Origin of the sequence: Actinomadura sp. DC4 (genome assembly GCF_030406325.1) — a bacterium.
Lineage (GTDB): Bacteria > Actinomycetota > Actinomycetes > Streptosporangiales > Streptosporangiaceae > Actinoallomurus.
Genome location: NZ_JAUEQY010000016.1, coordinates 1 through 219356 on the forward strand (window position 1 = coordinate 1; position 219356 = coordinate 219356).

The window sequence follows — 219356 nt, forward strand, 5'->3', positions numbered from 1 at the left end:
CGTGGTGGGCGTGAAAGATCGTAGCGATCCGCGCCTTGAGACGTTCGCGTCGTTCGGCAGTGGCCGACGCCGGCCGATGCCGCCATTCGTAATATCCCGACCGTGACACGCCGAGCCACGCACACATATCCATGATCGTATGTTCGGCCTTCTCCGCGTCGATCAGCTCGTAGGAAGCCGTCACCGATGCTCGGCCGCGAAGAAGGCCGCGGCTTTTTTCAAGAACGCGACCTCCTCGCGGAGCTTACGGTTCTCCCGCTCGAGCTGGACTTCCCGATCGCTCTTGTCACCAGCCGGCCCCGGTGCTTTCCCGCCATGCCGGCGCTTAAAGGCCGACACTCAGTTTCCCAAAGTGGTGTCGTGAATCCCGAGCTCTTTCGCCACATGCGCTACCGGACGCGGCCCATCCAGCACCATGCGGACCGCTTCGTCCTTGAACTCCTGAGAGAACGCCCTACCGCGAGCCAATTACCCTTCCCTTCCGAACATCCCCAAGCCTACTTGGGGACGCTGTCCGGAAGATCCGAGGCACCTCAGGCGACACAACTGCATCAGTATCAGCGCAGCCAGCCGGAACCGTGGACATGGCCTCGGCCGTTCGCCAATGGTGGCAGCGCGCAGCATCGATTTCCAGATCGCACTACTTCGCCCCACGGCTGTGCGGTCTGAACCAACCAGGCAAAATCTGGATGCTGGGCGGCGGCGCACCCCAGGGGAAGCCCCAACGCTCGTGCGCGGTCCCCGCACATCAGCCAATACTGGCGCCGGTGGCAAACTACCTTGCGCCGACCGCGGACGCCTCGCAGCTCCTACCCACGCCCTCACCGACCCAGATGAGCGTCACGCTCGACGGCAAGCCGCTGATACCAACTCGGGTAACGAACCGCCGACCGTACATGATCGTTTCCGCCGCACCAGACAATCCCATGGAACTCCACGACCGCATGCGGGTCACCGATGACGGCTACTGGATCCTCATCAACCCCGGCCTCGCACCGGGCCGACACCAACTCAACATTCGCGCACCCGGAGCGCCGGCCCGCCTATGGACCCTCACGACCTCATGAGACCGATGCGAACTACTCGCACGCTCGCGGTCGGCGCGGGCCCGCTCTGCTCGAACGTGCGCTGCCGTGGGAGCACGACAGGTGCTGTATGGCCGGAGCGGACGGGCGAACTTCATGGGAGGGACAGAAGCACTACGGGAGACACGGCAGCGTCTGGCAGCGGCTCGAAGAGCGGCCCGGAAGGGTCAGCGTTCTCGACCGAACTTGTCATGCGCCCCCATCAACCCCCTAACGCAGTCATATCAGCCCAAGCGGGGACCGGGACGGCTGCGTCATCTCAATTTTCGGCGCCCGGCCCGGTTGGCGGCGACGTTCATGAGCCGGGTCTGTTCGGGTCCTGAACCCCGGTGGCTCCCAGTACGGCTCCCACGACCAACGACAAAGGCCCGTTCCATGATCGGAACGGGCCTTTGACCTGGGCGCAGCCGGAGGGATTCGAACCCCCAACCTTCTGACGCTTCTATGTTTGTCAAGCGGTCATGGTGGCGTTGAGTGTTCGGTAGAGCTCGCGGGCGATGTAGCGCTTGAGGCAGCGTTGGATCTCGCGTGGGGTCTTGCCTTCGGTGGTGCGTCGGTCGATGTAGGCGCGGGTTCGGGCGCAGTTGCGGGTCCGGGTGAGCACGATCATGTGGATGGCGCGGTTGAGTGCCCGGTCGCCGCCGCGGTTGAGGCGGTGCCGGATGGTCTTGCCGCTGCTGGCCGGGATTGGGTTGGTGCCGCTGAGGGCGGCGAATGCGGCTTCGTTGCGGCATCTGCCGGGGTGGGAGTAGCTCACGACGGCCTGGGCTGCGCTGATGGGCCCGACGCCGTAACGGCTGGTCAGACCAGGCGCGATGTCATCGACGATGGCCAGCAGCTGGGCGCGGTTGTCCTTCAGGTCATGCCAGGCTTGGCCGAGTGCGAGCGCGAGACGGCGGATCTCGGCCTGCCGCACGGCCTGCTCCCGGGTGGCATGAGCGGGCAGTTCCCGCCCGGCCAGAGCGGCCAGAGTCTTTTGGGTCAAGGCACGGCGGGCGGCACGGCGGTCGGTGTCGTCGCCGGCGAGCAGCAAAGCCCGGAGCCGGTTCGTCTGCGCCGTGCGCATCACGGTCATCTCCTCGCGCGCGACCAGCAAGATGCGCAGCGCCTCCCGGTCACCATCAGCGCGTGGCACCGCCACCCGGTCGGCGTCTGACCGCAGCGCCGCCAGCACTGCCAAGTGCGCGTCGATGGCATCGGATTTGCCCTTCCCGCGGCGCCGGGAACGGCTGGGTTGTTCACACTCGATCACCCGCACGCCGGCGGCGGTCAGCGCCCGCGCCAGCCCCACCCCATAACTGCGGCTGCCTTCCACCGAGGCCACCACCCGCGGCCCAGGCGTCAGCTCGGTGATGGCCGCCAGCAACCGAGCGAATCCGGCGCCGTCGTTACCGATCCGCATCGTGGTGATCGGCCTGCCGGCCGCGTCGGCGATCTCCACCTCATGGCTGTCGCGGTGGGTGTCGATCCCGATGACGGCATCTACGACTTCTGCCAGCATGGTCATATGGCCTCGCGTCTCCTTCCAGGGCTTCGGGGCCAAGTCGGCGCGGGCCTGGGTGGAGTCACCGGGTGACACATCTGTGAGGAGTCACGCCATCAGGCGGACAGGCTTCTGATCAGGACAACCGCGGTGGGCCAGGCCGGAGCCGGCGACCCGGGGACAGGTCAGATGAAGGGCACACCTAAAGCGGCCAGATCCGTAGCGAGTCACCCGGTATCACCGGCACCGATCCTGACGGCAATCCACCAGGACCGCCGGAAAAGACACTCACAGATCCGTAGCAAGATCGAGGGCGTCCACAGCGGTCCAGAAGCGTCCCCTGGCCTGCTCTGTAACCGATGCATTGTCCAGATCAGTCCACGGCCATCCGGGGTCGTTGTTAGCAAAAGCGTTAGCAAGACTCTCGCCACATGGTCGCCGGCGATTCCAGGCCGAAGCGCTCACCGTTGGCGTAATGCGATGAGACTACGGCCGCTCGTAGCCACAAACGTCGTATAGCCAGTAGTCGAAGTACCGATCAACCGCGTCGCTGTCATGGGGGGTTGAGCGCCAGCCACTCGCGGGCCGCGCGGACCATCTCGGATTCGGCGCGCGGTCTTGCTCCGCCCGCCGGCTTGAGCTCGCCCCAGTCGGTGAGAGCCCCCCACAGCGCGTACATGCTGCCGACGAACTCTTCCCCGATGGAGAAGATGTTTGCAGTATCACCCATGAGCTGCAGGGCGACCTCGTAAGGATCATCCGCGTCAAGAAGCTGTTCCGAACGACGGCGAGTGAGATCCAGGTAGGCGGACCAAGCCTCGTCATCTGGCCCGTCCATGCACCGGAGGGTCACACTCCAGCGTCTTCCACGGCAACATCCCTCCCCTGCTACTGGCATGCGTGTCGGCGCGCAGAGTATGCGGCGCTCGCGCGACGCTTTGCCCCGCGGGAGCGGATCCGGCGACACGCCACCTAATCCGTAGCAACTGGCACTGCTGCGGAGGCTCCCTCCGCAGCGGGTAGAAGGGTGTGCGGCAGGCTGCCGGTGTAAGCAGTTGTATGGCTGTGTTGCTGTCTTCCTGTGCTGTACAGCAGTCGACCTGACCAGATAGTACATGCAACCCAGACGGCGTCCACGTCCGCCGTAACCGCTCCCTCACACTTGTCTGAAACCGGGCACCTCAACAGCCGCCGACCACTTGAGGGTGCTCGGCCGCTGACTGCGTCTTCGTCCCGGGGCCACCTGCAGGACCATGGTCGGTGCTGGCTAACCGTCGCCTTTAAGACCACATCCACGCGCAACCAAGACTGGGTGCCGCGCCGAGCCGACGCGGCACCCAAAGACCTGGGTGCGAGAGAATCCTCCCGCAGTGACACCTCGTACTGCCCCGTTCGGGCAGCCCCAGGAGTTGCGTGTCCTACCCCTAGCTCGACCCAGAAGCAGGACGTCGTCCATCATCTTAACGTTGACTATTCTGCCGCACGCTACGTTGGGGGTGAACCATGACCTCACTGGTCGCCTGGGTCGGGGCCGATACCCGCGGACCATCGTCACTGAACCTTGCCACGGACAGCAGAATCACCTGGCCGGCGGGCGCTTCGACCGCGTACCACTGGGATCACGGGAAGAAGGTCTTCGCCTCCGCTACGGCGCCGCTCGTAGTCGGGTTCGTGGGTGATGTCTTGTTCCCCGCTCTCATGCTCCCGAGCATCATCGACCGAGTCGACCGCAGCGTCTTTCGGGCAGATGGCTCGACTGCGGAGGGTCTAATCGCTGCGCTCCGACGGGAGTGGCGGGAATACCCAATATCTGAACGTCGACCGCTCAGTATCTATATCGCGTATCGCATCGGTGAGGGCATGTCAGCCAGCTTCAAATTGACTTCGCTGACGTATCAGACCCAAACTCCAGAAGGCTGGACGAGGGAGGACATACCAGTTCCGCCAACCTCAACCTGCCTTGCGACAGACGGTTCAGGACGTATCGTCGTCCAAGATGCCCTTGCTACATGGCAGGCTAGCAGTGCCGCAGGCACGAGCAGAGCTATTTTTAGCGGCTTTGTCGATTCTGTTATCAGCGGCATGGATCCCCGCTCTGGCGGCGCTCCACAACTCGGCTGTATCTACAGGAAGGGATCTGGCCGGCTTCTCGGTATCGTCCACAACGGTCAGCGATACTTCGCAGGTTCCCACCTCATTGGAGACGAAGCGCTGGACGGCGTAGAATGGCGCAACTCGCTGTTCGAGCGCACAGACGGACGCACTAAGGCCCGACTCTGCGACGCTCAGCCACAGCCACGGCCGTCGATGCATCCTTAGCCAAGCTCAGTGGCCGTAGTCCTCTCGTCCATCAGTTGACGCACCCTCTTTACCATGATGACCGAAGGTGCCCGGCTAAAGCGAGGAAGACGTTTCTTAGTCCCGTGCGGACGCACATGAATCACACTCTGAAACCGGACTGCGGACGACCACCCGTGCCCGCCACTAGCGAAACGAGTTTATGTACCGAACTTGAGGGATTTGCACTCGGGCCATCTGTACTCCTCGCAGCGGACTCAGTCGCACGAGAAATAGCGGATGCATATTTTACATGAGGAAAATCGATCGGAATTCCCTTGCCGACAAAACCATATCCACGCAGCTTACGGCTTAGCTGAATTCCCGTTATGTGAGCAAAGCTATCCTCAAAGTGCCACAACAGCCATAGCTCAAAACATGGATTACTCAGGGCAACCTCTATGGACATTTCTTGGGCGTCCATCAATGCTTTTTCAAGGGTAGTGTGCTCGTCTACATCAATCACACACCAGACATGCTCATATGAGTCTTCACTGCCCTTTTTAATCCGGGGGAGTCCAGCGCGGATAATCGCTTCTCTTACAACTCGACACGGATCTCTCCCTACCCCTGTAATATCTAGCTTATAAATCTCAATACCTGTAGCCTTTAGCTCCCGTGCCAGACCTTTAAAGTATTGAGGTTCCGTCAACTGACCTTCTGTAACAATTAACACCCTTGGGCGTTCTGGTCGGCTATTTCGACGGCGGCGAAGATTGCTCTGTCCGCGGTTACGTCCGCCACTCACGTCCCAGCATCCTCCATCAAGGCGGCCCGCAAATCCTCGCGAGAGATCATTGGCACAGCTCCGTACCGACCTTGAAGGTATCTCTTTTCGAAATTATCGGACGCTCTTGCCGGAAACTCGTTAAGTGCGAACAAGGTCGTCGCGCCATCAGAACCTTTTTCTGTGAACCACACTTCATCTCGACTGAGTGATTCACCCAGCACGTGGCCGAGTAGGCTTGTGTCGTGAGAAGTAAAGACAAGCTGTGCGCCACGGGGATTCAGCTCTGGATCTTTGAATATCCCAACCAGAGCAGAAGCTAGCCGGGGATGCAAACTCGCATCAAGCTCGTCCACAATAAATACATCCCCCCTGCCTAGAGCCGTGAGAGCCGGAACACCTAGCGAGAGCCAAGCTACAGTGCCACTGCTCTCATTCTCAAGAGGCAAAGGAAATGTAGTGCTGGCGTCTGCGCCAGTGTGAAGGAATGATAGTTTCTTCTTGTACTCATCAAAGAAATCCTCAGCATTAACGGCTCGCCGTGCTGTAGCAGCCTCTGCTAGGCTCTTAAATAGCCGCCTCAACAAAGCCTTGAGCTCTTCATTTAGATCTTCTTCCGCAAGAACGACGCTCGCGATACCGAGATCAGCGAACTTTAGAAGACCTAGTGCCTGTGCCGCTACCCTTGAGTCTTCCAAGGCGTCGCGAACCCACCGTAGGCGCACTTCCCGATCCGCTTCAGAGTATTTCGCTTGCACTATGTGATTAGCGAACCAATCGTGGATCTTGCGAAGAAATGTATGGTTGCTTTGTGCGGCGGTTGACAAGAAGAGACTAGTAGGCCTGACGAGCCTTGCTATTCTCACATTTTCGCCCGGAAGATGCCTACCGAATTCCATACTTTTTGCGTCTAGTTCATGGCGCTCGAAGAGCACGCGCCTGCGGCTCGCTGGGTAGCTATACAGCCACTCCTTAGAAAATCCCTGAACGGATGACTCAAATCCATATGTGTATCTGACGCCGTCTATAACGATGTCGAATTCGTAGAACGATGTTTCCTGCCTCGACTTAGAGTCAAGCAAGAACGGATGATGACGTATTGAGTCTTCTTCTGCCCATCTGGTGAAAGAGAACTCGACCGCAGCGCATGCAAACGCAATCGCATCAAGGATGGTTGACTTACCTGAGGCATTGGCACCATAGATCCCCGCTACCCGTACGGTGGCCGCTTGCCAATCGCTGTCAGAGGGCTTCGTCCCGTCAAGGCGACTCGACGCAAGCGACAGCTCGACCGCGTCGCGGATGCTGCGATGGTTGGCCACCCGGAACCGTAGAAGCATGATCCCTCTCTGCACCTGACACGCGCTCAACTACCTGGATTCGTTGAAGTTCGACAAATTAGACGCTAAGACTGTCACCTACTTGTAGCTTATACTCCTGACCCCGCATGCTGTCCACACTCTTAGGCGGTGAACCCCCAGCTGAGCAGGGGTCCTAGAGTGGTGACAGGAATCGTTACAACAGCAACCTAACGTTTGCAGAGGCATCACTTAAGGATCGACAACCCCTTGGTCATCAGCGCCGTGTAGGAGCAACTGGTCGCCGGACGGGCCCAACCGGGAGGGGTTGCGTCCATAGGCAGACGTGGATGCCCCTCCAGCGTTCGAGAACAAGGTGACCCGGACCGCAGGGCCGGCTACGGCCTGAGCACCGGAAGCGGCGCGTTGTGCGCCACGAGGCGCTGTTTGACCGTGCGGAGGTGAAAGGACTCCGCTGATGGCCCGTCGTAGCGGGTCGTTTGAAGTTGGAGGCAGCCTGATCCCGGAGGCGCGGGTGAGGGTGGGAGCAGCCTTGACGACGTCGGGACGTGCCGGTACTGCCGGACGGTGCGGGTCCGGTTAACGAGTGGGAAAGGTGTACGTGAGGAACCAGCGGTGTAACGCCCTTTAAGGCTTCCGCCAGCTCAAATCTGGCGGATATGGGCTGGGTCGCGGTGCGTACTCGCCGGGCGGTGCCTGGTGGGGAACTCCTGGGCCGGGTGTCGCGTCCGGTCGGGAGGCTCTGGTGAAGGTCTACGGCGTAGCCGGGGCGATGCCGCAGGGGCATAGCTGGGCACCTCCTCCCGCGAGCGGTCAGCAGTGAACGTGGGAACCATCTCGTGCTGCTCCCCGTCCGGTCTCTTCCAGGGGCCGGGGCGGGGATAGGCGCGTCGTCTGCCGAAGGTGCGGGGTGGGGCGGAGCCTGCGTAGTACTCCGAGCGCGGGAAAGCTGCGCACATGGGGAAGGCAGGCAGCAGTTTCAGCAGGTAGGGACGTCATGTCAGGAGGTCGCCTGTGAATATGGGCGAGCTGCTGCTTGAGCCGGAGCTGGCCGAGTGGCGGGTACTGAGCATTCAGACCAAACTGCACCGTTGGGCCGGTGAGGATCCATATCGTCGGTTTGATGATCTGTTCAACCTGGTCGCTGACCCGGCGTTCCTCGTGATGGCGTGGCGTCGGGTAAGGAGCAATACCGGGTCCCGCACGGCGGGTGTCGATGGGCTGATGGCCCGGGACATCCCGACCGGACGGGGCGAGGAGATGTTCCTGAACGAACTGCGGGAGTAGTTGCGCTCCCGCACGTTCCAGCCGTTGCCGGTCCGAGCACGGTTGATCCCCAAGCCGGGCTCTTCTAAGAAGCGCCGGCTGGGCATCCCTGTGATCGCCGACAGGGTCGTTCAGGCGTCACTGAAGCTGGTCGTGGAGCCTATTTTCGAGGCGGATTTTCAGCCGTGCTCGTTTGGGTTCCGCCCGAACCGGCGTGCGCACGATGCGATCGCTGAGATCCACCACATGGGCTCCCATCGCTACACCTGGGTGCTGGAGGCGGATATCGAGGCGTGCTTCGACACCATCTCGCACACGGCCCTGATGGACCGGGTGCGCCGAAGGGTCGGAGACAAGCGCGTGCTGGCGCTGGTGAAGGCGTTCTGCAAGGCCGGGATCCTCACCGAACTCGGCCAACAGCAGGAAACGACCGCCGGTACTCCGCAAGGGGGCATCTTGTCGCCGCTGCTGTCCAACATCGCCTTGTCGGTGCTGGACGAGTGGTTCATGGACCACCACCAGCGGTCCATGGCGACGGTCCGGCAGCGGGACGCGCGGAAGCAGAAGGGCCTGGCGAACTGGCGACTCATCCGCTACGCGGATGACTGGGTCGCCATGGTCAACGGCACCAAAGCCGACGCGGAAAGGCTGCGGCGCGAAGCCGCCGAGGTACTGGCTCCGATGGGCTTGCGCCTGTCGGAGACCAAGACCCTGGTCACCCATATCGACGACGGGTTCGTGTTTCTCGGGCACCACATCCAGCGGCGCCGCAAACGCGGAACCAAGACGTGGACCGTCTACACCTACCCGAGCAAGAAAGCGCTGAACTCCATCATCGCCAAGGTGCGAGGCGTGATCCACCCAGGACAACCGGACCTGAGAATCCTCCTGATCCGCCTCAACGCGATCATCAGGGGATGGTGCAACTACTTCCGCCATGGCTCGTCCAAACGGACGTTCAGCTATCTGGGCCACTACGTCTGGCACCGCCTGTGGTGGTGGCTACGGAAACGGCACGGTGGCCTGGCCTGGCGGAAGATGCGGACCCGGCTAATGAACGGCGGCTGGGAGTTCACCGCGGACGGGATCACGCTCCAGGAAGCGGCAGCGATACCGGTCACCCGCTATCGCTGGCGAGCCTGGGACATCCCGACACCCTGGTCACGGCGAACAACAGAACCATCGCCAACGGCATGACTCTGTGGAGAGCCCGGTGCGGTGAAAGCCGCACGCCGGGTTCGGAGGGCGGGTCGGAGAAACGGGCCAACCGCAGAGTTGGAACCGCGCTCCGGCCCGACCCTACAGCGATCGCCCCAACCACCTCCGATGAGCAGCCACCCACTGCGATCGTCACGGCCTGAACTGGTTGATCCGTGGAAAGATCATGGGCTACCTCTGATTATCGAAGGCTGGCTACGGGCCTTCCTCGGTTGAGCGCGTCCTCCAGTTCGGTCTGGGGCCGCCCCAGACGTCCGTTATTCTCGGTGTTGATACTCGGGTAAAGACACCTGTGGCGAGAAGGTACCAGCACGCCGATGCCCCTATAAATTCGTGATCACACGAAGTTGCTAAGGAGTTCTTAGAGCTATGGATGCCGAGTTGAACCGAAACGACTGGTTTCACAGCTGGCTCACAGAGAACGGTATAGCGAACGAGTCGGCAGCGTACGAAGCAGCGAAAGATCCCAAACGGCTAGCGGACCTAATCGGCCGCGCTCAAGCGCAGCAGACCATGCCTGTTGAGTTGCCAGAGGGCAACAGCCTCGTCGCGGGACGCTCACTCGATCTCACGGGTTATCTGGCATGCGGGCACGCCGATTGCCTAACTCAGCAGGTCGACCGGCTCTTCTCTCGGGTCTGGCATTACTTCGACAATATTGCAATAGTGGGCCCCGACACCCATGCGTTCCTGGAAAACGTGTCGAGCGGCCCGGCGGCGATAGAGGAGAACGCAAAGTTCGTTGCAGCATGGTCCCGGCCACTGTTCCATATTCACAATATCGGTGCGGACCGCCTAGTTACATGGGTTGCGAAGCCACCCGCTTGCCCGGTTCACTGGAAAGAATATAATCAGCTCCAGGCATTGCATCTTTCTAAGAAGGTTGAGAAATCGATCGCTTCAGCGCTGCTCACTGAAGGGGAAGTGACCCGCGAGAGCGGCAACTCTAAAGATTCGGATAGCCGCCTTGTCCTGAACCATGATCAGCTATTTTCCGGCAGCAGCGGAGAGAGTCTGCGCGAGCTATCGAAAAATAGAAGCCGCAATGAGTCTCTTGAGATGACTCTAGCGCGCACCATAGTAAGGGAACATTGGCTCGGCACCGCCTCCGACCTCTATACCGCGTCATCGATGCAGCTCCCCGTGGGCCTTGGCATTGGCCTGGAAGCCAGACTGGCAAGCCTCCGGAATTCGTCCCCTTCGACTGCAGATATTGCGTTCAACCTGCATCTTCCTGTCGTTGATGGCCTACCTATCAAAGAACTGCTCACATTGCGAGAGGCGGAGCGAGATGCATTCGAAGGGTTTCGAGACAGCCTGACTCAAGCCTTCAAAGAGCGGCTAGCCGCTGAAGGTTCTGCGGACCGAGACTCGAACTCAATAGCGAGAGAAGTCCAAAGCGATGTAGTGGCGCCAGCGCTACGCGTGATCGAACGACGACTCCACGCGGCGGAGGATGCTCTTCAAAAGAAGCATCACTACAACATCGCCATGGCAGGACTTTCAACAGTGTGCGGGATGCTTGGGATCGTCCCAATAGCTACCGCTTTAGGACTTGCGGCAGCCGCTGGCGTGGTGACTGCCGAAACGAAATTCGTTGAGGAGAAAAGAGACATCTCCCTTTCGGGTATGTACTTCTTGTGGCAAGCGAATGAACACGCGAGGAAGCGGCGTAAAACTGCTAAATAAAAGGAACTGTACTGAAAGCGCCGTGCGGACGATCAGCGGAGGCTAGCGATAGCTCAACGAAAAATTCGATCGACTGGAATGATTGCGACCCGAGGCTGTCGTTCCGACATGAAAACTCACCTGGATTCCAGGAAGATTCGTACGGTTGGGCGACCGACCGGTTCGGGCCGGGACCGGCCCGTAGAGGCCGCACGCCCGGTCCGAGGGCCGGTCGGCCGCTGGCGGCCCGCGTAGCGGGTCGCCCTTGAAGACGTAAAGAAAAGTCTCATCCGGCAGAGAAACGTCGCCCATCAACCGAGGTTGCACACAGAGATCGGACTTTGCCGCAGAGGCTCTTTCACCTGGTCAGGCGGCGTTATCCGGCCTGTGCTCGGTTTTCGTAGCGTTGCCGCCATGCTGCGCAGCGTTCGACGTAGGCGGGTAGCTCGTGCGCCTCGAAGTTCTCGAATGACCAGTCATCGGGTCCGACGTCGGATTCCGTGGTGCAGACGTAGGCCCAGCCGCGGCGGCCGTCGTTGAGGTCCACGCGGGTTAGTTCGTAGACCGGATCCTCGAACGTGTCCAGGACACGCCATTCTTCCGGTGTCAGGCCGGTTAGCAGGTATCCGCGGGCGGTCGTCGTTCCTGCGACTAGAGCTGGGTACACGCGCTCGGGGAGGGTCGCGACTCTCCATCCGTCTGCCGCTACCGGCTCGTGGTCTGGTACCCGGTCGATCAGGGCGAACAAGACGTCAGGGAACTGGAGGCTTCCGTAGACGAACAGTGCCTCCGGGTCCACCGATAGGCGGTCCCGCCGGCCAGAGGGTGGTGAGGTCGGTTGGGGTGAGGGGTTCCCGGTATGCGGCATTGAGTACCTCCCGGGACACCTTAGCGTCGGCTTCGGCGAGGGCTGCGAACCAGTCGAATCCAGCCGGGTAGGCCCACATGTAGGACCGGTGCACGGGGTTGGTTCCCCGGTCGGCGAGGTAGCCGGCGATGGTCTTGTCGCTCCACCACGGCACGCAGGCCCGTAGATGGTCGGCGCAGTCGATCACCGGAACGCCGTCGTTGAGTGCCAGGTGGACTTGGCCGAGTACGAGTTGGGTGTAGTGCGTCAGTCGTACGCGTGCGATCAGGACCTTGTCCTCGGGCAGTACGAACAGCGGCCATGCCTGGGCGAGGCCTTCGAGCATGACCTGTTGCGGCGCGTGGATGGAAAGTAGGCGGACCCACGGGATATCCTCGCCCGCCGCTCTGGCCGCGAGGCTGGCGCTTTGGAGGCCATGCCCCAGGACCTCATGTAGCGCGAACTGTCGAGCGCCCACCTGGGTGAACTCCACGTTCGGGAGGTTCAGCCGAAGACGTACATGTTGACCGGCGCCGTCGAGCCAGTAGGCCCAGTAAGCATCTATCTCGGCGGTCTCGACGGTCAGCGTGTACGGGGCGGTACTGCCGGTCGCCTCCCTGATGAGAGGCTCAAGCTCGTGGGCGGCCTGGCGAATGGCATGCGGAGCCTCGCCGACGTCGAGCAAACCTTCGGCCTGGCGCAGCTCGGCGTTCGTATCCGACCCCCAGCCGATGCCGAGATCTGCGAGAGCGCCACGGGCTTGCTCGAAGCGTTCGGCGACGTAGTCGTCTGACCAGCCGGCGGTTCCGCATCCTTGGGTCGCTCGGACGTAATCGGCCGGCGGGATGTGTTCCCCGAGGAGAGCGCCGAGGTAAGCGAGATCGGCATCGAGACGACTCGCCAGAACGCCTTCCGCGGCAGAGCGGAGCTCCATGAGACGACGGTAGACGGTGAGCCGATCAGGCGCGGGTTCGGGCTCCGGGCCGTCGGGGAAGCAGTCGAAGTCCACGATCGGGGAGCCGCCGCGCTCGACCTCGTAGGCGTTCCACGCGCGTAGAACGGCCTCGATCTCGTCACGCAGGCTCATGCGGTACGTCCCATCGCAGTGTGAGGGCCTGGTTGGGCCGCAGGTGATCGCGGGTCAGGGTCATCACGACGTCGTCACCGTCGTAGTCCCAAACAAGGTCGCCTTCGACGGAGTTCTCTGATCCGTTCGGCTCTTCCTCGATCGCCCAGCATCGCAGCAGCCGCCCGGCCTGCTGATGGCGGATACGTAGTGTGTACTGCCGCGTGTAGCGGGGGATCGACTGACGCCAGTAGTGATCATCCTTGAACTGGCCACCCTCACAGACGAAGCCGACCATCGCCGAGTCTCCGGGCTGGAGCGGAGGCGAGATCTGGCAGGCGAACTTGGACAGGTTCGCGGTGTCATGCCTGCGTTGGATCATGACGCGACGGTCGGGATCGCTGACCGGTTCGATGAGGAGCTGTTCGCGAGTGTTCTCGAACCAGACCTCACGCGAGAGCCGGGTGATTGGCTTGTCGGTCAGATTGAGCAGCTGATGACGGTTGGTCACCCGCGACCACCCCTGGGGGCCGATGTCGATATCGGCGGTCATCGCGAGTTCGACCACGTTCCCGGCCAGGTTGGCCAGCTGGCCGGCCTCTTCTTCGCTCAGGCGTAGCACGCGCTGGAGTTCGACCAGTTGTCGGCCGAGCTTGCGGGCCTCGTCGCTGGCTCCCTCGACGGAATGAAGCAGCTCTGGGGACACCGATGATGTCCTGACCTCGCGTGATCCCCATTCAATATCGCCTTGCGGAGCGTTGAGGCGCCTGTCGATGGTCGTGAGCAGCTCGGTGGCCTTTTCAGACCTGGTCGGCTCGCCATCGGCCTCTTCTTGGACGCCGGAGACGCGTTCGAACAACTGCGCCGCCGTCCATCCGGGGAACATTTTCTCCAGTACCCGGCAGTGATCGGCGTACGGAAGCCCTTTCAGGTCTCCGCTCGTCCACCGGTGGAGTTGGGCTCGGCTCGGTCCCGCGCCGACCAACGAAGGATCGACCTTGCGTGCCGCCCTGTCGTACTCCATGGCGAACGTCCGGTGGGTCTGCCAATGGCGTTCGTACAGCAGAACCTTCAGCCGGACGGGGGACGTCGAGGTCATCGGATTCTCCATCAGGGCGAACGTAACACGGGATGAGACATAGACGAGACGGAATGAGTCCAAGGCATCCGAGATGCGACACGCGCGATATCGCAGCGCGACGTGTCTCCCTAGAAAGCTCTTACGTGTGATCAACGGTGGTGCCGACGGTGTCGCGAGATCGATGACCAGAGCTTTCGTGACGTCATCGGTATCGCTTCCACCAAGGGACGTGAGAGTGGAAACGAACAAGTCGCTTGAGCTGGAGTTGCTCGCCGAGTTGCGAGCGGCCCTGACGGAGCATGACGCCGCTTCGGACGTACGTGAGGAGGTCGGGGGGCTCGCCGTCACGACCGGTGCCCCCGGTGTCCCCCTTTGGATCTTCGTCAGCTTCGGCAACCGGTACTTCTCCTGGGCCGAGGCCAACCACCAGCACCCGGTCAACGACATGGCCGGAGCCGCTCGGCGGATCGCCGCGCACGCACAGGGGCTGCGCGCGATCGGTGGTGGGTCGTGAAGCGCGACGATCAGCCGGAGCCGACCACGTCGGAAACCGTTCATGGCGCCGGCCGGGTTACCTCGATCGTCCAAGCACGCAGGCAGGCGCGACAGAGGGGGACAAACAGCTTGACGGAGTCCGAGCGTCAGTTGCTGCTGGCGGAGGTCGCGAAGATCTCGGCTGAGCTGTGCAAACTGCAGGTGTGGGCCGCTGAGATAACGCAGCGTGCTGTTCGTCCTGCAGATGACCGGGCGGACCGTACCGCATAGACGCTGAGTCTCCGCCGGCTCGCGCCAGACGGGCGTAGTCGTCGGCCTCCATCGGCGACGCCTCGCAGGTGTCGGCGGAGACTCCCCTTTCGCACAGCCGGACTCCTGTCCGCATGCGCGGTAGGGCGCGAGTAATGAGGCTGACGATGGATCAAGCACGATCGAACTGCATGTTGTTGGCCGGGATGCCCTCGTCGGTTGGCCGCGCCCGCGCGTACGCGCGCTGGGTACTCGACACCTGGCAGTTGTCCTCGATGGTGGACACGGTCGAGTTGCTCGTCAGTGAGCTGGTTACCAACGCGGTGAAGGCCACTGGTGTCGTTGATGAGCCGGTGGACGAAGACCGTCTCGCTGGGACGGTGAGCACGGTCTACCTCAGCCTTTCCGCGCTGGCCGACACGCTTTTGGTCGAGGTGTGGGATGTCAGTTCCACGCCTCCGCTGCGCCGGGTGGCCTCCGAGACCGATGAGACGGGCCGCGGCCTGCTGCTCGTCCAGGCGCTGTCGAAGGAGTGGGGATGCGAGGTACTGCAGACCGGCGGAAAGATCGTTTGGTGCAAATGCTTGATCGGAGAGGGTGCGTGAAGGACGAGCAAGGCCCGGGTGACGACTTCGAGGTCGAGGCCAAAACGTGGAACTTCGATCATCGGTCGACGACAGGACGGTCGATCGCTTGGGCGGACGCCCGGTCTGGTGGGCCGCCGGCGTCGGTCGCTGGTGATGATCTGCTCAGGCCGAGGGAGGTCGCGAGGCTTTTCGGCGTCAGACCGACGACGATTGCTCGATGGGCTCGGGAAGGGAGGTTACGGCCTCTTTTAACGCCGGGTGGGCATCGTCGTTATCTGAGGTCGGAGATGGAGGCGCTTGCCGGCAGCGCCGGGAACACAGAGTTTGACCAGGCTCAGGAGAGCTTGGAGCGGGACGCCGTCCGACTCTACGAAGAGGGATGGACTATCCGTCAGGTCGCGGCGAGGTTCTCCCTCAGCTACGGAGTCATGAGACGAATCCTGGGTGCGCGTACGACCCTACGGCACAGAGGCGGCCTTCCGCGGTGACCACCCCGTTGTCTTCCCTATAGAGCAGGCCCCGACGAAATGAAGTCGGGGCCTTACTTTTGCGCAGCTCGGCGTCAGAGGTTCTTGGTGCGCTCGTCCAACTCTTCGAGCTTGGCGGCGAAGGTCTGGATCTGACCGCGGATCTCCTGGAGCTGGCCGAAGAGAACGCGGAACTCCTCGCTCTGCTCCTGCCCGTCGCCAGAGTCATCGGGCTGAGCCTCAGGAACCGCGATCACGGTGGTGCGGCTCCCCTGCCGACTTCCTAGGTAACCTTCGCTCCGCAGAATGTCGACGGCGCGGTCCACGGTCATCTTCGCAGCATCGAACCGGTCGGCCAGCTCGCCGATGGATGGGAACGGCTCCCCTGGGGTCCGCAGGTCGACGTTCGGCCAATCACCACGACCGGAGAACTCAGCGATCAGGCCGTGGCCGGCTACATCGCCAAGTACGCCACCAAAGCCGCCGAATGCGTCGGCACCCTCGACCGGCCGATACGCCCCACAGACGACACCGATCGGCTCCCTGTACGTGACCACGCACGCCGACTCATCGCCGAATGCAGACACGACGACGACCAGGTCCTCGTCGTCGCCCACTGGCAGTACCTCGGGCAAGGCCACAGCCCCGGCGAAGCCTTCATGTCCGCCGCACTGAGCGGCAAGCCCCTGCCACCCCTACCGCCGTTCAGCACGACCGAAGGGCACGCAGTATGACCAACCGCCCGGACGAAGATCCGCTCCTCGACGTCAAGCAGGCGGCGAAGTTCCTCGGCACGTCCGAACGCTTCCCTCGCCGACTCATCGCCCAGCGCCGTATCCGCTTCGTACGCGTGGGCCGGTTCGTGCGCATCCCCATGTCCGCGCTGACCGATTTCCTCGAACCCGTCGAGCCCATGACCGCATCCGATATCTGGAAGGCCGCGTAATGGCACGCGCGAAGAAAGACACCCGCCGCCGGTTCGGTCTCATCCGGCAGCTTCCCTCCGGCCGCCACCAGGCGAGTTACCTTAGCCCGGACGGTCAGCGCAGGTACGCGCCCGAGACGTTCGCCCGCAAGGCCGAGGCCGAGCGTTTCCTGAACCTGACCGAGGTACAGATCCATCAGGGCGACTGGACCGACCCGGAGCGCAACAAGATCCGGCTCAGTGACTTACGGGACGACCTGGATCGCCCAGCGTCCCAATCTGACCGTCCGGACGCGTGAGCTGTACGCCTGGCTGTTCGAGAAGCACGTCAAGCCGGGTCTCGGCGCGGTCCCTCTCGGCAAGCTGTCGACGGCGATCATCCGGAACTGGCGGGCCGCGCTCATCGCCGCCGGTGTATCCCAATCCGTGGCGGCGAAGGCGTATCGCCTGCTGCGCGCCATCCTCATGACGGCCGTGGAGGAGGACGGGATCCTTCCCCGCAACCCCTGCCGGATCAAAGGGGCCGGCACCGAAAGGGCGCCCGAGCGTCCTGTCCTCAACGTCGCCCAGGTCATCGAACTGGCCGACCTGGTCGGCCGTCGACCCGTGGGCAACATCCGCAAGAAGGACGGCGGCTACCAGCTCCGCTACCGGGTGAAAGACGGACTGATGCGCGCTCATCCGAAGCCCTTCACCACCCGCGCCCAGGCCGAACGCACCCTCTTCCACCTCATGCACGACGGCAAGGCCGACTACACGCGCGACGACCGCTACCGCGCCCTGGTCCTGTTGGCCGCTTTCGCCTCGCTTCGATGGGGCGAGGTCACCGCGATCCACCGCCACGACCTCGACCTGGAGAACGCCACCGTCCGCGTGCGGGTCGCCTACACCGAGCAGAACAACGGCACCATGGTCCTCGGCGCGCCGAAGTCCCGCGCCGGCGTCCGTACGGTCAACATCCCGCGGTCGCTCATCCCGGACCTGCAAGCGCACCTGGACAAGTACACCGAGAACAAGCCGAACGCCCTGGTCTTCACCGGCATCAAGGGCGGCCCACTGCGGCGGAGCAACTTCAACAAGGTCACTCGCTGGGTCCACGTCGTGGCGCTGCTGGGCGTGCTCGGGCTCCACTTCCACGACCTGAGGCACACCGGCAACATGCTCGCCGCCGCGACCGGCGCGACGACCAAGGACCTGATGCGGAGGATGGGCCAGGACAGCGAGCAGGCCGCGCTCATCTACCAGCACGCGACCAACAAGGCGGACCAGGTGATCGCTCAGGGTCTCGACACGATGCTCAAGGCCCAGCGCGACGAGCAACACGACAGGGCCGGCGTGGTGGTGCCGATCGGCCTAAGTGCACGCTAGTTGCACGACCGGCCGAAACGGCCGATAAAAACGATCAAGGCCCGGGTCGGGGAAACTTCCTGACTTGGGCCTTCGGCATGAGAGCGGGTGACGGGAATCGAACCCGCACTACCAGCTTGGGAAGCTGGAGTTCTACCATTGAACTACACCCGCGACGCGCTCCGTAGACCGCTCGCACATGCTACCGGAACCCACACCCCCGCAGCACGGTCCTCCGGCCTCCTCAGCGGTGACACGCTCCACGCGATAGTTTCACCCCTGTGCTTCTCTCCGATCGGGATCTCCAGGGCGAGATCGAGTCCGGGCGTATGAAGATCGACCCGTACGACGCCGCGATGGTTCAGCCGTCCAGTATCGACGTGCGGCTTGATCGGTACTTTCGGGTCTTCGAGAACCACAAATATCCTCACATCGACCCCGCCGTCGAGCAGCCGGACCTCACCCGGCTCATCGAGGTCGGTGCCGAGCAGCCCTTCATCCTGCATCCCGGGGAGTTCGTCCTCGCCTCCACCTACGAGGTGTTCGGGTTGCCCGACGACCTCGCGGCGCGGCTCGAGGGCAAGTCCAGTCTCGGGCGGCTCGGGCTGCTCACGCACTCGACGGCCGGCTGGATCGATCCCGGGTTCTCCGGGCATGTCACGCTTGAGCTCTCCAACGTCGCGACGCTGCCGATCAAGCTCTGGCCCGGCATGAAGATCGGGCAGATGTGCCTGTTCCGTACGAGTTCGCCCGTCGCGCACCCGTACGGGTCCGCGCATCACGGTTCGCGGTACCAGGATCAGCGTGGGCCGACGCCCTCGCGGTCCTACCTTAATTTTCATCGCACCCGGGTATGAGGCGGAGGCGTCCGACGCTCGTCCTGCCGCAGGGGCCGCCCGGGGCAGGCTGCTCGACGCCGTACGCCGCCCCGATGCGAACAAGGCGGTCTCACATTCGGCGCCGGCATCAGGCTCTCCGGTCCAAGGGGCGAACCGGACCGACCACACCTGGACCGCCGGCGACTCCGGCCCGTTCCCGACGAGGAACGGCTCGTACGTCCTGAACAGCCCAATCAGCATTCCGGCGCTCCCACTCGCAATCGGCCCGCTGCGGCAGGATCCCGCCCTGCACGGGTACCGGTTCGGCAGCGAACCGGCGGGCGATCCGCACGTCGTACGGACCCTGGCCGAGGTCGCTCTCGACCTCGGCCAGGGCGGCCGACGGACCGCGACCGGTTCCGCGTCGACGACCCCCGACGATCCGCCCTCAAACCGAAAGTGACGCACGGCACATAAGTGGGCATCCCGCCCGGCCCCCCGCTAACCTCTCCCGACGTTTGCCCTGGACACCCGGTTGACACCGAGTACATGTGATCTAGGTCATAGACGGGAAGGACGCTGTGTCAAGACTGCGCGTGCACAAGGTCTCGAAGATCTTCGGACGGAGGCAGGCCGAAGCCCAACGCAAGATCAGCCAAGGCGCCGACCCGGCCGGACTGGGCGCCGCGGTCGCCGACGTCTCGTTCGACGTCGAGGACGGAGAGATCTTCGTCGTCATGGGCCTGTCGGGCTCCGGCAAGTCCACGTTGATCCGGATGCTGAACGGCATCCTCGAGCCCACCGCGGGCGCCGTCGAGATCGACGGGGTCGACATCACCGCGATGAGCGGCAGAGAACTCCGTGACCTCCGCCAGACGAAGGTCAGCATGGTCTTCCAGCACTTCGCGCTGTTCCCTCACCGTACGGTGCTGGAGAACGCGGCGTACGGGCTCGAGGTCCGGAACGTTCCACGGCAGGAACGCCTGGAGAAGGCCAAGGAGTTCCTGGCCCAGGTCGGGCTGGACGGCTGGGAGGACCGCTACCCCGACCAGCTCTCCGGCGGCATGCAGCAGCGGGTCGGCATCGCCCGCGCGCTGGCCGCCGAGACCGGCGTCCTGCTCATGGACGAGGCGTTCAGCGCGCTCGACCCGCTGATCCGCCGTGAGATGCAGGATCTGCTGCTCGACCTGCAGCGACGCCTCAACAAGACGATCGTGTTCATCACGCACGACCTCAACGAGGCGATGCGCCTCGGCGACCGCATCGCGATGCTGCGCGACGGCCAGGTCATGCAGATCGGTACGGCCGAGGAGATCCTCACCGACCCCGCCAACGACTACGTCGCCCAGTTCGTGGCCGACGTCGACCGGACGCGTGTGCTCACCGCCCGGTCGGTCATGGAGAAGCCGGTCGCCGTCGTGGAGGCGAACGGCGGGCCGCGCGCCGCCGTACGGGTCATGCGCGAGACGCAGTCCGCCGCGGCGTTCGTCCTGTCCCGTGAGCGGAAGCTGCTCGGCGCGGTCCTCGCCGAACCCGCGGCCAGGGCCGTACGCGAGGGCCGCAGCGACCTCGACGGTCTCATCGACGACGACGTCCAGCCCGTCGAGCCCGACACGGCCGTCGCCGACCTGTTCACCCGCTGCGCCGAGAGCCCGTTCCCGGTGCCGGTCGCCGACGGGGACGGCAGGCTCCTCGGCGTCATCCCGCGGATCACGCTGCTCGCCGCGCTCGGCAACGGCCAGGAGGTCACCACCAATGCCTAGGCTCCATCTCGGTGACTGGGTCAGCGACGCGGTCGACTTCCTCACCAAGCACGGCAAGCCGGTGTTCGACGCGATCAGCGACGTCGTCGGCGGCGTGGTCCACGGCCTGAGCCACCTGCTGAGCGCGCCGCCGTCCCTGGCGCTCGCCGCGCTGATCGCGATGGCGTGCTGGTGGCTGCGCGGGCTGGCGGCGGGCGTGCTGACCATGGCCGGGCTCATTCTGATCGACTCGCTCGGGCAGTGGGACGCCGCGATGCAGACGCTCGCCCTCGTGCTGGTCGCCAGTGCCGCGGCCCTGCTCGTCGGGGTCCCGCTCGGCGTCCTGAGTGCCCGTACGGCGGCGTTCAGCGCCGTGGCCCGGCCCGTACTGGATCTCATGCAGACCATGCCGGCGTTCGTCTACCTGATCCCGGCGATCTCGTTCTTCGGGCTGGGCGAGGTGCCCGGCGTCATCGCGACGATGATCTTCGCGATCCCGCCGGGCGTACGGCTGACCGAGCTCGGCATCCGGCAGGTGGACCGGGAGACGGTCGAGGCCGCCGAAGCGTTCGGTACGCCACCGGGACGCGTGCTCACGCGGGTGCAGCTTCCGCTGGCCCTGCCGACCATCATGACCGGTGTCAACCAGGTCATCATGCTGTCGCTGTCCATGGTCGTCGTCGCGGGCATGGTCGGCGCCGCGGGCCTGGGCGCGAACGTCTTCGGCGCGATCACGCAGTACAACCTGAGCGCCGGAGCCGAGTCCGGCCTCGCCGTCGTCGTGCTGGCGATCATCCTCGACCGCATGACGGGCGCGCTCGGCACGCGGCTGGCGCCGGCCGCGCGGCGTTCGGCCGACCGGGCCGCGCGCGGCGGCGTGGCCAACGTCCTGAGGTACCGCCCGCGTCCCGTGCTGGCGCTGTCCGGCGTCGTCGTGTTCGCGGTGCTCGCCACGACGCTGGGCGTGGTCGGCACCGGGGGCGGCGCCAAGGGCAAGCCGATCACCATCGGCTACATCCCGTGGGACGAGGACATCGCCGTCACCCAGCTGTGGAAGAGCGAGCTGGAGAAGAAGGGGTACCAGGTCACGCTGCGGCAGGTCGACGCCGGGCCGTTGTTCGCCGGCCTCGGCCAGGGCGACATCGACCTGTTCTTCGACGCCTGGCTCCCGGCCACGCACGCCGACTACTACAACAAGTACAAGGACGAGATCGAGGACGTCGGGGTCTGGTACGACAAGGCGAGCATGCAGATCGCGGTGCCCAAGACCGACCCGGCCAACTCCATCGCCGACCTCAAGGGACAGAGCGGGCGCTTCAAGGGCCGCATCGTCGGCATCGAGCCCGGCGCCGGCGAGATGAAGATCGTCAAGAACAAGGTGCAGCCCGCGTACGGTCTGGGCGACTACAAGGTGGTCGAGAGCAGCACGGCGGCGATGCTCGCGGAGCTGAACCGCTCCATGCAGAGCAAGCAGCCGATCGCGGTCACCCTGTGGAAGCCGCACTGGGCGTACACCAAGTTCCCGATCAAGCCGCTCGCCGACCCGCAGAACGCCTTCGGCGCCGCGGAGAAGATCCACACGCTGGGCCGCCAGGGCTTCGCCAAGGACTTCCCGCAGCTCGACGGCTGGCTGAAGAGGTTCACGATGGACGACGCCCAGCTGTTCCCGCTGGAGGACCTGGTGATGAACAAGTACAAGAACAAGGAGGCCCAGGGCGTCGCCGAGTGGGAGAAGCAGAACCCGGCGATCGTCAAGAAGCTCACCGGCTGACACCGCGTCACAGGAGCGGGGCCGCCCAAGCCGTACGGCGCGGGCGGCCGCCCGCGCACTATGACGGACGGTGGCGCCGCGACGCGCGCGAACGGCGGCCGGCGGCGAGGCGGCGGCCCATCAGGTCGGCGTACCCTGAGCCCTCGCGGTCCTCGTCCGGGCCGTACAAGGTGCGCGACCAGTTCTCGGCGGCGTTCCCGACGACGCCGGCACGCCACGCGAACAGCACGCCCAGCGTCCCGAACAGGCCGAGCAGCCATCCTGCGGTCGAGTTGACGAACAAGCCGAGGAAGACCGCGAGGATCACCACGGCTACGGCTCCCAGTAACCAGCGCATGTCCTCAAGTGTCGTCTCGATCCGGGGTGGCCGTCCATGGGGAGCAGAGCTGCCCATGCGTCGGTCAAGGGGGTTCCTCGATTGGGTCGTCGGTGCCACGGGGCGACGGGGACCGCTGAATCATCTGGCTCATCATCGGCGAGGTAGTCGGGAGAGGCCCCATGGCCGAGAAAGAGCTGTTCGGCGGAATCGAACCCACGTGGCGTGTCGCGGTCGCCGCCGAGTTCTGCCGGATCGAGGAGATCTGCGCGCAGGCGGCGCGGGCGCAGTGGGAGACGGTACGGATCTGGCGGGTCATCAACCTCGGGCTCGGATCGTCCGCGGTGATCACGGCCGGGGTGGCCGGGAGCGTGGTGCTCGCCGGTGACCGGTTCCCGGTCGTGGCCGGGGCGCTCGCCCTGGTCGGGGCCATGCTGACCACGGTCATCAGCATGGTCGGGCCCGCCCGAAAGGAGAGCCAGGCCGTCGAGGCCGCCAAGGCGTACCAGTCGGCGGAGACGGCGGCCCGCCAGTCGCGCCAGGTCGACCTGCCCGGGCACTCCTTCGCCCAGGCCCGGCAGGGCCTCTGTGACCTGACCGAACGCTGGCACGCGGCCAACCGGTCCGCCACGCCCGTGCCCCGGTGGGCGCAGCGCCGGGCCGCCCGGAGCCCGTACGGCAACCGGGCCGAGGACGTCATGACCGACCGGATGAGCGAGGTCGTACGGGTCTTCCGGGTTTCGCGCCGTACCGCCGATCAAGTGTCGTAGATCCCGGTTGAACCTTTTCCGGTATTTCGCGCGTACGGGAAAGGGGGCGGTCCCTCATCGCCATACCCCGGCGAGAAGAAAGGGGCGAGACAGTGCGACACGCGATTCGCTACGACGAAGAGCTGCGGCTGCTCGGGGAGCTGTACCGGGAGCTGGTCGGGCTCGGACTGCGCGTCGGGTTCCGTGACGCGCTGCCCGGACTGACCATCACGACCGAGATTCCAGGCGTACCCCTGTACGTCTTCGTGGCCGAGTCCGGGCACGACTTCGACTGGAACAACGCGGAGATGCGGCACCCGGTGGACGACCCGGCGGGGGCGGCGCGGCGGATCGCGGCGTTCCTGCAGGAACGCGGCGTCGGAGGTGTGGTCACCCGGAGCGAGCCCGGGTGACCACGAGTCCGTCTCAGCCGCAGGTGACGCCGTTGAGCGTGAAGGCGCCCGGCGCGCCGTTGGCGCCGCTGTAGGAGAAGCTGGCGCCGATCGAGGCCGACGCGCCGGTGGCGAGGGCGCCGTTCCAGGAGGCGTTCGCGACGGTGACGTCCGATCCCGACTGCGACCAGGTGCCGCTCCAGCCCTGGCTCAGCCGTTGGTTTCCCGCGTAGGCGTACTTCAGCGTCCACCCGTTGATCGCGGGTCCCCGGTTGGTGATCGTGATGTTCGCCGTGAAGCCCGAACCCCAGTCATTGGCCGAGTACGCGACCGAGCAGGCGGAATCGCCACCACCACCTCCAGAGCCGCCGAGCGCCGTCGCGATGGCGCCGTACACGGACGGTTTCGCGGTCAGGTTCTCGTCCCAGGGCAGTGCCGAGCCCTGGCCGGTGAAGGTGCTGGGCACCCAGGAGTACTTGTCGGTGTCCACGCCGAGGTCGGCGAAGCGCTGCAAGTCGGCCTGCATGCCGGTTGGGAAGCCGTACTGCACCGCCAGCCCTCGGTGTTGTAGTCGTTGATGTGGAGCTTGGCGTCCGGGTCGGCGGCGCGGGCGGCGCGCAGCGCGGTGGCGATGTACCCCGTGCCGAGCGTGGTGTACCAGAGGCTCGTCCGGTACGTCCCGTCGTCGTTGAACGGCTCGTTGACCACGTCCCAGGCGTACACCTGGCCCCTGTGGTGCCCGGCGACGTTCGCGATGTGGTTCTGCAGGACCGCGGTGAGCTGGTCGGCGGTTCAGGTGCCGCCGGTCAGCCAGCCCGGCAGCTGGTTGTGCCAGAGCAGCGCGTGACCGCGGACGATCTGGCCGTGCGCCCGCGCGAAGCTCACGACGGCGTCGCCCCTGGCGTGGCTGAACTGGTTCTGCCGGGGTTCGGTGGCGTGCCACGTCATGGAGTTGCCGGGGTGATCTGCCCGAACTCGCTCCCGCCGAGGATCGCGTTCTCCTCAGGGGCTGACGCAGGTGGGCGTGGGCACGGTGGGCGGGCCGTCCGCGACGAGCCCGAACGTCGTCGACGCTCCGGCGGCGACCGTACGATTCCAGTCCGCGTTCCGTACGGTGGCGAGGTCTCCGCTGACGGTGAGAGTGCCGTTCCAGACGCTCGCGATCCGCTGGTCACTCGGCGTCAGCCAGCTCACGGTCCAGCCGTTCATCGGCGCCGCGCCCGGGTTGTGGACGGTCACCTCGGCCTGGAAGCCGCCGGACCAGGAGTTCGTGACCGCGAAGGTCGCCTGGCAGGGCGTGCTGCCCGGGTCGCCGGTCTGCCCGACGCCGGCGACCTCGCCGTTGCCGCCGTCGAAGACGACGTCGGAGCAGCCGTAGAACGTCTCGGTGCTGTCCGACCGCGTCCAGACCGAGTAGATGACGTGCCGCCCGGTCTTGCCGGAGGGCAGGTTCCCGGACCAGTAGTAGTAGCCGTCCACGCTGCCCGTGGGGCCCGTGCTCGGCGGCCGGTCGACGACGAGGAACGGATTGCTCTCCATGTCGTCCCAGTTCAGCGGCTGTGTCGGGTCGTAGCCGTCCTTGGTGACGTACAGGGAGAACGAGCCGGGGTGCGCGGCCCACTTGTTGTAGTGGAAGTCGACGTTCGCGCCGCTCGTCAGGTGGGTGAGCGGCCAGTCCGCGCTCGGCAGGTCGAAGCCGGTGTAGTTCGGGTTGCCGCCGCTGCACAGCCGCCCGTCCGGGACGAACCCGCGCGTACGGCCGGCGCCGTCGGAGCGCAGCACCGCGAACCAGTTGTAGAGCGAGTTGACGCCGCTCTGCGCCACCGCGGCCGAGCACGCCGGGTTCTTCGGCGAGATCTCACCGGTCGGGGTCAGCCCGTCCTCCCAGCACAGGAACGTACGGCTGCCCGGCTGCATGAACGCGCCGTGCGCCGTCGCGGGCCGGGCGACCAGCAGGCTCACGCCGAGCACGACCAGCAGCACCCCGGCGAATGTCCGTTTCACGGCCTCTCCTCTCAGATATGGGAGCGCTCCCATAGCACCGCGTCGCACACGGACAGATCAAGAGCGTGGAGGCGTGGAGCGGACCGACCTGCCGCTTCGTAGCGCCACGGCGTGAAAGTAGGTGAAAACGCTACTTCCCGCCCACACCGGCCATGCCCGCGACGAGCCAGCGCCGGGCGAACAGGTAGACGACGAAGATCGGCAGAGCCGACAGCAGCACGGCCGCCATCAGGCCGGGGACGTTGGAGCTGAACTGGCCCTGGAAGTTGTACAGGCCCAGCGTCTGCACCCGCTGCTCGTCGGACTGGGTGAGGATCAGCGGGAACAGGAAGCCGTTCCAGGCGTTCAGCGCGCAGTAGATCGAGACGGTGGTCAGCGCAGCGCGACTGAGCGGCAGCGCGAGGCTCCACATCAGGCGGACCGACCCGCCACCCTCCAGCGTCATCGCCTCGTACAGCTCACGCGGCACGTCGCGCAGCGCGGAGGCGAGCACGAGCACGCTGAGCGGCAGCCCGAACGCGACCGTGGGCAGCACGATCGCGGTCAGGGAGTCGTACAGGTGCATGCGGGTGATCAGCAGGTACACCGGGATGATCGTGGCCTGCGCCGGGATCGCCAGGCCGGTCAGGAACATCCGGAAGACGCCGGAGACCATGCGGCTGCGCGACCGCACGATCGCGTACGCGGCCGGGAAGGCGAGCAGCACGGTGAGTGCCGCGCTCGCGACGGTGACGATCGCGGTGTTGACGAGGTAGTGCGTGAACCCGCGGTCGAAGACGTCGCCGAAGTTGCCGAAGGTGAGGTGCCGGGGCAGAGAGAGCGGCCCGTGGTCGAGGTAGGAGCCGGTCGTCTGCAGGCTGTCCTTGACGACGAGGTAGATCGGCGCGATCACGAACGCCAGCCACACGAGCGACGCGAGCCCGGCGCCCCAGTTGGCGCGGCCCGCCGCGCGCCGGAGCCGGCTCACATCCCCTCCAGCGTGCTGCGCATCTTGGCGAAGCCGGAGAACCGGACGATGACCAGCGACAACGCCGTGCCCAGCGCGACCAGGGACAGCGCGATCACACTCGCGTACCCCATCTGGTAGTCGCGGAACGCGGACATGTACATGTGCTGCGGCAGGATGTTCGTCGCGCTCCCGGGCCCGCCCGCGGTCAGGATCAGCACGGTCTCGAAGTAGGTGAGCGACCCGACGAGCATCAGGATCGAGGAGGTGATGATGGTGTTGCGCAGCTGCGGCACCGTGATGTGCCGGAACTGCCGGACCCGTCCCGCGCCGTCGACCGTCGCCGCGTCGTAGAGCGACTGGGGGATCTGCCGCGCCGCCGCCTGGTAGAGCAGCGTGTGGAAGGGCACGAACTGCCACGCGACGACCACGACGATGCAGCCGAGCGCGCCCCGCGGGCTGCCGATGATGTTGCCGTCGGGGAAGCCGATGTAGGGCCCGATCTTGGCGGCGAGCCCGAAGTTCGGGTCGAGCAGCGTCAGCCACGTGATCGCGATCGCCGCCGTCGACATCAGCAGCGGAAGAAAGAAGATCGAGGACAGGGCCGCGCGGTTACGCTGCCGCCCCGCCGCCCACACTCCGAGGAGCAGGGCCAGCGGGGTCTGCACCGCCCAGCAGAGCACCGTGAGGATCGCGCTGATCCGCAGGGAGTCGAGCACGGAGGAGTCGGACAGCATCCGGCTCCAGTTGTCCAGGCCGTTGAACGCGGGTGTGCCGAGGCCGTTCCAGGAGGTGAAGGACAGCACCGCGACGAGCACGAGCGGCAGCCCGGCGAACACCATGAAGAACAGCGCGGCCGGCACCACCCACAGCGCCCCGGGCCGGGCCGCGCGGTCGGTGCTCCGCTCGGCGGCCCGGGTGCCCCGGCGTCGTGCGACGGGGACCACGGCGGTCACTTCACCGACTCCAGGGCGGTGACGAACTGCTCGGGGGTCTGCTTTCCGGTGAAGACCTTCTGCAGGTTGGCCAGCAGGGGGGTCTTGAACTGCGGCATCAGCGCCTGGTCCCACGACAGCGTGAAGCTCGGCGCCTTCTGCACCATCTGGTAGACGTACCGCGCGAACTCCGGGCTGGGCGCCGCGGACAGCTTGTCCTCCAAGCCGGTCACGGCCGGCACGTCACCGGACTTGATGAGCGCGTCGACGTACGCCGCGTCGGACATCTCCTTCTTCAGGAAGTCCACCGCGGTGTCCTTGCCGGCCGACTTGGAGCTGATGGAGAAGTAGTTGGTCGGGTTGCCGACCACGGCGTTCGGGTCGCCCTTGCCGCCCGCGACCGAGGGGAACGGCGCGAAGCTCAGGTCCTTCTGGGCGAACGCGCGGTGCCGTTCGACCTGGTTGGAGACCTCCCAGGTGCCCATCAGGTGCATGGCCGCCTTGCCCTTGGCGAACAGCAGGCCGGCGCCGTCGTTGACGTAGTTCACCGAGTTGTAGTTCGTGCCGAACGCGCCGCGCTGGACCAGCTCGCGCACCTGCCCGAGGGCGGTCAGGACCGCCGGGTCGCGCCAGGCGCCGGGCTTTCCGGCCGCGATGTTCTCAAACACCGAGGGGCCGCCCGTACGCTCGACGAGGTACTCCAGCCACATCAGGTTCGGCCACTGGTCGAGGCCGCCGAGGGCGAATGGCTGGATCTTCTTGGATTTGAAGAAGTCGACCAGTTTGAGCAGGTCGTCGTAGGTCGCGGGCGGTTTCTGGCCCTGCTCGGCGAACAGCGTCTTGTTGTAGAAGAGGATCACTGGTTGCATGCCCCGCATGGGTATGCCGTAGTACTTGCCGTCGATTTTCCCGGCGTCGAGCACCGAGGGCAGGAAGGAGCCCTTCCACGCCGCGTCGGCGGTGAGCTTCGGGGTGAGATCCACCAGGCCGCCGGCCTGCACGTAGGGGCGGATGCTGCCGCTTCCCCAGTTGAAGAGCAGGTCGGGCGGGGTCGGCGAGCCCATGCTGACGCGGAGCTTGTCGGTGTAGACCGCGCCGTCGCTGGAGATCGGCAGCAGCTTGACCTTGCCGGCCGAGGAGGATTTGTTGAAGGCGTCCACCGCCGACCGCTGCACGCGGTTCTGCGCCTGGTCCACCAGGACCCACGCCTGGACGGTCTTCCCGCCCCCCTTCGCGCCGCCGGGGCCGGAGGTGCCGCAGGCGGCGGCCAGCGGCACGGACAGGCCGGTGATCGCGGCTGCGGACAGGAAGGTGCGGCGTGAGAGGGGCTGCTCGCCCATCAGGACCTCCTTGGCTGGGGGTGGCGAAGACGGGCTGGACCGGCACCGATAGACTTTCGAAAACTATCGACGCCCATATCTGGGGCAGCCTAGAAAAGGGCGGTGCATCGGTCAACCCCCCACTTTTCTGCTGCCGAAAGGCAGGCTAGGCGGCTTCGAAACTTTGCGATACTCTTCGAAATCGTCAGGCTCAGCGAAGGAGATCATCTGTGGCACGACAGCCGGGGGCGGCCGGTGAGTGAGCGCCCGACACTCGCCCTCATCGCGTCGGAGGCCGGGGTCTCCCAGGCCACCGTCTCGAAGGTGCTCAACGGCCGGACCGACGTCGCGCCCGCGACCCGCGAACGGGTCGCCGACCTGCTGAGGACGCACAACTACCTCGCCCCGGGCGGCCGCCGCGCCCGGCGTTCCGGGCTGATCGACCTGGTCATCGGCGGTCTCGACAGCCCCTGGGCGGTGGAGATCCTGCGCGGCGTCGAGGCCGAGTGCGCCGAGCGCGGCACCGGCACCGTGGTGTCCCTCGTACGCGACGACAACGCGCGGCCGCCGAGCTGGACCTCGCTCACGACGATGCACGACAGCGACGGCGTGATCCTGGTGACCTCGCGCATGACGCCGCAGCAGCGCGCCCAGCTCGAACGCGCCGGCATCGCGCTCGTGGTCATCGACCCCGTCGACCTGCCCGACTCCGATCTGGCCAGCGTCGGCGCGACCAACTGGGCCGGCGGCCTGTCCGCGACCGAGCACCTCATCGAGCTGGGCCACCGCCGCATCGGGGTGATCGGCGGCCCGCGCGAGATGCTCTGCACGCAGGCGCGCGTCGACGGCTACCGCGCCGCGCTCGAACGCGCCGGCATCGAGGTCGACCGCCGCCTGATCCGCTACGGCGACTTCCGTCACGAGGGCGGTTTCCGCGCCTCGCGCGACCTGCTCGCCCTGGAGGACCGGCCCACCGCGATCTTCGCGGGCAGCGACCAGCAGGCGATGGGCGCCTACGAGGCCGCGCGCCAGGCCGGGCTCCAGGTCCCGCACGACCTGAGCGTCGTCGGCTTCGACGACCTGCCGCTGTGCCAGTGGCTCTCCCCGCCGCTGACCACGGTCCGCCAGCCGCTGGAGGAGATGGGGCGGCTGGCCGCACGCACGCTGTTCCAGCAGCTCGACGGTGAGCCGCTGGTGAGTCCACGAATCGAGCTCGCCACCGACCTGCGGGTCCGGCTGTCCACCGCGCCGCCGCCCGCCGGGACCACCACTTAGGAGCGCCTGTGGCCGACGAGCTGTGGCGGGACGCGAGTCTCCCCGTGACCGAACGCGTCGCCGACCTGCTCGGCCGGATGACGATCGAGGAGAAGGCCGGGCAACTCACCGGCTACTGGACCGTCTCCGCCCAACCCGGGGAGGAGGTGGCGCCCCTGCCTGACGACTTCGGCGAACCCCCTCCGCTGGATGAGGTCATCAGGTCCGGGCTCGGCCAGCTCACCCGCGTCTTCGGTACGGCCCCGGTCCGCCCCGCCGAGGGGGCCGCGCGGCTGCGCGAGCTCCAGGCGCGGGTCGCGGCCGGAAACCGGTTCGGCATTCCCGCGATCGCGCACGAGGAGTGCCTGACCGGCTTCATGACCTGGACCGCGACCGTCTTTCCCTGCCCGCTGGCCTGGGGCGCGAGCTTCGACCCCGAGCTGGTCGGCGAGATGGCCGAGGGCATCGCCACCAGCATGCGGCGGGCCGGCGTCCACCAGGGCCTGGCGCCCGTCCTCGACGTCACCCGCGACTACCGCTGGGGGCGTACGGAGGAGACGATCGGCGAGGACCCCTACCTCGTCGGCGTCATCGGCAGCGCGTACGTCCACGGGCTCGAACGCACCGGCCTGGTCGCGACGCTGAAGCACTTCGCCGGGTACGCCTCCTCGCGCGGGGCGCGCAACATGGCGTCGGCCGCACTCGGGCCGCGGGAGTTCGCCGACGTGGTCCTCGAACCCTTCGAGCTGGCCCTGCGCGCGGGCGGCGCCCGCGCGGTGATGAACTCCTACGCCGACGTCGACGGAGTGCCGGCGGCGGCCGACGAGAGCCTGCTCACCGGGCTGCTCCGCGACCGGCTCGGCTTCACCGGCGTCGTGGTGTCGGACTACTTCGCGCTGTCGTTCCTGCAGGACATGCACGGCGTGGCGGGGTCGCCGGGCGAGGCCGCCGCGCTCGCGCTGCGCGCGGGCATCGACGTCGAACTGCCCACCGTGCGCTGTTACGGGACGCCGCTGGTCGAGCGGGTCCGGCGGGGAGACATCCCCGAAGAGCACCTTGACCGGGCGGCCGGGCGGGTGCTCGCGCTCAAGTGCGACCTCGGGCTGCTGGACGACGGCTGGGACATCGTCGAGGAGCCGGCGGACTTCGACCCGCCCGAGCTGCGCGGCCTGGCGCGCCGGCTCGCGGAGGAGTCCGTCGTCCTGCTGGCCAACGACGGCGTGCTGCCGCTGCGGGCGCGTCGCGTCGCGCTGACCGGCCCGCTCGCCGACGACCCGCGCGCGATGCTCGGCTGCTACACGTTCCCCACCCACGTGGCCGGGCGCTATCCGGAGCTGTCCCTCGGCGTCGAGATCCCGGCGCTCGCCGGCGCGCTGTCCGCCGAGCTCCCTGACGCGGAGCTGACCGTGGCCGCCGGTGAGGACGTCATGGTCACCGACGCCGACATCGAGGCGGCGGTCGCGGCGGCGCGTGACGCGGAGGTGTGCGTGCTCGCGCTCGGCGACCGCGCCGGGCTGTTCGGCCACGGCACCTCGGGCGAGGGCTGCGACGCCGAGACCCTCGATCTTCCGGGCCGTCAGCGCGAGCTCGCCGAGGCGGTCCTGGCCACCGGCACGCCCACGGTGCTCGTGCTGCTGACCGGCCGCCCGTACGCGCTCGGCGGCGTCGCCGACCGCGCGGCGGCCGTCGTCCAGGCCTTCTTCCCCGGAGAGGAGGGGGCGCCGGCCCTCGCGGGCATCCTGTCCGGCCGCCTCGACCCGTCGGGCCGCCTTCCGGTGAGCGTGCCGCGCCACCGGGGCGGCCAGCCGGGCACCTACCTCCGGGCCCGTACGGGCGCGTCGTCGCGGTGGAGCTCGGTGGACCCGCGGGCGCTGTTCCCGTTCGGCCACGGGCTGACCTGGACGAGTTTCGGCTACGAGGACCTGGAGGTCGACGCCTCGGCGCCGACCGACGGCACGGTGCGCGTCGCCGTGACAGTGCGCAACCTCGGCGAACGCTCCGGCGCCGAGGTCGTGCAGCTCTATCTCGCCGACCCGGTCGCCTCGGTCGTACGGCCCACGCGGTGGCTGGCGGGCTGGGCGCGGGCGCGGCTCGCCCCGGGCGCGGCGGCGCGCGTGACGTTCGAGGTGCACGCCGACCGCACCTCGTTCACGGGCCGCGACCTGCGGCGCGTCGTGGAACCCGGGACGATCGAGGTCGCGGTCGGGTCCTCCAGCGAGGACCTGCCGCTGCGGGGATCGTTCGACCTCACCGGGCCCGAGCGCGTGCTCGGCGCCGACCGGGTGCTCACGGTCCCCGCGACGGTCACGGCTACTCGATGACGAGCTCGACCGGGATGTTGCCACGCGTGGCGTTGGAGTACGGGCAGACCTGGTGCGCGGCCTCGACCAGCTCGCGGCCCTTCTCGGCCGGCACGTCCTCCGGCAGCTCGACGCGCAGCGTGACGCTGAGCGCGAAGCCGCCCGAGCCGTTGGCGTTCAGGCCGACCTCGGCGGTCACCGCGGCGTCGGAGATGTCGACCTTCTCCTTGCTCGCGACCAGGCCGAGCGCGCTGGCGAAGCAGGCGGAGTAGCCGGCGGCGAAGAGCTGCTCGGGGTTGGTGCCCTCGCCGTCGCCGCCCAGCTCGGCCGGGCGGGCCAGCGTGACGTCGAGCTTGTTGTCCGAGGAGACGGCGCGGCCGTCCCGGCCGGAGGCGGTGGCGATGGCGGTGTAGAGGGCGCTCATGAGGGGCTCCTAAGAAGACAGACCTGTCTGTACGTTCGAGCCGATGGTAGACAGATCTGTCTGGTAATGTCAAAGCATGACCGAGACCGCGGTACGGCGCCGCGAGAGTCCCGCCCGGCGGCGGGTGCTCGACGCCGCGAGCAGCCTGTTCTACGCCGAGGGCATCCACACGGTCGGCATCGACCGGGTCATCGCCGAGGCGTCCGTGGCCAAGGCCACCTTCTACGCCCACTTCCCGTCCAAGGACGATCTGGTCTGCGCCTACCTCAAGGAGCAGGACGACCAGGTCCGGAGCAGGACGATTCCGGGCGGTCTTACGCGCGAGGACGAGATCCTGGCGGTCTTCGACGCGCTCGGGGAGTTCACCTGCGGCCCGGGGTTCCGCGGATGCGCGTTCATCAATGCCGCGGCGGAGTACCCCGACCCCGCCCATCCCGTACGCCGGGTCGTCGCCGCCCACCGCGCGTGGTTCCACGGAGTGCTGCGCGACCTGCTCGCCGCCGCGAGCCACCCGGACGCCGACCGTACGGCCACGATGCTCGTCATGCTTCGCGACGGCCTGATCATCGCCGGCGACGTGGACGGCGCCGGCGACACCCGTCCGCTCGTCCGCGAGGCCGTCTCCCGCGTCCTGGCATGAGGAAGCGGCGTCTCCCGTACGGGAGACGCCGCTCGTTCAGGTGATCGTCAGGACGCCGCGACGATCCGGTCGAGCGCCGGCACCGAGACGCCGCCGCTGGACGCCGCCAGGTAGTCGGCGAACGCGTCGATGTCCTGCGCGCCGCCGAGGGCGTTGGTGCCCTCGTTGAAGACGGTGTAGCCGTCACCGCCGAACGCCAGGAAGTTGTTCATCGTCACGCGGAGGCTCGTCGTCGGGGTGATCAGCGCGCCGTTCACCCAGATGTCGCCGATCTTCGCGTCGCAGGTCGCGGCGGCCGGGTTCGCCTCGTACTTCAGCGTCGAGGAGATCTGCAGGGTCTTGGCGGTGGTCTGCCCGCCGCAGCCGACGTAGTTCTGCTCCAGCACCCGCTTCAGCATGTCGCCGGTCATCGTCTTGGTGACCAGGCTGTTGCCGAACGGCTGCACGGTGAACGCCTCGCCGTACGTGACCTCGCCCGGCGCCTCACCGCCGGAGGAGATGTCGCTGACCTTCATGTCCGCGCGCACGCCGCCGGGGTTCATCAGCGCGACCTGGGCCGCGCCCTTGTCCGGCGCCGCGGTGGCGGCCAGCTGGGCGTCCGCGATCACGTCGCCGAGCGTCGTCTCACCGAACGGCGACGCGGTACGGGTGAGGTCGCCCTGGATCTTGCCGATCACCTTGTTGGCCAGCGGCGCGGACGCGGTGACGTACTGCTGGACCACCTTGGCCACGGCCGGGTCGGCCTTGGTCGGGTCGTCGATGCGGCTGACGCCGGGCGCCGGGGTGTTCGTGGCGTTCTGCACGATCGAGTCGACGGCGTCCGCGCCGACCAGGTCGCCCGTCCTGTTGTCGACTGTCAGCTTGATGTCGCTCAGCATCCGGCCGAAGGAGGACGCGCTGGTGATGAGCCGCGTCACGCCGTTGACCGTGATCGTGCAGCGGTACTCCACGTGCGTGTGGCCGGACACGATCACCTTGATCGAGGGGTCGAGCTTCTTGGCGATCGTCTCGATGTCGGAGCCGGCCAGGTTGCCCGCGCACCCGTTAGGGCCGGTCGGGGTGCCGGTCTGGAACCCGCCCTGGTGGATGACGAGCACCGGGATGTGCACGCCCTTCTTGGCGAGGTCCTTGGCGGCGCGGTTCGCCGCGGTCGCCTCGTCCTCGAAGGTCAGGCCCTCGACGCCGGACGGCGTGACGATCGTCGGGGTGGACTGCAGCACCTCGCCGATGAAGCCGACCGAGATCGGCCGCCCGCTCGTGGAGGGGAACCGCTTGATGCCGTACGCCGGGAACAGCGGCTTCTTGGTCGCGTTGTCGATGACGTTCGCGGCCAGGTACTGGAACTCGGCGCCCGGGTAGGTCTTGGTCGTCGTCAGCCGCCCGTGCCGCTTGACCGTGTACGGCGCGGCCGTGCAGCCGGTCGAGGCGCAGCCGCCGTTCTGGATGCGGCGGAGCTCGTCCTTGCCCTTGTCGAACTCATGGTTGCCGACCGAGGCGAAGTCCACGTTCATCAGGTTGGCCATGATCGTCGCGGGCTCCTCCTTGAAGAGTCCGTTGACGAGGGGGCTCGCGCCGATGTTGTCGCCGGCCATCACGGTGGCCTGCCGGGCGCCGTACTGCTTCTGCTTGTCGTGCACGGCCTTGGCGAGGTAGGCGGCACCGCCCGCGAACTGGCCGTACTGCGTCAGTGCGGCGGGTTCGAGGTTGCCGTGGAAGTCGTTCCAGGCGAGCAGGTGGACGTCGGTGGTCCGCGCGGGGTGGTGCTTGCCCGCCCAGTCGACCGAGACCTTGTCCGACAGCGTGTTGGCGCCGGCGATGGTGACCGCGCCGGCCGGCGGCGCACCGGTCACGGCGAGCGGCGCGGCGGCCACGGCGCCGAGCGCGACCACGATCAGGCCGACGCGTGCCGCGCGTGTACGGATGAGGGCAGGGAGCACGGGTTCCTCCGCGGTTCCTTTCAGGGGAACATCAGAATCCTGGTATACGGGCCGTACTGTCGCATGGGCGTATGGCGTCGTGGAAGACGCCCGGTTAATTCGTACTCATCGCGTGACTTCGCCACTTGAAGGCCTGTTGTGGGCCATTTCGTAATGCGGTTACATTGCCGCCTGTGCGTACTCCGGCCTCTTCCGAAGACGCGCCACCCGCGGCCGGGCCGACCGGGCGGCGCCGTCTTCCCGAGGCCGGTCTGGCGCTGGTCACGGCACTGATCGTCGTCGCCGTCCTGCTCCGGCCGGCGCTGACCGGCCTGCTCACCCACCCGGCCGCGGCCAACTGGGCGACGATCTTCGTCGCGATCACGATCCAGGCGATGCCGTTCCTCGTGCTCGGCGTCGCGGTGAGCGCGGCCATCGCGGCGTTCGTCCCGCCGGGCCTGATCGCGCGGCTGCTCCCGCGCCGGCCCGTGCTCGCGGTCCCCGCCGCGGCGGTGGCGGGCGCGGCGCTGCCCGGCTGTGAGTGCGGGTCGGTGCCGGTCGCGGCGCGGCTCGTCTCGATCGGCGTCACCCCGGCCGCGGCCTTCGCGTTCCTGCTGTCCGCGCCCGCGATCAACCCCGTCGTGCTCGTCTCCACGGCCGTGGCGTTCCCGGGCCGGCCGATGATGGTGCTCGCGCGGCTGGTGGCGAGCCTGATCGCCTCGGTCGCGATGGGGCTGCTGTGGATCGCGCTCGGCCGAGACGACCTGCTGAACGCGCGGCGTTCGCCCGAGGACGACGCGGACGGGCGGCGGCTGACCCGCTTCCTGTCCACCGCCCAGCACGACTTCCTGCAGGCCGGCGGGTTCCTGGTGATCGGGGCGGCCGCCGCCGCGACGCTGCAGACGCTCGTGCCGCGCGACCTGGTCGACTCGATCGCGCGGCCGGGCCCGGTCTCGGTGCTCGTGCTCGGCGTCCTGGCCGTGCTGGTCTCGCTCTGCTCCGAGGCGGACGCGTTCGTCGCCGCCGGGCTCAAGCAGTTCTCGCCGACGGCGCGGCTGGCGTTCCTCGTCGTCGGGCCGATGGTCGACGTGAAGCTGTTCGCCCTGCAGGCGGGCACGTTCGGGCCGAGGTTCGCCTGGCGTTTCTCCCTCGCGACCTTCGCCGTCGCCGTGACGTCGGCCGGGCTGATCGGGTGGTGGTTCCTGTGAGCGAGGACGCGCGGGCGACGACGGTACTGCTGGTCGGGGCCCTGATGATCCGGCTGGCGGTGGGCGGCGCGTACGCCAAGTACGTCCGGACCGGAATGGGCCCGCTGCTGCTGGTCGCCGGGGTGCTGCTGGCCGGTCTCGGCCTGTTCGGCGTCATGCGGGCGCTCCGGCACCGCGGCCGGGCGGCGGACGAGGACGCGCACGGGCACCACCACGACGAACGCATCGGCTGGCTGCTGCTCGCCCCGGTGCTCGCGCTGCTGCTGGTCACGCCGCCGACTCTGGGCAGCTTCGGGGTGGCCCGCAGCGAGGGGGTCAGCATCACCTCGGGCGGCAAGGTCTTCGACGCGCTGGCCCCGGGCCGTACGGTGCCGATGACGTTGCTGGAGTTCGACGAGCGGGCGGCCGACCACCACGGCGCCAGCTTCGGCGCCGTTCCCGTACGCCTGACCGGGTTCGTCACGCCGTCCTCCGACAGGCAGGGGTTCCGCATCGCGCGGTACCAGATCGCCTGCTGCGCGGCCGACGCCGTCGCCTCGGTCGTCCGGATCACCGGCGCGTCGGGGAGCCGGCCGGCCCGCGACCAGTGGGTGACGGTCACCGGGACGTTCAACCGCGCGGCCGACGGCGTGCCGGAACTGCACGCGGTCAGCCTGGCCGAGATCTCGACACCGGTCGACCCGTACGAGTGACTCACTCCTCCGGACGGAAACGCTCGTCGACCACGAACAGCCCCAGGGCCGCGACCAGCACCCCCGCGGAGATCCAGATCGCGTGCCGGCCCACGTGCAGGGTGAGCCAGCCGCCGCCGAAGGCACCGACGACGAAGGCACCGATGACGATGGCGAAGCTCCGCGCCTTCCGTACCGCCTCCGGATCGCGGTCGGCGACCGCGAGATAGGCCGCCTGGGCCGCGCTGCGCAGGTTGCCGGTCACCATCGCCGTGTTGTACGGCCAGTCGATCAACGTGCGGAACATCGTGACCTGCACCGACGCGGTGAAGGCGATCATGACGATGAGCACGCTGTCCGGGACGCCGCGCGGCAGCAGCCCGACGACGGCCAGGACGGCGATCTCCAGCACGAGGGCGAACCGGCTCGGCCACCGGAGCGCCGCCGCCACGCGCGGCCGGAGGAGCGTCTCGGCCACGACCACGCCGACCACGAACGCCAGGATCGACGGGATGTGGCGTACGGCGTCCGTCCCGTGCGCCCGCGCGGCCTCGACGCCGAACAGCACCACGTTGCCCGTCTGGGCGTTGGCGAAGACCCCGCCCAGCTCGAGGTAGGAGAAGGCGTCCAGAAAGCCGCCGGCGACGGCGAGCAGGACGCCGAGCTGCACGGACGCGTGGGTGACCGGGCGTTCCGTCACCCCCGGGGTCATACCCCGGGCAGCAGCCTTACGGGGAGGGGGACGTGGCGGGCGCGGACCCACTCGCCGAGCGCCTTGGCCTGCTTGTCGAAGCGGCGGGCCTCGGTGGCGCCGCCGTCGAGCAGGCCGCGTACGACGAAGTTGACCGCGCGCAGGTTGGGGAGTTCGTAGCGGTCGACGGCCAGTTCGGCGGTCTCGGGCAGCAGCGCCCGCAGCAGGTCGGTGGTCATCGTGGCGCGCAGCCAGGGCCAGGCGTCCGGGTCGGCGACCCACAGGCCGACGTTGGCGTTGCCGCCCTTGTCGCCGGACCGGGCGTGCACGAGGCGGCCGAGCGGCCCGTCGACGGTCTCGCCCGCGTCGTACGGCTCGGCGGGGCCCGCGGGGGCGTCGCCCTCGTACGGCGCTGTGGGCGGTGGTGGCACGGTCTCGTGCCGCCCGTCGGGGTGGACGACGGTGTGGTCCAGGAGCTCCTGGGGGACCAGCGTCGGCCAGTACACGCCGTACGGGCCGCCCGAGCCGGGCACGCCCATGCCGTAGATGCCCGGATAGCTGGAGAGCGCGAGCTCGACGCACAGCGAGGAGAAGGCCCGGCCGGCGCTGGCCTGCTCGCCGTCGACGGAGACGTGCAGCAGGCTGGACCCGGCCATCTGGTCGGCCGGGTCCTCGGCGGGCGTGCCGATGCGGGTGAAGCGCAGGTCGCTGATGCCGGAGTCACCGTCGAGCCGGGCGCGTACGGCCTGCTCGACCAGCGCGGCCTTGGCGTCGGCGTCGGTGCCGGTGAGCACGAACGTGGAGTCGTTGCGCCAGCCGCCGAGCCCGGTGACGGCGACCTTGGTGGTCGGGGGAGGCGCGGAGCCGACGACGCCGCTGATCCGTACGCGGTCGGGCCCGGCCGGTTCGAGGTGGACCGTGTCGAGATGAGGCACGACGTCCGGGTTGAGGTAGCCGGGCGCGCCGATCTCGTACAGGAGCTGCGCGGTGACGGTGTCGACGGTGACCGCGCCTCCGGTGCCCTCGTGCTTGGTGATCACGCTGGTGCCGTCGCGGCCGACCTCGGCGAGCGGGAAGCCCGGGTGGGTCAGGTCGGCGATCCGCTCGAACCCGGAGAAGTTGCCGCCGGTGGCCTGCGCGCCGCACTCGATCACGTGCCCGGCGACGACCGCGCCGGCGAGGGCGTCGAGGTCGGCGGGCGTCCAGCGCCACCACCAGGCGGCGGCACCGGTGATGAGGGACGCGTCCGCCACCCGGCCGGTGACGACGACGTCGGCACCGGCGGCGAGCGCCGCCTGGACGCCGAAGCCGCCGAGGTAGGCGTTGGCGGTCAGCGGGTCGTGACCCCAGCCGGTGAAGGGCCGGCCGGTGTCGAGGTGGGACAGCTCGTGCCCGTCGGCGAGCAGCGCCGGGATCTTCGGGGCGAGATCGTCGCCTTCGACGTACGCGACCGCGAGGTCCACGCCGGCCTCGGCGAGCATCTCGCGTGTCGCGGCGGCCAGCCCGGCGGGGTCGAGGCCGCCGGCGTTGACAACGATCTTGATGCCGCGCTCGGCGACGGTGGCCACGACCGGCTTCAGCTGGCGGAGGAAGGTGCTCGCGTAGCCGCCGCCGGGTTTCTTCAGGCGGTTCTTGGCCAGCACCAGCATGGTGACCTCGGCCAGGTAGTCACCGGTGATGACGTCGACCGGCCCCCCGTTCACCATCTCGGCGAGCGCGGACATGCGATCTCCGTAGAAACCGGAACAGTTGGCGATGCGCACCGGCCGGTCCATGGCCACCTCCAGGGTCACGCCGACCGAAGTTACCGTACGGTTCGCCGGGCCTCCGCCCCGCACCCTCAGCCGGTCGCCGGCAGGTCCTGACCGATCGGGCGGCTGATCTCGGACTCCATGAGCGAGGTGTCGGAGGGCAGCGGCTGTAGACGCGTCAGCCGAGGCGGCGGGCGAGGAGGTAGCCCCGTTGGGTCGCGACCTCTTCCGGGTAGTTCGTGCGTTCCAGGCGCATGTCGACGGCGAAGCCCGCCTCCTCCATGGCCGTGACCACGCCCGGCGACGTGAAGAAGTGGAAGTCGACCTCCACGTCGTGGCCCAGGAACTCGGTCAGGTGCCGTACCTCGGTGCCGACGTGGAACGACACGAGCGCGAGGCCGCCGGGGCGCAGGATCCGGTGGATCTCCCCGAAGGCGCGGCCCAGCTCGGCGGCCTCCAGGTGGATGATCGAGTAGAGCGCCACGGCCGCGCCGAACTCGCCGTCCGCGGCGGGCAGGTCCAGCAGGTCGCCGACGCGGAAGTCGACCTCCGGATGCTCCCGCCGGCCGACCGCGGTCATGGCCGGGGACAGGTCGACGCCCACGGCGTTCATCCCGTGGGCGGAGAGCCAGGCGGCGACGTGCCCCGGGCCGCAGCCGAGATCGGCGACCGGCCCCCGCGCCTGCTCGGCCAGGCACGTGAGCAGGGCCCGGTCGAGCGGCTTGTGCGCCAGTTCGTCGCTGAAACCGGCCGCGTACTTCTCCGCCACGGTGTCATAACTCCGGCGTACGGCGTCGCGGGCATCCATCCGGTCAGGTTCGCATAAACACCGCCGAAGTAGAGTCCGGGACCATGGACTCCGCCGCCTACCTCGCTCACCTGCGCCGGGACCTCACCGCCTTCGAGGAGTTCCTCGCCGCCGACCTCGACGTACGGATCCGGCACTGCGGTGACTGGACGCTCCACGACCTCGCCGAACACCTCGGCCGGTCGGGGTTGTGGTCGGCGGCCGCGGTGACCGAGCGGCGCGGCGACCACGAGGCCGGACCGGCACCGCGTGAGCGTAGGGAGCTGGTGACGTGGTTCGCCGGCGCGTCCGCCACCCTGCTGGAGGCGCTCGACCGGGACTCGGCCGCGCCCGCCTGGACGTTCCGGCCTCCGCACACGGTCGGGTTCTGGCAGCGGCGGCGGTGCCACGAGGCGATCGTGCACCGCTGGGACGCCGAGCACGCGCTCGGCCTCGCCCATTCCGTCGACCCGGCGTTCGCGGACGACGGCGTGTCCGAGGTGTTCGAGGTGATGGCGTTCCGCCAGATCGACCGTGGCCGCGCCCGCTTTCCTGCCCGCGCGATCCGGCTCGACGCCACCGACACCGGCTCGTCGTGGACGTACGGGCCCGGGACGCCCGCGGCCGCCATCAGCGGCACCGCCGAGCACCTGCTGCTCCTGCTGTGGAACCGGCTGGCCTCCGACGACCCGGCCATCCGGTGGGAGGGCGACCGCGACGCCGGCCAGGCCGTACTGGACGGTCCCCTCGTGTCCTGACGAGGGTGGCCGTGTCACTCCTGGGATGGAGGGGGCCTCGGGAGGATCGCCGGCTGGGGGCCACGATGGTCCTACCGGGGCATCCCCGGGGGACGAATGAGAGGAAGCACATGTCCGACGCGATTCCCGGCGGATCCCTCACCCTCGCCGAGGGCCTTGAGCTGACCCGGATGGGCTACGGCGCGATGCAGCTCGCCGGTCCCGGGGTGTGGGGACCGCCGCGCGACCGGGACGAGGCCGTCGCCGTACTCCGCGCGGCCGTCGAGCTCGGCATCACCCACCTGGACACGAGCGACTACTACGGCCCGTTCACCGTCAACGAGGTCATCCGCGAGGCGCTGCACCCGTACCCGGAGACGCTGCGCATCGTCACGAAGGTCGGCGCACGCCGCGCGCCCGACAGGTCGTGGCCGGCCGCCCTTGCGCCCGACGACCTCCGTACGGCGGTGCGCGAGAACCTCGACCGCCTGGGGCTCGACGCGCTCGACGTCGTCAACCTGCGGGTCGGCGCGGCGGAGGGGCCGACGCCAGGTTCGCTCGCCGAGCCGTTCGAGGTGCTCGCCGAGCTGCGCGAACAGGGGCTGATCCGCCACCTCGGGGTGAGCGGCGTCTCCGCCGAGCAGTTCGAGGAGGCGCGGTCGATCGCGCCCGTCGTCTGCGTGCAGAACTACTACAACGTCGCGCACCGCGACGACGACGCCCTCGTCGACCGGTGCGCCGAAGAGGGCATCGCGTACGTGCCGTTCTTCCCGCTCGGCGGCTTCTCGCCCCTGCAGTCCGGCGTCCTGGACGACGTCGCCGCCAGGCTGGGCGCGACCTCCCGGCAGGTCGCGCTCGCCTGGCTGCTGCGGCGCTCGCCGGCGATCCTGCTCATCCCGGGCACCTCGTCGGTCGCCCACCTGCGCGAGAACGTCGCCGCGGCGGCGCTCGACCTGCCCGGCGACGCGATCGAGGAGCTGAACGGCATCAGCGGACCGGCGTGACCTCTTCCAGCAGGGCCGGCCGTCGCGGCAGCAGCAGGCCGGCCACCGCGATGGCCAGGCCGAGCCCGGCCGCCATGAGGAAGACCAGGTCGTAGCCTGCGGCGAGGGCGGACGGGGAGCTCCCGCCGGCTCTGGCACCGGCGGCCGTCGCGAGTGCCGCGAGGCCGAGCGACCCGCCCACCTGAACGGCGGTGTTGGCCAGCCCGCCGGCGATCCCCGCGTCGCCCTCGGGGACGTCGGCCGTCGCCGCGGCCATGAGGGTGGGGAAGGTCAGCCCGATGCCGGCCGCGACGAGCAGCGTCGGCCCGAGCACGCCGGTGACGTAGCCGCTGCCGGCGCCGGCCTGGGCGAGCCAGCCGAACCCGGCCAGGAAACAGCCGCTGCCGGCCAGCACCAGCGGGCGTACGCCGGTCCGCGGCAGCGCGGCGGCGGCCGGCCGCGCGACCACCATGAACGTCACCGCGGCGGGTGTCTGCCCGAGCCCGGCGCGAAACGCGCCGTAGCCGAGCACGTTCTGCAGGAAGAGCGACGTGAAGTACCACATCGCGATGGCGATTCCGCCGAACAGCACCAGCATGACGTTGCCGACGGCCACCCTCCGGATCCGGAACAGCCGCAGGGGCACCATCGGCCGGGTGGCGAGACGCGCCTCCACCGCGACGAAGACGGCGAGCAGGAACAGGCCCGCGATGGCCGGGCCGGCGACCGGCACGGAGGCCCAGCCGCGGTCGGCGCTCCGCATCACCCCGTAGACCAGCGCGGCCGGCCCCGCCGTCCCGGTGACCGCGCCGGTGAGGTCGAGGGACTCCCGCCGGCCGGTCCGTGCGCCGGTCAGCGAGGTCACGGCGACGCCGATCAGCACCGCGCCGGTCGGCACGTTGATCAGGAAGACCCATCGCCAGGACAGTCCGGTCGTGAGAGCGCCGCCCGCGACCGCGCCGGCCATCCCGCCCACACCGCCGGCGGCGGACCACGCGCCGAACGCCCGGGATCGCGCGCGCTCCCCGGTGAAGTGGGTGTTGATCACGGCCAGCGTCGCCGGGGCCAGCAGGGCGGCTCCCATGCCCTGCACGACACGGGCCCCCACCAGGACCCCGGAGGCGGTCGCCAGGCCGCCGGCCAGGCTCGAGGCGGAGAACAGCGACAGTCCGGCGACCAGCATCCGGCGGTGGCCGAACAGGTCGGCGGCACGGCCGCCGAGCAGCATGAGACCGGCGAAGGTGAGCAGGTAGCCGTTCACCACCCAGGCAAGGCCCGTGGGCGTGAAACCGAGGTTCAGGCTGATCGAGGGCAGGGCGACGTTCACGATGGACGCGTCAAGGATGACCATGAACTGGCAGGCGCACGCCAGCGACAGCACCAGCCAGGCGTACGGCCGGACCTGCGGAGACGCGGTGGCGGTGGTTGTCACCGGCCCGCCGCTCATGCGGTCCCGGCCAGGGCTCCGCGGGTGTCGCCTGCCAGCAGCCGGATCGTCGTCTCGGCCAGCCGCCGTCCCTGGTAGCGGGCCGCGTCCAGCGCCGCGGCGTCGGGGCCGTCCGGGCCGCTCACCGACGTGCCGTACGGATTGCCGCCGGCGGCGTACACGGCGGGATCGGTGAAACCGGGCGGGACGATCAGCGATCCCCAGTGGTGGAAGACGTTGCCCAGCGACAGGATCGTGGCCTCGTTGCCGCCGTGCCGGTTGAAGGCCGAGGTGAAGGCCGTCACCGGCTTGCCGGCCAGCTTCCCCTCCCGCCACAGCCCGCCGGCCTGGTCGATGAACTGCTTGAGCTGCGCGGCCGGCGTGCCGAACCGCGTCGGCGTCCCGAACGCGAACGCGTCCGCCCACGCCAGGTCCTCGACCGAGGCCTCGGCGATCGACGCGGTCGCGTCGGCGTGCCGTCGCCACCGCGGGTTCTGGTCGATGGCGCTGCCGGGCGCCAGCTCGGCCACCCGCCGCAGCCGTACCTCGGCCCCGGCCCCGGCGGCGCCCTCGGCGACGGCCTGGGCGAGCGCGTGCACGTTGCCCGTCGCGCTGTAGTAGATGACGGCCACCTTCACGGTCATATCGGGCTCCCGCGTTGTACGATTAGTTATGCGAATAATGTTATGCGCATAACTAACTTGTCAAGGAAGGGTCCATGGACTTCGCGCAAGCCGACGCCATCAACCAGGCCATCCGGCTGCTGAGCCTGCGTCACCGCGCCCGGGCCGCGGCGCTGCTGGCCCCGCTCGGGCTGCACCCCGGGCAGGAGGCGCTCCTGCTCGAACTCGACCGGGCCGGGCCGATGATCCAGGCTCAGCTCAGCGAGGCGCTCGGCTGCGAGCCGCCCAGCGTCACGCTGATGAGCCGCAAGCTCGAGGCCTCCGGCCACATCACCCGCCGGTCCGCCCCCGCCGACAAGCGCGCCAGCGTCGTCGAGCTCACTGACAGCGGCAGGGCCCTGGCCGGGCAGGTCAAGGAGCTGTGGTGCGCCCTGGCGGAGGAGACCGTGACCGGCCTGCCCGCCGAGACGGCGGCGGAACTACCCGCCATCCTCAACACCCTGACCGGCAACGTGGACACCAGGCGTGGCCGCGGAATAGCGACCGGACGGGCGCGTTGACGACAGCATGGCGTTGACAGGTGAATACGAACCGAGCGGCTCGGCGCGGGTCCGCGAGCACGTCGAACAGATCGTGCGCACCGGCACGACCGATGGCATCACGGTCAGAGACGTTCCCATCGTGCTGATGACCTACCGGGGAGCCAAGAGCGGCAAGATCCGCAAGACGCCGGTGATGCGCGTCGAGCTCGAGGGGCACTACGCGGTCGTCGCTTCCCTGGGCGGCGCGCCGGCCAACCCGCAGTGGTACGCCGGTCTGGTCGCCGACCCGGTCATCGATCTCCAGGACGGCACGGTCACCCGTGAGTACCGGGCGCGCGAGGTGTCCGGGGACGAGAAGGCCCTCTGGTGGGGCCGTGCGGTGGACGCGTTCCCGGACTACGCCGACTACCAGCGCAACACCGACCGCCAGATCCCGGTCTTCGTCCTCGATCCGACCGGCCGCGAAGGCTAGAGCCGCAGCTTCATGCCCTCGTGCGTCGATTCGAAGCCGAGGGACTCATAGAACCGGATCGCGTCGGACCGGCGCTTGTCCGAGGTCAGCTGGACCAGGCCGCATCCCCGGGCCTTGGCCTGCTCGATCGCCCAATTGATCATCTCGCGCCCAAGGCCGCGGCTCCGATGGGCCGCGGCCACGCGTACGCCCTCGATCTGGGCGCGCTCGGCGCCCATCCGGCTGATCCCCGGGATGTAGGTGAGCTGGAGCGTCCCGGCCACCTCGCCGCCGGCGTCGGCCACCACCAGCTGGTTGCGCGGGTCCGCGGTGACCTCGCGGAACGCGGTCAGGTAGGCGGCTGAGGAGACGTCCTCGCGGCCCGCGCCGATCACGTCGTCGGCGAGCAGGGCGACGATCGCGGGCAGGTCCGTCTCGGCGGCGGAGCGGAAGATCACATCGGTCGGCACGCGAATCACTGTAGAACGGATTGACACGACCCCGCGTAGTACTACAGTTGGTAGTACTACATTGTGTCAAGACGTCTTGGAGGCGGCACGTGACCGCACCGCCAGTGCTGGAGTCTCCAGGCCGTCTGCTGGACCACCGCCTCGAGGAGCTCGTCGCCGCGGAGCTGGCCCGGCTCGCACGCCGTGCGCCCACGCTCGCCGACGATCATCTCGGCCTCGTCGAGGCGTCGCTGCAACAGATCATCAACCGGCTGCTGCCGGCCCGGGGGCGCGTCAGCGCGGCACCCGAGACGGTGGCCGCCCTGTTCGACCTGGAGTTCGTGTGAACACCGAGCACTGGACCGATCTCGCGGCCTGCCGAGGCGAGGACCCCGAGCTGTTCTACCCGGTCAGCGCGACCGGGCCCGCCGTCGTACAGGTCGAGGAGGCCAAGCGCGTCTGCGCCGGCTGCCCCGTCACCGCCGACTGCCTCAACTGGGCCCTGCGCGCCGGCGAGCCCGCCGGCATCTGGGGCGGTACGACGCCGGACGAGCGCCGCTACCTGCGGCTGCGCCCGCTCCCCGCCGCGCCCGCGTGGCACTGATCCGAAAAACGCGCTCACACCTCGACGATCGCGCCGCGGTGCTGGGCGAAGACCACGGCCTGGAGCATGGTCACCCGCACGTCGGAGAGTTCGAGCCCGCGGGTGTCCACGCCGTCGAGGCGCGCCTCCCGCAGGTCCGCCTCGTTCAGGCGGGCCTTGTCGAGCCGGGCGTGGGACAGGTCCGCCTTGTGCAGCACGGTCTTGCGCAGGTCGGCCTCTGTCAGGTCCGCGTGGGCGAGGTTCACGCCGGTCAGGTCGGCGCCGGACAGCCGCGCCCCGCGCAGCGCGACGTAGGACCAGTCGCCGCCGCGCACCGTGATCGGATAGACCGTCGCCGCGGTGAACTGACTGCCGGTCATCTTGCAGCCGTCCAGGGTCGCGTCGAACAGCGACGCGCGGTGGAAGCGGCAGCGTAGGAACGCACTGCGCTCGTGCACGGAGACGTTGAGCTTCGCTCCCGAGAAGTCGCACTCCTCGAACACCGCGCCCCGCGTGGTCGCCTCGCTGAGGTCGGCGTCGATGAACCGGCAGTTCCGGAAGACCGCGTCGCCCAGCTCACGGCCGTACCAGTCGGTCCCGGTGAAATCTTCGTCGATGTGCACCGGTCGACCTTATTTCAGGGACACATCAGGGGACGTACCGTTGCGTCATGACAGACGCTTCCCTCCCCGCGCGGTCGCACAGTGACGGGCTGGCCACTCAGGCCGCCCGGGTGGTCGGCGCCTTCATCGTGACCTTCCTGCTGCTCGCCGCCTGCTGGGCGGTGGAGGTGGCGAACTACGCGGACGAGGGCTCGCTCAGCGACCGGTACGGCATCCAGGCGCACGACTCCGGGGCGATCTGGCACATCTTCACCGCGCCGTTCCTGCACGCGAACCTCGACCACATCATGGCCAACTCCGTGCCGCTGGCGATCTTCGGCTTCCTGGCGGCGCTGCGCGGGGTGGCGCGCTTCATCACGGTCAGCCTGATCATCATGGTGGCGAGCGGGCTCGGCGTGTGGTTCCTGGCCGCGCCCGGCACGGTGACCGTCGGCGCGAGCGGCCTGATCTTCGGGTACTTCGGCTATCTCCTCGCCCGCGGTTTCGTCGAGCGCCGTCCGCTCGACATCGTCGTCGGCGGGCTGGTCGCCGTGGTCTACGGCACGATGATCTTCGGCGCGCTGCCGGGCCAGCCGGGGATCTCCTGGCAGGCCCACCTGTTCGGGCTGATCGGCGGCGTGATCGCGGCCTGGCTCGCCCGGCAGCGGTCGGCGGAGTGAGGCTCAGCGGCCTCGTACGCTGACGTCGGTCAGGGTCGCGTCGGGCGGCGTCTCCAGCGCGTCGACGATCGCCTTGGCGACCGTTCCGGGGGAGATGAAGGCGTCCGGGTCGTACTCCGCGCCCTCGTGCTCGCGGACGTGACGCTGCATCTCACTCGCCGTACGGCCCGGGTAGACCGACGTCACCCGGATCTCCGGCTCCTCCGCGCGCAGTGAGTCGGCGAGGGCGCGCAGGGCGTGCTTGCTCGCCGCGTACGCGCTCCAGCCGGGGTTGGCCCGCAGGCCCGAGCCGGAGTTCACGAAGACCACGTGCCCGCGCGCCGCGCGTACGGACGGCAGGAGCAGGCGGGTGAGCTCGGCCGGCGCCGCGGCGTTCACCAGGAGCTGCTCGGTCCAGGCGCCGGGCGTCAGCTCGGCGACCGAGCCCAGCGCCACGACGCCGGCGCTGTGCACGACGCCGTCCAGCGGAGGCAGCTCGACCCCGTCGAGGGCGGCCTCGATCGCCCCGGGGTCGGTGAGGTCGAGTACGAGGGTGCGCGCCCCGTCCGCGCCGATCCGCCGCGCGGTGGCGTCGAGACGCCCGGCGTCGCGGCCGGTGAGGATGAGGTCATGGCCCCTGCCGCGCAGCAGGGCGGCCGTCGCCGCGCCGATGGCGCCGGCGGCTCCGGTGATCAGGTAGTTTCCCACCCCTTCATCCTCCCCGGCCTCACGTACGGCGCAGCACCCGGGCGATGCCGGCGATCAGCGCGGTCGCCAGGAACCAGCCGGTCGCGGTGAGTCCCCAGGCCAGCCAGTCCGTCCAGCCGCTCGGATCCCACGCGCTGCGCTGCCCGAACGTCTCCAGCGGCAGCATCAGGTCGAGCGTGTAGACGAAGGCGTGGAAGTGCGGCCGCTCGCCCGGCTGCCGGATCGAGTGCGGGTGGTGGAGGCTGAACACCACCGTGCCCAGCGCGAGGAGCAGCACCAGCCACAGCCCGGAGATCCACGGCCGGTAGCCGTACCCGACCGTCCAGTCGAGCATCACGCCCCAGACGCGGCTGATCGGGTTGAGGTGGTGGCGCCGCGCCCGCTGCTTGGCGAGCTGGCACTTGCGGGCCAGGTCCTCGCGGCCGATCCGCCGCAGCCAGCCGGCGAGCTGCTCGTACGGCTGCGGTCGGAACCCGTCCGGGTCCAGGGCCACCCAGTCGAGCCGCCGGGCCTCCGGCTCGCCGCGCAGCGTCTGGTAGGTCAGGCCGTTGAGGCGGAGCTCCGCCGGCCAGACGTCGGCACGGTCGAGGATGACGTCGATCGTGGAGTACCCGAGCGTCACCTCGCCGTCGATCCGCTCGCGCGGAGTGAGGATCAGCTCCTCGACCCTCGCGTGCGACAGGTGGAGCGCTCTGCGGCCGGCGGGCGCACGCAACGCGCCGTTGTGGAAGGACAGGGTGCCGTTGATCCGCGCGCCGCGCAGGCGGAAGGTCCCCTCGCAGGTGAAGCCCTCGCTGCACTCCATCCGGTCCTCGGCCAGCATGTTGTCGCCGTCGAACGCGACGTCCGCGGCGCGCAGCGTCGTACGCTCCAGGAACAGGCCGCCGGTCATCCGCGCGCCGGTGAGCCGCGTCCCGCCGATGATCTCCGAGTCGCGGACGAACGTCCCGACGTCGACCGTCAGGCCGCCGGCGAACAGCGCGTATCCGTCCGGGTTGTGAATGCGCACGCCGTTCATGCGGAATCCGCCGGAGATGTAGGCCCGGATCAGCCGTACCTCGCCCTCGATCCGCGAGCCGGAGAGGCTGAAGAAGCCGTCGACACGCAGGCCGCCGCCGTCGAAACCGGGCATCGCGCAGTCGCCGATGCGGATCTGGCGGGCGCGGGCGTTGGAGAAGTCGGGCGTCTCGTCCAGCGTGCAGCGCCGGAGCCGGAGCTCGCAGCCGACCTCGCCGCCGGAGACGTTGAGCGCGCCGATGACGCGGGCGCCGCTCAGCCGTACGGCGGGCACCTTGCCGGGGGCGGCCTCGCGGGCGCCGAGGAGAAGGGAGGAGATGACCTCGGCCCGTACGAGACGGGCGGGGTCGTCGGTGCCGTCGGGGCGATCGTCGCCGAGGTCGACCGGCGTGCCGGTGGGGTAGGCGTCCCACAGCCGCCGCTCGGTATCCGTCAGATCGGATCTGTCCCGGTTTATCCAGGAGACAACGGAATCCCACGCATCGGCCACAGGGGGTCATCGTACGGGCGGTTGCCCCGAGGAGAGCCACGGTAAGGGCTCTTTCCAGTCTTATGTTTGTATGTCCGGTTACTGGCGGGTAGCATCAGGGTGTTACTGACTGGTACGTCACGGGCACGACCCGCCCGCCCGAGAGCAACGGGGTGCTTCATGGGCCACTACAAGAGCAACCTGCGCGACATCGAGTTCAACCTGTTCGAGGTACTGAAGCGACAGGACATCCTGGGCTCCGGGCCGTTCGGCGAGGTCGACGAGGCCACCGCGCGCAGCGCTCTCGAAGAGGTGAACCGCCTCGCGACGGGCGTGCTCGCCGAGTCGTACGAGGACGCGGACCGGCATCCGCCCGTGTTCGACCCCGAGGCGCACTCGGTCACGATGCCCGAGAGCTTCAAGAAGTCCTTCCAGGCCTACTTCAACGACGCCGAGTGGTGGCGGCTGGAGCTGCCGACCGACCTCGGCGGCATGCACGCGCCGCGCAGCCTGCACTGGGCCGCGGCCGAGCTCGTCCTCGGCGCCAACCCGGCCATCTGGATGTACTCCAGCGGCCCGAGCTTCGCCCAGCTCCTGTGGGAGATCGGCACGCCCGAGCAGAAGAGGCTGGCCCAGATCTCGATCGACCGGCACTGGGGCTCGACCATGGTGCTCACCGAGCCGGACGCCGGCTCCGACGTCGGCGCCGGTCGTACGAAGGCGATCCAGCAGGCCGACGGCAGCTGGCACATCGAGGGCGTCAAGCGCTTCATCACCAGCGCCGAGCACGACATGGCCGACAACATCCTGCACTACGTGCTGGCGCGCCCCGAGGGCGCCAAGCCGGGCACCAAGGGCCTGTCGATGTTCGTCGTGCCGAAGTTCTTGGTGGACACCTCCACGGGTTCGCTGGGCGAGCGCAACGGCGTGTACGTCACGAACGTCGAGAAGAAGATGGGCCTGAAGGCCTCGACCACCTGTGAGCTCACCTTCGGCGAGACGCACCCGGCGGTCGGTTACCTCGTCGGCGACGTGCACGAGGGCATCAAGCAGATGTTCATGATCATCGAGCAGGCCCGCATGATGGTCGGCACGAAGGCGATCTCGACGCTGTCCACCGGCTACCTCAACGCGCTGGCGTACGCCAAGGAGCGCGTGCAGGGCGCCGACCTGACGCAGATGGCGGACAAGGCCGCGCCGCGCGTCACCATCACCCACCACCCGGACGTACGCCGCCTGCTGATGCTGCAGAAGTCCTACGCCGAGGGCATGCGGGCGCTCGTCCTGTACGCCGCGACGTACCAGGACACGGTGCAGCTCGCCACGGCCGAGGGCGTGCGGGACGAACTGGCCGAGGCGGTCAACGACCTGCTGCTGCCGATCGTCAAGGGCGTCGGGTCCGAGCGGGCGTACGAGGTGCTCACGCAGTCGCTGCAGACCCTGGGCGGCTCGGGCTTCCTGCAGGACTACCCGATCGAGCAGTACATCCGGGACGCCAAGATCGACTCGCTGTACGAGGGCACCACGGCGATCCAGGGCATGGACTTCTTCTTCCGCAAGATCCTGCGCAACAACGGAGAGGCGCTGAAGCATCTCGCCGGGCAGATCAAGGAGTTCGCGGAGAGCGAGGCCGGCAACGGCCGCCTCAAGCAGGAGCGCGCGCTGCTGGCCGGAGCGCTGGACGACGCGCAGGGCATCGTCAACGCGATGGTCGGCTGGGCGCTGGGCTCGATGGAGAAGCCGGCGGAGGTCTACAAGGTCGGCCAGAACACCACCCGCCTGCTGATGGCGCTCGGCGACGTGGTCATCGGCTGGCTGCTCTGCCGCCAGGCGGAGATCGCCCTGACCCGCCTCGGCGGCGAGGTGTCAGCGGCGGACCAGGCGTTCTACAGCGGAAAGGTGGCCGCGGCACAGTTCTTCTGCGCGACGCAGCTGCCGAAGATCGCCGCCGAGCGCGCCATCGCCGAGGCGACGACGAACGACCTGATGGAGCTTCCGGAAGAGGCTTTCTAGCGTTTTGCGGGCCGTAACCGCCGTATGCCCCGTCACCTCTGGTTCGGATGACGGGGCATACGCCATCATCGGTATCGATAGGGTGGTGTGCCGCAGCAAGCGGGTGTTTACTCGAAGTGAATTCCGGACCCTTGTCAGGGCTCCGGAGGTCGGAGGCATGGTGGGCTTTGGGGTCAGCATCTTCCTGATCACACTTGGAGCGATCTTCAAGTGGGCCATCAAGGCACATCTCAGCGGCATCGACCTGCCGGCCTTGGGCGTGATCCTGATGGTCGTCGGCGCCGCGTCGTTCCTGCTGCAAATCGTCATGATGAGCCGCACCCGGACCTCACGTGGCGGCATCGACCTCGACGAACGCGACCAGCCTCCGGTCTAACCGCGCAGCGCGGCGGTGTCCAGCCCGTTGAGCGCGCACGTACGCGGCTTGGCGAAGCGGTCGCGGATTGCGTTGCCTGCGACGTGACCTCGGAGACGAGGAGTACGCCACGCCCGAACACCTCACTTTCACCGAAGGTCGGAGCGTCCGGCTGATGGACGACGAGATCCGGTTCGACACGGTCGCGGTTGCTCTCGAGGTGAATCGTGAGCTCGTGACAGAGATACCAGCCGTTCTGCTGAGCGACATCGTGGAACGCGCTGTGCAGGAAGTAGTTGATCTGAGCATGGCGTATGTTCCCCCGAGGGCTCACGACCAGGCTCCCGCCGATGATCTCGACTTGGAAGCCTGGACAAGGCGGAGTCTGTTGCCGGATCTCCTCGATCGTCGGGGTTCTCCTGGTCACCGGTCCACTGGGGCATGGCCATGGCTCCACCATCCTCAGGGTTCTCCTCGCTTCACGATAACAGTCCAGGCACGGAGAGTATTCGGGGGGTGGCTTCCCGTGTCCGCCTGTTTGCGAGGCTTCAGGGCGCGTCGATGAGTTCGCCGTCGTCGGCGCGGTAGACCAGCATCCGGCCCGGTCGTGGGGTCACGTGCATCGTCGCGCCCGGCTCCGGTTCGTGGCCCTCCGGGACCGTGATCTGGATGCGCGGGCCGGCCGTCGTCAGCGTCACCAAGGACGTCGTCCCGAGGTTCTCCACCACGTCGACCTCGCCCTTGATCCCGTCATCCGCCTCGGTGAGGTACTCCGGCCGTACCCCCACGACCACCTTGTCGCCCGGGTTCAGCTCCGTCACGATCTCCTCCGGCACCGGCAGCCGTACGCCCGCGACGTCGATCTGATGCCCCCACGACGTCGACGCCTCCCCGTCGCCCGCCACGCACTCGCCCTCCAGGAGGTTCATCGGCGTCGACCCGATGAAGCCCGCCACGAAGACGTTGGCAGGGCGCTGGAAGACCTCGCGCGGGGTGCCGAGCTGCCGGATGCGCCCCGACTCCATCACCGCGATCCGGTCCGCCAGGGCCAGCGCCTCGGCCTGGTCGTGTGTCACGAAGACCGTCGTCACGCCCAGATCGTGCTGGAGCTTCTTCAAGAACGTACGGGCCTCCAGGCGCAGCCGGGCGTCCAGGTTGGACAGCGGCTCGTCGAGCAGGAACACCGTCGGCGAGGCGGCCATCGCGCGCGCCAGGGCGACCCGCTGCTGCTGCCCGCCGGACAGCTGCGCCGGGCGGCGTTCCATCAGCCCGCCGAGCGAAAGACCCGAGCCGGTCTCGGCGGCCTTCGCGCGGCGCTCGGTACGGCCGACCTTCTTGATCCGCAGCGGGTAGGCGATGTTGTCCGCCACCGTCATGTGCGGGAACAGCGCGTAGTCCTGGAACACCATCGCCACGTCGCGCGCGCCCGGTGCGACCCGCGTGACGTCGCGGTCGCCGATCCGTACGGTGCCGCCCGAGGCGGTCTCCAGCCCGGCGATCGTGCGCAGCAGCGTGGTCTTCCCGCACCCGGACGGGCCGAGCAGCGCGAAGAACTCCCCGTCCTCGATGTCGAGGGACAGCCCGTCCAGCGCCGTCACCCCGCCGTCGAAGACCTTCGACACCTCTTCCAGCGAGACCTTCAAGCCTTGATCCCTCCGTGAAAGCGGAAGCCGTACCGGCGGTTGACGAACAGGAACATGATGACCACCGGGATCGAGTAGAGCAGGGAGAACGTCGAGATCAGTGCGAGGTTCGGCTGCCCGCCCTCGGTGTAGAAGTTGTTCAGCGTGACCGCGGCCGGCTGCTTCTCCGGCGTCCGGTACAGCAGGAACGGCATGAGGAAGTTGCCCCAGACGTTCACGACCGCCCACACCGCGATCGTGGCGAGTCCCGGCCGTACGTTCGGCAGCACGACGTGGCCCAGCACCTGGAAGGAGTTGGCCCCGAACACCCGCGCCGACTCCTCGTAGGACTTCGGCATCGTGTCCATGAAGTCCTTGAGGATGAAGATCGCGGCGGGCAGCAGCCCGCCGGTCATCACCAGGATCACGCCGATGTCCTTGTCCAGCAGGTGGAGCTTGAGCATCAGCTGGAAGATCGGGACCATCGCCGCCGTGCCCGTGATCACCGAGGACAGCAGCAGGAGCAGGTAGAGGATCCCGTCCCGGCCCGGGATGCGGACCCGGCTCAGCGCGTACGCCGCGAGGGCCGCCGCGGCGACCGTGATCAGCATCGTCCACAGCGACAGGATGGCCGAGTTGTACAGCGACGGGAGCGCGTTCGGGTCGTCGCTCAGGTGCTTGAAGTTGCCGAGCGTGAAGTCCGGCCACGAGACCGAGAGGCTGGGGTTGCGCGTGAACGGCGCGGTGACCAGCCACAGCATCGGCAGCGCGAAGAACGCCGTCACCACCGCGACGAAGACGTAGAACCCGATGCGCCGCACCATCCGGGACGGACTCACGCGCGCCTCCGCAGGATCCGTACGTACGCCAGCGCCAGCAGCAGGTTGATCACCAGCATGATCAAAGAGATGGCACTGGCGAACCCGAGCCGCTCACCCGGCAGGGCGGTCAGGTAGATGTAGACGGGCAGCACCGCCGACGCGCCGTGCGGCTCGCCCTTGGTGATGAGGTACGGCGTGAAGTCGTTGAACGTCCACAGGCTGATCAGCAGGGTGTTGGTCAGGACGTGCCCGCGGATGCCGGGCAGCACGACGTCGCGCAACTGCTGCCGGCCGCTCGCCCCGGCCAGCCGGGCGGACTCCAGCTGGCTCGGCGGCACGCTCGACAGCGCCGCGGTGAACAGCATCATCGAGAACGCCGTGCCCCGCCAGACGTTGAAGACGATCAGTGAGCCCATCGGGTGGTCGAACCACCAGTCGCGGCCCGGCGTGTGCAGGATGGTGTTCAGCGTGCCGCCCTGGTCCTTCAGGAAGGCGATCCACAGCCACGCCACGACGACGCCCGGCAGGATCCAGGCGAGCAGCACGAACGTCTCGACGAGGCTGCGCACCCACCGCCGCGCCGACCGTAGCGTCCAGGCCAGCACGAAGCCGAGGATGTTCTGCCCGATGATCGCCGAGCCGAGGACGAACAGCAGCGTACGGCCGAGGGCGTCGCGGAAGTCCTTGTCCCCGAGCGCGCGGGTGTAGTTCGCGGTGCCGACGACCTTCGGGTGCGCGGCCTGGACGCCGGTGAGGCGGTAGTCGGTCAGCCCGAGGTACAGCGTCCAGAGGGCCGGCAGGATCAGGAAGACCGTGATGAGCAGCAGCGCGGGCACGACGAAGGCCAGCCCCTGCCGCCGGTCGCCGCCGCCCGGCACCTCGCCGCTCAGGGACCGCTTCGGCAGCAGGTCCGTCCCCTCCGCCATCAGCCCGTGGTCACGTTGCCGGCGCCGCCGACCGCCTGGGTCAGGTTCTGCTGGTAGGCCTTGATCGCCTTGTCCACGCCATCACCCGCGACGACGTCGCCGGTCGCCTTCTGCAGCGCGGTCGACACCTGGGGATAGGCGGCGAGGCCGGGCCGTACGTCGGTGATGGGCAGCACCTTGGTCGCGATGAAGTTCAGCAGGGGGTCGCCGCCGAGCATCTCGGCATTGACGTCCTGACGTGGGCTGATGCCCACCGCGGAGCGCTGCACCTCGTCCTTCACCGCGTCGTGGGAACCCATGAAGCTCAGCAGGTCCCACACGAGCGAGGCGTTCTTGGTGTGCGGGTTGATCACCCAGCCGGTGCCGCCGGACATGCTCACGACGTCCTGGCCGCGTACGCCCTTGCCTCCCGACTGGGCCGGGATCAGCGTGTAGCCGACGTCCTTGTCCCGGTCCTTCATCGGGTCGATGCCGTCCTTGGGGTTGACGACCGAACGCCAGAAGTAGTCGCTCTCCAGCAGGATGCCGACCTTGTTCTTGGAGAACCGCTGGAAGGACTCGTCCCGGCCCTGCGGATTCTGCTGGAGCTTGGGGTCGCCGAGCCCGCCGCCGTACACCTGCCCGTACAGGTCGAGCACGCTCCTGAGCTGCGGGGTGTCGCCGAGCCACTTGCCGTTCTCGAAGATGTCGTGGCCGGTGCCGGCGAGCAGCGGCAGCACGCCCTGCATGGTCGTGGCCTCGGTCATCGCGGTGCCGGCGTTGAGCTGGATCGGCGTGACGCCGCTCAGCGTCTTGAGCTTGCGACCCGCGGCGAGGACGTCGTCCCAGCTCTTCGGCTGCCAGTCGGCGGGCAGGCCCGCCCTGGAGAAGAGCTGCTTGTTGTAGAAGAGCACCCGGCCGTCGGTGCCGATCGGCAGGCCGTACTTCTTGCCGTCGAAGGCCATGATGTTCTGTACGGGGCCGGGGATCTGCTTGAGCCCCTCCCAGGAGTCGACGGCCGAGCCGGCCACCTGGTCGAGCGGCTTGATGTAGCCGGCCTGGGCGAACTCTCCGACCCAGATGCCGTCGATGGAGATCAGGTCGGCGCCGCCGCCGGTCTTGAGGTCGAGCGCGGTCTTCTGCTTGTACGGGGCGTCGTCGACGCCGGTGCCCTCGAAGCGGACCGAGACCTTCTTGCCCTTGGCCTTCTCCATCGCGGTGAACTTCGGGATCACGTAGTCGGTGATCCACTCGGCACCGTTGGAGCTCTTGCCGCCCTTGACGGAGTTGGCGCTGATCCGGATCGTGGTGCCGCCGCCTCCGCTGGCACCTCCGGAACACCCGGACATCACCAGACCCGTCGCGGCGACCATGGCCGCCACCCGCGTGATCCTCATGCCGCAGCCTCCCAGGCAGGCTTTTGCACTGTTACCGGCGTTGACGGAAGATTCCCACGATCATCACGCGGCAAAGATCACAATTCGGGCTCATCGCTAGCAACGGCCTAGCCCGGTGGCGCGTCGCGGAGCCTGATGATGATCAGGCCGATGCCGTCCTCGCCCGCCGAGAACTGCTGCGCGCCCGTGTCCTCGTCGCGGGACTCGATGATGTGGTAGCTCTCCACGAGAGGGTGCTCGTCCAGGAAGCTCTCCCAGCGCTCGCGGTAGTAGGCGATGTTGGGAAAGAGGGTGCCGTCGCCCGCCGTGTAGCCCTGGCCCGCCTCGCCGCCCCGGACCGCCGGCCGGTTCAGCACGTTGCCGAACACCACGTACCCGCCCGGGCGGACGGCGCGGATCACGCGGTCCCTGAACTCCACGGCCACGTCCCAGCGTGTGCTCATCGAGTCGGCCGCGTAAAACTCCATGCCGACGTCGTAGCCGGAGCCGGTGAAGGTGAAGATGTCGCCGGTGCGCGGCCTGGTGGTCTCCAGATCGCGGTCCACGGCCCGCTCGAAGCGCTCGGCCTGTCCGGGAAAATGCTTCGCCCCGGCCTCCGCGATCACCTTGCCCCACGGCTCGGCGAGCTTCCGCGTGTCCAGTTCCTGCGGTATTCCGAAACGGTTGGTGTTCCGGTAGATCCCGTCTCCCGGACCGTATTTGGCCTTGTTGAACGCTATCTCCTGCGCGTTCGCCTCGTAGACGAGCTTTTCGACGTAGCCGTCGTCGGAGAGCAGCGCCTCGAACACCGCCGGAGGATAGGGATTCGTCCCTGATCCGACATCCAGAACGCGGTGGAGATCGCCGGGCGCGACGCCGTACTCGTTCTTCAGAACGGAGTAGATGGCATCGATGAGCGTCAGGTCGTGCCCGATGATGCGCGGCTCCCAGCGGCCGGGCTCCCAGCGTCCGGGCACGGCGCCCGCCGGCGGCGCCCACCTGGCCGGAACGCGCTCTCCCTCGTAGTTGCGGCGCGTGTACTCGTACACGTCGAACTTGTCCCAGTCGGTGAACGCGTCCTTGGCCGCGTGCTCACTCCTGGCCAGTTCCCGGATCGAGTGCACCAGCCCGTCGGGCGCGTCGAATTTGACCCGGCGATAGAGCTTCAGCAGTTCGTACGGGTCCGGCGAACCGGTGAGTCTCTCGGCGACCGGCTCGAATATCCGTACGGTCGCCGAGTCCCCGAGGCCGGGCGGCCGGGGCCATTCGTGCTTCACGAGTTCGCTCAGGCGGGCGATCTCCCCGAGCATGAATCTCTGCTCGACGGGATTGGCCGCCTCTTTGTCGAGGCCGTAGAAGTCGGAGATCAGTGCGGCGTCCATGAGCGTGCGGCTCACGTGCTGGTGCGAGGACCACACGTCGTGTTCGGCGAAGAGGTCGCGCGCGTACTCGTGGAACCGAGCCGGACTCAGAACCTCCCCGGGAGGGATGCCGTACTCGCTGCGCACCAGTTCCTGGAGGCGCAGCGTGGGCGTGAAGTAGCGCGCCACCTGCGGCCAGTCCATGCCCCGGGTCAGGTCGATCGCGAGGCTGAGCGCGTGGCCGGCGGCCTTCACCTCCTCCGTCGTCGGCGGCCGGTCCAGGCCGAGCAGGTCCCGTGCGATGCCGCTTTCGGTCGTCCCCGGCACCGTCGCCCACAGCCGGACCAGCGCACGGGCGTCGGCCGGCGTCGGGACCTGGTCCGGTGGTACGTCCCAGCGCCTGCGGATCACATCGTGGACGGTGCCGAGGGTGACCGGCTCGGCGCGTGTGCGGGGGTCGGCGTCGAGCGACTTGAGGAGGATGGTCAGGTCGGCCCGGCGCGGGTCGGCGACCGCCGAGGTCACGTCGGTCTGCCGCTCGCCGAACAGCGTCCGCAGCACCGTCTCGACGTGCCGCGCGCTCACCTCGGTGTCCGGTCCGAGTTCGAGCACCGAGGTCGTGAGCTGCCTCAGGCGTACGAGCTCACCCGTGTGCCGCCAGTAGTCGAACGGCTCCCCGGGACTCCAGGACTCGTGCAGCCGCAGCAGGCGGCCCAGCTCCTGTACGGCGTCGCCGCCCGACCGGCCCGGCGCGCTCGTCGCCGCGAACTCGTGCAGCGCTCTCACCCCGGGCGGGAGCGTCTCTCCGGGGTGGTCCTCCTTGTAGAAGCCGACCACCCGCGCGAGGGCGTCCACGTGATGCGCCGTGACGGGGACGTCCGCGGGGAGGGCCAGGGCGTTGCGGGTCCACTCGTGCAGCGCCTGGGGCGCCGGGAGCCCGGACCCCTGGTTCTCGTCCACGAGCACCTGGACCATGTCCTCCAGCCGTGACGTGGCCCGGGTGCCCGCCAGGTCCGTCATCTCGACCGCGGTGACCACCCCGAAGGCCTCACGGGACAGCGCCAGCACCGGCGAGGAATCGGCCGGGGAGCCGAACACCCGTCCCAGCGCCATGACGCCCGCCATGCCGGCGGCCATGCTCAGGTCCTTGCTCCAGTTGATGTCGCCATCGTGGAGGATGTCGTCTCCGGCGACGTTGAGCCCGAACCCGATGCCCGTGTTGACCGCGAGCTGACCGGGAACACGGTGGGCGAGGAACCCGGCCAGCCCACTGCCGTCGGCGGCCGCCTTGCCCAGGCTCAGATGGATCTTGCCCGCGACGCCTCCGCTGACGGCGCCGAAGACGGTGGAGGTCAGCACCGACTCCCAGTCGGCGGGCAGCCCGTACGCCTTGCGGGTGAAGTCGCTCACGAGCGCCAGACCGCCCATGAAGGCGGCCCCCGAGGCGGCCACGCGGAATCCGACGCTCGTCAGCATCACGCGCAGCAGCGCACCGACCCGCCCGGTCTCCGCCAGGGCGGCGAGCGTGCCCGCCGGGAGAAGTGTGGGGACGGACCGGGCGATCGCCCAGAACAGCGTCAGGTACGCGCATCCCGCCGCGAAGTTCGTCTTCGCCCACCGGATCTGGACGCTGGTGTACCGGCAGTAGGCCCCCACTCCCCGGCAGGCCAGTGCCGCGTCCGACAGATGCCCCCCGCCGCCCGCCAGCTGGGCGAACGACTTGGTGAACAGGTCGATGGCCGAGCTGGAGTTCGCCTCCCGGATCGCCGAGCCTTGGCGGGTCGTGACGTGGGTGACCTCGTCGATGGCGTCGGCGAGCGTGTTGAAATGCCCCGACATCTGGTCCAGCTGGCGCGCGTCGCCGGCCGGGTAGGTACAGCCCGCCACCATGGTCTCCAGCAGTTCCAGCAGCCACTGGTGGTCCGGCGGCGGATCCTCCTGCGGCAGCCATCCGGCGGCCGAGCCGCCGACCACGTCGCGCAGGGCCGTGCCACGCTTCGCCGTGGACACGGCGTCGAGGGCGCCGGGGAACCCGGGGTTCACCTGGCTCGCGTGATCGGCGTCCGCGTACACCTGCGCCATCCGCGCCGACTTCGAGGCGTGGTCGTCCAGCGACCGTGCGAGCTCCGCCAGGCCGCCCAAGAGCTCGTCCCGCGCCTGACGGAAGCCGAGCGAACCGTTCTGCCCTTCGAAGAAGGAACGGCCGAGCTCGTCATTTCCCCACGGCCGGTTTCCCGCGAGGCCGAGCACGCCGACGATCTCCACGAGCGACGCGCGCAGCATCTCGGACGCGTCGTTGATCTTCCGGGCCGACAGCACGATCTGCTGTGGATCGACGGCGATGTCCCAGGGTTCGCTGGACGTGCTCATGGACGCACCACCCGTCCGGTGGACCAATGTGATCTTGGTCATGCTAGCCGGGCGTAACGAACGCGGCGAGGGCCGCCCGCACGAGACGGGCGGCCCTCGAAGAGACGGGTCAGGACCAGGCGAGCATTCGCATCGGGTCCTCGAGCATGGCGCCGACATCGCGCAGGACGGCCGAGCCCAGCTCGCCGTCCACGATGCGATGGTCGAACGACAGCGCCAGCGTCGTCACCTTGCGGATCTTGATCTCGCCCTCGTGAACCCAGGGCATGTCCCGTACCTGGCCGAACGCGAGGATCGCCGACTCTCCCGGCGTCAGGATCGGCGTGCCGGCGTCCACGCCGAACACCCCGACGTTGGTGATCGTCATCGTGCCGTCGGACAGGTCCTGCGGCGTCGACTTCCCCGCGCGGGCCTTGGCCGCCAGCTCGCCCAGCGCCCGCGCCAGGTCCGGCAGGGACAGGTCCTGCGCCTCCCTGATCTTCGGGACGATCAGGCCGCGCTCGGTGGCCGCGGCGATGCCCAGGTGGACGTAGTGTTTGACCACGATCTCCTGGGCGGCCTCGTCCCAGATGGCGTTGATCATCGGGTGCCGCCGGGCCGCGAGCAGGAACGCCTTGGCGACCAGCAGCAGCGGTGAGACCTTCACGCCCTCGAAGTCGGGCACGTCGCGCAGCCGCTTGGTGGCGTTCATGGTCTCGGTGACGTCGACCTGCAGCCACTCGGTGACGTGCGGCGCGGTGAACGCCGACTGCACCATGGCCGCCGCGGTGTGCTTGCGCACGCCGCGGATCGGTACGCGCTCCTCACGCTCGCCGGCCGGGCGCGAAACCGCTGCCGGAGCCGCGGGAGCGGACGCCGCCTGGTGGATGTCGTCACGGGTGATCGAGCCCTGCGGGCCGGTCCCGGTGATCGTGGACAGGTCGACGCCCAGATCCTTGGCGAGCTTGCGCACCGGCGGTTTGGCCAGCACCGCGACGCGAGCGCCGCCGCCGTTCGCCGCGGGTGCCGCGCCGGGCCGTACGTCCTCGTGCGCGGGCGTCGCCGACCTGCGCGGCCGGCGGGTCGTCGAGCCGGGTTTCACGCCGTACCCGACGAGCACCGGCACGCGCTTCTGCTGCTGCGGCGCGGCAGGGTCGACCTTGGGCGCGACGCTGCCCGCCATGCCCGGCTCCTGCGCGGAGGCGGGCGGCGGCGTGACGACCTGGTTCTCCGGCGTGGCGTTGCCGGCCGCGTCCCCGCCGATGTCCACGGTGATGATCGGGACGCCGACGTCGACGGTCGTGCCCTCGTCGACCAGGAGCTCGGTGACCGTCCCCTCGAACGGGCACGGCAGCTCGACCACGGCCTTGGCCGTCTCGATCTCCAGGATGGTCTGGTTGACCTCGACCACGTCGCCCGGCCGTACGTGCCACTTGATGATGTCGGCCTCGGTGAGGCCCTCGCCGACGTCCGGCAGCTTGAACTGCTTCAGTTCACCCATGCGTCACCACTCGAAGGTCCGGTCGACCGCGTCCAGGACGCGGTCCAGGTCGGGCAGGTAGTGGTCCTCCAGGCGGGAGGGAGGGTACGGAGTGGAGAAGCCGCCGACCCGCAGCACCGGTGACTCCAGGTGGTAGAAGCACTTCTCGGTGATCCGGGCGGCCAGCTCGCCGCCGTAGCCGCCGAACACCGGCGCCTCGTGCACGACCACGCACCGGCCCGTACGGCGGACCGACTCCAGCACGGTCGGCTCGTCCAGCGGGTTGAGCGAGCGGATGTCGATGACCTCGATGGAGCGCTTGTCGTCGGCCTGCGCCGCCTCCAGGCACGTCTTGACCATCGGCCCGTACGCGAGCACGGTCACGTCCGTGCCGGGACGGGCGACGACGGCCTTGTCGAACGGCGCCGCGGCGGACAGGTCGAGCTCGATCGGAGCCTTGTCCCAGTAACGGCGCTTCGGCTCGAAGAAGATCACCGGATCCGGGCAGGCGATCGCCTGCTGGATCATCGTGTACGCGTCGGAGGGGTTGGAGCAGGCGACCACGCGCAGGCCGCCGGTGTGGGTGAAGTACGCCTCGGGGGACTCGCTGTGGTGCTCGACCGCGCCGATGCCGCCGCCGAACGGGATCCGGATGACGACCGGGAGTTCGAGCGTGCCGAGCGAGCGCATGCGCATCTTGGCGAGCTGGGAGGTGATCTGGTTGAAGGCCGGGAAGACGAAGCCGTCGAACTGGATCTCACACACCGGCCGGTAGCCGCGCAGCGCGAGGCCGATCGCGGTGCCGACGATGCCCGACTCGGCCAGCGGCGTGTCGATGACGCGCGCCTCACCGAAGTCCTTCTGCAGCCCGTCGGTCACCCGGAACACGCCGCCGAGCTTGCCGACGTCCTCGCCCATGACGACGACCTTCGGGTCGTTCTCCATGGCCTTGCGCAGGCCTTCGTTCATGGCACGGGAAAGGGACAGTGTCTCAGTGCTCACCGTCGTTGCTCCCCTCGGCCGCCGGACCGGTGAAGGGCCTCGTCGCGCTTCATCGGGTCACCTCCTCGAAGGAACCAAGGTAGGACGTGAACTGGTCGCGCTCGCCGGCCAGGGGGCCGTGCTCCGTCGCATAGACGTTCTCCCAGATCGCGGTCGCCTCGGGGTCGGGCAATTCTAGACACCGTTTGCGCAGGTCGGAGCCGATGCTCTTGGCCTCCTGCTCGATCGCCTCGAAGTAGTCCTTGTCGGCCATCTGATTTTTCACGAGGTACGCCTTGACGCGCTCGATGGGGTCCTTCAGCTTCCAGGCCTCGAGTTCGGCCTGCAGCCGGTAGCGCGTCGGGTCGTCGGTCGTCGTGTGGGCGCCCATCCGGTAGGTGAACGCCTCGATGAGCGTGGGGCCCTGTCCGCTGCGCGCGTTGTCCAGGGCCTTCTTGGTCACCGCGAGGCACGCGAAGACGTCGTTGCCGTCGACCCGGATGCCGGGGAAGCCGAAGCCCTCCGCGCGGCGGTACAGCGGGATGCGGGACTGGCGTTCGAGCGGCTCGGAGATGGCCCACTGGTTGTTCTGGCAGAAGAAGACGATCGGCGCGTTCTGCGCGGCGGACCAGACGAACGCCTCGTTGACGTCGCCCTCGCTCGTCGCCCCGTCCCCGAAGTAGACGATCGCCGCGTCTTCGGCGCCGTCGCGCTGGATGCCCATGGCGTAGCCGGTGGCGTGCAGGCTCTGGCTGCCGATGACGATCGTGTACAGGTGGAAGTTGTGCTCTCTGGGGTCCCACCCGGCGTGGTTGACGCCGCGGAAGAGCCCGAGCACCTTGACCGGGTCGACGTCGCGGCACCAGGCCACGCCGTGCTCGCGGTAGCTCGGGAAGGCCATGTCGGTCGGCCCGAGCGCGCGGCCGGAACCGATCTGCGCGGCCTCCTGGCCGAGCAGCGAGGCCCACACGCCGAGCTCACCCTGCCGGGTCAGCGCGAGCGCCTCGGCGTCGAGGCGCCGCACGATGACGAGATCGCGGTAGAGGCTCTTGATCTCATCGGCGGTGAGGTCGACGTCGTAGTCGGGGTGTTCGACGCGCTCGCCCTCGGGGGTGAGCAGCTGGACGAGGTCGGGCGGGGGTTGGGTGCCGGTGCTCGGGGGCGCACCGCGCGCGGCGTCGATGGTCACGTTGCCACTCCTCGTGCGTTCAGGGCCGGTTCGCGGGATCGCCGCATCCGGCCTGGTTGCGCGTCGCCCATCCCGCGGATCTCACCGAGTACGGGTGACGTATCACCGTCATCGTGACAGACGCCTCGTAGTAGGACGCAAGCCTCGACGGCTACGGGAAACGTACCCGCAACGTTGTCGCGTGGCACCAACGCCATCACACGCATTCGTTCGCTACGGGGTCAGTCGCGGGACAGGACACGGGTGGCGCCGGCCGCGACGGTCAGGCCGAGGAGGAAACCGGCCGTGACCAGCGCGTCCGCGATCCACAGATAGACACCCGCCGGGGCGAACTCACCCTCCTGCCCGAGCGAGCCGACCGGAAGCAGCAGGTCGAGCGTGTACAGGAACGGGTTGAACCGCGTGTTGTGGCCGGGCTCGGTGATCGCCGGATGGTGCTGGAAGATCACCGTGCCGAACGCCAGGAGCGCCACGAGCCACGCGCCGGCCAGGAACGGCCGGTAGCCGTACCCGACCGTCCAGTCCTGGATGTAGCCCCACACACGCGGCGGGATCGTCTGGGTCGTACGGCGGCGGCGCTGCTTGGCGAGCAGCACCGCCCGCCGCTCGGCGTCGTGCCCGAGTGTGCGGTAGGTGTCGGCGAGCCGCTCGTACGGCTGCGGCACGTAGCCGTCGGTGTCGCGGTCCAGCCACTTGAGGCGCTGCCCGGCGGTCAGCGGCGGGTCGATCGTGTCGTAGGTCAGCCCGTCGAGCGTGTACCGCGGCGCCCACGAGAGCGGGTCGTCGCGCAGCAGCTTGATCCGGGCGTACCTCATGTCGACGGCGCCGGCGATCGGCTCGGCCGGCCGCAGCAGCACCTCCTCGGCCTGGAGCCGCTGCAGGCTGAGCGCGACGCCGGAGGGGTTCTTCATCCGCCCGCCGCGCAGGCTGAGCAGCCCGCCGACCCGCGCGCCGGACAGGCTGACCGCGCCGTCGGCGCGGAACCCGTCCGAGCAGTAGATGTCCGTCTCGATGCTCAGGTCGTCGCAGTTCAGGGCCGTACGGCCGGGGTGGCTCACCGTGGCGCCGACCAGCGAGAGGTAACCGCCGATCCGCGCGCCGCGCAGGCGGATCTCACCCTCGGCGGAGAACCCGCCGTCGCAGAAGACGTTCGCCGACACCGAGAGCCGGCTCGCGTACAGCGCCTGGCCCTTGGGGTTGCGCAGCCGCGCCCCCCGGAAGATCAGCTGGCCGCCGACCTGGGCGCCCGGCAGGCGTACCTCGCCTTCGACGGTGAACCCCTGGTCGCAGTAGACGTTGTTGTCCACGATCAGCCGGTCGGCGAGCAGCGGCGCGTCGCCGGTCGGGTGGGACAGGTGAGCCCCGGTCAGGTTGAGGATGCCGGTGATGCGGCAGCTGTCGAGCCAGACGCCGCCGTAGATGTGGCTGCCCTCCAGCCAGAGGTGGCCGTCGATGCGCGCCCCGGAGGCGACCAGGCCCGGCAGCCGGCAGCGCATGAAGTGCACACTGCGGAGCTGGGCCCAGTACAGGTGCGGCGCGTCGGTGAGCTGGCAGGCGGTGAGCGCGAGCGGGACGTTGACGTGAGCGTGGCCGAGGTTGAGCGTGCCGGTGATCCGCGCGCCGGTCAGCCGTACGGCGGCGACGTGGCCCGGCTCGTTGTCCTGCGCGCCCAGGAGGAGGGCGGAGATGACCTCCGCGCGTACGGTCCGGTCGGGACCCCAGGCGTTGGTGCTGTCGAAGTCGTCGTCACCGCCGGACAGGTCCACCGGCTCACCGCGCGGGAACGCCTCCCAGAGCACGCGCTCCGGCTCGGTCAGCTCATCGACCTGCATCGGCGGCTCCGGGGAAGCGGTGTTTGAGGGGAACCCTCCATGTATAGCGGCATTGACCCAAAAGCACGGTATGTGGCGCATGTGTCGGCTGACGCCGTGGTCGTCGTCACAGTCGCGTGGCCAGGTGTGGCGCCCTCGCGCCCGGCCGGTGCCGTACGCTTCGATGCCGTACGAAAACCCGCAGATCAGAGGGGGATGTCGTGGCTCGCTTCGTCGTCGAGGTGATGCTGAAGCCGGAAATTCTCGATTCGCAGGGCCAGGCCGTCGCCCGTGCGCTGCCCCGGTTGGGATTCGACGGCGTCACCGGCGTACGCCAGGGCAAGCGGTTCGAGATCGAGATCGAGGGGCCCGCGGACGAGTCGGCCACCGAACGCGTACGCAAGATGGCGGAGACGCTTCTGGCCAACCCGGTCATCGAAACCTTCGAACTTCGCGCGGAATAGTCACTGAAAGTTAATCGGAGACGCGATTACGGCAGTTTCCCCGGGGGAAGCCTTACCTTCGTCGAAAGGTTTCGAAGGAGACGGGGCGAGTCCCATGTCACGGGGTAAGGACGACACGAGGTGGCCGGTAGATATGAAGTTCTCACTCGACTTGCCGCGTGAGACCCTCAGTGTCCCGGTCATCAGGCGCATCCTTGGCGACACGCTGCACGGACTCGGGGTCTCCGAAGCGTGCGTCGCCGACATACTCGTCGCCATCTCAGAGGCGTGCACCAATGTCGTTCAGCACGCGGATTCGGCGTCTCGCTACGAAGTGACCGTCGGCATCGAGGGCGGTGAGTGCGTGCTCAAGGTCGTCGATCGCGGACAGGGATTCGCGGGCGATTCGGAGAAGCACGTCCATCCCGACTCCGAGTCCGGCCGCGGCATCAAGATCATGAAGGCGCTCGTCGACGACGTCAGCTTCGACAGCCGGCCCGAGAGCGGCACGGTCGTCTACCTCCAGAAGAGACTGAGCTGGAAGGACGATCCCAAGATTCGGCTCCGCCAGCCGGAGCTACTGAAAACCGCAGGCTAGAGCCCAAGTAAGCTGGTGCACGTTTCCGTGACGTCTTGAACGGAGTGTGCACATGGCAGCCCGCGTGGGCGTCATCACCTTCCCCGGCTCGCTCGACGACCGAGACGCCGCACGTGCGGTGCGTCTCGCCGGCGCCGAGCCCGTGTCCCTGTGGCACGCGGCCGAGGAGCTCGGAGAGGTCGACGCCGTCGTCCTGCCGGGCGGCTTCTCGTACGGCGACTACCTCAGGGCCGGTGCCATCGCGCGGTTCGCGCCGCTGATGGAGCGGCTGGCCGACGCCGCCCGCGGGGGCCTGCCCGTACTCGGCATCTGCAACGGCTTCCAGGTGCTCTGCGAATCGCACCTGCTGCCCGGCGCGCTGACGCGCAACGCGAACCTCCACTTCGTCTGCCGGGCCCAGCGGCTGCGCATCGAGAACACCGGCACCGACTGGACCCGCGACTACGAGGAGGGTCAGGAGATCGTCGTGCCGATCAAGAACATCGACGGCTGCTACATCGCCGACCAGGAGACCCTTGATGAACTGGAGTCCTCCGGACGCGTCGTGGCACGCTACGTCGACGTGAACCCCAACGGCTCGCTGAACGACATCGCGGGCGTCTGCAACGAGGCGGGCAACGTGGTCGGCCTGATGCCGCACCCCGAGCACGCCGTCGAGGCGCTCACCGGCCCCTCCAGTGAGGGACTCGGCTTCTTCACCTCGATCCTGCAGCGGATGGCGGACGTATGAGCGAGGAGTCCATCGCGAACCGGCCCGCTCCGGTCGCCGGGCGGCCGCTCGACCCGCCGACCGACACCGTGACGCGCGCCGGCCAGACGCCCGACATCAAGCTGCCCTACGCCGAGCTCGGCATGACCGACGACGAGTTCGCCCGCGTCCAGGGCATCCTGGGCCGCCGCCCCACCTCGGCCGAGCTGGCGATCTACTCGGTGATGTGGAGCGAGCACTGCTCGTACAAGAGCTCGCGCGTCCACCTGAAGAAGTTCGCCGAGAAGGCGCCGCGGAGCGACGCCCTGCTCGTCGGCATGGGGGAGAACGCCGGGGTCGTCGACATCGGCAACGGCCTCGCGGTCACCTTCAAGATCGAGTCGCACAACCACCCGTCGTACGTCGAGCCCTACCAGGGCGCGGCGACCGGGGTCGGCGGCATCGTCCGCGACATCCTGTCGATGGGCGCGCGCCCGATCGCGGTCATGGACTCCCTGCGGTTCGGCCCGCCGGACGCCCCGGACACCCGCCGGGTGCTGGACGGCGTCGTACGCGGCGTGGGCGGCTACGGCAACTGCCTCGGCCTGCCCAACATCGGCGGCGAGGTCGTCTTCGACCCCTGCTACGCCGCGAACCCGCTGGTCAACGCCCTGTGCGTCGGCGTGCTGCGGCCCGAGGGCATCAAGCGCGCGATCGCCCCGGGACCCGGCAACAAGGTCGTCCTGTTCGGCGCGGGCACCGGGCCGGACGGCATCGGCGGCGCGTCCGTGCTGGCGAGCGCCACCTTCGACGAGGCGTCGCAGCGCAAGCGGCCCTCGGTCCAGGTCGGCGACCCGTTCATGGAGAAGCTCCTGACCGAGTGCTGCATGGAGATCTTCGCCGAGGACCTCGTCGTCGGCATCCAGGACCTCGGCGCGGCCGGAGTCTCGTGCGCCACCACCGAGCTGGCCGCGGCCGGCACCGGCGGCATGGACGTCGACCTCGACCTCGTCCCGCTGCGCGACGCGACGCTGCGGCCCGAAGAGATCCTGATGAGCGAGTCGCAGGAACGCATGATGGCCGTCGTCGAGCCGGCCAAGGTCGAGCGCTTCCTGGAGCTCTGCCGCCGCTGGGACGTCCCGGCCACCGTGATCGGCTCGGTGACGGACACGGGCCGGCTGCGCATGACCTGGCGCGGCGAGACGATCGTCGACATCCCGCCGGGCACCGCCGCCGACGAGGGACCGGTGTACGAACGGCCGTTCTCGCCGCCGGCCGACCTGGAGCAGCTCCAGGCCGACGGCCCCGAGCGCCTGCCCCGGCCCTCGACGCCGGACGACCTGCGCAACACGGTCATGTGGCTCGCCGGCTCGCCCAACCTCGCCGACAAGTCGTTCGTGACCTCCCAGTACGACAAGTACGTCCAGGGCAACACGGTGCTGGCGATGCCCGACGACGCCGGTGTGATCCGCATCGGCGACGGCCCGCAGGGCATCGCCCTGGCCACCGACGGCAACGGCCGCTACACGCGCCTCGACCCGTACGCCGGGGCCCAGCTCGCGCTGTCCGAGGCGTACCGCAATGTCGCGGTCACCGGCGCGCGCCCGCTCGCGGTCACCAACTGCCTCAACTTCGGCTCGCCGGAGGACCCGGGCGTGATGTGGCAGTTCGCGCGGGCCGTCGAGGGCCTCGCGGACGCCTGCCAGACGCTCGGCGTCCCGGTGACCGGTGGCAACGTGAGTTTCTACAACCAGACCGGCACCACGCCGATCAACCCCACGCCGGTCATCGGCGTGCTCGGGGTGCACGACGACGTGACCCGCCGGGTCCAGATGTCCTTCAACGTCGAGGGCATGTCGATCCTGCTGCTCGGCGAGACCCGGCCGGAGTTCGGCGGGTCCGAGTGGGCCAACGTCGTCTTCCGCCACCTCGGCGGCCTGCCGCCGCACCCGGACCTCGCGGCCGAGGCCGCGCTGGCGTCGGTGCTCGTGGCGGCCGCGCGCGAGGGCATCCTGGACGCCGCGCACGACCTGTCCGACGGCGGCCTGTCACAGGCGCTGGTGGAGTCGTGCCTGCGCGGTGGCCTGGGCTGCACGGTGACGCTGCCGGGCGACCCGTTCGTGGAGTTGTTCAGCGAGTCGGTGGCCCGCGCGGTCGTGGCGGTGCACCCGGAGCGCGAGGCCCGCGTGGCGGCCATGTGCGAGTCGGTCAACGTCCCCGTACGCCGCCTGGGCACGGTCGGCGGCGACGCGTTCGCCGTCGAGGGCCAGTTCTCCATCCCGCTGGTCGAACTCCGCGAGGTCTACCAGGGCGGCCTGCCCTCACTGTTCGCCTGAGATCGGGGCCTACTCGCCGGCCTTGCGTGCGGCGAGGGCCTCGACTCCGGAGACGAACAGGTCGATGCCGAAGGCGAAGTAGGCGTCCGGGTTCTCGATCTCGCTCAGGGGCCCGGCCGCCTCGATCACGCACGGGTAGCGGTTGCGGGGCAGAGTCTCCAGGGCGATCCGCTTGTGCCGGATGAACTCCGCCGCCTCGTCCGCGGTCTGCTGCGGCTTGAGGCCCGAGTCGCCGACGGCCAGCGTCGTGACCGTGCGCAGGCCGTGGCGGCAGATGGCGGCGCTCTCGGCGGGCGAGAAGCCCGCACTGGCGAGGGTCTCCAGTGCCACCTCCATGATGGCGAAGCAGCTCACCGAGGCGTCGGGCTGCGTCGTCATGAGGAGCGATGACGCCTGAGGGTGGCTGCGCAGCACCTCGACCATCGAGTCCATGAGTGACCGGAGCCGTACGGACCACGGCAGTTCCTGGTCGACCTCGGTGTCCACCAGGGACCACAGCCGGTCGGCGACTCCGTCGAGCAGCTCGTCCTTGTTCTTGAAATGCCAGTACAGCGCCATCGGCGTGACGCCCAGGTGCGTGGCGAGCCGCCTGATGGTCAGGCCCTCCAGCCCCTCCGTGTCGGTCAGTGCCAGCGCGCCGTCGACGACCGTCTCCCGGCTCAACCGAGCCCGTTCCTCTGTAGTGGCCACTTGACAACTATACGCCGTACGGGTTCTCTTATACACCGTACATGTACGCCGTATAAGAACAGAGTACAGGAACGCCGTATAGGAGCTGGGGATGACCTCTCGGAGACGCTGGTGGACCCTCGTCGGGGTGGCGCTGGCAACGTTCATGACCTTCTTGGACAACAACGTCGTCAACGTGGCGCTGCCGTCCATCCAGCGCGATCTGCACCTGTCCATCTCCGGGCTGGAATGGATCGTGAGCAGCTACATCTTGGTGTTCTCCGGGTTGATGCTGGTCGGCGGCAGGCTGGCCGACGTCTTCGGACGGCGGCGGCTCTTCATCGCCGGCATCACGCTGTTCACCGGCGCCTCCCTGGTGGCCGGTCTCGCGAGCAGCGAGGGGATCCTGGTCCTCGCCCGCGTGCTGCAGGGCGTCGGCGCGGCGGCGAGCATGCCCTCGACCTTGGCGATCATCTCCTCGACCTTCCCGGACCCGAAGGAGCGCAGCCGGGCGGTCGGCGTGTGGAGCGCGGTGAGCGCGCTCGCCCTCGCCCTCGGCCCGTTCACCGGCGGTTTCGTCAGCCAGCGCTGGGACTGGGGCTGGATCTTCCTGATCAACGTGCCGGTCGGCGTGGTCACGATCGCGATCATGATGCTCGCCATGCGGGAGTCGCGTGAGGCCGTACGCCGGCGGCTGGACCTGCCCGGCCTCGTGACCTCGGCCGTGACGCTGTTCGCCTTGACGTTCGCACTGATCGAGGGCCACGACAGGGGCTGGACCTCGGCGGTGATCCTGGGCTCGTTCGCGCTCGCCGCGGTGGCCGGGGCGGCGTTCGTGCTGATCGAGCGGCGTTCGGCGGACCCGATGGTGGACCTGTCGATGTTCCGGATCAAGGCATTCAGCGGCGGGACCGGCGCGATGATCCTCTGGGGCTTCGGCGTCATGGGCGTCTACTTCTTCACCGCGATGTACCTCCAGAACGTGCTGGGCTTCTCCCCGACCGAGGCGGGCGCGGCGTTCGTTCCGATGGCGCTGATGATGGCCGCGACGGCGCCGGTCGCGGGCGTGCTCGCCCGGCGGCTGGGCACGCACGTGACGGTGGCCATCGGCCTGAGTCTCAACGTGGTCGGTCTGGTCCTGGTCTCGTTCGTCGGCGAGCACGGTCACTTCATGGACCTGATGCCCGCGTTCGTGGCCTTCGGTGTGGGCTCCGGCCTGACGATGATGCCGCTGAACGACACGATCATCGGCGTGCTGCCCCCGGGCCGCGCCGGCGCCGCCTCGGCCGTCATGAACGCCGCACGCGAGGTCTCGGGACTGCTCGGCGTCACGATCGTCGGCGCGATCCTCACCTCGCGTCAGTCCGCCGTGCTGCGCGGCGGGGCGACGCCGATCCACGCGTTCCTGTCGGGCTACCAGCTCGCGCTGCTGATCGCCTCGGCGATCGTCTTCATCGGTGTCCCGCTGAGCCTGTACACGCTCCGCACCCAGCGCCGTACGCCGGTGCTGCCGGAGACGTCACCGGAGCCGGAGCCGGTGCCGGTCGGCTGACATGAGAAAAGGGCCGTCACCCCCCGGGGGTGACGGCCCTTTTCTCGTCGTCAGAGAGAACTCTTGTTGAGGAGCCGGTTGTTCGTGCCGGACTTGTTCTTCTTGATCACACCGTTGGTGGCGTGGTCGGTCAGCCACTTCTGGATGGTGCCGAACGTCGCCTGGCCGTACGCCGACTTGTAGAGCGCGGCGACGCCGGCCACGAACGGTGAGGCCATCGAGGTGCCGTCCAGGTACGCGGTGCCGCCGAGGTAGGTCGACTTGATCTTGACGCCGGGCGCGTAGATGTCCACGCAGCTCCCGTAGTTGCTGAACGAGGCGCGGGTGTCGGTGGAGGAGCTGGCACCGGCCGCCTCGACGCTCCCCGCGCTGGCCGGCGAGGTGGCGCAGGCGCTGCCGTTGTCGTTGCCCGCCGCCACCGCGACGAAGACGCCCGACTTGGACAGGGCGGTGACCGCGTTGTTCAGCGCGGTCGACTTGCTGCCGCCGAGCGAGAGGTTGGCGACCGAGAGGGCGGCGTGGTTCGTACGCACCCAGTCGACGCCCGCGATCACATCGGACGTGGAGCCCTCGCCGTCGCAGTCGAGCACCTGGACGCCGTGCAGCTGTACGTCCTTGGCCACGCCGTAGGACTTCGAGCCGATGAGCCCGGCCACGTGCGTGCCGTGGCCGTTGCAGTCCTCCTCGCCGTACGCCGTGTCCGCCCGGCCGCCGAACTGGGTGAGCGTCGTGTCGATGCCGGTGTCGATCACGTACGCGTCCACGCCGGTGCCCGTGTGCGTGTAGCCGTAGGTGCGCGACAGCGGCAGCACGCGCTCGTCGAGCCGGTCCAGCCCCCAGGTCGGGTTCACCTGGGTCGTGGAGATCTTCATGACCTGGTCCTGCTCGATCGCGGCGACGCCGGGGTCACGCCGTACCTTGTCGAGCTGGGCGGCCGAGAGCCGCGCCGCGAACCCGTCGGTGAACCGGTGCAGCGTCGGGAAGCCGATCGCGTGGGAGACCTGGCTCGGGTGCTTCATCGTGACGATGTACTGACCCTTCACCCCGTTGTTCGCCGACAGGGACACCGCGACCTTCGGCGAGGAGAGCGCTCCGGAGAGGGGTACGGCCGCGCAGGCGACCGCCGTGCAGGCGATGAGGAATCGGCGGGGGATCCTCATGATGGGGGGCTCCTCAAGAGTTGGAAGGGGGTGCCAGGGCCGGGACGGGACACCGGCGGGGTGGCAATCCCGAAAACGTCCCATAAAGCGCTGTTAGCGGCAACCGAACCGCGCAGATCGGTCGGTTTCAACGGCGAAACCGTACGGTTCGACGGTGTCGGCCCTCGTGTCAGAGGGACCGTGTACCGTCGTTGCGCCATGGCTCGACCATCACCGGAGCGGCTGCGGGCCGCCCTCGACGCTCAGCTCACCGAACTCGGCCGTACCGGCGACCCCCCGGCCGCGCGTCTCGAGGACGCCCTGGTCGACGCCGTCCTCACCGCCTACGACAGTGGCCTGGAGCCCGTACGCCCCGCGGCGCGGCTGGCCGTCAAGGTGCTGCTCGACCGGCTCGCCGCCGACTTCCCGGGCCGCTCGGTCGAGGTACGGGTCCCGCCGTACGCCGCGGTCCAGTGCGTGGAGGGCCCCCGGCACACGCGCGGCACGCCGCCCAACGTCATCGAGACCGACCCGCGCACCTGGATCATGCTCGCCACGGGACGCCTCGGCTGGACCGAGGCCCGCGACCACATCAGCGCGAGCGGCGAGCGCGCCGACCTGTCCAGCCGCCTCCCGGTCCGCCCGTACTGAGCGGTTCAGTGCCCGCCGGGGCCGCCGGGGCCGCCGGGCAGGGGGGTGGGGGTGGCCTTGAAGAACGGCACGCGGTTCTCCAGGCAGTGGTCGCGGTCGGCCTTGGTGGGGTAGCGCCTCTGGTCGGTGCACGGCGAGACCCGGCTGAAGAACCAGATGCCCGCGCCGATCGCGGCCACCAATGTCACCACCGACAGTGTGAGTCCGGTCACAGCAAGTCCCCGGCCGTTGTTCTGCACCACCGCGATGATCCCGATGACGACGCCCACGACGGCGACGACCGCGCCCAGTCCGCACAACAGCAGCGTGATGATCGCCGCGATCCCGAGGACCAGTGCGGCGACGCCGAGCCCTCGGCGTCGCTGCGGCGGGTAACCCGCGGGTTGATAGGCCATTGACAGTTCCCTCCCGGCTCCCAATGGTGGGGGATCGGGGCCGTGCGGACGCCGAGGCACGCCGGGCCGTACTCAGGGATCCCAGGTCACCACCTACACTGGGCAACGTGTCGAACGGAGACGGACGACTGACCCACGACCTCGACCCCCTCGATCGGAGCCCCCAGGACGCCTGCGGCGTCTTCGGTGTCTGGGCGCCAGGGGAGGAGGTCAGCAAACTTACCTATTTCGGGCTCTACGCTCTGCAGCACCGCGGCCAGGAGTCAGCCGGCATCGCGGTCAGTGACGGGGCGCGCATCGTCGTGTTCAAGGACATGGGCCTCGTGGCCCAGGTCTTCGAGGAGTCGGTGCTCAACACGCTCCGCGGCTACATCGCCGTGGGGCACTGCCGCTACTCCACGACCGGCTCCAGCGTCTGGGAGAACGCCCAGCCGACGTTCCGGTCCACCGAGAGCGGCAGCCTGGCCCTCGGGCACAACGGCAACCTCATCAACACCCCTGAGCTCGCGGCACGCCTGCGCGAGGGCGAGCTCGGCGCCACCACCGACACCGAGGTGCTCACCGCCCTCCTGGGCGACGGCCCGGGCGGGGTCGAGAAGGCCGCGATGGACGTCCTCCCGCTCGTCCGCGGCGCCTACTCCCTGGTCTTCATGGACGAGCGCACGCTCTACGCGGCGCGCGACCCGCAGGGCATCCGCCCGCTCGTGCTCGGACGGCTCGAGCACGGCTGGGTGGCCGCCTCCGAGACGGCCGCCCTCGACATCGTCGGCGCCACCTTCGTCCGCGAGGTCGAGCCCGGCGAGCTGATCGCGATCGACGAGGACGGGCTGCGCTCCACCCACTTCGCCGAGCCCAAGCCGAAGGGCTGCCTGTTCGAATACGTCTACGTGGCCCGGCCCGACACCTCGATCGCCGGCCGCAGCGTGCAGGCCACGCGGGTCGACGTCGGCCGCCGGCTCGCCCGCGAGCACCCCGTCGAGGCCGACCTGGTCATCCCGACGCCGGAGTCCGGCACCCCGGCCGCGATCGGGTACGCCGAGGAGTCCGGCATCCCGTACGGCCAGGGCTTCGTGAAGAACTCCTACGTCGGCCGCACCTTCATCCAGCCGTCGCAGACCATCCGCCAGCTCGGCATCCGCCTCAAGCTCAACCCCCTGCGCGAGGCGATCGCGGGCAAGCGCCTGATCGTGGTCGACGACTCGATCGTGCGCGGCAACACCCAGCGGGCCATCGTCCGCATGCTCCGCGAGGCCGGGGCCGAGGAGGTGCACGTCCGCATCTCCAGCCCGCCGGTGTCCTGGCCGTGCTTCTACGGCATCGACTTCGCCACCCGCGCCGAACTGATCGCCGGCAACCTTTCCGTCGAGGAGATCCGGGCCTCGCTGGGCGCCGACTCGCTCGGCTACATCTCCCTCGAGGAGCTGATCGCCGCGACGAAGGTCCCCGGCGACCGCCTCTGCCGTGCCTGCTTCGACGGCATCTACCCCATCGACGTCGCCGAGAACGCCCGCGGCAAGCACCTCCTCGAAGGGGCGCGTAAGTGAGCGACACCTCCTACGAGGCGGCGGGCGTCGACATCGCGGCCGGTGACCGCGCGGTGCAGCTCATGAAGTCACACCTCGCCAAGGCCCGCCGGCCCGAGGTCGTCCAGGACTCCAGTGGGTTCGCGGGCCTGTTCGACGCCTCGGCGCTGCGCAGGTACGAACGCCCGCTGCTCGCCACCTCCACCGACGGCGTCGGCACCAAGGTCGACCTGGCCCGCCGGCTCGGCGTGTACGACACGATCGGCCACGACCTGGTGGGCATGGTCGTCGACGATCTCGTCGTCTGCGGCGCCGAACCGCTGTTCATGACCGACTACATCGCCTGCGGCCGGGTCGTGCCCGAGCGCATCGCCGCGCTGGTCAGCGGCATCGCCGAGGCCTGCGCGCTGGCCGGTTGCGCGCTCGTCGGCGGCGAGACCGCCGAGCACCCGGGCCTGCTCGAACCCGACGAGTTCGATCTCGCCGGCGCGGGCACCGGCGTCGTGGAGGCCGCGCGTCTGCTCGGCCCCCAGCGGGTCACGCCCGGCGACGTCGTGCTGGGCCTGGCCTCGTCCGGCATCCACTCCAACGGCTACTCCCTCGTACGCCACCTGCTGCGTGAGACGAACCTCTCACTCGACACCGTCGTCCCCGAGCTGGGCCGCTCACTGGGCGAGGAGCTTCTCACCCCGACGCGGATCTACGCCCGCGACTGCCTGGCCCTGGCCTACGCCGCCGAGGTCCACGCGTACGCCCACATCACCGGCGGCGGGCTCGCCGCCAACCTCGCCCGCTCGCTCCCGCCCACCTGCGACGCCGTGCTCAGGCGCCGCACGCCCCCGCCGATCTTCTCGGTGCTGCAGGAGTACGGCCGGGTGCCCCTCGCGGAGATGGACAAGACCTTCAACCAGGGCGTCGGCATGGCCGCGATCGTGCGCGTCACCCACGTCGACGCCGCGCTGCGGCTGCTCGCCGAGCGTGGTGTGGAGGCCTGGCCACTCGGTGAGGTCGTGTCCGGCGCCGGTCGCGTCAGGTTCGCCTGAGCCGGGAACTCCCTCCCTCCTCTACGCGTCGTACCCGGTTGTGCGAACGTTCGTGCGCGCCCTGTGGCGGTGCAGAGCCCCGATCTCGGTGCTCTGCACCCTCGGTGTCTACGTCCTGCTGCTGCCCTTCGGGTGGATGTACGTCGCCTCCGGCCGCTATCGGGCGACCCCGGCCGGGGCCCCGGCGACGGCCGTCGGCATCGTCTTCGGCGCGGGCGCACCCAATGGACAGGCCTCTCCGATGCTCATCGGGCGTCTCGCCCTCGGTGCCGACCTCTACCGGCGGGGCACGGTCCAGGTGCTGCTCGTCACCGGCGACAACAGCCGCTCGCACTACAACGAGCCCGTAGTGATGCGCGACTACCTGGTCGGCATGGGTGTGCCTCGTGACCGGATCGTCCTCGACTACGCCGGTTTCGACACGTGGGACTCCTGCGTACGGGCCAAGAAGATCTTCGGTGTCGACCGCGCGATCCTCATCACGCAGCGGTTCCACCTGCCGCGCGCCCTCACCCTGTGCCGGGCGGTCGGGATCGACGCGCGGGGCGTCGGCGACGACAGCCGGCCGTACGCACCGATCTCGACGGTCGTGTCCTACGTCCGCGAGCTTCCCGCCGCGCTGAAGGCCGTCTTCGACCTGGTCGTACGGCCGGGTCCACGCTTTCTGGGACCGCGTGAACCCGGCATCCAGCAGGCTTTGCGAGCGCCTCGTTAGCGCACGCCCTCCGAGACGCGTACGGGCGTGTCGTGGCCGCGGTGCTGGGCGGCCCAGGCGAGCAGGGCCGTACGGCAGGCGTGGTCGAGGTGACGGAGCCCGGACAGGTCGAGCTCGACAGGCCGCCCGTGCGGGATCGCCTCCAGTGTGTCGAGCACCCGCGGCAGGCGCAGGAACGTCGCGTTGCCGGTGAGCCGGATGGTGATCGGCCCGTCGTCGCCGCCGTGCTCGCGTAGGTCCACGTGAATGTCGGAGACGTCCCACGCCGTCTTGGCGATGGCGAGCAGGATTCCGATCAGAACGCCTTCGAACAGGTTGGTCACCACGATCGCCAGCGTGGTCCCGAGCAGGACGATCGCCTCGCCGCGCTCCGTACGCCACAGGCGGCCCACGTCACGGAGCGACAGCAGCTTCCACCCGGCGTGGACGAGGACGGCGGCCAGCGCGGTGACCGGGATCAGGCCGAGCGCCGCCGGGGCCGCCACGGTGAAGGCCAGAAGCCAGCCGCCGTGCAGGATCCGGGACAGCTTCGTACGGGCGCCGGCCTGGACGTTGGTCGCACTGCGGACGATCACCGCGGTCATCGGGAGCGCGCCGAGGAGCCCGCAGACGCTATTACCGACACCCTGGGCGATGAGCTCCTGGTCGTACCTCGTGCGCGGGCCGTCGTGCATCCGGTCGACCGCGGCGGCGCTGAACAGGCTCTCGGCCGAGGCGATGAGCGCGAACGCCACGATGGTGCCGAGCAGCCCGACGTCGGCGAGGCGGCCGAGGTCCGACAGTGCGGGCGGCTGGAGCGCCGCCAGCAGGCCGTGCACCTGGATGCGCTGGACGGGAAGGTGGAGCACGGCGGTGGCCAGCGTGGCGAGTGCGACGGCGGCGAGCGCGGCCGGGACCGTACGCACCCGGCGGGGCATGAAGCGCCAGCAGACCAAGATGGCGAGCGTGCCCGCCCCGACCCCGCCGGCCGCGAGGGCCGAGGGGTCACGCGCCGAGTCGGAGACGAGGTCGGGCAGCGCCTTCAGGTTGGCCAGCGCGGCACCGGGCGACCGCCCGTCGAACAGCGTGTGCACCTGCCCGGCCACCAGCGCGAGGCCGATGCCGGCGAGCATGCCCTGAACGACCGAGATGGAGATCGCGCGAAACCACCGGCCTAACCGCAGCGCGCCCATCGTGAGCTGGAGCATGCCGGTGGCCGAGACGATGACGCCGAGGACGCCGAGGCCGAACTCGTGCACGGCCTCGTACACGAGCACCGTCAGGCCGGCGGCCGGGCCGCTGACCTGGAGACTGCTGCCGGGCAGCGCGCCGGCGACCAGGCCGCCGACGATGCCGGTGACCAGCCCGAGCTCCGGAGGCACTCCCGAGGCCACGGCCACTCCGATGCAGAGCGGCAGGGCGACGAGGAAGACGACCAGCGAAGCGAGGGCGTCGCGCCAGAATGTTTCACGTGCCGAGAAGAGTTCCATCACTCACCTTTGGGATCGCGGATGGGACTGACGGCGGCGGGATGTCGGGCGGGAGGTTGGCGTCAGCTTCGGTTCGTTACCTGCTCTAAAGCGGTCGGAATCGCTCGTCCTCCAGGACGCTGACCACGCCGGCGTCGACGGCGTAGAACCAGCCGTGGAGTTCGAGCCGGCCGTACTCCAGCTTCTTGGCGACGCTGGGGTGGCTGCGGAGGCGTTCGAGCTGGACCTGGACGTGCCGCTGCACCGCGGAGGTGAGCGCGCTGCCGTCGAGGAAGTCCGCTGCCCGGCGCGTCTCGTCGTGCGGGCCGGTGTCGGCGAGCCACTGGTGGACGGCGGGCAGCGCGCTGGGCGCGCCCGGATGGACGATCGCGTTGACCGCCCCGCAGTGAGAGTGCCCGCAGACGACGATGTGCTTCACCTGGAGCACCTCGACGGCGAACTCGATCGTCGCGACCTCGCCGAACGCGCGCTTCTCGTCGTAGACGGGAACGATGCTGCCGGCCGTTCGCAGCTCGAAGAGCTCTCCGGGCGCGGCTCCCGTGATCAGCGTGGGCACGACCCGTGAGTCGGAACACGCGATGAACAGGGCTTGCGGGTGCTGCCCCTCCGCGAACCGGCGAAGGTCGGAGGCGCGCTCGGGAAACGACCGGGCATTGTCGATCAGCGACTGCATACGCAGCCTTTCTGTGCATCCGTAGGGCTTGACTTGATAGGTGCGGAGAGGCGCGTCATCGCGCCACCACGGACAGGGCTAGTCAGTCGGTTAACGACAATTCGCCCTATTTTACGATGACGATGGCGACGGTCAACGACCGGGCCTTCCCTACGGAGTGCTCAGCAGCGAAAGATCTGGAGCGCCTCGGGCGAGCAGGCGCCGGGATGTGGCCGTCGGCCGACGTCGGCGACGGCGACCGAGGCCGCCTGCGGAACCGCGTGCTCCATGCCACGAACGGGCGCGGGCGCGACGGTCTGCGAGGACGGCGGAAGCGCGGACAGCCGCAGATGACCTGGGACGCCGAGCTCGGCGATCTGGTGCTGGACGTCGGTGTCGTCGTCGCGCACCTGGGGATCGCGCTTTTCGGCGATCTCGCCCGCGGCGGCCGCGGTGTGGGTGGGGGGTGGCGTGGTGTCGAGCGCGTCGGGCCCGCCGATGAAGGCGAGCGCGACGAGCAACAGCGCCGCGATCCACCCCCGCCTTGCCCTCAACGTGTGCCCCCCTGACTCGCGGCCTTACGCACTTCGACTCGAAGTAAAGCCTAACCCGAGACATTCGGAGAATGGGAGGGGTAATTTTCCGGGGGGCGGCGTCAATCCTGCAATATTGGCTTATTGTGCCGCAATTAGTTGGAGGCCTTGCGCTCTCGGGCGGTCGCAGGGGTGAGGGTCGTCCGGCGCCGCAGGACGAGGTCGGCTCACGCGCTCCCGGCCGGCGACCCACCCCGGCGGGTGATCGCGCTCGCGCCCGGTGGCTCATCTCACGTGTGGGACCCGCGAGCACCACCGAATCGGCAACCGTAACCAGGTTCCCTCGGGGGAGGACGAGTACGGTCCGGCCAGGTTTCACGCCGATCCGTGGACGGCGCAGGGCCGACGTGGACGGCGCCCGAACCGGTCTCATGCGACCCGGGCGTGATCAGCGCCACCAGGGCGCGTGCCGCACCGCCCGCATCCACCCGTCCGCGCGGGGACCGCAACCCGACCGCGACCGCCAGAGTGAAATAAATCACCAAATGCGGTGGCCTGTACCTTTTGTCGCAAATCGCGAAGATCGCACACAAAGACTCATCGCAGACCAACAGAAGGGGTCGCCGAACGCCACCCCTGGCATACGCAAAGCGCCCCCGCCGGGGCGGCGGGAACGCTTTGCGGTCATGCCCTAAGCATGGCCCCTGAGATCCGCCCCAGCACCACCTGGACCGATCTCAACTACCGAGACGGCTACTTCGCCGTACTCTTGCCGTCGCTCTCGTCGTGGTCCTCGGCGTAGTCCGCATAGCGGTCTGCGAGGTCCTCATACGACGAGTCGTCGTCATAGGGGTCATGGTCATCCTGCGAGTTCTGGTTGACGCCCAGCTCGCCGCGCAGACGGTCAAGATCAGTCCCGCCGCTGTTGTACTTCAGCCGGCGAGCAACCTTCACCTGCTTGGCCTTGGCTCGGCCGCGCCCCATTGGCTCGACCCCCTCGATGGTCGGGGACCCGTCGTTTTGGCCCCACTTACGCTCGCTTACGCATCCATAGCCGGGCGCGACATGACCCCACGCACCAGCTACGGCTACAACCGTACCCGTTTTGCGCCCGGCTCGGTACGTCGTCTGCGCGGTGGCGGCTCCTGCAGAGGATAGCCGACGTCACGAGGTGGGCCGTCCGGGATCTCCATCTCAGTGAAGATCCCGGACGTGTACGGGTCAGGAGTTGACCAAGATGCCGCGCAGGCGGCCGATTTCGGACATGCGGCGTTCGGCCAAGCGGTCCGCCGCGACCGCGGGCGGGACGCCCTCGTCCGAGGCGATCTGGAAGATGCGGCGCGTGGTGTCGAAGATCCCGGTCGCCTTCTGCCGGGCCCGGTCGAAGTCGAACCCCTCGATCTCGTCGGCCACCTGGATCACGCCGCCGGAGTTCACGACGTAGTCGGGGGCGTAGAGCACGCCGCGGTCGGCGAGCTGCTTCTCGATGCCGACGTGGGCGAGCTGGTTGTTGGCGCCGCCGCACACGATCTTCGCCCGCAGCATCTCGACGGTCTCGTCGTCCAGGGCGCCGCCGAGCGCGCACGGGGCGTACACGTCGATCTCGGCGCCGGTCAGTTCGTCGTGCCCGTCGGCCACCTCGACCTCGGGGTGCTCGGCCCGTACGCGCTGGATCGCGGTCTCGGTGACGTCGGTGATGATCACCTCGGCGCCGTCCGCGACGAGGTGGTCGACCAGCCGGCGGCCGACCTTGCCGACGCCCTCGACGCCGACGCGGCGGCCGCGCAGCGTCGGGTCGCCCCAGGTGTGCTCCGCCGCGGCGCGCATGCCCTGAAAGACCCCGAACGCGGTCAGGATGGACGAGTCGCCGGCGCCGCCGTGAGCGAGCGTACGGCCGGTGACGTAGTCGCACTCTCTCGCGATGACGTCCATGTCCTCGGAGAAGGTGCCCACGTCACAGGCGGTGAAGTAGCGGCCGTGCAGCGACTGCACGAACCGGCCGTAGGCGCGGAGGAGTCCTTCTGACTTGATCGCCTGAGGATCGCCGATGATGACCGCTTTGCCGCCGCCGAGGTCGAGGTCGGCGAGCGCGTTCTTGTACGCCATGCCCTTGGAGAGGTTGAGCACGTCGTCGAGCGCCTCGTCCTCGGACTCGTACGGGTAGAAGCGGGTGCCGCCGAGTGCGGGCCCCAGGGCGGTCGAGTAGATGGCGATGATCGCCTTGAGGCCGGTGGCCTCGTCATGGCAGAAGACGACCTGTTCGTGGGGGACGCCGAAGACCTTCGTCACTGTTGTGGCTCCTCTCTGAGCGCACACCTGCTCGCTGCCGCGGTGGCGGCTTGAGCGTTGTACCCGGTACCCGACAGCCGGGCGACATGTACGTGGATCGCACGACATGCGACCAGTTACGGGAGCATGAGTCCGACAGGATCAGCGTAGGCGCACCAGCGGCCCGCCCGCAGTGATCGGTACGAGGACGGCTCCGGAGGGCTCTCGGGAGGTCTCAGGAGCGTCTCGGCGGGCGTGACGGCGAGCGTTCCGCGGTGGGATCGTGTCACGATGCGGTCGTGTTGCCTTACGCCGCGTACCTTCGGGTATACGAACCGCTGAACGCCTTCCCCGAGCCCGACAGGTCCATCTGGGCGGCGTATGCCGCGTCGGAGAAGCGACCGCGGCGTGTCGGCGCGCTGGACGTGGAGCACACGCGTGCGCTGCGGCGGTTGATCGCGGTCCCGCCGATCATCGCTCCGCTCCGGGAGAGCCGCGACGCGTACGTGCGGCGCGCGGAGGACGTGACGTACATCTGCCCGTGGGAGACGCGGCTGCGCTCGTGGTTGGCGTTCGACCGGTTCCGTGAAGGCATGTCCGAGCAGCTGGCCGAGATGTTCGTACCGCCCCGCGTCGCCGAGCAGGTCGACGGCGCGTTCGGCCGCTGGAAACGGCAGGCCGGGACACTCAGCCCGCACATCCTGTCGAGTACGTGGCAGGTCCCCCTCGCGTGGTTCGTACCTTTTGTCGCTAAAGAGCGGTGGCTCGTGCTCGGCGGACACGACGAGAACGCCGGCGGCGGCCCGACGACCGCCACGCCCGTACGGACGCTGATCTACGTCACCCCGATGGCCCAGGCCCGCCGTCGCGTCGCGCGTGCCCTGAATGTCGTACGACGCCACGCCGGAGACGGATTCGATCTCGGCGAGGTCGAATCGGTGGGTCGCTGGCTGGAGGAGTTCCACCCGCACTCGCTGGTGGAGCTCGACTACGGCGGGCTGGTGCACATCCTCGACGACGCCGCGCTACGGGCCGATGAGTCCGTCGCCGAGGTGGCCGCGGCGATCACGGGTATGGAGACGGGGCAGGCCGAACTGGCCGTCGCGATGCACAAGCGCGTGGTCTCTCGCTGGCGCGTCGTACGCGCTCTTGAATCGGCGAACTAGCGCCAATTACCTGAATCAGCGCGCGATGCGACGATACGTGTCGCTAGAATCACGCAGCGTGACTCAGCCACCAAAAATCGCAGAGTTGCTATCAGGGACTTGCCTGTTGCGCTGAGTGGTGGCATGGTTACGTCTTGTGATGTCAAAGTGGTTCATCCAGACCATAAGAGACATCAGTGGCACGCGCGAGGATCAAACGCTGGATCGCTGTCATCGGTCCACGGAGGAGAGGCCGCACAAATGTCAGCTCGTACGCCAGAGGCCGAGCCCCTGCTGACGCCGGCAGAGGTGGCGACGATGTTCCGCGTCGACCCCAAGACCGTCACCCGCTGGGCGAAGGCTGGGAAGTTGACGTCAATCCGGACGCTGGGAGGGCATCGGCGCTACCGCGAGGCCGAGGTCCGCGCTCTGCTGGGGGGGATCCCGCAGCAGCGGTCGGAGTAACCCGGGACCACCCCGACTCCGGGGATCGACGCGCTCTACGGCTCGTCGATGGCCACCGTACTTAGGGGGCGCACCGGTTGACCGCGGCAATCCGTGGTCGGTCGCGTTGTGTCGACCGCGACGTGGCGGAGCCACCGTCACGGGCGGACGGTCGGGGGAGTCTCACTGAAGTTCAGGTCGGCCCCGTTACTGAATGGGGCCGTGTAGGGGGGTTCTACGGACTCCGCGCGGGTCGTCTCCGGCCTGGAGGGGCCATCGTTCCTATGAGGATCGACGGCCGCTTCGGACTGGAGACGACTCACGCTGAAGGTACGGAGCCCCGCCCGCGAAATCGACCGGGCGGGCTCCGTACCGCCGCAAACCGCCGGGGGCCGCGCATTCTGCGCGGCCCTGAGGCACTGGCGGTGCCCATAACCGCCGCGACACGCCCAAAGGGCCTAAGACACGCCCGAGACGTCGACCTAGCGCAAGTCCGCCTGACGCGAAACGCCCAAGGGGGGAGTCGGGAGGCGCGGCATACGACATGCGTCGGCGGCACTGGTCTTGTCTTCCGAGGCACAGCGAGCCGCAGTACGCGACCGGCGACACGCCGAGCCGCTGTCACGGACACCAAGCCCGAACGCTCTGCAGAGGACCACCGGATACGGCTTGTTCCACGGCCGACCGGGTCGGACGGCTCGAATCGGCAGATGGGCGGAGGCGCCGCTCCCGGCCGAGGGTATGAAGCCCCGGCCGGATGCCTGCGGCTGCGATACGTGACGGCCGTGGCGTCCTTTCTGGGACGGCCGCCAGGATCGGTGGCGTCTGGCGTCGGCTCGAGGCCTGTACGTGTGCGACGAGCATGGGCTTGGAACTGCAACTCGCGCCCGAGGGGCCGGCTTCGACGATCACGGTGTTGAGAACGCCTGGGCCGGTGACGTGCTGGAGCAGCTCGATTCGCCCTTCCTGCCACGCATGGCCGTCGCGTTCCGGGCCTTCCGGGATGCGCCGCGCGCAAAAGCCGCAGGGCGGCTCGTTCCACCTGTTCCGCACCGTTCACCGAGGTGCGGTCGCCACCTGCTCGACACGCGCCGGTACCGCGCACTCTGCACCGCCGAAGCGCGGGCCTCCGGCCTGCGCCGCGCCCCGCGCCGGGAGCGATCGACGCCCCGCCGGGCGGTCTGGGCGCGTTTCCGGGGCGGTGGCGGGTCGTGCCGACCCAAAGGCTGCGGACCGCGCTCCGCGTACGCGACAGCCGGTCTGAGGCCCTTTCGGACGGTTAGGGCGAGGCCGGGCGGGATGCCAGGCATCGAATCAGGGCGGCAAAGCCGTCTCCCTCACGCCTCCGGGCGGCCATGAGTCGTCTCTTACGGGCGGGCGCCGGCCGTCTTACCGGCACCCCGTCCGACAAGCGGCGGCCACGCGCGAAGATACCGCCCCGGCCTGAACCCGTCGGCCCGCCGGATCTGTGGTCCATCGGCGGCATGCGCCCGTCCGGATCGGACCGCCAATGGACACGCCGCCGGGACACCGACCGGTGATCTCGGGCTCCGGCTCGTCAGTCCTCCGCCAGGCGGCCGAGCAGGGCGGCAACGTCGGGGTCGTGCCGGGCCGCGACGTTCAGCAGCACGACATGGTGGTCCACCAGCAGGCTTTCAAGCTCGCCCCGCGGCAGGTCCCGGTGTTCGAGCCAGTCCAGGCCCGCCGTCTCCACCGACGCCATCCACGAGCGCAGCGTGATGCGCAGAACCGGCCCCGGGGCCTTGACGCCGATCGACTTCGTGATGTGGTTCATCACCAGGCCGCGGATACCGTCCAGCACCTCGCCGACCTCGCCCGAGCGGTACGCCGGCCCGCCGCGCAGCAACGCCACGAAACCGGCCGCGTGGTCCTCGACGAAATCGAAGTAGCGGTTCAGCGACACCGCCAGCCGTTCGAGCGGCTTGCCCTCCGCCGGCGGGCGGAGCAGGTCGTCGAGCTGTTTCGCGGCGCTGTGCAGGGCGGCGAGATATAGCTCCTGCTTACCGCCGAAATAGTGGTAAACGAGGGCCCGTGACGCGCCCGCCGCGTCTGCCACGTCGTCGATCGAGATGTCCTCGGGCGGCCGGTCGCTGAACAGCTCCAGAGCGGCAGAGATCAGCTCGTCGCGGCGCTCGTCCACACTGAGCCGCCGTCGGCCCGGGCGGCTGTCAGAGGAACGCCGAACGGCCTGCGCAGGCTCATGCCCGTCTACTGCGCGATCACCCACGCTTGGCAGCGTATCCGAGCCCGCGTCCAATACAGGGCCGCCCATGCCAGGTCAGACCTGGAACGGCGGCTCCTGAACCACCTAGTGACCATGCCCGAAAGTCCACTCGTGGTCGCCCGTTACGCACTGTTACAGCCGCCAAGGGCGTTCTGGGGGCATCATGGCATCTCCTCCCTTGCGGCGGTCCGTCTGTTTCTGTCCGGATTCAGTGGGTCGCGCGTGACCCAGGAGAGTCGATGGCAGCGAAGGACGAACGCCGGGAGAAGGTTGTGGCTTCCAAGCCCACCATTCGTAACGTGGCGGAGCGAGCGGGTGTGTCGAAGTCGCTGGTCTCGCTCGTCATGCGCGGCTCGCCGCATGTCAGCGAGCAGCGCCGGCAGGCCGTACTCAAGGCCGCACGAGAGCTCGGTTACCGGCCGAACGCGGTCGCCCGCAGCCTGGTCGAGGGCCGTACGCGCCTGATCGGGGCGCTGGTCGCCGACCTGCACAACCCGTTCTTCGCGGAGTTCCTCGACGGCTTGCAGGAGAGTCTGCACGGCGAAGGACTGCGCATGCTCGTCGGCAGCGGCCGCTGGGACCCGCACTTCGAGGCGGAGGCGGTCGAGGCGTTCCTGGAGATGCGGGTGGACGGGCTCGTCCTCCTCAGCGTCGTACCCGACTCCCTCAGCGAGGCGTCCAAGAGCGTTCCGGTCGTCGTCGTGGGCGAGCGCGACGTCGGCGGCGTCGACATCGTCGTGGACGACGACGAACTCGGCGCGCGGCTCGCCGTCGACCACCTCGTGGGGCTCGGGCACGACCGGATCGCCCACATCGAGGGCGCGCCGTCGACCACCGCGCACTACCGGCGGACCGGGTATGAGTCCGCGATGCGCCGTCACCACCTCGACGACCGGATCGTCGTCGAGCCCGGGGACTTCACCGAAGAGGGCGGCTACCGCGCCGCGCGCAAGCTGCTGGCCCGTGACCCGCGGCCCACGGCGATCTTCGCGCCCAACGACCTGGTCGCCACCGGGGTCCTCAGCGCTGCGGACGAGCTCGGTTTGCACGTGCCGGACGACGTCTCGATCGTCGGGTACGACAACACGCATCTCGCCGCGATCCGGCACGTGTCGCTGACGAGTGTCGACCAGCCGCGCCGTGACATGGGCCGGGTCGCCGCCGAACGCCTGTGCGCCCGGATCGAGGATCCGACGCGCGAACCCCTGCAGACGCTCGTCGTCCCCCATCTGGTGATTCGCGCCACCACCGGCCGCGCGCCGCGCTGATCTACCCAGGGCCGCGAAGGCCCGAGGGACGGTAAGCGGCGCGTCAAGTCTGGCCGAAGCGGCGGACCGTACGCCGGCCGGCCCGTCTTAATGGTGGGCACACCAGCCGCTCGGCGGGCTGGGGCGGATGACGTTGGCCGGACCGGGGGAACGGCCGGCGTCACCATGGGGGACCGCCGAGCGGCAAGGCAAATGGATCATGTGAACCCGGGGGTGGCCATGCGTGATCCGGAACTGGTGTCATGCGCTCAGCGCGCCGCGAGCGAGCTGGAGCGCGCGTGGGCGGACTGGCGGCGTGCGCGGGGGTTGATCGACGATGCGCCCGAGTCCGTCGCCAGTTACGTCGCCCACTCGATCGACCACCCGTGGGGCCGTCCCCGCGTGGTGCTCGGCCTGGACGCGGATGAGGCCCGCGCCCTCGCCGCCCTGCTCGGCAAGGAACACGCCTGCCTGTAAGCCGCGAGGCATCCCAGGCGTGGCCGTCGTCGCCGCAACTCAGCGCGGAGAGGGGGCGACGACGGTCACCTTGCCGCCCGAACGGCCCACCGGTCACGTCCTCATCAACGGCAACGACCGAAAAGGACGCCATGACCTGCGCTTTAACCAGAGACGGCTATAGCCCTCCTATGTGTTTGGCACACTGAGGGGTGATGCGTGCACACATGACTTTCTCCGGTAGGAAAGCGGCCGGCGCCGTGGCGATCGCCGCGGCGGCGGGCGTGCTCAGCGCATGTGGTTCGGGAGGCGGTTCATCCGCCTCCGCGGCGCCACCGTCCCCGGCGCCCACCTTGGCCGGAGCGTCCTCGACGTCCCCGTCGCAGGGCTCGCTCGCCGGCAAGGTGATCGTGATCGACCCGGGTCACAACGGCGGCAACGCCTCCCACCCGGCGATCATCAACAAGAAGGTCAACGTCATCAACGCGATGAAGCCGTGCAACTCCACCGGCACCGCGACCAATGACGACTACGCCGAGCACGCCTTCACCTGGGATGTCGCCAACCGCCTGGCCAAGATCCTGCGGGCCAAGGGCGCCAAGGTCATCCTGACCCGCAAGAACGACAAGGGTGTCGGCCCGTGCGTCGACGAGCGCGCCAAGATCGCCAATCGGGCGCACGCCGACGCCAGCCTCGCCATCCACGGCGACGGCGCGCCGGCGAGCGGTCACGGTTTCCACATCATCGAGCCGGCCGTGATCAAGGGCCACAACGAGAAGATCGTGCCCGAGTCCCGCAAGCTGGGCCTCGACATCCGCAACGCCTTCCACGAGGGCACCGGCATCCCGTACTCCACCTATCTCGGCAAGAAGGGCCTGGACATCCGCAGTGACCTGGGCGGCCTCAACGTCGCCACGGTGCCCGCGGTGTTCATCGAGGCCGGCAACATGCGCAACGCCGGTGACGCGGCCAAGATGAAGAGCCCCGCCGGCCGTGAGCGCATGGCCCAGGCCCTCGCCCAGGGCTTCGTCAAGTTCCTGACCTGACTCCGGGCCCGCGAGAATGCGGGCATGCCGATCGATCGACCTTCGCGCGTACGCGACCTCTTCGGGCAGGCCGGATACACCATCGACGGCGTACGGGACCTGCTCGGCCCGGTCGCCGGCGCCGCCTTGGCCCGCGACGAGATCGTCCCCGCCCAGCGCGTCACGCGTGGCGGTACGCCTCTGGAGACCCTGCTCCAGCTGTTCTGGCTCCAGGTGCCGGTGCCCGGCGACGCGCTGGACTTCGCCGACCTGCTCGCGCTGGGCCTGGCCGAGCGCGACGGCGGCGAGGTACGGGCGCGGCTGCACGTCGAACCGGTGGAGGGCACGGACGGCTACGTCGTCTCCGACCTCAAGGCGCGCCCCGGCGGCGTACACCTGAGTCCCGATCACGTCGTCGGCCAGGGCGGAGCGTCGGCCAACCTTGCCCAGCTCGTTGTCCACAGGCCTGTGGACAACCTTCTCGATCTGGGGACGGGGTCGGGCGTGCAGGCGGTCCACCTGTCCGGCCGCGCCCGCCGGATCACCGCCACCGACCTCAGCCCGCGCGCCCTCGAACTCGCGCGGCTGAGCTTCGCGCTGTCCGGCATCGAGGCCGAGCTGCTGGCCGGTGATCTGTTCGCGCCCGTGGACGGGCGGGAGTTCGACCTGATCGTGTCCAACCCGCCGTTCGTGATCTCCCCGGAGCGGCGGTTCGGCTACCGCGAGTCCGGCCTGAGCGGCGACGACCTGTGCCGCCGGCTCGTACGGGAAGCACCGCGCCACCTGGCCGAAGACGGCTGGTGTCAGCTACTCGCCAACTGGCTGCACGTCGACGGCGAGGACTGGCGCGAGCGCGTCGCGGGCTGGGTCGAGGGCGTCGACGGCTGGGTCGGCCAGCGGGACGTCCAGGATCCTGCGGAGTACGCGGAGCTGTGGCTGCGCGACTCGTGTGAGGTGGGCGGCCCCGAGTACACCGCGCGGTACGACGCCTGGCTGGAGTACTTCGAGCGCCGGAAGGTCACCGGAATCGGCTTCGGCTGGATCAGCCTGCACCGGTCCGGCACGGACGACGTACGCGTCGAGGAGCTGCGGCACGCCGTCGACCAGCCTGTGGGCGCGTATGTGGACAACCTCCTGCGCGGCCGTCCCGACGTCACGCCCGCCGACACCCTGCGCACCGCCGAAGGGGTCGTCCAGGAGCAGACCGGCCCGCCCGGCGCCGAGGATCCCGAGCGCATCGTGCTGCGGCAGACGTACGGCCTGCGGCGGGCCGCACAGGTCGGTACGGTCGCGGCGGCGCTCGCCGGCGCGTGCGACGGTGACCTGCCGCTCGGGCCATTGCTCGCCGCGATCGCCGAGCTGACCGGCACCGACCCCGGGGACGTACGCGACCAGGCCCTCGCCGTACTGCCGGATCTGATCGCCGACGGGTTCTTTGACATCATTGGCTGATGGTCCCGATCCGTACGCTCACGCTCGGGGTGGCCGAACCCCACCCGCTGTCCGGCGACGTCATCGCCAAGGCCGCGGGGGCGCTGCGCAGGGCGGAGGCGGCGTGCCGGGACGACGGCCGTGAGGTGCAGACGCTCCGGCTGTCCACCCGGCCGGTGTTCGGGGACATGACGCCGACCGCCGCGTACGCCCGTGAGCTGCAGGCGATGCTCGACGACGTCGGGCTCGTCTACTGCTCACTCGGCCCCGCGACCTCGGGCGTCGAGATCATCCCCGACTTGCTGATCGGCAACGACGCGCTGAACTGCACGGTCCGGCTCGACGGCAACACCGGCGCGGCCCTGCCGGCCGCCGAGGCGATGCTCCGGCTCGCGGACGAGACCGAGGAGGGCTTCGGCAACTTCCGGTTCGCCGCGCTGGCGTGCGTCCCGCCGGGCGGTCCGTTCTTCCCGGCCGCCTACCATGAAGGACCGGCGAACCTCACGGTCGGCCTGCAGGGCGCGAGCGTCGCGGTCCGGGCCGCCGAGTGTGGTCTCGACGGGCTGGCCGAGCGTGCCGCCGCCGCGATCACGACGGAGGCGACGCCCGTCGTACGCCTTGTGGAGCGGATCGCCTCGGACCTCGGCGTGCGCTTCGGCGGCATCGACCTGTCCCCGGCGCCGAACGGCCCCGACAGCATCGGCGCGGCCTTCGAGACGGTGGCCGGCGCGTTCGGCGCGCCCGGCACCCTCGCCGCCGCTGCGGCGCTGACCGAGGCGCTGCGTGGCACCGCCCTGCCGACCTGCGGATACAACGGGCTCATGCTGCCGGTGATGGAAGACGTCGTGATCGCGCGGCGCTGGGCGGAGGGCGCGATCGGCCTGCACGACCTGCTCGCCTACTCCTCGGTCTGCGGCACCGGCCTGGACACCGTGCCGCTGCCCGGCGACAGCTCGCCCGGCGACCTGGCCCGGCTGCTGCTCGACGTCACCGCCCTGGCCGTACGGCTGCGCAAGCCGCTGTCGGCCCGGTTGTTCCCGGTGCCGGGCACGCGCGCCGGCGACCGTACGGCCTTCACCTCGCCCTACCTCACCAACACCACGGTCAGGTGGTGACGCGGGCGATCGCCTCCAGGCTCGCCGCGACGTAGGCCTTCGGTGCGGCCAGGAAGACGTCGTGGTCGTCCTCGAGCAGGACGACGTCGGCGCCGAGGCGGTCGGCCATGTCCCGCTGGTCGCGCGGCGGCACCGCGCTGTCCTTCGTCGTCACGACGACGGAGGTCGGCACGCCGGCCAGCGCCGCCGCGTGCGGGCGGAAGTCGAAGTCGTACTCGGCGAGCATGACGTCGACGAGCACGCGCGGGTGGCACTGCACGAGCTCGCGGCGCAGCCACTGCCACAGCAGCTTTGTCTCAGAGCTGCGGTTGCGGGTGTCGTTGAAGAACCGCAACGGCAGCGAGCGGCCGACGTCGTACCTGGTCAGCGGCCGGACCGCCCGGAGCAGTGGCTTGGTGATCTTGTCGACCACGCTGTCGAAGCGCATCGCCGTCGCCTGCAACACGAGCCCGGCGACGCGGTCGGGGTGGCGGCGTGCCAGCTCCAGCCCGATCGGCCCGCCGAGGGAGTAGCCCAGGACGATCACCTTGTCGATGCCGAGCGCGTCGAGCAGGGCGACGTGATCGTCGGCGCTGTCCTCGATGCGGAACCGCTCGTCTCGCTGCGGCCCGCGGCCGTGCCCGTGATGGTCCATCGCCACCATGCCGCCGGGGAGCCGGGGCATGAGATGGCAGAAGTTGACGTCCGCGGTGAGGGTCCAGCCGTGCAGGAGCAGCACCGGCGCGGGGCCCTCGACGACGCGCGCGGTGACCCGGCCGCGGCCGGGCAGGTCGACGATGCGCGGAGGCGGCAGGTCGGCGGGTTCGATCATGCCGGCGCCGACCCGGCCCAGCGGACGTACGAATCCGAGTCCCCTGCGGAGGTCGGCCTGCGCACCCATGAGAAGAGCTTCGCACGACAAGCAAATCAGGGATATGAGACGGTCGTCACACCTGTCCGCACGGTTCTCGCGAACGGTCGTTAGTGTGGAAGGTGATGGAGCGAATCCTGGTGAGCGCCTGTCTGCTCGGCCAGCCCGTGCGCTTCGACGGCACCGGCAAGGCCAGTCACGACGCCCTCTTCGACCAGTGGCGGAACGAGGGGCGCCTCGTCCCGTTCTGCCCTGAGGTGCGCGGCGGGCTCACCGTCCCCCGTCCGCCCGCCGAGATCAGCGGCGGTTTCGGTGAGGACGTCCTGGACGGACGGGCGAAGGTCCTCACGCGCGACGGCGCCGACGTCACCCGGCACTTCGTCGTCGGCGCCTGGCAGGCCCTCGAACAGGCCCGCGCCTGCGACGCCCGCATCGCGATCCTCAAGGAGGGCAGCCCCTCGTGCGGCAGCCTCAGCGTCCACGACGGATCTTTCCGGGGCCGTAAGGTCCCCGGCGAGGGCGTGACGACCGCCCTGCTGGAGCGGCACGGCATCGCCGTCTTCGCCGAGGACGCCATGAGCGCGGCGGCCGCCCGGCTGGCGGAGCTCGAAGGCTGACCGCTTGACCTCGACCAACGTTGAGGTTGAACACTGCTCCGAAACGGCGACGTGGAGCGGTGATCGATATGCGAGCGGTACGGGTGGAGCGGTTCGGCGGCCCCGAGGTCCTCACGGTGGCGGAGGTGCCGCACCCGGTGGCCGGGCCGGGACAGGCCGTGGTGGCGGTGGCCGCCGCGGACGTCCTGTTCGTCGAGGCCCAGGTCCGCGCCGGCGCGGGCGGTGAGTACTTCCCGGTACGGCCGCCGTACGTGCCGGGCCACGGGGTCGCCGGGCGGGTGATCGCCGTCGGCTCGGGTGTGGACGACGGGTGGATCGGCCGGCGCGTCGCCGGTCAGCTGAGGGACGACGGTGGGTACGCCGAGCGGGTCGCGGTCGCGGCCGAGGACCTCGTCCCGGTCCCGGACGGGCTGGACCTGCGCGAGGCGGCGGCACTGCTGCACGACGGCGTGACCGCGCTCGGCCTGGCCGAGAGCACGGGCGTCCGGGAGGGCGAGCGGGTGCTCGTCACGGCGGCGGCCGGCGGTCTCGGCATTCTCCTCGTGCAGCTCGCGCACGCGGCCGGCGCGACGGTCGTCGGGGCGGCACGCGGCGAGCGGAAGCTGGACCTGATCCGTACGCACGGCGCTCTCGTCGCGGTCGACTACTCCGAACCCGGCTGGACCGTTCCCGGAGGCGTGGACGTGGTCTTCGACGGCGCGGGCGGCGAGATCGGACGGGCGGCGTTCGACCTGACGGTGAGCGGCGGGCGCTTCTCGGCGCACGGCACCCCCGCCGGCGGCTTCGCACTGCCGGCCGGCGAGCGGCGCGGCGTGACCGTACGCGGGATCGAGCAGGTGCGGTTCGCGCCGCACGAGGCCAGGCGGCTGCTCGCGCGGGCGCTGTCCGAGGCGGCGGCGGGCCGGCTGCGGCCGGTCATCGGGCAGACGTTCCCGCTGGAACGGGCGGCCGAGGCGCATGCCGCGATCGAGGGACGCGCGGTCGTGGGGAAGACCCTCCTGCTGGCCTGACGCGATATGTCTTGACCCCCGCATTAACGCGATATATCTTCTCTCAAAGCGAGACTTAATCGACTTGACGCAGGCCGGTGCGGGGAGAACACTGTTCCGCAATATCGAACAGTGTTCTTATAGCGAGCGTCGTTCTTTTACCGGAGCGACGTTCGCTTGTGATTCGGAGGAGATCATGACCACTACGGAGGCCCTGGCGGGCCCACCCGCCACCCGTGAGCCCTACCCCTTGCGCTGGATAGCGCTGTTCGTCCTGCTCGCCGCCGAGGTCATGGACCTGCTCGACGCGTTGGTCACCAACATCGCCGCGCCGTCGATCCGGGCCGACATCGGCGGCAGCGCGAGCGTGATCCAGTGGCTCGGCGCGGCGTACACCCTGGCCATGGCGGTCGGGCTGATCACCGGTGGCCGGCTGGGCGACATCGTCGGACGCCGCAGGATGTTCATCATCGGCGCGCTCGGCTTCACCGCCGGGTCGCTGCTGTGCGCGGTGTCGCAGTCACCGGAGATGCTGATCGCGTCCCGGGGCGTGCAGGGCATCTTCGGCGCCGTGATGCTCCCGCAGGGGCTCGGCCTGATCAAGGAGATGTTCTCCGAGAAGGAGACGGCCAAGGCGTTCGGCATGTTCGGGCCGGTCATGGGCCTGTCCTCGATCGGCGGGCCGATCCTGGCCGGCTGGCTCATCGGCGCCGACTACTTCGGCACCGGCTGGCGCATGATCTTCCTGATCAACCTGCCGCTCGGGCTGCTCGCGGTCGCCGGCGGCCTGCGGTTCCTGCCGGAGTCGCGGTCGGAACGGCCGCCGCGCCTCGACCTGGTCGGCGTGGTGCTGGCCGCCGTCGCCTCGCTGTTGATCGTCTACCCGCTGGTCCAAGGCCGTGAGCTGGGCTGGCCCGCGTGGACGTTCGTCTCGATGGCCGCCGCGGTCGCCATCTTCGGCTTCTTCGGCTGGTACGAGTCGCGCAAGCACCGTGCGGGCGGCGACCCGCTGGTGGTGCCCAGCCTGTTCCGCAAGCGCGGCTTCACCGGCGGTCTGATCGTCGGGATGGTGTTCTTCTCGGGCATGGCCGGGTTCTCGCTGGCCTTCAGCCTCTACACCCAGCTCGGCCTCGGCTACTCACCGCTGAAGGCCGGTCTTACGGGCGTACCGCTGTCGATCGGCATGATCATCGGGTTCGGCCTGGCCCAGGCCGTACAAAGGTTCGGCCGCAAGGTCATCCACTTCGGCGTCGTCGTGATGGCGGCGGGCGTCGCGTGCATCGTCCTCACGCTGCACCTGGCCGGGCTGGAGGTGAGCCCGTGGCAGTTCGCGCCCGCGGTGGGGCTGAGCGGGCTCGGCATGGGCCTGCTGATGGCGCCGTTCTTCGACACCGTCCTCGCCGGCGTCGACACGCACGAGACCGGGTCGGCCTCCGGCGCGCTCACCGCAGTGCAGCAACTCGGGAACGCGCTGGGCGTCGCGGTGCTCGGCACGCTGTTCTTCGGCGTCCTCGGCGGTCATGTCGCCCAGGCGACCGACACCGTGGCGCCCAAGGCGATCGCGGCGGCCGGGATGTCCGGTCCGGCGCAGGACCGGCTCGTGGCCGCGCTGCGTGCCTGCGGGCACGACCGCGCGTCCGCCGAGGACGCGGAGGCCGTACCGGACTCCTGCGTCCGGCTGACCGGCGAGCTGCGTTCCGCCCCCGCGCCGGTCCAGCGGGCCGTGGCCGGCGCGGGGGCCGAGGCGGCCAAGCGTGGGTTCGGTGACGCGATGAAGATCACCTTGTGGGTCGAGGTCGGCCTGCTCGGGCTGACCTTCCTCACCGCGTTCCTGATGCCGAAGCGCGCTCGTCCGGAGGAGTGATCCAGAAGGGCCGTCTATGGGCGAGAAGCGCCGCCTGCGGGCGGCCCTTCGTCATTCCGCCCGACGGCGTCGTTCGAGCTTCTGCTGCTTACGCTCCAGCTTGCGGCGCTTGAGCTCCGCGTCCGAGGGCTTGCGCTTCACACTGACGCCGCCCCAGAAGGCCAGGCCGGAGACGATGATCTGCGGGCCGGTGCCCGTACCGCTCGCCTGGTGGTCGAAGCCGCCCATGATGCCGATGCCGTTCACATGGACCTCGGCGTCCTCGGGCACGATGATCTCGATGCCGCCCATGACGGCCCAGGCCCGGATCGTCACCTGCGGCGTGGTGAACTTCGCCTCGCGCAGGTCGATCTCGCCGCCGCCCCAGAAGGCCACGGCGTTGAACAGCTTGGGCATCACCCACGGACCCTTGCGCTCGAATCCGCTCATGATGCCGACGCCGACCGTCGAGGTGGGGGCGCCGTCGACGACGCGGTCCGTACGGGCGACCGCCGTCGAGGTCGTCGGCAGGTCGCGCGTGATGGGCTCGAGGTCGCCATACGTCTTCGCCGCGTACACTGCGTCGAGTCGTTCGTCGAGTTCCTGCAGGTCAAGCCTGCCATCCCCGGCTGCTTCCCGAAGGATCGAGGCGACGTCGTCCCGTTCGACGTCGGAGATGCGCATCTCGCGGCGCTCGGGGGGATTCATCATGCGGACAGACTAAAACGCCGGGTCGGACCTATGTACTGCACTTCGCCCGGCGCGCTTGGAGGATCGATGCACAAGTGGCGTACGGTGATGCTCGCGTCGCTGGCGCTCACCAGCGGAACCGCGCTCGCGGCGACGCTGGGACCGGCGGCCGGCGCCGCGGCCTTCGACCCGTGTTCGGCCGTCAGCCAGGGCAGACTCCGCTACACGCCGGGCGGCGCCACGCGTCTCGTGTTCGCGATCTCCAGCGCGTACACCTCGAACTACGTGACCGTCACCGAGTGCGTGAAGAAGGGGCGCTCGTGGACGAAAGTCACCGAGACTCCCGGGCGCGCCGGAACGAACGGTTTCGCACGGCCCGGCAAGAAGCGCGAGGGCGACGGGAAGAGCCCGACCGGTTCGTTCACGTTCACCGAGGCGTTCGGGGTGGCCGATCCCGGGACGAGGCTGCACTACCGTACGCTCCGCTCCTCCGGTGACTGCTGGGGCGCCACGCCTGGTCAGAGCCACTACAACGACTACTACTCGGGCGACTGCGGCGCCAGCGATGAGAACCTCTCCTCTCTCATGGCGCTCGGCCCGTACCGCCAGGCCGCCGTCATCGACTACAACCGTCCTCGGGCAGTGGCCGGGTACGGCTCGGCGATCTTCTTCCACGTCGGCGGCAGGACCCCGACGGCCGGCTGCATCTCGATCGAGGAGACCCCGCTGCGTGGCATCATCCGCTCGCTCGCCCCGGGCGACCGCATGATCATGGGTCCGAGCTCGGAGCTGTTCCGGTCCTAGGACCGGCGGCCGATGGCGCGATGGTCGTTCGATGTGGCGGAATGGGCTTCGTGAACGACTCATGGGTGAACGCCTATCTGACCCGCATCGGCGCGGAACGCCCGTCGCGCCCTGACGCCGAGGCTCTACGCGTGCTGCATCTCCGGCATCAGCTCACGGTGCCGTTCGAGAACCTGAGCATCCACCTGGGCGAGGACATCGTCCTCGAGCCCGGCGCGCTGGTCGCCAAGGTCGTCGACCGGCGGCGCGGCGGTTTCTGTTACGAGCTGAACGGCGCGTTCGCGACGCTCCTGGCGGCGCTGGGGTACGAGGTCTCGCTCCTGGCGGCCCGGGTGTTCGGCGAGAACGGTCTGGGCATCCCGCATGATCATCTTGCCCTGCGGGTCGGGCCGTGGCTGGCCGACGTGGGGTTCGGCGGTCATACGCACTATCCGCTGCGGCTGGAGGAGCGCGGCGACCAGGTCGATCCCGGTGGCGTCTTTCGTCTCGCCGAGACTCCTGATGGCGACCTGGACGTGTTCAAGGACGGCCAGGCGCAGTACCGCCTGGAGCCTCGGCCGCGCGAACTCCGGGACTTCAGGGCGGGTTGCTGGTGGCACCGTACGTCTCCGGAGTCGCACTTCACCCGGTCGCTGGTCTGCTCGCTTCTGACCGAGTCCGGGCGGACCACTCTGAGCGGCCGAAACCTCGTCCGTACGGTGGACGGCGCGCGGTCGGAGGAGCCTCTGGGCGACGACGCGGAGGTCCTCGCGGCGTACCGTTCCGTTTTCGGCGTCACGCTGGAGTGCGTGCCGGAGCTCGGCGGCGTCCCGGTTGTGAGGTGAGGGCGTGTTGATGGCGGTGGGGTCGTGCGGCAGCGGTGTCCCGGTTGGAGGGTGAGGGTGCGTTGATGACGATCAGGTGTGCGGTGGTGCTGGGCGGCGGTGGGCTCGCGGGAATGGCCTGGGAGAGTGGCGTGCTCGCCGGGCTGGCGTCGGCCGGAGTCGACGTCGGCGGTGCCGACCTGGTCGTCGGTACGTCCGCAGGGTCGGTGGTCGGCGCCTGGCTCGCCGGCGGACGGCCGGTGACCGAGTCGTACCAGCGGGTCGTGGACGCACCGCTGCCGGGTGAGGAGCTGCCACCGGCGGCGTCGCTGTCCGACATGACGGCGATGTTCCGTGAACTGGCAAGGGACGCACGCGGCCGGGACGACTGGCGCCGGCGCGTCGGCGCCCGCGCGCTCACCGCCGAGACCCCGCCCGAGTCGGCGCGCATCGAGGTCATGGCCGCGCGGCTACCGGTCCACACCTGGCCCGAGACCGAACTCGCCGTCGTCGCGGCGGACGCGAACACGGGTGAGCGAAGGGTGTTCCGGCATGACTCCGGCGCGGGCCTGGTGGACGCGGTGACCGCGAGCTGCGCACTCCCACTGCTATGGCCACCGGTCACCATCGGCGGCGCGCGCTATGTCGACGGCGGCATCCACTCGGTCACCAACGCGGACCTGGCCAAGGGGTACGACCGGGTACTCATCCTCGCCCCCGTGACCGACGGCTCCCTGAAGAAACAGGTAGGAGCCCTGCGAAAGCAGGGAGCACAGGTACACGTGATCGAACTCGACGCGGACTCAGAGGCGGCGATCGGCGGCGCCCTGCGCGACCCGTCGACGCGCCTACCCGCCGCGAAGGCCGGCCACGCCCAGGGCGTGGCCACCGCTCCGGCCGTCGCCGCCCTCTGGCAAGGGCACTTCTGATCACCGCGGCGGGCAGGCGATCGGCGTCCGTCACGGCATAGAGCCTGGGGAGCCTCCAGCGTCGCGAGAGGTGTGGCCGTGGCCGGTGCGTACGGCTGGGCGGCGCCGACGTGGTCGTGCCACGCCGTGGCGAACGCGCCTTGCCCGCGGTGAGAGCCGGCCGCGTCCAGGGCGTGAGCGTCGCTTCGGCCGCTGTCGCCCTCTGGCAAGGGCGCCTCTGATCGCTGCGGCGAACGCCTTGCCTGTCGCGTGAGTCGGTCATGTTCAGCGTCGGCCACGTCCAGGGCGTGAGTGTCGCTTTGGGCGCCGCCGCCCTGTGGCGAGCGCGCCTCTGGTCGCCGGGCGTCCGGGTGTGCGCGGAGGCGGTGATCGGCGGCGCGCCGCGCGATCCGGCGGCGCGGCTTGGCCGTCGTGAGAGCCGGGTGCGTCCGCGGTGTGAGTGACGCTTCGGCTGTCGTCGTGTTTTGACGGGAAAGTCGCTGATGGTCGGGCATCCGGGGCGTGGGGTCAGGCGTCCAACAGGAGCACGTTCTCTCTTGGTTCGAAGGGGCGTCACCGTGTCAGAGGATGCCGGCCTGAACGTCTACCAGATCGCCTACGTCTGCGGTGGCCCGGCTCGGGTCGCCATGGTGGCCCTCGTTGGTCTCTACGAGGACGACGAGATCGCGATCGCCCTCACACGGCGGCGGGTCACCGTGCTGGACCGGGCCAGCCGTGATCCGGTGCGTGCGGCGGCGGTCGCGCTGATTCCCGACGCCGGGCGGACGCTCGGCTCCGTCCTGTCCGCGGTCGCCGCCTCCGACGCCGTCGCAGAGATCGGGCGGGCGTTGCGTGACCGCGGCCTGCTCTCCGGAGCCCGGCTCACCGCGCTCTGGGCCTCACCGCGAACACGCATCACCCGGAGCCTGCGCCGCCGGATCGTGGCGGGTCTGCCCACCGCGCCCGACGACCCCCGGCGCGTGGCGACCATGGGCTCGGCGGGCATCGGGGATCCAGCGCTGCGTCAGGTCTTCGCGACCGCCGACGCCGAACTCGGCTAGTAGTGCTTTGTTAGGTGGATAAGGCGAAGGGTTGGTGGCAGGTGGGGCAGTGGCCTGTCCAGGTCGCGAGCAGTGCTTGGAGTTCGCGGAGGATTTTGTAGAGGGTCAGGCCGCCCCGGCTGCTTTTGGGCTGGTCAGCCGCAGTGTTGTGAGGAACAGGTGGGCGGCGGTCACGAGGGTGAGGTGGCGGTTCCAGCCGGTCCAGGTGCGTCCTTCGTAGTGGTCGATGCCCAGGCCGGTTTTGAGTTCGCGGTAGTCGTGTTCGATGCGCCAGCGGATCTTCCCCCACCGGACCAGGTCGTGGAGTGGGGTGTGGGCGGGCAGGTTCGACAGCCAGTATTTGACCGGCTCGTCCTCTTCGGCTGGCCATTGGGCGATCAGCCATGCCGCCGGCAGGGTGCCGTCCTCGTTGTAGCGGGGGCGGCGGCCGGCCGGGCGGATCCGCAACGCGACGAACTCGGCCGCCAGCTCACCTTTGGAGCCCTGGCGCCACACCACGCGGCGGGCGGCGGTGCGGCCGGCGGCCAGCACATGCTCGCGCAAAGAGATCGGCTTGTCGCGGTAACGCGGCAGGCCACGCCAGCGTTTGTCCCGATGGGGAAGCAGTTCGGGGACGGCGTCGGCGGCGTGAGCGGTGGCTGTGCCCTTGACCTGCACGATGTAGCCCAGATCCCGCTCAGCCAACGCGGCCCGGAACAAAGCGTTGTCGCCGTATCCGGCGTCCGCGCAGATCACCGGCACCTCCAGGCCCCAGCCGCGCAGCTCATCGAGCATCTCGATCGCCAGCTGCCACTTCGGCCGGTTCCGCTCACCATCGGGAATCCCGGCCCGCGCACGCCGGCGCTGGACCTGCTCGGCGATGCCGGTGTCATCAGTGCAGGCATCGTCCCAGGACTCAGGGATGAACAGCCGCCAGTCAAGCGCGGCCGAGGCATGGTCGGTAACCGCGTGCACGCTCACCCCGATCTGGCAGTTGCCGACCTTGCCCAACGTCCCCGAATACTGCCGCGCCACCCCGGGCGAGGACGTCCCGTACTTGGGGAACCCGGTGTCATCGATCACCCACGCCACCGGACCCACCACCCGCTGAACCCGGGCCGCCAGCCGACGCCGCACCGCAGCGAAATCCCACGTCGAAGAACTCATGAACTGCTGCAACCGCTGATGATCCACACCAAGACGTTCCGCCATCGGCTGCATCGACTTACGCTGCCCATCCAGCAACAGACCCCGCACATACAACCCACCCGTGACCCGCTGATCCGACCGAGCCAACGACGCGAACACCTCAGCGGTGAACTCCTCCAACCGCGACCGGACCGCGGCGATCTCTCCAAGCTCCACACAAGATCATCGCCACCAAGACCACAAACGTAACAAAGCACTACTAGGGCCTGTCTCGAAGTCCCGCTGTCCTACTGCGCGGCGTCCAGGCGGCGTCTCGCCGCGTTGTCGTCTGCGGAGTGAGCCGACGTCCGCTGCGGTGTCCGTACCGCGACGGCCGGCCCGTGCCGCGACGACCGAGACCCGTAACACGACAGCCGACGCCCGCACCGCGATGACCGCGCCCTACGGTCCGCCGCGTCGGCGCAGGACCACCTTGAGGCCGTTGGTCGCCTGGACCAGCCAGAACACGGACAGCAGCCCCAACCCGGCGAAGAACACCGTGTAAGTCGTACCCAGGTGACCGCGGAGCAGGCTGTACACACTCCCGCCCAGGCACACCAGCGCGGCGAACACGCTCAGGTAACCGACGGCCAGGTTTCTCGGTGTGAACCGCCACCACGGGTCGTCGGCGGGCCAGCGGACGTCGTTCGGATCTCCCCTGTTCGTCATGCCACCGATCCTCCGCGCCGAAGCCAACACCCCGCTTCGGCCGAAAGGCCGATCTCAACGACACGGCATCGGCCATTCGGCCGATACGAAGTCCCGCACCCCCGGTGGAGCCGCACGCCCGGAAAAGGCGGCATGCTCGATGCCATGACCAGCGCACGTCTCGACGGCGGCCCCCCGCCCACACGCCGCGTGCCTCTGGCGATCGAGATCGCGGCCCTGGTGTTCCTGGCGGTGGTCGACATCGTGTCGATCCTGCACGAACCACCCGCCCACGGCCTGACGGCGGGTCTGGCCACCGCGGTCATACCGGGATTCGGCCCGGCGGCGGCGGCCCTCGCCATGCTCCGCCGCCGCTTCACGGCGCGGATCGGCCCGCTCGCCGCCGGCGTCATCGGGATCAGTGCGCTGAACACCACGCTGGCCGCCCTGACCCCCGGCGACCAGACGCCCGGCCTGACGGAGATCCTGGCGATCGCCCTGCTCGTCGGCGCGGCCTGCCGCCGGCTGGACCGGTACGCGGCGATCGGGCTGGCCGCCGCCGGAGGCGTCGCGATGACGGTCGCCCCGATGGTGAGGTTCGGATCGGGACCCTCGGCGGGGCTGCTCGCGGTGCCCGCGGCGCTCCTGTGGGGCGGCTCGCTCGCCGTCGGCCTGGTCCTGCGCGACACCGACGGCCGCCGCCGGGCCGCCCTCGCCGAGGCGCGTACGGCCGAGCGCCTGCGTCTCGCCCGCGAACTCCATGACTTCGTCGCCCACCACGTGACCGGCATCGTCGTACGCGCCCAGGCCGCGCGGGTCGTCGCCACCGCCGGGACCGACGCGGAGGTCTTCCGTGAGATCGAGGAGGCCGGCTCCGACGCCCTGACCGCGATGCGGCGGCTCGTGGGCATGCTGCGGACCGACTCCCAGGGCCCGCCGCCGTACGCCGGCGGCATTCGCGCGGCCGTGCTCGACGCCACCTCGAAGCACGACGGGATCGCCCCCGACCTCCCGGACGAACTGGACCGTCTCTCCCTCGCGCCCGAGACCGTCACGACCGTGCACCGGGTCGTCCTGGAGGCGCTGACCAACGTCCGCCGCCACGCGCCGGGGGCGACGGACGTACGGGTGGCCGCGCGCGTCCAGCGGGACGCCCTGGTCGTGGAGGTCGTCAACGACGGCGTACGCGGCTCCGCCGGCGACGGAGGAGGCTACGGACTGATCGGCATGACCGAGCGGGTCACCGCGCTCGGGGGTACACTCCGCGCCGGTGCGGAGTCCGGACGGCGCTGGCGGATCACCGTACGCCTGCCGCTCGACGACGCGCCGGAGGTGGCTCGATGAGCATCCGCGTCCTCGTGGCCGACGACCAGGCGATGGTACGCACCGGGTTCCGGCTCATCCTCGACGCCGAACCCGACATCGAAGTGGTCGGCGAGGCCGCGGACGGCGAGGCGGCGGTGGGCCGGGCCCGCGACCTGCGCCCCGACGTGACGCTCATGGACATCCGGATGCCGCGCATCGACGGGCTCCAGGCCACTCGCCTGCTCGCCGGGCCGGACGTCCCCGAGCCCCTGCGCGTCGTCGTGGTCACCACCTACGACGAGGACGAGAACGTCTACTCCGCCCTGCGCGCGGGCGCGTGCGGCTTCCTGCTCAAAGACGCCGGCCCCCGGCTCCTGGTCGAGGCCGTACGCGCGGCGGCGGACGGAGAGTCGCTCGTCTCGCCGTCGATCACGACGCGGCTGCTGGCGCGCTTCGCCACGACGACCTCCACGGCTGCCGGCCCGGGCGAGCCGCTGACCGCCCGTGAGCTGGAGGTCGTACGCGCCGTGGCACGCGGTTTCACCAACGCGGAGATCTGCGACGAACTCGTCATCTCACTCTCGACGGTCAAGACGCACCTGGCCGGCGTCCAGCGCAAACTCGGCCTGCGCAACCGGACCGAAATCGCGATCTGGGCCTGGGAGAGCCGCCTGGTCGGCTAACCGCGCCGTACGACGAGGGTGCGGGCCACCATGTCGCCGAAGCGCTGGTTGCGGGCGCTGAAGGCGATCGCGAGCGCGCCCACCAGGCCGAAGAAGTAGCCGTCCACGACGACCATCAGCCAGCGGATCGTGTACGTCCGCAGCGGCGGGTCCTCGCCGTGTTCGGTGATGACGCGGAGCCCGAGGCAGCGCATCCCCGGTGTGCCGCCGAGCCAGCGGTACGGCACCCACACCTCGATGAACCAGTTGTCGGCGATCAGCACGAGGATGAACACGGTCAGCGTGACGTACGTCAGGGGAAGCCGCCCGCCGCCGTGCGGCATGCGCAGGACGAAGTGCAGGCCGAGTACGAGGACGAGGAACGCCGGTACGGAGGCGATCAGCCGGTCGACGCCGAACTGGACGTACCTGCGGATGATCAGGCCGGACACGCGCACCATCATGTCACGGGGGACGATACGGCCGCGAAGGCGCGGGTAGGGGCCGGGGATGGACAAAGGATCACTTGCCCGCTGGACCCGCCGCCATCCGGACGGCAGCCTGGGCCTTCGGCTGTTCCTCGCCTGCCTGGCGGTGTTCCTCGTCGCGGTGCCGTTCACCGGGCTGGCGGCCCTCGTGGACACGCGCTGGGGACCGCTGCGGCGGCTGGACCTGTCCAGCACGAAGCACGCCAACTCCTGGGTGCTGCACCACCACGCGCTGGTGTCGCCGCTGCGGGCCACGTCCTACATCTTCCACGCCTGGGTGTTCCGCCTGATCGTGACCGGGCTCGCGGTGTGGCTGTTCCACCAGGGCGCGAGACGCCTGGCGGCGTGGGCGATGACCACCCTGGTCGCGGCGGGATTCCTCGACGTCCTGCTCAAGGTGGTGATCGACCGCCCGCGGCCGACGCTGCCCAGCGCCATCGCGCACGCGCCGGGCGGCTCGTTCCCCTCGGGGCACGCCCTGACGGCGGTGGTCGGCACCACGACGATCGTGCTCATCCTGCTGCCGGTGCTGCACGGCCGGTGGCGCGTCGTGGCCTGGGCGGCCGCGATCCTGATCAGCGTCGCGTCGGGCGCGTGCCGGGTGCTGCTCGGCGTGCACTTCGTCAGCGACGTCCTCGCGGGCTGGATCCTGGGCGCCGCGATCGTCGTGGGCACCTCGGCGGCGTTCGAGACCTGGCGCCGCGACGAGGGCCGCGAGCCGGTCCACCCGATCCAGGAGGGTACGGAGCCGGAGGCCGCGGAGGAGATCGCCGGCCACGGAGACCACTCACACGCCACCTGAGCCGTACGGAAAGTGAGCCGACGGCGCCACCCGGAACGACGAGCCGGACCGGCCGAGTAAGGCGCCATCGCCCACGCACCGGGTGACGCGTTTCTGAAAACGCGCCGGTCGCGGTGGTGGGCGACGCGGTGGTCATTCCGCCGGCGGGCAGGCGGCAGCCTGGGAGGCCTCGTCGCTGCGGCCCGCCAGGGCTGATGTGTGTGCTACAAGAACGACGCGGTCACCGACCGGACCATCGTGACGACGCGTCCGGCGATGACAGACGAACGTGGCCCGGCGAGATGGCGCAGGCCCGTTCCCGGTTCATTCAGTGTCGCCGCGATCCGCGTGTCGAACAACGCAGGCGACTTCGACGCAACCGGTAGCCCCGCTCCTCGGGCTGGTGCGCCAATCGATCTGGACCTCCAATGAGTCGACCATGCCGACCTCCTCCAGGGAATGGAAGGCTTCTGCGACTCATGACCTTCATGCCACGGCTGCTCCGTTTCGACGGGTCACGCGGCACGGGGCACCGGGCAGAGGGGCAGAAGGTCTGGGGTCTTGGCCTTCTCAAGGCAGAAGTGTATGCGGCGCGACCTCCTCTGCCTAGGTCGGCCCGAGGGCCCGGATCGATATGGCACTTGAGGTGTTAGGTGTCGGCGATCGGCGCTCCTTGACTTTCATTCACGACAAATTGTGTACGACCAGGTCAAACAGTTGCTGACATCTGGTCGAGGGCCTCTTGGATGAGTTCGAGGGAACGGTCGGCGTCGTAGGTCCACTTTTGTAGCCCCTCGAACGCCTCGCGGTATTCGGCGACCGCCGCGTCCCGCCCCATGAGGGTGAGGTCGCCGCCGCGGGCGTTTTCGAGGAACAGGACCTCGCCGAGGTCGGCGTCGAACTCCAGCACGGTGAACGGCCCCTTCATGCCGAAGTGCGCCCCGGCCTCGAAGGGGATGATCTGGATGGTCGTGTTAGGCCGCTGGGCCGCCTCGATCACGAAGCGGAGCTGGGCCGGCATGATGCCCTTGCCTCCCGGCAGGGTGGCGCCCACGCGCCGGCGGATCGCCGCCTCATCGAGGATGTAGAACTGGTCGGGCGCCGGGTCGCGGTCGCGCAACTGGTCCTGGCGGCTCATCCGGATGCCGGCCAGGGTGGCGATGGCCTCCTCGCCGATGTCACCGACGTATTCGCGGAGCACGACCCTGGCGTAGTCCTCCGTCTGCAGCAGGCCTGGCACGAGCGAGCTCTCGAACTGCCGGATATGGGAGGCGCCCATCTCGTAACCGAGGTAGGTACGAAAGTTGGAGTCAAGATCTGATTGGTACGCCTGCCACCACCCGCGCTCCCGGGTGCCGCGAGCGAGGTCCGTCAGCCGTTCGACGTCACCGTCCTCGCTCACCCCGTAATGGCGGAGGAGCGCCTGCAGATCGGTGGTGGATATGCCGACGGTGCCACCTTCGATGCGGATGAGTTTGGAGGGGGACCAATCAAGTGCCCGGGCGACCTCGTCTTGGAGCTTTTTTGCCTCTTTGCGTAGCCTGACCAGCTCACTTGTCAGGATTGCCCGCTGGACGACAGGTCCTTGACCGGATGCCATCACTATCAACTCACTCTCAGTGTCGCGGATGCCAGCTGCGGACAGGCTGGTCGCTGACAACGCCGCCGCAATCAGCCAGGTTGCAGATGCAAGTGTGGACCCGTACGCACCTTTGTGATCAAGGAATCGCCTAGTCGACGGACACTGCAAGCCAGCGTACTGCAGGCGTCCTTCTTCAGCTAGAAGTCGGCTAGGTTATGTTAGCCAGGTGGCAGACTGCAGCTCTACCAATTGCCAGCAATGAAGGCTACGATGCGTGAATAACACGGTCGGCGACGGACATGCTTCGCGAATGTCGCGTTGGGTAGCTCGTGACAGGACGGGTCATTTGTCCTGGTCAGGTACACGACTGGACTTCCGGCGGAGCGGATGGATCCCCTGGGCGCGGACGGGGCGGGGCACATCGCGTACGGGATTCACCATGGGTCGGCGCACCGAGGACGTGGGGCGGGCTGGACCGCGGAAGAAAGGGGGCCGGGTATCGGAAAACCCATTACGCACTATTCATGCGACCTAATTGGCAGGGCCGCCTCGTTCTCTCCTCGCGGGTCCGCCGGCAAGCATGATCCCGGTGAGGCGAGGCGAAGCGGCCCCGGTTGAACCTCCTGAGGAGGCTCGTCTGTGCGTACAACACTGCCGCCGGAGAGCGGCGCGTGTCCAGTTTCCAGCATAAGCCAGAAGTTCATTCCTGACTACGCTGCGTCATGGCTGCTGTCGGCCATATCGGGAAACCCGCCACGCCGGCGAGAAGGATTCCCAGCCCCCGAACTCGCCGCCGCACCCCCATGCTGGAGACTCGCATGAACGTCATGCAGCCCGTGCACAGGAGCATCCTGGCACTGGATATCGAGAGCTCAACGAGCGAAGAACGCACCAATCCGATCAAGGCCGAACTCCGCCACGAGGTATACCGGTTCCTCCGGGCGGCCCTCACGTACGCGCGAATAGAGGAGGAGATCTGCGACCGCTTCGAAGACCGCGGTGACGGAGTCCTGGCCCTGATCCACCCGGTCGACCACGCGCCGAAGACGTACCTGCTCAGCCGTTTCATGCCGGAGCTATGCCGGCTGCTGGTCGACTACAACCGTGAACTGCCCGCCGACGAGCGCGGGCGCAGGGGACTGCGGCTGCGCGTCGTCGTGCACGCCGGCGAGATCCATCTCGACGACAACGGCTACTTCGGCGAGGCGCTCGACCTCGCCTGCCGGCTGCTGGACGCCCCGGTCTTCAAGAAGACCCTGCTCCAGTCGGTCAGCGCCCCGGCGGCCCTCGTCGTCTCCGACGAGATCTACTGGAACATCGTCAAGCACGGCTACGAGGGCCTGCGCAAGGAGACGTTCCAGCCCGACGTCAGCGTGCGCATGGCCGGACGGCGCCACCGAGGCTACGTCCACCTCCCGGCGGTCGAACTGGAGCCGGCCGTTCTCGGAGGCGCGGTCGCGATCGGCCCGGGGATCCGTGCGATCGGGGCGCGTACGCCCGCGGCGTAGGACAGGGAAGACGACGGGCGGCCACGGCCGGAACAGAGGCGGTCGCCCGTAAGGTGTCCCGGGCTCACTCGCGAGCCGGGTCCGGCAACGGCGCCGGACCCGTGTCGACCAGGTCGGCGCCGAGACGCTCGAAAGCGGCGACGCGGAGCTGCGACTCCTTGCCGCCGCGCTCCACAACCCCCAGGATCAACGTCTCCACCAGCGCGAACGCGGGTACGAGCGTGACGAACGGCGGGGGCCCCTCCACCGTCGTGGTCAGCAGGACCGCCGCCGAGGAGGCCAGCGGGCTGAGGTAGGGGTCCGTGCACACGACCAGCGACGCGCCCTGGTCCGCGGCGGCGCGGCCGAAGGCGACCGTGTCGCGCTGGTAGCGCCGGTAGTCGAACGCCACGACGACCGTCGTCTCGTCCACGTCCAGCAGCGCGGAGGCCCGCGCCCCCGGCACGTTCGCGACGTGCCGGACGTGCGGGCGCAGCAGGCCGAGGAACGAGGTCAGGTGCGCGGCGAGCGTCCAGGAGAACCGCCCGCCGGTGACCAGCACCGTACGACCGCGGTCGGCGATCAGGTCGGCCGCCGCCGCGAGCTCGGCCGGGTCCTGGGAGCGCATGCTGTCGGCCAGGGCCGAGACGAACGATCGCGCGCGTACCGTCAGCGGCTCGCCCTCCGCCGGATAATCCTGCAACGGCCCCGACGTACGGGCCGACAGCTCGGTGCGCAGCGCGTCCTGGATCTGTGGATAACCGGGATACCCCAGCTTGGTCACCAGTCGCAGCACGGTCGGCGGGCTGACGTTCGCCACCTCGGCCAGCCGGGCGATCGGCTGCAGCCCGGCCGCCGGATAGTCGCCGAGCAGCGCCTGCGCGACGCGCAGCTCGGCAGGGGTCAGCTCGCGCCGCCGGCGGCGGAGCGCGTCGGCGACGGTGCGGTCCAGCGCGTTCACGGGCTCAGTGCCTCCACCGCGTCCGGGCGGCGATCTCCTCGGGCGCCATGCCGTCGAACAGCGCGATCTCTCCCCGCCGTACGACCGCGATGGTGTCGACCAGGCCCTCGCCCAGCACCTCCTTGAGCACCGCGTCGGTCTCGAACGCCTCGACCGCCGCTCCCAGCGACGACGGCAGCGGCGGGACGCCCTCCAGCGACGCCGGGTCGACCTCCACCGGCTCGGGCAGCGTGCCGTCCTCGGCCAGGCCCGCGGCGCCCGCGGCGAGCAGCGCGGCCAAAGCGAGGTAGGGGTTGGCGGCCGCGTCGAAGCACTTGACCTCCAGGTTGGCCGCCTGGGAGCGGCTGCCGGCCGCGCCCGTGACGAACCGCAGCGCGGCCTCGCGGTTCTCCAGGCCCCAGCAGGCGTACGCCCCGGCCCAGTGGGAGGGGACCAGGCGCAGGTAGCTGGCGACGGACGGCGCGCCGACCGCCAGCAGGCCGGGCAGCCTGGCCAGGATGCCCGCGGCGAACCCCTCGCCGCCCGCGGTGAGGCCGAAGCGGCCCTCGCCGCCGGCCATGAGGTTGTCACCGTCGCGCCACAGGCTCAGGTGGATGTGCGCGCCGTTGCCCACGCCGTCGGCGAGCACCTTCGGGGAGAAGGTCGCGCGCAGGCCGTGGTTCTGACTGACCGCCCGGATCGTCTCGCGGACCAGCACGAACGTGTCCGCCGCCCCCACCGGGTCCTCCGGTGCGACCGAGACCTCGTACTGACCGGCGGCGTACTCCGGGTGGATCTGCTCCACCGCGACACCCGCCGCCGACAGCGCGCCGACCACGTCGCGCAGGTAACCGGCGCGTTCGGTGAGCCGGATCATCCCGTACGCCGGTCCGGCGCAGGCGGGGACGAAGTCGTCGCCGTCCCCGATCGAGACCGCCCACTCGACCTCGAACGCCGCCTTGACCGACAGGCCCGAGGCGGCGAGCCGCGCGACCTCCCGGGCGGCGAGGCTGCGCGCGTCGAGCGGGTGCGGCTCGCCCTCCTGGTCGTAGCGGTCGGCGGGCGCCCAGGCCCATCCGGGGCAGGCGCTCAGCACGGCCAGCCGCCCGAGGTCGGGGTGCAGCCGCAGGTCACCGACCGGCCCGCCCGCGAACCGGCCGGACGCGATGGAGTCGTCGATCAGGAAGGCGTCGAAGACCGGCGACATGCCGATGCCCCACGCCGCGGCGTGTTCCAGCCGGGCGAGCGGTACCGCCTTGACCCTCGTGACACCGCTCGTGTCCACCCACGTGACGGCGACGTCGGCGATGCCCCGCGTGGCGAGATCGCCGGCCGCCCGCCGTGCGGCCGAGGCCCGTCGAGCGCGTTCCTGCTGATCCATCACACCCACCTCAGGTCGATGAAATATGTGTTACACGAAACGACAGCTCTTTCATATTCATTACGGGAGGCCCAAAATACGACCACGACGATGATCACGTCGAGAGGAGTGGCATGACCCAGCCATCATCTTCGAGTCCGTCCGGCCCGCGCCTGAGCCGGACGCTGAGCGTCTGGCAGGCGGTCGGGCTGTCGGTCGCGCTCATGGCACCGAGCATGGCCGCCAACATCAACCCGCAGGGCACCGTCACCTCCGCGGGCCGGGCGGTGCCCCTGGCCTTCCTGCTCGCCGGCGTCGCCGTCATCCTGGTCGCGTACGGCTTCGTCCGGCTCTGCCAGTACTTCCACCACGCGGGCTCGGCGTACGCGTTCGTCGGCGCGACGCTCGGGCCGCGCTCGGGCGTCGTCGCGGGCTGGGGCCTGCTCGGCACCTACACCTTCTACGGCGTCGTGACCTCCTCCGCCACCGGCATCTTCGGCACGGCCTTCCTCCAGGAGATCGGCGTCTGGCCGCATCCGCCGAGCTGGGCGCCGTTCATCCTCGTCGCGATCGCCATCGCCGCCGCCCTGGCGCTCACCATCTCCCCGGCCAGGCGCGGCACGACCATCCTGCTCAGCGTCGAGGGCGCGACCGTCGCGCTGATCCTCGTCGTCACCGCGATCGTCCTCGTACGGCTCGTGTCCGGCTCGGCCCCAGGCGACCACGGCTTCACGCTCAGCGTGTTCGAGGTGCAGCCCGGCACGAGCACGTCGGCGCTGTTCCTCGGCGTGGTCTTCGGCTTCCTGTCCTTCGCCGGCTTCGAGGCCGCGGCCACGCTCGGTGAGGAGGCGGCCGAGCCCAAGCGCGACATTCCCCGCGCCATCCTCGGCACGGCGATCTTCGGCGGCATCTACTTCACCGTCGTCACCGCGGTCGAGATGATGGGCTTCGGCGCCGACACGAAGGGCGTCGCGGCGTTCGGGAAGTCCCCCTCGCTCCTCGGCGACCTCGGCAGCTCCTACGTCGGGTCCTGGGTCGGTCACGTCATCACGCTCGGCGCGGCGATCAGCGCCTTCGGCTGCTGCCTGGCCTGCATGGTCGGCGCCTCACGGCTGCTGTTCGCGCTGTCCCGCGACACCGCGGGCGGGCGCGGGCCCGGCCGGGTCGGGCGGACCGGCACGCCGGCCGTCGCCGCGGGCGTCGTGGCGGCCGGGATGGCGCTGATCATTGTGATCTGCGTCTCGTTCTTCTCGGCCGAGGCCGAGGACACCTTCATCTGGTCGGGCACGATCGGCACGCTGATCCTGCTCGTCGCGTACGTCCTGACCACCATCGGGGCCATCCGCCTCGTATTCGTGCAGCGTAAGATGCCAGTGCCCATGTGGCAGGTCGTGATCCCGATCGCCGCGCTGCTCATCCTCGGCTACACCCTCTACCGCAACGTGATCCCCTACCCGTCCTCCGGCGCAGCGCAGTGGTTCCCGGTCGTCTCCGGCGGCTGGCTCGTGATCGCCGTCGTCGCCGTCCTGGTCGCGCCCGGTGTTTCTCAGCGGCTCGGCCGGGCACTGGCCGAGAACGAAGGCATCAGCCTGGCCGAGAGCGCCCCGCCCGGGACGATCGCCGCGCCGGACACGAGCGGCTGACCGCGAGCCCATCCCCTGACGAAAGGACGAACCCCCGAAGTGCCCCCGCTGCTGTCCTCCGTCGAGGCGCTGCGTCTCGTCGACCATCACTGCCATGGGGTCGTGTCGGACGACCTCGACCGGAACGCCTTCGAGTCCCTGCTCACCGAGGCCGAGGCCCCCGGGCCGCTCGGCGGCACCCTCTTCGACTCCCAGATCGGTTTCGCCGTACGCCGCTGGTGCGCACCGGTGCTCGACCTGCCGCCGCACGCGTCGCCGGAGGACTACCTCCGGCGGCGCGCCGAGCTCGGCGCCGCCGAGGTGAACCACCGCTTCCTCCGCACGGCCGGAATCGAGGCGCTCTGCGTCGACACCGGCTTCGCGCCCGGATCGATCGTGTCGTTTTCGGAGATGGGCGCGCTCGCGGACGCCTCGGTACACGAGATCGTACGGCTGGAACAGGTCGCCGAGGAGGTGGCCGCGGCCGGGCCGGGCGCGGAGGGCTTCGCCGACGCGTTCCGTACGCGCCTGCATGAGCGCACCGCCTCGGCCGTCGGCCTGAAGTCGATCGCCGCCTACCGGGTCGGGCTGGCGCTACCCGGCGAACGGCCCGCCGAGGCGGAGGTCACGGCGGCGGCCGGTCGCTGGCTCGCGTCGATCGAGGCCGGCGGCCCCGTACGCCTCGCCGACCCGACCCTCCAGGCCTTCCTGGTGTGGTGCGGGGTCGACCGCGGGCTGCCGATCCAGTTCCACGTCGGGTACGGCGACGCGGACGTCGACCTGCACCGCTGCGACCCGCTGCTGCTGACCGACCTGATCCGCGCGGTCGAGCCCAGCGGCACCCCGATCTTGCTGCTGCACAACTACCCGTTCCACCGGCACGCGGGCTATCTCGCGCAGGTGTTCCCGCACGTCTTCGTCGACGTCGGGCTGGCCACGCACAACCTCGGGCACGGCGCGCCGGCGCTGATCGCCGAGACGCTGGAGCTGGCCCCGTTCGGGAAGTTCCTGTTCTCATCCGACGCGTTCGGGCTGCCCGAGCTGTACCACCTTGGCACACTGCTGTTCCGCCAGGGACTGTCCGGCTTCCTGCGATCCGGGCTGGATGACGAGGCCTGGACCGAGGACGACGCCGACCGCATCGCCCGGCTGGCCGGCGGTGAGAACGCCCGCCGCGTCTACGGACTGGAGACGCGCTGATGGAACGGAGCGAAGACCTGCTGCCGAACGACCTGCACCTGAAACTGCGCGCCGCGGTGGCCGACGAGCTCCCCAACGCCATCGCGCTCCGCCACCGCCTCCACGCCGACCCGAGGGTCTCCGGCAACGAGGCCGACACCACCGTTGAGGTCGTGCGCACGCTCGACGCCGGGCCTGGTCACGAGGCGGCCGGCACCGGCCGCGTCGTACGGATCGGCGACGACGGACCGGCCGTGGCCCTGCGCGCCGAGCTCGACGCGCTGCCCATCGTCGAGCGCACCGGCGTTCCGTGGGCCTCACAGGGGACCGCGATGCACGCCTGCGGCCACGACGTCCACCTCGCCGCGCTGGTCGCGGTCGGCCGCGCCGCCGCGCGCATCGGCGTGGACGTGCCGATCCTCGCCGTCCTGCAGCCGCGCGAGGAGAGCTCGCCCTCGGGCGCCGAGGACATCGTCCGCTCGGGCCTCCTCGCCGAGCACGACGTACGGGCGATCGTCGCGGCGCACCTGCAGCCGCGCCTGCCGGACGGCGTGGTCGCGGTGACGCCGGGCCCGGTCAACGCGGCCACCGACGAGTTCGAGATCACCGTCGAGGGCGTCGGAGGCCACGCCGGCTACCCGCACATCGCCCGCGACCCGGTCCTGGCGCTGTGCCAGACCGTCGTCAGCCTCCAGCAGGTGGCGAGCCGCCGCTTCGACCCCGTACAGGGCGCGGTCTGCTCGGTCGGCCAGATCGCGGGCGGCTCGGCGGTGAACGTCGTCCCCGAGACCGCGTCCGCCCGTGGAACGGTCCGAGTCATGCGCGACACCGACCGCGCGGTCGCCGCCGACCTGATCCGCGAGATCGTGGACCACACGGCCGCCGCGTACGGCTGCACGGGCCGGGTGCGCTTCGACCCGGGCGAGCCGGTGCTGGTCAACGACCCGGAGCTGGCCGCCGGCGCCGCCGCTCACCTGAGCGCGGCCGGGGTCGTCACCGACGGGAGCTTCCGCTCCTACGGCGCGGACGACTTCTCGCACTACTGCGGCGTGACGCGGGGCCTGATGATGTTCGTCGGCACCGCACCGCCGGACGCCGGGAACGCTCCAGGCCTGCACCACGAGGGGTTCCTGCCCGCCGACCGCATGATCGCCCGCACCGCCGACGCACTGCTGGCGGGCTACCTCGCGGCGATCAGTACGACCCTGACGCCTTAGTCTGCGGCCATGGACGTACGACCCGCGGTCGATGAGGACCTCCCGGCGATCGCGAAGATCGCCACGGCCAACGACGATGACGCCGGGGCCGACCCGCGCTACGTCTCCCACCTGCGGAACAACGGCCTGTTCCTGGTGGCGGAGGCGGACGGCGCGCTGGTCGGCTACTGCGGCATCCGGCGGACCGCCGAGGCCACGATGCTGACCGACCTGTTCGTCGACCCGGACCGGCACGGCGGCGGGGCCGGGCGGCGGCTGCTCGAGGTGGCGCTCGGCGGTGCCGGGGAGCGGTTCACGTTCGCCTCGCGGGACCCGCGGGCGATGTCGCTGTACGTCCGGTACGGGATGGTTCCGCGCTGGCCGTTGCTCTATCTGTCCGGGCCGCCCGCCGGCGCGGCCGCGCTGCGCGCGGAGCGCGTCACCCTCGACGAGGCGGGCGCCGCCGAGCGCGCGCTGACCGGGCGCGACCGCACCGCCGACTACGCGTACTGGGCCACGACACCGAAGGCCACGGGCCTGGTCGTACGGGACGAGGGGAAGATCGCCGCGACCGGCGCGGCCGCCCCGGACGGGCTGTTCCACCTGGTCACCGGGGACGGTCACGACCCCGCGGCCACGCTCACCGCGGCCCTGACCACTTTCGAGGCCGCCCGCGTACGCGTGTGCCTGCCGGGTCCGCACCCCGCTCTGCCCTACCTCCTGGAGGCCCGGTGGCGGATCGAGGACCTGGACCAGTACCTGTCGACCCGTACGGACCTGGTGAGCCCGGCCTCCGTGCTCTCGCCCTCACTCGCCTGACCGCCAGGGAGCGCCCGCAGCATGTGTACCGCCTCTGGGTGATCTGAGCGGCTATTCGCCGACCGGTGCCGTGTCGTCGCCGTTGAAGAAGCGGTCGAGCCAGTCGAGTGAGCGGTTCCGCAGCATCTCGTCGGCCAGTTTCTTGCCGGAGGCCGTCTGCAGGGCCGCCAGAGAGCTGTCGATCCAGGGCTGGATGTTCTGGTTGCCCTGCTCGCGGTACTCGATCGCCTGGGCCAGGCACTCCAGCTTGTCGGCGTCGCGGGCGCAGCGGGACTCCAGGCTGGCCTTGTCCTCGTACTCCGCCACGCTGCCGGAGATCATCTCGGCCACGGGCAGCGGCAGGCCCCGGGTCTGCTCGGCGGTGACCTGTTCGTTGGGCGCCCGCTTGACGTAGGCCTTGGCGAGGTACGGGATGTCGGTCAGCCGCGTCTCCTGGCTGTCGTGGAACAGGCTGAGCAGCGCCGCGCGCTCCGGGATCGCCCCCTCCATCACGGCCACGACCGAGGCGAGGACGGCGGCACGGAACGAGTGGTCCGCGATGCTCTCGGGGTCGCTGACCCCCGCGATGAGCCAGCCGGTGCGCTTGTAGCGCTTCAGGAGGCCGACCTCGTACACGAAACCCGTCAACTGTGCCAGCTCGTCCGGCATGCTGCCCCCTTCGACGATCTACGGTTCCCCGGCCGTAAGGGACTCCTTCCCCGACCGGCCTCGCTGACGCGGCCCGGACGGGGTTCCGCATCCGCCGCCCGGGCCGCGCATGAGGTGTTCGGCACCGCCGCCCGCCCGGATTGGCGGCTACCACGGTCGCGGAACATCCGGCCACCGCCTACGGGCGCTCTCACACCGGTTCTGCCTGGTGAAACGGGCGTACGGTTGGAGGCATGGAGGTTCTCGCCAGCCGCGTGCTGCTCCGGCCGACCGACCTGGAGCGCAGCCGCGCGTTCTACCGCGACACGCTCAAGCTGCCGATCTTCCGGGAGTTCGCGACGCCCGGCGGCACCGGCACGGTCTTCTTCATCGGCGGCGGCTACCTGGAGGTGTCCGGGCATGCCGACGGGCCGCCGCCCACGGAGAGCATCGAGCTGTGGCTCCAGGTCCGCGACATCGAGGCCACCCGGCGCCGGCTCGACGGCGTACGCGTCCTGCGCGAGCCGCGGCGCGAGCCCTGGGGCCTGATCGAGATGTGGATCGCCGACCCGGACGGCGTACGGATCTGCGTCGCCGAGATCCCCGACGACCACCCGATGCGCCGTCGCGCCTAGAAAGCGGTGGCGCCCGCGTTCACCGGCGGGGTGTCCTGGGGTTCATCGTCGATGACGATCAGTACGTCGGTCAGGGCCCGTACGGTCGGCTGCGGCAGGAGGCCGCCGGTGACGAGGTCGTCCACGCGCCGGAAGCCGCCGGTGGCGCGGCGGCGGGCCACGATGTGCTGCGCCTGTGGCACGGTGACGCCGGGAAGCGCGGCGAGGATGTGCTCGGGCACGGCGTTGACGTCGACCAGGCCGCCGTCGTTGAACACCCGGGCAAGGTCGGGCCGTCCGATGCGGAGCTCGCGGGCGATCGCCGGGTAGTGGTAGAGCAGCGTGAGCGCCTGCTCCCGCCGGATCCGCAGCTCCAGCGACCGCAGCGTGTCGTAGTCGGGGGACCCCCGGTGCGGCTTCCGCGCCGGAGTGCCGGGACCGAGCAGCGCGATGTGCACCGCGCCGCCGGCCATCGAGATCAGCAGTGCGATGATGGAGAGCGCCTCGCGCGGGGAGTTCGGGTCGTCGTCGCTGATCGCGACGAACAAGACGACCAGCGCGAAGTACCCGAGCGCGGACAGGCCGAGCGCCAGGCTGCGGCGGCGCACCGTGAGGTACAGCATGGCCGCCCAGGTGAACAGGCCGAAGCTCAGCAGCGGCACCGCGACTCCGAGCGCCCGCAGCGGCCGCCTCCGGCGTCGTACGCTCGTGGGAGGCGCGGCGGGCGGCGGAACCGGGGGCAGGTGGAGCGCCAGCGGGGCGGCGCCCGGCCCCAGCGCGCGGTCCGAGCGCAGGATGGCCAGGTGCAGCTGCTGCAGGCGCTCGCCCGGCTCGACGCCGAACTCCTCGGTCAGGAAGACCCGCGCGTCCTGGTACGCCGCCAGCGCCTCCGCCTGCCGTCCGCACCGGTAGAGCGCCAGGATCTGGAGGTACCGCAGCTGCTCCCGCAGAGGGAACTCCGTGACCAGCCGGCCGAGCTCGGGCACGAGCCGCGCGTGGTTTCCGAGGTCGAGCTCGATCTGCGCGGACTCCTCCAGGGCCGCCGCCCGGTCCTCGGCGAGCCGGTCCCGCGAGGCGTCGAAGTACGCGCCGCGCAGCCCGGCGAGGGCGTCGCCGCGCCACAGCGCGAGCGCCGCCCGGATGTAACGGGCCGCGTCGGCACGGTCGGCCGCCGCCCTGGCGCGTACGAGATGGTCGCGGAAGACGTCCGCGTCGAGGCTGCCGGGCGGCACGTGGAGCGTGTACCCGGCCTCGGTCCACGTCAGGAGCTGCCCCGGGCTGCGCGGCGACCGGCCGGGCTCGAGGATGCGCCGCAGCCCCGCGACGTACTTCTGCACGACGTTGACGCCGTTCTCCGGCGGCCCGTCACCCCAGACGGCGTCGACGATGCGTGTCGTCGGCGTGGGCCGGTTGGCGTTGAGAAGGAGCACCGCGAGGACGGCGCGCTGCTTTCCAGGGCCGAGATCGAGCTCGTCGTCTCCGCGCCAGGCGCGCAACGGGCCCAGGATCTCGAAGGAGACCGCCAGGGCCTCTTCCGGCACGGTCACGAGAGTTCCTTTCCGTGCGGCGCCGACGAGTCCTCGCTGAGCTGGGAAGACGGTCGTACGGCAGTGAATGCGCACCGCGCGGCAGTCAAAGCGCAATGGGCTACAGCATAACGACAGGGATCCGGCATGGCGGCCGAGCAGCATCAGTCGAGTCCGCCGCGTACGGCGGGCGCAGGAACGGCAAGTTCGGAAGGAACAAGACATGTCCTCATACGTGCCCGCGACCGAGCCGAGCGGCTACGCCCCCGGCCAGGGCTCGCGCCGGCGCTCCACCAACGGCCTGGCCGTGGCCGCGCTCATCCTGGGCCTGGCGGGTTTCCTCGGGATCACCATTCTGGTGAACCTCATCCTCGCCCCCGTCGCGCTGGTGCGCACGCGCCGCCGCGGCGACAAGGGCACCGCTCTGGCCGCCATCGGCCTCGTGCTGTCGATCCTGTGGGCGGTCGGCGGCGGGGTGGCCGTGGCACAGCTGATGAAGTCGCCCGACCCCAAGCGCGACGCGAGCGGGCAGATCAGCACGCCGCAGAAGGCCGGTGTGGACAAGCTGCGCGTCGGCGACTGCGTGGCCCGCCAGACCGGCACGGTCACCGACGTCCAGGCGCAGCCGTGCGGCGACACGGGCAGCGACAAGGTGTTCGCGGTCTTCGCGCTGCCGAAGGGGGCCTGGCCCGGCGAGACGGCCTCCGGCGCGGCGGCGGAGAAGGGCTGCACCCTGCGGTACCAGAAGACGCACAAGCGGGCGACCGGGCGGTACGAGCTGCTCTACTTCGCGCCCACCAAGACGCGCTGGGACCTCGGCTACCGCCGGGTCGTCTGCCTGGTCGGCACCGGCTCCTGAGCCCTGGCGTGTGGGGGCGTCGGCACATGCCCAGGACGCGGCGTTCGGCCGCCGCGCACCAGGCCCCGGTCAGGCGGCCCGCCGCGTACAGGACGCTGAGGCGTTCGACTCGCGGTGCCGTCTGACCGGCCGGCCGTACTCCGGCGGGACCGTTGCCCCCAGGGCTCACTCGAACAGGACGCTGATGCTCTCCCGGCGGTGGATGCGGCCGATGGCCTCGGCGAACAGCGGCGCGACCGACACGGTCTCCACCTTCTCCGACAGCGTCACCGGCTGGTTCTCGACCGTGTCGGTGACGTACAGCCGGGAGATCGGGCTGTCGTCCAGCCGCTGCATCGACTTGCCGGTGAACACCCCGTGGGTCACCGCCGCCCGTACGCTCCGGGCCCCCCGGGCCACGAGGGCCTCGGCGACCTCGACGAGCGTGCCGGCGGTGATGGTGAAGTCGTCCACGATCACGGCGTCGCGGCCGTCGACGTCGCCGATGAGGTCGATGACCCGCGCGGCCTCGCTGTGGTCGACGCGTTCCTTGTCGGCGATGGCGAGCGGCGCGCCCAGCCGGGTGGCGAACTTGCGCGCCTGCTTGGCGAAGCCCACGTCGGGGGAGACGACGACCAGGTCGCCGCCGCCGCCGATCGCCTCGGCGAGCATCGGCAGGGCGTACAGGTCATCGACCGGCAGGGTGAAGAACCCCTGGATCTGCGGCGCGTGCAGGTCCATCGTCACGACCCGCGCGGCGCCCGCCGCCTCGATCGCCTGCGCGCACACCCGCGCCCGTATCGAGACGCGTGGCTCGTCCTTCTTGTCGGCCTTGGCGTAGCTGAAGTACGGCATGAGCACGGTGACCGACGCGGCGCTCGCGCGCTTGAAGGCGTCGATCCAGAACAGCAGCTCCATGAAGTTGTCGTTGGCCGGGAAGACCGTCGACTGCACGACGTAGACGTGCCGTCCCCGTACGTTCTGGTTGGCCTTGACGAACAGGTTGCCGTCGGAGAAGCGGATCACTTCGCCCTCGCCGGGCTCGACGCCGAGGTGACGGCAGATCGCCGCGGTGAGCCGGCGGCTACCCGACCCGCCGAACACCAGAAGCTCTTCCATGCCCACTCCCGTCGGTGCGATGCCGCCGCTGTGCCTGCCAGGACCCGATCATGGCAGTTCCCCGGGTGGGCTGGACAGACGCCCGAACCTGATCGGCGGAGCAAGAGAAGGTTCACAGCGTGGCAAAGGCTCCGCGTCGGGCCAAGAACGGCCTCCGCCCGATCGACCCCATGCGACCGGCGACGCTCGGTCCCGACGTCACGCTGGTCGTGCTGCCCTGGGGCAGGGGGGTGACGGGGCGGCAGAGCCGGCCCAAGGCGCCGAAGAACTGGCGGCTCGTCGAGGCCCGCCGCAGCCATCTGGACGGCTGGGCCGCCTGGCGCCGCACCCTCTGAGCCGTAAGGAGGGCCGGGATGATCCCGGCCCTCCTCCCCGATCAGCTGACGACGTCCTTGTTGCGGAAACGACGCACGGCCAGGGCGAGGAACACGATCGCGTACGAGACCGACAACGCCATGCCCTTGATCATGCCGCCCCAGACCATCTGCGGTTGCAGCGCGTCGCTCCAGGCGAACGTCCAGTGCGTGGGCAGGAACTCCCGCCAGTGCCCGAGAGCGGTCACCGCGTCGATGATGTTGCTGACGATCACCAGGCCGACCGCGCCGCCCACCGCGCCGAGGGGTGAGTCCGTCGTGACCGACAGCAGGAACGCCAGTGCCGCCACGACGAGCTCGGAGACGAGCGTGTAGCCGACGATGATGAGCATCCGGGTCAGCGCGGTGCCGTTGGGCAGAACCGCGTCGGTGGCCGGCAGCCGCAGGCGGGCCCAGCCGAAAACGTAGATGCCGGTGATCATCGCCATCACCGGCAGGCTGACCACGGCCAGGGCCGCCAGGGACAGCGCGACGATGAGCTTCTGGCGCAGGAGGCGGACGCGGGGCACGGGGGCGGCGAGCAGATAGCGCAGGGACGCCCAGCCCGCCTCGCTGGCGACCGTGTCGCCGCAGAACAGCGCGACCGCGACGACGAGCAGGAAGCCCGCCGAGACGAACAGCGTGAACGCGGTGAAGTTGAGCGCTCCGGCCGTGGCGACCGTGACCAGCGCCGGGGTGTTCGGGTTGCTCCCGGACGGCGAGCCACCGATCTTGAACGCGGCGGCGAGGACCCACGGCAGCAGGAGCAGCACCACGAACGCGATCCAGGTACGCCGCCGCCGGAGCTGGCGGGTGAACTCCACCCGCAGCGGGAGCGTCTTGCGCGCGTTGTAGCTCGCGTCCCCGCCCCGCCTGCCGGTCGTCACCGTCATGATTCCTCCCCGATCAGGGCCAGGAAAGCGTCCTCGAGACGGCGGTGCGGCGTCACCCGTTCGACGGCGACGCCGCCCGTGACGAGCGCGGCCACGACCGCCGACGGCGCGGAGCCGTTGATCCGGACGAGCACACCCGGCTCGTACGGCTCGGCCTTCTCGATGCCCTCCAGCCCGGTCAGCACGTTCATCGCCCGGTCGACGTCCGGCGTGCCGACGACGATGGAGCCGTCGTGCCCGGCGATCTCGCCCACCGGGCCCGTCGCGACGAGCCGGCCCTTGTGCATGACGACGACGTCGGTGCAGGTCTGCTCGACCTCGGCGAGCATGTGGCTGGAGATGATGACCGTACGGCCCTCGGCGGCGTACCGGACGAGCACCTCGCGCATCTCCGCGATCTGGGGTGGGTCCAGGCCGTTGGTCGGCTCGTCGAGCACGAGCAGGTCGGGCAGGCCGAGCATGGCCTGCGCGATGGCCAGCCGCTGCCGCATTCCCTGGGAGTAAGTGCGGACCGGGCGGCGTACGGCGTCGCCCAGTCCGGCGATCTTCAGCGCCGCCTCGATGTGCGACTCGCCGCGCCCTGCGGCCCTCCAGTACAGCTCCAGGTTGTCGCGACCGGACAGGTGCGGCAGGAAGCCGGGCCCCTCGACGAACGAGCCGAGCCGGGACAGCACCGGCGCGCCCGGGCGTACCGGCTCCCCGAAGATGCGGATCTCCCCTTCGTCGGGATGGATCAGGCCCATCAGCATGCGCAGGGTCGTCGTCTTCCCCGCGCCGTTGGGACCGAGCAGCCCGCAGACCTGCCCGCGCTCGACGCGGAACGACAGGTCGTCCACTGCCAGGAAGCCGTTCTTGTAGCGCTTCGTCAGCCCGCTGATCTCCAGCGGGACCGTCACGTCCGCCTGGTCGCCGTGCCTGCGGCGGCGTCGCGAGGTCGCCATGATGAGGACCGCCGCGACCACCGCGATGGCCGGCAGGCCCCACACCCACCAGGGCAGTGGGGCGGGCGGCGTGCGCAGCGCGGGCACCTCCGGGACGCTCAGCGGCGACTCGACCGCCACGGTGTAGGTGGCCGGGCGCGCCGGGGAGACGAAGCCCATGTCGGTGGCGCTGAAGACGACCCGGATCCGGTGGTCGGCCGCGAAGCGGTGGTCCATGGGCGGCAGCGTCACCTGCGCCGTGCCCTCCAGGTGCAGCGGCGCGGCGATGCGGCGGGCCAGGGAGGCCTGCCCGTCGGGACCGACGTCGTACACCTTGGCGAAGAGCGTGGGCCGATCGGCGCCCGTACGGTCCCGCGCGGTGGTGGTCACGCGGAGCCGCAGCCCCGCGGCGCCGGTCAGCTGCACCGGCGAGCTCAGCGGCTCGGAGTCGAACGTCGCGGACTGGCCGGGCAGGTTCAGGTCGATGCCGCCGCCGGGGAGCGCGCTGAGGCCGCCGAGCAGGCCCAGGCCGGGCATGGCGGAGATCGACGAGGGGGAACCGCCCGCGGGGTTCTGGATGGCCTGCTGCTCACCGCTGAGCGGGATCGAGCGGCGCGCGGTGCCGGACAGCCCGGGGTAGTGCGCGGCCGAGGCGGCGCCGATGGTGACCCGCTGCGTCGAGGAGTCGATGCCGCCCGAGCGCGTGACGGTGAAACCGCCGCCCGTGAGCGGCGGGCCGCCCTTGAGGTAGTGGTCGAACCAGTCGGAGACGAGCCCGTCGACGCGGGCGGTCTCCGGGTCGCCGCCGTCGTGGCCGCCCTGGAACCAGACCGTACGGACCGGCGCGCCGGTGATCGCGTGGGCGTTGCGGTCGGACTGGTCGAGCGGGAACAGCGAGTCGGTCTGGCCTTGGACCAGCAGGGTCGGCACGTGAATGCGGCCGGCGACCGAGGAGGGGCTGTCACGCCGGAGCGTCGCGATGGCCTCCGGCGTCGGCTGTCCGGTCTCGGCCACCTTCTGGTACATCGCGCACAGCGACGGCAGGAACCGTCCACAGGCTGTGGACGACGCCCCGCTCGTGAAGAAGATGCCGGCCCAGGCCTTCTTGAAGACGCCGTTCGCCGCGCCCTTCCCGGTCGCGTCGGGGAACAGCGAGTCCGCGAGGTCGTACCACGTGATCTGCGGGGCGATCGCGTCGATCCGCCGGTCGTACGCGGCCGACAGCAGCGAGATCGCGCCGCCGTAGGACGCGCCCGCGATGCCGACCCGCGGGTCGCCGGGGCCGTCGAGGCGGACGTCGGGCCGGCGGGCCAGCCAGTCGACGAGCTGCCGGACGTCTTTCACGTCGTAGTCGGGCGAGTCGAGCGTGATCTCGCCGCCGGACTGGCCGAATCCGCGCGCGGACCAGGTGAGCACCGCGAAGCCGCGCCGGGCGAGCTCCTCGGCCTGGGCGCGGGTGCTGTCCTTGCTCGCGCCGAAGCCGTGGGCGAGGATCACGGCGGGCGCGCGCCCGGCGGTGTGCACGGGTTCGTAGAACGTCGTGTCGAGACCGACGTGCTGGTCGTCCTTCGGCCCGTCCACGACCGTGATGCGCTGGTCGATGGTGGTCACGCGTGGCCTGTCGTCGACGGTCGCCCAGGTCAACGCCCCCGCGAGCACGACCGCGACGCCGGCGATGGCCGCCGGCCTTCCCCATCTCATGTCAAGACCTTATTCGGCGTGCCAGGCGGTGAGGGCAGGCCCGGTACTTGGGCGCTCGCGCAAAGTGCGATGATCCCCAATGATGTTCCCGGGCGACGCGGGCCGGCCGCGGTACCCGCGGGGTTTTCCCCCGCGCGGACAACCCGGACCGGGCCGCGACCGTCCTCTCCCCTGAGGACGAGAGAACGGAGGCCACGATGCGCGGCGCGCGGCGCCCCCACGCACGGCCCGGATTGATCGCGGTAGTGATCGCTCTCTGGGTGGTGATCGCGGCGATCGCCCTGACGGGCACGCTCATCGCCGCCTTCTCCCAGGAACACCCCGTGCACTTCTCCACGCCGGTGAAGATCTACCCGGTGTCGCAGGAGATCCCCGGCCCGCAGTGCCCGGCGGGTGTGCAGGGCGCGATCGGGCAGAGCGCGGCCGGTCCGGTCTGTTACCAGCTCACGACCGGCATCACGATCAAACGGGTCAACGACCTGCACGTGGAACGCGCCACGTCCGGCGGGTACGCCGTGTCGCTCAGCCTGATCCCGGCCGACGGAAAGGCGCTGACCCGCCTGACCCGCTCGGCGGTCGGCCGCCCGTACGCGCTGACCGTACGCGACCAGGTGGTGGCCGCGCCGCGCGTGGACGCCCCGATCACCAAGGGCCGGATCCTGATCAGCGGCAACCTCACCCGCGACGCCGCTAACACCATCGTGAGCCGCCTGAAGGGCCGGACCGCGCAGTCGGCCTGACGTCAGATCGCGTGCAGGGCGGACGCGCCCGTACGCGCCTCGCGGGCGACCGTGTCCAGCGCCTCCTGGGACTCGGCGTCGGCCGCGCGGTAGACGATCAGCCGCCGGCTGAGATCGCCCAGCGGGGTCAGCACGTCGTACGCGATGGAGAACGCGCCCACGCGCGGATGCAGCAGCGCCTTCGTCCCGTGGCCGTTCACCATGACGTCGCGGCGCTCCCAGAGCCGGGCGAACTCCTCGTCCTGCGAGAGCCTCTCGACCAGGCTCGCGAGCGCGGCGTCGTCCGGATGCGCGGCCCACGCAGCGCGCAGGTCGGCGATGCCCTCGCGGATGATCCGCTCCCGGTCGCGGTAGAACCCGGCGAACGCCGGGTGCAGCACGCAGAGGTAGAGCGCGTTGCGCTGCTCGGGCGGAAGGCCGGGGAAATCGAGCATCAGCCAGGCCATCTCGGGGTTCCACGCGACGATGTCGAAGCGGTGGTCGATGACCATGGCCGGCAGCGGTGACAGGGCGCTGACCAGCGCGGCCAACGCGGCGGTGTCGCCGTCGGATCGTCTCCTGGCCGCGGACCAGTGCCGGGTCAGGTCGAAGAGGTACGCGCGCTCGTCGTCGCTCAGCCGCAGCGCGCGGGCGAGCGCGTCGAGCACGTCCGGGGAGGGGCGCAGCCCGCGGCCCTGCTCCAGCCGGATGACGTAGTCGACGCTCACCCCGGCCAGCTCGGCGACCTCCTCCCGGCGGAGGCCGGGCGTGCGGCGGGTGCGGCGGCGCCGCGGGAGGTCGACGGCCTCCGGGTCGAGGCGTTCGCGCCGCGCCCGCAGGAAGACCCCGAGTTCGTGCGCCACGTCGACGTTCGCGGTCATGGGCTCGAATCTACCTTCCTGGGAGTGCCGGTCCCATGATCGATCTTCCCTTACGCCGCCCTCGCCGTCCGGCGCACGCTTGCCGTGACGGATCGGCCGATGGCCGGCCGGAATCATCGAAGGAGAACATTCTGTGGCTGGATCACTGGACGCCTACCGGCTGCTGGGCCGCTCGGGCCTGCGGGTGTCGCCGCTGGCGCTCGGGACGATGACCTTCGGCTCCGACTGGGGCTGGGGCGCCGGCGAGGACGAGGCCCGCCGCATCTTCGACACCTACGTCGACCGGGGCGGCAACTTCGTCGACACCGCCAACCAGTACACCAACGGCACCGCGGAGCGGCTGGTCGGGGAGTTCGCCCGGGACCGGCGCGACAGCCTGGTCATCGCGACGAAGTACACCCTGACCTCACGCCCCGGCGACCCCAACTCCGGCGGGAACCACCGCAAGAGCATGGTCCGCTCGGTCGAGGACAGCCTGCGCCGGCTCCGTACGGACTACGTCGACCTGCTGTACCTGCACGCGTGGGACTTCACGACGCCCGTGGAGGAGGTCATGCGGGCCATGGACGACCTCGTACGCGCGGGCAAGGTCCTCTACGTCGGCATCTCCGACACGCCGGCCTGGCAGGTCGCGCGCATGCAGACGATCGCCGACCTGCGCGGCTGGTCGCCGCTCGTCGCCCTGCAGATCGAGTACAGCCTGATCGAGCGGACGGTGGAGCGCGACCTGATCCCGATGGCAGGGGAGATGGGGCTCGGCGTCATTCCGTGGTCGCCGCTCGGCAGCGGCGTGCTGACGGGCAAGTACACCCGGGACGACCTGGACCTCGGGGACGGCTCGTCCGCGGCCGAGGGCAGCCGCAAGAACGTCGCCGCCGCCAACGGCGCGCTGACCGAACGCGGGCTCGCCATCGCCGACGTCGTACGGAAGGTCGCGAGCGACCTCGGCGTGACGTCGTCCCAGGTCGCCCTCGCCTGGACGACCCGCGACGCGCGGGTGACGGCACCGATCATCGGGGCGCGGACGGTCGAGCAACTGGAGGACAACCTCGGCGCGCTGGACCTGACGCTCTCCGACACGGCGCTGGCCGACCTGAAGACGGCCAGCGCGGTCGACCTCGGCTTCCCGCATGAGTTCCTCGCCCGCCCGATGACGCGCAACGTCATGTTCGGCGACCTGCGGATCGAGCGGGCCTCTTGAGCCATGCGGTCAGTCGATGCGCCAGGTGTCGCCGCTGCCGAGGAGGTCCGTGAGGTCGCCCGGACCCTGCTGGGCGACGGCCTCGTCGAGCTGCTCGCGCATCAGCGCGTCGTACGTCGGGCGTTCGACCTGCCGGAAGATGCCGATCGGGGTGTGCTCGAAGGTCGGGGAGTCGAGGCGGGACAGCGCGAACGCCAGTGACGGGTCCTCGCTCTTCGCGTCGTGCACGAGGAGGTCCGGCGAGTCGGCCGGGACGACCTCGATCGCGCCCGACGGCGCGCGCCGCAGGCCCTTGTCGCGGTCGGCGCCGAACACGATCGGCTCACCGTGCTCCAGCCGGACCGTCACGTCGTCGCGCTGCGACGGGTCCTTCAGCGGGGCGAACGCGTCGTCGTTGAAGATGTTGCAGTTCTGGTAGATCTCGACGAGTGACGTGCCGTTGTGCTGGGCCGCGGCCCGCAGCACCGACTGCAGGTGCTTGCGGTCGGAGTCGATGGTGCGCGCCACGAACGACGCCTCGGCGCCGATCGCGAGGGAGATCGGGTTGAACGGGGCGTCGAGCGAGCCCATCGGCGTCGACTTGGTGATCTTCCCGACCTCCGAGGTCGGGGAGTACTGGCCCTTGGTCAGGCCGTAGATCCGGTTGTTGAACAGCAGGATCTTCAGGTTGACGTTGCGGCGCAGCGAGTGGATCAGGTGGTTTCCGCCGATGGACAGCGCGTCGCCGTCGCCGGTGACCACCCAGACCGACAGGTCCGGGCGGGAGGACGCGAGCCCGGTCGCGATCGCCGGCGCGCGGCCGTGGATCGAGTGGAACCCATAGGTGTTCATGTAGTACGGGAACCGTGACGAGCAGCCGATGCCCGAGACGAACACGACGTTCTCCCGCCGGAGCCCGAGCTCGGGCAGGAACCCCTGGACGGCGGCGAGGATCGCGTAGTCACCGCACCCCGGGCACCAGCGGACCTCCTGGTCCGTCTTGAAGTCCTTGGCGGTCTGCCGCTCGGAGTCCTTGGGGACGAGAGCGAGAGGATCACTCATGAGCTGATCACATCCTGGAGGACGTCCTGGAGTTCCTCGGCCTTGAAGGGCAGGCCGCGGACGCGGTTGTAGCCGATCACGTCGACGAGATAACGGCCGCGCAGCAGCAGGGCGAGCTGGCCGAGGTTGATCTCCGGCACCACGACCTTGTCGTAGGAGCGGAGCACCTCTTCGATGTTCGCGGGGAACGGGTTGAGGTGACGCAGGTGGGCCTGGGCGATCCGGCCGCCGGCGGCGCGGATGCGGCGTACGGCGGCGGTGATCGCGCCGTAGGTGCCGCCCCAGCCGAGGACGAGCACGTCGGCCGCGCCGGAGGGGTCGTCGACGGCCAGCGGCGGGATGTCGCGGGCGATGCCGTCGACCTTGGCCTGGCGCAGGCGGGTCATCAGGTCGTGGTTGGCCGGGTCGTAGGAGATGTTGCCGGTGCCGTCGGCCTTCTCGATGCCGCCGATGCGGTGTTCGAGGCCGGGCGTGCCGGGCACCGCCCACGGCCGGGCGAGCGTGTCGGGGTCGCGCTTGAACGGCAGGAACTCCTCGTCCGGCACCGCCTCGGCGAAGCCCGGCGTGATCTCGGGCAGCGAGTCGACGTCGGGGATCTGCCACGGCTCGGAGCCGTTCGCGAGGTAACCGTCGGACAGCAGGATGACCGGGGTGCGGTACTTCACCGCGATCCGTGCCGCCTCGATCGCGGCGGCGAAGCAGTCGGACGGTGTGCACGGCGCCACGACCGGCACCGGCGCCTCGCCGTTACGGCCGTACATCGCCTGCAGGAGGTCGGCCTGCTCGGTCTTGGTCGGCATGCCGGTGGACGGGCCCGCGCGCTGCACATCGATCACGATCAGCGGCAGCTCGGTGGCGACGCCCAGGGCGACCGTCTCGCTCTTGAGCGAGATGCCGGGGCCGGAGGTGGTCGTCACGCCCAGCGATCCGCCGAACGACGCGCCGAGCGCGGAGCCGACGGCGGCGATCTCGTCCTCGGCCTGGAACGTACGGACGCCGAAGCGCTTGTGCTTGGACAGCTCGTGGAGGATGTCGGAGGCCGGCGTGATCGGGTAGGAGCCGAGGAACAGCGGCAGGCCCGACCGGCTGCTCGCGGCGACGAGGCCGTAGGCCAGTGCCACGTTGCCGGAGATGTTGCGGTAGAGCCCCGGCGGCAGCGTCGCCGGCTTGACCTCGTAGGACACCGAGAACGACTCGGTCGTCTCGCCGTAGCTCCAGCCCGCCTGGAAGGCCGCGATGTTGGCCTTCATGATCTCGGGCTTCTTGGCGAACTTCAGCTCCAGGAAGCGCACGGTCGCGTCCGTCGGCCGGTGGTAGAGCCAGGACAGCAGCCCGAGGGCGAACATGTTCTTGGCCCGCTCGGCGTCCTTCTTGGAGATGTCGAAGTCTTCGAGCGCCTTGACCGTCATCGAGGTCAGCGGCAGCGAGTGGATGCGGTATTCGTCCAGCGAGCCGTCCTCGAGCGGGCTCGCGGCGTAGCCGACCTTGGCCAGCGCGCGCTTGGTGAACTCATCGGTGTTGACGATGAGATCCGCGCCGCGCGGCAGGTCGGCGACGTTGGCCTTGAGCGCGGCGGGGTTCATCGCCACCAGCACGTTGGGCGCGTCGCCGGGCGTGACGATGTCGTGGTCGGCGAAGTGCAACTGGAAGCTCGAGACGCCCGGCAGGGTGCCGGCGGGCGCGCGGATCTCGGCGGGGAAGTTGGGAAGGGTCGACAGGTCGTTGCCGAAGGCGGCCGTCTCCTGGGTGAAACGATCGCCGGTCAACTGCATACCGTCGCCAGAGTCGCCCGCGAAGCGGATGATCACGCGATCAAGTTGTTGGACCTGCTTGGTCACGGAGCAAGACCTCCTCGACGAGCAGCACTTTTCCGGTGCAAGGCGTCCGTGTCCGTAGTGCTACTTAGGCTTACCTTCATGCTACGTCCAGGGTGGCGTGGTTAAGACTTGGTTCGTGCGGACCTGGATGTGATTCGCGCGGCATACGACCGCGGGCCACCCCCGATCCCCACGGAGTCGTTTCCCCGCTGCCGGCGGACGCAAGCGTGCCGCGGGTGCATACCTGCGGGCCTCCGGCGAGCGACGTTCCGACCACGAGCCGGACTATAGGCGGTCGCGCTGTCGTCCCGCTTAAACGGCAGGCGGCCGGCTCGCCGGGCGCGTACGCACCCGTGAGCCGGCCGCCTGCCTCAAGAAGACCTTCAGCTGCCCTGCTGCTCCTGAGACAGCTTGCTGAGCAGGCTGCTGACGTCGCCGCTGGAGTTCACGGTCGCGTCGAACGTCGAGCTCGCGTGGATGGTGAACCGCCCGTTGTGTGAGCGATACCACGACGACCAGGACCCGCCGCTGGTACGGCAGGTGATCGTCGTCTGGTGGCTGGGCGTCGTCGTGCCGGTGCCCTTGCACGTCGACACGGTCGGGCCGTCGCCCCAGAACCTGGCGTTCATCGTGACCTTCACCGAGGAGGTGGAGCCGCCCACCGAGGACGGCATCACGCTGCCGTGCACGGTGCAGCCCGACTCGGTGCAGCTACCGAACTGGATCTTGCCCATCGGCAGCATGCTGATCGACGGGTCGTACGCGTCCTTGAGAGCCTGGACGTCGCTGCGGAGCTGGGAGAAGACCGGGCTCATCGCGCCGGCGGCCAGTGACTTCACGTCGAGGGCGTACGAGTCGCTGCCCGCGGTGCCCTCGATCCGCAGCAGGCGGTGCGGCGAGCTCTTGGAGATGTAGTACGTCGTCTCGCTGACCGTCATCTTGATCGCCGGAGTGCTGCCGGCCGGGGTGTTGACCGCCTGCGGGTCGTTGCCGGCCTGCCCCAGGACCTGCGCGAGCTTGGACGGTGAGAAGTCGGCGAGCTTCAGGTCGGTGGCCGAGTCCGGGGCCTTGGACCACTTGCCGTCCGCCTTGTCGGCCGCGGTCGAGGACTGGCCCTGAGCGGTCCAGAAGGTGGAGTCGGCCTTGATGTAGGACGAGTCTCCGACGTCGACGCGCGTGACCGGGGAGCCGTGCGAGGTGTAGGAGGCGTGGGCGCTACCGGCCTTCGTCACGTTGAACGTCGCCTGGCCGCCGCCGTACGTGCCGGTGTAGGTGGCGCCCGCCGCCTGGCCGAGCGCCTGGCCCGCCTGTGCGGCCGCCTTGCCCGAGGTCTTCTTCGGGTCGTCACCGGATCCGCCGCCGATCATGACGACGATGACCACCAGGATGATCAGAGCGAGGACGCCGCCGCCGATCGCCAGGAAGACGCCCGAGCCGCTCTTCTTGGGAGGCTGCGGCGGCGGCCCGTAGCCGTACGGCTGGGACGGCCCGGTGCCCCACGGCGGAGGCCCGCCGGGTCCACCCGGTCCGCCGGGCCCGCCCGGACCACCCGGTCCGCCGGGGCCGGGGCCGGGGCCGCCCGGCCAGCCGCCGCCCTGCGGTGGTCCCTGCTGCCACTGGGGCGTGCCACCTGGAGGCGGCCACGAACCCGGCTGGCCTCCCTGGCCTCCCTCTGGCCCCATGGTCATGGCTCCCCCTAAAATGAACGCCGCTCGTCGCCGTGACCTTACGGTTTGCGGCTATGTCCGACAAGTGATGTAGCCGTTTCTGTTACCTGGCGGAGACCGCCCCGCAAAAGGATGATTCGCCGGTCTGAGCGTACGGTGCTCCAGCGCATTACGCTGACCTCATGCACGGCTACTACGGGACCTACGTCAGCGTCGTCGTGTTGTTCCTCATCGGCGGTCTGATCGTCGGCGGAGGAATGCTGGCCAACCGGTCGCTGCGCCCGCACCGGCCGACGCGCGAGAAGCTCACGACGTACGAGTGCGGAGTCGATCCGGTCGGCGACGGATGGGCGCAGTCCTACGTCCGCTACTACGTCTTCGCCTACCTCTACGTCATCTTCGCAGTCGACGCGGTGTTCCTGTTCCCCTGGGCGACCGTGTTCTCCGCCAAGGGGTACGGATCGGTCACCCTGGGGGAGATGTTCGTCTTCCTGGCCTTCATCGCGGCGGGGCTCGTGTACGCCTGGAAGAAGGGTGTGCTCGGCTGGGTCTGAAACAATGACCGATATGGGTGCCGTCGATCTGCCGGAGCCGCGCATCGGGCCGGCGAGCAAACTCGCCCCGAAGCCGGTCAAGTTCGTGCTCAACTGGGGACGCAGATACTCTCTGTGGGTCTTCAACTTCGGCCTGGCCTGCTGCGCGATCGAGTTCATCGCGACCTCGATGTCGCGGCACGACTTCATCCGGCTGGGGGTGATCCCGTTCGCGCCCGGCCCGCGGCAGGCCGACCTGATGGTCGTCTCCGGCACGGTCAGCGACAAGATGGCGCCCGCGGTGAAGCGCCTCTACGAGCAGATGCCCGAGCCGAAGTACGTCATCTCCTTCGGCGCGTGCTCCAACTGCGGTGGCCCGTACTGGGACTCCTACTGCGTGACCAAGGGCGTCGACCAGATCATCCCGGTCGACGTGTACGTCCCGGGCTGCCCGCCCCGGCCGGAGGCGCTGCTGCACGGCATCATCCGCCTGCAGGAGAAGATCGCCACCGAGTCGCTCGGCGGCCGGTACGCCGAGCCTGGCGAGTCGGTGGCGCCCCCACCCGAGGTCAAGGCCAAGGCGCCGACGCCGGCGGTCTTCCGCCGGCCCCTCGTGCTGCCGCCGGTCCCGGAGCCGGAGGAGATCGAGGCGGCCGAGGAGTCGACGCAGAGCCTGGCCCTCCCCGAAGCCGAAGCCGTGGCCGACGTCGTACGGGCGCGTGACCTCTCGCCCGCTCAGCAGGAACAGGTCGAGGCGGCGGAGGAGACAGTGGAGGTCCCGGTGCCCCAAGAACCGGTGGCTGAGGAGACGCAGCAGCTCCCGCCCGCCGAGGAGCCCGAGGGCGAGTCCGCCTCGGCCGAGACGCAGCAGATCGCCCCGCTCCCCGACACCGCCGAGAGGGGCGCTGAGGAGACGCAGGTGCTCCCGCCCGCCGACGAGGTCCAGCGCCTCGCCGAGGAGGCGGAGGCGGCGGAGGAGCCGGTGTCCGAACGCACCGCGGGCACCAACCAGCTCCCGCACGCCGACGAGGTCCGGCGCGAGGCCTCGGCCTTCGAGGACACCCAGGAGTACGTCCCGGGCCAGGAGGCCACGCTCCAGGACGCGATCCCCAAAGAGGCGACCGAGGCGACGCGGCGGGACCTGCCGTCCGCCGAAGAGGTGCGCAAGGCCGCCGAGGAGAGACAACCTCCCCGCCGCCGGGGCGCGCGGCTGAGAAAGTTCGCCGAGCCGCCGCCGGTCGACGCGCTCGACGACCCCGACATCATTCCGGGACTCCGCGATGACGATTGAGCTGTCCGTGGCGTGGTCGCGGCGGTTCGGCGACGAGGTGCACAGCGAGGACACGTTCGGTCTGCTCACCGTCGACGTGCCGCCGGACCTGTGGACCGAGTCGCTGGCCTTCGCCCGCGACGATCTCGAGTGCGGCTACTTCGACTGGCTGACCGCCGTCGACGAGCTGGAGGACGGGTTCGCGATCGTGGCGCACGTCTACTCCCTGCCCCAGGGCCACCACCTGCTCGTACGCACGCGGGTGCCGCGCGAGGACCCGCGCCTCGCCACCGCGACCGGCGTCTACCGCGGCGCGAACTGGCACGAGCGCGAGACGTTCGAGATGTTCGGCGTGCTCTTCGACGGGCATCCGGACCTCAAGCCGCTGCTGCTGCCGGACGGGTTCGAGGGGAATCCGCTGCGCAAGGAGTTCGTGCTGGCCGCCCGGGTGGCCAAGCCGTGGCCGGGCGCGAAGGAGCCGGGCGAGTCCGGGCACGGCGCGCCGAGCCGCCGCCGCATGCTGCCGCCGGGCGTCCCGCAGGACTGGGGACCCGCCGCCCGCCAGGCCGCCGCCGAGCGTCCCGCGCGCCGGCGCGAGCGCGGCATCAGCCCCGAGGGCGGCGACGATGTCTGACCTGGCGATCACCGCGATCAAGCTCCTGCTGGTCGTGGCGGCGTTCCTGGTGCTGCCGCTGATCGTCGGGCAGGTCGAGCACAAGGTGATGGCGCACATGCAGGGGCGCCTCGGCCCGATGTACGCGGGAGGCTTCCACGGCTGGGCGCAGCTCGTCGCGGACGGGGTGAAGTTCGCCCAGAAGGAGGACGTCGTCCCGGCCGCCGCCGACCGCCGGATCTTCACGCTCGCCCCGGCGGTGGCGCTGATCCCGTATCTCATCGTGCTGATCGTGATCCCGGTCGGGCCGGGCGGCCAGGTGGGCGTCTCGCTCGACCCGGGGCTGTTCTTCGCCCTGGCCATGATCGGCGTCGCGGTGCTCGGCGCGCTCATGGCCGGCTGGTCGAGCGCGAACAAGTACAGCCTCCTCGGCGGCATGCGCGTCGCCGCCCAGCTGCTGTCCTACGAGCTGCCGATGGTCCTGGCCGCCTCCTCGGTGGCGATGGCCGCGGGCACCCTCAACCTGTCCGGGATCGTCGACCACTGGGAGTGGTGGTGGCTGCCGTGGCAGGCGGTCGGCGGAGCGGTCTTCTTCATCGCCGGCCTGGCCGAGCTGCGCCGCCCGCCGTTCGACATGCCGGTCGCGGACAGCGAGATCATCTTCGGCCCGTACACGGAGTACACCGGCCTGCGGTTCGCGTTCTTCCTGCTCGCCGAGTACGCCGGCATCGTCGTGCTGTCGGCGCTGACGACCGTGCTGTTCCTCGGCGGGTGGAAGGGCCCGGTGCTCGACACGCAGCTCGGCTGGCTGTGGACGCTGATCAAGGTGATGTTCCTGTCCTTCGTGGTCATCTGGCTGCGGGTCAGCTACCCCCGCATGCGCGAGGACCAGCTGCAGAAACTCGCCTGGGCCGGCCTGGTGCCGCTCGCCCTCGCCCAGCTCGCCCTGACCGGGGTGATCAAGCTCGCCATCGCCTGAGCCCGGTCAGGTCCAGTACGTGTCGTGGCGGAGGTAGAACTCCTCCCACTCCTCGGGGGTGAGCTCCCGGCGGCCGGCGCCGACGTCGGCGAGGGTCTCGAAGTAGTCCTCGCGCGGCGCGCCGGGGGCGAAGAGGATGAGCATCGACGCCGGCTCGCCCGACTCGTTGCGGAACGCGTGGATTCCGCCCTCGGGGACGTACAGGAAGTCGCCGGACGTCGTGTCGATCCACTTATCGCCGTTGAAGAGCCGTACGGTCCCGGACAGCACGAAGAACGACTCGGAGATCGTCTTGTGGAAGTGCGGTGACGGGCCGCTGGGCTTGGCGGCCATGTCCCAGCGGTACAGGCCGAACTGCCCGTTCGTGGACGCGCCGGTGGCGAGGTAGCTCGCCGATCCGCCGGAGGTGTAGCGCAGTTCGGGCGCCGTGCCGGCCGGCCGGTACACCGCGCTGATCTCGCCGGCGTCGCCGTCGTAGCGGGGCTCGGGGTAGGACATGCGAAGGCTCCTCTCAGCCGCCCGTGAGTGTGCGGCTCACCGAGAATATGATCACCGCGACGATCGCCGCGGCGTACGCCGCCGTCGTCCAGGCGATGACGCGGGTGCGGCGCGGCTCGCTCATGTCCCGGAACGACAGCAGCCACGCGAGGCCGGGCAGCACCAAGATGCCGTGCATGGTCACCGCGTGGACGGGCTTGAGAAAGCCGCCGGCGGAGTAGGCGGCCTGCTGGTGCCCGGTCCGGACGAGGATCACGCCGCGCGCGATCATGATCGCTCCGCTGGCCAGGGCGACGAGCAGCGTGACGAAGCCCGCGCGCAGCGCCAGCCGGGTGCTCTCCGGCACGCCGGCGTTCGGCCCGAACGCCCGTACCGTCAGCGTCACCAGCACCACGATCAGTACGCCGCCGCCCACGGCCAGGAGCATCGAGATCACCGTGTTGAACGGCGTCTCCATGTCGAAGTGCGACGGGACGTGCCGCCACGCCTGCAGGTCGATCATCGCGGTCTCGGCGACGCAGGCGGCGGCGAAGACCCCGAGGAGCGCCGTACGGGCGCGGTCGCCGATCCGCAGGTACGACGCGACCCAGGCGATCGTGATCAGCGTCAGCCCGAACGACAGGCCGAACGTGACCGGTTTGCGCCAGGAGACCGGCCCCTCCCAGGGCCCGCCGTCGACCGCGAAGACGGCGAGGTGGAACAGCCCGGAGACGATCAGCGCCGCCCCGATCGCGTGGCAGACGCGATCCACCCGCCGTCCCTCGGTCCAGAACGACCACAGCGAGACGAGGACCCCCGGCGCCGAGCGAGCGGTGATGGAGTGCATGAGCCGGCCGTCCCTTCCGCGTCCCGCACGATGGAAACGCTTAGACATCTAAGCATGAGATGTCTAAGCGAGTCCAACGTGGGAACGGGCGGAGGTCGGCCGACGCACACCGCGGCACTGTTCGCCGGGGAACGGTTGTTCGGCGTGTTGAACCGGACGATCGAGTGCCGGGACGTGACGGTGTCGCTCGAGACCGCCCGTTCCTTCGGTGGTGGTGCCGCCGCCAATGCGGCCGTTGTTGTTGGTGAGCCGGCTCGCGATGACCGTGACGGTGCGATGGCGTCCGACGCGCGCCGGATGGCCGTTCCCGGACCGCCCACAATGGTGAGATCCGCGTTGATGATCGGCAGTGCGTCCGTGCCCACCGCCGGCGTGGTGATCGCGTAGATGCAGTTCGGGGCCGGCCGGAGTACGGCCCTGCCGAGCTCGTTGGCCGTGTTGATCGCCGAGACGAGCGTGGTCGAACTGCGCGGGACGTGGAAGAAGCGCACGTGCGGAACGGAGGCCATGTTCCTGTGGACATAATCCTCGCAGGTGAAGAATTGTCTTGATCACTGCGCAATAAAGTGCACGCTACCTCGCGGCGGGACATATATTCACCCGGCAATTCCAATGAATCGGAAGGCTCCCGGCGCGTCCTCCGCGGCCCGGCCGTCCTTCCGTCCCGCCGGGTCGGACGGAGGGTCTGGAAACCTCAGGTCGGTCACGTCCGTCAGAGAGGGTGTGAATCACTTTCGACCGGGACCGCCGTACGATCGCCGTATGGCCTGGCCTGGTCCGCCCCCGCCGCCGCGGCCCCCCATGCGGCCGCCGGCAGGGCCGCCCTTTCCGGTTCCGCCGACACCGCCGTCGGACGGGCGTGCCTGGGCGATGGTGCCGCTCCTGACCGGCGGCTTCGGCGCCCCCGCCTCATTCCTGTACGCCGCCCTGTGCCGTCGCTCCGCCTCGCTCGGCGGGGCCGCGGTCCTCTACTCGGCGGGCGTGATCGGCGGCTGCGCCGGCCTGGTCGAGGGCAACGACGGCCCGGCCGTGCTCGGCCTGCTCCTGCTCATCCTCACCTGGACGCTCAGCACGGTGCACGCGCTCGTCGCCCGCCCACGGCTCTACCCCCCGACCACCCCCCGCGACCAGATGAACCAGCGCGCCGTCGAGATGGCGCGCCACCGCCGCTCGCTCCGCGAGGCCGCGCGCAAGGTGGTCTCCGAGGACCCGGTCCTCGCCCGCGAGCTGCGCATCGGCCGCCCGGACCTCCTGCCGCGCTCGTTCGACGACGGCGGCCTGGTCGACGTCAACCACGTGACGCCGGAGGTGCTGAGCCGGCTGCCCGGCCTGACGTACGAGATGGTCGACCGGATCATGCAGGTCCGCACCCACAGCGGCGGTTTCGTCTCCGCCGAGGAGCTCGTCGTGCACTGCGACCTGCCGCCGTCCGTCGTCTCGGAGATCGCGGAGTACGCCCTGTTCACCCGGTGAGCCGGGGTGGGGCGGTCCGAACCCCGGCGTTCGTGCTGCCACGATCGACCCCAGGGCGCCGGTCGGCGAGCATGGGAGGGTCCGTCGCCGAGCGAAACCGGGGTGCCGCCGATGAGCCGGGTCAAGCTCGGCGCCGTGCTGCGAGCGCCGTTCGGCCGCCGCGCGTGGGCCGAGATCCTGTACGTGGTCGTGAGCACGCCCCTCGCGGTCCTCGGGTTCGTCTACGCGATCGTGACGCTGGTCCTGGGCACCGGCCTGGCCGTCACCGCCGCCGGGTTCCCGCTGCTGGCCGCCGGCCTGGGCGGCGCCCGCCGGATCACCTCGCTGCACCGGCGGCTCGCCGCCCGCCTCCTCGGCGAGCACCTGGAGGCCCCCGCACGCCCGCGCGCGGGATCGGGGCTCCTCGGCCGGCTGCAGGTCCGGCTCGGTGACGCGGCCGGCTGGCGCGCGCTGTGCTACCTGGTGCTCAAGCTCCCCATGACGCTCATCCACCTCTACGTCCTGCTGGTCACCTGGGAGTGGGGCGTGTTCGCGCTCACCTATCCGGCGCAGCACGCCCTCGGCATCAACCAGAACAGCGTGGGCATCCACATCAACGGCTTCGTCTTCGACAGCCGGCCCCGCCAGCTGCTGGTGTCCGTCTTCGGCCTGGCGCTGATCGTCCTCGGCCCCTGGGCCCTGCGCCTGTCGCTGATCACGGACCGCATCCTGATGCGCTGGCTGCTCGGCCGGCGTGGGCTGGCCGAGCGCGTACGCGACCTGGAGGAGACGCGGGCCCGCGCGGTCGACGACGCGGCGGCCACCCTGCGCACCATCGAACGCGACCTGCACGACGGCGCGCAGGTCCGGCTGATCGCGCTGACGATGCAGCTCACGATGGTGCGCGACGCGGTTGCCGACGACAATGCCCGCGCGCTGGTCGCGACCGCCCAGGCGACCGCGAGAGAGGCCATCGCGGAGCTTCGCGAGCTCGTACGCGGCATCCACCCGCCCGCGCTCGACCACGGCCTGGACACCGCGCTGGCCACGCTCGCCGCCCGCAGCGCCGTGCCCGTCGAGCCGAGCATCGAGCTGGCGACCCGGCCCACCGCGGCGATCGAGTCCATCGCCTACTTCTGCGCCGCCGAGCTCCTGGCCAACGTCGCCAAGCACAGCGGCGCCACCCGGGCCTGGCTCTCGCTCACCCAGTCCGACGGCCGGCTGCGGCTGCGCGTACGCGACGACGGCTCCGGCGGCGCCGTCCCCGGCCCCGGCTCGGGCCTGTCGGGCCTGCAGGACCGCGTACGCACGGTGGACGGGCGGCTGGACGTCGCCAGCCCGCCGGGCGGCCCTACGGTGGTCACCGTCGAACTCCCATCGCACGCCTGAGGGCCACTCCATGCGCATCGTGATCGCCGACGACGCCGCCATCCTGCGCGACGGCCTCGCCCACCTGCTGACCGCGCGCGGCCACGAGGTCGTCGCGAGCGTCGGTGACGCGCGGGGCCTCCGGGTGGCCGTCGACGGCCACCGGCCGGACGTCGCGGTGATCGACATCCGGATGCCGCCCACGCACACCGACGAGGGCCTGCGGGCCGCGATCGAGCTGCGCCGCGACCATCCGGGCCTGGGCATCCTGCTGTTCTCCCAGTACGTCGAGACGCGCTACGCCACCGACCTGCTGGCCGGATCGCCTGCCGGGGTCGGCTACCTGCTGAAGGAGCGGGTCGGCGACATCGACGACTTCGTGGACGCCCTCCACCGCGTGGCCTCCGGCGGCACGGCGCTGGATCCCGAGGTGGTCGGCCACCTGCTGAACGCCGGCCGCCAGGGCGTCGGCGCGCTGACGCCGCGTGAGCGCGAGGTGCTGGGCCTCATGGCCGAGGGGCGTACGAACGCGGCCATCGCCAAGACCCTCGTCGTGTCCGACCGCGCGGTGGAGAAGCACATCGCGAACATCTTTCTCAAGCTCGGGCTGGCCCCTTCCGGCGACGACCACCGCCGCGTACTGGCGGTCCTGCGTTACCTGGGTGCCTGACCCGGCCGCGACGCGCCGCCGCGACAGGGGCTCCGGTTTGCCAACGCGCCCGGATAAGCAATCATGGTGCGCGTGGCACGCCTACCCGGAACCGGCCTGGCAAAGGGCCTCGCGGTCACGCTGCGTACGATGACCCGGCGTTCCATCACGCGGCAGTACCCCGAGGTTCAGCCCGACCTGCCACCGCGCAGCCGCGGGGTCATCGCGCTGTTCGAGGAGAACTGCACGGTCTGCATGCTGTGCGCACGCGAGTGCCCGGACTGGTGCATCTACATCGACTCCCACAAGGAGACGCTGCCGGCGCCCGAGGGCGGACGGCCGCGGGCCCGTAACGTGCTCGACCGGTTCGCCATCGACTTCGCCCTGTGCATGTACTGCGGGATCTGCATCGAGGCCTGTCCCTTCGACGCGCTGTTCTGGTCGCCGGAGTTCGAGTACGCCGAGTACGACATCGCCGAGCTGACCCACGAGCGCGACCGGCTGCGGGAATGGATGTGGACGGTGCCTCCGCCGCCCGCCCACGACCCTCACGCGGAGCCGCCCAAGGAGCTTCCCAAGGAAAGCCGGGAGGCCCGGTGACCGCGGTGGACATCGTCATCGCGGCGCTCGGCGTGGTCGCCGTCGGTTCGGGGATCATGGTCGTCAGCACCCGCCAGCTCGTCCACGCGGCCCTCTGGCTGGTCGTCTCGTTCGGCGCGCTGGCCGCCTCGTACGTCGTGCTGGCCGCCGAGTTCGTCGCGTGGGTGCAGGTGCTGATCTACGTCGGGGCCGTCGTGGTCCTCCTGCTGTTCGGGATCATGCTGACCCGCGCGCCGATCGGGCGCTCGGACGACCTGGACTCGGGCAACCGGATCGTCGCGCTGGTCGTGGCCGTCGCCACGGCCGCCGTCCTGGTCACCACGCTCGCTCGCGGCTTCCGCGACGCGTACTTCCCGATCAAGGCCCGGGTCGGCAGCGGGTCGTCCGGTGCGCTGGGCGCGGCCCTGTTCCGCACGTGGGTGCTGCCGTTCGAGGCCCTGTCGGTGCTGCTGCTGGCCGCGCTGATCGGCGCGATCGTGCTCTCGCGGTCCGATATCGGCCCCGAGGCGGCCGTGGAGGATCCCGAGCCAAGTGAGCGCCCGCGGCCCCGCGTCACCCCGCCGCTGGTGCGGCGGCGCAACCGGACCGCCGACGACGAGGACACGATCGTGTTGTCCCGGATCGATGAGGACCTCCTCTGATGCACCTCATCTATCCGGTGGTCATCTCCGCGCTGCTGTTCTCGGTCGGTGTGTACGGCGTGCTCGCCCGGCGCAACGCCATCCTCGTCCTGATGTCGGTCGAGCTGATGCTGGGCGCCGTCAACCTCAACCTCGTCGTGTTCGACATGCGGTGGGCCGACCGGCTGCACGGCGGCCAGGTCCTCACGCTTTTCGTGATCGTGATCGCGGCGGCCGAGGTCGGGCTCGGCCTGGCCCTCGTGCTCCTGATCTACCGCAACCGCAACACGGTCGACATCGACCGGCTGCGGACGCTCGGCGAGAGCGCAGAAGAAGGAGTTCGCCGGTGATCGTCCTGGCGGCCGTCGCGGTCCTGCTGCCGTTCGCCGCCGCGTTCATCGGCATGATCTTCGGGCACACGATCTCGCACCTGCTGACGCCGCTCGCCCGCCGGCTCCGCCGTCCCACGCCGGGCACGTCGGCGGGACGGGCCCGCGGCCTGGCCCGGCGGCTGCCGGCCAACGGCCCGGCCCTGGTCGCGGTGCTGCCGATCGCGGCCTCCACCGTCCTCACCGCGGTGATCGCCGTCGCGCAGTGGCAGGACCCGAAGGTCCGTACGGGCACGCTCACGCTCGTCCGGACCGGCGGTGTGCCGTTCGGCGTCGGGCTCGACGTCGACGGGCTGTCCGCGGTCGTGGCGCTGATGGTCTGCTGCGTCGCGCTCGCCGTGCAGATCTACTCCGTCGCCTACATGCGCGACGACCCGCGCTACTCCTCCTACGCCGCGTTCATCTCCCTGTTCACCGCGGCGATGCTGCTCGTCGTGCTGTCGGGCGACCTGCTCGTGCTGTACGTCGGCTGGGAGGTCATGGGCGTGTGCTCCTACTTCCTGATCGGCCACTACTGGCACGACCGGGCGACCTCGCGCGCGGCGGTCAAGGCCTTCCTCGTGACCCGCCTCGGCGACGTCGGCTTCCTGTTCGGCATCTTCGTCCTGGGCATGGGCGCGCACTCGTTCAACGTCCGGACCGTCCTCGCGCACGTGCCGCAGATGTCGCAGACCACGCTCCTCGCGGGCACCCTCCTGCTGCTGTGCGGCGTGGCGGGCAAGAGCGCGCAGTTCCCCCTGCACACCTGGCTGCCGGACGCGATGGCCGGTCCGACGCCGGTCAGCGCGCTGATCCACGCCGCGACGATGGTCGCGGCCGGCATCTACGTCGTCGCCCGCCTCTACCCGGCGTTCCTGTACGCCCCGCGCTCGCTGGCCCTTCTCGGGCTGATCTCCGCGATCTCGATGGTCGGCGCCGCGCTGGCCGCCCTCGCCCAGGAGGACCTCAAGCGGGTCCTCGCCTACTCGACGATCAGCCAGCTCGCGTACATGGCGGGCGGCCTGGCCGTCGGCACCCGCGACGGCGCGCTGTTCCACCTGCTCGCGCACGGCGCGTTCAAGGCGCTGCTGTTCCTCGGCGCGGGCTGCGTGATCGTCGCGGTCGGCTCGAACATGCTCGGCGCGATGGGCGGCCTGCGGATCGCCATGCCGGTGACGTTCTGGTCGATGACGGTCGGTTTCGCGGCGCTGGCCGGCCTGCCGCCCGCCAGCGGCTTCTTCAGCAAGGACGCGATCCTGTCCCAGGCCTGGCACACCGCGCAGCGGCAGGGCCCCGGCACCGCCGTAGCCGGTCACCCGGCCGAGGGCATCCCGGCCTGGACCGGCTGGCTCGTCCTCGCCGCCGGGCTGCTCACCGCGGCGATCACCGCCGCGTACGCCACGCGCACCTGGCTCGTGGCGTTCTTCGGCGAGCGGCGGTCGCCCGGCGACGCACGCGAGGCGCCCGGCCTGATGCGCTGGCCGGTCGCGGCGCTGGCGATCCCCGCGCTGGTCCTCGGCTTCCTCGGGCTCGGCAGCGACCACCTGAGGCCCGAGCTCGGCATGGCGATCGTCTCCCTGCTGTTCGTCCTGGCCGGAGGCGGTGGCGTGTTCCTGGTCTGGAACCGCGACCCGGCGCTGGACCCGGTCCGGCTGCTGGGCCGGACCCGCCCGCTGCTGATGGACGGCTTCCTCGTGGACGCCGTCTACGACGCCCTGATCGTGCGGCCGGTGCTGGCGCTCGCCCGGCTCGTCCTACGGGCCGACGCGCGGGTGGTCGACGCGGCCGTCGAGGGCACGGGACGGGGCGCGCGCGGGCTGGGCGGCCTGCTGCGCCGGACCGAGAACGGCAACCCCCAGACGTACGTCTCCGGGGTCCTGGCGGGAGTGGTGATCATCGTTCTCGCGGTGGTGGTACTCACATGATCCTGGTCGCGATGCTGGCCGTGCCCTTCCTCGGGGCGCTGCTGACGATGATCTCGCCGACGGGGAGCCAGCCGCGGCTGACCCGGCTGGCGCGGCTGCACGGCCTGTTGTTCTCCGCGGTCACGCTGGTGCTGGCCCTCGTGGCGGCGGCGACGTTCGACTACGGACGGCGCGGCCCGCAGCTCGGCGTGAACCACGAGTGGGCGGCCTCCATCGGGCTCCGCTTCCACCTCGGGGTGGACGGCATCTCCCTGCCGCTGATCGTGCTGACCGCGGCGCTGACCTTCCTGTGCATGGTCTACACGGCGCGGGTGCTGCCCGCGAGTGACGAGGCCGGCGTGGCGTCCGCCCGCGGCCTGGTCGGGCTGATGCTGATGCTCGAGGTCGGCATGCTCGGCACCTTCGTGTCCCTCGACCTCGTGCTGTTCTTCGTGTTCTTCGAGGTCGTCCTCATCCCGATGTACTTCGTGATCGCCTACTGGGGCGGCAGCCCCGGGAGGCGCGAGCGCGCGCGGGCCGCGGCGACCAAGTTCATCCTCTACACGCTGCTGGGCTCCGGCTTCCTCCTCGTCGGCATCCTGCTGATCGCGGTCCACGCGCACACGCTCGACATGACGACGCTCGCCACCCGGCACGGCGCCGGCCTGTCCCACGGCGTGCAGCTCACGGCGTTCGCGCTGCTCGGGATCGGGTTCGCGGTCAAGACGCCGATGTGGCCCCTGCACACCTGGCTGCCGGACGCGCACACCGAGGCGCCCACGGTCGGATCGGTGCTGCTGGCCGGCGTGCTCCTGAAGATGGGCACGTACGGCTTCATCCGCATCGCGGTCCCGGCCGCCCCGGAGGGCGCGAAGACGCTCGCGCCCGTGCTCGGCCTGCTCGCCGTCGTCGGGATCATCTACGGCGCGCTCGCCTGCCTCGCGCAGCGCGACCTGAAGCGCATGATCGCCTACTCCTCGATCGGCCACATGGGCTTCGTGCTGCTCGGCATCGCGACCCTCACGCCGGTCGGGCTCAACGCCGCGCTCTTCGGCAACGTCGCGCACGGCCTGATCACCGGCCTGCTGTTCTTCATCGCGGGCTCGATCAAGGAGCGCTACGGCACCGGCGACCTGGACGCGCTCGGCGGCGGCATGCTCGCCAAGGCGCCCTACCTCGCCTCGATCCTGACCTTCGCCTCGGTGGCGAGCCTGGGCCTGCCCGGCCTGGCCGGTTTCTGGGGCGAGATGCTGGCGCTGCTCGGCGCGTACCAGCCGCACGCCGGCCTGCCGCGCGCGACGTTCGTGACGTTCATGGCGCTGGGCGGCCTCGGCGCCGTGCTCACCGCCGCGTACTTCCTGCGGATGCTGTCGCGCCTCACCCACGGCCCGGTCTCCGAGCGCTGGGTGCGCACGAGGTTCGCCGACGTGCGCTCGTACGAGCTGCTCGCCTGGACCCCCCTCATCACGGCGACGCTGTTCATCGGGCTGTGGCCGAAGACGCTCCTCACCCTCACCGACGGCGCCGTACGCGTGCTCCTGGGGGGCCGATGACCGAGCGAAGCGAGCGAATCGACGAGCACGCTCCCCTGGTCACTCCTCCGACGAAGGAGGATTCATGATCCAGTCGATCGACTACCTCGCGCTCCTGCCGACGCTGATCGTCGCGGTCGGCTCGATCGTGGTGCTGCTGGCGGACGCGTTCGGGCTGTCCCGGCGGCTGATCGGGCTCCTGACCCTGGTCGCGCTCGTCGCTGCGACCGTCGCGCTCGCGCCCGCTCACGGCCGTACGACCTTCTGCACCGGAAGGTCCTGCTCCTACGCCGCCGACGACTTCGCCACGCTCTTCCAGGCGATCGTGCTGCTCGCGGCGGTCGTGGTCGTCCTGCTGTCGCACGGGGAGATGCGGCGGTCGGCGTTGCCGGCCGGGGAGTACCACTTCCTGCTGCTCGCCGCGCTCGCCGGCGCGCTGCTGCTGGCCGCAGGGCGTGACCTGATCACGCTCGTCGTCGCGCTGGAGACGCTGTCGCTACCGGTGTTCGCCCTCGTGGCCCTGCGCCGGCACGACGGGGTGGCGAGCGAGGCGGCGCTCAAGCTCTTCCTCGTGTCCGTCGTGTCCTCGGCCGTCACGCTGTTCGGCATCAGCCTGGTGTACGGCGTGACCGGCGCGATGTACCTCGACCAGGTGGCCACCGGGCTCGCGCACCTGCCGCCGGACCTCAAGCCGGTCGCGGCGGCGGGCATCGTCGCGGTGATCGCCGGGTTCGGCTTCAAGGTCGCCGCGGTGCCGTTCCACTTCTGGGCGCCGGACGTCTACCAGGGCGCGCCGCTGCCGGTCGCGGCGTTCCTGTCGGTCGTGTCGAAGGCGGGCGGCTTCGCCGGCCTGACCGTGATCCTCACGGTCGGCTTCTGGCCGATGGGCGGCACCTGGGGCCCGCTGCTGGGCGTGCTGGCGGCGGCCACGATGACGCTCGGCAACCTCCTCGCGCTCCGGCAGCGCGACGCCGTACGACTGCTGGCGTGGTCGTCGGTGGCGCAGTCGGGCTACATGCTGGCTCCGCTGGCCGGCGGCTCGCGGGTCCGCCCGCACGACTGGATGACCGCCACGGCGGCCTACGTCGCGATGTACGCGATCATGAATATCGGGGCCTTCGCGGTGGTGACCGTCGTGGCGCGCCGCGGTCGGCGGCAGCTCGCCGACTACCGCGGACTGGCCCGATCCAACCCGGGCACCGCCACGGCGCTCGCGTTCTTCCTCATCTGCCTGGCGGGCCTGCCGCCGGGCGTCATGGGGCTGTTCGCCAAGGTGGTGGTCTTCCGCGCCGCGATCGGCGGGGCGGCCACCTGGCTCGCGGTGGTCATGGCGGTGAACACCGTGCTCGGCCTCTACTACTACCTGAGCTGGGCGGCACGGCTCTTCGCGCCGGCCGAACGGCCCGGGACCATTCGGGTCGGCCGTGCCGCGGGCATCGCCATCGCGGTGTCCCTGGCCGGGGCCGTCGTCGTTTCCGTCGCTCCCGAGCTGGTTCTCCACGCGGCGGCGCTCGCTGTTCCCTGAATCTCGTTCGGGAACATTTCTCCTGGTCAGCCCGTTGGATAAGGGGGACTCTGGGGAGGGTGTCTAGGTGCGGTTCAATGGCGTCCGTACAACGGTCCTGCTCGTCGCGCTCTCGGCGCTGATAGTCCTGGTAGGCGGCGCGCTCGGCGGGCGTACCGGCCTGTTCGTCGCGGTTCTGATAGCGCTCGTCACCAACGGCGTCGCCTATTTCGCGAGTGACCGGATCGCCCTTTCGGCAATGCGCGCGCGGCAGGTCAGTGAGGTCGAACAGCCCGCCATTTACCGAATCGTCCGCGAACTCTCGACCGCCGCGCGCCGCCCGATGCCGCGGCTGTTCGTCTCTCCGACCACGGCGCCCAACGCCTTCGCCACCGGCCGCAACCCGCGCAACGCGGCGGTCTGCTGCACGATGGGCATCCTGGAGATCCTCGACGAGCGCGAGCTGCGCGCGGTGCTCGCGCACGAGCTGTCCCACGTCTACAACCGCGACATCCTGATCTCCTCGGTGGCCGGGGCGCTGGCCGCGGTGGTCACCTTGGCGGCCAACCTCGCGTGGTTCCTGCCGTTCGGCAACTCCGACGACGACGACGGCGGCATCGTCGGCGCGCTGCTGCTGCTCATCCTCGGCCCGCTCGCGGCGGCGATCGTGCAGCTGGCCATCAGCCGCACCCGCGAATACCAGGCGGACGCCTCCGGCGCGCAGCTCAGCGGCGACCCGCTGGCCCTGGCGTCGGCCCTGCGCGAGATCGAGGCCGGCACCCGCCGGCTGCCGCTGCCCGAGGACGGGCGGCTCGCCTCGGTCGGCCACCTGATGATCGCCAACCCGTTCCGCGGCGAGGGCGTCGTACGCCTCTTCTCCACCCACCCGCCGATCGGCGAGCGCATCGCCCGCCTGGAGCAGATGGCCGGCTACCGCCGCTGACGCCGGTCAGACGGTGATGGCGACCTTGCCCCGGGCGTGGCCGCGCTCGACGTAACGCAGCGCCTCGGGGATCTCGGCGAACGGGTACGTCCGGTCGATGACGGGTGTGACCTGCTCCTTGTCCATGAGCTCCGCCAGGATCCGCAGGTCCCCGGAGTTGGGCTTCCAGCTGACCGTGGCGATGCGGTGGCCGACGAAGGGGGCGGCCAGCGCTCCGCGAAGAACCTGCGTCGCCGGGCCGAGCAGGCCGCCACGGGCCGCGGCGATGCCGCCCACGATCACGAGCGTCCCGCGGGAGGTCAGGGAGCGCCGCAGCTCCGCCAGCGACCGGTTGCCCACGTTGTCCAGGAGCAGGTCGTACCGCCCCTCCCGCTCGGTGAAGTCCTCGCGCGTGTAGTCCACGACGTCGTCCGCGCCCAGGGAACGGACCAGTTCGACGTTGCGGGTGCTGCACACGCCGGTGACCTCGGCTCCGAACGTCTTGGCGAGCTGGACGGCGAACGTGCCGATGCCGCCGGAGGCCCCGTTGACGAGAACCCGCTGTCCGGCCGAGATCCTCCCCACGTCGCGCAGCCCCTGCAGTGCGGTGTGCGCGGCCATCGACACCGAGGCCGCCTGTTCGAAGGTGAGACGGGCGGGCTTTTGGGCCAGCCTGTTCTGCGGGACGGCTACGGTCTCGGCGAACGAGCCCAGCCGGACCTCTCCGAAGACCTCGTCGCCGGGTCGGAGCCCGGTCACCTCCTCGCCCACCCGCTCGACGACGCCGGCGAGGTCGGCGCCGAGGACCAGGCCCGGTTTCGGCCGCCGTAGGCCGACGCTCAGCCGTACGAGCTTCGGGTCGGCTCGCATGTGGCGCCAGTCGTAGGGGTTGACGGACGCCGCCCGTACTCGCACGAGCACTTCGTCCCCGGCGATGCCAGGTTCGTCGACGTCTTTGAGAGTCAGCACGTCAGGCGGGCCGTAACGGTCCCAGCTCCAGGCTTTCACGGCGTCTTTCTCCTTCTCGTACGACGTAAGGTAATCATACGCCGTAAGGCTATCGTACGGCGTAAGGAAGTCAAGGTCGGAAAAAGAGGTGAGACGTCAGGCGGTGGCGGCGCGGCGCCGTTCCAGCCCTTCGAGGATCAGGTCGAGCGCGAACTCGAACTCGAACTGGTCGTCACAAAAGCCCAGGGTGCCGTCCGGGTCGTCGTGGATGGCGTCCGCCAGCATCCCGACGATGTTCGGGAACCGGTCGGCCATCTGCTCCATCATCGCGGCGGCCTCGGCGTTCGCGTTCTGGCCGCTGTCGGGCTGGAACAGCTCCTGGGCGAACCCGAGGGCACGGCTGCCCAGGACGTGCAGCGCGCGGTGGGCCAGGTCGAAGGAGAACCCGCCCGCCCGGAGGATGGCGATGACGTGGTCGAAGTAGGCGATGACGAACGGGCTCGTGGTGGTGCGGGTCTCGAGGACCTGCGGAGCCCAGCGGTGGCGAAGGAAGACCTCACGGGCGGCGAGGATCCGCGCGCGCAGCGCCGCCTGCCAGTCCTCCTCCGGGGACGGAGCCTCGACCCCGTCCACCGCCGCCATGATCTCTCCCAGGATCACCTCGACGACGCCGTCGAAGACGGCCTCCTTGTTGGCGACGTGGTGGTACAGCGACATCGCCTCGACCCCGACCTCCTGCGCGAGCCGGCGCATGGTGAGCGCGTCGAGACCGTCACGGTCGGCGAGCCCCACGGCGGCGCGGAGCACCCGCCTCCGGCTCAGCGGAACACGGGGCTGCTCGGTCGACTCGTCGGCGTCGGTCCACAGGGTCACGGATCTTCCTCCCGGCGCACTCTACCCGTACACGGTAAGTCTGCCCCGGTCCGAGCTCACTGCCGGTTGACGGCGCGGGTGACGCCGGCGACGACCGTCGTCGCCAGGACCCAGCCGGCCGCGATCAGCAGGTACGCCAGCCACTGGTACGCGCCGTGCGGGTTGAAGGCCTTCTCCTGGCCGAAGTCGATGATCGGCAGGAGCAGGTCGAGGGTGTAGACGGCCGCGTGGAAGTCCGGTCCCTTGGCAGGTTCGGCGGCCTGCGGGTGGTGCAGCCCGTACACGACAGTGCCGGCGACCAGGAGGGCCACGAGCCAGGCCATCGCCCGGGTCGGCCGGAACCCGTACCCGACCGTGGCGTCCTGGACGTGCCCCCAGGCCTTGGCGTACCAGGACAGCGTCCTGCGGTGGCGGCGCTGCTTGGCGAGCTGTACGGCACGCGCCCCGGCGTCGTCGCCGATCCGTCGGTACGCGGCGGCGAGCTGTTCGTACGCGTGCGGCACGTAGCCCTCGTCGTCGCGCTCAAGGAGTTCCAGCCGCTCGCCGGCGGCCAGCGCGGGGGCGAGCGAGCCGTACGTGAGGCCGTCGATGCGCACGCGGTCCGGCCACACCTCCGGAGTGGCGTGGATGAGCTCGAACGTGGAGCGGCGCAGGTTGACCAGGCCATCGATCGGGGCGGCGTCGCGCAGCCACAGCTCGCCCGCGGTGCAGCTGCTGGCCCGCAGCGCGACGCCGCCGGGGCTGGACAGGCGCGCGCCGGTGAGGTCGACCTGGCCGGGAAACGTGGAGCCGCGCAGGCTGACCCGGCCCGTCGCGCGGAGCCGTCGCGCGCTGAGGTTGGAGCCGATGGTGAGGCTCTCGGCCTTCAGCGCCGTCCCTGCGGAGGCGTCCAGGGTGGCGTCGTCCAGGGTGATCGCGCCGGCGACCCGGGCGCCGTTCAGGTCGACCTCGCCCTGGACGGTCAGGCCCGGGGCCCAGAGGTCGTCACCGATGACGGCTTGGTAGAGCTGGAGGGCGGCGGTCTTGTCCCCGCCGAGGTGCGCGCGGTCGAGGAAGACGGCTCCGGAGATCTTCGCGCCGCCGAGCTGGATCTCGCCGGGGACGCGGCAGTCGGTGAGGCGCAGCACGCCGCCGACCTGGAGGGTGGCGGCGGTCAGGCCCGGCAGCCAGGACTCGCTGAGGTTGAGCTGGCGGAGCTTCGCGCCGTAGAGGACGGGGGCCTTCTCGAAGTGGCAGCCCCACAGGCGGATCGCTTGCTCGGCCGTGGCGTACTGCAGGTCGAGCGTGCCGGTGACACGGGCGCCGGAGAGGCGGAGCGCGGCGACCTCGCCCTCCCCGGCCGGGACGCCGAGCAGCAGCGCTCTGAGCACCTTCGCCCGTACGGTCCGCTCCGGTCCCCAGTCGCCGCCGTGCTCCGGTTCGTCGCCGGCCTGGCGGAGGTCGACTACCGCGCCCGTCGGGAACGCCCGCCACAGCCGGCGCTCGGCGGGGGTCAGGTCGGTGATCTCCATCGGCCGGACCTTCTCGCGCCCGCGGTCACGCTGTCAACGCACGGCTCAACGGACGTCCAGGACCGCCTTCCCGCGTACGCGCCGGGACAGCAGCGCGTCCGCGGCCTCCGCCGCCCGCTCCCACGGGCCGCGCCAGCCGATCTGCGGGTCGAGCCCGCCGTCGGCCAGTAGCCCGGCGAGGTAGGCGAGGTCGGGGCCGAACGGCGTACGTACGGTGAAGGGCTCCAGCCGGCGCCCGCCGCCGCGCAGGCGCTCGGCCTCGAAGTCGATCGTCGTCGCCTCCCCGGATGCCTTGCCGATGCTCTGGAGGCTCCCGCCCTCTTCGAGGAGGGCGAAGGCCTCGGCCAGTAGGGGGCCGCCGACGTTGTCGAGGACGCCGAAGACCGGTTCGGCGAGGTCGGCCAGGCCGGAGATGACCTCCGCGGCGCCGAGTTCGGCCAGTCCCTCTCCGCGCGAGGCGCAGGCCACGACCTCGGCGCCCGCGCGCGCCGCGAGCTGGACCGCGAACCGGCCGACGCCGCCCGAGGCCCCGGTGACGAGCACCCGCCGGCCGAGCACCGCGCCCAGCCGCCGTACGGCCTGGAGCGCGGTGACCCCCGCGACCGGCAGCGTGCTCGCGGCGCCGAGGTCCACCCCGTCGGGCACGACGGCGAGGTCGGCGGTCCCCGCGGCGCGCAGCTCGGCCCAGCCGCCGTTCCAGCCGAACGTCGTGACCCTCGCGCCGGGCGGCGGACCGGAGCCGTCGGCGGCGGCCGTGATCACCACCCCGGCCGCGTCCCAGCCCGGGAACGTCCCGTACGCGAGTTCGCCGAAGTTCAGCGAGATCGCGTGGACCTCGACCAGAGCCTGGGAGTCGCTGGGCGTGGGTTCGTCCACCTCGGTCAGACGGAGTCCGTCGACGAGTGCGCGCATGGGGCGGTCCTCTCTCTCAGCGGGGCAGGTCGGCGTGGCGTTCGACGAACCGGGTGACCTCGGCCGGATCCTCGAACGGCAGCGGGTACACCAGCAGGCGGTCGACGCCCACGTCGGCGTAGCGGCGGGCCGCGTCGGCGTCCACCTCCACCGGGCCGAGCTGCATGAAGGTGATCTCCAGCCGGCCGAGCCGGGCCGGCCGCTCGACCTCGGTGGCGGCGCGGCGCAGCCCGGCGAGGTGCGTGACCAGCTCGTCGTACGTGCCGTTGCCGAACCATCCGTGGCCGCGCGACACGGCCCTGTGGAACGCTGCCGGGCTGTGGCCGCCGACCACGACCCTGACGCCGTCCGGCCGTACGGGCCGCGGGTGCGCGTCGACCTTCGCGAAGCTCACGTGGCGCCCCTGGTACGCGGGCGCGCCGTGGGTCCACAGCGCGGTCATCGCGTCGAGGTATTCATCGGTACGCGCGCCGCGCCCGGCCATGTCCACGCCGACCGCGGTCATCTCCGGTTCGAGGTATCCGGCGGCGACGCCGAGCAGGAGCCGCCCTCCGCTGAGCACGTCCAGGCTCGCGGCCTGCTTGGCGAGGACCACCGGGTTGCGCTGCGGCAGGATCAGGATGCCCGTCCCCAACTCGATCCGCTCGGTCACGGCCGCGACATAGGTCAGGTGCACGAGCGGATCGAGGATCGGGTCCGTCGGCTCCATCGGCGAGTCGGCCGTACGGGGACTGGGCAGGACCACGTGCTCGCCCGCCCACCAGGACGTGTAGCCCAGCGCCTCGGCGCGGCGCGCCAGCCAGAGCGTCTCCGCCGGGCCCATCGTCGCCTTCGCGTTCAGTCCATGCACACCGAGTTCCACGTACCTGCCGCCTTTGCGTTCGTCGGAGGCACCATCGTGGGCGCTGTTTCCGCACCCGTCCAAGACCGGCTGTAATAACCTCCGGTTATGGACGCTCACCTGCGCGACCTCCGTTATTTCGTGGCCGTGGCGGAAGAGCTCAGCTTCACGAAGGCGGCGGCCGAGCGGCTCTTCATCTCCCAGCCCGCGCTGAGCAAGCAGATCCGGCAGCTGGAGAGCGTCCTGCGGGTGCGGCTCTTCGACCGTGACCGCCGTACGGTCGCGCTGACGAAGGCGGGAGAGGCCCTGCTGCCCCGCGCCCGGAAGCTGCTCGCGCAGTGGGAGGAGACCCGGCGCGCGGTGACCGGGGCGGCGCGCGAGACGACGCTGACGGTCGGCTTCCAGACCCGCCCCGGCCGCGGGCTCATCCCCGGCGTCACCGCGCGGATGGTGGGGTGGAAGCTGCTGTTTCGGCAGGTCTCCTGGCGGGACGCGACGGCGGGGCTCGCCTCGTCGGAGGTCGACGTCGCGATCGCCTGGCTCCCGGTGCCGGATGACGGGCGGCTCGCCTGGCGGGTGGTCGCGACCGAGGAGCGCTGGGTGGCGTTGCCGGCGGGCCACCGCCTCGCCTCGCGCGCCGACGTCGCGCTCGCCGATCTCACCGACGAGCCGTTCATCGCGCTGCCGGCCGCCGCGGGTCCGCTGCGCGGCTTCTGGCTGGCCGCCGACGAGCGCGGGACCGCGCCGCGCGTGGTGGCCGAGGCCGAGACCGCGGAGGAGACGTTCGAGGCGGTCGCCTCGGGTCTGGGCGTGGCGCTGCTGGCCGCCGGCAACGCCGAGATCTACCGGCGCGACGACGTCGTCTTCCGCCCGGTCAGGGATTTGTCGCCGAGTTCGCTGGCGGTGGTCTGGCGTACGGACGACACGCGCCCGGCCATCCGGACCTTCGTCGAGGCGTGTTTCCGGTGCCTGTGCGCGAACACCGGGTAGCCTCGCCGGTTTCCACAGGCTGTGGATAAACTCTGTTGTCACACGCAGTGACCGGGGCCAGGTCATCGAACAGGGTGGGTGATGGACGCACGGGCTTCACGCCCGTGGACGGCGATGCCGGTGACTCGTCGCCTGCGGGCGATACGGACCTCGATGGACACCGCGGTGCGCTCGTTGCGGGTCGACTGCGGCGAGGTCCGCGAACTCGCCGAAGAACGGGGCGCCCTGCAGTACGTCGCGACTCTGGTCGCCCGGGGATCGCCGCCGTCAGTGATCTTCGAGGCGGCCGCGAGCGCGCTCGGCGGCCTGATCAGGGCCGACTACGTGGCGATCAACCGGCGCGAGGCCGACGGAATCATGTCGATCGTCGCGATCTGGCGCGCCCCCGGCACCCCCGACCCCGGTATGCCGTTCGGCGGGCGCTGGCCACTCGCCGAGGACACCGCCTCGGCCGAGGTCCTGCGGAACCGCCGGCCGGCCCGGCGCGCGAGCGCGGCGATCCGCAGCGACATCGGCGGGTGGCACCGAGAGCACGGCATCAGCTACGTCGTCGCCAGCCCGCTCGTCATCAACGACCGGCTGTGGGGGACCATGTCGGCCCTGTACCTCAGTGCCGACCCTCCGGATCCTGCCACGGAAGAACGCATGGGCAAGTTCGTCGAGCTGCTGAACTGCGCGATCACGCAGGCCACGACCCACGCCGAGCTGATCCACTCACGCGCCAGCCTCCTCACCAGCGTCGACGCCACACGGCATCGCATCGAGCGCGACCTGCACGACGGCGCACAGCAGCACCTGATCTCCCTGGCGCTCCGGCTCCGCGAGGCCGAGGAGGACGTGCCGCCGGACCTCCCCGGCCTCAGGGGCACGCTGTCCGCCACCGCCCAAGGCCTGGCGGGAGTTCTCGGCGAGCTCCAGGAGATCGCCGGCGGCCTCCGTCCGCCGGCGCTCGCCCGGCAGGGCCTGCGGACCGCGCTTCCGGCGCTCGTGTCGCGCTGCGCCGTACCCGTCGACCTCCACGTCGGCCTGGACCGCCGCCTGCCCGAAGAGCTCGAGGTGGCCCTCTACTACGTCGTCTCCGAGGCGCTGACGAACGTCCTCAAGCACGCGTACGCGACCGGGGTGCGTGTTGAGCTCGGCGAGGAGGACGCGAAGGTCCGCCTGGCGGTGCGCGACAACGGCGTCGGAGGGGCCGATCCCGCGCGCGGCTCGGGACTGAACGGTCTCCGCGACCGCGTCGCGGCGGTCGGCGGGAGCCTTCAGGTCGCCAGCCCGGCGGGACAGGGCACCACGCTGATTGTGACGATCCCCAACCGGCTGCCCGGATCCGGCCATATTCGACTCTAGATTGTCATGATCTCTTACCATCGGCAGTCATGCGACGATCAACCGGATTGGCCCTACTGCTCGCAGGAGGGGTGGTCGCCGCCTCCGGCGTCACCATCCCGGCTCAGGCCGAGGTCAGAGAGGCGCCGGCGCGCACAGCCGCCGGAGATCTCAAGACCGACCTCGACCAGATCCTGGCCGACGGCCGGCTGACCGGCGCGACCGCCGGCGTCACCGTGCGCGACGCCGGCACCGGCGCGGTGTTGTACACCCACAACGCGGACCAGCGGGTCGTCCCGGCGTCCAACAACAAGCTCGAGACGACCGCGGCGGCGTTCGGGATCCTCGGCACCGGCTACCGGTTCCGTACGGACGTCTCCACGCGGGGCGGAAGGCTCTACCTCCGAGGCACCGGCGACCCGACGCTGGACGCCGCGGCGTACGACAGGCTCGCCGCGGACGTCGCGGCCAAGGGCGTCAAAACGGTCAAGGGCGACCTGGTCGCCGACGACAGCTGGTTCGAGGGCCCGCGGCTCGGCCCGGACTGGGACCCGACCGACTTCCCGTACTACTACGCCGCCGAGATCTCCGCGCTGACCGTCACCTCGAACGCCGACCTCGACGTGGGCACGGTCCTCGTCGACGTCGTCCCGGGCGAGCCGGGGCAACAGCCGAAGGTCTCGGTCACGCCCGGCACCGGCGTGGTGACGATAGACAACAGGGCCACGACCGGTGCCGTCGGCTCGGCCTCCACCGTCTCGGTCGACCGTACGGTCGGCACCAACACGATCGTCGTCAGCGGTTCGATCCCGGCGGGCGTGAAGTTCGAGGACGAGGCGACGGTCCAGGACCCCGCCCTGTACGCGGCAGACGTCTTCCGGCGGGCGCTCAAGGCGCACGGTGTGACGGTCAAGGGCGACATCACGCACGGCACGACGCCCCGTGGCGCCAGGGTCGTCACGGCCCGGCGGTCGATCCCGCTGTCGCAGATCGCCGTCCCGTACCTCAAGCTGAGCAACAACATGATCGCCGAGATCCTCGTCAAGGAGATCGGGAAGAAGGTCACCGGGCACGGGAGCTGGACCGCCGGCCTGCCGGTGGTCGCCAAGTACCTCAAGACGCTCGGCGTGGACACCTCCCAGGTCAAGCAGACCGACGGCTCCGGCCTCGGGCACTCGAACTACACGACCGCCACGCAGATCAGCAACGTGCTGAAGGCCGTGCAGCGGAAGAGCTACTTCCCGGTCTTCTACGACGCGCTGCCGATCGCCGGGCAGCCGGACCGGTTCGTGGGCGGCACGCTCCGCTCACGCATGGGCGGTACGCCGGCCGCCGGCAACGTCCACGCCAAGACCGGAACGCTGACCGGGGTCAGCGCGCTGTCGGGCTACGTGAAGGACCCGGCCGGCCGGCGGCTGATCTTCTCGATCGTCTTCAACGGCTACAAGGGCGGCGCTCCGACCGACCTCCAGGACAAGATCGCGGTCCGGCTCGCCGGAGGGTCGACCGCGAGCGTGAGGTCCACGGCGCGCTCGTCCGGAGGCGTGCTCGAGTGCTCGTGGAGTGGTTCCTGCTGACCGTGTGAAGGGGCCGCCCCGGTTCCGTGGGGCGGCCCTCTCACGGCTCGGTGAGGATCTTCGGGCCGTCTTCGGTGACGGCGACGGTGTGCTCGAAGTGCGCGGCACGGCTGCCGTCCGCGGTGGCGATGGTCCAGCCGTCGGCGAGCGTACGGCCCTCGTCGCTGCCGCTCTCGATGAGCATCGGCTCGATCGCGATGACCAGTCCCTCGCGGATCCGCATCCCGCGCCCGGCTCTTCCGGTGTTGGCCACGTGCGGGTCCTCGTGCATGGCCGTGCCGATGCCGTGCCCACCGCAGCCGTCGAGCAGCCCGTACGGGCGGGCGGTCGTCTCGACGGCATGAGAGACGTCGCCGAGACGACCGCCGGGTACGGCCTTCGCGATGCCGGCCGTCAACGCCTCGCTCGTGATCTTCATCAGGCGCTCGGCGGCGTCGTCGACCCGGCCGACCGGCACGGTCACCGCGGCGTCGCCGTGGTAGCCGTCGACGATCGCGCCGCAGTCGATCGACAGGATGTCGCCGTCTTTCAGGACTCTCTCGCCGGGGATGCCGTGCACGACCGCGTCGTTGACCGAGAGGCACAGCACCGCCGGGTACGGGGTGGGCGCGGAGCGGGGGTGGTAGTCGAGGAACGAGGGCAGAGCGTCGTGTTCCTTGATGCAGGAGGCGCCGATCGCGTCAAGTTCGGCCAGGCTGATACCGGGTTCGACCGCGTCCGCGACCCGCCGCAGGGTGATGCCGACCACCCGCCCGGCCGCGCGCATACGGTCCAGTTCCGCCTGGTTCTTCAGAGTCACCATGGGTAGATTTTAATACCAGTCATATAATCTTCGCCATGGTGCGTTCACCGCTGACCGAAGACCAACGCGACCGCGGCCGTGCCCTGGGCCAGATCCTGCGCGCGGCCCGGGGGCCGCGCAGCGCGGCGTCCGTGGCCGCCGAGGCGGGCATCTCCCTGGACACCCTGCGCAAGATCGAACGCGGCGCGATCTCGGTGCCGGCGTTCTTCACGGTCGCCGCCCTGGCCGGGGCGCTCAGCCTCGACCTGACCGAGCTGTCCCGGCGGCTGCCGCTGCCTCCGGCCGACGGCTCCCGCCTGGCCGGCTGATGCCCGACTCGCGCGAGGTCCTGACGCGTCCTTCTGCGCCGCCGGACCTTACGTTCTCGTACGGGCCGTTGCCGGACCACGTCCTTGACGTACGACTGCCTCCGCGGCCGCCCGCGCCGCTGGTGGTGCTGATCCACGGGGGCTTCTGGCGCGCGGCGTACGACCGTACGCACACGGGGCCGCTGGCCTCTGCTCTGGCGTCCGCCGGTTTCGTCGTGGCGGTGCCGGAGTATCGCCGTACGGGGCAGCCTGGGGGAGGCTGGCCGGGCACGTTCGAGGATGTCGCCGCGGCGCTCGACGCGATACCCGGCCTGCTCGCTCCGTACTTCTCCGGGCCGCCGTCGCTGCTGGGCCATTCGGCCGGCGGCCACCTGGCGTTGTGGGCCGCGAGCCGTACGCCGGGCCTCAGGTCGGTCGTCTCCCTGGCCGGGTGCGTGGACCTGGCCTTGTGCAGCACCCTGTCTTTGGACGATGGCGCGACGGACCTGCTGATGGGCGGGAGCCCGGACACGGTGCCGGACCGGTACGCCCTCGCCGACCCGGCGTCCTTGCCCACGCCGGCGGCGTCGGTACTGCTGCTCCACGGCACCGCCGACGACCGCGTACCGGTCGCCGTGAGCCGCTCCTACGCCGCGCGTACGGGTGTGCCGCTGGTGGAACTCCCGGACGCGGGGCACTTCGCCCTGATCGACCCGTTGTCAGCGGCCTGGCCGTCAGTGCTGGAGGCCGTTCAGAGGTAGCCGCCAGCCGGGTGATGCCTGGGCAGGAGGTGCCCCGACGTGTCCTGACGTTCGTTGCCAGCCGGTCTTCCGCTCGTCAGCGGTAGTTCGTGAACTGAAGCGCGACGTCGAGGTCCTTGCCCTTGAGCAGGGTGATGACGGTCTGCAGCTCGTCCTTCTTCTTGGAGCTGACCCGCAACTCGTCCCCCTGGATCTGAGCCCGCACGCCCTTGGGCCCTTCCTCTCGGATGATCTTGCCGATCTTCTTGGCGTCCTCCTGGGAGATCCCCTCCTTGAGCGCCACGGAAAGCTTGTAGATCTTCCCGGACGGCTTGGGCTCGCCGGCGTCGATGGCCTTGAGCGAAACACTCCGCTTGACGAGCTTGTCCTTCAGCACGTCGAGCGCGGCGTTGGCCCGCTCCTCGCTGTTGGCCTGAACCTCGATCCCGTCCCCGGCCCACCGGATCCCAGCGTCGATGTTCCGAAAGTCGAACCGGTTAGCGATCTCCTTGGCCGCCTGGTTGAGCGCGTTGTCCACCTCCTGCCGGTCGAGTTTCGAGACGATGTCGAACGATGATTCACCCAAAGGACCACTCTATTCTTCTCGTTTTTTCGGCGTCCACGTCTGGCTCCCAGACCGGCGTAATCACGATCCTCGGCGGGGTCCGCACCCCGGTCCGGAAGACCATCACGTGACGTATGAGCGTAGCGAGCAGATCACGTTTCCGCCCGACGGCGATCGTGTCCCACTCATCGAGCAGCGTACGGATCACAGGCAAATGGTCGGCGCTGTTCGCTTCCTCCTCTTCACTGGCGGTCTCCAGCGCCGCCTCGATCTCTTTGCGTTCGTCGAGGAGCTCCTGGCGGGTGCTGGCGTAGATCGCGTCCGGCATGTCCGGGTCCAGCGCCCGCTCCTTCACGAGCCGTCCGAGAGCCTTGTCGATGCGCTGTAGGTCCCGGCCGAGCCGCTCACGGTCAGTCCGCGCGGTGACCTTCACGGCGGCGCGCGCCTCAGTGACACGGGCCTGCTCGTCAATGTCGTCAGCCCACGTCGCGAGCCGCGCGCGCACGGCCTCCTCGACCTGTTTGCGCTGCACCCACACGCCGACGCAGCCGCGCCCGTCGTACGCCCACTTGCAGATATACCCGTACCCGGTCTGCCCGTGTTTGTTCGCCGAGGACAGGGCGTGCTGCGGTACCCCATTCTCGCCGCCGTGCCCACACCGCATCAGCCCCGACAGCGGGTACACGGGGCTGACCGTACGGGACGGGAGGCGCCGCTGCTTCCTGCGTCGCGCGAGGTACGCCTCCCACGTCTCCATCGTGATGACGGGTTTGTGCGCACCCGGCAGGTACTCGACGTTCTGGCAGCGGCCGGGCTGCTTACACCGGCAGTCACGCCGGTGGATCCGCAGCAACCCGGCCGCGAACCCGCTGTCCAGATAGCCGAAGAGGCTCTGCATGGTCCACGTGCCGCCGCGGACCGTTTTGACGCCGCCCCAGTTCAGGAGCTTGACCAACGCGCCGCCCGCGTGCCCGCCGACGTACCCGACGTACAGGCCCGCGAGGAGCCGACCGTCCCGCTCGTGCGGTTCGTACCGCTCGCCCAGTGGATCGTGGACGTCGAGGATGAACGAGTTCGGCCTCCCCGGGTTCGGGATACGCCCCTTACGGACGTAACCGAACCTGGGAGTCCCCTGGGCTGGGAGCTTCATCTCCTCGCGGCGGTGCCGCAGCGCGTCGATCCACCCCTCGGACGCGCGGTCGCTCTCGAACGCCGCGACCTCCGCGAGCATGCCTCGCGCGAAACGCCCCGCCGCCGTTCTGGCATCGATCTCCTCGGTCGCGGACACCAGATCCCCGCCGACCGACTCGACCCGGTCCAGGTTGACGGCCCAGCCGAGACGCTGCCGGCCGAAGCGCGAGAACTTCCAGACGATGATCTCTTTGGCCTCGCCGGCCTCCACGGCCGAGATCGCCCGCTGGATTCTCCGGCGGAAGTTCCGGCCCGACTTGTCCAGGTCGATGATCCACATGACGATCCGCCGGTTGTTCCGCGCGGCCCAGTCGGTGATCGACGCCTTCTGCAGCTCCGGGGAGATCATCTCCTCGCGCGCGGTCGACACGCGGATGTAGCCGATTGCGGGGATCGGCTCATCCGGCAGTGCGGCGAGCTGCCGTGCCGCGCTCAGCGTCTGCGGGGGCATAGCACTCCTAGTCTCACCCCGATGTCGATGTGAAGGCGGATCACCGCCAGGTCCAGGCGCACCCCGCACACCGTCGTCGGTGTGGCCGGCGGCGGCGCGTGAACTTCCCCTGGCGCATCCCCCGGTACGCCTCCGTGTATCGGCAGCCGCGGCCTCCGATGCCGTGGGGAAGGCGACGTGGCCGGACGGTGCGCGACCGGCATGGTCGAGTAGCGGGGCGCGGGTGTCGTCTCATCACCGGGGCGGTCGGGTCTCGGTGATCCGGCCGGCGGAGAAGCCGGCGGGTGGCGGGCCGGAGGTGCGCTCGCGGTGGGCGGCCGCGGCGTCCTCGCCTCCGGACGGTCGTATCCGTCGTGGGAGTTCCGGAGCAGGTCGTCGGCGACGAGCCCGGCGGCGAGCACGACCACCGCGGTGGCGATCGCGGCGACGGCGGCCGCGGCGGGCGGATGCTTCCGCGCCGCACGCTTGGTGCTGTCCAGGCCGAGCAGCGGCAGCGCGAGCAGCCCACGACGCCGGCGACGGTCACGGCTGTAGGCCCGCAGGGCCTCCCGTGTCGCAGTCTTCGCCTCCTCCTCGGTGAGGGAGGAATTGACCACGATGGTGACGTCGTCGCCGGGCTCTTCCCTGAGTAGCCAGTCGAGGTCTTCCGGCAGGTCTTCCCGGCGCCGCTCCGGGAGAGCGCTCATCGTTCCCCCTTCGCGAAGCCGATGACCGCACTCCAGACCGCGAGCTCCCGTGCCGCGTCAGGTGTGCTCTTCGCGCGTACCCCGGCCCACACCGGCCGGCCGTCGATGACGAGCCGTACGGCCTGCCGCGGGCCGTGCAGCGCGTGCGTCAGCTCAGCCGGCATCGGTTCGGCCGGGATGTCGTGGCCCGGCCATGTCGCAGCGAGCAGGGTCTTGGCCGTGGCCAGCTCGGCGGCCTGTGCCTGCGCGTTCAGTTCGAGTTCGGCGATTCGTCTCCGCAGCATGTCGACGTCATCGTCGTGTCGCATATGTGTGGGTTCCACCCGGTGCGCCCCTCTCCCCATGGGTGAATCCCTCCCCGGTACTTCGATGACGCACCAAATCCCGGTTTCGTGCACGTCATTCACATTTTTGTGATCAGCCCGTTACGCGTTACGCACGCGCTTGGCGTGCGGCGTCGCTACGGACGTGGCCGTCCCGGATCATCCGGACGGCGATGATCGCCGCGCGGCGCTCCTCCTCGGTCAGGAGATCGATCTCCCAGATCGCCTGGAGCGCGGGGTCGTCGTACTCCAGGGCCGGCACGGGAGCGTTGCTCCTCGTCTTGACCTGGATCACGGTTGGGCGATCGCCGGCCATGACGAGGTCGACGCCGCCGGATTCCCAGCCGGCCATGTACTCGATCGCGCGTGAGACCGGTCGCGACGGTGGATAGTCGCCGCGCCGGACGGCTCGGAGGGTCTCCGTCGTGAGCTTGTACCCGGCGGCTTTCGCCTGCTCGACCCAGGTCTTCCAATTCAGGCCTGGCGTCTCGTCGAGTATCGCGGTCAGTGCGTCGTCAAGACGCTTCGCGGCGTCACGTTGTGCGGCCTCGGTCTGTTCGGCCTGGCTGCGGGCTGTCATCGCTGGCTGCCTTCCTGGCGGTCTAACGCAGAATAACGCAGACCGACGCAGATGCTAGGCCCAAGTTGTGAAATCGCGTTAGACGCCTGGTCGGACTCTCCGGTTCCCTCTGATCCTTTGTTGTTCTCTGCGTTGTTCTGCGTTAGTCTCCGCTACATGACGCAGAACGACGCCGAGGAGCGCAGCCCCATGCAGGGCCGCCGGATCAACTTGGGACTGAGCCTGCGCGCCCTGTCCGTTGCGTGCAGCCAGGCGGGCGGCCCGATCTCCGACAGTCAGCTGTCGAAGATCGAGCGGGGCGTTTGCGTACCCCGCCCGAGCGCAAGACGCGCAATCACGCAGGTCTTGGGCCTCGACCCGGTAACCGGTGACGAGCCCGCACGCATCGGCGGCAAGTCATGACGACCTACGCGCAGGCCATCGCCGACGCCGCCCAGGTACTCGCGGACGCCCGCGCGCACCGCGACTCCCTCACCCCTGAGCAGGCCGCCGCCGAGGCGTACGTGCCCGGCGGGATGCCCGTCGAGGAGATCGCCGCGCTCATCCGCCGACACCGCGCCGAAGCCCGCGGGCTCGTCGCCGCCTAACCCCTCTCGCACGTCCGCCGGCCCCGGCCGGCGGCACCCAGGCCCAGATTCCCTAGCAGAAAGGCCCGGGTTTCATGAAGAGCACCACCCCCGAGTCCGTGACGGCGAACGTCGACCAGGCCGTCGTCGTGCAGCTGCTCGCCGCACGCTGGCCCGTCGGCACCCGCGTCCGCCACAAGCACAGCCTGTGGACCGGCGTCGTCGCTCCCGGCGACCCGGCCGACTGTCCCGGCGTCTACGCCGGCGACGCGCCCGCGCACGCCTACCTGCCCGCCGAGCAGCGCGACCCCGGCCTCGTGTGCGTCCTGTGGGACCACCCGAACAGCCAGCGCGACGCCGCCGAGCGGCGCCCGCACCGCGGCCCGTGGCCGCACCCGGAGGTCGGTCTGGCCTGGATGCGGCCCGGTGTCCTCCGCGTCGCCCGCGAACGCGAGGTGCGGGCCGCATGAGCGACGAGGAGAAGCTGGCGCGTCCCGAAGAGGCCGAGCAGATCATCGCGGACCTCTTCTCCGTAGAAAGGAAAGGCCTCGCCTCCGGTCATCTCACCAAGGGCGAAGTGGAGATCTTGTTCGCGATCCGCGCGCTGCTCCGTGATCGGCTCGGCGAACGCGGAGGCAACGACGGCGACATTGACCTGAAGTGGCTCGGCCAGATCCAACTCGAGCACGGCGTCCGCCTGGTCAAGGCCGAGCTGAAGCCGGTCCGGCACACCGCGCCGATCGTCCGCCTCCACGCGGACGGCACCGAGTGCAACCACAAGATCAGCCCGTCCGGTCAGCCGCGGCCCGGGCAGGGCTGCCCCGGTCCCCCCACCTACAGCGCGACGTGCAAGGCCACCGGCTGCGGCTGGGAGAGCACGGCCGGGATCCGGGCGATCGTCGAGGACGCCAAGCGCACCCACCTGCACGCCAACCCGGCGGCCACCCGATGACCGCACCAATCGCCGAGCCTCCCGCCGTGCCGGAGTGGGCCGAGAAGACCATGCGCGCCCTCGGCGACGCGACGGCAGCTGGCCGAGGCCAGCTCACCACCGCTGAAGAGCAGCTGCTCGACGCCGCGTGGCTGTTGCTCCGCGATCGTCTCGGCCTGAGCCTGTGCACCGACGTACCCGGCGCTGTCCAGCTCGCAGTGAAACTCGCGTTCGACGACCTCGGCATTGACCCCCGCAAGGCGGTCGGCCGATGAGCCTCCACCACACCTACTTCGGCCACCAGCCACTCAACGGTCACCATCCGGACTGCGTCGCCGCCGGCCCCACCGGCAACGGCGGCTGGGAAGCGGCTATCGCGATCGACGAGATCCCCTTCGTCGACCCGAAGACCGGCGACCGCGGATACCGGCGAGAGTGCGGCCTGCGGCTGCTGTGCCGCTCCTGCGGCGCCGTGATCCAACTGCACGCCGACGACGCGGACGCCCTCCACTACACGAACGTCACGGAACTCGGCTACGGGTCGAAGCCGGAGCGCTGCGCCGGGATGTGGCTGCACCCCGGCGCGCCGCTCCTGCCCGGCGAAGGCCCCTACGACTACTACGTCACCGACAGCCCGCACCCGCCCGCCGACGAGTCGCAGGTCGCGGGCGTCATCTCCCGCTTCGTGACGAAGCGCGGCGCCAAGCAGTGGCTCGCCGCGTACGGCCAGCGCCAGGGCGGCGGGGCGATCAGCCGCACCGACGAGCACTTCAAGACGAAGGCCGCCGCCGTGAAGTGGATCACCGCCACGCGCGCGGCCGCGGAGTCGACCCCTGACAGCGGAACGGCCTCCGGTGATCCCGCACCGGAGGCCGCCGACCAGGCGCACATCAACCCGTGAAGGAGCCGAGCGCCATGACCACTGAGCCTACCGACCAGACCAACGCGACCACCGAGGCGGCGCCGTCCACGTGGATGAGCGACGCGACCGTCGCCGGCCTCCAAGAGAAGTACGTCGACCTGATCAACGCCGCCAAGGATCAGGACAAGGCGATCCAGGACATCCGGACGGACGTCCTCGCCGCGGAGGTGAAGCTGCAGGCGGCCAAAGAGCGGGCGGCCAGCACCCGCAAGGAGATCGAGGAGACGAAGATCCTCCTCGCCATCGCGGAAGGCCGCGCGCCCCGCCCCAACCCGGACGCGATCCGCGCGGACAAGATGAACCTCAGCTTCGGGGCGCTCCGCCTCGCCGGACTGCCCGACGGTGCGACCCGGGACGACCACCTCGAACACGCGGCGCTGATGCGGCAGGTCATCGCCGCCGCCCTCGACATCGCGGACCGCGCGGACCAGGGCGCCGAGACCGCGCCGCGCCGCCGGTGGACGCCCGACGCCGTCAACCCGGACGGCAGCACGGCCGTGACGATGAAGCGGGCCTGCAACGGCTGCGGCAACCTCGTCGGCGACGTCACCGAAGGGGAGCTCAACGCCTCCGTCGAGGGCCGGCCGCTCCCCGACGTCCGCGACGAATGCAGCCGCTGCAGCCCGACCGCCGGGCAGCCGGCCGCCACCAACGGCACCGCGCCGCTCACCCCGCAGACCGAGACCCCCGCCGTCGAGCCGGACCTGCCGCGGGACGTCGTCGCCGGGGACCCGCTGGCCATCCCCGCGAACCGGTTCCCCGGGATCGTTCCCGCGCCGACCCGCACTGACCTGCCCACCCCGGCCGAGGACGGCGGCGAAGCCAAGTGAACGCGCTCCTGGCCGTCTTCCACGACCTGCCCGCCGCCGTCGGCAGCGCCCTCCACGACCTGCCCGCGGCGGTGGGCGACACCGTCCGCGACCTCACCGACTGGGCCTGCGGCGCCGACACCCCCAAGGAGAACCGGTGAAGCTGTACCTCGCCGGGCCGATGCGCGCCTACCCCGAGTTCAACCACCCCGCGTTCCGCAAGGCCACCGCGCTGCTCCGCGCCGACGGGCACGAAGTGTTCTCCCCGGCCGAACACGACGAGGTCGGCGGGTTCGACTTCACCGGCATGGCCGGGACGCCAGAGGACCTCGACGCGCAGGGCTTCGACCTCCGCGTCGCCCTGGCCGACGACCTCGTGTGGATCTGCGGCCACGCGGAAGGACTGGTCGTCCTGCCCGGCTGGCAGACGTCCCTCGGCGCCACCGCCGAGGTCGCCACCGCCCGCGCCCTGAGCCTGCCCGTCTGGCCCCTCGCGGAGTTCGTCCTCTACGGCGACACCGGACGGTGCATCGCTGCGGGAGCCGCCCTGTGATCGCCGCCGTCATCTCCGCCGTCGCCGACCTGCCGACCTGCCGCCTCATCGCGATCGGCTGCTGCATCGGCGCGCTCCTCGGCGCCCTCACCACGAAGGCAGGCGCCTGATGCCCAAGATCGAATACGTCCCCCGGACGTTCTCCAACGGCAGCCTCGCGATCATCCGCCAAGCCGAGGAGATCTGCGAGGACTACGCCCGCCAGGGCTACGACCTCACGCTCCGGCAGCTGTACTACCAATTCGTCGCCCGCGACCTGCTCGCCAACAAGCAGACCGAGTACAAGCGCCTCGGCTCGATCATCAACGACGCCCGCCTCGCCGGCCTGCTCGACTGGAACTACATCGTCGACCGCACCCGGAACCTGCGCGGCCTGTCCCACTGGAACTCACCCGACCAGATCATCCGCAGCTCGGCGCGCGGCTACCTCACCGACCGGTGGGCCGACCAGAAGCACAGGGTCGAGGTCTGGATCGAAAAGGACGCCCTCGTCGGTGTGATCAGCGGCGTCTGCAACCGTCACGACTACTTCTCATGCCGCGGCTACACCTCCCAGTCGGAACTGTGGAGCGCCGCCCAGCGGCTGCGGACGTATGAGGACCGCGGCCAGAAGCCGATCGTGATCCACCTCGGCGACCACGACCCCAGCGGCATCGACATGACCCGCGACATCGCGGACCGGCTGGCGCTCTTCGACGCGAACGTCAAGGTCATCCGGATCGCGCTGAACATGGACCAGGTCGAGGAGTACACGCCGCCGCCGAACCCGGCGAAGCTCACCGACTCGCGCTCGACCAGCTATATCAGCCGGTTCGGCTACTCCAGCTGGGAGCTCGACGCGCTCGACCCGGCCACGCTCGACGCGCTGATCAGTAACGAGATCACCGGCTGGCGTAACGAACGCCGGTGGGACCGCGCCACAGCCGCGATGGAGAAGGAACGGTCGCTGCTGACCGCCGTCTCCAACCGTTGGAACGAGGTCCGTGCGTTCGTCCAGGACGGCGCCGAGTGACGGCCCGCCAACGCGGCACCGTCGCCGTGATCAGCATCTGGCTCCTCCTCGCGCTCTTCGCCGGCGTGGTCGCCGCGCACGGCGCCAAGAAGGGCCAGGACCCGACGCCGGTTCTCGGGGTGCTGTTCCTCGGCTGGCTGTTCGTGACGCCGCACGCGCTGCTCCTCAAGCGCCCCCGCCGCACGAACCGGGAGGGCAGCCGATGATCCTCGCCCTGCTCCTCGGCGGCGCCCTGGCCGTCGTCCTCGCCGCCCTCGGCGCGGTCTGGGCCGGGCTCCGCCCGCCCGCCGGCGAGCAGGGCGAGGCCGGCCGCCTCCACCACACCCCCACCTGCACCTGCATCCGCGAGCCGGAAGGGGCGCCAGCGTGAAGACCAAGACGATCCCCGCGCACGGCACGCGGAAGCGCTACCTGCGCGGCCCGGACATCGACGACCAGCCCGGCAAGAGCTGCCGCTGTGATGACTGCCGCGCCGCGAACACCCGCGGCCAGAACCGGTACCGCCTCGCCACCGGATCAGGCCGCCGCCGGCTCCGGGTCGACGCGGAACCGGTCCGGCAGCACGTCCGCGCCCTGCAGGAAGCCGGCCTGTCCTACCAGCGCGTGGCCCAGCTCGCCGGCGTCGACCGGCAGGTCATAGGCCGCCTCCTGTACGGCAGGCCCAGCTCCGGCGAAGCACCGACGAAAAGCATGGGCGCCGCCGGCGCGAAAGCGATCCTGGCGGTGACGGTCACACAGCTCCCCCCGCACGGCTGGGTCCCCGGGATCGGCACGCAGCGCCGGCTCCGCGCCCTGTCCGCGATCGGCTGGTCCGTCTCCCAGCTCGCCGACAGGTTCAACCCGGGCACGACGAAGCATCCACTCACGACGCTGATGGCAGCCGGCCCCGACCGGCGGGTCACCGTCGCGACCGCCCGCCGCGTCCGCGACATCTACGACGAACTGTGGAACGTCGACCCCGTCACCGCCGGTGCGATTCCCGGCCTGGCCCAGCTCGTCCGCGATCGCGCCGCCGCCAAGGGCTGGGTGCCGCCCCAAGCGTGGGACGACGACACCATCGACGATCCCGCCGCCCAGCCGGACCTCGGAGACCAGACCACCCGCGCCGCCGCGCTGTTCGAGGACAGCGAAGAGCTCCTCGGCGAAGGCTTCACCCTCGCCCAGGCCGCAGAGCGTCTCGGCGTCGCCAAGAACACCCTGCAGGCCGCGCGTGACCGCGCGAAGAGGAAGGCGGTCGCCGCATGAGCAAGTCCAAGGACATCGGTACGCGCGCGGAGACCGCCGTCGTCCGCTTCCTCCGCGCGCACGGTTTCCCGCAGGCGGAGCGGCGCGCGCTCGCCGGCGTACACGACCTCGGCGACATCATCGGCACGGTCGGCATCTGCTGGGAAGTGAAGGCCCGCAACCGGCCCGTGACCGACGGGCAGATCAACGCGTGGCTGGCCGAGACCGAGACCGAGCGGATCAACTCCGGCGCCGACATCGGCGTCCTGGTCGTACGCCGGCCGGGTGTCGGTGAAGCCAACGCGGGCCGCTGGTGGACGGCCATGCGCCTCGACCAACTCGGCGAGATCGTCGCCTGGAGCCTCGCCAAAACGCTCGGCGAGCAGGCCGGGCCCTTCTCGCTTCTCGACCCCGCGCCCGTCCGGATGCTGCTCGCCGACGCTGTGCAGCTCATCCGCACCGCCGGATACGGCGACCCCATCGAAGCCGGGGGAGCCGATGCGTGATGTCCGGATGGGAGACCAGGGCCAGATGCCGGGGCATGGACCCCGAACTGTTCTTCCCCATCGGCGCGCCACCGGCCTCGACGCTCGCGGTCTGCCGGTCCCTGTGCCCGGTCCGCGAGGACTGCCTCGACGAGGCGCTCGCCCAGGGCCACCACGGCGTCTGGGGCGGCACCACCAGCGGCGAACGACGCAGCATGCGCCGGTCCGTTCTCCTCTCCCTCACCTCCCGCGCGGCCCCGGAGGTCACCCCCATGCCTGAACCGAAGTCCTACGCCAGCGAGATCACCGAGGCGCTCCTCGACGGCCGGACCGTCAAGGACGTCGCGCAGGCGTACGACCGGCCCCGCCAGCAGATCACCGCACTCATCAGCCGTACGGACGGCTGGAGCCTCGACCCGCACACCGACACGGTCGTCATCGGCAGCCAGCACGACGAGCCCGCGGCCAGCGCCGACGTCGACCTGTCCAGCCACGACCAGCCCGACGAAGACGACGACTTCGACCTGACCGGCCTGGAGAGGCTGCTCCACCGCGCTGAGCAGTCCGAGACCGCAGCGACCCGGACCGCGGCCGAGAAGGCCCGGACTGCCGTCGACGACCTCCGCGAGCGGGTCCGGACCGAGGCGGCCGAGGCGCAGATCCGCGACGAGATCAGCGCGCTGGAGGAGAAGCTCGCGGCCGCGCGGTCGCAGCTGAAAGAGATCCGGCCCGGGAAGGCCACCGCGCGGCGCGCACCCGGCGATGGGCCGACGTCGAAGGAGGTCCGTGCCTGGGCGGCTGAGAAGGGCATCGAGTGCTCGCCGATCGGCCGCGTACCGCAGGCCATCGTCGACATGTACCTCGCCGCGAAGGCGAGTGCGTGATGGGGGAGCCGCACCCGCTCGTGGCTGAGCTCGTCGACGAGCGTCACCGCCAGTCCCTCACCCAGGAGGCCGTGGCCGCGCGGGCCGGCCTCACCCAGGGTTGCGTGTCCGGTATCGAGACCGGCCGTGACGCGCGTCTGTCCACGTTCCTCAGCCACGTCGACGCCCTCGGCTACGAGCTCACCCTCGTCCGTAAGGCGGGCGCCGATGCCTGAGGACCTGTGCACGCACTGGATCAGCGGCGAGTCCCGCCGCTGCCTCGCGCCCGGCACCCGCATGTACCTGCTCGGGCGGCGCTGCCCCGCACACACGCCCGCGGCGCTCGCCGGCCGCCCCGAACCGGGCCAGGGCGCGTACTGCGCGCCGGGCCGCTGCCTCTGCGGCGACGACACCTGCCCCGCATACGCGACGTACGCGCTCCGCGACCGGTACGCCACGGCCGCCGACTCCTGGGCTGCGGTCGACGCCCGCGCCATCGCGTCCGGGAAACGCCGCTCCAGCCCCGCCCAGTACGCCGCGGCGAAGACCACCGTCGGCGAGCAACACGACCGAGACGCACGACTCAGGAGGACCGCATGAACAGCCCGTTGACCCCCGTAGAGCGGACCCTCCTGCGCGAGCTCCGCGGCGTGCGGATGCCCTGCGCCCCCGGCTGCCCGTGCGAGGACCTGGAACGCGGGCTCGCCGATCAGCTCCGGCAGCAGCACCCCGACGTCGACGACGTGACGATCGCCCGCATCGTCCTCACCGTCGCCTGCCACGTCAGCACGGCCGTGGCCGTGCACGGCCTGACCGGTCCCGGCGCCGGCGGGCTCACGGCCCGCGTCGCCGTCGAACTCGCGTCGTTCGAACTCGACCACCCGGCAGACGAACCCGGTACCGGCAAGACGTGAGGACGCGACCTTAACGCCCGCCACCTGATGCAGTGCCGACCAGCGACAACGGAGAACGGATGACCACGAACAACGACACCGCGGCCAGCCCGCCGGCGAAAACCGTCGACCTCGACGACATCGCCGGGCTGATCGAAGCCGACCGGCTCCTCACCGCCGAAATCAACCGGCTCGAAGAGGCTCACAAAGCGCTGCTCGCCGAACTCGTCACCGCCCGCGACGACACCCGCGAGCAGATCCAGCGGCGGATGGGCAACGCGACCGAAGCCCGCGTCAACGGGCGGGCGGTTGTCACCTGGAAGTGGAGCAAGCCCGGCAGCCACCTCGACCAGAAAGCCCTCGGCAAGGACAACCCCGAGCTCGTCAAGCGGTACACCGTGCCGTCGAAGGCGGCACGCAAGTACGTCCTCCTCGACCCGGAAGAGGCGAACCGTGGCTGACCCCATGACCTTCGCCCGAAGCTTCCGTCTCCGGCTCCCCGGCGGCCGTCAGCTCGACGGCGCCGAGTTCCCGTCCGCCCGCGTCGTGGTTCTGGACGATCCAGAGCGCGGCTTCGCCACCGTGGCCACCTCCATCGACGAAGCGGTGAAGGAATACCAGGGCGCGGTCGTCGAGTGGCCCGGAGGAGAGGGCCTGCGCGAGCAGCTGCACGATGCGCTCACCCAGGAGCACTACCGCCGCGCACACGAACGCATCGAAGCGTCACCCGAGGACCACTGCGCGGCGTTCACCGACGTCGCCCTCGCGGTCCCCGCCATCCAGGAACTGCAGCAGGCGTACGCCGAGCTGGCGCGGCTGCGCGCGGGCGAAGCCGACGACCCTGGGCCCGAGCACAGCATGCCGACGCCCGCGCAGTGGATCCGCCGGTGGAACGACGCCACGGCCGAGCGGCGCCTGGAGGTCATCACCGGCATCCTCCGCGAGCTCGACCGCGCAACCCGCTGCGTTGAGATGGACCACGACAACCGCCTCGCGGAAGCCGAACTGGTCGCCCGGCGCCTCGCCGACGCGCCGACCCGCTGGGCGTACAACCAGGCGTGCGCGGCGCTGTGGAAGCACCGCCGTCGGGCCGACGTCGCCGAGGCCGCCAACGCCCGCGTGCACGCCGCCGTCCGGGCCGTCGTCGCTCACGTCCGCGCGACTACCAACGAGCCTAGCGAACTCCTCAACACGCAGCTGCTCCTAGACGCCGTCGCGACCGCGCTCCTCCCGGCCGATGGGCTCACCTCGGCCCCGCCGGCCGGACCCGACCTGACCGACGGCGACGTGAAGTTCCTCGCGGACCTCGTCGGCGGCACCGGCGACTTCGTCTGGGGCGACCTCGCACGCCACCACGGCATGGACGGCAGCGACGTCGAGCGGCTCTTCCGGAAGCTCACCGGCCGCACCGACCCTCCCCCCGCCGCAGCCGCCGTCCGTGAGGGCTGCGTCGACCACATGCCCACCCCCAACCCTGAGTGCGAGGCCTGCACCCGATGACCTTCCGCGCATTCCTCCGGGACCTCAGCCGGGCGACCTTCCACCGCCCCACGCCGACCGAGACGCAGTACCAGTGGGACCTCGTCCAGGCCCACCGCGAAGCCGAGGCAGCCCGCGCAGAGGCCGCGACCCTGCGGCAGCAACTCGACCGGCTCCGCGAACCCGTCGCGATCGACCTCATCGAGTCCCAGACCCGCATCGACCAGGCCGCCACCGAACTCCACCTCATCGCCGAGGGCGGCCCGGACCGCTGGCGAATGAGCATCCCGCCGAGGCCCGGCCACGACAGCGAACTCGTCATCGGCACCGGCCTCCGCGAAGGCGACCAGCTCGTCCGCGAGGTCGGCCGGCTCCGCGACCTCGTCATCGAGATCCTCGGCCGCTTCGACGAGCCCTGTCGCCGTACGGGCTGGATCGGCGAGAAGCAGATCACCGCCTGGCGGCTCGCCGCCGGCCCCGCCACGTACGCCCGCGGCGGCGTCATCCCCACGGCGGTGCGCGATGCCTGAGGCGTTTCAGCCGGGCCGGTACGACATCACCCTCAAGGGCGCGCGGCTGGACCGCGAGCTACTCGTGAACGGGACCGACACCCGGATCCTTGATGTCACCTGCCAGACGAACACCGGGCACCTCATCACGTTCGACAAGAACTCGGTGAAGGTCGAGCCGCATACGAAGCCGGACCCGGAGTTCCCCGCGACCAAGGCGGGCGGCCACTCCCTGGTCGTCGAGTACGGCGACTGCGAGCTGTACGGCACCTGCCAGTGCGGCAAGAGCCTCGGGTCGATCCGGCCGAACCACTCCATCGACACGACCCTCGCACAGCGCTGGGAGCGCCACATCATGACGGAGGTACCGCGATGAAGTACCGCGTCCTGTCCGCCGCCGCCGTCATCACGGCCGCCGTCGCGCTCGTGCTCGCGGGTTGCGGCTCCGGTGGTGCAGCCGGGGAACCCAACGGGAACCCGACCGCGCCGTTCACCAGCGCCGACAGCAGTCAGGACCTCACGGTCGTGCACGTCAAGGTCGACGGCGGACCCCCGGTCACGTGCGTGATCTACGACGGCTACCGCGCCGGGGGCTTGTCGTGTGACTGGGGTGCCCGATGAGCGCACCCGAGATCGAGTACGGGGAGTTCTGGCTGCCCGGCGGCAGCGACGCCCACCCCGACAACCCCCTCGCCGTCTGCGGCCGCTGCGGCGCGATCGTCCTCGACGCCACCGCGCACAGCCGCTGGCACCAGGCGCCGGCGCTGACCACCGACTGGTGTGAGCAGTGCGGCGACGTGATCGTCCTGCTCGCCGGCGTGTGGGTGCACGCGAACATCCTGGCCCCCGACCACCAGCCCGTCGCCCCACAGCCGACCGGGCCGGAGCCCAAGCAATTCGAGGTCTGGGAGTTCGACGACGGTGAGATCGGCCGGTTCTCCTGGGGCAAGGACCCGAACGGAAATCTGTCGCTGGCCGCCTCCACCGACGGGCCGGGATGGTGCATCTGGGAGGCCTGGCGCGGCGAGGCCAACGAGCGCACGCCCGTACGGAAGATCCGGGACACCACGCCTCGGCCAGGCGAGGTCAGCAGATGACCGCGCCGACGTTCACCCAGCCCGAGGCCGGCGGCACGCAGCTCGGCCAGCCCGGCGCCGACGGCGACGACGCCATCGCCGGGGAGCTGAAGCACATCATCCTCGACGCCTCCCGCAACGCCCCCCGGTCCCGGCAGTCCTCGATCGGCCCGTCCGAGATCGGCGCCGCGTGCGACCGGCGCCTCGCCTACAAGATCCTCGACTGGGACAAGGCCAACACCGGCGGCGACCCACTCGCCTCCATCCTCGGCACCGGCTACCACAACTGGGCCGAAGCAGCGTTCTCCCGGCCCGAGCTCGGCGGCCGGTGGCTCGTCGAACAGCGCCTCACCATCGCACCGCCGCTCATCCCCGGCGGTTCCTGCGACCTGTACGACACCCTCCACGACCGCGTCATCGACTGGAAAGTCGTCGGCGACTCCATGATCCGCAAGTACAAGGCGGAGGGACCACGCCGCGAGTACCGCGTCCAAGGCCACACCTACGGCCTCGGCTGGGAACTCGCCGGCTACCGCCCCAAGGAAGTCGTCCTCGCCGTCCTGCCCCGCACCGGCTACCTATCCGGCATGTGGATCTGGCGCGAGCCGTACGACCGGCAGATCGCCCTCGACGCCATCGCCCGGATCTACGCCATCCGCGACCTCATCGTCGCCATCGACCCCGAGGCGAACCCCCCGATGTGGGAGCTCATCCCCGCCGTCCCGAGCTTCGGGTGCAAGTGGTGCCCGTGGTTCAAACCCGCCTCCACCGACCTGGGCGCCGGCTGCCCCGGCAACGTCCCGCCCAAGACCCGCACCCGCACCAACGCGGCCAAGGCCGCATAGAAACAGGAGAACAACGCATGTCCACACCGTTCAACCAGCCGTCCTCCGGGGACTGGTTCAAGCCCGCCGAGGCCCACGGGCACCTCATCCTCATCACCAAGGTCCACCAGATCGGCGAGAAGTACGACAGCCTCGCCAGCGCCGACAAGCCGCACGCGGTCTTCGACATGGTCGACCTCAACAGCCCGAACCCCGTCCTGCAGCAGCACGTCAACGACACCCACCCCGGGATCGTCGGCAAGCTCGGCAAGGCCCTGAGGACCGGCGAAATGGTCCTGGGCCGCATCACGCAGGCGCCGGGCAAGGGCGACAACCTGGCGTGGGTCCTCGGCCCGTACGCGCCAGGCGACGAGCAGTACGGCACGGCGTGGCTGAACGCGAACCCGCTGAACAACTTCGGTCAGCCCGCCGGCCAGCAGCAGAACCGGCCCGCGCCCGCCCCGGCACCCCAGGCGCAGCAGCAGGCGCCCCAGCAGTACGCGCAGGGCCCGCAGCAGCAGTACCCGCCCCAGGGCATGCCGCAGCAGTACGCCCCGCAGCCGGCCCCCGCGCCCGCGGCCGCGCCGCCCCAGCAGTACGCGCCGCAGGCACCGCAGCCCCAGTACGGGCCGCCGCAGCAGGCCGCCGCCCCGGCACCCCAGCCGCAGCAGTACGCCCAGCAGCAGCCCCAGCCCGCGCCGCCGGCCACCGCACCACAGATGGACCTCAACAACCCCACGCCCGAGGTCCAGGCGCTCCTGCAGAAGATCGCCCAGGGCGGCGGGCAGCTCCCGCCCGCGCCGCCGCAGGGCGCCTGACCCCCACCCACCAGGGGCGGGCCGCACTTCCCCGGCGGCCCGCCCCGCCACCCACCGACAAGGAGAACGCAGTGCAGATCGAAGTGAAGGTCGGCGACATCGACCTCAGCACCGTCATCCCTGGCTACTACGGACCCGCCGACGAAGCGATGACCATCGGAGACCTCGTCATCGCCGAGATAGCCCGCCGGTTCATGGAGACTGACGACTGGCGAACCCTCAGGGCGCGGATCCGCGAGATCCGCGATGAGGAGATCCGCACGCAGATCACCCCCATGATCGCCGACGCGGTCGCCAAGCCCATTCAGCGGACCAGCTCCTACGGCACGCCGATCGGCGAGCCGCTCTCGATGTGTGAGGTCGTCGTCGAGGAGGCGCGCACGGTCCTCCAGAGCGTCAGGGACCCCCACAGCCGCAACGCCGAGCCGCTCGGCCGGAAGCTCATCCGAGAGATGGTCGAGAAGGAGATGCGCGCCGAGCTCGGCGCGGTCATCAAGGACGAGCGGCAGAAGGTCGTCGACGCCGTACGCGCCCAGGCGGCCGACCTGATCACCGAGGCCGTCACGAAGGGCGTGACCGGCCGATGAGCTACCCGACGCCCCTGTCCCGCGTCGAGCGGGACACCCGCGATGAACGGGCCCGCCAGGACGCGAAGTGGGGCGAGCAGAATCACGACGACGGCACCGGAGATCAGCGCTGGCGCGACGCGGCCAACCGGGTGCAGCTGGACGTCGACGAGGCGGCCCGCCTGGGAGGCACGACGTGGCGCGGCATCCTCCATGAAGAGGTCTTCGAGGCCTTCGCCGCGATGGACCCGGCCAAGCTGCGTACCGAGCTGATCCAGGTCGCCGCCGTCGCCCAGGTGTGGGCCGAGGCGATCGACCGGCGAGGCGGCGACCCCGCATGACCGGCGGCATGGAGATACCCGACTCGCCGGAGGGCCTGCCGGACAGGCCAGCGCGCCGTGACTGCGGTTTCTGCGGCTGGGAGCGCACGCCCAAAGACGACAACCACGCTCCCACGTGCTCCTACTGGCACTTCTTCGGCGACCCGGACAAGCCCTGCCCGTGCTGGAAATGCAACGACCTTCCGGACCCTCGGCCCGTCCCCAAGACCTGATGGCCGCCCCGTCCCCAGGCCCGGCCTGGCAGCCGCTCGAGCGCGGAGACGGGGCACGCGAAACAGCCCTCCCGACAGGAGACGACGTGACCTTCCCATTCGCTCAGCCCGCCGACCTCGACCCGGCGCCGCCGGCCTTCACCCAGCCCACCGAAGAGCCGCCCGCCGGGCCGCCCGCGCCGGGCCTGCCCGCGTTCCTGCAGCCCGCCGACGACCAGCCCACCCCCCTCACGCCCGCGCCCGCGCCGCCGCCGACCGCCGCAGCCGTCGCGCAGCTCACCGGCCACACCCCCACCCCCGAACAGCAGGCCACCGTCGAGGCCTTCGCCGCCGGCGGGAACCTCGTCATCGAAGCCGGCGCCGGATCCGGCAAGACCAGCAGCCTCAAGATGGTCGCGGCCATCGCGGGCCGCCGACGCGGCACCTACATCGCGTTCAACCGCGCCATCGCCGACGACGCCCGCCGCGGCTTCACCCCCTGGGTGAACTGCGCCACCGCGCACTCCCTGGCGTTCCGCGCGATCGGCAACCAGTTCGGTCACCGCCTCAACGGCCCGAGGGTGCCCGCCCGCGAGACAGCCCGGCTGCTCCGCATCACCAGCACCCTCAAGACCCCCGGCGACCGGCTCCTCACCCCCTCCATGCAGGCCCGCATGGTCTCCGACACCGTCACCCGCTTCTGCTACGGCGACACCGCGCAGATCGAGCCGTGGCACGTGCCGCGCGTCGCCGGCCTCGACGACCACGCCACCGTCACGATGCTCCGCGCCGAACTCCTCCCGTACGCCCGCCGCATGTGGGACGACCTCGGCAGCCCCGACGGGCAGCTGAGGTTCCAGCACGACCACTACCTGAAGATGTGGCAGCTGTCCGGGCCCGTCCTGCCCGCCGACTACGTCATGCTCGACGAAGCCCAGGACGCCAACCCCGTCATCGCCGCCATCGTCGCCGCCCAGGGCCACGCGCAGCGGATCCTCGTCGGTGACCGCGCCCAGGCCATCTACGGGTGGCGCGGCGCCCGCGACGCCATGGCCGGCTTCGACGGGACACGGCTCCGGCTCTCCCAGTCCTTCCGGTTCGGCGACACGATCGCCCGCGAGGCCAACAAGTGGCTGGCCGTGCTCGACACCGGCCTGCGCCTCACCGGCTACGACCAGATCACCTCCACCATCGGCCCCCTCGACGAGCCGGCCGCGATCCTGTGCCGCGGCAACAGCGAAACCGTCCGGCAGGTCATGGCCGCCCTCACCGCGGGGAAGCGGGCAGCGCTCGTCGGCGGCGGCCGCGAAGTCCGCCGCCTCGCCGAAGCCGCCGTCACCCTCAAGGCGGGGAAGGGCTGCTCCCACCCCGAGCTGTACGCCTTCAAAACCTGGGGTGAGCTGCAGGAGTACGTCGAACAGGACTCCGAGGGCAGCGACCTGAAGACGTTCGTGAAGCTCGTCGACGAGTACGGCCCCGAGGTGATCATCGACGTGGTGGAGAACCTCGTCGTCGAGCAGCACGCCGACGTCACCGTCTCCACCGTCCACAAGGCCAAGGGCCGCGAGTGGACCAGCGTCCGCATCGCGAACGACTTCCCGCGGCCCAAGGCCGTCGGCGACGACGGCGAGGACCAGGGCGTGCCCGCCGACGACGCGATGCTCGCGTACGTCGCCGTCACCCGCGCCCGCGAAGGCCTCGACCGGACCGGCCTCGCCTGGATCGACCACTACACGGAGGCGAACCGTGGCTGACTCGACCGTGACCGCTGAGCCCGGACCCGGACGCCACGACCCGCCCACCGACTACATCTGCCTCGACGAGTGGCGCGACGACACCGCCGTGTGCGTCTGCCAGCTCCCCGAAGGCCATGGCGAGGACTGGCACGAATGCCGTTGCGGCAAGACATGGCAGGAGGGCCCTCGTGTCTGAGCCCGACGAGCTGGGCACCACCGGTGGCCTGCGTGAACAGCTGACCGCGATCGTCACCCGCTGGGCACTGATGTACCCGCTCGGTAACTACGGGATCTGGAGCACCGCCGACGGCACCACGCGGGAGCAACTCGCCGAGATCGCGGCGAGCATCGCTGCGGGCTGGGGACGCGACATCGCCGACCGCATGCTGGCCGCGCTCACCGCCGACCACGGTGACCTGCTGGACCGGATGACGACGGCGCTGCGTGGGCACTACCTGCTCACTGGTGGCCAACCATATGGGGCCAGCGCCTGCGGGTGCGAGCGCTGGACCGGGCGCCTCCAGGACTGGACGGGGCACCTCGCCGAGGTCGCCCTGGCCGTCTTCGGCGAGCACACCGCACACCTCGCGGGCCGGCTCGCCCAGGCCGAGGCCCGCGCCGAACAGGTCGAGGATCTCCTCAGCATCGCGCACGACACGTCCAACAGGGCCGAGGCCACGATCGCGCGGGTACGGCGCCTGTGCGAGATGACCATCGCCACTTCCATCCGCGCGCAAGCCATCGACCAGGCAGTCGACACCCTCGCTGTCTTGGACGGCCGTGGCGCCCCCGACGCCCCTGAACCCGAGACCACGTAACCGCACCGCCTGCATCCCTGTCCCCGACATACCGCGCACCGCAGGAGCTCCACTTGAGCAACGACGCCGACGCCACCCCACCCGCGGCACTCACCGCCACGGCCCTCCACTTCCACGACGTCGGCATCGTCGTCATCCCCGTACGGGGTGACGGCACCAAGGCGCCCGCCGTGAACTGGCGGCCCATCTACCGGCGAGAACAGCCACCCCCCACCCGGCAACAGGTCGAAGACTGGGCGCGCCGCCATCACGGCATAGGCATCCTCACCGGCGCAGTGTCCGGACAGCTGGAGATGTTCGAGCTGGAAGGCCGCGCCGTCGACGGCGGGCTGCTACCCGAGCTCCTCCAACTCGCCGCGGCCGCCGGCATCGGCGACCTCCTACAGCAGCTGCTCGGCGGATACCTCGAACGCACCCCGTCCGGCGGCATCCACATTCTGTACCGCGTCGACGGCGCGGCCGCCCGCCCCAACACGAAGCTCGCCCGGCGCCCTTCCACGCCTGAGGAACTCGCCGCGTGGAAGGCAGCCCAGCAGGCGAGCATCGACGCCGAGCAGGACGAGAACACCCGGGCGAAACGCCAGCGGACCCTCGACGGCATCACCCGCGGCGAGCAAGTGCCCCAGGTCCTCATCGAGACGCGCGGCGAAGGCGGGTTTGTCGTTACCGCGCCGTCAGCGGGACCGGTCCACGAGACCGGCCGCCCATGGGAGCTGCTCGCCGGCGGTCCCGGCAGCATCCCCACCATCACTGGCGAGCAGCGCGACGCCCTCTACGAGGTCGCCGCCGTCCTCGACCGGATGCCGCCGCCCCCAGAGCCGATCCGGTTCCTGCAGCCCTCCGACGACCGCGAGCACGCCGCCGGCGGGCTCTCCCCAGGCGACGACTACGAGGCTCGCACCGACTGGGCGGAGATCCTCGGCCCGCACGGCTGGACCCTCGTCACCGCGCACGGCAAAGGCCGATTCTGGCGTCGGCCCGGGAAACGCGCCGGCATCTCCGCGTCGACCGGCATGCGCGACGACCGCGACCGCCTGTACGTCTTCACCACCTCGACCGAATTCGCCAGCGAAACGCCGTACACGAAGTTCGGCGCGCACGCCCTCCTGGAGTACGGCGGGGACCACACCGCGGCCGCCAAGGCCCTCCACGCCGCCGGATACGGCCGCCCAGCGCCCGAGCCGTCCCGGCCCGTCCTCGGCCCCCAGCCCGTCCCCACCGGCATGGGCGTCGACGGGAACCTCGCCACCGTCACCCAGCTCAACCCCGCGCAGACACAGCCGCTCACCGTCGTCGAAGAACGCACCTACGAACGATCCGACGACGGCGCCGCCCTCGCCCTCGTCGACCGGTTCGGCGACGTCGTCCGGTACTGCCCCGACCGCGGCCGCTGGCTCACCTGGGACGGCACCCGCTGGCACTGGGAACCCTCCTCCGGCGGCCTCGTACGCGAATACGCCAAACGCGTCGCCCGGTCCCTCCCCGAAGGCCCCGACAAGGAAGCAGAGCGGCACAAGAAACGCGCCCTGGCCGCGGTCGGCACCACCGCCATGCTCACCCAGGCCGAGACCGACACCCGCGTCGTCGTCTCCATCGACGACCTCGACAACCACCCCTGGGAGCTCAACACCCCCGGCGGGATCGTCGACCTCCGCACCGGCGAACTCCTCCCCTCCGACCCCGCCCAGCTCCACACCCGCATCACCTCCTGCACGCCCGCCCCCGACGCCGACCCCGCCCTGTGGTCCGGGTTCCTCGCCGCCACGTTCAACGCCGACGACGCCCTCATCGCCTACCTCCAGCGTCTCGTCGGATACAGCTCCACAGGCGCCGTCACCAAGCACGTCCTGCCCTTCGCGTTCGGCTCCGGAGGCAACGGCAAGGGGGTCTTCCTCGAAGCGCTCACGGCCGTCCTGGGCGACTACGCGACGTCCGCGCCCAGCGGCTTCCTGATGAGCAAGGCCAACCCCAGCCACGAGACCGAGATCGCGCGCCTCGCCGGCGTCCGCATGGTCATCTGCTCCGAGGTCGGCGAGGACGACAAGTTCGACGAGGTCCGCGTCAAACAGCTCACCGGCGGCGACTCACTGACCGCGCGGTTCATGCGCGCCGACCACTTCACGTTCACCCCCACCCACCACCTCTGGTTGATGGGCAACCACAAGCCCGCCGTACGGTCCGGCGGGCGCGCGTTCTGGCGGCGCCTGCGCCTCATCCCGTTCGTCCACGAGGTCCCCAAGGAACAGGTCATCGACGACCTGCAGGGAATCCTCGCCCGCGACCACGGCCCCGCCATTCTCGCGTGGATTATCAGGGGCGCCGTGGAATTCGCCAAGGGTGGCTTGGATGAGCCGGACAGCGTGAAAGCGGCGACCGAAGAATACGAGCACGATCAGGACTCGGTCGGGCAATTCGTGGAATCCCTCTGCCACATCGGCGGAAACAAGGACTACGCCCGCACCAGGGTGTCGAAGGTCCGCGAGGAATACGAGAAGTTCTGCTACACCGAGGGCGAGACCCCGGTGTCCGCCAAGGCCCTCACGACCGCCCTGAAGCGCCACGGCGTCGAGTCGGTCCAGGGCAGCAAGGGCGCCCGGTTCTACGCCGGCCTGACGCTCCTGGTGGAGGAAGAGCCGCCACCTCACGAGCCGAGAGACACAGAACCGCAACCCCCCGAGCAGCTGGGGTGGCGGTGACCGCCGCGGGGTGCAGGTTGCCGGGGTGCGGAACCGCAACCCGCACCCGCATTTATCCACAGACGGAACCCGCAACCCTGGCGGACAGGAACGGACTCAAGAAATCCGCAACCCTCACTCCCATCGCGGCAGCTCACGTAGGGATAGCCGCCACGGAATCCGCAACCCGTAACCGACACCGCATCTCTGGAAAAACCGCAACCCGTAGAAGTTATCCACAGGCCATGGGTTGCGGGTTGCAGTTTTTCCCTGGTTATCGCCTACACGCGCGCGTGCACACACACGCAAAGCGCTCAACCAGAGCACCTGCAACATCCGCAACCCGCGCCCAGCGAGCCGCAGCCGAGGCAGGCGCCCCATGAACCTGCGGAACCCCGCCAGCGCCCTCCATGCAGTCCTCGCCGGCTGCCCGCGCTGCCGCTGCCTCGTCATCCGAGCCCTCGACGAGGCCGTCTGCGCGTTCGACGTCCGCCTCGATCCCGAGCCGCTCGCCGAAATCGGAGAGCTCAACGCGCTCCTCGCCGGACGGATGAGCTACGACCTCATCCCCATCGCAGGCCACCACGAAATCGCGGCCCGCGACCAATGGCGAATACGAAACCGCAAATACCCCGTGCTCGCCACGCACAGATGCCCCGGCCGGATCCCCGCCACCGCCGCCGCGCAATTCAAATCCTCGACCATGAAAGGCGACCGCCATGCAGCAAAACGACCGCCGTTCTGACGAAACCCAGGCCGAGGCGCTCGCCCGACTCGTCGGCGAGCTCGTCGACGAGGTCCGCACCACCGCCGAGGTCACCCGCTACCGTCGCGTCCGCCGCGGCCGCGACCGGACCATCGCCGTCATCGACCTGACCACCCACCGCACCCGCGCGCCCGGCATCATCGACCAGCTCCACGCCATCCAGGCCGCGGCCGCGACCGTCGCCGTCGACGTCTACCGCTGGGTCCGCGACCAGGACGACCCGTGCCCTCCGGAGCGGGTCTGCGCGCACGGCCACTGGATGTACCTCCGCACCGAACGCCGCCCAGCCGCGCCGTACGGCATCGTCACCGCCGGCAACGCCGTACCGAGCGGCAGCCCCGGCTGGGACGCCGACGGCGCACTGTCCCCGATGCCCTCCGGCGGCTCATGGGAGTCCAAGGAGCCGGCCGCGGCCGCAGCCCTCAACCTGTCCCTCGACATCCGCGCCGGCGTCACCGAACTCCGCGAGCAGCTCGGCGCCACGTACCCCGAGCCGTCCACGAAGCGAGGACTGCGCGACCTCGTCGCCCTGGCCCTGATCGCCGACGAGCGCGACGTCCACCGCGCCGTCGGCCGCGTCCGCTCCTGGGTGTCCACCGCGAAGATCGTCCTCGGGTATGAGGCGCCCATCGTCGCCCTGCGCGACATGTACTGCCGGCACTGCGGCGGGCAGCTCCTCGTACGCACCGACGCCTCCAGCGCCGTCTGGTGCGACGGCTACGTGCCCCTCCACGGGCCCGCCGCCGACGAGGACGCGCCGTTCCCGATCGGATACGAGCGCTGCGGGGCTTCCTGGCCACGCGGCTCCTGGGTCGCACTCCTCGACGAGATGGAAGGCTTGAGCGCATGAGCGGCCAGGCCTGGTGGTATCCAGCACCCCGTGACGGCGAGGCCGTTCCCGACTACCCGCCCGTCTACCTCGGTGAGATCAACGAAGACTCCATCCGCCTGAGCTTCGAGCAACCACGAAAGGACGACCGCGTGACCAACCTGGTGGACTTCCTGCAGGCCCGGCTCGGCGAGGACAAGCTGCTGGCGCTGGAGGCCCAGGACAACGACGGATACGCGGAGTGGGACAACCCATCAACCGGAGTCGTGCAAGTGGCAGGCGGAGGCCTCGACGGCTTGGTTGCCGCCCCAGGGGGCGCGGCCATCCACATGGCCCGCCATGACCCGGCCCGCGCGCTGCGCCAGGTCGAAGCCAATCGGGAACTGGTGCGGCTACACGGTCGGATGTCTGTCACGCCAGGGCATCCGTATTTCAACGATGCGCACCTGACCAAGGAGCCGATGACGCTCTGCCGCAGTTGTGAGCCAGAGACCATGTGGCGGCGCGAGCGGTCGTGGCCCTGCCGCACTCTCCGGACGCTCGCCCTGCCGTACGCCGACCACTCGGACTACCGCGAGGAGTGGAGGCCGTGAGCGAGCAGTCGTGCTTCAATTGCGAACGCTGCACGTGGAACCCCGGATCCGACTGTGGCCGAGCGGACCACCCGCACTGCCCGGTCTGCGGCCACTGCGATGGGCGACATGACCACGACACGGTTCGCGCGGCCAAGGCCGCGCTCCTGGCCGAGACCGAGCAGATCATCGAAGAAGCGAGCCGTCTGTGACGAACGTTCGGCGCTGCGCGCATGCCCGCGCCGTACCCGTCGAGAGCGGTGGGGAGACTGTCGCCGCGCTCTGCCCGGACTGCGACCGGCAGCTCCCCGCCGCGTGGCTCACCTGCCCACACGAGGACACGATCGAGATGCCCGAGATGGGTGCCGCACCTCCGCACGAGCAGCTCTGCAACGGCTGCGGCGCCATCTTCTGGCCGGAGCCACAGCCTGCCAGGTGGGTGTTCGTCGAGTCGCTCGCCGATCCCACAGCACCGACAGAGGCAGAGATCGCTGCCGGGGTCGAGCTGACCGGGGTGGCGCTGCCCGAGCCGTGGCTCTCCGAAGCCGCGTGGGCCGCTCAGCCACAGCCCGATGCGCTGCACCTCAGGATCGTCCACGACCCCGACATCGGTACCCTCGCCGAGCTCACCACGCCCGACGGCCGGCGCTTTTACGGCTTCGACGCCGGATGATCGATCCCCGTACGAACAGGAGCGACATGGAACCCAAGCCGAGCTTGCACGGACCTGTCTGCCCGGTCTGCGAGACCCTCGTCGGATTCGAGCCCGTCAACGTCGACGTTAGGGCCGGCTTCGTCATCACAGAACCCGGGCCTTGGTTCTGCCCGAACGGCTGCGACCCGCGCCAGGCCGAGGCGCACGAGACCGCACAGCAGCGCGTCGCTGAACAGCCCTGACATGCGGGACAATGATCGGCATGTACCCGCGGCCTAACCCGATCTGGGACGGCGTACGCGACGACGCACTCACCGCGCTGGAGACCGCCGTTGCAGCCGGCTCCCACGTCGACCCCGAGCGCCTCGCACGCATCCTCGCCCAAGTCGCCGAGCGGGCAGGCCAGGGTTGACCCGCCCGCCGATCCTCGTCGATATGGCCCAGGCCGTCGAGTGGACCGGCCGCCCCGCCGGCACCCTGCGGCGCTGGGTCCATGAGGGGCGCATCACCCGGTACGGCACGGCCCGTTGCATGCTCCTCGACCTCCGCGAGCTACCCGAGAAAGCAACGCAAGATAACGCACCGTCACGATGCGCTTGACGTCTTGACCAGCAGCGAACGATAATTGCCACCGGGCGAACTATGCCCACACCCCGAACCCGGCCCACGTGTCGGGTTCTCGCACGTCAGCCCCCCATTCGGCTTGCGCGGTCAGTGCCGATCACCACGTCACGCTCTGTATTTCAGCAGGTCAGCGCACTGCAGTAACCTCCACTCGCCCCCTCTGGCAGTAGTAACGCAGAGTCATTGACTACTGTCTGTCGTTTCCGCAGGTCAGAGGCGTGCGCTACTACGAGTGACGCGCGTACCGGGCGCGGGATCGATGATCATCGCTCGCGTTGTCGCAGGTCACGGGCATGCGTGCGACCCGTGTCGGCATTTGCGCAGGCCACAGGCACGATCACTCATGTAGGGCAGGCACCTACCTCAATCGCCATTCACGTTTCTGCAGGTCAGGGGCCTATACGCGGCATGCCGTTCCCGCGTTTCCGCAGGTCAGGGGCATGCCGCTCGCGATCTTCAGGCGTCTCGACACGGAGACCTCGGCCGCAGGTCATTTTTTTTCTGTACGGGTCTGGACTCACGGAAAGTGACCAAATTCCGGCATCGGAGGCTGCGATGGGCCGGCCGATGCCGCACATCTGCCCAGGTTGCCGACAGAGAGTGACCGGTCAGTGTGCACGTTGTGTGACTGCGAAACGCGTCGAACCGAAGCGCCGGACGCGGGCCGGGTACGGGCGGAACGAGCGGCGCCGGCGCGCGGATCTCGTCCGCGTGCACGTCGAGCAGTACGGCTGGGTGTGCCCGGGCTGGCAGCGTGACGCCCACCCGTCGACGGACCTGACCGCCGACCACGTCAACCCGCGCGCGGCCGGCGGCCGGATCGACGGGCCACTGCGGGTGCTGTGCCGATCCTGCAACTCCGCGCGGCAGGCCGAGCTGGACACTCCCGCGGTTCCCGGCTTGGCGATGACGTTGGTGGCGGGCCCGCCGGCCGCGGGCAAGAACTTCTTCGTCCGGGCGCACGCCGGCCCGCAGGACCTGGTGCTCGACTACGACGCCATTGCTACCGCGCTGCAGGTCAACGGGGCGATGCACGGACACGTCGAGGCGCACAAGCCCTTCGTGTGTGAGGCCCGTGACGCTGTCCTGGACCGGCTGGTGCTCGGTAACCACGACGTCCGCCGGGTGTGGGTGATCAACGCTGCGGCGAAGCGGGCCGTACGGGAGTCCTACCGGCGCCGGTACGGGGCGCGTGTCGTCGTCGTCCTGGCCGCCGAGGAAGTGTGTCTGCGTCGCGCGATGGGCGAGCGGCCGGATCAGTGGCGCCGGTACGTGCGGGCGTGGTTCGACGCGTACGAGCCGGATGACCGCGACGAGATCATCAAGGGGGCGTGATGGGTGGTCGCGGCCCGACCCGGAAGGACCCGGACAAGCGGCAGCGCCGGAACGAACCGTCGACGCTGGTGCCCGTCGGCGACGAGTTCGACGAGGACCTGGCGGTCACCGACGCGCCCCAGCCGCCTCCGCCGCCTCCTGCCGGGTTGCTGAAGGTGACCCGCGACCGGTGGGACGAGTTCTGGACCTCTCCGGTCGCAGCCCTCGCTGACCGCGTCTCGGACCGTACGGCGCTCGAGCGGCTGTTCAGCCTGTACGACGACCTGGAGCGGTGCGGTCGCACGGTGCGTAAGGCCGGCCACATGGTCGTGGGCAGCAAAGGCCAGCTGGTGATGAACCCGCTGCTGCGGCACATGCAGACCCAGGCCTCGGAGATCCGCCAGCTCGAAGACCGCTTCGGCCTGTCCCCGCGCGCCCGTCTCGGCCTGAACATGACGTTGGGTCAGACCGCGAAGACCCTCGCTGACCTCAACCACGGGCTCGGCGGGGGTGATGGCGATGACGAGGACGACGACCCCCGGCTCGACGACGCGATCCCCGGCGAGGTCGTCGACGATGGCACGGCCTCTCAGCGCTCCGCGTAACCTCGGCTGGCCCTCGCACGGCAAGCTCGTCTGCACCTGGATCCAGCGGCACTGCGTCTACGGCGAGGGCGACTACTTCGGGGCCCCCGTCCGGCTGCAGCGCTGGCAGAAACAGCTCATCTACTGGCTGTACGAGTACAACCCGATCACCGGGCAGCGCCGGTTCCGCGAGGCCCTCATCGAGGTCCCGAAGGGGCAGGGTAAGACCCCGCTGAACGGCTGGGTGCAGCTGTTCGAGCTTCTCGGCCCGCCGCTGTTCGGCCCGAAGGGTTCCCCGCTCGTCCCGGTCGCGGCCGCCAGCTTCGAGCAGGCCGATCTGCTGTTCGGCGACATGAAGCACTCGTGTCGGGAGTCGCCGACGCTACGGGAGTTCACTGAGGCGTACGACACCGAGATCCTCGTCAAGGGCGGCCCGGGCCGCGCGTACCGCGTCGCCGCGGTCGCCGGTACGAACGACGGCCAGCGCCCATCGTCGCTCGGCGCCGACGAGATCCACGAGTGGGTCGGCAACAAGGAACGCGTGCACCTTGTGCTCGTCAACGGGATGAGCAAGCGCGCCAACTCGATCGTCGTGAACACGACCACTCCGGGCAGCGACCTTGAGACCCTCGCCGGCCGCAAGCATCTGTACGGCTACCGCGTCAACGCCGGCGAGGTCGACGACCCCCGGTTCATGTTCGTGCACTACGGCGCAGCGGACATCTACGATCTGACCGACGAGTCGCAGCTCCTGGCGGCGGTCCTCGCGGCGAACCCTGCCGCGGGCACGTTCCTGCGGACCGATGACGTCGTCGCGCGGTTCTACCAGATCCCCGAGTTCGAGTACCGCCGGTACCACCTCGGGCAGTGGACCAGGTCGGACGAGTCGTGGCTGCCGCCCGGCGCGTGGGAAGCCTGCACAGGGACCGTCCACCTGGACCCGCAGCGGCCGGCGTACGCGGCGGTCGACATGGCGCTCAAGCACGACCATGTCGCGGTCGTACTGACGCAGCACCAGCCCGACGGCCGGGTCGCGGTACAGGCGAAGGTATGGGACCCGGCGAAATCGGGCGGGACCGTCGACACTCACGCGGTCGAGAACTACCTGCGGGAGCAGCATCGGTTGCTGAACCTGCAGACGGTCGCGTACGACCCGGCGTATTTCCAGCGGTCCGCGGAGGTCCTCCTCGATGAGGGCCTGCCGATGGCTGAGTTCTCCCAGGGGGCTGCGTCGATGGTCCCGGCCTGTCAGGACGCGTACCGGCTCATCACCGGCGGCCTGGTCGTGCACGGTGACGACCCGGTGCTCACCGACCACGTCCTGGCGGCCGCCGTACGAGAGACCGACTCCGGGTGGCGGCTCAGCAAGGGCCGCAGCAAGCGGAAGATCGACGCCTGCATCGCGATGGTCATGGCCCTGTTCCTGTCCGGCGTCCCGGTCGAAGCGCCCGCGGTCCCGAACCTGTGGTGAGGAGGTCGCGATGAGCGCCATCGATGGCGAGGCCGCGTGCGCGTGGATCGAGGAGCACGTCGCCGACGTGCGATTGACCCCCTGGCAGCGCGAGCTCTTGGGCTGCTGGTTCGGCCTGCGAAAGGTCACGGCGGGCGGTGGACCCCGATGACCGGACAGCGCGCAGGCGAAGCGGCCCGAGCGGGCGCGGCCGCGCTGTGGCGGGTGCGCCTGGAGCTCCTCGAGGTCGCCTTCCTCGCCGCGTTCGTCGCCGGCGTGTGGCTGATCTACATGCCGGCCGGGTGGATGGTCACCGGCGTCCTCGGCGTGCTGTGGTGCGAGCGTGCGGCTCCGCGCCCGAAGGTGGCGGCGCGGCCGCGCGCGGTCGGTGATCGCGCCGCATGAGCCTGTTCGGGCTGTTCGAGCAGCGCTCCTCCCTCGAGAACCCTGACACGGACCTGTCCGCCGCGGAGCTCATGAGCGTCTTCGGCGGCGGCGCCACCGACTCGGGTGTTCCCGTCTCCGAGCGGTCCGCGCTGACGATGGCGGCGGTGTGGCGGTCCGTTGCGCTGATCTCCGGTGTGTCGGCTGCGCTGCCGCTCGTGCCGTACGTACGCGGCACGAAACAGCCTGCTGCGTCGCCGCTGCTCGCCGACCCCCACCCGGACATGGTCCCGTACGAGCTGTGGCGTCTGACCTACGCTCACCGGCTGCTCTGGGGCAATGCGTTCGTGCAGAAGCTTCGGAACGGCGCCGGCCAGATCAAAGAGCTGTGGCCGATCACCCCGGACAAGGTCCGGGTCTACGCGTACCGGCCCACCGAGGCGAACCCCTCCGGCAAGATCTTCTGGGTCGACACCGGAACCCGTGACGAGCCGGGTCCGGTCATCCCGCTGACGAGCCGCGACATCCTGCACCTGCCCGGCCTCGGCTACGACGGCGTCGTCGGCCTGTCGGTCGTGCAGATGGCCCGCCAGACCATCGGTCTCGGTCTGGCCGCTGAGCGGTACGGCGCCCGGTTCTTCGGCTCCGGCAACCTCATGGGTGGCATCCTCCAGACCGACGCGCGGCTGGAGCCAGGCCAGGCCGAAGCGTTGAAAGAGCGCTGGAAGGCGAAGATGAGCGGCCTCGACCGCTCCCACGAGATCGCCGTGCTCGACTCCGGCGCGAAGTTCCAGACCCTGACGATGCCCCACGACGACGCCCAGTTCCTGGAGTCCCGCAACTTTGAGGTCGAGGAGATCGCGCGCTGGTTCGGTGTGCCTCCTTTCCTGCTGATGCTGACCGAGCGGTCGACGTCCTGGGGCACCGGGCTGGAGCAGCAGGCCCTCGGCTGGGTCACCTTCGACCTGCACCCGCAGTGGCTCGCCCCGACCGAGCAGCGCATCACCAAGGAGATCCTGCTCAACCCGAAGATCGAGGCGCGCTACCGCGTGAACGAGTTGCTCCGCGGTGACTCGGCTGCGCGCGCGGAGTTCTACCGTGCGCTCCGCGAGCTCGGCGCGCTCAACGGTGACGAGATCAGGGACGCCGAAGACCTCCCGCCAGTGCCTGACGGCAAGGGCCAGACGTACTGGCAGCCCACGAACATGATGCCGATCGGCGAGGAGCCGCCGCCGGCCGCAGATCCCCAGGGAGCGTGACATGCAGCTCGACCGCGAGCGGCGCGGGACGGACGCGTCGCCCTCCAACGAACCGACGTCCGAAGACGCCCAGAGCGGCCGCGCCCGGCGCGGCCGGGTCAGCGTCCTCGAGGAGCGGAATCTGCCGCTCGCAGGCGCCGACATCCGTATCGAGCGCGCCGCCCAGGACGAAGACACCGACGAGGGCGACGACGTTTCCGCTGAGCGTTTCCGCGGCTACGCGTCGAAGTTCGGAGAAGAGGCCCGGTACGCGATCGGGAATCCCCTCACTTGGGGGTTCTACGAGGAGGTCGCACCGGGGACCTTCACGAAGACGCTGTCGGAGGGTGACCAGCGGATGCTGATCGACCACGCCTCCTACTACGTCGTGTCCAGAGTCTCCGCCGGAAGCCTCAACCTCGCCCAGGACAAGATCGGCCTGGCCGTCAACTCCGCGCTCGACCCGGATCTGTCGTACGTCTCGGACCTGAAGGCCAACCTGCGAAACGGCAACATCACCGGAATGTCGATCGGCTTCTATTGCCTCAAGGCGGACTGGTCGACGGTCGAGATCGAGACGGTCGATGGCGACACCGTCGAGGCCGACCTGCGGACCATCCGCGAGGCCCGGCTGATCGAGGTGTCGGCCGTGTCCTTCCCCGCCTCACCGACCACCGAGGCGGAGCTGAGCTCCGTGGCGCACGCGCTCGCACAGCGCGGCGACGCCGCGGCGATCGAGAAGAGGGTCGCGTTTCGGCCCGAACTGCGTGACCTGCTGGAGACCGTCCGCGAGCCGCGTGAGAGCACTCGCGGAGACGACGTCGAGCCGCGTGAGGGCACTCGACGGCACGTCGACCAGGTCGGCCTGGCAATGCGGGGCCTGGCCGCGCGCTACGCGCTGCCGCTGTCCCGGTAACCCCACCCGATCACGACCCCGCCATCCCGCGGGGCCGTCGGCATGCCCGAAGGGGGCACACGTGAGCGACAGGCTCAACACGCTCATCGATGAGCAGAACCGGGTCTGGACCCGGATGCAGGAGATCACGGGCGCGGCCGAGGCCGAGAACCGTGACATGACCGCCGAGGAGCGCACCAACTGGGACGCCGCCGAGACGCGCCTGACCGAGGTGTCCGGCGACATCGAGCGCCTGAACCGAATGGCGGCCCTCGACAAGGTCGACCGCGGCCAGCTGGTCGCCCCGCCGACCATCGATCAGCCCGGCGAGCGCCGGGACGTCGACGAAGACGCCGAGGTCCGATACGCCGAGGCGTTCGGCGCGTACCTGCGCCGGGGCATGACCCGGCTGTCCGTCGAGCAGCAGGACCTGCTCCAGGAGCGGTTCGAGGCCCGCGCCGGCTCGACGCAGGACGACACCCTCGGCGGCTACACCGTCCCCGAGGCCTACCGCGCGGTCCTGACCGAGACCATGAAGGCCTTCGGTGGCATCTACGCCCTGGCGACCGTCATCACCACCTCGACCGGCCAGGACCTGCCCTGGCCGACGTCCGACGACACCGGCAACGAGGGCGAGTACCTCACCGAGAACACGCAGGTCAACAACGGTGACGTCACGTTCGGCCAGCGGAAGCTCAGCGCGTACACCATCAACTCCAAGATGGTGCGCCTGCCGCTGCAGCTGCTGCAGGACAACGCGTTCGACCTGAACACCTGGCTCCCGAGGAAGCAGGGCGAGCGGATCGGCCGCCGCGGCGGCCGTGCGTTCGCCACCGGGACCGGCGTGGAGCAGCCGGAGGGCATCCTCACCAACTGCACCGTCGGCAAGACGGGCGGATCCGGGCAGACCACGTCGATCATCTACGACGACCTGGTCGACCTGGAGCACTCCATCGACCCGGCGTACCGCAACACCGCGCAGTACGTCATGGCCGACGGGATGCTCAAGGCCATCAGGAAGCTCAAGGACACCCAGGGCCGGCCGCTGTGGGTGCCGATCCCCGCGCCTGGCTTCCCGGCCACGATCAACGGCTTCAAGTACACGATCGACAACTCGTTCCCCGTGCCGGCCGCGAACGCCAAGACGGTCCTGTTCGGCGACGTGGCCGCCGGCTACATCATCCGTCAGGTCCTCGCCGTCCAGAACCTGCGCCTCACCGAGAGGTACGCCGACTTCCTCCAGGTCGGCTACCTCGCTTTCGCGCGGCACGACGGCAAGCCGGACGACACGTCGGCGATCCGCTGCTACCAGCACGCCGCGAGCTGACCGTACGCCGGCGGGTCGTCTCGCAGCGGCCCGCCGGCATCCCTGCCTGTCCCGACCACAGAGAGAGGTCACCCCTGTGAAGGACCTGTTCAACAACGTCAAGTGCGTCCCGACGATCACGAACGCGGCGCGTACCACGACCGCGACCGGCACTGGCGTCGACCGCGCCGGTTACATGTCCGCGATGGTCGTTGTGCACACCGGCACGATGACCGACGGCACGCACACCCTCACGATCGAGGAGTCCGACGACAACTCGACCTGGGGGACCGTGGCCGCGGGCAACCTGCAGGGCACGCCGCCGGCGCTCGGTTCGTCCGACGACGACAAGATCGTCGAGATCGGCTACCTCGGAGGCAAGCGGTACATCCGGGCCAAGTCCACCGTGTCCGGCTCGCCGTCGACCGGCGGGGTCTACGACGCCCTGGTGCTGCTCGGCGACCCGCGGACCGCCCCGGTGGTGCGTCCCTGATGCCCCGCGTCCGCTTCCTCCAGGCCGTCGCCGGCGACGACCACTCCTTCGTCGCCGGCGACGAGGTCGACATGTCCGGCGAGCAGGCCGAGGGGTGGGCCGACGGTGTCCGCGCCGAACTCGTCCGCGACGCGGCGCCAGAGACACCCGAGCGTGCCGCCCCCGGGCCCGAAACCACCGCCACCTCGACCTCGACGTCGGCGAAGGACCCGGCCGCGGCCGCGCAGAAGCCGACGGCCCGTCGCCGTTCGCGGCCGTCGGGCGGCGGCGCGCGAGGCCCGGGCGAGAAGAAGGACTGAGATGGCCGACTTCGTTTTCAACATCGCCAAGGGGCAGATCAAGACGCTCGCCGGTCTGCCCCTGTCCGCTGATGCTCTGATCGTCGTACCGCTCGAGGCGTCGGGTCTGGAGACCGACGCGACGTTGAAGGACTACGACGACCTCGCTTCGCTGCTAGCCGGCTCCTCCAACGAGCAGACGACGTGGGGCCGCAAGACCATCTCCTCGGGGATCACGGTCACGGTCGACGACACGAACGACCGCCTGGACATCGACATCCCCGACCAGACGTGGACCGCCGCGACCGGCAACGCGGTCGGCGCGCTCCTCATCTGCTACGACAACGACACCGGCGCCGGCACCGACAGCAACATCGTGCCGCTGACCAAACACGATTTCGCGATCACCCCCGACGGCACCGACGTCACCGCAGTGATCGCCGCCGCCGGCTTCGCCCGCGCCGCCTGACCAACCCCGGGGGGTCGTCGTGGCGCCGGTCAACTCCAACACCTTCGAGTCCGGCCAGGCAGCCGGCACGGCGATCACCACCGGGAACTCCGGGGGCGGCGCCGGCCGGGCCTGGTCGTCCGTCGTCGGTACCTGCACCTACGACACCGCCCGGGCGCACGGCGGTGCGCGGGCCGCGAAGATCGACATGGCGGCCGGGACCACGTCGCAGCTGCGGTGGCTGGACGGCGCCGACCAGGCCGGCACCACCGGGTACGCGCGCTGCTACGTCTACCTGACCGCGCTGCCGTCACAGAACCTGTCGGTCCTCTACTTCACCGACCACCTCAACGCGTTCCTCCTGCGGCTGCGGATCCGCGCCACAGGGACCGTCGACCTCATCGACGGCGCCAACCAGGTAATGGCCACCACCACCGCGGCGGTCGCAACCGGTCAGTGGGTCCGCCTCGAGGCGAAGGTCGTCTGCAACGCGACCACGGGCAGCGGCGAGCTGCGCCTCTACAACGCCGCCGATTCCGCGACGGCGACTGAGACGCTCACGAGCACCGCCGCGTGGAACACGGGAAGTACGAAGCCGGGCGGGTCGCGCTTCGGCGGCCTCACGTCGACGGCAGCGAGCGACGTGTTCTGGATCGACGACGTCGCCTCCGACCCGACCAACTGGATCGGACCGAGCCAGGTCCGCGTCCTCGGTCAGCCGACCGAGACCGACACGGCGAACCCGCTGTCGAAGACGAAGACCCGGACGGCCGGCCAGCCCACCGAGGTCGACACGGCAGCGGCCATCGGACGGTCGAAGGTCCGTACGCTCGGCCAGGGGGCCGAGACGGACACGGCCGCCTCGATCACCCGGACGAAGACGCGAACGCTCGGCCAGGCGGTCGAGGCCGACACCGCCACCTCCGCCGGGCACACACGGGCCCGGGCCGTCGCCCAGGCCAGCGAGACCGACACCGCCGCACCCATCACCCCCGCGCGCGCCCGCGCCCTCGCCCAGGCCACCGAGACCGACACGGCGACCTCCGTCTCACACACCCGCGCGCGCAGCATCGCCGAGGCCGCCGAGACGGACACCGCGGCGCTCCTGGGCCGAGCCAAGGCCCGCAGCGCCGGCCAGCCGGCCGAGACCAACACCGCGGCGGCGATCTCGGGCTGGAAGACCCGGATCCTCGGCCAGGCCGCCGAGACCAGCACGGCCCAGCCGATCGTCCGCCCAGCGGACCGGATCCTCGGCCAGGCCGTCGAGACCGACGCCGCCCTGCCGATCGCCCCGGGTAAACGCCTGCACCTCGGCCAGCCGGCCGAGACCACGCAGGCGCTCAACATCACCGGCATCAAGGCCCGCAGCGTCACCCAGGCGGCCGAGACCGACATTGCGCTGCCGATCGGCGTGCCCACCCCGACGATCACGCCCGGCACAATCCGGCCCCGAGCAGCGACAGGAGCGCACATGTCCGACCAGACCACCGCCGCCCCCGCGCTCCGCGCCCGCGCGGCCACGACCGCCACCATCCGGAGCGGCTCGTGAGCTTCGACCTCGGCGCCGTCGTGCCCCTGTCGGTGTCTCTGGTGGACAAGGACGGGCGGCCGGCGGACGCCACCGCGATGACCGTCACGATCACCCTCCCGGACGGCACCACGGCCAGCAGCACGGTTACGTCGAGCCCTGCCGGCACCTACTCGTACGACTACCCGACGGTGCAGGCCGGCCGGCACGTCGTCCGCTGGGTCGCCACCGGCGCCAACGCCGGCGCGTTCACCGACATGTTCGAGGTCGCGCCCGCTGACCCGGGCGCCCTGGTCTCCCTCGCCGACGCGAAGGAGCAACTGAACATCACCGGCGGCAGCGACGACGCCGAGCTGATGCGCGTGCTGCAGTCCGTCACCGCGCCGGTCGAGCGGATCGTTGGCTCCGTCGTACGCCGCTCCTGGACCGAGACCGTCGACGGCGGCCACCCCAAGATCGCCCTGCAGCACTTCCCGGTTCTGTCGATCACGCAGGTCGCAGAGAGCGGCTCAGTGCTCGCTCAGTCCGCGTACATGGTCAACCTGGACGCTGGGGTCCTCACACGCGTCTCCGGCGGCGCCGCTACCCGGTGGCGGCCGGGCGCGAGCAATATCGCTGTGACGTACGACGCAGGCCGGGTCATCACCGGCGCGAACGTCCGCCAGGCCGTGCTCGTCATCCTGCAGCACCTGTGGGACACCCAGCGCGGCGGGTTCAACACCTCCCCGCGCGACTCCGACACCTACGACCCCCGGTTCGGTTACAGCATCCCGCGCCGCGCACTGGAGCTCCTCGGCGAGCCGATCCCCGGGATCGCATGATGGCCGGAACCGTCAGCACCGTCCCGGCCGCCCTCGACGCCCTGCTCCAGGCTCTGAGCCTCGCGCTGCCCAAGGGCGTTCAGCTCGTCGACGGCCAGCCGATCCGCACCGACCCCGACGTCATCTGCATCGGGTTCAACGGTGAGCCCGAGACCGAGATGATCTCGATCACGCGCCGGCGGGCCGACCGCGGCGGCCGCAGCGACAGCGAGTCCTACGACATCAGCTGCATCGCGTCGTCCTGGCGCGGCGACACCGATCCCAAGCTCGTACGCGACAGAGCGTTCGAGCTCGTCGCGCTCGTCGAGGCCGAGCTCGCCCGGGACCGCACCGTCGGCCGTACGGTCGCCCGCGCCTACGTCACCGTCTCCGGCGTCGCGCCGGTGCAGACCACCAAGGGCGCCATGTGTACCTGCCGTTTCACGATCCACGTCGACGCTTTCACGTAGGCCGCGGTGAGTGTCCAGCGGCAGGAGCTGCAGAAACTCATTCGGGACCTCGGCGCCGTGCCGCCGGCCGTGCGTCGCGCGCTCCGCAGCGGCGGCATGGTCAAAGCCGGGCAGCCCGCTCTCCTCGAGGTCCGGCGTCGCGCCGGCTGGTCGTCGCGGATCCCCGGAGCGACGACCCTGCAGCCGTCGAGCGGGTCCCGGCCCGGGATCACGATCCGCGTCAGCGCCAGCAAAGCCCCGCACGCACGCCCGTACGAGCACGACGGCTCCCCGGGTGAGTTCCGGCACCCCTACTTCGGTGATCGCCGCCGCTGGTACACGCAGGCCGCGCGGCCCTTCTTCTACCCGGGCGTCCAGGCGGCGTCGGGTGCGGTCGCGGAAGCGGTCGCAGACATCGTGACCCAGGTCGCCGAGGACCACGGGTTCTAAGAGAGAGGCCCAGATGGCAACACTCGACACCCAGGTGATCGGCCAGGCCGGCACGACGATCGCCTTCAGCTCCGCCGCAGGTGGTGGCGACAAGTGCGTGCCCGGCTCCGACACGAAGCTCCTGATCAAGAACGGCGCCGGGAGCTCCGTCACGGTCACCCTCGGCACGCCCGGCAAGGTCGACGGCGACTTGGACATCCAGGACCGTACGAGGGTCGTCGCCGCCGGCGCCATGGACGGCATCAAGGTGACCGATCGGTACCGCGACCCGGTCACCGGGCTGGCCAGCATCAGCTACTCCTCGGCGACCTCGGTCACCGTGGCGGTGATCCGCTGATGGCGCCGAAGCTCGTCAAGATCGTCCACCCCGACGCGGGGGAGTCGATGGTCCCGGAGACCGCCGTACCTCACTGGCGGCGGGCCGGCTGGGCCCCGGCCTCGGAGGTCGAGCAGGCCGACAACGCGGACAACCAGTCGTCCCCCAATCCCGACCCCGCCAGCGCCGAGACGAGCACCTCGGGTTCGGCAGGCGATGAGTCGCAGAAGGACAAGCCGGCGGCCCGCGGGCGCCGCAGCGAAGGAGGCAAGTAATGGCGGCTACGCCGATCGCCGACACCGAGCGGTTTTTCGCGCCCGAGGTCACCAAGATCGTTTTCATCACGGAGCTGGACGACAAGACCAGCCCGACCCGCGTTGAGATCAACGGCGGCCTGGAGCTGTCCGGTGAGGTCTCGGATGCGTCCGGCTGGAACGTGTCGTCGGCGCAGATCGACACCCCGGACTACGGGAAGCGCTTCACGGGCAAGATCGGCGGCCGCACGGAGGTCGCCGACAGCAGCCTGAAGATGTACCAGTCCCAGACCACCGACGACGTCCGGCGCGTCCTGCCGCGCACCACCCGCGGCTACATCCTGATCATGTGGGGTGGGGACATCGCCGATCAGATGATGGACGTCTACCCGGTCGAGGTCCTGTCCAACGGGAAGACCATCCCCGACTCGGCGGCCGCCGACATCACGATCGCCTTCTCGATCACGGACGAGCCCGTCGAGAACGTCCTCATCCCGGCCGCATGAGCGACACCGACACCACGTTTGCGGCCCGGCGCGAACGACTGCTGGGCCGCAAACGCCGCACGCTCAACTACCAGCTCGCCGTCGACGAGGACGCCGACGCGGTCGTCGAGCTCGTCGAGGCGAAGGACGCCCTCGACGCCGCGCATATCGCCGCTGAGGACCTCACGGCGGACCGCGCCGACGAGCTGATCGGCGAGGCCGAGGAGCGTCTCCAGCGGGCACGTGATGCCGTCGCAGCGTGCTACGAGCCGGTGCTGCTGACCGCGATGCTCCCGGAGGACTTCGAGGAGCTCGCGGCCAAGCCGGAGTACGCAGCCCGGGAAGGACGCGACGAGCGGTGGAACGAGGACACCTTCCCTCGCATCGTGTTCACCGAGTGCCTTCCCTCCGACGACGTCCTGTCGCCGGAGGAATGGATGAATCTCGTCGACACCAGCCTGGCCAGCGGTGAACGGAAACACCTGTTCGCCGTCGCCGTCGGACTGAACTCGCGGATGCCCTCCGGGAGCATCCCAAACGTCTGAGGGCAGACCCCGAGCTGGAGCTCGAGCTCGGGGTCTGCCACCACTACCGCATCCCGCACTCTGAGCTCCTGGCGTGGAGCGACGACGACCGGGACAAAGCCATCTGGCAGTACCTCCGGGAACGGTCGACGTGCTCGAACTGCGGGACCCGACCTGACGAATGGGACCCCGAGCAGGGCGGCCACCGCCGCGCGTACCTCGCCCACGTGGTGACCTGCCGAGGGTGTCAGGCCCTCCAAGCCCGATCTGACGCGCTGAAAGAAGACCAGCGCGGCCGCGGCATGCGCGTGGTCCTGCAACGACGGGAGGTCGCACATGGCTCGGCGTGACCTCACCATCGGCATCGACGGTGACGACCGCGGCCTCGACGAGGCCCTCGAACGGTCCACGGACAAGGCCGAGGGCCTCGACCGTGGACTGTCCAAGCTGGAGCGTCAGCAGGCCGCTCAGGAGCGGGTCACCGCGACCGCGGCCGCCGCCGTACGGAAGTACTCCGGCGACATGACCGGCGCGGCCCTCGCCGCACGGCGGATGGGCAGCGAGGCCGAGCGCGCTGCGGACAAGGCGGCGCGGGCTCAGGTGCGGGCGGCGGCCGCCGCCGACGCCGCCAAACGAGGGGTGCTCGACGAGGCCGCGGCCACGCGGATCGCCGCGCAGGCTGATGAGGCGCTGGAGCGCGCCGCGCTGAAGGCGGCCGCAGCGCAGATCGCGGCCGCGAAAGCAGCGCAGCAGCAGGCCAAGGCTGAGCAGGCGCTCGGAGCGGAAGGAGACCGGCAGGAGAAGTCGGCCCGGCAGATGCGCGGTGGGCTCGTCTCGGTCGGCGCGGCCGCCGCGGCCGTGGCCGTCCCGGTCGGCGCCGCGGGTATCGCGTTCGCCGGTTTCGCGGCGCTCGCGGTGCCGGCGGTCAAGAAGGTCGTCATGGCGCAGGCCGACCTGGGCGCGAACTGGTCGAGCCTCAACCGCAACCAGAAGGTCTCGGCCGCGGCGACCGCTGGGCTCGTCACCCAGTACAAGGCGCTCGCGAAGTCGTACGAACCTGAAGCGCTCCGGACGTTCAACAACCAGGTGGCGCTCGGCCGCAAGCTGCTGCCCGAGCTGGCCAAGACGATCGACGCGAACGAACGCGGTGTGACGGAGTTCGCCGACAGCCTGGACAGCACCCTCGGCCGGGAGCTGCCGCGGCTGTTCGACGTTGTACGGTCCCAGGGCACACCGGCTCTGCACGAGCTCGGCTCCACCGTCGATGAGACCTCGCACCTGGCCGTCACGCTCGTCCAGGACCTGGCCCCGGTGGGGATGACACTCCTGCACTCCACGAACGGTGTGCTGGGTCTCCTCAACGCCCTCACCTCGGTGAACCCGAAATTGACGGAGATGGCGGCGGTTGGCCTCGCGCTCCGTGGGCCCGTCACCGGCCTGGCCGGCCTTTACGACAGGGCGCGGAAGAGCATCTCGGGCACCGCTGAGGAGGCGCTCTCCGCAGCAGAGGGACTCGGCTCGTCGGGCAAGGCGGCCGCGGGCGCGGCGGAGGGCCTGGGCTCGTCGGGGAGGGCCGCCGCAGGCGCGGCGGGCAAGGTCGGGCTGTTCGGCCGGCAGTCCCGCCTCGCCGCCCTCGGCACAAAGGCGCTGAACGCCGCGACGGGCGCCGGGCCGACGCTGTACATCGCGGCGGCCGCCGGCCTCGTCTACCTCGCGGCCCGCATGTCGTCCGTGCGTACGGCGACCGACGGCATGATTGACCGTTTGAAGGGGCAGTACCAGGCGTTCGGGAACAACGTCCAGGGCTACCGGCAGTACGGCAACGCCCTGGCGCAGCTGATCACGAAGCAGAAGGCCGCGTATCAGCAGCTCAAGGACTCGATGCCGACCGGGCCTGAGGGGTTCCGCGCATCGAACCCCGGCGGTGCGGTGGCGGTGCCCCCGGCTCTGACGAAGCTGCAGAAGGCCTACGACGCCGCGCAGAAGGCCCAGCGGAACGTCAGCGATGGCGCGGTCGAGTTGTCGAAGGAGTTCGGGCTCCTCGGCGACAGTGCCAGCACCGCCTCGGACAAGGCGATCCAGCTCGCCAATGCCGCGGGCGTCGACATGTCCAAGGGCATCCTGAAGTCGGGCGAGCTTACCGCCGATGCCAGGCAGAAGATCACGCAGTACGAGGCGGCGGTCGCGGCGGCCGCCGACCCGACGAAGCGCGTCGCCGACGACATGGCGGAGGTCGGCAACAAGGGCCTGCTCATGCAGGACCGCCTCAAGGCGCTGACGGACGCGCTCGCCGCCTACTACACCCCGGCCCAGCAGGCGTGGGACGCGACGACGGCACTGAAGCAGGGCTGGAACCAGCTCGCGAAAGCGATGAAGGCCGCCAAGGGGGACTTCTCCGGAAACACCGAGAGGTCTCAGCAGCTCCGGCAGGCCCTGTCCCAGCAGCTCAACATCGTTTCGCAGCTGTACGCCGCGAACCTGCAGACCCGCGGGCCGGACGCCGCCAAGCGTGCGCTCTCCGGGCAGCTACAGGTGATGTATGCCCTGGCCGGCCGGTCAAAGTCCGCGAAGGGGTATATCGACCAGCTCGCGCAGACGTTCGGTGTCGTCGCCGGAAAGGTCAACGTCTCCAGGTCTGCGTTCCTGGCCGCCGCTGAGGCGATGAGCGTGCCCAAGAAGCGCGCGCTCGAACTGTGGGCGGCATACCAGAAGCTGCCGGCGGTCAAGAGCACCAAGATCGACAGCAACGCCGCGCAGCGGCGCCAAGAGGTGGAGGCCTACCAGGCGAAACTCGACGCTCTGCATGGAAAGAACGTCCACATCACCGATAACGCGGCGGACGCTCAAGCTCGGGTGAACCGGGTCCAGCAGGCGATCAACGCGTTGCACAACCGTACCGTCACGCTGACGACCCGGAAGATCATCGAGACGATCGAGATCGCGCACCGCACATCCCAGGCCGAGCGGGCCAGGGCGGACGGAGGCATCGACCGGTACGCCGACGGCGGGATGCGCCGCGACCTCGACCCGTTTATTGCGGCGAAGCCCACCGTGCTGTTCGGCGAAACCTCGACGGGCGGCGAGGCATACATTCCCTTGGGCGAGTCCAAGCGCACGCGGTCGGTGATGCTGCTCTCCGATGTGGCGAAGATGTTCGGCCTCAGCGTCGTACGGCCCATGGCGGACGGTGGCGTGCTGGCTGGTGGTCTCCGCGCGTTCGCCGACGGCGGCACCCTGACCGACGCGTCGCTGTCGGAAGTGCTGCAGCACTGGACCGACACCAAGAGCCCCACGACCAAGGCGCAGGTCGACTCGGCGGTCAAGGCCCGGAAGACGCAGATCAACCAGCTGCGCAACGCTGAGGACGCCCTGTACCGGGCTCGGCATGCCCGGCACAAGAGCGCCCGTGACATCGCCGCGGCCGAGCGGCGGGTCGCGGCCGAGCGGGACGACGTCACCGCGGCGACGAAGAAGCTCGCCGACGCCGAGGCCAGGTACAAGTACGGCAAGCTCACCCCGTCCGCGCAGCTCGGCTCGGCGCTCGGCCTGTCCATCAAGGACACCGCGGCGTTCATCAAGAACCTGACCACCCTGACCGACCGCGGGTACGGCGTGCTCGCGCAGCACCTGCTCGCCCAGGGCGACACGACCGCGGAGAAGACCGCCGCGGACGCGGTGAAGATGTCGAACTCGAAGCTGTCCGGGCTGAACAAGCAGGTCCAGCAGGCCGACCAGCAGGCCACCACCCTCGCCAGCCTCGGCTCGATCCTCACGATCAAGACGGCGATGAAGGGCGGGTCGACCACCTGGGACGCGCTGATCGCCGCGACCGGCCTGGCCCCGAACGACCTCGCGGCCGCGCTGAAGCTCATGTCGGCTGACCTGGCCAAGACGGGCGCAGGGCAGGCACTGCTCGCGATGATGAAGGCGCACGGGTACGCCCGCGGCGGACCGATCGCTGGGCCCGCAGGCACCGACGTGGTGCCGCTGTGGGGAACAGCTGGAGAGTACGTCGTGCCGAAGGCCCCCGCGGCGGCCCACCGGCAGCTGCTCGACGCGATGACCACCGGTCGCCCGGTTCAGCTCCCCACCGTGATGGTGCGCGGCGGCGACGGCGCGTCCGCTGGCAGGCCCGTCGTCATCAACGTGTACGCGAGGGATGACCAGTCCGCGATTGCCGTCGCCAAGGAAACCAGTCATGAACTCGGCTGGGAGATGAAGAAGGGCGGCAGCCAGTGAGCCTGCTGGCCACCCACACCTTCACCCTGGACGGATGGACGGCCGGCGCCGTCGACGACGCCGGCGTCGAATGGCGCCTCACCGACGTAGAGGGCTGGTTCGGCCGCTCTGGCGTCGGCGTACGCACCGCCAGGGATGACCGGCCCGGCCGGCACGGCAGCTTCAGAGGCCCCGCCTACCGCTCGGAGCGGGTGATCACCCTCGGCGGTGTCGTCCGGGCCCCCGACGCCGCCACCCTCGACGCCGCGGCCGACGTATTCGCCGCGCTCTGCGACGAAGGCGACATCCTCTATACGCTGGTCGGCACCGACGCGTCCGGCATCGCGAAGCAGTGCGACGTCGAACTGAACGCGGAGAGCAAGTTCGCGCACGAGACCGACACCGTCGCCTCATGGCAGCTCCAGCTCGCCGCGCCTGATCCCCTCCGGTACGCCGTGGCCCAGTCCACCGCTACTTGCGGCCTGGCGACCACGACCGGTGGCTTGACGTTCCCGCTGGTGTTCCCACTCGACTTCGGGGTCGGCCCAGGCGGCGGCACGCTCGTCCTCGTCAATGAAGGAAACACCGCGACCTGGCCGACGTGGGCGATCATCGGCCCCGCTCCCAACCCGGTCATCCTCAATACCGACACGGGGGAACGCCTCGCGCTGGCCGGTCTCACGATCGACGCCGGCCAGACACTGACCCTCGACACCGACGCCCGCACGGTGATGCTGCAAGGCGTCGCCTCACGGCGCGGCGCCCTCACCGCCGATTCGACCTGGTTCCCCCTGCGCCCAGGTGCGACCCGTATCGCGTTCCAGGCCGCCAGCTACGACCCATCTGCGAACCTCGCGGCCGCCTGGCGGTCCGCATGGTCATGACCATAGGAGGCGCCCATGGCCGTCCGTGACTCCGGCTGGGTCGGCGGCAGCGTCGTCGACGCCCAGGACGCCCGCCTCGCCACCGGCACGCTCGTGCAGGCCGGCGCCGGCCCGATCCAGGTCCGCCAAGGCATCAAACCCGCGACCGGAACCCCCGGGTTGGTGAAGCAGACCGGCACCGCGTCCAAGAGCGTCACGGTCGAGCCTTTCCAGGCCGCGATCCAGGCCACGCGGGCGACCGCGGGCGGCCCCTACCTGGCCACATTGGACGCGCAGGCCACCCTCGACCTGCTCACCGCGACCCCCGCTGACGCGACGAACGCCCGCCGCGACCTGATCATCGCCCGCCAGTCCGACACCCAGTGGTCGGACGGCAGCACCGCGATGGCCGTGCAGCAGGTCGTTGGTACCCCGGCCGGCAGCCCCGTCGACCCGACCCCAGCCGCCGGCGACTTCGTTCTCTTGGCGCGCGTGACGGTCCCGGCGAACGCGACCACGATCGTCGCCGCGAACATCACCGACCTGCGGCCGTTCGCCGTCGCGACCGGCGGGACCCTGCCCGTCACCAACCAGACTGAGCGGGACGCACTCTCCAAATACAGCGGCATGCCGGTCTGGCGGCTCGACCTGAACCAACTGGAGATCTGGAACGGGACGACCTGGAACGTAATCGGCCCTCCGGGCGCACCGGCATACGCCTCCGACTTCACCTCCACCGCGCGGACGATCAACACCACCGGCGCGTACGCCGACTTCACCTCCCAGCCGAGCGTGACCGTGACCGTGCCCGCGAGTGGCCGGCTCTGGGCCCAGTGGGGGTTCCGCGGCTACAACAACGCCACCACGACGAGCACGGCTCGGACGGCGCCGACGATGAGCGGCGCGAACACCGTCACACCCGTCGCCAATGACAGCGGCCCGGCCGTCGTCGTCATCGGCGCGACCTCCGGCGCCCCGTCGACGAGCCCCGAATCCGCTACGGCGGGCAAGCTGTTCACCGGCCTGACCCCGGGCAGTACGACCGTGAAGCTGCAGGCGTACATCTCTTCCGGAACGTCATCGAATAACGCGTTCATGGACTCGTGGCTGATGGTGCAGCCGCTCCCGTAATGGCTACCTACACCTACCTCGCCGCAGACCTGGCCACCGGGAACGTGCTCGCCGAGCTCCCCCTGTCCGGCGTGACCTTCTCACGGGCGCTCAACGACGCTGGCACGATCTCCGGCCAGGTCCGCCTCGGCGACCGGCGGATCAACGCCCTCGACGCGATCCGCGCGACCGAACCGGCCCGCACCTGTATCTATGTCGCCCGCGACGGCGTCCTGGTCGGCGACTACATCATCTGGACCACGACGTACGACTCCAGCACGCAGGTGCTGCAGATCGCCGGCGCTGACCCGCTCTCCTACTTCGACCACCGCAAGATCTTGCCGACCCTGCCGCCCCTCCTGGACTACCAGACGATCGCCCGCCAGCGGCTCGTGTTCTCCCTGGCCGACCAGCTCGCCATCGCACGCAGCCTCGTCACCACCGCGCAGGCCCACACCGGGGGATCCATCGGCGTCACCGTCGACGCGTCCGTGGTCTCCACGACGACGCGGGACATCACCTACAACGGGTACGAGTTGAAGAGCGTCGCCGATGGTCTGCGGGACCTCGCCGCGCTCGAGCAGGGCCCGGACTTCTACTTCGACGTCACGTACATCGCCGGGGCCCCCACGCGCCGGCTCATCCTCGGCAACCCCCACCTCGGTGTGACCGATCCAGGCGACAACGTGTTCGAGTACGGCGGCAACTTGATCAAGTTCACCGAGCCGCGCGACGGCTCACAGATGGTCACCCGGATGCTCGCCGTCGGCGACGGCACCGACGCGGACACCCCCATCGCGATCTCCGAGGACACCGCCCTCTACAGCGACGGGTGGCGGCTCCTGGAGGACAACACGTCCTACTCCGGGACGATCACCCCGGCGGACCTGCAGGGCCACGCGAACGCCGACCGTATGGCCCGCAGCAGCCCGATCGTCCTCCCCGCCCTCACCGTCACCGGCGACGGCCCACCCGCCGTCGGCGAGTACCTGCCCGGCGACGCGATCCGCCGCGTCATCCCGCGCAACGCCGACCCGTACTTCCCCGCCGGCAGCGACCGGACCCTCCGCCTCATTTCCTTCGAGGTCCACCCGCCGAGCGGCAACGCCCTCGAAACCGTCGACCTGGTCGTATCGAGCGTGCTGGAGGCAGCCTGAGATGGGGAAGGTGAACCGGCCGGACAGTCTGCTGTCCGAGCTTCGCGCACTGCAGCGCCGAGTCGCGCAGCTGGAGACCCAGCAGCGCCTGACCGCCGCGCGTATCTCCAGCGGCCAGCTGATCGTCGGTGCGCACGACGCCGACGATCAGATCGAAATTGACGCCACCAACAGCCGGATCCGCTTCGACACCGACGGCGAGGCACCGACGGACCTCAGGTCATGGGGCGGTGCCGGCGCGGCGCTCGTCGCGACCAACACGGTCGGCTCCGTCGCCGCGCGGACACTCACATGGAACGGCGGATATTTCGCCACCTCGCAGATCAGCCGCATCAACCCGGACGGGTCGACCAGCGTCGCCGCCGAGATCTACGCGGACGTCCAGGACGCCGGCAGTGGTCAGCACAGCGGCACCGTCACGTTGATCGCGTCGGGGAGCAATGCCGACGGCAGCATCGTCGACGTCAACACCGACGGCGGAATGCTGCTGCGCACAGGCGGGCGCACCACAGACCCGCCCGCCCCACCAGCCGACTGCGTCCTGCTCTACGTCAAAAGCAACCGCTTGTACTACCGCGACGGGGCCGGTGTCGTGCGAGGGCCGCTCTGATGGGCTGGCTTCAGGAGCGCCTGGGATACCGCGGGTTGTTCCTCGCCAACCACGGCATCGCCTGGGTCTGCTACGGCATCGGTGTAATTCTCGACCCTGCGTTCGGCACGAAACGCGGCCTCGGCTGGATGGTGCACATCCTGCCGTTCGACGGCCTGGGCTGGCTGTGGATCCTCTGCGGTCTCGCGAGCGTCGTGTACGCGCCGCTCCGCCGCCCGGGCGCTGACGCCTGGGGCTTCTTCTTCATCCTGTTCCCACCCACCCTGTGGGGTCTGGCGTACCTGCTGGGCATCCCCGCGTACGCCCGCGGCGGCTTCAGCGCAATCGTGTGGATATCCACGGCCATCAGCGTCGTGATCGTCGCGCTGATGCCCGAACCCAAGGAGGCGGCGTGAACGCGGCTGTCTGGTCGCTCCTGGGCACCGGCGCCTCCGCGGGCATCGCCGGGGCGATCAGCTTCTACGCACAGCGGGGCGCGAAGGCCCTCGGGACACGTAAGGAGAACCGCGAGGACTTCACCGCGATCACCGAGCGGCAAGACAAGGAGATCGCGCGCCTGAACGAGCGCGTAACGAACGGAGAGAAGCGCGAACACGACGAGCGCCGGATCGTGACCGTCGCCCTCCGCTTCATCGAAGGCCTGACCCGGCAGCTGCGCGACAACGGCCTCGAGCCGCCGCCGCTGCCGACCGAACTCGCAGATCGGATGTGGGAGTGATGATCGACGTCCTGGACGTGTGCGCGGCGCAGGTCGGCCAGCACGAGGCGGCCGACGGTACGACCCGCTTCGGGAAGTGGCTGGACACCCAGCCGCCCATCACGCACGACTATGCCGATGCCGAGTGGTGCGCGGCCTCGGCGATCTACTGCATCGCCCAGGTCCCGGGCGGCCTCGAAGCGATCGGCGGCCTGCACAAGTCCGACGCCTACGTCGAGAACTGGCACCGCCGCATGTCCGCGCTGGGCCGCGTCTCCCGTACGCCGGCGCCGCGGCGGATCGTTTTCTACGACTGGCGGGGCACCGGGCCTGACGACAATCACGTCGGGATCCTGCAGAAGCGGGTCGGCAACACGCTGCACGTCTACGAGGGCAACCACAACAACCGGTACGAGCTGGTGGAGCGGCCGTTCGACAGCCAGGTCGTGGGGTTCGCCGAGTGGTGGTCCTTCGTCCAGGACGACGACACCGCGATGGTGGTGAGCCTCGGTGCCTGAGGGACTCGACTACGCCTTCGGCCGCCCCAGCGCCACCGCCCTGCACGACGCCGGCGTCAAGTTCGTCTGCCGGTACCTGTCCCACAGCCCCAGCAAGAACCTCATGCGTTCCGAGGCGAACGCGCTGACGGCCGCGGGGATCTGGATCGTGGTCGTGTGGGAGACCACCGCGAACAGGGCACTGGCCGGCCGGGCCGCCGGCGTCGCGGATGCCCGCGAGGCGTGGGCGCAGGCCCGGGACTGCGGCATGCCGGACGACCGGCCGATCTACTTCGCGGTCGATTGGGACGCCTCGGCCTCGCAGCAGGCCGCGATCAACGCCTACCTCGACGGCGCTGCCTCGATCCTCGGCGCCGGCCGGGTCGGGATCTACGGCGGGTACGGGCCCGTCTCCCGGGCGCTCGCCGCCGGCAAGGCGGCCTGGGCGTGGCAGACGTACGCGTGGTCTGGCGGCCGGTGGGCCGACGGCGCGCACCTGCAGCAGTACAGCAACGACCACACGCTCGACGGCGTCGGCTGCGACTACAACCGCAGCCTGACCAGCGATTACGGGCAGTGGCGCGTCGGCGTCACCCCGACGACCCAGGAGGACGACATGGCAAAGGTGAGTTCGCTCGGCATCGCCGGCAAGGCGGCCACCCCGCAGACCATCGCCGCGGGCACGGACGCCGACATCACGTGGACCCAGGAGTTCAGCGACAAGCACGGCCTGCACGGCGACAAGGGCAAGAGCGTGGTCATCGCCAAGGAGAAGTACTGGGCGCACGTCGACGTGACCTTCTGCCTGGAGGGCCTGACGCCGGGCGCGAAGCTCGACGTCGCGCTGACCCGGGTCAAGGACGACGGGACGTTCATCGACGACGCGTGGCGGCTCCCGTTCGTCGCCGACGAGGAGGGGGTCGTGACCGGCCAGCTCTCCTCCCAGTTCGGCGTCGACGCGACGAACCGTCTCCGCGTCCGGGTCTACAACACCAGCGACAAGCCGGCCACGGTCGTCGCCTCGGTCCTGGACCGGCCGGTGACGATGGCGAAGGCCTCGCTGTTCTCGTACTGACCCCCGAGCCTCGGGCCCGGCCCGGGGCCACGCTTCCCCTTGAGGAGAGCCATGGCGCCCGAAGACATCGCGAACCGCTTCACGTTCCACCCCGCGACCACGCCCGAGCGGCAGGCCGCGCACGAGTCCGTACGGACGCACTGCGGCGAGCTGGCGGCCGCACTGAACGAGTTGCTGCCCGATGGCCGCGAGAAGTCGCTGGCCATCACGAACCTGGAACAGGTCATGTTCTGGGCGAACGCCGCCGTCGCGCGGCAGGAAGAAGACTGATCGATGACCGTCCGAGCGAAGTTCTACTGCAGCACCGTCGAGCAGGCATCCGACAAGCCGGTCGAGACGTCGCACTACGTCGACGGCAAGCTCCAGCCATCCGGGGAGTTCACCTGGCCGCGCACCTACCGGTTCAACGCCCAGTACGACATGAGCGTGCCGGAGGACCAGCGGTACGCGAAGGCGTCCCCGTCCGGCGAGCTGCGGATCCAGGTCGACAACCCGGCCGTGAGCTTCGAGCCCGGCAAGGCCTACTACCTCGACTTCACGCCGGTCGAGGACACCCCCAAGGAGTGACCATGAAGCTCTTCGGCCGAGACCCGGTCGTCATCGCCGCGCTGCTGTCCGCGGCGCTCCAGGCGATCAACATGTTCTGGCTGCACCTCACCTCCGACCAGACCGCCGCGGTCAACGCCGCGATCGGCATCCTGCTCGCCGCCCTGGCCGCCGCGTTCGTGAGCGTCGACGCGCTCCTGCCGCTGCTGTCCGGCGTCGCCCAGGCGATCGTCAACGTGGTCCTGGTCTTCGGCGTGCACTGGTCGGCGGACCAGGTCGGCTCGATCACGGCCCTCGTCGCGGCGTTCGTGGCGATCGTGGGCGTACGGCCGCAGGTGACCGCGCGGGTGGCGCCTGACGGTTCGCTGGTGCCGCGGCAGTCGCTGTTCCGCCTCGCAGCCTGACCCTGCCCCCCCGGCGATACAGCGCCGCCCCGTCCTCTTCGGAGGGCGGGGCGGATTTCGCTATTGTGTTCGAACGTGGTGCGGTATCCCGAGTTCATCGCGCCCGCCGTACGGATCCGGCGGACCGGCCAGATCGTCCTGCTCCTCGAATGGGAGCGGAACGATCGTGGCCTCTGGCGCGGACACGTCGCCTGGCTTAGCCGTCCCCAGGTCGCGTGGCGGGGCGTCGACGTGTGGATGCCGGCTGAGGATCTGGAGCGGATCGAGGGCCAGGACTACCGGCGCGTGCCGAAACGGATCGAGGAACCGCCGTTTTGACGCGTGCCGCGGTCTCGATCTCCCGCAGCTGCTCGGCGATGTACCGCCGCAGCCACGGCAGCGAAGGCGCGCCTCCATGGGCCACGCCGAGGCCGGTGAGGACGGTCCTGGCAGGTAGGCCCGTGATCGCGGCCGCTTCGTCGGGCCTGATCCAGTGACAACGGTCATCGTGGATCTTGTGGATCAGCGCGATCCAGCCTCGGCTAATGGCGGGGGCTTTCGTGTCGCCGCTCACGTGGTCGAGGGGGCGTCGCCATCGGGCGGCGCGATGGTGCGGCAGCGGCTGGCGTGGTCATAGGCGCGCCCTCGGCCGAGGCGGGCGTTGCTCGCCGCCCCGCGCGGGCCGCTGTGGTAGCGGATCACGTCCGTGTGACGGCAGCCGAGGCATTTGACCGTGGCGTAGTCGCCGGGCCCTGCGGTGAGGTCGACCATGGCGCCGGCGAGGGTGAGGTAGCGGTCGAGCTGCCCGTCGGGCCAGCGTGGGGTGAGGGGGTCCATCTTGGTCTCCTATCTATGGGTCGGCCCCGGGGCCGCGTACGGTCCCGGGGCGTGGCCATGCTCGTCAGCCGGTGAAGGCCGGCTGCCGCTTCACGGGCGTGGCCGGCGGAGCCTCACCGCCGGTGCTCGGCGCGTTCCTGGTCGGGGTCGGCGTCGGGGTGGTGGGCGCCGGTCGCGGCGTGTGCCGCGGCCGGCAGGTCTTGCCGGTGATGTTCCCGGCGACGGCCGGGTCCTGGCCGTCGTTGTCCAGGGAGCTGTCCAGCCACTCCTCGCCGCACACCGTCCGATACGCCCAGCTGTACGTCGCGCCCTTGACGACCGACGAGGGATCGAAAAGCGCCGTGACGTACGCCGTCGCGGACAGCGAGGTGTCACGGCGACTGGGGACGGCGAGGGCGCCGGTCACGGTCAGCCAGTACGCGCCGTGCATCTCGCCGCGTACGGCGTTGGTGATCTGGCCGCCGCCGCCGTTCGGGCGGCCGGCGCCGACCAGGGTGCGGAACGAGCCGCGGTCCATGATTTTGACGGCGTAGTGGCCGGGGCTGGTGCAGCGGATCGTGGTGGTGCGCGCGAACTTCAGGTCGGCCCACTCCGGGGGGTTGCCGTGCCCGGAGTCGGTCTTGGCGAAGTGGTCGTGCACGACCGCGCCGCACGCCACCTTGTGGCCGGTGGTGGCGTACGCTCCAGCCGGCGCCGGACCGAGGACGCTGCCGGCGGTCAGCGCCGCCGCGATGATGGTCGTTTTCATGAATGATGTGCTGCCGTTCTGCGGGGGATGTGCACCCAGGCCGGGTGGCGCGGGTGGGTCATGAGCGGTGCGGCGGATGTCCGCCGCGTCGCCGCACGGTCGTGTTCTTGTGGAGGAGCCGGCGCATGGCGCCGTAGCTGGTCCCGAACAGTCGCGCGACCTGCTGGATGGTCCAGCCTTGGTCGTAGACTCGCGCGGCGAGAAGGCCACGCGGGTCGGGTTCCGCTTCCGGCTCGGTGGGGGCCTTGAGGACGTCCGCACGGCGATAGCGGCGGTGGCCGCCCAGGGTGAACACGGGAGTCAGCTGGCCCTCGCGAGCCCGCCGATAGATCGTTATCGGGCTTACGCCTAGCATCTCGGCGACCTCGCGCGGCGTGAGCAGGTCGTCTTCGGACACTTCGGTTCCTCACAACGGGGCTGCGGCTGAGACCGCGGCCCCGGGACTGATTCCAGACCCCGGGGCCGCGGAGCGTGGTGCTCGGCGGGCGGAGGCTGACGGAGGCTGCTGGACACCTCCGCCCGCCGAGCGGTTCGGCCGCCAGGTGCTGCGTGTGGTCGTCCCGCGGTGTCGCGTCCGCGGGACCGCTCACCTGGCGGCCTGGCTCCAGCCCGGTGGACGGGCCGCTGGAGCCTCCTGGGGTGCCTGCGTGCCGGCGAACCGGACGAGGTCGCCCTGGAGGAGTACTTCGCCGGGGCGGAGCAGCACGACGTGGATCGCCTTGTCGTCGGGACGCAGGTGCACCCACCACGCGTCGGCATACGCCTCGACGATCTCTCGAAGGCCGCGGCCGGACTCGGCGTCCTCCGTAGCCGTACGCGGCCGGGGGAGCACGGGATAGGGGTCACGGACGCACACGCGCACGTAGCGGGCGCTGCACTCCACGCCGAGGCCGACGCCGGGCCGGACCCCTGCGGCTGGCGGGCCGGCCGACGCCGCGTACTGCACCGCGTTTGTGACGAGCTCCGACACGAGGAGCACGACCTCGTCGACGAGGTCCTCGTTGTCGAGGCAGCCGGCGATCAGGTCCCGGGTGAAGTGGCGCGCGATCGCGACCAGTTCAGGCTTGCACGCGATCTCCAGGTGTCCAGATCGCGACCAGGGGAGCGTCTCCAGCGAGGGAGGCGAGCAGGTGTCCACGGTCATGGCCACCTCCGGGAGGGGAGCGCGGCCTTGCCCGAGCGCCGCACCCCCCCGCCCCGGGGCGGACGGCGACACGTTTTCCCGGGGAGGGATCGGTATCCGACCTCCGCGTCGCCGTCGTCCTTGAGCGCATAAAAGCGCAGATGGGAATAGGAGCTCTTAGGAGCTCCTAGGAGCTCTGCAAAGCTCTCTGGAGATCTTGAGAGCTCTACGGTGACCCTGTGCTGCCGGAGAATGACGATGACGATGTCGGGCCGCACCCCGACATCAGGCCTGGAGCGCCGACGCCTCTGTATGAACAGGTCGCCGATCTCATCGAGGCGCGCGTTCGGGCGGGCGAGCTGAAGGTCGAGAGCCGGCTGCCGGCAGAGCGCGACCTTCGTGATTACTACGGCGTCGCTTATGTGACCATTCGGCGCGCGATGGAGATTCTGCGCGAGCGCGGCACGGTACAGACCGTTCATGGTCGGGGGACGTTCGTCGTACGGATGCCGAGGTCGAAGTAGCTGCACGGCGGTCATGTTTTAACCGGCCTGATCGATGCGTTTTCTTCGGCGACCCGTAAGCCGTCGTAGGTGCTGGAGCTGACGATCATCGCTTCAAGCCGGGGATCCGCCGGCACGGTGGTTCGGGCAGCCCACCAGCGTTCGGTATCGGCGTTGAACCACCGGTACCAGCCAGAACAGGCGCGACCGGATTCGGCCTCCGCAACATCGTCGATCACGTTCAGTGCCATACTCATCACTCCCGGAAAGGGGCCGAGACCAACCATGCCCCTTCGGTTCCCGAATTTCAATACCCCAAATTCGGGATGAGTAAAAGATCCAGCAATGTCCGAGTCGCTGGATACGGGGGTGCTCTACGATCACCCCCACCACGGTGAGGAGGAGATCCAGTGCCTGAGCGCGCCCCAAGCCCCACACTCAGACGCCGGCGCCTGAGCAGCATTCTGCGTGAACTGCGTGACGCGAGCGGCATGTCCGCCGAGGAGGTCGCAGGGCGCCTCGAATGGGGAAAGGGCAAACCGCTCTACCTGGAGTCCGGCCAGGGCGTACGCCCGAGCCCGCACGATATGAGCCGCCTCGCCGACCTGTACGGGGTGACCGAGGCGCAGCGCGAAGAGCTGATGGAGCTCGCCCGGGCCGCGCGCTTGAAGGGCTGGTGGAGCCCGTTCAGCAAGCAGCTCTCGCTCGTGTACACCACCTACATCGGGCTCGAGGCGGAAGCGGCCGCGCTCCGCGCGTTCCAGCTCGCGATGATCCCCGGCCTCGTCCAGACCGAGGAGTACGCCCGCGCGCTCATCAGCGGGTCAACCGAGCTAAGTGCCGACGAGGTGGAGCAGCGCGTCGAGGTCCGCGCCAAGCGGCAGATGATCCTCACCGCCGACGATCCTGTGAAGCTTTGGCTGGTCCTGGATGAGGCGGCGATCCGCCGTATCGTCGGTGGCCCTGACGTAATGCGCGCACAGCTCCAGCATCTGATGGAGCTGGCCCGCACGCTCCCGCATCTCCGGCTCCAGGTCGTACCGTTCGGCGGAGGCGCCCATCCCGGTGTCGTCGGCGCCTTCACCGTCTTGCGCTTCCCTCACGCGTCCGACGCGCCGGCGGTATATATCGAGTCGGTTGGTGGCCAGCTGTTCGTCGAAGGTGGCGACGTTGAAGAATATGACGACGCATTCGACAGGCTGGCAGCCGCCGCTCTTCCACCGGCGGATACGATCACACTGATTACCGCAGCGGCCTCGGATCTGTAGGCCTGGAACTGACCGTAAGGAATCTGTTTCCCATGTCTCATCCCGCACAACCTGACTGGCGGACGAGCAGCTGGAGCGGTGGCCAAGGCGAGTGCGTCTCGGTCGCCGTGACCGAAAGCAACGGCTGATCCCTCCGGGAAAAGGCGAGGCCCACGAGCAGCACCGCTCGTGGGCCTCATCCGTTTCCCGAACCAAACACTAGGCCCGATTAACACCAAACCGGCCCTTCCTGACCGTTTTTAGCCAACTGTCGCGGGAGGTGCCTCTGACCGCATGCGGCCCGCCTGGCATCCGCTGCGCAAGCGTCCGCGTCTCACCTCCCATGAGACCTGCCCCCATCGTGCTCTGCGCCGCCATGGCGGCCGCATTCGCCGCCGGCTGCTCCTCCCACGAAGCGGCCGGTGTCCGGCCCACAGCGTCCGCCTCAGCGCCTCCGTCGCCGACGGCGCTGGCCGGGCCGGACAAGTCGTCGGCTCAGCTCGCGTGCTTCTCGTGGACGACGTACTACAAGGCGATAAAGATCAATAACGCGAATGCGCCGAAGTACGCGGTCACCGCCCAGCAGCCCACCGCGCGTATGAGCGACCCACGGTGGTCCCGGGTCGCGAGCCTGCCGCCGGCCGAGGCGATGACCGTGCTGGGCGGCTTGTGCAAGGAAATCCACTACCACGAGTAAAGCGGGGGGCGGGCCAGGGACGTCACGTCTACGTGTGGGCGCGCAGCCGTGCGTCCGGGCCCCGGTCGCGCGCGGGCGCGTACGCACGGCTGCGCGTGTAGAACACGCCCGCGCACCTAAAATGATCATGAAACGCGTACCCGTGCGGGCGCCCGTACGCGCGGGCGTCACACCCGCGTCACGTGACGCGTCACGGCATGCGTCACGCCCGTGACACCCACGTTGACCTGTAACTCTCCCCCAACCCCCTCCCCGGGCCGTCACGGCGGTCACGGGCGTCACGGCGCGCCCACGAGTTCGTGATCATCGACGTCGATCGGCGCGTCGGTGAAGTAGTACACCGGCCGTACAGGGTCACGGCGGAGGATCCCATCGCGGGCGGCGAGGTCGAGCATCTTCTTCCCCCACCCGCGCGACGTCATCCCCGTCCGGTCGCGCAGAGGCTTCAGGTCCGGGCCCTCGATCTGGGCCTTGCCGGCCTTCTTCCACGCGCGCAGCTGCTCGATGAACGCGGCCCGGGCCTCTGCCGGCGGCATCCTCCGCGCAGGCTCCGGCGCCCGCTCCCAACCGAAGTCCTCATCAGCGGCCGGCGGCGCCACCGCGTCATCGTCATCGACGTCGACGTGCATGTCCGGCGACGGGTCGGGGGTCGTGACCGCCTCGTCGAACGTGTTGCCGTCCTCGACGTCCGCGTCGGCCAGAGCCGTGACGGTCGCCTCCAGCTCTTCCGGCGCGTTGAGCACTTCCCGGGTCTCGCCCGCACCGGCCGGGCCGACGACGCCGCGGTCCTCCAGCAGGTCCAGGAGCCGGTCGGCGTACCCCTGCTCGATCCGCATCTTCCTGGCCAGCATCGAAGCGGACGCGTACTGCGAGGAGATGACGAGCTCGGCAGCGTGACAGATCGGCCGCGTGCGGTCCGGGCGTACCGGGGCCGGCGCGTCGTCCTGCGGCTCGCCGGCGGCCTGCTTCCGGATCAGCTGTACGGCCTGCTGGGACTGGGCACGCTTCGCGTACGCGTCACCGAAGGCACGTGCGGTGACGTCGTCGAGTGGCCGCGCGGAGGCGGCGAACCGGGTCGCGAGCTCCTGCATCTGCTTCGGCTCGATGAAGTACGTACGGATCGGCATGATGCGCTTGGCCATCGGGATCCCGGGCGCGGACAGGTAGCACATGCCGGGGTGATCGACGCCCCAGTCCTCGGGGCTGGCACCGGCATCGCGGACCTTCTCCGGCAGGCCGAACGCCGCGTCGTCGCTGGACGCGACGCCGAAGCACGCCATCGCACCGAATTGCCCCCTCACGATCGTGGGGACCTGCGAATAGTCCGAGCGTTGCAGCGACAGGATCAGGTAGACGCCGGCGCTTCGGGCCGCCTTGGCGAGCTGGACGAAGTCGTCCTCGTCCACGACGCGCAGGACGTCCGGGCACTCCTCGAGGAGGACGTACACGGCCTGGAGGCCACAGCCCTTCTCCCACTTCTTGTAGCCGTGCGCGGACAGCCAGGCCGTACGGGCGGGCACCGCACGCTGCAACCCGTCCATCAGTGCGTTCGCCTGCGCCTTGGTGAACACGAGCCAGTCGATCGCCGCCGCGGCGTCGCCCAGGGACTGGTCGGCCTTCGTGAGGTCCGCGGCGATGATGCTCGCGTCCGGGCGGGACATGATCGATGCGAGCAGATTCCAGCCGCCGCCGAACGACTTCCCGCTCCCGGACATGCCGTTGATCATCAGGTGGAAGTTGAGGAACACCAGGTCAACCGGGGTCATGTCCTGGTAGAGACCCAGCCGGTACGGGTCGGCGGCGGATCCGCCGGCGTGCTGCGGCCCGGGGTAGGGCAGTGTGGTCTGCAGGATCCGCGGGTCGGAGATCGACATCTCAGCCAGGTCCGCGCGGTTCTGATCAGCGGTGATGGTCAGCGACCCCGGCGGAAGGCCCATCGCCGTCTCCATGTTCAGGGTCTTCTTTTGCAGGTCCTCGACGGTCCGGTCGCCGCCGTCGATCTTGACCTGCGCGTCGATCTTGTGTTCCTCGACCGTGATGACCTTGGCGGTGGTGCCATCGAACCCGGACACCTCCCGGGCCCGTTCCCACAGGTGAGCGAGCGGATCACGGACCCCTGACTCGCCGTCCTGGCCGCGGATGACGATCCGCAGATTCCACGTCAGCGCGAGCGTCCCACCGAACACGAGCTCAAGGAACACCACGACCGGCTGCAGCAGACCCGTGATCGTCGCGATCATCACGTACACGCAGGCCAGCAGCACCGTGGCGGTGCTGTGGATCCGACCGATCGGGCGCCGCTGGTGAGAGATCAGCCAGGTCATGCCGGTGAGCACGAACGTGGACACGCACAGGCCCAGGACCGCCCAGGCCGTCGCCGCTCCCGCGTGCTTCCCGCCCCACAGGTGGTGGAACAGCGCCGCCGCGGCGACGACCATCAGCCCGCAGATCCACGGCGGGCAGTGCACTGCGGCCTTAGAAATGCCCTTCGCGATCAGCCGTTCGATCGAGGTGTCCGTAGCGACCTCGACCGTCGATGATCTGGGAGAACGCGCCATTACAACGTCCACTTCTTCTTGCGCTGCTTCGACCTATTCGCCTGGGCTGGGTCGACGAACTGCCGCTTGTACTCGGCGTTCATCTTGACCAGCGCGGCAGCGACACCGACCTGCCCTTCGGCGGCTCGCTTCAGGTGAGCGGCCACACGGCGGGCGCGGAGCTTCACATCCAAGCCGAGGAGGAGCGGGTGCCCCTTCTGCGCTGCCAGAGCGGCCTGGAGTTCGGCTGCGGACTCGTGGAGTTCGTAGCCGAGGTCGCGTGCCAGGTCCCGGCCGGCGCGCGAGTAGTCCGCGACCGACTCCGATCCTTTGAACTCGATGGACTGCAGCTCGGGGATACGGCTACGGCTAGACATCTTCGGTCTCCTCACCGACGAGCTCGGCGTCTCGGGCGTCGTAGTAGGCGAGCCACCACTGGTCAGCGACGACGCGGCGGACCCGCGCCCACGGGCCGGCCAGCGGCGTTACACCGAGGACGGCTGTCACCAGGGCGTCGATCGCCCCGACGAATAGGCAGAACACTGCCCAGATCGCGCGGGCGGTGGCCCTGATGCGGCCACGCCGCGGCGGCTCGGACATGGGGCTGGTCATGGCGGTCACCAGTCCTCCCCGTCCGGCTCGGGTTCGTCGAACATCCAGGCCGCCGACGGTGCTGGCGGTTCGGGGATCGGCGGCATCGGGATGGCCGTCGACGCCGGTGACGCCTCGGGCTCCGGCTCGGTGGCCGGGAACAAGCCCGCCGGCGGCCGCCGGAACATCACCGCGACCAGAGCGAGGATGATGCCGATGAGCACGATGGGGATGGCGAGCGGCAGCGTCACGGAGAAGTACGCCGACATCCACAGCACGGCGAAGACACCGAGCACGAACGTGAGGACGCGGCAGGCCCGCGCCACGCCCCTCACTTGCCCCGCCCCCTGCCCGAGGTACGCGTACCTCGCCGCGGCGCCGAGCGCACGATACGTACCCCGAGCCGGCGCGCGACACGGTCGCCCCACGGCCGCAGGTATCCGCCGACGAGTACACCGCCGGCGAAGACGGCCGCGTACCCGGCCGTCGTACCCGAGGTACCCGCGACGTGCACGAGCACGAGGTACAGGGCCCCGGCGGAGAGGCCGACGATCATCAGCTCGTCGAGCATCTTGAGCTTCGGCCGGCGGGACAGGTGCAGCCGCCACCGAGGTTCGGAGATACGCGTATCTGGCGCAGGCTGTTGCTGTTGAGACATGCTGGACTCCTCCATCAGGAGACCTGGCCCCGGGGACGTCTTGGCAGGTTGACCCGGGGCCAGGTACAGGGGACTACTGGTTGACCAGGGCCTTCAGGTACGTCTGTACCTCTTGGGCCTTCGGCTGTGCGATGCCGAGCCGCTTCTTGATCGGCCGGATCCCGGGGACCTTCCCGGCCTGCACCTCTTCGGCGAAGATCCTCGCGGCCTTCGCCTGGTGATCGTCGGCGTCGGGTACGGGCCGCTCGTCGTCAGGTACGGGATCGTCGTCGCCGGGTACGCGGCCCTCGTCGAGCCAGGCCGACAGGCGATCCGGGGTCTCGAACGGGAGGTTGAGGTCCGCGCACAGCTCGATCTCAGCGTCGCGTACCTCCGCGCTGCGCGGTACGCGGTGCAGCGACCGTACCCGCGGTGCCGGCGGCCGGGGAGCCGTCGCCCACGGCACGCGCGGCGTGACCTCGGCGAGAGCGGCCGCGCCGTACAGCGCGCCCAGCTGCGCGAGCAGCTGCTCCTGGCGGCCGCTGTCGGTCGCGAGGTCCGCGTGCTCGACCGCCCGGGCCATCGCGGCATCAAGGCGCCGCAGGGCGCGCCGCTGCCGCCAGTCAGCCGCACCGGTGAGCTGCAGCACGCGGAGCCGCTTCGCGGCCCGGGCGAGGCGATGCAGGCGCCGGTGCACGTCGACGTCACCTGCGGTCCGGACGGTCGGCTCCGCGACGCCCAGCCACACGAGAATCCGCTCCGGGGTGATCCGCCAGTGGATATCAGACCGTCCGGTGATCCGCTCCCGCTCCGCCGACATGCCGCGTTCCCACAGCCACGCGGAGATGAGCGGCGCGATCAGTCGGAAGACGCCCTCGGCGAAACCGTTGGCGTCGATCGTGGACAGCACAGCCGAAGCCGAGGTGAGCACCCAGACCGCGACACCGTCCGGGCCCGCGCCGCGAGGCTCGTACGACGGATCCGCGGCAGCCTTTGCCGCTTCCTCCTGCATCGCCCGGCGGGCTCGTACCGCGCTGGTCACAGTCGCCATCTCGATGAACCCGAACAGCAGCACGCGCAGCCAGATCGGGAAGTGCAGGACATCGGTGGCGAACTTCCACATGCCGGTGCCGACGACACCGGTGGCGATCGTGGCGACGACGATCGTGAGGATGTCCTCGGGCTTCCGTCCGTGGATCAGTCGGCGGGCCGTACGTCGGATCGCTCGGACGGTGACGACCACGGCCGTGAGCGCGAGAGCCGCGCCAGCGACGGCGATGACGGGGTGCGCGG

At 70.0% G+C, this 219356-nt stretch carries 246 protein-coding genes, 1 tRNA gene and 5 pseudogenes (1 of these 252 running past the window's edge); 162 read left to right on the top strand and 90 right to left on the bottom strand.

The window, feature by feature from the left end; all coding sequences use genetic code 11:
• A pseudogene (locus QWU11_RS25035) lies at nt 1-184 on the bottom strand (IS3 family transposase); the annotation flags it as partial.
• Between the two features lie 155 nt (nt 185-339).
• Nucleotides 340-468: a transposase gene (locus QWU11_RS47430; protein ID WP_354670898.1), complete on the bottom strand. Its 129-nt coding sequence runs from the start codon at nt 466-468 to the stop codon at nt 340-342.
• A 299-nt stretch (nt 469-767) separates the two neighbouring features.
• Between QWU11_RS47430 and QWU11_RS25040 the strand changes: the two genes are divergently transcribed.
• Complete coding sequence (locus QWU11_RS25040) at nt 768-1067, top strand: hypothetical protein (RefSeq protein ID WP_290116843.1); 300 nt, start codon at nt 768-770, stop codon at nt 1065-1067.
• 469 nt (nt 1068-1536) lie between these two features.
• On the opposite strand, the gene QWU11_RS25045 is transcribed toward QWU11_RS25040, so the two are convergent.
• From QWU11_RS25045 to QWU11_RS25060, 4 genes are all read right to left on the bottom strand, one after another.
• Nucleotides 1537-2592 (bottom strand): IS110 family transposase, encoded by a 1056-nt coding sequence (locus tag QWU11_RS25045; protein WP_290116844.1) that lies wholly within the window; start codon nt 2590-2592, stop codon nt 1537-1539.
• 529 nt (nt 2593-3121) lie between these two features.
• A complete protein-coding gene (locus tag QWU11_RS25050) occupies nt 3122-3406 on the bottom strand; it encodes a hypothetical protein (protein WP_290116845.1) in 285 nt (94 codons plus the stop codon).
• Nucleotides 3407-5008: 1602 nt separating this feature from the next.
• Nucleotides 5009-5653 (bottom strand): RloB family protein, encoded by a 645-nt coding sequence (locus QWU11_RS25055; protein WP_290116846.1) that lies wholly within the window; start codon nt 5651-5653, stop codon nt 5009-5011.
• The gene (locus tag QWU11_RS25060; protein ID WP_290116847.1) at nt 5650-6972 is read right to left on the bottom strand and encodes an ATP-binding protein; all 1323 of its coding nucleotides are present in this window, start codon (nt 6970-6972) and stop codon (nt 5650-5652) included. Before QWU11_RS25060 ends, QWU11_RS25055 begins: the two co-directional genes overlap by 4 nt.
• Before the next feature lie 999 nt (nt 6973-7971).
• Between QWU11_RS25060 and QWU11_RS25065 the strand changes: the two genes are divergently transcribed.
• The 3 genes from QWU11_RS25065 to QWU11_RS25075 all read left to right on the top strand — a co-directional run bounded on the left by QWU11_RS25065 (nt 7972) and on the right by QWU11_RS25075 (nt 11124).
• Entirely contained in the window at nt 7972-8238 is a 267-nt protein-coding gene (locus QWU11_RS25065) for a hypothetical protein (RefSeq protein ID WP_290116848.1), read from the top strand.
• Nucleotides 8239-9414 carry a group II intron reverse transcriptase/maturase gene (gene ltrA, locus QWU11_RS25070; protein ID WP_290116849.1) on the top strand — a complete coding sequence of 392 codons (1176 nt, stop codon included), beginning with the start codon at nt 8239-8241 and terminating at the stop codon, nt 9412-9414.
• A 390-nt stretch (nt 9415-9804) separates the two neighbouring features.
• Nucleotides 9805-11124 (top strand): hypothetical protein, encoded by a 1320-nt coding sequence (locus tag QWU11_RS25075; RefSeq protein ID WP_290116850.1) that lies wholly within the window; start codon nt 9805-9807, stop codon nt 11122-11124.
• 355 nt (nt 11125-11479) lie between these two features.
• On the opposite strand, the gene QWU11_RS25080 is transcribed toward QWU11_RS25075, so the two are convergent.
• From QWU11_RS25080 to QWU11_RS25090, 3 genes are read right to left on the bottom strand one after another with little or no spacing between them, the layout of a single operon-like run.
• The gene (locus tag QWU11_RS25080) at nt 11480-11851 is read right to left on the bottom strand and encodes a gamma-glutamylcyclotransferase family protein (protein ID WP_290116851.1); all 372 of its coding nucleotides are present in this window, start codon (nt 11849-11851) and stop codon (nt 11480-11482) included.
• A gap of 4 nt (nt 11852-11855) precedes the next feature.
• Nucleotides 11856-13037, bottom strand: coding sequence for a hypothetical protein (locus QWU11_RS25085; protein WP_290116852.1), 1182 nt, complete (start codon nt 13035-13037; stop codon nt 11856-11858).
• On the bottom strand, nt 13024-14127 hold the full coding sequence (locus QWU11_RS25090) for a hypothetical protein (protein ID WP_290116853.1): 1104 nt from the start codon (nt 14125-14127) through the stop codon (nt 13024-13026). Before QWU11_RS25090 ends, QWU11_RS25085 begins: the two co-directional genes overlap by 14 nt.
• A gap of 205 nt (nt 14128-14332) precedes the next feature.
• Here QWU11_RS25090 and QWU11_RS25095 point away from each other — a divergent pair, with 205 nt between their 5' ends.
• The 3 genes from QWU11_RS25095 to QWU11_RS47435 all read left to right on the top strand — a co-directional run bounded on the left by QWU11_RS25095 (nt 14333) and on the right by QWU11_RS47435 (nt 15916).
• Nucleotides 14333-14611, top strand: a complete 279-nt coding sequence (locus QWU11_RS25095) for a hypothetical protein (RefSeq protein WP_290116854.1) — start codon at nt 14333-14335, stop codon at nt 14609-14611.
• A 397-nt stretch (nt 14612-15008) separates the two neighbouring features.
• A complete protein-coding gene (locus QWU11_RS25100; protein WP_290116855.1) occupies nt 15009-15446 on the top strand; it encodes an ATP-binding protein in 438 nt (145 codons plus the stop codon).
• Entirely contained in the window at nt 15422-15916 is a 495-nt protein-coding gene (locus QWU11_RS47435) for a helix-turn-helix domain-containing protein (RefSeq protein WP_354670899.1), read from the top strand. Before QWU11_RS25100 ends, QWU11_RS47435 begins: the two co-directional genes overlap by 25 nt.
• Before the next feature lie 74 nt (nt 15917-15990).
• Here QWU11_RS47435 and QWU11_RS47440 read toward each other — a convergent pair whose 3' ends face one another.
• Entirely contained in the window at nt 15991-16227 is a 237-nt protein-coding gene (locus QWU11_RS47440; RefSeq protein ID WP_354670904.1) for a hypothetical protein, read from the bottom strand.
• 81 nt (nt 16228-16308) lie between these two features.
• Here QWU11_RS47440 and QWU11_RS47445 point away from each other — a divergent pair, with 81 nt between their 5' ends.
• From QWU11_RS47445 to QWU11_RS25125, 4 genes are read left to right on the top strand one after another with little or no spacing between them, the layout of a single operon-like run.
• Nucleotides 16309-16629: a replication initiator gene (locus QWU11_RS47445; RefSeq protein WP_354670905.1), complete on the top strand. Its 321-nt coding sequence runs from the start codon at nt 16309-16311 to the stop codon at nt 16627-16629.
• Nucleotides 16626-16841 (top strand): excisionase family DNA-binding protein, encoded by a 216-nt coding sequence (locus QWU11_RS25115; RefSeq protein WP_290116857.1) that lies wholly within the window; start codon nt 16626-16628, stop codon nt 16839-16841. Before QWU11_RS47445 ends, QWU11_RS25115 begins: the two co-directional genes overlap by 4 nt.
• Nucleotides 16841-17119: a hypothetical protein gene (locus QWU11_RS25120; RefSeq protein WP_290116858.1), complete on the top strand. Its 279-nt coding sequence runs from the start codon at nt 16841-16843 to the stop codon at nt 17117-17119. Before QWU11_RS25115 ends, QWU11_RS25120 begins: the two co-directional genes overlap by 1 nt.
• Entirely contained in the window at nt 17061-18188 is a 1128-nt protein-coding gene (locus QWU11_RS25125; RefSeq protein WP_290116859.1) for a site-specific integrase, read from the top strand. Before QWU11_RS25120 ends, QWU11_RS25125 begins: the two co-directional genes overlap by 59 nt.
• A gap of 82 nt (nt 18189-18270) precedes the next feature.
• On the opposite strand, the gene QWU11_RS25130 is transcribed toward QWU11_RS25125, so the two are convergent.
• Nucleotides 18271-18341: transfer RNA gene (locus QWU11_RS25130), tRNA-Gly, on the bottom strand.
• 107 nt (nt 18342-18448) lie between these two features.
• On the opposite strand from QWU11_RS25130, the gene dcd reads away from it, so the two are divergent.
• The 3 genes from dcd to QWU11_RS25145 all read left to right on the top strand — a co-directional run bounded on the left by dcd (nt 18449) and on the right by QWU11_RS25145 (nt 22498).
• Nucleotides 18449-19024 carry a dCTP deaminase gene (gene dcd, locus QWU11_RS25135; RefSeq protein ID WP_290116860.1) on the top strand — a complete coding sequence of 192 codons (576 nt, stop codon included), beginning with the start codon at nt 18449-18451 and terminating at the stop codon, nt 19022-19024.
• Between the two features lie 542 nt (nt 19025-19566).
• Nucleotides 19567-20748, top strand: coding sequence for a glycine betaine/L-proline ABC transporter ATP-binding protein (locus QWU11_RS25140; protein WP_290116861.1), 1182 nt, complete (start codon nt 19567-19569; stop codon nt 20746-20748).
• On the top strand, nt 20741-22498 hold the full coding sequence (locus QWU11_RS25145) for an ABC transporter permease/substrate binding protein (RefSeq protein ID WP_290116862.1): 1758 nt from the start codon (nt 20741-20743) through the stop codon (nt 22496-22498). Before QWU11_RS25140 ends, QWU11_RS25145 begins: the two co-directional genes overlap by 8 nt.
• Nucleotides 22499-22556: 58 nt before the next feature.
• Here QWU11_RS25145 and QWU11_RS25150 read toward each other — a convergent pair whose 3' ends face one another.
• Nucleotides 22557-22835, bottom strand: a complete 279-nt coding sequence (locus QWU11_RS25150) for a hypothetical protein (protein ID WP_290116863.1) — start codon at nt 22833-22835, stop codon at nt 22557-22559.
• Between the two features lie 161 nt (nt 22836-22996).
• Between QWU11_RS25150 and QWU11_RS25155 the strand changes: the two genes are divergently transcribed.
• A complete protein-coding gene (locus QWU11_RS25155; protein WP_290116864.1) occupies nt 22997-23584 on the top strand; it encodes a hypothetical protein in 588 nt (195 codons plus the stop codon).
• Nucleotides 23585-23676: 92 nt separating this feature from the next.
• Nucleotides 23677-23976, top strand: coding sequence for a hypothetical protein (locus tag QWU11_RS25160; RefSeq protein WP_290116865.1), 300 nt, complete (start codon nt 23677-23679; stop codon nt 23974-23976).
• 13 nt (nt 23977-23989) lie between these two features.
• Here the strand turns inward: QWU11_RS25160 and QWU11_RS25165 are convergent, their stop codons facing one another.
• The 6 genes and pseudogenes from QWU11_RS25165 to QWU11_RS25190 form a co-directional block, all read right to left on the bottom strand.
• Nucleotides 23990-24481 (bottom strand): cellulose binding domain-containing protein, encoded by a 492-nt coding sequence (locus QWU11_RS25165; protein WP_290116866.1) that lies wholly within the window; start codon nt 24479-24481, stop codon nt 23990-23992.
• Nucleotides 24367-24903, bottom strand: a pseudogene (locus tag QWU11_RS25170) (endo-1,4-beta-xylanase). The gene QWU11_RS25165 and the pseudogene QWU11_RS25170 overlap by 115 nt, the downstream one beginning before the upstream one ends.
• 54 nt (nt 24904-24957) lie before the next feature.
• Complete coding sequence (locus QWU11_RS25175; RefSeq protein ID WP_290116867.1) at nt 24958-25959, bottom strand: lytic polysaccharide monooxygenase; 1002 nt, start codon at nt 25957-25959, stop codon at nt 24958-24960.
• Nucleotides 25960-26089: 130 nt separating this feature from the next.
• Nucleotides 26090-26926, bottom strand: a complete 837-nt coding sequence (locus QWU11_RS25180) for a carbohydrate ABC transporter permease (RefSeq protein ID WP_290116868.1) — start codon at nt 26924-26926, stop codon at nt 26090-26092.
• A complete protein-coding gene (locus QWU11_RS25185) occupies nt 26923-27861 on the bottom strand; it encodes a sugar ABC transporter permease (RefSeq protein WP_354670900.1) in 939 nt (312 codons plus the stop codon). The genes QWU11_RS25180 and QWU11_RS25185 overlap by 4 nt, the downstream gene beginning before the upstream one ends.
• Nucleotides 27858-29180, bottom strand: a complete 1323-nt coding sequence (locus QWU11_RS25190; RefSeq protein WP_290116869.1) for an extracellular solute-binding protein — start codon at nt 29178-29180, stop codon at nt 27858-27860. Before QWU11_RS25190 ends, QWU11_RS25185 begins: the two co-directional genes overlap by 4 nt.
• Before the next feature lie 234 nt (nt 29181-29414).
• On the opposite strand from QWU11_RS25190, the gene QWU11_RS25195 reads away from it, so the two are divergent.
• Together QWU11_RS25195 and QWU11_RS25200 are read left to right on the top strand one after the other, a co-directional pair.
• On the top strand, nt 29415-30434 hold the full coding sequence (locus tag QWU11_RS25195) for a LacI family DNA-binding transcriptional regulator (protein WP_290116870.1): 1020 nt from the start codon (nt 29415-29417) through the stop codon (nt 30432-30434).
• Nucleotides 30435-30442: 8 nt separating this feature from the next.
• Nucleotides 30443-32734 carry a glycoside hydrolase family 3 N-terminal domain-containing protein gene (locus tag QWU11_RS25200; protein ID WP_290116871.1) on the top strand — a complete coding sequence of 764 codons (2292 nt, stop codon included), beginning with the start codon at nt 30443-30445 and terminating at the stop codon, nt 32732-32734.
• Here the strand turns inward: QWU11_RS25200 and QWU11_RS25205 are convergent.
• Nucleotides 32724-33137: an organic hydroperoxide resistance protein gene (locus QWU11_RS25205; protein ID WP_290116872.1), complete on the bottom strand. Its 414-nt coding sequence runs from the start codon at nt 33135-33137 to the stop codon at nt 32724-32726. The two genes, QWU11_RS25200 and QWU11_RS25205, sit on opposite strands and share 11 nt — an antisense overlap.
• A gap of 76 nt (nt 33138-33213) precedes the next feature.
• Between QWU11_RS25205 and QWU11_RS25210 the strand changes: the two genes are divergently transcribed.
• Nucleotides 33214-33777 carry a TetR/AcrR family transcriptional regulator gene (locus QWU11_RS25210; protein ID WP_290116873.1) on the top strand — a complete coding sequence of 188 codons (564 nt, stop codon included), beginning with the start codon at nt 33214-33216 and terminating at the stop codon, nt 33775-33777.
• 47 nt (nt 33778-33824) lie between these two features.
• On the opposite strand, the gene QWU11_RS25215 is transcribed toward QWU11_RS25210, so the two are convergent.
• Nucleotides 33825-35714 carry a bifunctional metallophosphatase/5'-nucleotidase gene (locus QWU11_RS25215; protein ID WP_290116874.1) on the bottom strand — a complete coding sequence of 630 codons (1890 nt, stop codon included), beginning with the start codon at nt 35712-35714 and terminating at the stop codon, nt 33825-33827.
• A 173-nt stretch (nt 35715-35887) separates the two neighbouring features.
• Here QWU11_RS25215 and QWU11_RS25220 point away from each other — a divergent pair, with 173 nt between their 5' ends.
• A complete protein-coding gene (locus tag QWU11_RS25220; protein WP_290116875.1) occupies nt 35888-36901 on the top strand; it encodes a permease in 1014 nt (337 codons plus the stop codon).
• Entirely contained in the window at nt 36898-37593 is a 696-nt protein-coding gene (locus tag QWU11_RS25225; RefSeq protein ID WP_290116876.1) for a TIGR03943 family protein, read from the top strand. The genes QWU11_RS25220 and QWU11_RS25225 overlap by 4 nt, the downstream gene beginning before the upstream one ends.
• Before the next feature lies 1 nt (nt 37594).
• Here the strand turns inward: QWU11_RS25225 and QWU11_RS25230 are convergent, their stop codons facing one another.
• The 3 genes from QWU11_RS25230 to QWU11_RS25240 form a co-directional block, all read right to left on the bottom strand.
• Nucleotides 37595-38272: a YoaK family protein gene (locus QWU11_RS25230; protein WP_290116877.1), complete on the bottom strand. Its 678-nt coding sequence runs from the start codon at nt 38270-38272 to the stop codon at nt 37595-37597.
• Between the two features lie 8 nt (nt 38273-38280).
• Nucleotides 38281-40056: an acyclic terpene utilization AtuA family protein gene (locus tag QWU11_RS25235; RefSeq protein WP_354670901.1), complete on the bottom strand. Its 1776-nt coding sequence runs from the start codon at nt 40054-40056 to the stop codon at nt 38281-38283.
• Between the two features lie 136 nt (nt 40057-40192).
• Complete coding sequence (locus tag QWU11_RS25240) at nt 40193-40822, bottom strand: class I SAM-dependent methyltransferase (RefSeq protein ID WP_290116878.1); 630 nt, start codon at nt 40820-40822, stop codon at nt 40193-40195.
• Between the two features lie 44 nt (nt 40823-40866).
• On the opposite strand from QWU11_RS25240, the gene QWU11_RS25245 reads away from it, so the two are divergent.
• The gene (locus QWU11_RS25245; RefSeq protein WP_290116879.1) at nt 40867-41559 is read left to right on the top strand and encodes a maleylpyruvate isomerase family mycothiol-dependent enzyme; all 693 of its coding nucleotides are present in this window, start codon (nt 40867-40869) and stop codon (nt 41557-41559) included.
• Nucleotides 41560-41669: 110 nt separating this feature from the next.
• Complete coding sequence (locus QWU11_RS25250; RefSeq protein WP_290116880.1) at nt 41670-42542, top strand: oxidoreductase; 873 nt, start codon at nt 41670-41672, stop codon at nt 42540-42542.
• Here QWU11_RS25250 and QWU11_RS25255 read toward each other — a convergent pair.
• The gene (locus QWU11_RS25255) at nt 42526-43953 is read right to left on the bottom strand and encodes an MFS transporter (RefSeq protein WP_290116881.1); all 1428 of its coding nucleotides are present in this window, start codon (nt 43951-43953) and stop codon (nt 42526-42528) included. The genes QWU11_RS25250 and QWU11_RS25255 overlap by 17 nt on opposite strands.
• Nucleotides 43954-43964: 11 nt before the next feature.
• On the bottom strand, nt 43965-44591 hold the full coding sequence (gene wrbA / locus QWU11_RS25260; protein ID WP_290116882.1) for an NAD(P)H:quinone oxidoreductase: 627 nt from the start codon (nt 44589-44591) through the stop codon (nt 43965-43967).
• Nucleotides 44592-44665: 74 nt separating this feature from the next.
• Between wrbA and QWU11_RS25265 the strand changes: the two genes are divergently transcribed.
• Complete coding sequence (locus QWU11_RS25265; protein WP_290116883.1) at nt 44666-45130, top strand: MarR family transcriptional regulator; 465 nt, start codon at nt 44666-44668, stop codon at nt 45128-45130.
• Between the two features lie 7 nt (nt 45131-45137).
• Nucleotides 45138-45584: a nitroreductase family deazaflavin-dependent oxidoreductase gene (locus QWU11_RS25270; protein WP_290116884.1), complete on the top strand. Its 447-nt coding sequence runs from the start codon at nt 45138-45140 to the stop codon at nt 45582-45584.
• On the opposite strand, the gene QWU11_RS25275 is transcribed toward QWU11_RS25270, so the two are convergent.
• The gene (locus QWU11_RS25275) at nt 45581-46033 is read right to left on the bottom strand and encodes a GNAT family N-acetyltransferase (protein ID WP_290116885.1); all 453 of its coding nucleotides are present in this window, start codon (nt 46031-46033) and stop codon (nt 45581-45583) included. The genes QWU11_RS25270 and QWU11_RS25275 overlap by 4 nt on opposite strands.
• 89 nt (nt 46034-46122) lie before the next feature.
• Between QWU11_RS25275 and QWU11_RS25280 the strand changes: the two genes are divergently transcribed.
• Together QWU11_RS25280 and QWU11_RS25285 are read left to right on the top strand one after the other, a co-directional pair.
• Nucleotides 46123-46359 carry a hypothetical protein gene (locus QWU11_RS25280; RefSeq protein WP_290116886.1) on the top strand — a complete coding sequence of 79 codons (237 nt, stop codon included), beginning with the start codon at nt 46123-46125 and terminating at the stop codon, nt 46357-46359.
• Nucleotides 46356-46616 (top strand): WhiB family transcriptional regulator, encoded by a 261-nt coding sequence (locus QWU11_RS25285; RefSeq protein WP_290116887.1) that lies wholly within the window; start codon nt 46356-46358, stop codon nt 46614-46616. Before QWU11_RS25280 ends, QWU11_RS25285 begins: the two co-directional genes overlap by 4 nt.
• 14 nt (nt 46617-46630) lie before the next feature.
• On the opposite strand, the gene QWU11_RS25290 is transcribed toward QWU11_RS25285, so the two are convergent.
• Entirely contained in the window at nt 46631-47218 is a 588-nt protein-coding gene (locus QWU11_RS25290) for a pentapeptide repeat-containing protein (RefSeq protein WP_290116888.1), read from the bottom strand.
• Between the two features lie 47 nt (nt 47219-47265).
• Here QWU11_RS25290 and QWU11_RS25295 point away from each other — a divergent pair, with 47 nt between their 5' ends.
• Complete coding sequence (locus QWU11_RS25295; RefSeq protein WP_290116889.1) at nt 47266-47877, top strand: rhomboid family intramembrane serine protease; 612 nt, start codon at nt 47266-47268, stop codon at nt 47875-47877.
• Between the two features lie 3 nt (nt 47878-47880).
• On the opposite strand, the gene QWU11_RS25300 is transcribed toward QWU11_RS25295, so the two are convergent.
• The gene (locus QWU11_RS25300; RefSeq protein ID WP_290116890.1) at nt 47881-48564 is read right to left on the bottom strand and encodes an SDR family oxidoreductase; all 684 of its coding nucleotides are present in this window, start codon (nt 48562-48564) and stop codon (nt 47881-47883) included.
• A 19-nt stretch (nt 48565-48583) separates the two neighbouring features.
• A complete protein-coding gene (locus tag QWU11_RS25305) occupies nt 48584-50071 on the bottom strand; it encodes a hypothetical protein (protein ID WP_290116891.1) in 1488 nt (495 codons plus the stop codon).
• Nucleotides 50072-50230: 159 nt separating this feature from the next.
• Here QWU11_RS25305 and QWU11_RS25310 point away from each other — a divergent pair, with 159 nt between their 5' ends.
• Nucleotides 50231-52063 carry an acyl-CoA dehydrogenase gene (locus QWU11_RS25310; RefSeq protein WP_290116892.1) on the top strand — a complete coding sequence of 611 codons (1833 nt, stop codon included), beginning with the start codon at nt 50231-50233 and terminating at the stop codon, nt 52061-52063.
• A gap of 85 nt (nt 52064-52148) precedes the next feature.
• Nucleotides 52149-52439, top strand: coding sequence for a DUF6458 family protein (locus QWU11_RS25315; RefSeq protein ID WP_290116893.1), 291 nt, complete (start codon nt 52149-52151; stop codon nt 52437-52439).
• Here the strand turns inward: QWU11_RS25315 and QWU11_RS47450 are convergent.
• The 10 genes from QWU11_RS47450 to QWU11_RS25360 form a co-directional block, all read right to left on the bottom strand.
• Nucleotides 52369-52878 (bottom strand): Uma2 family endonuclease, encoded by a 510-nt coding sequence (locus QWU11_RS47450; protein ID WP_354670902.1) that lies wholly within the window; start codon nt 52876-52878, stop codon nt 52369-52371. The genes QWU11_RS25315 and QWU11_RS47450 overlap by 71 nt on opposite strands.
• Before the next feature lie 88 nt (nt 52879-52966).
• Entirely contained in the window at nt 52967-54061 is a 1095-nt protein-coding gene (locus QWU11_RS25320) for an ABC transporter ATP-binding protein (RefSeq protein WP_290116894.1), read from the bottom strand.
• The gene (locus QWU11_RS25325) at nt 54058-54879 is read right to left on the bottom strand and encodes a carbohydrate ABC transporter permease (protein ID WP_290116895.1); all 822 of its coding nucleotides are present in this window, start codon (nt 54877-54879) and stop codon (nt 54058-54060) included. Before QWU11_RS25325 ends, QWU11_RS25320 begins: the two co-directional genes overlap by 4 nt.
• Nucleotides 54876-55787, bottom strand: a complete 912-nt coding sequence (locus QWU11_RS25330) for a sugar ABC transporter permease (protein WP_290116896.1) — start codon at nt 55785-55787, stop codon at nt 54876-54878. Before QWU11_RS25330 ends, QWU11_RS25325 begins: the two co-directional genes overlap by 4 nt.
• Nucleotides 55787-57163: an extracellular solute-binding protein gene (locus tag QWU11_RS25335; protein ID WP_290116897.1), complete on the bottom strand. Its 1377-nt coding sequence runs from the start codon at nt 57161-57163 to the stop codon at nt 55787-55789. Before QWU11_RS25335 ends, QWU11_RS25330 begins: the two co-directional genes overlap by 1 nt.
• A 107-nt stretch (nt 57164-57270) precedes the next feature.
• Complete coding sequence (locus tag QWU11_RS25340; protein WP_290116898.1) at nt 57271-60873, bottom strand: hypothetical protein; 3603 nt, start codon at nt 60871-60873, stop codon at nt 57271-57273.
• 109 nt (nt 60874-60982) lie between these two features.
• The gene (locus QWU11_RS25345) at nt 60983-62353 is read right to left on the bottom strand and encodes a dihydrolipoamide acetyltransferase family protein (protein ID WP_290116899.1); all 1371 of its coding nucleotides are present in this window, start codon (nt 62351-62353) and stop codon (nt 60983-60985) included.
• 3 nt (nt 62354-62356) lie between these two features.
• Nucleotides 62357-63334 carry an alpha-ketoacid dehydrogenase subunit beta gene (locus QWU11_RS25350; protein ID WP_290116900.1) on the bottom strand — a complete coding sequence of 326 codons (978 nt, stop codon included), beginning with the start codon at nt 63332-63334 and terminating at the stop codon, nt 62357-62359.
• A 49-nt stretch (nt 63335-63383) separates the two neighbouring features.
• Nucleotides 63384-64502 carry a pyruvate dehydrogenase (acetyl-transferring) E1 component subunit alpha gene (gene pdhA / locus QWU11_RS25355; RefSeq protein WP_290116901.1) on the bottom strand — a complete coding sequence of 373 codons (1119 nt, stop codon included), beginning with the start codon at nt 64500-64502 and terminating at the stop codon, nt 63384-63386.
• A 221-nt stretch (nt 64503-64723) separates the two neighbouring features.
• Complete coding sequence (locus tag QWU11_RS25360; protein WP_290116902.1) at nt 64724-66334, bottom strand: hypothetical protein; 1611 nt, start codon at nt 66332-66334, stop codon at nt 64724-64726.
• Between the two features lie 200 nt (nt 66335-66534).
• Here QWU11_RS25360 and purS point away from each other — a divergent pair, with 200 nt between their 5' ends.
• From purS to purL, 4 genes are all read left to right on the top strand, one after another.
• The gene (gene purS / locus QWU11_RS25365) at nt 66535-66777 is read left to right on the top strand and encodes a phosphoribosylformylglycinamidine synthase subunit PurS (protein WP_290116903.1); all 243 of its coding nucleotides are present in this window, start codon (nt 66535-66537) and stop codon (nt 66775-66777) included.
• A 133-nt stretch (nt 66778-66910) separates the two neighbouring features.
• Complete coding sequence (locus tag QWU11_RS25370; protein ID WP_290116904.1) at nt 66911-67354, top strand: ATP-binding protein; 444 nt, start codon at nt 66911-66913, stop codon at nt 67352-67354.
• A gap of 52 nt (nt 67355-67406) precedes the next feature.
• Complete coding sequence (gene purQ / locus QWU11_RS25375) at nt 67407-68084, top strand: phosphoribosylformylglycinamidine synthase subunit PurQ (protein ID WP_290116905.1); 678 nt, start codon at nt 67407-67409, stop codon at nt 68082-68084.
• Nucleotides 68081-70378 (top strand): phosphoribosylformylglycinamidine synthase subunit PurL, encoded by a 2298-nt coding sequence (gene purL, locus QWU11_RS25380; protein ID WP_290116906.1) that lies wholly within the window; start codon nt 68081-68083, stop codon nt 70376-70378. Before purQ ends, purL begins: the two co-directional genes overlap by 4 nt.
• 9 nt (nt 70379-70387) lie before the next feature.
• On the opposite strand, the gene QWU11_RS25385 is transcribed toward purL, so the two are convergent.
• Complete coding sequence (locus tag QWU11_RS25385; protein ID WP_290116907.1) at nt 70388-71068, bottom strand: TetR family transcriptional regulator; 681 nt, start codon at nt 71066-71068, stop codon at nt 70388-70390.
• A gap of 91 nt (nt 71069-71159) precedes the next feature.
• Between QWU11_RS25385 and QWU11_RS25390 the strand changes: the two genes are divergently transcribed.
• Nucleotides 71160-72599 (top strand): MFS transporter, encoded by a 1440-nt coding sequence (locus QWU11_RS25390; RefSeq protein WP_290116908.1) that lies wholly within the window; start codon nt 71160-71162, stop codon nt 72597-72599.
• Nucleotides 72600-72649: 50 nt separating this feature from the next.
• Here the strand turns inward: QWU11_RS25390 and QWU11_RS25395 are convergent, their stop codons facing one another.
• Nucleotides 72650-73759, bottom strand: coding sequence for a S8 family peptidase (locus QWU11_RS25395; protein WP_290116909.1), 1110 nt, complete (start codon nt 73757-73759; stop codon nt 72650-72652).
• Nucleotides 73760-73957: 198 nt separating this feature from the next.
• Here QWU11_RS25395 and QWU11_RS25400 point away from each other — a divergent pair, with 198 nt between their 5' ends.
• Entirely contained in the window at nt 73958-74389 is a 432-nt protein-coding gene (locus tag QWU11_RS25400) for a sterol carrier family protein (RefSeq protein WP_290116910.1), read from the top strand.
• Between the two features lie 5 nt (nt 74390-74394).
• Here QWU11_RS25400 and QWU11_RS25405 read toward each other — a convergent pair whose 3' ends face one another.
• Nucleotides 74395-74784 (bottom strand): hypothetical protein, encoded by a 390-nt coding sequence (locus QWU11_RS25405; RefSeq protein WP_290116911.1) that lies wholly within the window; start codon nt 74782-74784, stop codon nt 74395-74397.
• Nucleotides 74785-74891: 107 nt separating this feature from the next.
• Here QWU11_RS25405 and purF point away from each other — a divergent pair, with 107 nt between their 5' ends.
• From purF to QWU11_RS25420, 3 genes are read left to right on the top strand one after another with little or no spacing between them, the layout of a single operon-like run.
• A complete protein-coding gene (purF, locus tag QWU11_RS25410) occupies nt 74892-76328 on the top strand; it encodes an amidophosphoribosyltransferase (protein WP_290116912.1) in 1437 nt (478 codons plus the stop codon).
• On the top strand, nt 76325-77350 hold the full coding sequence (purM, locus tag QWU11_RS25415) for a phosphoribosylformylglycinamidine cyclo-ligase (RefSeq protein ID WP_290116913.1): 1026 nt from the start codon (nt 76325-76327) through the stop codon (nt 77348-77350). Before purF ends, purM begins: the two co-directional genes overlap by 4 nt.
• A 40-nt stretch (nt 77351-77390) precedes the next feature.
• On the top strand, nt 77391-78065 hold the full coding sequence (locus QWU11_RS25420) for an ElyC/SanA/YdcF family protein (RefSeq protein WP_290116914.1): 675 nt from the start codon (nt 77391-77393) through the stop codon (nt 78063-78065).
• Here the strand turns inward: QWU11_RS25420 and QWU11_RS25425 are convergent.
• From QWU11_RS25425 to QWU11_RS25445, 5 genes are all read right to left on the bottom strand, one after another.
• Entirely contained in the window at nt 78062-79534 is a 1473-nt protein-coding gene (locus QWU11_RS25425) for a SulP family inorganic anion transporter (protein ID WP_290116915.1), read from the bottom strand. The genes QWU11_RS25420 and QWU11_RS25425 overlap by 4 nt on opposite strands.
• 85 nt (nt 79535-79619) lie before the next feature.
• Entirely contained in the window at nt 79620-80207 is a 588-nt protein-coding gene (locus tag QWU11_RS25430; RefSeq protein WP_290116916.1) for a carbonic anhydrase, read from the bottom strand.
• Between the two features lie 161 nt (nt 80208-80368).
• Nucleotides 80369-80740, bottom strand: coding sequence for a hypothetical protein (locus tag QWU11_RS25435; protein ID WP_290116917.1), 372 nt, complete (start codon nt 80738-80740; stop codon nt 80369-80371).
• A gap of 732 nt (nt 80741-81472) precedes the next feature.
• The gene (locus QWU11_RS25440) at nt 81473-81703 is read right to left on the bottom strand and encodes a DUF3073 domain-containing protein (RefSeq protein ID WP_290116918.1); all 231 of its coding nucleotides are present in this window, start codon (nt 81701-81703) and stop codon (nt 81473-81475) included.
• Nucleotides 81704-81940: 237 nt separating this feature from the next.
• A complete protein-coding gene (locus QWU11_RS25445) occupies nt 81941-83008 on the bottom strand; it encodes a Glu/Leu/Phe/Val dehydrogenase dimerization domain-containing protein (protein ID WP_290116919.1) in 1068 nt (355 codons plus the stop codon).
• A 278-nt stretch (nt 83009-83286) separates the two neighbouring features.
• Between QWU11_RS25445 and QWU11_RS25450 the strand changes: the two genes are divergently transcribed.
• Nucleotides 83287-84153, top strand: coding sequence for a hypothetical protein (locus QWU11_RS25450; protein WP_290116920.1), 867 nt, complete (start codon nt 83287-83289; stop codon nt 84151-84153).
• 240 nt (nt 84154-84393) lie between these two features.
• Complete coding sequence (gene bldC, locus QWU11_RS25455) at nt 84394-84597, top strand: developmental transcriptional regulator BldC (protein ID WP_141956617.1); 204 nt, start codon at nt 84394-84396, stop codon at nt 84595-84597.
• 1537 nt (nt 84598-86134) lie between these two features.
• Here the strand turns inward: bldC and QWU11_RS25460 are convergent.
• Nucleotides 86135-86737, bottom strand: coding sequence for a TetR/AcrR family transcriptional regulator (locus QWU11_RS25460; RefSeq protein WP_290116921.1), 603 nt, complete (start codon nt 86735-86737; stop codon nt 86135-86137).
• A 383-nt stretch (nt 86738-87120) separates the two neighbouring features.
• Here QWU11_RS25460 and QWU11_RS25465 point away from each other — a divergent pair, with 383 nt between their 5' ends.
• The 5 genes from QWU11_RS25465 (at nt 87121) to QWU11_RS25485 (ending at nt 92095) form a co-directional block, all read left to right on the top strand.
• The gene (locus QWU11_RS25465; RefSeq protein ID WP_290116922.1) at nt 87121-88089 is read left to right on the top strand and encodes a LacI family DNA-binding transcriptional regulator; all 969 of its coding nucleotides are present in this window, start codon (nt 87121-87123) and stop codon (nt 88087-88089) included.
• A gap of 219 nt (nt 88090-88308) precedes the next feature.
• On the top strand, nt 88309-88545 hold the full coding sequence (locus QWU11_RS25470) for a hypothetical protein (RefSeq protein WP_290116923.1): 237 nt from the start codon (nt 88309-88311) through the stop codon (nt 88543-88545).
• Between the two features lie 206 nt (nt 88546-88751).
• A complete protein-coding gene (locus QWU11_RS25475) occupies nt 88752-89570 on the top strand; it encodes an N-acetylmuramoyl-L-alanine amidase (protein WP_290116924.1) in 819 nt (272 codons plus the stop codon).
• Between the two features lie 24 nt (nt 89571-89594).
• Entirely contained in the window at nt 89595-91001 is a 1407-nt protein-coding gene (locus QWU11_RS25480; protein ID WP_290116925.1) for a methyltransferase, read from the top strand.
• Nucleotides 91001-92095 carry a DUF711 family protein gene (locus QWU11_RS25485; protein WP_290116926.1) on the top strand — a complete coding sequence of 365 codons (1095 nt, stop codon included), beginning with the start codon at nt 91001-91003 and terminating at the stop codon, nt 92093-92095. The genes QWU11_RS25480 and QWU11_RS25485 overlap by 1 nt, the downstream gene beginning before the upstream one ends.
• Here QWU11_RS25485 and QWU11_RS25490 read toward each other — a convergent pair.
• Nucleotides 92085-92975, bottom strand: coding sequence for an alpha/beta hydrolase (locus QWU11_RS25490; RefSeq protein ID WP_290116927.1), 891 nt, complete (start codon nt 92973-92975; stop codon nt 92085-92087). The two genes, QWU11_RS25485 and QWU11_RS25490, sit on opposite strands and share 11 nt — an antisense overlap.
• A gap of 95 nt (nt 92976-93070) precedes the next feature.
• Here QWU11_RS25490 and QWU11_RS25495 point away from each other — a divergent pair, with 95 nt between their 5' ends.
• The 3 genes from QWU11_RS25495 (at nt 93071) to QWU11_RS25505 (ending at nt 96415) form a co-directional block, all read left to right on the top strand.
• Nucleotides 93071-93562: a DUF523 domain-containing protein gene (locus QWU11_RS25495; RefSeq protein WP_290116928.1), complete on the top strand. Its 492-nt coding sequence runs from the start codon at nt 93071-93073 to the stop codon at nt 93560-93562.
• A 68-nt stretch (nt 93563-93630) separates the two neighbouring features.
• Nucleotides 93631-94572 (top strand): zinc-binding dehydrogenase, encoded by a 942-nt coding sequence (locus tag QWU11_RS25500; RefSeq protein ID WP_290117096.1) that lies wholly within the window; start codon nt 93631-93633, stop codon nt 94570-94572.
• Nucleotides 94573-94747: 175 nt separating this feature from the next.
• A complete protein-coding gene (locus QWU11_RS25505; RefSeq protein WP_290116929.1) occupies nt 94748-96415 on the top strand; it encodes an MFS transporter in 1668 nt (555 codons plus the stop codon).
• 51 nt (nt 96416-96466) lie between these two features.
• Here the strand turns inward: QWU11_RS25505 and QWU11_RS25510 are convergent, their stop codons facing one another.
• Nucleotides 96467-97105 carry a DUF1707 domain-containing protein gene (locus tag QWU11_RS25510; protein WP_290116930.1) on the bottom strand — a complete coding sequence of 213 codons (639 nt, stop codon included), beginning with the start codon at nt 97103-97105 and terminating at the stop codon, nt 96467-96469.
• 66 nt (nt 97106-97171) lie between these two features.
• Here QWU11_RS25510 and QWU11_RS25515 point away from each other — a divergent pair, with 66 nt between their 5' ends.
• From QWU11_RS25515 to QWU11_RS25530, 4 genes are all read left to right on the top strand, one after another.
• Nucleotides 97172-97888 carry a L,D-transpeptidase family protein gene (locus QWU11_RS25515; RefSeq protein WP_290116931.1) on the top strand — a complete coding sequence of 239 codons (717 nt, stop codon included), beginning with the start codon at nt 97172-97174 and terminating at the stop codon, nt 97886-97888.
• A gap of 50 nt (nt 97889-97938) precedes the next feature.
• A complete protein-coding gene (locus tag QWU11_RS25520) occupies nt 97939-98712 on the top strand; it encodes an arylamine N-acetyltransferase (protein ID WP_290116932.1) in 774 nt (257 codons plus the stop codon).
• A 65-nt stretch (nt 98713-98777) separates the two neighbouring features.
• Entirely contained in the window at nt 98778-99620 is an 843-nt protein-coding gene (locus tag QWU11_RS25525; protein ID WP_290116933.1) for a patatin-like phospholipase family protein, read from the top strand.
• 482 nt (nt 99621-100102) lie between these two features.
• Entirely contained in the window at nt 100103-100660 is a 558-nt protein-coding gene (locus tag QWU11_RS25530; protein ID WP_290117097.1) for a TIGR04222 domain-containing membrane protein, read from the top strand.
• 105 nt (nt 100661-100765) lie between these two features.
• Here the strand turns inward: QWU11_RS25530 and QWU11_RS25535 are convergent, their stop codons facing one another.
• Nucleotides 100766-102004 (bottom strand): IS701 family transposase, encoded by a 1239-nt coding sequence (locus QWU11_RS25535; RefSeq protein WP_290116934.1) that lies wholly within the window; start codon nt 102002-102004, stop codon nt 100766-100768.
• Nucleotides 102005-102229: 225 nt separating this feature from the next.
• Nucleotides 102230-102496 (bottom strand): hypothetical protein, encoded by a 267-nt coding sequence (locus QWU11_RS25540; RefSeq protein ID WP_290116935.1) that lies wholly within the window; start codon nt 102494-102496, stop codon nt 102230-102232.
• Between the two features lie 144 nt (nt 102497-102640).
• Between QWU11_RS25540 and QWU11_RS25545 the strand changes: the two genes are divergently transcribed.
• Entirely contained in the window at nt 102641-103819 is a 1179-nt protein-coding gene (locus tag QWU11_RS25545; protein WP_290116936.1) for a histidine kinase, read from the top strand.
• Nucleotides 103816-104463, top strand: coding sequence for a response regulator transcription factor (locus QWU11_RS25550; RefSeq protein ID WP_290116937.1), 648 nt, complete (start codon nt 103816-103818; stop codon nt 104461-104463). Before QWU11_RS25545 ends, QWU11_RS25550 begins: the two co-directional genes overlap by 4 nt.
• Here the strand turns inward: QWU11_RS25550 and QWU11_RS25555 are convergent.
• Nucleotides 104460-104894: an RDD family protein gene (locus QWU11_RS25555; protein WP_290116938.1), complete on the bottom strand. Its 435-nt coding sequence runs from the start codon at nt 104892-104894 to the stop codon at nt 104460-104462. The two genes, QWU11_RS25550 and QWU11_RS25555, sit on opposite strands and share 4 nt — an antisense overlap.
• A gap of 58 nt (nt 104895-104952) precedes the next feature.
• Between QWU11_RS25555 and QWU11_RS25560 the strand changes: the two genes are divergently transcribed.
• On the top strand, nt 104953-105732 hold the full coding sequence (locus tag QWU11_RS25560; protein ID WP_290116939.1) for a phosphatase PAP2 family protein: 780 nt from the start codon (nt 104953-104955) through the stop codon (nt 105730-105732).
• Nucleotides 105733-106420: 688 nt separating this feature from the next.
• Here QWU11_RS25560 and QWU11_RS25565 read toward each other — a convergent pair.
• Both QWU11_RS25565 and QWU11_RS47455 read right to left on the bottom strand, forming a co-directional pair.
• Complete coding sequence (locus tag QWU11_RS25565; RefSeq protein WP_354670906.1) at nt 106421-107113, bottom strand: DUF5753 domain-containing protein; 693 nt, start codon at nt 107111-107113, stop codon at nt 106421-106423.
• Nucleotides 107114-107311 (bottom strand): annotated as a pseudogene (locus tag QWU11_RS47455) (helix-turn-helix transcriptional regulator); the annotation flags it as partial.
• A gap of 800 nt (nt 107312-108111) precedes the next feature.
• Here QWU11_RS47455 and QWU11_RS25570 point away from each other — a divergent pair.
• A complete protein-coding gene (locus QWU11_RS25570) occupies nt 108112-108801 on the top strand; it encodes a hypothetical protein (RefSeq protein ID WP_290116940.1) in 690 nt (229 codons plus the stop codon).
• 64 nt (nt 108802-108865) lie between these two features.
• Here QWU11_RS25570 and QWU11_RS25575 read toward each other — a convergent pair whose 3' ends face one another.
• Both QWU11_RS25575 and QWU11_RS25580 read right to left on the bottom strand, forming a co-directional pair.
• Nucleotides 108866-109741 (bottom strand): MurR/RpiR family transcriptional regulator, encoded by an 876-nt coding sequence (locus QWU11_RS25575; RefSeq protein WP_290116941.1) that lies wholly within the window; start codon nt 109739-109741, stop codon nt 108866-108868.
• A 4-nt stretch (nt 109742-109745) separates the two neighbouring features.
• The gene (locus QWU11_RS25580; RefSeq protein ID WP_290116942.1) at nt 109746-111101 is read right to left on the bottom strand and encodes a glutamine synthetase family protein; all 1356 of its coding nucleotides are present in this window, start codon (nt 111099-111101) and stop codon (nt 109746-109748) included.
• Between the two features lie 113 nt (nt 111102-111214).
• Here QWU11_RS25580 and QWU11_RS25585 point away from each other — a divergent pair, with 113 nt between their 5' ends.
• Genes QWU11_RS25585 through QWU11_RS25600 form a run of 4 tightly spaced genes read left to right on the top strand, consistent with a single transcriptional unit; the run spans nt 111215 to nt 115896 of the window.
• Nucleotides 111215-112723, top strand: coding sequence for an APC family permease (locus tag QWU11_RS25585; RefSeq protein ID WP_290116943.1), 1509 nt, complete (start codon nt 111215-111217; stop codon nt 112721-112723).
• 39 nt (nt 112724-112762) lie between these two features.
• Nucleotides 112763-113902, top strand: a complete 1140-nt coding sequence (locus QWU11_RS25590; protein WP_290116944.1) for an amidohydrolase family protein — start codon at nt 112763-112765, stop codon at nt 113900-113902.
• The gene (locus QWU11_RS25595) at nt 113902-115098 is read left to right on the top strand and encodes a M20 family metallopeptidase (RefSeq protein ID WP_290116945.1); all 1197 of its coding nucleotides are present in this window, start codon (nt 113902-113904) and stop codon (nt 115096-115098) included. The genes QWU11_RS25590 and QWU11_RS25595 overlap by 1 nt, the downstream gene beginning before the upstream one ends.
• A 9-nt stretch (nt 115099-115107) precedes the next feature.
• Nucleotides 115108-115896, top strand: coding sequence for a GNAT family N-acetyltransferase (locus tag QWU11_RS25600; protein WP_290116946.1), 789 nt, complete (start codon nt 115108-115110; stop codon nt 115894-115896).
• Between the two features lie 51 nt (nt 115897-115947).
• On the opposite strand, the gene QWU11_RS25605 is transcribed toward QWU11_RS25600, so the two are convergent.
• A complete protein-coding gene (locus QWU11_RS25605) occupies nt 115948-116544 on the bottom strand; it encodes an HD domain-containing protein (protein WP_290116947.1) in 597 nt (198 codons plus the stop codon).
• Between the two features lie 233 nt (nt 116545-116777).
• Between QWU11_RS25605 and QWU11_RS25610 the strand changes: the two genes are divergently transcribed.
• Entirely contained in the window at nt 116778-117158 is a 381-nt protein-coding gene (locus QWU11_RS25610; RefSeq protein ID WP_290116948.1) for a VOC family protein, read from the top strand.
• On the opposite strand, the gene QWU11_RS25615 is transcribed toward QWU11_RS25610, so the two are convergent.
• The gene (locus QWU11_RS25615) at nt 117155-118684 is read right to left on the bottom strand and encodes a BTAD domain-containing putative transcriptional regulator (RefSeq protein ID WP_290116949.1); all 1530 of its coding nucleotides are present in this window, start codon (nt 118682-118684) and stop codon (nt 117155-117157) included. The two genes, QWU11_RS25610 and QWU11_RS25615, sit on opposite strands and share 4 nt — an antisense overlap.
• A 202-nt stretch (nt 118685-118886) precedes the next feature.
• Between QWU11_RS25615 and QWU11_RS25620 the strand changes: the two genes are divergently transcribed.
• Entirely contained in the window at nt 118887-119522 is a 636-nt protein-coding gene (locus tag QWU11_RS25620) for a DUF4190 domain-containing protein (protein ID WP_290116950.1), read from the top strand.
• 165 nt (nt 119523-119687) lie between these two features.
• Here QWU11_RS25620 and QWU11_RS25625 read toward each other — a convergent pair whose 3' ends face one another.
• Complete coding sequence (locus QWU11_RS25625; RefSeq protein WP_290116951.1) at nt 119688-120620, bottom strand: ribose-phosphate diphosphokinase; 933 nt, start codon at nt 120618-120620, stop codon at nt 119688-119690.
• Between the two features lie 119 nt (nt 120621-120739).
• On the opposite strand from QWU11_RS25625, the gene QWU11_RS25630 reads away from it, so the two are divergent.
• The gene (locus QWU11_RS25630; RefSeq protein ID WP_290116952.1) at nt 120740-120955 is read left to right on the top strand and encodes a hypothetical protein; all 216 of its coding nucleotides are present in this window, start codon (nt 120740-120742) and stop codon (nt 120953-120955) included.
• Nucleotides 120956-120996: 41 nt separating this feature from the next.
• Here QWU11_RS25630 and QWU11_RS25635 read toward each other — a convergent pair whose 3' ends face one another.
• The gene (locus QWU11_RS25635) at nt 120997-121866 is read right to left on the bottom strand and encodes an ABC transporter permease subunit (RefSeq protein WP_290116953.1); all 870 of its coding nucleotides are present in this window, start codon (nt 121864-121866) and stop codon (nt 120997-120999) included.
• Nucleotides 121863-124487: an alpha/beta fold hydrolase gene (locus tag QWU11_RS25640; protein ID WP_290116954.1), complete on the bottom strand. Its 2625-nt coding sequence runs from the start codon at nt 124485-124487 to the stop codon at nt 121863-121865. The genes QWU11_RS25635 and QWU11_RS25640 overlap by 4 nt, the downstream gene beginning before the upstream one ends.
• A gap of 245 nt (nt 124488-124732) precedes the next feature.
• On the opposite strand from QWU11_RS25640, the gene QWU11_RS25645 reads away from it, so the two are divergent.
• Nucleotides 124733-125227, top strand: a complete 495-nt coding sequence (locus tag QWU11_RS25645) for a hypothetical protein (protein ID WP_290116955.1) — start codon at nt 124733-124735, stop codon at nt 125225-125227.
• Nucleotides 125228-125229: 2 nt separating this feature from the next.
• Here QWU11_RS25645 and QWU11_RS25650 read toward each other — a convergent pair whose 3' ends face one another.
• A complete protein-coding gene (locus tag QWU11_RS25650; protein WP_290116956.1) occupies nt 125230-126087 on the bottom strand; it encodes a helix-turn-helix transcriptional regulator in 858 nt (285 codons plus the stop codon).
• Nucleotides 126088-126220: 133 nt separating this feature from the next.
• Between QWU11_RS25650 and QWU11_RS25655 the strand changes: the two genes are divergently transcribed.
• Entirely contained in the window at nt 126221-127288 is a 1068-nt protein-coding gene (locus QWU11_RS25655; RefSeq protein ID WP_290116957.1) for an aldo/keto reductase, read from the top strand.
• Nucleotides 127289-127297: 9 nt separating this feature from the next.
• Here QWU11_RS25655 and QWU11_RS25660 read toward each other — a convergent pair whose 3' ends face one another.
• The 3 genes from QWU11_RS25660 to QWU11_RS25670 all read right to left on the bottom strand — a co-directional run bounded on the left by QWU11_RS25660 (nt 127298) and on the right by QWU11_RS25670 (nt 131828).
• Nucleotides 127298-128329, bottom strand: a complete 1032-nt coding sequence (locus QWU11_RS25660) for a 2-oxoacid:ferredoxin oxidoreductase subunit beta (protein ID WP_290116958.1) — start codon at nt 128327-128329, stop codon at nt 127298-127300.
• Entirely contained in the window at nt 128326-130167 is a 1842-nt protein-coding gene (locus QWU11_RS25665; RefSeq protein WP_290116959.1) for a 2-oxoacid:acceptor oxidoreductase subunit alpha, read from the bottom strand. The genes QWU11_RS25660 and QWU11_RS25665 overlap by 4 nt, the downstream gene beginning before the upstream one ends.
• A 362-nt stretch (nt 130168-130529) precedes the next feature.
• The gene (locus QWU11_RS25670; protein ID WP_290116960.1) at nt 130530-131828 is read right to left on the bottom strand and encodes a hypothetical protein; all 1299 of its coding nucleotides are present in this window, start codon (nt 131826-131828) and stop codon (nt 130530-130532) included.
• Between the two features lie 167 nt (nt 131829-131995).
• Here QWU11_RS25670 and QWU11_RS25675 point away from each other — a divergent pair, with 167 nt between their 5' ends.
• The 4 genes from QWU11_RS25675 to QWU11_RS25690 are packed head-to-tail and all read left to right on the top strand — an operon-like array spanning nt 131996 to nt 135208.
• Nucleotides 131996-132367 (top strand): NADH-quinone oxidoreductase subunit A, encoded by a 372-nt coding sequence (locus QWU11_RS25675; protein WP_290116961.1) that lies wholly within the window; start codon nt 131996-131998, stop codon nt 132365-132367.
• Nucleotides 132368-132380: 13 nt separating this feature from the next.
• Nucleotides 132381-133637, top strand: coding sequence for an NADH-quinone oxidoreductase subunit NuoB (nuoB, locus tag QWU11_RS25680; protein WP_290116962.1), 1257 nt, complete (start codon nt 132381-132383; stop codon nt 133635-133637).
• Nucleotides 133627-134250: an NADH-quinone oxidoreductase subunit C gene (locus QWU11_RS25685; protein ID WP_290116963.1), complete on the top strand. Its 624-nt coding sequence runs from the start codon at nt 133627-133629 to the stop codon at nt 134248-134250. The genes nuoB and QWU11_RS25685 overlap by 11 nt, the downstream gene beginning before the upstream one ends.
• Entirely contained in the window at nt 134243-135208 is a 966-nt protein-coding gene (locus QWU11_RS25690; RefSeq protein ID WP_290116964.1) for a complex I subunit 1 family protein, read from the top strand. Before QWU11_RS25685 ends, QWU11_RS25690 begins: the two co-directional genes overlap by 8 nt.
• A 6-nt stretch (nt 135209-135214) precedes the next feature.
• Here QWU11_RS25690 and QWU11_RS25695 read toward each other — a convergent pair whose 3' ends face one another.
• Together QWU11_RS25695 and QWU11_RS25700 are read right to left on the bottom strand one after the other, a co-directional pair.
• On the bottom strand, nt 135215-135706 hold the full coding sequence (locus QWU11_RS25695) for a cupin domain-containing protein (protein WP_290116965.1): 492 nt from the start codon (nt 135704-135706) through the stop codon (nt 135215-135217).
• Between the two features lie 13 nt (nt 135707-135719).
• On the bottom strand, nt 135720-136532 hold the full coding sequence (locus tag QWU11_RS25700; protein WP_290116966.1) for a hypothetical protein: 813 nt from the start codon (nt 136530-136532) through the stop codon (nt 135720-135722).
• A 78-nt stretch (nt 136533-136610) separates the two neighbouring features.
• Between QWU11_RS25700 and QWU11_RS25705 the strand changes: the two genes are divergently transcribed.
• The 11 genes from QWU11_RS25705 to htpX all read left to right on the top strand — a co-directional run bounded on the left by QWU11_RS25705 (nt 136611) and on the right by htpX (nt 147472).
• Complete coding sequence (locus QWU11_RS25705) at nt 136611-136919, top strand: hypothetical protein (protein WP_290116967.1); 309 nt, start codon at nt 136611-136613, stop codon at nt 136917-136919.
• Between the two features lie 483 nt (nt 136920-137402).
• Nucleotides 137403-138005 carry a helix-hairpin-helix domain-containing protein gene (locus QWU11_RS25710; RefSeq protein ID WP_290116968.1) on the top strand — a complete coding sequence of 201 codons (603 nt, stop codon included), beginning with the start codon at nt 137403-137405 and terminating at the stop codon, nt 138003-138005.
• A 111-nt stretch (nt 138006-138116) separates the two neighbouring features.
• A complete protein-coding gene (locus tag QWU11_RS25715) occupies nt 138117-139373 on the top strand; it encodes a sensor domain-containing protein (RefSeq protein WP_290116969.1) in 1257 nt (418 codons plus the stop codon).
• 10 nt (nt 139374-139383) lie between these two features.
• Nucleotides 139384-140022, top strand: coding sequence for a response regulator transcription factor (locus QWU11_RS25720; protein ID WP_290116970.1), 639 nt, complete (start codon nt 139384-139386; stop codon nt 140020-140022).
• 72 nt (nt 140023-140094) lie between these two features.
• Nucleotides 140095-140601 (top strand): NADH-quinone oxidoreductase subunit I, encoded by a 507-nt coding sequence (locus QWU11_RS25725; RefSeq protein ID WP_290116971.1) that lies wholly within the window; start codon nt 140095-140097, stop codon nt 140599-140601.
• Nucleotides 140598-141242, top strand: a complete 645-nt coding sequence (locus QWU11_RS25730; protein ID WP_290116972.1) for an NADH-quinone oxidoreductase subunit J — start codon at nt 140598-140600, stop codon at nt 141240-141242. The genes QWU11_RS25725 and QWU11_RS25730 overlap by 4 nt, the downstream gene beginning before the upstream one ends.
• Nucleotides 141242-141571, top strand: a complete 330-nt coding sequence (nuoK, locus tag QWU11_RS25735; protein ID WP_290116973.1) for an NADH-quinone oxidoreductase subunit NuoK — start codon at nt 141242-141244, stop codon at nt 141569-141571. Before QWU11_RS25730 ends, nuoK begins: the two co-directional genes overlap by 1 nt.
• Nucleotides 141568-143514: an NADH-quinone oxidoreductase subunit L gene (locus QWU11_RS25740; RefSeq protein ID WP_290116974.1), complete on the top strand. Its 1947-nt coding sequence runs from the start codon at nt 141568-141570 to the stop codon at nt 143512-143514. Before nuoK ends, QWU11_RS25740 begins: the two co-directional genes overlap by 4 nt.
• Nucleotides 143511-145046 carry an NADH-quinone oxidoreductase subunit M gene (locus tag QWU11_RS25745; RefSeq protein ID WP_290116975.1) on the top strand — a complete coding sequence of 512 codons (1536 nt, stop codon included), beginning with the start codon at nt 143511-143513 and terminating at the stop codon, nt 145044-145046. The genes QWU11_RS25740 and QWU11_RS25745 overlap by 4 nt, the downstream gene beginning before the upstream one ends.
• 64 nt (nt 145047-145110) lie before the next feature.
• Nucleotides 145111-146550, top strand: a complete 1440-nt coding sequence (locus tag QWU11_RS25750; RefSeq protein WP_290116976.1) for an NADH-quinone oxidoreductase subunit N — start codon at nt 145111-145113, stop codon at nt 146548-146550.
• Between the two features lie 67 nt (nt 146551-146617).
• The gene (htpX, locus tag QWU11_RS25755) at nt 146618-147472 is read left to right on the top strand and encodes a zinc metalloprotease HtpX (protein WP_290116977.1); all 855 of its coding nucleotides are present in this window, start codon (nt 146618-146620) and stop codon (nt 147470-147472) included.
• Between the two features lie 6 nt (nt 147473-147478).
• Here the strand turns inward: htpX and QWU11_RS25760 are convergent, their stop codons facing one another.
• From QWU11_RS25760 to QWU11_RS25780, 5 genes are all read right to left on the bottom strand, one after another.
• Nucleotides 147479-148459 (bottom strand): NAD(P)-dependent alcohol dehydrogenase, encoded by a 981-nt coding sequence (locus tag QWU11_RS25760; RefSeq protein ID WP_290116978.1) that lies wholly within the window; start codon nt 148457-148459, stop codon nt 147479-147481.
• A gap of 96 nt (nt 148460-148555) precedes the next feature.
• Entirely contained in the window at nt 148556-149272 is a 717-nt protein-coding gene (locus QWU11_RS25765; RefSeq protein ID WP_290116979.1) for a TetR/AcrR family transcriptional regulator C-terminal domain-containing protein, read from the bottom strand.
• 56 nt (nt 149273-149328) lie between these two features.
• On the bottom strand, nt 149329-150783 hold the full coding sequence (locus QWU11_RS25770; RefSeq protein WP_290116980.1) for a hypothetical protein: 1455 nt from the start codon (nt 150781-150783) through the stop codon (nt 149329-149331).
• Between the two features lie 45 nt (nt 150784-150828).
• A complete protein-coding gene (locus QWU11_RS25775) occupies nt 150829-151695 on the bottom strand; it encodes a zinc-binding dehydrogenase (protein WP_290116981.1) in 867 nt (288 codons plus the stop codon).
• Between the two features lie 16 nt (nt 151696-151711).
• Nucleotides 151712-152545: a TIGR03619 family F420-dependent LLM class oxidoreductase gene (locus QWU11_RS25780; protein WP_290116982.1), complete on the bottom strand. Its 834-nt coding sequence runs from the start codon at nt 152543-152545 to the stop codon at nt 151712-151714.
• A gap of 99 nt (nt 152546-152644) precedes the next feature.
• On the opposite strand from QWU11_RS25780, the gene QWU11_RS25785 reads away from it, so the two are divergent.
• The 3 genes from QWU11_RS25785 to dacB all read left to right on the top strand — a co-directional run bounded on the left by QWU11_RS25785 (nt 152645) and on the right by dacB (nt 156429).
• The gene (locus QWU11_RS25785) at nt 152645-153526 is read left to right on the top strand and encodes a LysR substrate-binding domain-containing protein (protein ID WP_290116983.1); all 882 of its coding nucleotides are present in this window, start codon (nt 152645-152647) and stop codon (nt 153524-153526) included.
• 114 nt (nt 153527-153640) lie between these two features.
• The gene (locus QWU11_RS25790) at nt 153641-154873 is read left to right on the top strand and encodes a sensor histidine kinase (RefSeq protein WP_290116984.1); all 1233 of its coding nucleotides are present in this window, start codon (nt 153641-153643) and stop codon (nt 154871-154873) included.
• A gap of 29 nt (nt 154874-154902) precedes the next feature.
• Nucleotides 154903-156429, top strand: coding sequence for a D-alanyl-D-alanine carboxypeptidase/D-alanyl-D-alanine-endopeptidase (dacB, locus tag QWU11_RS25795; RefSeq protein WP_290116985.1), 1527 nt, complete (start codon nt 154903-154905; stop codon nt 156427-156429).
• Nucleotides 156430-156469: 40 nt separating this feature from the next.
• Here the strand turns inward: dacB and map are convergent, their stop codons facing one another.
• A complete protein-coding gene (gene map / locus QWU11_RS25800; RefSeq protein ID WP_290116986.1) occupies nt 156470-157231 on the bottom strand; it encodes a type I methionyl aminopeptidase in 762 nt (253 codons plus the stop codon).
• A gap of 35 nt (nt 157232-157266) precedes the next feature.
• On the opposite strand from map, the gene QWU11_RS25805 reads away from it, so the two are divergent.
• Together QWU11_RS25805 and QWU11_RS25810 are read left to right on the top strand one after the other, a co-directional pair.
• The gene (locus tag QWU11_RS25805) at nt 157267-157539 is read left to right on the top strand and encodes a helix-turn-helix transcriptional regulator (protein WP_290116987.1); all 273 of its coding nucleotides are present in this window, start codon (nt 157267-157269) and stop codon (nt 157537-157539) included.
• Complete coding sequence (locus tag QWU11_RS25810; RefSeq protein WP_290116988.1) at nt 157539-158279, top strand: alpha/beta fold hydrolase; 741 nt, start codon at nt 157539-157541, stop codon at nt 158277-158279. The genes QWU11_RS25805 and QWU11_RS25810 overlap by 1 nt, the downstream gene beginning before the upstream one ends.
• Before the next feature lie 76 nt (nt 158280-158355).
• Here the strand turns inward: QWU11_RS25810 and QWU11_RS25815 are convergent, their stop codons facing one another.
• From QWU11_RS25815 to QWU11_RS25835, 5 genes are all read right to left on the bottom strand, one after another.
• Entirely contained in the window at nt 158356-158844 is a 489-nt protein-coding gene (locus QWU11_RS25815; protein WP_290116989.1) for a YajQ family cyclic di-GMP-binding protein, read from the bottom strand.
• Nucleotides 158837-160465, bottom strand: coding sequence for a recombinase family protein (locus QWU11_RS25820; RefSeq protein ID WP_290116990.1), 1629 nt, complete (start codon nt 160463-160465; stop codon nt 158837-158839). Before QWU11_RS25820 ends, QWU11_RS25815 begins: the two co-directional genes overlap by 8 nt.
• Nucleotides 160447-161151: a hypothetical protein gene (locus QWU11_RS25825; protein ID WP_290116991.1), complete on the bottom strand. Its 705-nt coding sequence runs from the start codon at nt 161149-161151 to the stop codon at nt 160447-160449. The genes QWU11_RS25820 and QWU11_RS25825 overlap by 19 nt, the downstream gene beginning before the upstream one ends.
• Nucleotides 161148-161459: a hypothetical protein gene (locus tag QWU11_RS25830; RefSeq protein ID WP_290116992.1), complete on the bottom strand. Its 312-nt coding sequence runs from the start codon at nt 161457-161459 to the stop codon at nt 161148-161150. Before QWU11_RS25830 ends, QWU11_RS25825 begins: the two co-directional genes overlap by 4 nt.
• Nucleotides 161460-161583: 124 nt before the next feature.
• Nucleotides 161584-162054, bottom strand: a complete 471-nt coding sequence (locus QWU11_RS25835; RefSeq protein WP_290116993.1) for a hypothetical protein — start codon at nt 162052-162054, stop codon at nt 161584-161586.
• A 156-nt stretch (nt 162055-162210) separates the two neighbouring features.
• On the opposite strand from QWU11_RS25835, the gene QWU11_RS25840 reads away from it, so the two are divergent.
• The 73 genes and pseudogenes from QWU11_RS25840 to QWU11_RS26200 all read left to right on the top strand — a co-directional run bounded on the left by QWU11_RS25840 (nt 162211) and on the right by QWU11_RS26200 (nt 209482).
• On the top strand, nt 162211-162456 hold the full coding sequence (locus tag QWU11_RS25840) for a helix-turn-helix transcriptional regulator (RefSeq protein ID WP_290116994.1): 246 nt from the start codon (nt 162211-162213) through the stop codon (nt 162454-162456).
• Nucleotides 162453-162641 (top strand): hypothetical protein, encoded by a 189-nt coding sequence (locus QWU11_RS25845; RefSeq protein WP_290116995.1) that lies wholly within the window; start codon nt 162453-162455, stop codon nt 162639-162641. Before QWU11_RS25840 ends, QWU11_RS25845 begins: the two co-directional genes overlap by 4 nt.
• Before the next feature lie 74 nt (nt 162642-162715).
• Nucleotides 162716-163090, top strand: a complete 375-nt coding sequence (locus tag QWU11_RS25850) for a hypothetical protein (RefSeq protein WP_290116996.1) — start codon at nt 162716-162718, stop codon at nt 163088-163090.
• The gene (locus tag QWU11_RS25855) at nt 163087-163572 is read left to right on the top strand and encodes a hypothetical protein (RefSeq protein WP_290116997.1); all 486 of its coding nucleotides are present in this window, start codon (nt 163087-163089) and stop codon (nt 163570-163572) included. Before QWU11_RS25850 ends, QWU11_RS25855 begins: the two co-directional genes overlap by 4 nt.
• A gap of 26 nt (nt 163573-163598) precedes the next feature.
• Entirely contained in the window at nt 163599-163826 is a 228-nt protein-coding gene (locus QWU11_RS25860) for a hypothetical protein (RefSeq protein ID WP_290116998.1), read from the top strand.
• Nucleotides 163823-164452 (top strand): hypothetical protein, encoded by a 630-nt coding sequence (locus QWU11_RS25865; RefSeq protein WP_290116999.1) that lies wholly within the window; start codon nt 163823-163825, stop codon nt 164450-164452. Before QWU11_RS25860 ends, QWU11_RS25865 begins: the two co-directional genes overlap by 4 nt.
• A gap of 14 nt (nt 164453-164466) precedes the next feature.
• A complete protein-coding gene (locus QWU11_RS25870) occupies nt 164467-165303 on the top strand; it encodes a hypothetical protein (protein ID WP_290117000.1) in 837 nt (278 codons plus the stop codon).
• Nucleotides 165300-165443 carry a hypothetical protein gene (locus tag QWU11_RS25875; RefSeq protein ID WP_290117001.1) on the top strand — a complete coding sequence of 48 codons (144 nt, stop codon included), beginning with the start codon at nt 165300-165302 and terminating at the stop codon, nt 165441-165443. Before QWU11_RS25870 ends, QWU11_RS25875 begins: the two co-directional genes overlap by 4 nt.
• Nucleotides 165440-165835 carry a DUF4406 domain-containing protein gene (locus tag QWU11_RS25880; RefSeq protein WP_290117002.1) on the top strand — a complete coding sequence of 132 codons (396 nt, stop codon included), beginning with the start codon at nt 165440-165442 and terminating at the stop codon, nt 165833-165835. The genes QWU11_RS25875 and QWU11_RS25880 overlap by 4 nt, the downstream gene beginning before the upstream one ends.
• Nucleotides 165836-165944: 109 nt before the next feature.
• Nucleotides 165945-166847 (top strand): hypothetical protein, encoded by a 903-nt coding sequence (locus QWU11_RS25885; protein ID WP_290117003.1) that lies wholly within the window; start codon nt 165945-165947, stop codon nt 166845-166847.
• The gene (locus QWU11_RS25890; RefSeq protein ID WP_290117004.1) at nt 166844-167053 is read left to right on the top strand and encodes a hypothetical protein; all 210 of its coding nucleotides are present in this window, start codon (nt 166844-166846) and stop codon (nt 167051-167053) included. Before QWU11_RS25885 ends, QWU11_RS25890 begins: the two co-directional genes overlap by 4 nt.
• Complete coding sequence (locus tag QWU11_RS25895; RefSeq protein WP_290117005.1) at nt 167050-167217, top strand: hypothetical protein; 168 nt, start codon at nt 167050-167052, stop codon at nt 167215-167217. The genes QWU11_RS25890 and QWU11_RS25895 overlap by 4 nt, the downstream gene beginning before the upstream one ends.
• Nucleotides 167214-168092, top strand: a complete 879-nt coding sequence (locus QWU11_RS25900; RefSeq protein WP_290117006.1) for a hypothetical protein — start codon at nt 167214-167216, stop codon at nt 168090-168092. The genes QWU11_RS25895 and QWU11_RS25900 overlap by 4 nt, the downstream gene beginning before the upstream one ends.
• Nucleotides 168089-168577 (top strand): hypothetical protein, encoded by a 489-nt coding sequence (locus QWU11_RS25905; protein ID WP_290117007.1) that lies wholly within the window; start codon nt 168089-168091, stop codon nt 168575-168577. Before QWU11_RS25900 ends, QWU11_RS25905 begins: the two co-directional genes overlap by 4 nt.
• Nucleotides 168577-168789 (top strand): annotated as a pseudogene (locus QWU11_RS25910) (WhiB family transcriptional regulator); the annotation flags it as partial. The gene QWU11_RS25905 and the pseudogene QWU11_RS25910, both read left to right, overlap by 1 nt.
• Before the next feature lie 39 nt (nt 168790-168828).
• The gene (locus QWU11_RS25915; protein ID WP_290117099.1) at nt 168829-169440 is read left to right on the top strand and encodes a histone-like nucleoid-structuring protein Lsr2; all 612 of its coding nucleotides are present in this window, start codon (nt 168829-168831) and stop codon (nt 169438-169440) included.
• Nucleotides 169441-169460: 20 nt separating this feature from the next.
• On the top strand, nt 169461-169655 hold the full coding sequence (locus tag QWU11_RS25920; protein WP_290117008.1) for a helix-turn-helix domain-containing protein: 195 nt from the start codon (nt 169461-169463) through the stop codon (nt 169653-169655).
• A complete protein-coding gene (locus QWU11_RS25925; RefSeq protein ID WP_290117009.1) occupies nt 169648-170019 on the top strand; it encodes a hypothetical protein in 372 nt (123 codons plus the stop codon). Before QWU11_RS25920 ends, QWU11_RS25925 begins: the two co-directional genes overlap by 8 nt.
• Nucleotides 170016-170333: a hypothetical protein gene (locus QWU11_RS25930; protein ID WP_290117010.1), complete on the top strand. Its 318-nt coding sequence runs from the start codon at nt 170016-170018 to the stop codon at nt 170331-170333. The genes QWU11_RS25925 and QWU11_RS25930 overlap by 4 nt, the downstream gene beginning before the upstream one ends.
• 59 nt (nt 170334-170392) lie before the next feature.
• Complete coding sequence (locus QWU11_RS25935) at nt 170393-170773, top strand: hypothetical protein (RefSeq protein ID WP_290117011.1); 381 nt, start codon at nt 170393-170395, stop codon at nt 170771-170773.
• Nucleotides 170766-171812 carry a hypothetical protein gene (locus tag QWU11_RS25940; protein WP_290117012.1) on the top strand — a complete coding sequence of 349 codons (1047 nt, stop codon included), beginning with the start codon at nt 170766-170768 and terminating at the stop codon, nt 171810-171812. The genes QWU11_RS25935 and QWU11_RS25940 overlap by 8 nt, the downstream gene beginning before the upstream one ends.
• Nucleotides 171809-172321, top strand: a complete 513-nt coding sequence (locus QWU11_RS25945; protein WP_290117013.1) for a hypothetical protein — start codon at nt 171809-171811, stop codon at nt 172319-172321. The genes QWU11_RS25940 and QWU11_RS25945 overlap by 4 nt, the downstream gene beginning before the upstream one ends.
• The gene (locus QWU11_RS25950) at nt 172314-172676 is read left to right on the top strand and encodes a hypothetical protein (RefSeq protein ID WP_290117014.1); all 363 of its coding nucleotides are present in this window, start codon (nt 172314-172316) and stop codon (nt 172674-172676) included. Before QWU11_RS25945 ends, QWU11_RS25950 begins: the two co-directional genes overlap by 8 nt.
• Nucleotides 172673-172921 (top strand): hypothetical protein, encoded by a 249-nt coding sequence (locus tag QWU11_RS25955; protein ID WP_290117015.1) that lies wholly within the window; start codon nt 172673-172675, stop codon nt 172919-172921. The genes QWU11_RS25950 and QWU11_RS25955 overlap by 4 nt, the downstream gene beginning before the upstream one ends.
• Nucleotides 172918-173397 carry a hypothetical protein gene (locus QWU11_RS25960; protein WP_290117016.1) on the top strand — a complete coding sequence of 160 codons (480 nt, stop codon included), beginning with the start codon at nt 172918-172920 and terminating at the stop codon, nt 173395-173397. The genes QWU11_RS25955 and QWU11_RS25960 overlap by 4 nt, the downstream gene beginning before the upstream one ends.
• Nucleotides 173394-174221 carry a hypothetical protein gene (locus QWU11_RS25965; protein ID WP_290117017.1) on the top strand — a complete coding sequence of 276 codons (828 nt, stop codon included), beginning with the start codon at nt 173394-173396 and terminating at the stop codon, nt 174219-174221. Before QWU11_RS25960 ends, QWU11_RS25965 begins: the two co-directional genes overlap by 4 nt.
• 17 nt (nt 174222-174238) lie before the next feature.
• Nucleotides 174239-175018 carry a hypothetical protein gene (locus tag QWU11_RS25970; protein WP_290117018.1) on the top strand — a complete coding sequence of 260 codons (780 nt, stop codon included), beginning with the start codon at nt 174239-174241 and terminating at the stop codon, nt 175016-175018.
• A 71-nt stretch (nt 175019-175089) separates the two neighbouring features.
• Nucleotides 175090-175605, top strand: a complete 516-nt coding sequence (locus QWU11_RS25975; RefSeq protein ID WP_290117019.1) for a hypothetical protein — start codon at nt 175090-175092, stop codon at nt 175603-175605.
• The gene (locus tag QWU11_RS25980) at nt 175602-175925 is read left to right on the top strand and encodes a hypothetical protein (protein ID WP_290117020.1); all 324 of its coding nucleotides are present in this window, start codon (nt 175602-175604) and stop codon (nt 175923-175925) included. Before QWU11_RS25975 ends, QWU11_RS25980 begins: the two co-directional genes overlap by 4 nt.
• Nucleotides 175926-175933: 8 nt before the next feature.
• Complete coding sequence (locus QWU11_RS25985) at nt 175934-176137, top strand: hypothetical protein (RefSeq protein ID WP_290117021.1); 204 nt, start codon at nt 175934-175936, stop codon at nt 176135-176137.
• 86 nt (nt 176138-176223) lie between these two features.
• Complete coding sequence (locus QWU11_RS25990; protein ID WP_290117022.1) at nt 176224-177870, top strand: UvrD-helicase domain-containing protein; 1647 nt, start codon at nt 176224-176226, stop codon at nt 177868-177870.
• Entirely contained in the window at nt 177863-178048 is a 186-nt protein-coding gene (locus QWU11_RS25995) for a hypothetical protein (protein ID WP_290117023.1), read from the top strand. The genes QWU11_RS25990 and QWU11_RS25995 overlap by 8 nt, the downstream gene beginning before the upstream one ends.
• A complete protein-coding gene (locus QWU11_RS26000) occupies nt 178041-178670 on the top strand; it encodes a hypothetical protein (RefSeq protein WP_290117024.1) in 630 nt (209 codons plus the stop codon). The genes QWU11_RS25995 and QWU11_RS26000 overlap by 8 nt, the downstream gene beginning before the upstream one ends.
• A gap of 53 nt (nt 178671-178723) precedes the next feature.
• Nucleotides 178724-181366, top strand: a complete 2643-nt coding sequence (locus QWU11_RS26005; RefSeq protein ID WP_290117025.1) for a phage/plasmid primase, P4 family — start codon at nt 178724-178726, stop codon at nt 181364-181366.
• A 358-nt stretch (nt 181367-181724) separates the two neighbouring features.
• On the top strand, nt 181725-182090 hold the full coding sequence (locus QWU11_RS26010) for a hypothetical protein (protein WP_290117026.1): 366 nt from the start codon (nt 181725-181727) through the stop codon (nt 182088-182090).
• Entirely contained in the window at nt 182065-182961 is an 897-nt protein-coding gene (locus QWU11_RS26015; protein ID WP_290117027.1) for a hypothetical protein, read from the top strand. Before QWU11_RS26010 ends, QWU11_RS26015 begins: the two co-directional genes overlap by 26 nt.
• Nucleotides 182958-183533 carry a DUF6221 family protein gene (locus QWU11_RS26020; protein ID WP_290117028.1) on the top strand — a complete coding sequence of 192 codons (576 nt, stop codon included), beginning with the start codon at nt 182958-182960 and terminating at the stop codon, nt 183531-183533. Before QWU11_RS26015 ends, QWU11_RS26020 begins: the two co-directional genes overlap by 4 nt.
• Nucleotides 183530-183724, top strand: coding sequence for a hypothetical protein (locus QWU11_RS26025; protein WP_290117029.1), 195 nt, complete (start codon nt 183530-183532; stop codon nt 183722-183724). The genes QWU11_RS26020 and QWU11_RS26025 overlap by 4 nt, the downstream gene beginning before the upstream one ends.
• Entirely contained in the window at nt 183721-184185 is a 465-nt protein-coding gene (locus QWU11_RS26030; protein WP_290117030.1) for a hypothetical protein, read from the top strand. The genes QWU11_RS26025 and QWU11_RS26030 overlap by 4 nt, the downstream gene beginning before the upstream one ends.
• Nucleotides 184186-184211: 26 nt before the next feature.
• Entirely contained in the window at nt 184212-184409 is a 198-nt protein-coding gene (locus tag QWU11_RS26035; protein ID WP_290117031.1) for a hypothetical protein, read from the top strand.
• Nucleotides 184410-184429: 20 nt separating this feature from the next.
• Nucleotides 184430-184579 (top strand): hypothetical protein, encoded by a 150-nt coding sequence (locus QWU11_RS26040; RefSeq protein WP_290117032.1) that lies wholly within the window; start codon nt 184430-184432, stop codon nt 184577-184579.
• An 836-nt stretch (nt 184580-185415) separates the two neighbouring features.
• A complete protein-coding gene (locus QWU11_RS26045; RefSeq protein ID WP_290117033.1) occupies nt 185416-186126 on the top strand; it encodes an HNH endonuclease in 711 nt (236 codons plus the stop codon).
• Complete coding sequence (locus QWU11_RS26050) at nt 186126-186710, top strand: P27 family phage terminase small subunit (protein ID WP_290117034.1); 585 nt, start codon at nt 186126-186128, stop codon at nt 186708-186710. Before QWU11_RS26045 ends, QWU11_RS26050 begins: the two co-directional genes overlap by 1 nt.
• Nucleotides 186682-188160 carry a terminase TerL endonuclease subunit gene (locus tag QWU11_RS26055; protein WP_290117035.1) on the top strand — a complete coding sequence of 493 codons (1479 nt, stop codon included), beginning with the start codon at nt 186682-186684 and terminating at the stop codon, nt 188158-188160. The genes QWU11_RS26050 and QWU11_RS26055 overlap by 29 nt, the downstream gene beginning before the upstream one ends.
• A gap of 10 nt (nt 188161-188170) precedes the next feature.
• On the top strand, nt 188171-188311 hold the full coding sequence (locus QWU11_RS26060; RefSeq protein WP_290117036.1) for a hypothetical protein: 141 nt from the start codon (nt 188171-188173) through the stop codon (nt 188309-188311).
• Complete coding sequence (locus QWU11_RS26065) at nt 188308-188544, top strand: hypothetical protein (RefSeq protein WP_290117037.1); 237 nt, start codon at nt 188308-188310, stop codon at nt 188542-188544. Before QWU11_RS26060 ends, QWU11_RS26065 begins: the two co-directional genes overlap by 4 nt.
• The gene (locus QWU11_RS26070) at nt 188541-189782 is read left to right on the top strand and encodes a phage portal protein (RefSeq protein WP_290117038.1); all 1242 of its coding nucleotides are present in this window, start codon (nt 188541-188543) and stop codon (nt 189780-189782) included. Before QWU11_RS26065 ends, QWU11_RS26070 begins: the two co-directional genes overlap by 4 nt.
• Nucleotide 189783: 1 nt before the next feature.
• A complete protein-coding gene (locus QWU11_RS26075) occupies nt 189784-190677 on the top strand; it encodes an HK97 family phage prohead protease (RefSeq protein WP_290117039.1) in 894 nt (297 codons plus the stop codon).
• Nucleotides 190678-190738: 61 nt separating this feature from the next.
• Nucleotides 190739-191983, top strand: a complete 1245-nt coding sequence (locus QWU11_RS26080) for a phage major capsid protein (RefSeq protein ID WP_290117040.1) — start codon at nt 190739-190741, stop codon at nt 191981-191983.
• A 76-nt stretch (nt 191984-192059) separates the two neighbouring features.
• Nucleotides 192060-192455 carry a hypothetical protein gene (locus QWU11_RS26085; protein WP_290117041.1) on the top strand — a complete coding sequence of 132 codons (396 nt, stop codon included), beginning with the start codon at nt 192060-192062 and terminating at the stop codon, nt 192453-192455.
• Entirely contained in the window at nt 192455-192754 is a 300-nt protein-coding gene (locus QWU11_RS26090) for a hypothetical protein (RefSeq protein ID WP_290117042.1), read from the top strand. The genes QWU11_RS26085 and QWU11_RS26090 overlap by 1 nt, the downstream gene beginning before the upstream one ends.
• Nucleotide 192755: 1 nt before the next feature.
• Nucleotides 192756-193202 carry a hypothetical protein gene (locus QWU11_RS26095; protein ID WP_290117043.1) on the top strand — a complete coding sequence of 149 codons (447 nt, stop codon included), beginning with the start codon at nt 192756-192758 and terminating at the stop codon, nt 193200-193202.
• A 19-nt stretch (nt 193203-193221) separates the two neighbouring features.
• Complete coding sequence (locus QWU11_RS26100) at nt 193222-194730, top strand: hypothetical protein (RefSeq protein ID WP_290117044.1); 1509 nt, start codon at nt 193222-193224, stop codon at nt 194728-194730.
• Nucleotides 194727-195530, top strand: a complete 804-nt coding sequence (locus tag QWU11_RS26105; RefSeq protein WP_290117045.1) for a hypothetical protein — start codon at nt 194727-194729, stop codon at nt 195528-195530. The genes QWU11_RS26100 and QWU11_RS26105 overlap by 4 nt, the downstream gene beginning before the upstream one ends.
• Nucleotides 195530-195979, top strand: a complete 450-nt coding sequence (locus tag QWU11_RS26110; protein WP_290117046.1) for a hypothetical protein — start codon at nt 195530-195532, stop codon at nt 195977-195979. The genes QWU11_RS26105 and QWU11_RS26110 overlap by 1 nt, the downstream gene beginning before the upstream one ends.
• A 6-nt stretch (nt 195980-195985) precedes the next feature.
• Nucleotides 195986-196408: an HK97 gp10 family phage protein gene (locus tag QWU11_RS26115; protein WP_290117047.1), complete on the top strand. Its 423-nt coding sequence runs from the start codon at nt 195986-195988 to the stop codon at nt 196406-196408.
• A 13-nt stretch (nt 196409-196421) separates the two neighbouring features.
• Nucleotides 196422-196745: a hypothetical protein gene (locus QWU11_RS26120; protein ID WP_290117048.1), complete on the top strand. Its 324-nt coding sequence runs from the start codon at nt 196422-196424 to the stop codon at nt 196743-196745.
• Complete coding sequence (locus QWU11_RS26125) at nt 196745-196999, top strand: hypothetical protein (protein ID WP_290117049.1); 255 nt, start codon at nt 196745-196747, stop codon at nt 196997-196999. Before QWU11_RS26120 ends, QWU11_RS26125 begins: the two co-directional genes overlap by 1 nt.
• On the top strand, nt 196999-197484 hold the full coding sequence (locus tag QWU11_RS26130) for a hypothetical protein (protein WP_290117050.1): 486 nt from the start codon (nt 196999-197001) through the stop codon (nt 197482-197484). The genes QWU11_RS26125 and QWU11_RS26130 overlap by 1 nt, the downstream gene beginning before the upstream one ends.
• Complete coding sequence (locus QWU11_RS26135) at nt 197481-198008, top strand: hypothetical protein (protein WP_290117051.1); 528 nt, start codon at nt 197481-197483, stop codon at nt 198006-198008. The genes QWU11_RS26130 and QWU11_RS26135 overlap by 4 nt, the downstream gene beginning before the upstream one ends.
• 315 nt (nt 198009-198323) lie before the next feature.
• A complete protein-coding gene (locus QWU11_RS26140; RefSeq protein WP_290117052.1) occupies nt 198324-202226 on the top strand; it encodes a hypothetical protein in 3903 nt (1300 codons plus the stop codon).
• Entirely contained in the window at nt 202223-203089 is an 867-nt protein-coding gene (locus tag QWU11_RS26145) for a phage tail domain-containing protein (RefSeq protein WP_290117053.1), read from the top strand. The genes QWU11_RS26140 and QWU11_RS26145 overlap by 4 nt, the downstream gene beginning before the upstream one ends.
• A 15-nt stretch (nt 203090-203104) precedes the next feature.
• Nucleotides 203105-204199 carry a hypothetical protein gene (locus tag QWU11_RS26150; RefSeq protein WP_290117054.1) on the top strand — a complete coding sequence of 365 codons (1095 nt, stop codon included), beginning with the start codon at nt 203105-203107 and terminating at the stop codon, nt 204197-204199.
• On the top strand, nt 204199-205335 hold the full coding sequence (locus QWU11_RS26155) for a hypothetical protein (protein WP_290117055.1): 1137 nt from the start codon (nt 204199-204201) through the stop codon (nt 205333-205335). Before QWU11_RS26150 ends, QWU11_RS26155 begins: the two co-directional genes overlap by 1 nt.
• Nucleotide 205336: 1 nt before the next feature.
• Complete coding sequence (locus tag QWU11_RS26160) at nt 205337-205945, top strand: hypothetical protein (RefSeq protein ID WP_290117056.1); 609 nt, start codon at nt 205337-205339, stop codon at nt 205943-205945.
• Entirely contained in the window at nt 205945-206340 is a 396-nt protein-coding gene (locus QWU11_RS26165; RefSeq protein ID WP_290117057.1) for a hypothetical protein, read from the top strand. The genes QWU11_RS26160 and QWU11_RS26165 overlap by 1 nt, the downstream gene beginning before the upstream one ends.
• Entirely contained in the window at nt 206337-206663 is a 327-nt protein-coding gene (locus QWU11_RS26170) for a hypothetical protein (RefSeq protein WP_290117058.1), read from the top strand. The genes QWU11_RS26165 and QWU11_RS26170 overlap by 4 nt, the downstream gene beginning before the upstream one ends.
• Nucleotides 206663-207160, top strand: coding sequence for a hypothetical protein (locus QWU11_RS26175; RefSeq protein WP_290117059.1), 498 nt, complete (start codon nt 206663-206665; stop codon nt 207158-207160). Before QWU11_RS26170 ends, QWU11_RS26175 begins: the two co-directional genes overlap by 1 nt.
• Nucleotides 207153-208214, top strand: a complete 1062-nt coding sequence (locus QWU11_RS26180; protein WP_290117060.1) for a DUF1906 domain-containing protein — start codon at nt 207153-207155, stop codon at nt 208212-208214. The genes QWU11_RS26175 and QWU11_RS26180 overlap by 8 nt, the downstream gene beginning before the upstream one ends.
• A gap of 51 nt (nt 208215-208265) precedes the next feature.
• Nucleotides 208266-208484: a hypothetical protein gene (locus QWU11_RS26185; RefSeq protein WP_290117061.1), complete on the top strand. Its 219-nt coding sequence runs from the start codon at nt 208266-208268 to the stop codon at nt 208482-208484.
• A gap of 3 nt (nt 208485-208487) precedes the next feature.
• Entirely contained in the window at nt 208488-208781 is a 294-nt protein-coding gene (locus QWU11_RS26190) for a hypothetical protein (RefSeq protein WP_290117062.1), read from the top strand.
• Nucleotides 208782-208783: 2 nt separating this feature from the next.
• On the top strand, nt 208784-209164 hold the full coding sequence (locus tag QWU11_RS26195; RefSeq protein WP_290117063.1) for a hypothetical protein: 381 nt from the start codon (nt 208784-208786) through the stop codon (nt 209162-209164).
• 75 nt (nt 209165-209239) lie between these two features.
• Entirely contained in the window at nt 209240-209482 is a 243-nt protein-coding gene (locus QWU11_RS26200; protein WP_290117064.1) for a hypothetical protein, read from the top strand.
• A 231-nt stretch (nt 209483-209713) separates the two neighbouring features.
• Here QWU11_RS26200 and QWU11_RS26205 read toward each other — a convergent pair whose 3' ends face one another.
• The 4 genes and pseudogenes from QWU11_RS26205 to QWU11_RS26220 form a co-directional block, all read right to left on the bottom strand.
• A complete protein-coding gene (locus QWU11_RS26205) occupies nt 209714-209980 on the bottom strand; it encodes a hypothetical protein (protein WP_290117065.1) in 267 nt (88 codons plus the stop codon).
• Nucleotides 209981-210044: 64 nt separating this feature from the next.
• Nucleotides 210045-210728 (bottom strand): hypothetical protein, encoded by a 684-nt coding sequence (locus QWU11_RS26210; protein ID WP_290117066.1) that lies wholly within the window; start codon nt 210726-210728, stop codon nt 210045-210047.
• Between the two features lie 250 nt (nt 210729-210978).
• Nucleotides 210979-211125 (bottom strand): annotated as a pseudogene (locus QWU11_RS26215) (helix-turn-helix domain-containing protein); the annotation flags it as partial.
• 189 nt (nt 211126-211314) lie between these two features.
• Nucleotides 211315-211872 carry an ATP-binding protein gene (locus QWU11_RS26220; RefSeq protein ID WP_290117067.1) on the bottom strand — a complete coding sequence of 186 codons (558 nt, stop codon included), beginning with the start codon at nt 211870-211872 and terminating at the stop codon, nt 211315-211317.
• A gap of 218 nt (nt 211873-212090) precedes the next feature.
• Here QWU11_RS26220 and QWU11_RS26225 point away from each other — a divergent pair, with 218 nt between their 5' ends.
• Entirely contained in the window at nt 212091-212375 is a 285-nt protein-coding gene (locus tag QWU11_RS26225) for a winged helix-turn-helix domain-containing protein (protein ID WP_290117068.1), read from the top strand.
• Nucleotides 212376-212386: 11 nt separating this feature from the next.
• Here QWU11_RS26225 and QWU11_RS26230 read toward each other — a convergent pair whose 3' ends face one another.
• On the bottom strand, nt 212387-212605 hold the full coding sequence (locus QWU11_RS26230; RefSeq protein WP_290117069.1) for a hypothetical protein: 219 nt from the start codon (nt 212603-212605) through the stop codon (nt 212387-212389).
• Nucleotides 212606-212764: 159 nt separating this feature from the next.
• Here QWU11_RS26230 and QWU11_RS26235 point away from each other — a divergent pair, with 159 nt between their 5' ends.
• On the top strand, nt 212765-213622 hold the full coding sequence (locus QWU11_RS26235; RefSeq protein ID WP_290117070.1) for a helix-turn-helix transcriptional regulator: 858 nt from the start codon (nt 212765-212767) through the stop codon (nt 213620-213622).
• A gap of 322 nt (nt 213623-213944) precedes the next feature.
• Nucleotides 213945-214298: a hypothetical protein gene (locus tag QWU11_RS26240; RefSeq protein WP_290117071.1), complete on the top strand. Its 354-nt coding sequence runs from the start codon at nt 213945-213947 to the stop codon at nt 214296-214298.
• Nucleotides 214299-214576: 278 nt separating this feature from the next.
• Here QWU11_RS26240 and QWU11_RS26245 read toward each other — a convergent pair whose 3' ends face one another.
• The 6 genes from QWU11_RS26245 to QWU11_RS26270 form a co-directional block, all read right to left on the bottom strand.
• Entirely contained in the window at nt 214577-216856 is a 2280-nt protein-coding gene (locus tag QWU11_RS26245) for a DNA translocase FtsK (RefSeq protein ID WP_290117072.1), read from the bottom strand.
• Complete coding sequence (locus QWU11_RS26250) at nt 216856-217212, bottom strand: hypothetical protein (RefSeq protein ID WP_290117073.1); 357 nt, start codon at nt 217210-217212, stop codon at nt 216856-216858. The genes QWU11_RS26245 and QWU11_RS26250 overlap by 1 nt, the downstream gene beginning before the upstream one ends.
• The gene (locus QWU11_RS26255) at nt 217205-217456 is read right to left on the bottom strand and encodes a hypothetical protein (protein ID WP_290117074.1); all 252 of its coding nucleotides are present in this window, start codon (nt 217454-217456) and stop codon (nt 217205-217207) included. The genes QWU11_RS26250 and QWU11_RS26255 overlap by 8 nt, the downstream gene beginning before the upstream one ends.
• The gene (locus QWU11_RS26260) at nt 217453-217761 is read right to left on the bottom strand and encodes a hypothetical protein (protein ID WP_290117075.1); all 309 of its coding nucleotides are present in this window, start codon (nt 217759-217761) and stop codon (nt 217453-217455) included. The genes QWU11_RS26255 and QWU11_RS26260 overlap by 4 nt, the downstream gene beginning before the upstream one ends.
• Nucleotides 217758-218084, bottom strand: a complete 327-nt coding sequence (locus QWU11_RS26265; protein WP_290117076.1) for a hypothetical protein — start codon at nt 218082-218084, stop codon at nt 217758-217760. The genes QWU11_RS26260 and QWU11_RS26265 overlap by 4 nt, the downstream gene beginning before the upstream one ends.
• A gap of 73 nt (nt 218085-218157) precedes the next feature.
• A protein-coding gene (locus QWU11_RS26270; protein WP_290117077.1) for a hypothetical protein crosses the window boundary here: on the bottom strand, nt 218158-219356 show its 3' portion. Its footprint extends 64 nt past the window's final position; only the last 1199 of its 1263 coding nucleotides appear in the window; its start codon lies off the right edge, out of view; it ends in the stop codon at nt 218158-218160.

Bases quoted from the DNA above. Each gene is read 5' to 3' on its own strand.
- QWU11_RS25045 (WP_290116844.1), bottom strand. From the start codon at position 2,592: ATGACCATGCTGGCAGAAGTCGTAGATGCCGTCATCGGGATCGACACC.
- QWU11_RS25050 (WP_290116845.1), bottom strand. From the start codon at position 3,406: ATGGACGGGCCAGATGACGAGGCTTGGTCCGCCTACCTGGATCTCACT.
- QWU11_RS25060 (WP_290116847.1), bottom strand. From the start codon at position 6,972: ATGCTTCTACGGTTCCGGGTGGCCAACCATCGCAGCATCCGCGACGCG.
- QWU11_RS25065 (WP_290116848.1), top strand. From the start codon at position 7,972: ATGGGCGAGCTGCTGCTTGAGCCGGAGCTGGCCGAGTGGCGGGTACTG.
- QWU11_RS25075 (WP_290116850.1), top strand. From the start codon at position 9,805: ATGGATGCCGAGTTGAACCGAAACGACTGGTTTCACAGCTGGCTCACA.
- QWU11_RS25085 (WP_290116852.1), bottom strand. From the start codon at position 13,037: ATGAGCCTGCGTGACGAGATCGAGGCCGTTCTACGCGCGTGGAACGCC.
- QWU11_RS25090 (WP_290116853.1), bottom strand. From the start codon at position 14,127: ATGGAGAATCCGATGACCTCGACGTCCCCCGTCCGGCTGAAGGTTCTG.
- QWU11_RS25100 (WP_290116855.1), top strand. From the start codon at position 15,009: ATGGATCAAGCACGATCGAACTGCATGTTGTTGGCCGGGATGCCCTCG.
- QWU11_RS47435 (WP_354670899.1), top strand. From the start codon at position 15,422: ATGCTTGATCGGAGAGGGTGCGTGAAGGACGAGCAAGGCCCGGGTGAC.
- QWU11_RS47440 (WP_354670904.1), bottom strand. From the start codon at position 16,227: ATGACCGTGGACCGCGCCGTCGACATTCTGCGGAGCGAAGGTTACCTA.
- QWU11_RS25115 (WP_290116857.1), top strand. From the start codon at position 16,626: ATGACCAACCGCCCGGACGAAGATCCGCTCCTCGACGTCAAGCAGGCG.
- QWU11_RS25120 (WP_290116858.1), top strand. From the start codon at position 16,841: ATGGCACGCGCGAAGAAAGACACCCGCCGCCGGTTCGGTCTCATCCGG.
- QWU11_RS25145 (WP_290116862.1), top strand. From the start codon at position 20,741: ATGCCTAGGCTCCATCTCGGTGACTGGGTCAGCGACGCGGTCGACTTC.
- QWU11_RS25150 (WP_290116863.1), bottom strand. From the start codon at position 22,835: ATGCGCTGGTTACTGGGAGCCGTAGCCGTGGTGATCCTCGCGGTCTTC.
- QWU11_RS25155 (WP_290116864.1), top strand. From the start codon at position 22,997: ATGGCCGAGAAAGAGCTGTTCGGCGGAATCGAACCCACGTGGCGTGTC.
- QWU11_RS25165 (WP_290116866.1), bottom strand. From the start codon at position 24,481: ATGCAGGCCGACTTGCAGCGCTTCGCCGACCTCGGCGTGGACACCGAC.
- QWU11_RS25190 (WP_290116869.1), bottom strand. From the start codon at position 29,180: ATGGGCGAGCAGCCCCTCTCACGCCGCACCTTCCTGTCCGCAGCCGCG.
- QWU11_RS25205 (WP_290116872.1), bottom strand. From the start codon at position 33,137: ATGAGCGCCCTCTACACCGCCATCGCCACCGCCTCCGGCCGGGACGGC.
- QWU11_RS25210 (WP_290116873.1), top strand. From the start codon at position 33,214: ATGACCGAGACCGCGGTACGGCGCCGCGAGAGTCCCGCCCGGCGGCGG.
- QWU11_RS25240 (WP_290116878.1), bottom strand. From the start codon at position 40,822: ATGGATGCCCGCGACGCCGTACGCCGGAGTTATGACACCGTGGCGGAG.
- QWU11_RS25245 (WP_290116879.1), top strand. From the start codon at position 40,867: ATGGACTCCGCCGCCTACCTCGCTCACCTGCGCCGGGACCTCACCGCC.
- QWU11_RS25250 (WP_290116880.1), top strand. From the start codon at position 41,670: ATGTCCGACGCGATTCCCGGCGGATCCCTCACCCTCGCCGAGGGCCTT.
- wrbA (WP_290116882.1), bottom strand. From the start codon at position 44,591: ATGACCGTGAAGGTGGCCGTCATCTACTACAGCGCGACGGGCAACGTG.
- QWU11_RS25265 (WP_290116883.1), top strand. From the start codon at position 44,666: ATGGACTTCGCGCAAGCCGACGCCATCAACCAGGCCATCCGGCTGCTG.
- QWU11_RS25270 (WP_290116884.1), top strand. From the start codon at position 45,138: ATGGCGTTGACAGGTGAATACGAACCGAGCGGCTCGGCGCGGGTCCGC.
- QWU11_RS25295 (WP_290116889.1), top strand. From the start codon at position 47,266: ATGACAGACGCTTCCCTCCCCGCGCGGTCGCACAGTGACGGGCTGGCC.
- QWU11_RS25310 (WP_290116892.1), top strand. From the start codon at position 50,231: ATGGGCCACTACAAGAGCAACCTGCGCGACATCGAGTTCAACCTGTTC.
- QWU11_RS47450 (WP_354670902.1), bottom strand. From the start codon at position 52,878: ATGGTGGAGCCATGGCCATGCCCCAGTGGACCGGTGACCAGGAGAACC.
- QWU11_RS25330 (WP_290116896.1), bottom strand. From the start codon at position 55,787: ATGGCGGAGGGGACGGACCTGCTGCCGAAGCGGTCCCTGAGCGGCGAG.
- QWU11_RS25335 (WP_290116897.1), bottom strand. From the start codon at position 57,163: ATGAGGATCACGCGGGTGGCGGCCATGGTCGCCGCGACGGGTCTGGTG.
- QWU11_RS25340 (WP_290116898.1), bottom strand. From the start codon at position 60,873: ATGAGCACGTCCAGCGAACCCTGGGACATCGCCGTCGATCCACAGCAG.
- QWU11_RS25345 (WP_290116899.1), bottom strand. From the start codon at position 62,353: ATGGGTGAACTGAAGCAGTTCAAGCTGCCGGACGTCGGCGAGGGCCTC.
- QWU11_RS25360 (WP_290116902.1), bottom strand. From the start codon at position 66,334: ATGCAGGTCGATGAGCTGACCGAGCCGGAGCGCGTGCTCTGGGAGGCG.
- QWU11_RS25370 (WP_290116904.1), top strand. From the start codon at position 66,911: ATGAAGTTCTCACTCGACTTGCCGCGTGAGACCCTCAGTGTCCCGGTC.
- purQ (WP_290116905.1), top strand. From the start codon at position 67,407: ATGGCAGCCCGCGTGGGCGTCATCACCTTCCCCGGCTCGCTCGACGAC.
- purL (WP_290116906.1), top strand. From the start codon at position 68,081: ATGAGCGAGGAGTCCATCGCGAACCGGCCCGCTCCGGTCGCCGGGCGG.
- QWU11_RS25390 (WP_290116908.1), top strand. From the start codon at position 71,160: ATGACCTCTCGGAGACGCTGGTGGACCCTCGTCGGGGTGGCGCTGGCA.
- QWU11_RS25395 (WP_290116909.1), bottom strand. From the start codon at position 73,759: ATGAGGATCCCCCGCCGATTCCTCATCGCCTGCACGGCGGTCGCCTGC.
- QWU11_RS25400 (WP_290116910.1), top strand. From the start codon at position 73,958: ATGGCTCGACCATCACCGGAGCGGCTGCGGGCCGCCCTCGACGCTCAG.
- QWU11_RS25405 (WP_290116911.1), bottom strand. From the start codon at position 74,784: ATGGCCTATCAACCCGCGGGTTACCCGCCGCAGCGACGCCGAGGGCTC.
- QWU11_RS25425 (WP_290116915.1), bottom strand. From the start codon at position 79,534: ATGGAACTCTTCTCGGCACGTGAAACATTCTGGCGCGACGCCCTCGCT.
- QWU11_RS25430 (WP_290116916.1), bottom strand. From the start codon at position 80,207: ATGCAGTCGCTGATCGACAATGCCCGGTCGTTTCCCGAGCGCGCCTCC.
- QWU11_RS25440 (WP_290116918.1), bottom strand. From the start codon at position 81,703: ATGGGGCGCGGCCGAGCCAAGGCCAAGCAGGTGAAGGTTGCTCGCCGG.
- bldC (WP_141956617.1), top strand. From the start codon at position 84,394: ATGTCAGCTCGTACGCCAGAGGCCGAGCCCCTGCTGACGCCGGCAGAG.
- QWU11_RS25470 (WP_290116923.1), top strand. From the start codon at position 88,309: ATGCGTGATCCGGAACTGGTGTCATGCGCTCAGCGCGCCGCGAGCGAG.
- QWU11_RS25475 (WP_290116924.1), top strand. From the start codon at position 88,752: ATGACTTTCTCCGGTAGGAAAGCGGCCGGCGCCGTGGCGATCGCCGCG.
- QWU11_RS25480 (WP_290116925.1), top strand. From the start codon at position 89,595: ATGCCGATCGATCGACCTTCGCGCGTACGCGACCTCTTCGGGCAGGCC.
- QWU11_RS25485 (WP_290116926.1), top strand. From the start codon at position 91,001: ATGGTCCCGATCCGTACGCTCACGCTCGGGGTGGCCGAACCCCACCCG.
- QWU11_RS25490 (WP_290116927.1), bottom strand. From the start codon at position 92,975: ATGGGTGCGCAGGCCGACCTCCGCAGGGGACTCGGATTCGTACGTCCG.
- QWU11_RS25495 (WP_290116928.1), top strand. From the start codon at position 93,071: ATGGAGCGAATCCTGGTGAGCGCCTGTCTGCTCGGCCAGCCCGTGCGC.
- QWU11_RS25500 (WP_290117096.1), top strand. From the start codon at position 93,631: ATGCGAGCGGTACGGGTGGAGCGGTTCGGCGGCCCCGAGGTCCTCACG.
- QWU11_RS25505 (WP_290116929.1), top strand. From the start codon at position 94,748: ATGACCACTACGGAGGCCCTGGCGGGCCCACCCGCCACCCGTGAGCCC.
- QWU11_RS25510 (WP_290116930.1), bottom strand. From the start codon at position 97,105: ATGATGAATCCCCCCGAGCGCCGCGAGATGCGCATCTCCGACGTCGAA.
- QWU11_RS25515 (WP_290116931.1), top strand. From the start codon at position 97,172: ATGCACAAGTGGCGTACGGTGATGCTCGCGTCGCTGGCGCTCACCAGC.
- QWU11_RS25525 (WP_290116933.1), top strand. From the start codon at position 98,778: ATGACGATCAGGTGTGCGGTGGTGCTGGGCGGCGGTGGGCTCGCGGGA.
- QWU11_RS25530 (WP_290117097.1), top strand. From the start codon at position 100,103: ATGGTCGGGCATCCGGGGCGTGGGGTCAGGCGTCCAACAGGAGCACGT.
- QWU11_RS25540 (WP_290116935.1), bottom strand. From the start codon at position 102,496: ATGACGAACAGGGGAGATCCGAACGACGTCCGCTGGCCCGCCGACGAC.
- QWU11_RS25545 (WP_290116936.1), top strand. From the start codon at position 102,641: ATGACCAGCGCACGTCTCGACGGCGGCCCCCCGCCCACACGCCGCGTG.
- QWU11_RS25550 (WP_290116937.1), top strand. From the start codon at position 103,816: ATGAGCATCCGCGTCCTCGTGGCCGACGACCAGGCGATGGTACGCACC.
- QWU11_RS25560 (WP_290116939.1), top strand. From the start codon at position 104,953: ATGGACAAAGGATCACTTGCCCGCTGGACCCGCCGCCATCCGGACGGC.
- QWU11_RS25570 (WP_290116940.1), top strand. From the start codon at position 108,112: ATGAACGTCATGCAGCCCGTGCACAGGAGCATCCTGGCACTGGATATC.
- QWU11_RS25580 (WP_290116942.1), bottom strand. From the start codon at position 111,101: ATGGATCAGCAGGAACGCGCTCGACGGGCCTCGGCCGCACGGCGGGCG.
- QWU11_RS25585 (WP_290116943.1), top strand. From the start codon at position 111,215: ATGACCCAGCCATCATCTTCGAGTCCGTCCGGCCCGCGCCTGAGCCGG.
- QWU11_RS25595 (WP_290116945.1), top strand. From the start codon at position 113,902: ATGGAACGGAGCGAAGACCTGCTGCCGAACGACCTGCACCTGAAACTG.
- QWU11_RS25600 (WP_290116946.1), top strand. From the start codon at position 115,108: ATGGACGTACGACCCGCGGTCGATGAGGACCTCCCGGCGATCGCGAAG.
- QWU11_RS25605 (WP_290116947.1), bottom strand. From the start codon at position 116,544: ATGCCGGACGAGCTGGCACAGTTGACGGGTTTCGTGTACGAGGTCGGC.
- QWU11_RS25610 (WP_290116948.1), top strand. From the start codon at position 116,778: ATGGAGGTTCTCGCCAGCCGCGTGCTGCTCCGGCCGACCGACCTGGAG.
- QWU11_RS25620 (WP_290116950.1), top strand. From the start codon at position 118,887: ATGTCCTCATACGTGCCCGCGACCGAGCCGAGCGGCTACGCCCCCGGC.
- QWU11_RS25625 (WP_290116951.1), bottom strand. From the start codon at position 120,620: ATGGAAGAGCTTCTGGTGTTCGGCGGGTCGGGTAGCCGCCGGCTCACC.
- QWU11_RS25635 (WP_290116953.1), bottom strand. From the start codon at position 121,866: ATGACGGTGACGACCGGCAGGCGGGGCGGGGACGCGAGCTACAACGCG.
- QWU11_RS25640 (WP_290116954.1), bottom strand. From the start codon at position 124,487: ATGAGATGGGGAAGGCCGGCGGCCATCGCCGGCGTCGCGGTCGTGCTC.
- QWU11_RS25650 (WP_290116956.1), bottom strand. From the start codon at position 126,087: ATGACCGCGAACGTCGACGTGGCGCACGAACTCGGGGTCTTCCTGCGG.
- QWU11_RS25660 (WP_290116958.1), bottom strand. From the start codon at position 128,329: ATGAGTGATCCTCTCGCTCTCGTCCCCAAGGACTCCGAGCGGCAGACC.
- QWU11_RS25670 (WP_290116960.1), bottom strand. From the start codon at position 131,828: ATGGGGCCAGAGGGAGGCCAGGGAGGCCAGCCGGGTTCGTGGCCGCCT.
- QWU11_RS25675 (WP_290116961.1), top strand. From the start codon at position 131,996: ATGCACGGCTACTACGGGACCTACGTCAGCGTCGTCGTGTTGTTCCTC.
- nuoB (WP_290116962.1), top strand. From the start codon at position 132,381: ATGGGTGCCGTCGATCTGCCGGAGCCGCGCATCGGGCCGGCGAGCAAA.
- QWU11_RS25685 (WP_290116963.1), top strand. From the start codon at position 133,627: ATGACGATTGAGCTGTCCGTGGCGTGGTCGCGGCGGTTCGGCGACGAG.
- QWU11_RS25690 (WP_290116964.1), top strand. From the start codon at position 134,243: ATGTCTGACCTGGCGATCACCGCGATCAAGCTCCTGCTGGTCGTGGCG.
- QWU11_RS25695 (WP_290116965.1), bottom strand. From the start codon at position 135,706: ATGTCCTACCCCGAGCCCCGCTACGACGGCGACGCCGGCGAGATCAGC.
- QWU11_RS25700 (WP_290116966.1), bottom strand. From the start codon at position 136,532: ATGCACTCCATCACCGCTCGCTCGGCGCCGGGGGTCCTCGTCTCGCTG.
- QWU11_RS25710 (WP_290116968.1), top strand. From the start codon at position 137,403: ATGGTGCCGCTCCTGACCGGCGGCTTCGGCGCCCCCGCCTCATTCCTG.
- QWU11_RS25715 (WP_290116969.1), top strand. From the start codon at position 138,117: ATGAGCCGGGTCAAGCTCGGCGCCGTGCTGCGAGCGCCGTTCGGCCGC.
- QWU11_RS25720 (WP_290116970.1), top strand. From the start codon at position 139,384: ATGCGCATCGTGATCGCCGACGACGCCGCCATCCTGCGCGACGGCCTC.
- nuoK (WP_290116973.1), top strand. From the start codon at position 141,242: ATGCACCTCATCTATCCGGTGGTCATCTCCGCGCTGCTGTTCTCGGTC.
- QWU11_RS25745 (WP_290116975.1), top strand. From the start codon at position 143,511: ATGATCCTGGTCGCGATGCTGGCCGTGCCCTTCCTCGGGGCGCTGCTG.
- QWU11_RS25750 (WP_290116976.1), top strand. From the start codon at position 145,111: ATGATCCAGTCGATCGACTACCTCGCGCTCCTGCCGACGCTGATCGTC.
- QWU11_RS25770 (WP_290116980.1), bottom strand. From the start codon at position 150,783: ATGGAGATCACCGACCTGACCCCCGCCGAGCGCCGGCTGTGGCGGGCG.
- QWU11_RS25775 (WP_290116981.1), bottom strand. From the start codon at position 151,695: ATGCGCGCACTCGTCGACGGACTCCGTCTGACCGAGGTGGACGAACCC.
- QWU11_RS25785 (WP_290116983.1), top strand. From the start codon at position 152,645: ATGGACGCTCACCTGCGCGACCTCCGTTATTTCGTGGCCGTGGCGGAA.
- QWU11_RS25790 (WP_290116984.1), top strand. From the start codon at position 153,641: ATGCCGGTGACTCGTCGCCTGCGGGCGATACGGACCTCGATGGACACC.
- dacB (WP_290116985.1), top strand. From the start codon at position 154,903: ATGCGACGATCAACCGGATTGGCCCTACTGCTCGCAGGAGGGGTGGTC.
- map (WP_290116986.1), bottom strand. From the start codon at position 157,231: ATGGTGACTCTGAAGAACCAGGCGGAACTGGACCGTATGCGCGCGGCC.
- QWU11_RS25805 (WP_290116987.1), top strand. From the start codon at position 157,267: ATGGTGCGTTCACCGCTGACCGAAGACCAACGCGACCGCGGCCGTGCC.
- QWU11_RS25810 (WP_290116988.1), top strand. From the start codon at position 157,539: ATGCCCGACTCGCGCGAGGTCCTGACGCGTCCTTCTGCGCCGCCGGAC.
- QWU11_RS25820 (WP_290116990.1), bottom strand. From the start codon at position 160,465: ATGCCCCCGCAGACGCTGAGCGCGGCACGGCAGCTCGCCGCACTGCCG.
- QWU11_RS25825 (WP_290116991.1), bottom strand. From the start codon at position 161,151: ATGAGCGCTCTCCCGGAGCGGCGCCGGGAAGACCTGCCGGAAGACCTC.
- QWU11_RS25830 (WP_290116992.1), bottom strand. From the start codon at position 161,459: ATGCGACACGACGATGACGTCGACATGCTGCGGAGACGAATCGCCGAA.
- QWU11_RS25835 (WP_290116993.1), bottom strand. From the start codon at position 162,054: ATGACAGCCCGCAGCCAGGCCGAACAGACCGAGGCCGCACAACGTGAC.
- QWU11_RS25840 (WP_290116994.1), top strand. From the start codon at position 162,211: ATGACGCAGAACGACGCCGAGGAGCGCAGCCCCATGCAGGGCCGCCGG.
- QWU11_RS25845 (WP_290116995.1), top strand. From the start codon at position 162,453: ATGACGACCTACGCGCAGGCCATCGCCGACGCCGCCCAGGTACTCGCG.
- QWU11_RS25850 (WP_290116996.1), top strand. From the start codon at position 162,716: ATGAAGAGCACCACCCCCGAGTCCGTGACGGCGAACGTCGACCAGGCC.
- QWU11_RS25855 (WP_290116997.1), top strand. From the start codon at position 163,087: ATGAGCGACGAGGAGAAGCTGGCGCGTCCCGAAGAGGCCGAGCAGATC.
- QWU11_RS25865 (WP_290116999.1), top strand. From the start codon at position 163,823: ATGAGCCTCCACCACACCTACTTCGGCCACCAGCCACTCAACGGTCAC.
- QWU11_RS25870 (WP_290117000.1), top strand. From the start codon at position 164,467: ATGACCACTGAGCCTACCGACCAGACCAACGCGACCACCGAGGCGGCG.
- QWU11_RS25885 (WP_290117003.1), top strand. From the start codon at position 165,945: ATGCCCAAGATCGAATACGTCCCCCGGACGTTCTCCAACGGCAGCCTC.
- QWU11_RS25895 (WP_290117005.1), top strand. From the start codon at position 167,050: ATGATCCTCGCCCTGCTCCTCGGCGGCGCCCTGGCCGTCGTCCTCGCC.
- QWU11_RS25905 (WP_290117007.1), top strand. From the start codon at position 168,089: ATGAGCAAGTCCAAGGACATCGGTACGCGCGCGGAGACCGCCGTCGTC.
- QWU11_RS25915 (WP_290117099.1), top strand. From the start codon at position 168,829: ATGCCTGAACCGAAGTCCTACGCCAGCGAGATCACCGAGGCGCTCCTC.
- QWU11_RS25925 (WP_290117009.1), top strand. From the start codon at position 169,648: ATGCCTGAGGACCTGTGCACGCACTGGATCAGCGGCGAGTCCCGCCGC.
- QWU11_RS25930 (WP_290117010.1), top strand. From the start codon at position 170,016: ATGAACAGCCCGTTGACCCCCGTAGAGCGGACCCTCCTGCGCGAGCTC.
- QWU11_RS25935 (WP_290117011.1), top strand. From the start codon at position 170,393: ATGACCACGAACAACGACACCGCGGCCAGCCCGCCGGCGAAAACCGTC.
- QWU11_RS25945 (WP_290117013.1), top strand. From the start codon at position 171,809: ATGACCTTCCGCGCATTCCTCCGGGACCTCAGCCGGGCGACCTTCCAC.
- QWU11_RS25950 (WP_290117014.1), top strand. From the start codon at position 172,314: ATGCCTGAGGCGTTTCAGCCGGGCCGGTACGACATCACCCTCAAGGGC.
- QWU11_RS25955 (WP_290117015.1), top strand. From the start codon at position 172,673: ATGAAGTACCGCGTCCTGTCCGCCGCCGCCGTCATCACGGCCGCCGTC.
- QWU11_RS25960 (WP_290117016.1), top strand. From the start codon at position 172,918: ATGAGCGCACCCGAGATCGAGTACGGGGAGTTCTGGCTGCCCGGCGGC.
- QWU11_RS25965 (WP_290117017.1), top strand. From the start codon at position 173,394: ATGACCGCGCCGACGTTCACCCAGCCCGAGGCCGGCGGCACGCAGCTC.
- QWU11_RS25970 (WP_290117018.1), top strand. From the start codon at position 174,239: ATGTCCACACCGTTCAACCAGCCGTCCTCCGGGGACTGGTTCAAGCCC.
- QWU11_RS25980 (WP_290117020.1), top strand. From the start codon at position 175,602: ATGAGCTACCCGACGCCCCTGTCCCGCGTCGAGCGGGACACCCGCGAT.
- QWU11_RS25985 (WP_290117021.1), top strand. From the start codon at position 175,934: ATGGAGATACCCGACTCGCCGGAGGGCCTGCCGGACAGGCCAGCGCGC.
- QWU11_RS26010 (WP_290117026.1), top strand. From the start codon at position 181,725: ATGAACCTGCGGAACCCCGCCAGCGCCCTCCATGCAGTCCTCGCCGGC.
- QWU11_RS26015 (WP_290117027.1), top strand. From the start codon at position 182,065: ATGCAGCAAAACGACCGCCGTTCTGACGAAACCCAGGCCGAGGCGCTC.
- QWU11_RS26020 (WP_290117028.1), top strand. From the start codon at position 182,958: ATGAGCGGCCAGGCCTGGTGGTATCCAGCACCCCGTGACGGCGAGGCC.
- QWU11_RS26035 (WP_290117031.1), top strand. From the start codon at position 184,212: ATGGAACCCAAGCCGAGCTTGCACGGACCTGTCTGCCCGGTCTGCGAG.
- QWU11_RS26040 (WP_290117032.1), top strand. From the start codon at position 184,430: ATGTACCCGCGGCCTAACCCGATCTGGGACGGCGTACGCGACGACGCA.
- QWU11_RS26050 (WP_290117034.1), top strand. From the start codon at position 186,126: ATGGGTGGTCGCGGCCCGACCCGGAAGGACCCGGACAAGCGGCAGCGC.
- QWU11_RS26055 (WP_290117035.1), top strand. From the start codon at position 186,682: ATGGCACGGCCTCTCAGCGCTCCGCGTAACCTCGGCTGGCCCTCGCAC.
- QWU11_RS26060 (WP_290117036.1), top strand. From the start codon at position 188,171: ATGAGCGCCATCGATGGCGAGGCCGCGTGCGCGTGGATCGAGGAGCAC.
- QWU11_RS26065 (WP_290117037.1), top strand. From the start codon at position 188,308: ATGACCGGACAGCGCGCAGGCGAAGCGGCCCGAGCGGGCGCGGCCGCG.
- QWU11_RS26070 (WP_290117038.1), top strand. From the start codon at position 188,541: ATGAGCCTGTTCGGGCTGTTCGAGCAGCGCTCCTCCCTCGAGAACCCT.
- QWU11_RS26075 (WP_290117039.1), top strand. From the start codon at position 189,784: ATGCAGCTCGACCGCGAGCGGCGCGGGACGGACGCGTCGCCCTCCAAC.
- QWU11_RS26090 (WP_290117042.1), top strand. From the start codon at position 192,455: ATGCCCCGCGTCCGCTTCCTCCAGGCCGTCGCCGGCGACGACCACTCC.
- QWU11_RS26095 (WP_290117043.1), top strand. From the start codon at position 192,756: ATGGCCGACTTCGTTTTCAACATCGCCAAGGGGCAGATCAAGACGCTC.
- QWU11_RS26110 (WP_290117046.1), top strand. From the start codon at position 195,530: ATGGCCGGAACCGTCAGCACCGTCCCGGCCGCCCTCGACGCCCTGCTC.
- QWU11_RS26120 (WP_290117048.1), top strand. From the start codon at position 196,422: ATGGCAACACTCGACACCCAGGTGATCGGCCAGGCCGGCACGACGATC.
- QWU11_RS26125 (WP_290117049.1), top strand. From the start codon at position 196,745: ATGGCGCCGAAGCTCGTCAAGATCGTCCACCCCGACGCGGGGGAGTCG.
- QWU11_RS26130 (WP_290117050.1), top strand. From the start codon at position 196,999: ATGGCGGCTACGCCGATCGCCGACACCGAGCGGTTTTTCGCGCCCGAG.
- QWU11_RS26135 (WP_290117051.1), top strand. From the start codon at position 197,481: ATGAGCGACACCGACACCACGTTTGCGGCCCGGCGCGAACGACTGCTG.
- QWU11_RS26140 (WP_290117052.1), top strand. From the start codon at position 198,324: ATGGCTCGGCGTGACCTCACCATCGGCATCGACGGTGACGACCGCGGC.
- QWU11_RS26150 (WP_290117054.1), top strand. From the start codon at position 203,105: ATGGCCGTCCGTGACTCCGGCTGGGTCGGCGGCAGCGTCGTCGACGCC.
- QWU11_RS26155 (WP_290117055.1), top strand. From the start codon at position 204,199: ATGGCTACCTACACCTACCTCGCCGCAGACCTGGCCACCGGGAACGTG.
- QWU11_RS26160 (WP_290117056.1), top strand. From the start codon at position 205,337: ATGGGGAAGGTGAACCGGCCGGACAGTCTGCTGTCCGAGCTTCGCGCA.
- QWU11_RS26165 (WP_290117057.1), top strand. From the start codon at position 205,945: ATGGGCTGGCTTCAGGAGCGCCTGGGATACCGCGGGTTGTTCCTCGCC.
- QWU11_RS26175 (WP_290117059.1), top strand. From the start codon at position 206,663: ATGATCGACGTCCTGGACGTGTGCGCGGCGCAGGTCGGCCAGCACGAG.
- QWU11_RS26185 (WP_290117061.1), top strand. From the start codon at position 208,266: ATGGCGCCCGAAGACATCGCGAACCGCTTCACGTTCCACCCCGCGACC.
- QWU11_RS26190 (WP_290117062.1), top strand. From the start codon at position 208,488: ATGACCGTCCGAGCGAAGTTCTACTGCAGCACCGTCGAGCAGGCATCC.
- QWU11_RS26195 (WP_290117063.1), top strand. From the start codon at position 208,784: ATGAAGCTCTTCGGCCGAGACCCGGTCGTCATCGCCGCGCTGCTGTCC.
- QWU11_RS26205 (WP_290117065.1), bottom strand. From the start codon at position 209,980: ATGGACCCCCTCACCCCACGCTGGCCCGACGGGCAGCTCGACCGCTAC.
- QWU11_RS26210 (WP_290117066.1), bottom strand. From the start codon at position 210,728: ATGAAAACGACCATCATCGCGGCGGCGCTGACCGCCGGCAGCGTCCTC.
- QWU11_RS26220 (WP_290117067.1), bottom strand. From the start codon at position 211,872: ATGACCGTGGACACCTGCTCGCCTCCCTCGCTGGAGACGCTCCCCTGG.
- QWU11_RS26230 (WP_290117069.1), bottom strand. From the start codon at position 212,605: ATGGCACTGAACGTGATCGACGATGTTGCGGAGGCCGAATCCGGTCGC.
- QWU11_RS26240 (WP_290117071.1), top strand. From the start codon at position 213,945: ATGAGACCTGCCCCCATCGTGCTCTGCGCCGCCATGGCGGCCGCATTC.
- QWU11_RS26245 (WP_290117072.1), bottom strand. From the start codon at position 216,856: ATGGCGCGTTCTCCCAGATCATCGACGGTCGAGGTCGCTACGGACACC.
- QWU11_RS26250 (WP_290117073.1), bottom strand. From the start codon at position 217,212: ATGTCTAGCCGTAGCCGTATCCCCGAGCTGCAGTCCATCGAGTTCAAA.
- QWU11_RS26265 (WP_290117076.1), bottom strand. From the start codon at position 218,084: ATGTCTCAACAGCAACAGCCTGCGCCAGATACGCGTATCTCCGAACCT.